Raw genomic sequence first — 226291 nt, 5'->3', positions numbered from 1 at the left:
CAGGTGGCGGCCACGGACAGCCGCCCGTCGGCGCCTTTCTGGAATCCTGCGGCGCCGAACAGGGCATAGTTCAGCGCCACCAGCAGCATCGACAGCGCCGGCCACAGCAACCACAACCCGCCACCGCCAAGCTTCATCGCCAACAGCGCCAGCACGGCCGCCCCCAGGCCATAACGCAGCGCCAGGCGCCAACGTTTCGGATCCTGCGCAAGACGTGCCTGTCGCCAGGGCAACGGACCGCTGTGCGGCCACAGCCACAGGCAGATCAGTCCTGCCAGCGCCCCGGTCGGCACATCGATGAAGTGATGCTGCCAGGTGGTCAGCACCGACAGCCCGATCAGCCCCATCCAGCCATGCACCACCCAGCGCCAGACGGGATGCCGCGTATGCCGGGCGAACATCGTCCAGATGATCACCAGCAACGCGATGTGCAGCGAGGGCGCCTGGTTGTAGGGCTTGTCGAAGCCCATCAGCACATCGAACAGCCAGCCGAACAACCCCGACAGTTCAGGGCGCTCGAAGGTAAAGCGCAGCGGCCAGAGCAGGAAGCTGGCCACGCAGATCAGTTGTGCCGTCAGCAGCGCCAGGGCATGGCGATCCATCTCCGAACGCGAGCGTGGCAGCAGGAACGACAACCCGTACAGCAGGTCGATCGACCAGTACGGGATGATCGTCCAGGGCCACAGCGGCACCTGCCGCTCCCAGGCGAACACCAGGCTGCCGATATCCTCGCGGCCGGCGGTATAGGTATTGGCCAGGCCGTAGCTGAGAAAGAAGAACGGCCCGAGCAGCAACAGCCACAGGATACCGCGACGGACCAGCCCGGCTTCACGGGCCATCAGCGCACCCGCTGCGCCAGGCTGACGCTGAAGATGCCCCACTCGTCGATGCGCTGGGTAATCTTGCGGAACCCTGCCGCTTCAACCAGCTGGTCCATCTCCGCCTGGCTGCGCCGGCGCATCACCCAGGCCTGGCCGCCACGGTGGCTGGTCAGGGCGCGGGCGATCATCTCCAACTGCGGGTGCCAGGGCTGGCCGGTGTAGACCAGGTAGCCGCCGTCCTCGACCGCGTCGGCCAGTCCTGCCAGCGAGTTGCCGACCAGCTCGTTGCTGGGGAACAGTTCGTAGAGGCCCGACACCACCGCCAGTGTCGGATGCGGGCTGAGAGCGGCCAGGCTCTGGCGGTCAAAGGCATCGCCCTGGACGAAACGCGCGATCTCGGCCAGGCCTTTTTCGCTGATCAAGGCGTTGCCCTGTTGCACGTTCAGTTCGCTGTAGTCGCGCAGCAGGATCGAGTCGGGTAATTGCTGCAAGCCTTGCAGCGCTTCGAGGATGTAACGGCCATGGCCGGCGGCGATATCGACGATATTCACCGGGCGCTGCTGTTCACCCAGGCGGGCAATGGCCAGGCGCAGCAGTTCCTCGACGTTCAGCTTGCGCTGGCGGATACCACGCCAGCCGATGGCATCCAGGTAGTTGCGGTCGATCAGTTCGCCCAGCTTGCCCTTGCCGGTCGGGGTGTTGCGGTAGACGTAGTCGAGGGTCGAGCCCGAGTCGAAACCGGTGTCGAAGCCCAGCTTCACCCCTTCGGAAAAGCCTTTGCCCAAGCGCAGGCCGGCGCGGGTGGCACGCCAGTAGAGGTCGCGTGGTGAATGACGCGGCAACGGCGCGGCCAGGCTCTCGGCCTCGGCGCAGCTGGCGCCGCTCTTGTCGGCATCGAGCAGCGAGGGCTGCGCTTGCGGTGCGTCGAAGCAGTGCGCGACGAAGCGCTCGATCCGCGCCAGGGCGTGGGCGCGGTCGCGTTCACCGAGGGTGTCGTGGAAGAAGCCGGGAAGGATGTGCTTCTCTTTGCGTGCGCTGCCCAGGCGGTCGAAGAATTGCTCCTGCGGCTTGCGCTCGACCACCAGGTCGGCGCCGGAGATCAGCAACTGCGTCGGCACCTGGATCGCCTGGGCATCGGCGACCACGCGGTCGGCGGCGTCGTACAGGCCCAGCAGCATGGTGACGGAGATGGGCCGGCTGATCAGCGGGTCGGCGACATAGGACATGACCCGCTCCGGGTCATGGGTCAGCAGGCGCGGCTTGACGTAGCTGTTGACGAAGAAGTTGCCGCGCAGGGTCTTCATCAGCTTCAGCCCGGGGCGGGCGAAGGGTACGTAGAGTTTGACCTTGAAGGCCGGCGAGGCGAGCACCAGGCAACGTACCCTGGGCGCATAGTCGTGGGCCCAGGTGGCGATCAGTACCGCGCCGACGCTCTGTGCCAGCACCACCATGTCGGCCTCGGCGATGCCGTGCTGCGCCTGGATGTGCTCGATGAAGGTCTGCACGTCGCGCACGCTGGTGGCAAAGCCCGGGCTGTCGCCGCGAGCCCCGGGCGACTGCCCATGGCCACGGGCGTCCCAGGCGAAGAAGTCGTAGCCGGGCATGTCCAGTTCATCGGCCAGGTGGGCCATGCGCCCGCCGTGCTCGTGGCCGCGGTGGAACATCACCACGGCCCGGCGCGGTTGGTGTTCGTTGCGTGTGGCGGGCCAATGGCGATAGTGCAGCTCGACGCCGTCATGGGTGCAGAAGTGCAGCGATTGCGCTTGGCGCATGGCGAATATCCTTGTCCGGCAGCGAGGGGCTCAGCGGGTCTCGGCCAGGCCGTGGCGAACCCGGTTGTAGAGGGTATAGAGCGAGAGCAGCAGGATCACCAGCAGCAGGCCGTTGATCCAGGTCGCGCCCAGCAGCCCGAACCCCACGCCGGTACCCAGCACGCCGAAGGCGAAGGCCCGGTCGCTCTTGCCCATCGGCCCGTCGTAGCGGCGTGATGCGCCGGCCAGCGGGCCCATCACCCCGGCGTATTCGCTGATCACCGCGAACACTACCACCAGTACCACCAGTGTCGGCGAAACGCCTGGCAGCAGGGCGAAGGGCAGGTAGAGGGCGGAGTCGGCGATCACGTCGCATAGTTCATTGAGGTAGGCGCCGAGCTTCGACTGCTGGCCAAACTCCCGGGCCAGCATGCCGTCGACCGCGTTCAGCGCCATGCGCAGCAGCATCCATACCGGGATCAGCAGGAACAGCCAGGTGACCTGGGGCAGCCAGGCCAGCAGCAGGCCCAGCAGGACGGAAACCGCGGCAGCGGTGACCGTGACCTGGTTGGCGGTGACGCCGCGGTCGAACAGGCGCTGGACGGCAGGGCGCAGCAACGCCTGGAAGCGGGGTTTGAGCTGGTAGATCGATGGCACGTTGAATTCCCTGTCGTGGTGCGGCATGGACGCGATTGTGGGGAATCAGGCGGGGGGGCGGCAAGGGGAGCGTAGTGGAGTTGTGAGGAGGGCGAGGTAATCGAGGTGGCCTTTGCCGGCCTTGATCGCGGGGCAAGCCCGCACCCACACTGTTCCCCGCGAAGGCAGGGTTGTGCAATAGGCAGGATAATCTCCTACAGATTTGGCGCAATCGTTGTAGGAGCGGGCTTGCCCCGCGAGGGGCCGCACAGCGCGTTTCGGTACTCGGCTGTAGTTCATTTCCGAAACTTGTTTCACTGCCGCCTGGCACATTGCGAGGGGGCGGCTGAACGTTCTAGTTTCGCGGTTCACCGACCGGAAACGCTGCCCGGCAGATGCCCAACCATGGCAGCTCGACAAAGCGAGAGAGCCGATGAACCTGCTTGTTGTCCTGCACAAGTCCCGTGAGACATATTACGGCGTCACCATTCCCGATGTACCTGGCTGTTTTTCCGCAGGCGCCACGGTCCCCCAGGCACTGGAGAACGTTCAGGAGGCGCTGGCGCTGCATTATGAAGGGCTGGTGGCCGATGGCGCGCCCCTGCCGCAGGTGCAGGAAATGGATGTGCATGTGGACAACCCAGAGTATGCAGGCGGCCTCTGGGCGTTGGTGGACTTCGACGCAACGCCGTACCTGGGAACGGCGGTACGTTTCAGTGCGACGTTGCCCAGGAACCTGTTGCAACGAATCGACGACAGGGTGAAGCAGGACAATCGCTACGCTTCACGCTCCGCATTCCTGGCTTCGGCGGCGCTGCGCGAACTGGCTGAGGTGTACTGAGCCTGCGCGCCCCGGTCATATTCAGACAGGCTCGGCCAAGCGATCGACCAGCATCGCGGCGTACCCCGGCAATGCGCTGAAATCCCGCGAACAGAGGAGCAAGTGGCGATTGGCCCAGTCCTCTTGCAGGGCAACCCAACGCAGCGGCAGGACGCCTTCCCAGCGCCGAACCGAGGCCAGTGGCACCACTGCCACGCCGGCCCCACCCGAGACCATGCGGATCACCCCATCGAACCCTTCCGCCCGAACCCGCACCTGCATGCGCCTTCCCTGACGCAGCGCCTGTTCCTCAAGGTGCAACGCGAGGGCGCTGTTGGCGCCAAGCCCCACATGCCCATGTTCCAGACTCGCGTTGAAACCTGCCTCATCATGGGCGTCCAGCGGATGTCCCCGGGGCATTACCAGCACCAGCGGATCATCGCGAAACGGCCGTGTCTGCAGATGCTCGCAAGGCGCGGCGCTGGAAATGATGCCCAGGTCCGCCATGCCCTGGGTGATCGCCTGGACGATGCCAAGGCTCGGCAACTCCTGGATATCGACACTCACCCCCGGGTGCTCGACCAGATAGCTGGCCAGCAACTCCGGCAGGTACTCGGTCAGTGCTGCCGTGTTGCACAGCAGGCGTACCTGTCCTTGCAGGCCTTGGGCGTACTGACCCAGGTCGTATTGCAGGCGCTCCAACTGCCGGGCAATCAGCCGCGCATGCTGCAGGAGCGCCTGGCCGGCGGGTGTGGGCTGTACACCGCGGCGATTGCGGGTGAGCAGGGGGATGCCCAATGAAGCTTCCATGGCGCGAATGCGGGCACTGGCCGCTGGCAGCGACAGGTGACTGCGTCGGGCACCTTCGGTGATGTTGCCGCTCTCGAGGGTATGCTGGAACAGCTTGAGATCGATCAGGTCGAAATGCATCTGCCTCTGTCCTGGAAAGAGTCTGCCTGAGTATATGGCAGATTTTCAGCGCGCTGGCCGCACGGCAGGATGACGCCATGAATACCTTCCTGGCGTTTTATCAGAGTATCGGGCCCGCAATTTCAATGCTGGTGATCATGACCTTCTTCCTGGCTGGCGCGGTCAAGGGGGTGATCGGCCTGGGGCTGCCTACCATTGCCATGGGCTTGCTGGGCCTGGCTATGTCTCCGGCGCAGGCAGCGGCGCTGCTGATCGTGCCGTCGACCGTGACCAACCTGTGGCAGCTGGCGGCAGGCGGTCACTTGCTGGCGCTGCTGCGGCGCCTGGGAGGGATGTTGTCGATGATCTTCATCGGCACCCTGTTGGGCAGCGCCTGGTCAGGTATCGACAGTGGCCCGTGGGCAGCCCATGGCTTGGGCGCTGCGTTGCTGATCTACGCCCTTTACGGCCTGGCCGGCCCGGGCTTGCGGGTGGCGCCTGAGCGGGAACGCTGGCTGGGCCCCGCCTGTGGGTTGCTGACGGGCGTGGTGACGGCGGCCACCGGGGTGTTCGTGATGCCCGCAGTGCCCTATTTGCAAGGTCTTGGCCTGAGCCGTGAGGAGATGGTCCAGGCATTGGGGCTGTCATTCACCGTCTCGACCCTGGCGCTGGCGGTCGGTCTGGCCGGTCAGGATGCCTTGGGTGGCCAGGCCTTGGGCGCTTCGTTGCTGATGCTGGCGCCCGCCTTGCTGGGCATGTTTGCCGGCCAGTGGCTGCGCGGGCGGATCAGCGCAGCGCTGTTCAAACGCTGCTTTTTCATCGGCCTGGCGCTACTGGGCACGCACTTGTTGATCAGCGGTTAGCAGACGAAGCGCTGAGCATGTCGATCATCTGGATATCAAAGTCGCGCTCCAGGTAATCCATGCGCTTTTCGAAGAACGCGGCCATGTGCGGCAGCGCCGAGTGCACGTCCAGGGCCGCCTTGCTCGCCCAGACCTCGAAGAACACGAACAGGCTCGGGTCTTCCTTGTCGCGCAGCATGTGGTACTCGATGCAGCCCGGCTCCTGGCGGCTGGGTTCGACGTAGGGACGGAACAGTTGTTCGAAGGCTTCGGCCTGTTCCGGGCGGGTCTTGGCTTTGAGGATGAAGGCGTGTTGCTCGCTCATGGGAGATCTCGGTAAGTGAGGAGGGTGAGCAAATTCTAAATCAACAATATGTTTACCATTCGTGATTCGCAGGCAAATGTATTTTGCCCTGAACCCGCTGTTTCCCCGCCCCGTGAGTGCCTAACCTGCCGGCAACTTCACTTACAGGGCTTACCCTCCCATGAAAAAGATCCTCCTGCTCAACGGTAGCAAACGCTTCGCCCACTCCGACGGCCGCCTCAACCAGACCCTGCACGACGCCGCGTTGGGCCACCTGGATCGTGCCGGCTTCGATGTGCGGGAGACCTTCATCGACGGCGGCTACGACGTCCAGGCCGAGGTGGAGAAATTCCTCTGGGCCGACGTGGTGATCTACCAGATGCCCGGTTGGTGGATGGGCGCGCCTTGGACGGTAAAGAAGTACATCGACGAGGTGTTCACCGCCGGCCACGGCAGCCTGTACGCCAACGACGGCCGTACCCGCTCCGATGCCTCGCAGAAGTACGGCAGCGGTGGTCTGGTCCAGGGCAAGCAGTACATGCTGTCGCTGACCTGGAACGCGCCGCAGCAGGCGTTCGATGACCCGAGCGACTTCTTCGAAGGCAAGGGCGTGGATGCGGTGTACTTCCCGTTCCACAAGGCCAACCAGTTCCTCGGCATGAGCGGGTTGCCGACCTTTCTCGCCGTCGATGTGATGAAGCGGCCGGATGTGCCGGCGGCGTTGGCGGCGTACGAGCAGCACCTGGATCGGGTGTTCGGCAAGGCCCATTGAGTCGCGGCCCATCGCGGGGCAAGCCCGCTCCCACGAAGCCTTGGGCCGCGCGATGGACTAACTGCTTGCGCATGCCTGGCCCAGCAGCTATCAATCACGGCATTCTCCAAACAGGTCCTTTCGTGTGAAAACTCGCTCCGAAGAACTCCAGGTCTTCGTCGCCGTCATCGACAGCGGTTCGATCTCCGCCGCCGCCGAGCAGATCGGCCAGACCCCGTCGGCCGTCAGCCGCACCCTGTCGCGGCTGGAGGGCAAGCTGGGCACCACCTTGGTCAACCGCACCACCCGGCGCATGGACCTGACCGAGGAAGGGCGCTTCTTCCTCGAGCGCGCGCGGCTGATCCTCGAGCAGATGGACGACATGGAAGAGCGCCTGTCAATGAACCGCCAGACCCCGTCCGGGCGCTTGCGCATCAACGCCGCTGCGCCGTTCATGCTGCATGCGATCCTACCGTGGATCGGCGAGTTCCGCCGGCAATACCCTGGCATCGAGCTGGAGTTGAACACCGACGACCTGATCATCGACCTGCTGGAGCAGAGCACCGACGTGGCCATCCGCATCGGCGAGCTGTCCGACTCCAGCCTGCATGCCCGCTCGCTGGGCTGCAGCCCGGTGCAGGTCCTCGCCAGCCCCGATTACCTGGCGCAGCACGGCACGCCGCACAGGGTCGAGGATCTCGACCAACATTGCCTGCTCGGCTTCAGCACCCTGGAATCGCTCAACCGCTGGCCGTTGCGCCACGCCCAGGGCGACCATTGGGTGATCCGTCCGCAGCTGCTCGCCTCCAGTGGCGAAACCCTGCGCCAGCTGGCCATCGCTGGTGAAGGCATCGTCAGCCTGTCGCACTTCATGACCCACGAGGACATCCGCGCCGGCCGCCTGCAGGTGCTGCTCGGCGAGCACAACAACGGCTATCGCCAGCCGATCCACGCGGTCTACTACCGCAACACCCAGCTGGCCCTGCGCATCCAGTGTTTCCTCGATTTCATCCAGAAGAAGCTGGCCGCCTACGCCTGCTGAGTTGCCTGAACGCGACAGCGTCTGCCCATCGGCGGCGCGATCCTGCAATGGTGTTTGCTTAGTCGGAGGGCTTCGGCCTTAATGACTGATCAACAAAAACAACACCAAGGAAGTGCGCATGCGTATCGTCATGTTCCAGCCGCTGGCCCTCGGGGTCGCGATCCTGAGCTGTTCCTCCGCCTTTGCCGTGACGCTGGAAGGCGGCGCGGTGGCCGCGCCTGATCAATATGGCGCACAGGTGGCCGCCGATATCCTCAAGAAGGGTGGCAACGCGGTGGACGCCGCCGTCGCCACCGCCTTCACCCTGGCCGTGACCTACCCCGAGGCCGGCAATATCGGCGGCGGCGGCTTCATGACCCTGTTCGTCGATGGCAAACCCTATTTCCTCGACTACCGCGAAGTGGCGCCCAAGGCCGCGACCAAGACCATGTACCTGGACGACAAGGGTGAGGTGATCGAGACCCTCAGCCTGGTCGGCGTACGCGCCGCCGGCGTGCCGGGCACGGTGATGGGGCTGTGGGAGGCGCATCAGAAGTTCGGCAAGCTCAAGTGGAGCGAGCTGCTGACACCGGCCATCGGCTACGCGCAGAACGGCTTCAAGATTGCCCAGAAGCAGTACCAGTACCGCGACGACGCCCAGGGCCTGTTCAAGACCGCCACCAACTTCAACGACTACTTCGGCCACATGAAGGTCGGCGAGCTGTTCAAGCAGCCGGAACTGGCGCAGACCCTCGAGCGCATTGCCGACAAGGGCGTCAGCGAGTTCTACCAGGGCAAGACCGCCGACCTGCTGGTGGCGCAGATGCAGGCTGACAAGGGCCTGATCAGCAAGGACGACCTCAAGGACTACAAGGCCGTGTGGCGCGACCCGATCGCCATCGGCTGGCGCGGCAATGTGGTCTACACCGCGCCGCCGCCAAGCTCCGGCGGTGTCGCCCTGGCCCAGCTGCTGGGCATCAAGGAAGACCGCGCCGCGGACTTCAAGGGCGTCGAGCACAACTCGGCCAAGTACATCCACCTGCTGGCCGAGATCGAGAAACGCGTGTTCGCCGACCGCGCCGACTACCTCGGTGACCCGGCGTTCACCAAGGTCCCGGTCGACCAGCTGGTGGCCAAGGACTACCTGGCCAAGCGCGCCGCCCAGGTCAACCCGGCTGCGATCTCCGAAACCGACAAGGTCAAGCCGGGTCTGGAGCCGCACCAGACCACGCACTTCTCCATCGTCGACAAGCAGGGCAACGCGGTGAGCAACACCTACACCCTCAACCTCGACTACGGCAGTGGCGTGGTGGTCAAGGGCGCGGGCTTCCTGCTCAACGACGAGATGGACGATTTCAGCGCCAAACCGGGGGCGGCCAATGCCTTTGGCGTGGTCGGCGGCGATGCCAACGCCATCGCGCCGGGCAAGCGCATGCTCTCGTCCATGAGCCCGAGCCTGGTGACCCGCGATGGCAAGGTGGCCCTGGTGCTGGGCACGCCGGGTGGTTCGCGGATCTTCACCTCGATCTTCCAGGTGATGAACAACCTGTATGACTACGGCATGCCGCTGGAGAAGGCGGTGGCGGCGCAACGTGTGCATCACCAGTTGCTGCCCAAGGACACGATCTACTTCGACAGCTATGCGCCGCTTACCGGCAAGGTGGCGGACGATCTGAAGAAGATGGGCTACGTGCTGGAAGACCAGGGCTGGGAGATGGGCGATATCCAGGCGATCCGGGTCACCGGGGAGAAGCTGGAGACCGCTTCCGATCCGCGTGGGCGTGGGGTGGGGATGATCGTCAAGTAAGGCTGGGGTGAAATGATCGCGGGGCAAGCCCGCTCCCACGATTGGTGGGAGCGGGCTTGCCCCGCGATGCGTTACAGGGTCAGACGCGGAACTGGCTGACCAGGGTCTGCAGGTGACCACCCAGGCGCGCCAGCTCGACGCTGGAGGCGGCGGTCTCGTCGCTGGCTGCGGCGGTCTGCTCCGACACGTCGCGCACGTTGAGGATGCTGCGGCTGATCTCTTCGGCCACGGCGCTCTGCTGCTCGGCGGCGGCGGCGATCTGCTGGTTCATCGACTGGATGTTCGACACCGTGCGGGTGATGCTCTCCAGCGAGCCACCGGCCTTGCGCGCCAGCTCGACGCTGCTGTCGGTCAGGCTGCGGCTGCCGTTCATCACTTCGGCCACCTGCTGGGTGCCGTGCTGCAGGCTGGCAATCAGGCCTTCGATCTCTTCGGTGGACTGCTGGGTGCGCTGGGCCAGGCCACGGACCTCGTCGGCCACCACGGCGAAGCCACGACCGGCCTCGCCGGCGCGGGCCGCCTCGATGGCGGCGTTGAGCGCCAGCAGGTTGGTCTGCTCGGCCACCGACTTGATCACGTCCATGACGCTGCCGATCTTCTGGCTTTCCTGCTGCAGCAGGGTCATCGCCTCGGTGGAGCGGTGCACTTCGTGGGCCAGGCGTTCGATCTGGCTGATGGCTTCACCGACCACCTTGTCGCCGACACGGGCTTCGTCGTCGGCGTTGGTCGCCGCGTGGGAGGCCTGCTCGGCGTTGCGCGCGACCTCCTGGACGGTGGCGGCCATCTCGTGCATGGCGGTGGCCACCTGGTCGGTCTCGACCTTCTGGCTGTTGGCGCCGGCGCTGGTCTGCTCGGTCACTGCCGACAGCTCCTCGGCGGCGCTGGCGATCTGGGTGACGCCGTCGCGGATGCCGGTGATCAGGTCGCGCAGGGTGGTGCCCATGCGGGCGATGCCCTGCTGCAGGGCGCCCAGTTCGTCGCGACGGGTGACGCGCAGTTCCTGGGTGAGGTCGCCGCTGGCGATGCGGTTGACCACGTCCATGGTCTCGCGCAGCGGGCGGGTGATCTGGCGGGTGATGATGAATGCGGCGAGCACGCCGACCAGCAGCGCCAGCAGGGTGGCGGTGGTCTGCAGGCTGCGGGCCTGGACGCTTTCGTCGTCACGGCGTTCGATCTGGATCTTGTACAGCTCGTCGCTGCGCTTGACGATGTCGGCGCCCTGCACGGTCATTTCAGCACGGGCCACGCCGATGGCGGCGGTGGCGTCGCGGAACTGGCGCACGGCGTCGCGGTAGGCCAGCACGGCGCTTTCGAACTGCTGGATGCGCGAGGCTTCGCCCGGCAGCTGACGCTTGAGGCTGTCGATTTCATTCAGGGCGTTTTCCAGCTGGCGCAGGGCGGCCTGCTCGGCTTCGCTGGTCAGGTCGGCGATGTAGCTACGTACATCCAGGCGCACTTGCACCAGTTGCTGCTTGGCCTTGCTGATCAGCAGGTACTGGGCCAGGCGGCTGGCATCGCTCTCGGAGCTGGACAGCACGGCGCTGCTGATCGCCTCGATGGCGTCATTGGCGCGGGCCGCGGCCTGGTTCATCGATTCACGGGCAGCGAGGGTGGTCTTGTAGCCCTGGCGCATCTTTTCCAGCGAGATCCGGTATTCGCTGATGCTCTGGCCCTGCTCGCGCAGCAGCTTGAGGTTCTCGGGGCTCTTGAAGGTGTTGACCAGGTGCTGCTGCTGGCTGCCGAAGGCGTCGAGCTTGGCCTGGACGTTGGCCGCCGAGGCGTCGTCGCCGTTGGTCAGCATCCACTGCAGGCGGGCCACGCGCAGGTTGGTCAGGTCACTGTTGAGCTGGGTGATGTCGCTCATCCAGTTGCTGCGGTCGATGAGGCTGCCCAGGCTGTTCCAGCCGGTCAGGGCCAGCAGGCCGGTCAGGACCAGGACCAGGCCGAAGCCCAGGCCGAGTTTGAGGTTGACGCTGATATTGGCGAACCAACTGTTCATGCACGCTCTCCCAGAGAATGATTTCGCTCACTTGATCTCAAAAGCTGGGCGTTGTTGTTGTCAGATAGCCCGCAGATTTGTGTAGGACTTATCGGCAAAGCGGGGAGAAGCTGAAACGCTTTTTCAGCAAATTTGTAACTTGTTGAATACGTTTGTGTTTTTGATGTGGTCAATCGCGGGTGCGCCCGCAATGCGCACCTGCAGGCGCGCATTGTGGTGATGGCGATCTCAAAGACTGCGCGCGCTGAAGGTATCGCACTGGTTCACGTCGCCACTGGAAAACCCGGCCTTGAACCAGCGCACGCGCTGTTGCGACGTGCCGTGGGTGAACGAGTCGGGCACCACCCGGCCTTGCCCCTGCTGCTGCAGGCGATCGTCACCGATGGCATTGGCGGCGTTCAGCGCCTCTTCCACATCCCCCGGCTCCAGCCAGTTCAGGCGTTTCTGCGCCTGGTAGGCCCAGACCCCGGCCAGACAGTCGGCCTGCAGTTCCTGGCGCACCAGCAGGCCGTTGTCGCCTTCCATGCGCTGGCCATTGCGGCGCGCGGCGTCGACCTTGGCCGAGACGCCGAGCAGGGTCTGCACGTGGTGGCCGATTTCGTGGGCGATCACGTAGGCCTGGGCGAAATCGCCGGCAGCCTTGAAGCGGGTTTCCATTTCACGGAAGAAGGTCATGTCCAGGTACACGCGCTGATCACCCGGGCAGTAGAACGGCCCGACCGCCGACGAGGCGAAGCCGCAGGCGGAATTGACCTGGCCACTGAACAGCACCAGCTTGGGATCGCGGTACTGCTTGCCGGCCTGGGCGAACAGCGCCTTCCAGGTGTCCTCGGTGTCGCCGAGGATCGAGGCGACGAACTCGGCCTGCTCGTCGTTGGCCGGCGGCGCCTTGCCGTCGACGTTGACCGGAGCGGTCTGCTGCTGCTCCATCTGCCCGGCCAGCTGGCCGAGGATCTGCAACGGGTCCTGCCCGGTGAGCCAGCCGATGCCGACGATCAGCAGGATGGCGCCGAGCCCCAGGCCCTTGCCGCCGCCGAAGCGCATGCCGCCGCCGCCCCCTTCGCCGCGGGCATCGACCACGTTGTCGCTGCGTCGACCTTTTCGCCATTCCATGTAGAGCTCTCCGGTTTGTGAAACATGAAGTCAAAGATTAGTTCAGCGCTGCCCCCGGCGTCGCCTCGGTCGCTGATGCATAACCAAATGGTTATGGCTAAGACCGCTGAATTCAATATTCATCCCGATTGGCCTGCCGGAAACTGCAAGTCCGCCTGCCACGCCCAGGCGTTCGACAATTCCAAGAGAGGAAACCGGCATGCCCGCCCAGGACACCAGCCGCTTCGTGATCCGTGATCGCAACTGGCACCCCAAGGCCTTCACCCCCGACTACAAGACCTCGGTGGCGCGCTCGCCGCGCCAGGCGCTGGTCAGCATCCCGCAGTCGATCAGCGAAAGTACCGGCCCGGACTTTTCCCATCTGCGCTTCGGCGAGCACGACCACGACCTGCTGCTCAACTTCAACCACGGCGGCCTGCCGATCGGCGAGCGCATCATCGTCGCCGGTCGTGTTGTCGACCAGTACGGCAGACCGGTGCCCAACACCCTGGTCGAGATGTGGCAGGCCAATGCCGGCGGCCGCTACCGGCACAAGAACGACCGCTACCTGGCCCCGCTGGACCCGAACTTCGGCGGTGTCGGCCGTTGCCTGACCGACCGCGACGGCTACTACAGCTTCCGCACCATCAAGCCCGGTCCGTACCCATGGCGCAACGGCCCCAACGACTGGCGCCCGGCGCATATCCACTTCTCCATCAGCGGTCCGTCTATCGCCACCAAGCTGATCACCCAGTTGTACTTCGAAGGCGATCCGCTGATTCCGCTGTGCCCGATCGTCAAGTCGATCGCCAACCCCGAGGCGGTCCAGCGGCTGATCGCCAGGCTCGACATGGGCCATGCCAACCCCATGGATTGCCTGGCCTACCGCTTCGACATCGTCCTGCGCGGCCAGCGCCAGACCCACTTCGAAAACCGCTGAGGAGGCCGTCATGGCTATCGAACTGCTGCCGGAAACCCCTTCGCAGACCGCCGGCCCCTACGTGCACATCGGCCTGGCCCTTGAGGCGGCGGGCAACCCGACCCGCGACCAGGAAATCTGGAACCGCCTGGCCAAACCGGACGTCCCCGGTGAGCACATCCTGCTGATCGGCCAGGTGTACGACGGCAACGGCCACCTGGTGCGCGACTCTTTCCTGGAGGTCTGGCAGGCCGATGCCAATGGCCGCTACCAGGATGAGTTCAACCACGAGAATGCCTTCAACAGCTTCGGCCGCACCGCGACCACCTTCGATGCCGGCGAATGGACGCTGCACACGGTCAAGCCGGGTGTGGTGAACAATGCCGCGGGCGTGCCGATGGCGCCGCACATCAACATCAGCCTGTTTGCCCGGGGGATCAACATTCACCTGCATACGCGCCTGTACTTCGATGACGAGGGCGAGGCGAACGCCAGATGCCCGGTGCTCAACCTCATCGAGCAGCCACAGCGGCGCGAGACGCTGATTGCCAGACGTTGCGAGGTGGATGGGAAGACGGCGTATCGGTTCGATATCCGGATTCAGGGGGAAGGGGAGACGGTGTTCTTCGACTTTTGATGGGGTTGGGGCTGCAAAGCAGCCCCTGTGCTTCAGCCTTTTGCAGGTTTCAGGTCAAAAGCATCGCCCTGATACTGGAACAACACGCAATCAGCTGCAGCGGTACAGCCGCTTTCATGCACCAGGTCAGCCGGCAACTTGTAGTAGGAACCCGCCGGATACTCGGTGCGCTTGCCATCGATCACCGCATAGAAAGTTCCACTCAGCACAACCGTCGGTAGCGTCTGGCTGTGCTGATGCAGCCCGTTGTCGGTACCTTTCCTGAACTTCACATAGGCCGAATAAGGCCCCTTGCCGAAGATATCGCCCTCGACATTGGCATAGCTGACGGCGCCTTTGGTATTGGGTACGTCCTGCCACTTCAACGCCGCGCTGTCAGTGACCGAAATGGTTTTTTCCGCTGCATGGACGCCGACGGCCAAGGTGCCGAGCATCAAGCCCGCAATGACTGCTTTCATGGTGGATCTCCTTCATTGAATGACTGTGCAATGAAGGCTAATCAAACAGCCAGCGCACAAATACGTGCAAAGCTGGCCATAACTTGTGCTCGAATTGCACAAATCACCATCTGGTTTGCGCGTAGTAGGCCTGCACGTAACCCACCAATGCCCGCACTTTGGGCGCCAGGTAGCGGCTCTGTGGATAAACCGCGTACAGGCTGCGGGCTGGCAGACTCCAGTCCTCCAGCACCGACACCAGCCGCCCGTCCTGCAGCGCATCGTGCACGATAAAACGGTCGAAGCTGGCGATGCCCAGGCCACCGATGGCGGCGGCGCGCAGGGCCATGGGTGAATTGGCGCTCAGGCGTCGGGGCATGAGGATGTCGCGCTGTTCCCCGCAGGCGCCGGTGAGTTGCAGGCGTTGCGGGTGCAGCAGCTGGCTGTAGCCGAGCAGGGCATGGCTGGCCAGTTCATCGGGGTCGGACGGGACGCCATGGCGCTCGAAGTACCCCGGGGCGGCCACCAGCAACACCTCGCTGCTCGCCAGCCGGCGTGCCACCAGGCTGGAGTCCGGCAGGTGGTCGGTGACCCGCAGGCACACATCGATTTCCTCCTCCAGCAGGTCGACGAAGCGATCGCTGCAGTGCAGTTCGATCTGCAGCAGCGGGTGGCGCTCGACGAAGTCCGGCAACCAGTGTCCCAGCTCCAGCTCGCCGAACGCCGTGGCCACGCCCAGGCGCAGCGTGCCGCTGGGCTGTTGCTGATGTTCGGAGAGCTCGAGGGTCATGGCCTGCATCTGCTCGAGGATCTGCACGCAGTGGCGATAGAAGAGTGCGCCGGCCTCGGTCAGGTGCAGGCGGCGGGTGGTGCGGGTGAGCAACTGCGTGCCGAGGTGGCGTTCGAGTTGCTTCACCTGGCGTGACAGTACGGTGTGCGACACGCCCGCCTGGCTGGCGGCGGCGCTGAAGCTGCCGAGGTCGACGACCCGGCGGAAGGTTTGCATGGCACTAAGCTGGTCCATCAACACTCCTGGCTGCGTGCGGTGGGGCCGGGGAGGCCCCACTGCAGCGCGGATCAGCGCCGAACCAGCAGCACCCCGCTTTCCATGTGATGGGTGTACGGGAACTGGTCGAACAGCGCACAGCGTTCGATACGGTGGGTATCTTGCAGCTGGGCGATGTTCTGCGCCAGGGTTTCCGGGTTGCACGAGATGTACAGGATGCGCTCGAAGCGGCGGGTCAGCTCGCAGGTGTCCGGGTCCATGCCAGCGCGTGGCGGGTCGACGAACACGGTGCCGAAGTCGTAGCTTTTCAGGTCGATGCCTTCCAGGCGGCGGAACGGGCGGACCTCGTTCAGCGCCTGGGTCAGCTCCTCGGCCGACAGGCGCACCAGGCGCACGTTGTCCACGCCGTTCTCGTCGAGGTTGTGCAGGGCGGCGTTGACCGAGGTCTTGCTGATCTCGGTGGCCAGCACCTGGCGCGCGCGGGTCGCCAGCGGCAGGGTGAAGTTGCCGTTGCCGCAGTACAGCTCCAGCAGGTCGTCCTGGCGCTCGCCCATGGCCTCGAAGGCCCAGCCGAGCATCTTCTGGTTCACCGCGCCGTTGGGCTGGGTGAAGGCGCCTTCGGGCTGGCGATAGCTGAAGGTGTGCCCGGCGATGTCGAGTTTTTCCACGGCGTAGTCGCGGCCGATCACCACGCGCTTGCCCTTGGAACGGCCGATCACGCTGACGTTCAGGTCGCTGGCCAGTTGCTGCGCGGCCGCTTCCCAGGCTTCGTCCAGCGGACGGTGATAGCACAGGGTGACCATCGCGTCACCGGCCAGGGTGGTGAGGAACTCGACCTGGAACAGGCGATTGTCGAGTGCTTCGTTGCCCTGCCAGGCGGCCTTCAGGCGTGGCATCAGTTCATTGATGCGTTCGCTGGCGATGGGGAAGTCGTCGATCAGGATCGCCTTGTGCTTCTCGCCCGGGGCGAACATCGCGTAGTGACGTTGACCGCCTTCGCGCCACAGACGGAACTCGGCGCGCAGGCGATAGTGCTCGCGCGGCGAGTCGAACAGCGCCGGCTCCGGCGCGCCAAACGGTGCCAGCAGCTCGCGCAGACGGGCGGCCTTGGCCGCCAGCTGCGCGTCGTATTGGGAAGGATCCAGGACAGCACTCATGCGGGGAACCAGCCCAGCTTGATGACGAACAGGATCGACAGGATCACCAGCGCCGGGTTCAGGTCACGGTGACGGCCGGAGATCAGTTTGATGGCGGTCCAGGCGATGAAGCCGAAGGCGATGCCGTTGGCGATCGAGTAGGTCAGCGGCATGGCCAGGGCGGTCACCACCACCGGCGCGGCTTCGGTGACGTCGTCCCAGTTGATCTCGGCCAGGCCCGAGGCCATCAGCACGGCGACGAACAGCAGGGCCGGCGCGGTGGCGAAGGCCGGCACGCTGCCGGCCAGCGGGGCGAAGAACAGCGCCAGCAGGAACAGCACGGCGACCACGATGGCGGTCAGGCCGGTGCGCCCGCCCGCGCTCACGCCCGCCGCCGACTCGATGTAGCTGGTGGTGGTCGAGGTGCCCAGCAGGGAACCGGCCATGGCGGCGGTACTGTCGGCGATCAGGGCGCGGCCCATCTTCGGCATGTGGCCGTCCTTGCCCATCAGGCCGGCGCGCTTGGCCACGCCGATCAGGGTGCCGGAGTTGTCGAACAGGTCGACGAACAGGAAGGCGAAGATCACGCTGATCAGGCCGACGTCGAGGGCGCCGGCGATGTCCAGCTGCAGGAAGGTCGGGGCCAGCGACGGCGGCATCGAGACCACGCCGCCGAACGGGGTGACGCCCATCGCGATCGAGGCCACGGTCACCGCCAGGATGCCGATCAGCACCGCGCCGCGGACCTTCAGCGACTCGAGGGCGACAATCAGGAAGAAGCCCAGGGTGGCGAGGATCGGCGCTGGTTTGCTGAGGTCGCCCAGGCCCACCAGGGTGGCCGGGTTATCGACGACGATACCTGCGTTATGCAGGGCGATCAGCGCCAGGAACAGGCCGATGCCGGCTGCGATGGCCGAGCGCAACGGCAGCGGGATGCTGTTCACGATCCACTCGCGGATGCGGAAGATCGACAGCAGGAAGAACAGCACCGCCGAGAGGAACACCGCGCCCAGCGCCACCTGCCAGGTGTGGCCCATGTGCAGGACCACGGTGTAGGTGAAGAAGGCGTTCAGGCCCATGCCCGGCGCCAGGGCGATCGGGTAGTTGGCGATGATGCCCATGGTCACCGAGCCGATGGCCGCGGCCAGGCACGTGGCGACGAACAGCGCGCCCTTGTCCATGCCGGTCTCGCCGAGGATGCTCGGGTTGACGAACAGGATGTAGGCCATGGCCAGGAAGGTGGTGACGCCCGCGAGAATCTCGGTGCGCACATTGGTGTCGTGTGCTTTTAGTTGAAACAGCCTTTCCAGCATGCCTGCTCCCCGGGCGCCCTCGCGCCGTGAATGTATCGACCCCAACAGCAAAGCACAGACCGTACCGGATACCGTGCTTTTGTGTGGGGCGGAAAAAAGCCGCGCATCATACCAGCATGGATGGCGGGGGCCTATGGCCATTGGGGAGAGGGTTTTCTCCAGCCTGTGCCGGCCCTTTCGCGGGCAAGCCCGCTCCCACAGATTTTTCACTGGGCCTGAGGGCGGCGCGATCCCTGTGGGAGCGGGTTTACCCGCGAAGAGGCCGGCACAGGCAACCGATCAGCCGTTATGCATACGGTCCCGATGGGTCAGCGTCGGGAACAGCTTCATCCACACCCCGGTCACCACCAGCGTGCTCACGCCGCCGAGCACCACCGCTGGTACTGTGCCAAACCAGTGCGCGGTAACACCCGACTCGAACTCGCCGAGCTGGTTCGAGGCACCGATGAACAGCCCGTTCACCGCGCTGACCCGGCCACGCATCTCGTCCGGCGTCTCCAGTTGCACGAAGGCGCTGCGGATGACCATGCTGATCATGTCCGCCGCGCCCAGCACCACCAGTACCGCCAGGGAGAACCAGAACGAAGTGGACAGGCCGAAAGCGATGGTCGCGACGCCAAATATGCCCACTGCGGTGAACATGGTCAGACCCACCTTGCGTTCCACCGGAAAGCGCGCCAGCCACAACGACATCAGCAATGCCCCGACGGCGGGCGCCGAGCGCAACAAGCCCAGGCCCCAGGCGCCGGTGAGCAGGATGTCCTTGGCGAACACCGGCAGCAGCGCGGTGGCGCCACCGAGCAGCACGGCGAACAGGTCCAGCGAGATCGCGCCGAGGATATCCGGGCGACTGCGGATGAAGCGGATCCCGGCCAGCAGCGAGTCGAGGTTGGCCCTGCCTGGCTGCGGCTGTTGACGACGGGCATCGAGGCTCAGGGTCAAAAGGCAGGCGATGAGATAGAGGGCTACGGTCGGACCGTACACCCAGGTACTGCCGAGGGCGTAGAGCAGGCCGCCCACCGCCGGGGCGACGATGGTCGCCGCCTGGGACGCCGAAGCAGAGGCCGCCACCGCACGCGGGAACAGCCCGGGTGGTACCACGTTGGGCAGCAAGGCCTGGGTGGCCGGCATCTCGAACGAGCGGGCGGCACCCAGCAGGAAGGCCAGCACGAAGATCAGCTCTCGGCTGACGTTGTCGGTAAAGCTGCCCACGGCCAGCGCCAGGGCGATCAGCGCCTGCAGGGTCTGGCACAGGGCGGCGACCTTGCGCCGGTCATAGCGGTCGGCGACATGCCCGGTGTGCAGCATGAACAGCACCCGCGGGGCGAACTCGACCAGCCCGACCAGGCCCAGGTCGAGCACATTGCCGGTGAGCTGGTAGAGGTGCCAGCCGATGGCCACGGTGAGCATCTGGAAGCCGCTGGCGGTGAATACGCGGGCCAGCCAGAAGGCGAGGAAGGGGCGGTGATGGCGCAGCAATTGCGGGGCGGAATCGGACATCGGGGAGCCTGCAGCCTCGGAGATAGAGGGGCCAGAAGAGTAACATCTGTTTGTAACAAATAGTTGCTGAAAGCCGTGTGGATCAACTTTCCACACGCAAAAAAAGAGGGTGAGGCAACCGGTCACGCGGCAATCAACCACACATCCGGATGGGTCATTCGGGACTATGCTTCCATTCAGTCGTTGACCTGGATCAATCGTTCCAGATGCAACGATCTTGGCCCTTGGGCCGGAATCCCCGCGATCGAACAGAACAATTCCAACGCGCCGCACTCGATACCCGTGGGGGCAGTGGGCGACAGGCCATGAGCCCGGTCGCCGGATTACCTGAAGAGGAAGCACCATGTTCGGATTGGAAGCCTTAGAGCTCGCCCGAATCCAGTTTGCCTTTACCGTGTCCTTTCACATCCTGTTCCCGGCCATCACCATTGGCCTGGCGAGCTACCTGGCGGTCCTCGAAGGCCTTTGGCTGAAGACCGGCGACAATACCTACCGTGACCTTTACCACTTCTGGTCGAAGATCTTCGCCGTCAACTTCGGCATGGGCGTGGTCTCGGGTCTGGTCATGGCCTATCAGTTCGGCACCAACTGGAGCCAGTTCTCCGACTTTGCCGGCTCCATCACGGGTCCCTTGCTCACCTACGAGGTCTTGACCGCCTTCTTCCTCGAGGCCGGTTTCCTCGGCGTCATGCTGTTCGGCTGGAACCGTGTCGGCCGTGGCCTGCACTTCTTCGCCACGTGCATGGTGGCGCTCGGCACGCTGGTGTCGACGTTCTGGATCCTCGCCTCCAACAGCTGGATGCAGACGCCCCAGGGCTACGAGATCGTCAATGGCCAGGTGATCCCGGTGGACTGGTTCGCGGTGATCTTCAACCCGTCCTTCCCCTACCGGCTGATGCACATGGCCACCGCGGCCTTCGTCGCCACCGCGTTCTTCGTCGGCGCCTCGGCGGCATGGCACCTGCTGCGCGGGCGCGACAACCCGGCGGTGCGCAAGATGCTGTCGATGGCCATGTGGATGGCATTGATCGTCGCGCCGGTGCAGGCGGTGATCGGTGACTTCCATGGTTTGAACACCCTCAAGCACCAGCCGGTGAAGATCGCGGCCATCGAAGGCCACTGGGAGAACAAGCCCGGCGAGCCGACCCCGCTGATCCTGTTCGGCATCCCTGACATGAAAGCCGAGACCACTCGCTTCAAGATAGAGATCCCGGCGCTCGGCAGCCTGATCCTCACCCACAGCCTGGACAAGCAGGTCCCGGCGATGAAGGAGTTCCCGCCTGAGGATCGGCCCAACTCGACCATCGTGTTCTGGTCGTTCCGGATCATGGTCGGGCTGGGCATGCTGATGATCTTCGTCGGCCTGTGGAGCCTGTGGCTGCGCAAGCGCGGCACGCTGTACAGCTCGCGTCCGTTCCTCTACCTGACCTTGTGGATGGGCCCGTCCGGGTTGATCGCCATCCTCGCCGGCTGGTTCACCACCGAGGTCGGCCGCCAGCCCTGGGTGGTCTATGGGCTGATGCGTACCGCCGATGGGGTGTCCAACCATAGCTACGCGCAGCTGGGCTTCACCCTGGTGATGTTCGTGGTGGTCTACTTCGCCCTGTTTGGCACCGGCATCGGCTACATGATGCGCCTGGTGCGCAAAGGGCCGAAGACCGGCGAAGGCGAGGAGCACACCCCGGGTGGCCCTGGCCAGAAACGCACGCCGGCGCGGCCGCTGTCCGCCGCCGATGAAGGCCATGAGGCCGAGTCCAGCAGCCTGAGCAAGGGGAACTGAGATGGGTATCGATCTTCCGCTGATCTGGGCCGTGATCATCATCTTCGGCGTCATGATGTACGTGGTGATGGATGGTTTCGACCTGGGAATCGGCATGCTCTTCCCGTTCGTTCAGGACGAGCGTGACCGTGATGTGATGATGAACACCGTCGCCCCGGTATGGGACGGCAACGAGACCTGGCTGGTGCTGGGCGGCGCGGCACTGTTTGGCGCCTTCCCGCTGGCCTACTCGGTGGTGCTGGAGGCGCTGTACCTGCCGTTGATCCTGATGCTGGTGGGCCTGATCTTCCGTGGCGTGGCCTTCGAGTTTCGCTTCAAGGCCCGGGCCAATAAACGCCACATCTGGGACAAGGCGTTCATCTGGGGTTCGCTGGTGGCGACCTTCTTCCAGGGCGTGGCCCTGGGTGCCTTCATCGAAGGCTTCAAGGTGGTCGACCGCAAGTTCGTAGGCGGCACCCTGGACTGGCTGACGCCGTTCACGCTGTTCAGTGGCCTGGGCCTGATCGTCGCCTACACCCTGCTGGGCTGCACCTGGCTGATCATGAAGACCGAAGGGCCGTTGCAGCAGAAGATGCACGACATGGCCCGCCCCCTGGCGCTGGTGCTGCTGGCGGTGATCGGCATCGTCAGCCTGTGGACGCCGATCGCCTACCCGCAGATCGCCGAGCGCTGGTTCAGCATGCCCAACCTGGTCTGGTTCATGCCGGTGCCGATTCTGGTGCTGGTGACCTTCTACGGCCTGCTGCGGGCAGTGGCGCGCAATGCCCATTACACGCCGTTCCTGCTGACCCTGGTACTGATCTTCCTGGGCTACAGCGGGCTGGGCATCAGCCTGTGGCCGAACATCATCCCGCCGTCGATCAGCATCTGGGACGCCGCGGCGCCGCCGCAGAGCCAGGGCTTCATGCTGGTGGGCACGCTGTTCATCCTGCCGTTCATCCTCGGGTACACCTACTGGAGCTACTACGTGTTCCGCGGCAAGGTGACCCATGAAGATGGCTATCACTAGGAGCGCATCATGATGAGCGTCGAAGAGAAGAAGCCGCTGTGGCAACGCCTGGGTTGGCTGGTGCTGATCTGGGGGCTGAGCGTGGCGGCGCTTGGGGTGGTGGCCTATGGCATGCGCATGTTCATGAGTGCGGCAGGCCTTAGCACTCACTAGGTTGCAAGGGCTGCCTTGCAGCCCGATCGCGGGGCAAGCCCGCTCCTACAGTACCAGTAGGAGCGGGCTTTTTTCGTTTACTTGAGGGCGCTTATTTACGGGCTTTGAGCACCACGAACTTCGGCGTCGCCGCCACCTGCTCGACCCCTCGGAACAACCGCGCCAACTTGCTGTGATAGCCCAGGTGGCGGTTGCCGACGATGTACAGCGCGCCACCGACCTCCAGCGCCTCCCGGGCCTGTTGGAACATGCGCCAGGCGAGGAAGTCGCCGACCACCTGCTGCTGGTGGAACGGCGGGTTGCACAGCACCACGTCCAGCGATTGTTTCTCCTGCCCGGCCAGGCCATCCGCAGCCCTGATCGTCACCTCGCGCTCGCCCAGCGCCGCCTGCCAGTTCTCCCGTGCCGACTGCACCGCCATGTACGACTCGTCGACCAGGGTGAACTGCGCATCCGGGTTGGCCAGGGCGCAGGCGATCGCCAGCACGCCATTGCCGCAGCCCAGATCGGCAATCCGGGCGCGGCCCAGGTCCCGTGGCAGGTGCGGCAGGAAGGCGCGGGTACCGATGTCCAGGCCTTCGCGGCAGAACACGTTGGCGTGGTTGACCAGTTCCAGGGCCGGGCTGTCCAGGCGGTAGCGGCTGGGGTAGGGGGAGCGTGCGGCCGGGCGTTCGGCGACGGTGGCAATCAGCAGACGGGCCTTCTTCTGCGCCAGCGAAGCCTGGACCGGGCCGATGTACTTCTCCATCAGGTCGCCGGCGGCACGGGGCAGGTGCTTGATCATGGCCCCGGCGATCACCTGGGCGCCGGGTGCCAGTTGTCCCTGCAGGCGGATCAGCTGTTCCTCGAGCAGGGCCAGGGTCTTGGGCACGCGTACCAGCACGCGGTCGAACGGGCCGTGGAAGGTCTCGCTGGCCGGGATGAAGGGCACGCTGTCGAACGGCTTGCCGTTACCCGCCAGGTTCTTCTCCAGGGCCAGGTGCGCCAGGTGCGAGTCGCCGCTGCTGCTCACCTGCACATGCCCCGCAAGGCTCGCGGCCAGGGCGCCGAAGCTGTCGTTGAGCACCAGCACCTTGCAGTTCGCCTGCGGCGCCTGGGCGGCCAGGTGTTCCAGCAGGTACTGGTCGGCGGCGTCGAAGGCCAGCAGCGGGTCGTTGGCCTGGGCCGGCTGGCGGATCAGGTCGAGGTCGGCGAAGGGGCTGTTGAACAGGGGCATGACGTGGGGCTCTGCTGCGAATCCTGCCCGGCGCGCTGTGCGGCGGGCTTGCGGCGGGTGATTCTACAGGGCTTTGCGCCTGGGCGGGGGACGGGCTGTCAGAGCAGGCCGCGCAAGGCTGCGATGGCAATGGCGCCGGCTTTGTTGGAGGCGTTGGTCTTGGTGATCACGCTGCGAATGTGGAAGTTCACGGTGCTGGTGGACAACGAGAGGATCATCGCCACATCGGCGGCGGTCTTGCCGGCGGCGGACCACTTGAGCACTTCGAGTTCGCGGTCACTCAACTGCGGCACCGGGTTGTACTTCTCCAGGTGGTGCGCGCCGAGCACGGCGTGCATGGTGTTGCACAGCCACATCACCTGTGCGCTTTTTTCAAACAGTTCCTCACGGGTGACCACACCCAGCGGCCTGGAGACGCTCAACTGGCTTTCGTTGTGCTGCTGGTCGTGCACTGACTGGCTCCAGCCATGGGTCATACCATGTGCCGAAGCGGCTTCACGCAGGTGGGGGACTTCGCTGAACAACTCATCGCACCAGACCAGCGGCATTGTGGTTTGGCGGCATTTTGATACCGTCGGGTCTATCTTGATGAGGTCTTTCGCCTGGTAGCGCTCATTCCAGGTGCTGGGGTAGTTGTTGTACAGGATCACTTGTGGACCGCGGGCGGCGACATGCAGGTGCAGCGAAAGGCCGACAAACTCCATGCCCAGTTGCTTGGTCAATGCAACGGCACGGTCAAAAAACTGCTTCGGCTGTCGCTCATTCAGCATCTGCTGAAGTTCTTCACTGTTCCAATGTGGCATTGATGAAGCTCCCTTTGCTTCGCGCTGGATCCAAAGTCAGCATTGCACGGAACGAAGTGTAGGAAATCTCCTAACTCTGTGCTGGGTTTTTTTGTTATAGCTGGCGCGTTTTCTTAGCTGATTGCGCGCAGTCCCAGGCGATACCTTACAAACCGACGGTGTTTATCTCCGCTGCTTTGCGCGACACTACGCGCATCTGTTCCATGGAGCCCGTCATGACCGCCAGCGCCGACAAATTTACCCGCCAGACCCTGCTCGACGTCCAGCCCCTGACGCCCAACCTGTTTTCCCTGCGTGTCACCCGTGATGCCGGATTCCGCTTCCGCGCCGGGCAGTTCGCCCGCCTGGGCGTGAGCAAGGCCGATGGCAGCGTCGCCTGGCGCGCCTATTCCATGGTCAGCGCGCCCCACGACGAATACCTCGACTTCTTCTCCATCGTGGTGCCGGGGGGCGAGTTCACCAGTGAGCTGAGCCGCCTGGGCGAGGGCGACACCCTGCTGATCGACCGCCAGGCCTTCGGCTACCTGACCCTCGACCGTTTCGTCGGTGGTCGCGACCTGTGGCTGCTGGCCACCGGCACCGGCATTGCGCCGTTCATGTCGATCCTGCAGGACTTCGAGGCCTGGGAGCGTTTTGACAACATCAAGCTGGTGTACTCGGTGCGCGAGGCGAAGGAGCTGGCGTATGTGGACGAGATCGCCGCGCTGGAACAACGCGACTACCTGGCGGAGTTCGCGGGCAAGCTGCAGTTCATCCCGGTGGTGACCCGAGAGCAGCATCCGGGCGCTTTGAATGCGCGGATCACCACGCTGATCGAGAACGGTGAGCTGGAAAAGGCGGCGGGGCTGGCGCTGTCGCCGGAGCACTCTCGGATCATGCTGTGCGGCAACCCAGAAATGATCGACGAGACGCGCAAGGTGCTCAAGGCGCGTGACCTGCAGCTGAGCCTGAGCAAGCGGCCGGGGCAGGTGGCGGTGGAGAACTACTGGTAAGGAATAACGGCACTGTTTGGATCGTCGCCACTGGGGCCGCCGCAAAGCGGCCCCAGTCGTTTTGTGCTTCAGGGCTGGCGGTTCTGCGCCTTGAGCAGGTCGCGAATCTCGGTCAGCAGGGTTTCCTCGGCGCTCGGTACCGGCGGTGCGGTCGGTGCCACGGCCTCTTCGCGCTTGAGGCGGTTGATCACCTTCACGCCCATGAAGATGGCGAAGGCGACGATGATGAAGTCGAGGATGGTCTGGATAAACTTGCCATAGGCCATTACCACGGCCGGCACATCGCCCTCGGCGGCCTTGAGCGTGATCGCCAGGTCGCTGAAGTCCACGCCGCCGATCAGCAGGCCGATGGGGGGCATGATCACGTCGCCGACAAAGGAAGAGACGATCTTGCCGAACGCCGCGCCGATGATGATACCTACCGCCATGTCGACGACATTTCCCTTGACCGCGAAGGCCTTGAATTCACTGAGCATGCCCATGCTGTATTCCTTTGTTACGAATGGAGAGGTAAACGCAGTGTAAGCCACTAAAACGCTTCATGCGTGACGTTCGCAGCTACAGACTGTGTTTAGCGCGAATAGTTTGGTCGCCTGCCGCGGCCTTCGGGACACGTCGGTGTTCGGCTATCATGGCGGTTTTTTCCAGGAGACCCGCCCATGGCCAAGGCCAAGCGCTTGTATGGCTGCACAGAGTGCGGCGCGACCTTCCCCAAATGGGCCGGCCAGTGCGGTGATTGCGGGGCCTGGAACACCCTGGTCGAGACCATGATCGAAAGTGGCGGCGCCGCGGCGCCGAGCGGGCGTGCCGGCTGGACCGGGCAGCAGGCGCAGATCAAGACCCTGGCCGAAGTCAGCGTCGAGGAGATCCCGCGCTTCACCACCAGCAGCACCGAGCTCGACCGCGTGCTCGGCGGTGGCCTGGTGGACGGCTCGGTAGTGCTGATCGGTGGCGATCCGGGGATCGGCAAGTCCACCATCCTCCTGCAGACCCTGTGCAACATTGCCACGCAGATGCCGGCGCTGTATGTCACCGGCGAGGAGTCGCAGCAGCAGGTGGCCATGCGTTCCCGGCGCTTGGGCCTGCCCCAGGACCAGCTCAAGGTCATGACTGAAACCTGCATCGAGACCATCATCGCTACCGCGCGCCAGGAAAAGCCGCGGGTGATGGTCATCGACTCGATCCAGACCATCTTCACCGAGCAGTTGCAGTCGGCCCCGGGCGGTGTCGCCCAGGTGCGCGAGAGCACGGCGTTGCTGGTGCGCTACGCCAAGCAGAGCGGCACGGCGATCTTCCTGGTCGGCCACGTCACCAAGGAAGGCTCGCTGGCCGGGCCCCGGGTGCTCGAGCACATGGTCGATACCGTGTTGTATTTCGAGGGCGAGTCCGATGGCCGTCTGCGCCTGCTGCGCGCGGTGAAGAATCGCTTCGGTGCGGTCAACGAACTGGGCGTGTTCGGCATGACCGACCGTGGTCTGAAGGAAGTCTCCAACCCCTCGGCGATCTTCCTCAACCGCACCCAGGAGGAAGTGCCGGGCAGCGTGGTCATGGCCACCTGGGAAGGTACCCGGCCGATGCTGGTGGAGGTCCAGGCGCTGGTCGACGACAGCCACCTGGCCAACCCGCGACGGGTGACCCTGGGCCTGGACCAGAACCGCCTGGCCATGCTGCTGGCGGTGCTGCACCGGCACGGCGGTATTCCCACCCATGACCAGGACGTGTTCCTCAACGTCGTTGGCGGCGTGAAGGTGCTCGAAACCGCCTCGGACCTGGCGTTGCTGGCCGCGGTGATGTCGAGCCTGCGCAATCGCCCGCTGGCCCATGGCCTGCTGGTGTTCGGCGAGATCGGCCTGTCGGGCGAGGTGCGCCCGGTACCCAGTGGCCAGGAGCGCCTGAAAGAGGCGGCCAAGCATGGCTTCAAGCGCGCCATCGTGCCCAAGGGCAACGCGCCGAAGGAAGCGCCCGCCGGGTTGCAGGTGATTGCCGTGACCCGTCTGGAACAGGCGCTGGATGCACTCTTCGAGTAATGCTGTTTCTTGCAAGTGATTCTCAATAACCAGTAGCATACCGCCACCTTGCGACCACCCCATGGAGAGCGTGTGGCGGAGTTCGACCTCAAGCGGCTGTTCACAAAGCACGCGAAAAATCTTCAGGGCCTGCTCTCGCGCAAGGTGCGCGACCCGCAGCTGGCGGCCGACCTGGTGCAGGACAGCTTCCTGCACCTGGCCGAGCAGCAACGTCACGAGCCGATCGAAAACGCCCAGGCCTACCTCTACCGCACCGCGCACAACCTGATGATCGATCATGTGCGCCAGCAGCAGCGACGCAAGACCGACTCGGTGCCCCACGAGGCCTTCGAGGCGATCGTCGAGGACGGCCCCGGGCTCGAGGAGCAGGCCGTGCGCGAGCAGCACCTGCGTCGCCTGCAGGCGATCCTCGGCGAGCTGCCCGAACGCACCCGGGAAATCTTTCGCCTCAACCGCCTGGAGGGCATGACCCACGCCGAGGTTGCCCGGCACCTGGGGATCTCGGACAGCTCGGTGCAAAAGCATCTGGCCAAGGCCCTGGCCTATGTGATGCAGTGCCTGCAGGAAACCGAATGACCAACGGTTTACTGACAAATGCCGCTTCAGACGTCAGCCCAGACATAACCAGATCGCGAGAGAACCGTGTGAGCAGCCAGAACGAGCAAGCCATCCGCGAGCAGGCCGCCGAGTGGGTGGTGCTGCAGCAGGCCGGTCCCCTGAGCCCGGCGCAGCAGCACGCCTTGGACCAGTGGTGTGCCAGCGATCCCCGGCACGCCCGTGCCTATGGGTTCGCCCAGGCCACCTGGGCTGACCTTGGGCTATTGGCAAGCTTGCCCGCCGTCTCGAGCGCTCGCCCCACGACTCCCCTTCAGGGCAGCCCGATGCGGCGACGGCGACCTCGGCTGCGCCGGGCTGTCGCCAGCGCGGCGGCGCTGTTGCTGGCCGTGCTGGCCGTGCAGCAAGGGCCGCAGGCCTGGCTAGGCTGGCGCGCCGACTACCTCACGGGTATCGGCGAGGTGCGCCGGGTGACCCTGCCCGATGGCAGCCAGGTCGAACTGGACAGCCGCAGCGCCGTCCAGCTTGCCTTCGACGATCAAGAACGCCGCGTGCGCCTGTTGTCCGGTGAGGCCATCTTCACTGCCGCACCGGTCACGTCCCGGGACGCACGCCCATTCGTGGTCGAATACGCCGGGGCTACCAGCCGCGCCCTCGGTACACGCTTCGTGGTTGGCGCGGCGGGTGAGGGGGGCTGGGTCGGCATGCTGGAGCACAGCGTTGCAGTCGAATTGCAGGTGCCGCCGTTGCGGGGCCAGGCCAGCCAGTTACTGGAGCAGGGCGATAGCCTGCGCTATGACCAGAGCAAGGGGGTGCGACCATGGCCGGAGCACGACCTGCGACGGGCCACGGACTGGCAGCGCGGCGTGCTGGTGTTCGAGCGCCAGCCGCTCGCCGAGGTGGTCGCCCGGCTCAATCGCTACCGTGCTGGCCAGCTGGTGGTTGCCAGTGACGCACTGGCCCGGCGTGAGGTCAGCGGCGTATTCCGCCTCGACCAGCTAGGCACCGCCCCGGCGGTGCTCGGTGACGAGCTCAAGGCCCGGCTGATCGAGCTTCCAGGCTTGGCCGTGCTGTACTGAATGCGGCTTCGGCAAAATACTTTCAATTTTATTTACTGACTTTTCCTGCGCAGCTCGTCTGATTGTTGAGATTGATTTTCATTACTAGAAAACGCCAACAACGGACGAGCAACCGCAGTGAGCACGCCACGACAACAACCCTTGCGCCCTCTGGGCCGCCTCGCCCTGGCCGGCAGCCTGGTCCTGTGCAGTTGTGCATTGCCGATGGGGATCGGCCAGGCACACGCTGCCGATTTGCCAAGCACCGCCAGCCGCAACCTGGTGCGTTTCGATATTCCGGCCCAGTCGCTCGACAGCGCGGTACTGGCCTACGCCGAGCAGTCCGGTGTGCAGGTGTTCTTCGACAGCCGCAAGCTGGCCGGCCTGCGCAGCGAAGGGCTGCAGGGCAGCTACCCGGCCGAAGAGGGCCTGCGCCAACTGCTGCGCGGCACGCCAGTACGCTACCGCTTCAGTGCCGCCGGCCAGGTCGGCCTGGAGCGAATCGTCCAGGACGGCGAGGCGCTGGAGCTGGGCGCGACCCATGTCGATTCGCAGCGCGATGGTGATTGGGTGTACCAGACCCCGCGATCGGTGAGTGTCATTACCCGTGAGCAGATCGAGCAGCGCGCCCCTCGTCATGCCGCCGACCTGCTCGAACAGACCGCGGGCGTGTACACCGCCGTCAACCAGCGTGACCCCGGACTGTCGGTGAACATCCGCGGCGTGCAGGACTATGGCCGGGTCAACATGAACATCGACGGCATGCGCCAGAACTTCAACGTCAACGGCCACCAGCAGCGCAACGGCGTGATGTTCATCGACCCGGAGTTCATCCAGGGTGTCGAGATCGACAAGGGCACCTCGGCCGGCATGGGCGGTGCCGGGGTGATCGGCGGCATCGCCAGCTTCAACACCGTCGATGCCCGTGACCTGCTCGCTCCGGGCAAGGAGATCGGTGGTCGCCTGCGCGCCGGCCACGGTATCGGCGAGTTGGGCAACGGCACCTACTTCAATGGCAGTGCACTGTTCGCCGTCGGCAATGAAGCCGGCGATATCCTGCTTGGCCACAGCGAGCGGCATTTCGGCAACTACCGCAGCGGTACGCAGAACGCCGACAACCTGGGCACGCAGATCCGCGGCAAGCTGGAGAATCGCCAGGCCTGGAAGAGCTGGCTGCATGGCGAAGTGGGAGCGATGGACAGCGTGACCCGCTCACAGCTGTTCAAGCTCGGCCTCAACTTCGCCGACGACCAGCGCCTGCAGTTCAGCTACATCGAGACCGACACCGACAGCAAGGACGCCTGGACCTACAACGACAGCAATGCCAACCGCTATTACTACCGGGTCACCGGCACCAACGACATCAATGCGAAGAATGCCGCGCTGGATTACAGCTTCACCCCGGACAACGACCTGATCGACTTCAAGGCCAAGCTGTACTACGTGACCACCCGCCAGGACCGCTGGAACGCCGACAACCTGTCCAGCGCCGCCACCGGCAACCGTGTCGAGGCCTACACCGACCGCTTCCAGACCGACACCTGGGGCCTGCAACTGCAGAACACCTCGCGTTGGCACCTGGGGCAGGCTGATACCCTGAGCTTCAACTACGGCACCGAGTTGTTCCAGGACAGCTTTCGCCCCAGCACCGAGCGCATCGCCGCGGCCAACGAGGTGGAGTCACTACCCTACGTGCAGGGCGCCAACCCCAAGGGCAAGCGGGTGATGGCCAGCCTGTTCGGCAAGCTCACCTACGAGCATGACGATTGGCTCACCCTGGATGCCGGGCTGCGCTATGACCGTTATCGCCTGAGCGGCAAGACCGGCGTCACCACCTGGATGTACCCCGAGGGCGTCACCGAGGTCGGCCTTACCCGCCAGCAGACCCACATGATCTTCGACGAGGATACCGAGGAGGGCCGCTTCTCGCCGACCTTCGGCATCGCGCTCAAGCCCGGGCCGGACTGGTTGCAGCTCTACACCCGCTGGGGCCGTGGCTGGCGCCCGCCAGCGGTGACCGAAGTGTTCATGAGCGGCCGCCCGCATGCCGGCGGCAGTGCCGAGATGGTCTACCCCAACCCGTTCCTCAAGGCCGAGGAGTCGCACAACTGGGAGCTGGGGCTGAACATCTTCAAGGAGTCGCTGCTGCGCGACGGCGACCGCTTCGGCGCCAAGGTCGCCTACTTCGATACGCGCATCGACAACTTCTCGTTCCTCGACACCAATGTCTCGCTGCCCGGCAGCAGCGTGGCAGGCATCGCCCTGGGCCGTTCGGCCTACCAGAACAACCTGGAGACCACGCGCTTTCGCGGCGTGGAATACAGCCTGGACTACGATGCCGGCGCCTACTACGGCCAGCTCAGCTACACCCACATGATCGGCAGCAACGAGTTCTGTTCCAACCAGTTCTACATGGGTGGCGCGCAGCGTCTGGTCAGCGCCGGCACCGTCATGCGCCCGGTGCGGGTGGGCAGCCGCATCATCATGCTGCCGGTGCGCGTCTCACGCGCCGAGGGCGCCGCAGACACCAACAGTATCGTCAGTTGCGGCGACATCATGGGCAACGCTTCGTACATGCCCGCCGACCGTGGCGCCCTGACCCTGGGCATGCGCCTGCTCGAACGCACCCTGGATGTGGGCATGCGCGTGCGCTACAGCGAAGGCAACGGCGAGAACCTCAAGAGCCATACCTACAACCAGATCGACCAGGCCCAGTGGCCGCAGTACACGGTCTACGACCTCTACGCCAGCTACTGGATGACCCCCAGCCTGAACCTGGCCCTGTCGTTGGAGAACGCCACCGACGAGGCCTACTTCGTGGCCATGGGCGACGGCAACAACCTGTCGCTGGCCCGCGGCCGCACCTTGAGCGGCATGCTCGAATACCGCTTCTGAACCAACCGGGTTTGCCCATTCCGGGCGACGCGAAGGCACGGAACGCGCCTTCGTCATCACTGTGCAACAACGAGGAACCGTTATGACCATCTCCGTTAACTATGACGCCGCCTTCGCCAGCTCGACCGTCGATGACTACCTGGCCTTCTGGAGTGCCGGCTTCGTCACCGCCGGCCATGGCTACAGCAACACCGGCGGTTTCAGCAACGGCACCTTCGATGGCGACCAGTACGCCACCCACGGTCGCAACAACTCGGACTACGCCTTCATTGCCGACAGCGACAGCGCCAACGGTCTGCACTATGTGTTCGACCCGTCCAAGGCCCCGGGCGACAACCTCAACCACTACCTGTGGGGCTCGCTGGACAACGTCTCCCTGGGTGAAGTGCTCGGTGGCGGCACCGGCAGCGACTTCAGCCTGGGCAACTACGTGGTCAGCTTCAACGGCCTGGACCTGGATGCCGCGCAGGGCGCCGGGCGTGCCGGCAACGAAGTGCAGGGCGTGATCTACGGCCTGATGCAGGGCAACACCTCGGCCCTGGAAGGCGTGCTGGACAACCTGCTGGCCGGTTATGGCGTGTCCACCAACAGCACTTTCGCCGAGATCGGTGCGGCCCTGGCTGCCGGCCCGGTTCACGCGGCTGCCGCCGAAGCGGTCGGCGTGCAGGCGCTGCCGGAGGATCTGGCCCTGGCGGCCTGAGCGCAGGCATGAAAAAGCGAATGGAAGGTCACCCCGCCATTCGCTGATCTGATGCACTTACCCCGCAGCCCGTGTCTTTGCCGGGCCCAGGCTGCGGCGGTGCGAATTCTGTGGCGACGACAGGGCGAATGCAATCACCGGTCGGCGCCTTCTACGAGGTTTCCAACAAATGCGAACCGCTCCCGCCGCGGCCAACGAAGTGCTGCGGGCGCTCAGGGCCTGTCGGGCCGGGCTTGGCAACGTTGCGCTGTTCACCGTGGTGATCAACGTGCTGATGCTGGCGCCGGCGCTGTACATGCTGCAGGTCTACGACCGGGTCCTGTCGTCGCGCAACGAGATGACCCTGCTGATGCTCAGCCTCATGGTGCTCGGGGTGTTCGCCTTCATGGGGCTGCTGGAGTGGCTGCGCAGCCAGGTGGTGATCCGCCTGGGCACGCGCATGGACATGGACCTCAATCCACGGGTGTTCGAGGCCGCCTATGAGGCCAGCCTGGCCGGGCACAAGGGCGCCGCGGGGCAGATGCTCGCCGACCTGACCGCGCTGCGCCAGTTCGCCACCGGCCAGGCCCTGTTCGCGTTCTTCGACGCGCCGTGGTTCCCGGTGTACTTGCTGGTGATGTTCATGTTCAGCCCATGGCTCGGCCTGATGGCACTGCTGGGGGCGGTGCTGCTGACGCTGCTGGCCTGGGTCAACGAGCGCCTGACCCAGGCGCCGTTCGCCGAGGCCGGGCAGTTGTCGCAGCAGGCCGGTCTGGAAGCCAGCGCCAACCTGCGCAACGCCGAGGTGATCGAGGCCATGGGCATGCTGGCGCCGGTGCGCCAGCGCTGGGCGCGCCTGCACCATGGCTTCCTGGCCCGGCAGAACCTGGGCAGCGAGCGTACCGCGGCGGTCACCGCATTGACCAAGACCGTGCGCCTGGCCCTGCAGTCGCTGGTGCTCGGCCTGGGCGCATGGCTGGCCATCGAGCAATTGATCACGCCGGGGATGATGATCGCCGGTTCCATCCTCATGGCCCGGGTACTGGCACCGATCGACCAGTTGATCGGTGCCTGGCGCCAATGGAGTGGTGCGCGCCTGGCCTATCAGCGCCTCAGCGAGCTGCTGCAGGCCCAGCCGCCGTGTCCGGCGGGCATGCCGTTGCCGGCGCCGCTTGGCAAGCTGACGCTTGAGCAGGTGGGGGCGACGCAGCCGGGTAGCAGCCGTCTGTGCCTGAACAACCTGGGCTTCGAACTGCCGGCGGGGGAGTCACTGGGGATCATCGGTCCGTCCGGCTCGGGCAAGTCGACCCTGGCGCGGCTGCTGGTCGGCGCCGTTGCCCCGGCGAGCGGCAAGGTTCGCCTGGATGGCGCGGACCTGAAGGTCTGGGACCGTGGCGCACTGGGTCAGCATATCGGCTACCTGCCCCAGGACGTGCAGCTGTTCGCCGGCAGCATCGCCGACAACATCGCCCGGCTCGGCCCGGTGGATGCCCAGCAGGTGGTGGCTGCGGCGCAGCTGGCGGGGGTGCACGACATGATCCTCAAGCTGCCGGGAGGCTATGACACGCAGCTGGGGGAGGGCGGGCTGGGTCTGTCCGGCGGCCAGCGCCAGCGCATCGGCCTGGCGCGGGCGTTGTATGGGCTGCCGGCGCTGATCGTGCTCGACGAGCCCAACTCCAATCTCGATGAGGCCGGGGAGCAGGCGTTGGTCGAGGCCATTGCCAGGCTGCGCGAGCACAAGCGCACGTTGATCCTGATCACCCACAAGTCCTCGCTGCTGGCCGGCCTGGACAACCTGCTGATGCTCAAGGGCGGCCAGTTGCAGGCTTTCGGCCCCACCGCCCGGGTGCTGCAGGACGCACAGCGGGCCGCCCGGCCGGCTCCCGCCCCCGTCGCGCCATCCTCCACACGCAACCCTATCGGCCTGAGCGTCACCTTCGGCCAGCCAAGAGCCTGACACCATGAGCGTACACGCCCTCTCCACGCAAAAGACCGAGGCGAGCCTGCTCAGCCTCGACGAACACCGCCCGGGCCGGGTGGGCCGCTGGCTGGTGCTGGCAGGTTTCGGCGGTTTCCTCCTGTGGGCCGCGCTGGCGCCGCTGGACAAAGGCGTGCCGGTCAGCGGCAGCGTGATGGTCGCCGGTAGCCGACAGGCCGTGCAGCACCCCACGGGCGGGGTGATCGAGCAGTTGCTGGTGCGTGACGGCGACACGGTGAGCGCCGGCCAGGTCGTGCTGCGCATGGACCCGACCCAGGCCCAGGCACAGGTCGGTTCGCTGCGGGTGCAGTACGTCAACGCCCGCGCCGCCGAGGCGCGCCTGCTGGCCGAGCGCGATGGCAGGGCTTCGATCGAGTTCCCCCAAGGTCTGCGTGACCAGGCTGCCAGCGCCTGGGTGGCCACGGTGCTGGAGAGCCAGCGGCAACTGCGCAGCAGCCGCGCCCAGGCGCTGGAGATGGAACTCGGTGGCCTGCGCGAGAGCATCGCCGGTGCCGAAGCCTCGTTGCAGGGCCTGCAAGGCTCGCTGGCCAGCAAACAGGCCCAGCGTGACGCGCTGGACGAGCAACTGCGCGGCCTGCGCCAACTGGCTCGGGATGGCTACATCGCCCGCAATCGCCTGCTCGACAGCGAACGTCTGCTGGCCCAGGTCAACGGCTCGATCGCCGAGGATTTCGGCAGCATCGGCCGCACCCGGCGTCAGGTGCTGGAACTCAAGCTGCGCATCGGCCAGCGCCAGCAGGAGTACCAGAACGAGGTGCGCCAGCAGCTCGCCGAACTGCAGGCCAGCGCCGAGGACCTGGACAACCGCCTGCGCAGCGCCGAATTCGAGCTGGCCCATACCCAGGTGCGGGCGCCCGTGGCCGGCACGGTGGTCGGCCTCAGCGTGTTCACCAACGGCGGGGTCATCGCCAGGGGCCAGCAACTGATGGAGATCGTGCCGCGCGATGCGCCGCTGCTGGTCGACGCCCGCGCCTCGGTGGACATGGTCGACCGCCTGCGCCCAGGGCTGCCGGTGGAACTGATGTTCGTCGCTTTCAACCAGAGCACCACGCCGCGGGTGGATGGCGAGGTCACGTTGGTTTCGGCCGACCGCCTGCTCGACGAAAAGACCCAGCAGCCCTACTACCAGGTGCGCATCAAGGTCAGCGAGCAGGGCCTCGGGCAATTGGCCGGCCTGGATATCCGCCCGGGCATGCCGGTGGAGGCCTTCGTGCGGACCGGCGAGCGCTCGATGCTCAACTACCTGTTCAAGCCACTGGCCGACCGGGTGCATGTCGCCCTGGCCGAGGAATAAAAGGATGTCAGTGTTTTTGCGTGCCGTCTGCCCGCTGCTGTTGTTGACCAGCCTCTCGGCCCAGGCCCTGGACCTGGGCGATGCCTACGCCCTGGCGCTGCGCAATGATCCTACCTGGCAGGGTTCGATCGCCGAGCGTGAGGCCGGGCTCGAGAACCTGGCGATCGGTCGCGCCGGGCTGCTGCCGAGGCTGTCGTATCGCTACAACCGTGCCCGCAACGATTCCGAGGTGACCCAGCGCAGCCAGTTCGGCGATGTGACCACCCAGCGCGACTACCGCAGCTACAGTTCGACCCTGACCCTCGAGCAGCCGTTGTTCGACTATGCCGCCTGGAGCGATTACCGCCGTGGCGTGGCCCAGGTCGCCCTGGCCGACGAGCGCTATCGCGGCCGTGGCCAGGAGTTGATGGTGCGCCTGTTCGGCGCCTACAGCGAAGCGCTGTTCGCCAATGAACAGATCGCCCTGGCCCAGGCCCAGCGACGCACCTACGCCGAGCAACTGACCCTCAACGAGCGGCTGCTCAAGGGCGGCGAGGGCACTCGTACCGATGTACTGGAAACCCGCGCACGCTACGAGTTGGCCCAGGCCCAGGAGATCGAGGCCGGCGACAATCTCGATGCGGCGTTGCGCGCCTTGCAGGCAATCATCGGCGAACCGGTGGCGGTCGAGGACCTGGCGCCGATGACCGGCGATTTTCGCGTCCAGCCGCTCACTCCCACACGTTTCGAACCCTGGCGCGACCTGGCCGTCGCCCACAACGCCGAGCTGGCCAGCCAGCGCCACGGGCTCGAGGTCGCCGAGCAGAACATCGAGCGGCAGCGGGCCGGGCACCTGCCTTCGTTGAGTGCCTATGCCAGCAAGGGCATTTCCAGTTCCAGCTCCGAGAGCAGCTACAACCAGCGTTACGACACCGACAGCATCGGCGTGCAACTGAGCGTGCCGCTGTTTGCCGGGGGCGGTGTGCAGGCATCGGTGCGTCAGGCCCGGGCCCAGCGCGATGCCGCGGGTTTCGAGCTGGATGCACAGCTGCGCGACACGCTCAACCAGCTGCGTCGGCAGTTCAACCTGTGCGCCAGCGGCACGGCGAAGATCCGTGCCTACGACCTGGCGGTGAAGGCCGCCTCGGCCCTGGTGCAGGCCACGCGCAAGAGCGTGCGGGGAGGGGAGCGGGTCAACCTCGATGTGCTGGACGCCGAGCAGCAGCTGTTCGGTGCCCGGCGCGACCTGGCGCAGGCACGCCATGAGTACCTGCGGGCGTGGTTGCAGTTGCGCTATCTGGCGGGAGTGCTGGAGGCGGGGGACCTGAATGTGTTGAACCGGTACTTCGTGGCGCACGGCTAGGGCGACTCAGCGGATCGATCGTGGGAGCGGGCTTGCCCCGCGATGGCGTCCTGTCAGGAAGTGATGTTGTACCGACAGACCGGATCGCGGGGCAAGCCCGCTCCCACAGTGCCCGCATCCCACAGTGCCTGCTCGCGCACATGCTCGAGACGAAAAAAGGGAGCCGACGATGCGCGTCGGCTCCCCCTCGATGACCGTCCTGGTCAGCGATCAGTGTTCGGCAACCGCCTTGCGCCTGGGCGCCTCGTTGCCGTGCTCGTCCAGTTCCAGCACCGGAACTTCGTTGCCGTCAGCGTCGAACAGCTTGCCATCCTTGAAGTAGTCGCCATCGCGCAGGGCCGAGATGTCCGAGTACTGGATGGTGCGCTCGTAGGCCGCGGCGAACACCGACTGGTTCTCCGAGTTGCCGGTGGTGAAGTGGTTGAAGATCAGGTTCAGCAGGATGGCCATGATCGCCGCCGAGCTGATGCCGGAGTGGAAGATGGTTTCGAACCAGCTCGGGAAGTTGTGGTAGAAGGTCGGCGCCGCGATCGGGATCATGCCGAAGCCCAGCGAGGCGGCGACGATGATCAGGTTGACGTTGTTCTTGTAGTTGACCTTGGACAGGGTGCGGATGCCGCTGGCCGCCACGGTGCCGAACAGCACGATGCCCGCGCCGCCGAGGACCGGGGTCGGTACTGCGGCGATGACCCGGCCCATGATCGGCAGCAGGCCCAGCACCACCAGGATCACCCCGCCGGTGGCCACCACGTAGCGGCTCTTCACCCCGGTCACGGCCACCAGGCCGACGTTCTGGGCGAAGGCGCTCTGGGTGAACGAGCCGAAGATCGGCGCCAGGATGCTCGACGCCATGTCGGCGCGCAGGCCATTGCCCAGGCGCTTGGAGTCGACCTTGGTGTCGATGATCTCACCCACCGCGAGGATGTCCGCCGAGGTTTCTACCAGGGTCACCATGATCACGATGCACATCGACAGGATCGCGGCGATATGGAAGGTCGGCATGCCGAAGTGGAACGGCGTGGGGAAGGCGAAGATCGGGCCTTCGGTGACCTTGCTGAAATCGGTCATGCCCAGCGCCCAGGCAATCAGGGTGCCGGCGACCATGGCCAGGAGGATCGACAGGCGCGAGATGCTCGCACTGCCCAGCTTGCTCAGCAGCAGAACGATGGCGAAGGTCAGCCCGGCCAGGCCGATGTTGGCCACGCTGCCGAATTCCGGCGAGGCGCTGTTGCCGCCCATCACCCAGCGTGCGGCCACGGGCATCAGGGTCAGGCCGATGGTGGTGATGACGATGCCGGTGACCAGCGGCGGGAAGAACTTGGTGATGCGCGAGAACACCGGGGTGATCAGGAAACCGATCAGCGAAGCCGCCATCACCGCGCCCAGCACCGAAGGCAAGCCGCCACCGCTCTGGCTGCCGAGGATCGCGCCCATGGTCGCCACGCCGGCGAACGATACGCCCTGCACCAGTGGCAGCTGACAACCGAAGAACGGCAGGCCCAGGGTCTGCAGCAACGTCGCCAGGCCCCCGGCGAACAGCGAGGCGGCGATCAGCAGGCCGATTTCCGCCGGGGCCAGGCCGGCGGCCTGGCCGAGGATCAGGGGTACGGCGACGATCCCTCCATACATGGTCAGGACATGCTGCAGCCCGTAGGCCAGGTTGGCGCCAAGGCCGAGGTTTTCGTCCTCGGGGCGCGGGGCGGGAGACGTGCTGGGGGACGTGGTCATTGGAGCAGGCTCTCTGTTTATTGTTGTGCAGCTACTGTAGACAACTACCACAAAAAATTGCCACAAAAATTGTATACAAAGTTTTGATCGTAGCGACGGAACGGATGCGTCCAGGGTGCGTGAAACCTGGATGCAGGTTGCGTTCCAACATGCAGGAGGCTGTTCCAGAGGGGTGTGTACAAACAGGCTGGCGGGTGCAGGAAAGCTGTCTGGCTGGACAGGAAAGCCGTCACAGCCAGATAGATAGCAGGCTAAGAGATATCAATCTTCGATGAGTTCGCGCAGCTCGCGCATCATTTCGGTGCTGTCGGCCAGGTTCAGTTCCACAAGACGGTGCAGATGGGTCAGCGAATCGATGTCGATGTACAGGCAGACGAAGCCCAGGCGGGTCGGTTCTTCGTGGCGCAGTTCGACCTGCATCCTTACCTGGGTCGTCTTGTCGTTGAGGTGAATGACGGCATCGAAATCCTGGGTGAGATCGACTTCCCAATGCTGCGGGCGCTCGATCAGCAAACCCTTGAGCGACAGGTCGAGGAGCTTTGCTGGCCAGCGCCGCTCACCCTGGCGCAGTTCGGTAGGGGCATCGAAGGCGATGCGTTGGAAACGGCGGCGTTCGTCGTGGTCGCTCATGGTGAAGGCCCTCGGGGGTTCAACCTGACTATAGTTAATCCTGGCGTCGTATCAGGTACCGCAATCTGGCCGCAGAGGCTCTAGACCAAAGCAAGTGTGGCAATGCGCGATGACTCGCCCTAGACTCGATGGGCGGTCTTTCCAATCCACCAGCTGGAAGTAAACCATGAACAACAATAATAGCCTGCTACGCCACATTCCGTGGCTGGCGCTGGCAGTCATAGGGGCCTGCGCGCTGGGTGTGGTTGCCCTGCGTCGCGGTGAGGCGATCAACGCCTTGTGGATCGTGGTCGCGGCAGTGGCCCTCTACCTGGTCGCCTACCGTTACTACAGCCTGTTCATCGCCACCAAGGTGATGCAGCTCGACCCCCGCCGGGCCACGCCCGCGGTACTCAACAACGATGGCCTGGACTACGTCCCGACCAACAAGCACATTCTCTTCGGCCATCACTTCGCCGCCATCGCCGGCGCCGGCCCGCTCGTGGGCCCGGTCCTCGCCGCGCAGATGGGCTATCTGCCCGGCACGCTGTGGCTGATCGCCGGCGTGGTGCTGGCCGGCGCGGTGCAGGACTTCATGGTCCTGTTCCTCTCCACCCGCCGCAACGGCCGCTCGCTGGGCGACATGGTCCGCGAGGAAATGGGCCGCATCCCTGGCACCATCGCCCTGTTCGGCTGCTTCCTGATCATGATCATCATCCTCGCGGTGCTGGCGCTGATCGTGGTCAAGGCCCTGGCCGAGAGCCCGTGGGGCATGTTCACGGTGATGGCGACCATCCCGATCGCGATGTTCATGGGCATCTACATGCGCTACATCCGCCCGGGCCGCATCGGTGAGATCTCGGTCATCGGCGTGGTCCTGCTGCTGCTGTCGATCTGGCTGGGGGGCCAGATCGCCGCGGATCCGGTGTGGGGCCCGGCGTTCACCTTCACCGGCGTGCAGATCACCTGGATGCTGGTCGGCTACGGTTTCGTCGCCGCCGTGCTGCCGGTGTGGCTGGTGCTGGCGCCGCGTGACTACCTGTCGACCTTCCTCAAGATCGGCACCATCGTCGGTCTTGCCATTGGCATCCTGATCATCGCGCCCGAACTGAAAATGCCGGCGCTGACCCAGTTCACCGACGGCACGGGCCCGGTGTGGAAGGGCACCCTGTTCCCGTTCCTGTTCATCACCATCGCCTGCGGCGCGGTGTCCGGCTTCCACGCGCTGATCTCCTCGGGGACCACGCCCAAGCTGCTGGACAACGAAACCAACGCCCGCTACATCGGCTACGGCGGCATGCTGATGGAGTCGTTCGTCGCCATCATGGCCATGGTTGCCGCCTCGGTGATCGAGCCGGGCGTGTACTTCGCCATGAACAGCCCGGCCGCGGTGGTCGGTGCCGACGTCGTCTCGGTGGCGCAGACCGTCAGCAGCTGGGGCTTCATGATCACCCCCGAGCAGCTCGAGGCCACCGCCCGTGACATCGGCGAGCACACCATCCTGGCCCGTGCCGGCGGCGCGCCGACCCTGGCGGTCGGTATCGCGCAGATCCTTCACCAGGTGCTGCCGGGCGAGAACACCATGGCGTTCTGGTACCACTTCGCCATTCTGTTCGAGGCACTGTTCATCCTCACCGCCGTGGACGCCGGTACCCGCGCTGGGCGCTTCATGCTGCAGGACCTGCTGGGCAGCTTCGTGCCAGCGTTGAAACGCACCGAGTCGTGGACCGCCAACCTGATCGGCACCGCCGGTTGCGTGGCGCTGTGGGGCTACCTGCTGTACCAGGGCGTGATCGACCCGCTGGGTGGCATCAACACCCTGTGGCCGCTGTTCGGCATCTCCAACCAGATGCTCGCCGGCATCGCCCTGATGCTCGGCACCGTGGTGCTGATCAAGATGAAGCGCCAGCGCTACGTCTGGGTCACCCTGCTGCCGGCCGTGTGGCTGCTGATCTGCACCACCACCGCGGGCCTGATCAAGCTGTTCGACCCGAACCCGGCGGTCGGCTTCCTGGCCCTGGCCAAGAAGTACAGCACCGCGCTGGACGCCGGCCAGGTGCTGGCCCCGGCCAAGGACATCGGCCAGATGCAGCACGTGATCTTCAACGCCTACACCAACGCCGGCCTGACCGTGCTGTTCCTGGTGGTGGTGTTCAGCGTGCTGTTCTTCGCCGTCAAGGTCGGCCTCGCCGCCCTGGGTCGCAAGGAGCGCAGCGACAAGGAAACCCCTTTCCAGGCCCTGCCTGACGCTTGAGAGGACCGCCGCGATGTTCAACGACCTGGGTCGACTGGGTAAGTACCTGGGGCAGGCCGCCCGCCTGATGGTCGGCATGCCCGACTACGACAACTATGTCGAGCACATGCAGAAGAAGCACCCGGACAAGCCGGTGATGAGCTACGAGGAGTTCTTCCGCGAGCGCCAGGAAGCGCGCTATGGTGGCAAGTCCGGGCCCAAGTGCTGTTGAACCCGCGACACGCGTGAACCAGTGGGAGCCCGGGCAACCGGGCTCCCACTTTCATTTTCAGCTGCAGGAGACAACCGCGTGCAAACGCCGATTCCCGTTACCGTGCTGACCGGCTTCCTTGGCGCCGGCAAGACCACATTGCTCAAGCACATGCTCAAGGCCGAGCATGGCCTGAAGCTCGCCGTGATCGAGAACGAATTCAGCGAGGCCGGCATCGACAGCCAGCTGCTGGGCGATGAACCGGTGCAGGTCATGACCCTGGCCAACGGCTGCGTGTGCTGCAGCATCCATGGCGACCTGACCCGGGCCCTGTACCTGCTGCTCGAACGGCTGGATGCCGGTGAAATCGCCTTCGATCGCCTGGTCATCGAATGCACCGGCCTTGCCGACCCGGCGCCAGTGGCGCAGACCTTCTTCATCGATGAAGAGTTGCGCGAGCGCTATATCCTCGACGGCATCATCACCCTGGTCGACACCGCCCACGCCGAGCTGCACCTGACCCAGGCCATCGCCCAGGCCCAGGTCGGCTTCGCCGACCGCCTGCTGCTGAGCAAGACCGACCTGGTCGAGCCACAGGTGGTCGACGCCCTGCGCGAGCGCCTGGCGCGTATCAATGGCCGGGCGGCGATCCGCGTGGTCGAGCACGGCCGCATCGACCTGGCCGAACTACTCGATGTGCGCGGCTTCAACCTCAACCCGGACCTGGGCATCAGCCTCAAGCCCACTTTGCGCCCGCTGCTCAAGCCCGCTACCCCTGACCGTATCTCGACGTTGGTGCTGCGCACCGAAACGCCGTTGGACATCGATCGGCTCAGCGACTTCATGAACGAGCTGCTGGAAGAGCACGGCAAGCAACTGCTGCGCTACAAGGGTGTGCTGAACATTGCCGGCGAGGACCGCCGTCTGGTGTTCCAGGGGGTGCTGAAGCTGTACGGGTTCGACTGGGACGCCGATTGGAAGGAAGGCGAGATGCGCGAAAGCGTGATGGTGTTCATCGCCGATGAACTGCCGGAGGAGAAGATTCGAATAGGATTTGAGGCGTTGAGTCACGAGGGAGTCAGAAGTATCTGACTTGCTAATGCCGCCTTATGGCCAGCCCTTTGAAGGTCTTTGTTGCGCGAGGCTATTGACCGAGTGAGGGCTGCCAAGTGTTCGCCACAGCCCTTGCAGCGCCTATCAGATCGAGCGCCGCGCGGGCGGCGCTGATCTCATAGGCGCAGTAACCTTAGCGGCGAGCACTGCGCCTTATGGCGGCATTTTTTTAGAGCGAGTTGCCAACCAGGCGAGTGACGCCAACCCAGCGCATAACATAACCAGCACAGTGGGACTCGTGCCCACGGCGCTGGATATCAAGTTCGTCAGGGCAGCCAGCAGTTGGTGAACAAGAGCGATCAGTGCCATGGCAGGAGAAGCAGCTCCTGTTGACTGCCTGCTTGCCAGTGACAGACTCACTGGGTATGCCACTCCCTGAGCTACAAGCATCAGGCAATAGGGTAGCCAGATCGCGTAAGCCGAGTTTTTCAACAGTGATGATGCAATAAGCATGATGAGTGCGCCAAGTAACAGCAAAGCGCTCGAAAATCGAAGCATCGTTACTTCGTTGTGACCGGTTGCAAGGGTGCTTGCCAGACGAGTGCCGAGCAGATAGGCAATGCTGATTGGCCATCCCAATAGCCCATATTCCCATATGGACCAGTTGAAGGACTGCTGGAGAAGCAAGGGCGCTGTACTGCTAAATACGACGATGATGGAGTACCCAAAACCTCCAGCAAGCACAGGTAGAATGAAGCGTGGTTGCACAATGAGCTTATGGAGATGGGGACTCTCATCTGTTCGGCGCGGGAGAACTATGTGCTGAGCTGCAATATTCCAGCCTTTCAGTGTTGCCATGAGTACACAGGGCATCGCGATGAGCAGCATGGCCACTCGCCAGTTCGTGAGCGTAGCAATCATCGCCCCGATAAACTGGGAGGCCCCGAGTGAGAGTACGAAGCAAAGTGAAAGGCTGCTATATGCGCGTGTCAGATCCTTGCCATCATACTGTTCGACCAGCAACGCACGAGCGGCAACTGATATGCCGCCTGCCAGGGCTCCCTGAAGCAGGCGTAGAACAAGAAATGCCCAGGCAACGGGTGATACTGCGAGCAGAAATGTGCAACAGCCGTAGAGGAGTAGCGTCCAGGTCAGCATACGGCTTGAACCGAGAGTGACCCCCAACCGACCCCAAAGCATTACGCATGCCCCCATTCCTCCGAGAAACAGGCTCAGGCTGAGTGCGGCGAATTCATCTGTTGCATTCAGATCGTCAGCAATGGCCGGGAGCATGGGTAGGTAGAAGGTTATACCCGACTGGCACAACAGTACGGCTAAGCAACTGAAGTAGAGAATTCGCCGTTTGGTCATGGCTGAGTGTTCAGTAAATGTGCGATGGAAGGGTTGCCGATTAGGTACTCAGCGACATTCCGGCAGAAGCTCTCGATTTCACCAGGCTGCATATCTGCTCTGAGCGTAATGCGCAGTGCTGCAGCATTCTTGGGTACGACAGGAAAGAAGACGGCTGAGGTGAGGAACCCGTTGTTGGCCAGGAAGGTCGATGCAGCAATGGCATCTTCAGCCTCTCCAAGCGGTATTAGCCTGATGGGAGATGCTGATCCAGCATGAGGTGTGGGCAAAAGCCTGTCGAACAGTTCGATGTTGTTTCTCAACTCTTGCTGCAGCGTATTCAGTAGAGGGCTGGAGTGAAGTCGGGCGGAGGCCCGGCCTGCACCGATAGCTGCGGCATTGAGACTTTGGGACCAGTTGGTAGGACCGCCATATCTTTGTACAAGGCGTTTCTGTTGGGTATTTGCCAGCATGACCAGACCACCGCTTGCGGCAAATGCTTTCCCCAAGGACGCTACAATGATGACCCCTTCATCCAGCTCCTGTAGTTGCCCCCTGACAAAGCCCTGCCCAAAAACACCTACCGTAGAAAGGGCATGTGAGTCGTCAAAGTACAAGAACAAACCGTAGCGCTCCTTGAGGTACAGCAAGGCGTCCATGTGTGCCGTCCCGCCCATGCTGTAGTAGCCGTCTGTGACATAGGCAACTCTTCCATGTTGCCTGCAGATGCTCTCGAGTTGGTCCATATCGTTATGGGGAAGCGTCTGGACCTCGGTCTCGTCCGCACAAGCTGCTTTGATATGGTTCAGGGAGTAGTGGGCAAACTTGTCGAACACCATATGGGGCGACATTCCATCGGTGAAAATGCCTGCGGCAACAAGAGGCAGTACTCCAGAGCTTGCTGCGCTGCATGACAATGTGGCCAGAGATGCGCATCCAAACAGTTCGGATAGTTCAGCCTCATATTGGTCTAGCACTTGAAGCTGGCAGCGATTGCGCGAGTTGGCGATACGTAGGGTGCGCGAATTTTCCAGCTCTTCGATCGCCCCTTGGAGGATATCCGGGTGGTAGTCCAGCCCAAGATAGGAGGTCGTACAGAAGTGTTGCAGCGTCCTGCCGTGTTGGTCCTGAAGTAGATTTCTGGCAATGGGCTGCACCTGCAATCCGGAAAGATGCTTGGCATACGATGTCTGCCAGTCCGCCTCGGACTTTTGAATCATGCTCCTGTAATTGGTGAATCGATTTCGAGTGACTGCCATGTCAAACACTTCCTGCAATGGTTTGGAGCAAGCAGTGTGCATTGCAGGAAAGCGTCGGTATGTCCGAAGCCGGGTGTTTTGACCGAGGTAATTCTCCGAGAAGAGCGTCAGAGATACCTTGGTGTGTCGCGGAGAATTAAACAATCACGTTCAAGGTTTTGTAGGATATGCATGCGTCCACACAAGGCACAAAAAAGCCCGGCACATGGCCGGGCTTTTTCACATCAGGCGTCTGCCAATCAGTTGCCGTATACCGGCAGCTTCTTGCAGATGGCCTTGACCTTCTCACGCACGGCGTCGATTACCGCTTCGTTGTTCAGGTCAGCCAGGATGTCGCAGATCCAGCCAGCCAGTTCGCGGCACTCGGCTTCCTTGAAACCACGGGTGGTGACGGCCGGGGTGCCGAAACGCAGGCCCGAGGTGACGAACGGCGAACGTGGGTCGTTCGGGACCGAGTTCTTGTTGACGGTGATGAAGGCCTTGCCCAGGGCGGCGTCGGCGTCCTTACCGGAGATTTCCTGCTTGATCAGCGACAGCAGGAACAGGTGGTTCTGGGTGCCGCCGGAGACGACGTCGAAACCACGCTCGATGAACACTTCGGCCATGGCCTGGGCGTTCTTCACCACTTGCTGCTGGTAGGCCTTGAACTCAGGCTGCAGCGCTTCCTTGAAGCAGATCGCCTTGGCGGCGATGACGTGCTCCAGCGGGCCGCCCTGGGCGCCCGGGAAGACCGCGGAGTTCAGCTTCTTCTCGATGTCGGCGTTGGCGCGGGCCAGGATCAGGCCGCCACGTGGACCGCGCAGGGTCTTGTGGGTGGTGGTGGTGACCACGTCGGCGAACGGAACAGGGTTCGGGTACACGCCAGCGGCGACCAGGCCAGCCACGTGGGCCATGTCGACGAACAGGTAGGCACCAACCTTGTCGGCGATTTCACGGAAGCGTGGGAAGTCCAGGACCTGCGAGTAGGCGGAGAAGCCGGCGACGATCATCTTCGGCTTGTGCTCCAGGGCCAGTGCCTCGACTTCGTCGTAGTTGATCAGGCCGTTGGCGTCGATGCCGTACTGGATGGCGTTGTACAGCTTGCCCGAGGAGGAAACGCTGGCGCCGTGGGTCAGGTGACCGCCGTGGGCCAGGCTCATGCCCAGGATGGTGTCACCGGCCGACAGCAGGGCCAGGTAGACGGCAGCGTTGGCCTGGGAACCGGCGTGCGGCTGGACGTTGGCGTAGTCGGCGCCGAACAGCTCCTTGGCGCGGTCGATGGCCAGCTGCTCGACGACGTCGACGTACTCGCAACCACCGTAGTAACGCTTGCCTGGGTAGCCTTCGGCGTACTTGTTGGTCAGTACCGAACCCTGGGCCTCCATGACCGCCGGGCTGGTGTAGTTTTCCGAAGCGATCAGCTCGATATGCTCTTCCTGGCGCAGGGCTTCTTGCTGCATGGCTTCGAAGAGCTCGGCGTCGTACTTGGCAATGGTCAAATCACGGCTGAACATGGCGGTCCTCAAGGATCGGGCAGAATTGGGGGTGCATTCTAACCGATTGATTCGCCGCTGGCATATGAAGTGGCATCAAGTCGCGGACCAATGGGCTTCATGTTGCAACCCGCGCCGTTTCTGGGCTGGAGTTGACTTCGGGGTCCGGTTTTCCGGCGCTGCGCTGTCCCCCTGTAGGAGCGGCCTTGTGTCGCGAAAGGGCTGCGTAGCAGCCCCAGGATTTTGGCGTTGGCTCAAAGATCGCCGGGACCGCCTTGCGGTCCATTCGCGACACAAGGCCGCTCCTACAGGGACCGTGTGGCAGCACGGTCACTGAAACATGAACAGGGTTTCGTTGCTGAACTGCGCCTCGAACTGGTTGGCCGGCATCGGCCGGCCGAACAGGTAGCCCTGCACCTCGTCGCAGCCGTGCTCGCGCAGGAACTCCAGCTGCTCGTGGGTCTCCACGCCCTCGGCGATCACCGCCAGGTTGAGGCTGTGGGCCATGGCGATGATCGCCCGGGCGATCTGCGCGTCCTGCTCGCCCTCGGGCAGGCCGTCGACGAAGGTGCGGTCGATCTTGAGCACGTCGATGGGGAACTGCTTGAGGTAGTTGAGCGACGAGTAGCCGGTACCGAAGTCGTCGACCGCGATGCTCAGGCCGAGGTTCTTCAGGCTGTCGAGGATCTGCATGGCCTCGTTGACCTCGCGCATCAGGATGCTCTCGGTCAGCTCCAGCTCCAGGCAGGCCGGGGGCAATCCGGTTTCCTCGAGGATGGTGGCAATGCGCGTGCCCAGCTGGCCGTCGGAGAACTGCCGGGCGGAAATGTTCACCGACACCTTCGGCACCCGCACCTTCTCCTTGTGCCAGGCCTTGAGCTGGCGGCAGGCCTCGCGCAGTACCCAGTCGCCGACGTCGACCACCAGGCCCAGTTCCTCGATCACCGGGATGAAGTCGCCCGGCGGCACCAGGCCGCGGGTCGGGTGGCGCCAGCGCAGCAGCGCCTCGGCGCCGGTCAGGCGCTTGCCGTCGCCGCTGAACTGCGGCTGGTAGTAGAGGATGAACTCGTTCTGCTCCAGGGCATGGCGCAGGTCGCTTTCCAGCTCCAGGCGCTCCAGGGCGCTGGCGTTCATGTCGGTCTGGTAGAACTGGAAGTTGTTCTTGCCGCGCTCCTTGGCGTGGTACATCGCCGTGTCGGCGTTCTTCATCAGCTGGCTGAGCTCGCTGCCGTCCTGCGGGCTCAGGGCGATGCCGATACTGGCGGTGACGAAGAACTCGCGGTTTTCCAGGACGAACGGCGTGACCAGCCCCTCGAGGATGTTCTCGGCGACATGGATGGCCCGGTTGAGCGCCTGCTCGCGGCTGGCCTTGGGCTGCAGCAGCAGGGTGAACTCGTCGCCGCCCATGCGCGCCACGGTGTCGTCGTCGTCGACGCAGGCCAGCAGGCGCTCGGCCATGTCCTTGAGCATGCGGTCGCCCGCGGCATGGCCGAGGGAGTCGTTGATCGGCTTGAAACGATCGAGGTCGAGGAACATCAGCACCACCCAGGCCTTGTGCCGTTCGGCCTGTTGCAGGGCGGTGTACAGGCGGTCCTGGAACAGCGTGCGGTTGGGCAGGTGGGTCAGGGCGTCATAGTAGGCCAGGCGGTGGATGCGCTGTTCGCTGGCCTTGCGCTCGCTGATGTCGGTGAAGAAGCACACGTAGCTGGCCAGGTCGCCCTCGTCGTCGAGTACTGCGGTGATGCCCACCCACGCCGGGTAGTGCTCGCCGTTGCGGCGCTTGAGCCAGACCTCGCCTTCCCAGGTGCCGCGCTGGCTCAGCTGCTTGAGCACGTAGCCCAGCTGGGCGCTTTGTTGCTGTTCGACGGTGAGCATGCCGGGCAGCTGGTCGAGCACTTCGGCCACGGCATAGCCGCTGACCCGGCTGAAGGCTTCGTTGGCCTGGACGATGTAGCCGGCCGGGTCGGTGATGAGGATCGCCGAGGTGGAGTGTTCGAACACTGTCGCGGCCATGCGCAGGTCTTTCTCGGCCCGGCGCTGCTGGCTGATATCACGGCCCACGCCGAGCACGCCCTCGAAGCGCTCGTGTTCGTCCCACACCAGCACCAGGCGCAATTCGATGGGGATCTTGCGGCCGTCGGCGCGCAGGCAGTCGAACAGGAACAGCTGGGTGGGCAGGGTGCTGCGCAACTGAGCCAACTGCTCGCTGTCGCCCAGCACCTTGCTGACCCGCTCCAACAGGTTGTAGACGCCGCTGAGCTGGGCGGGGTTGGCGACGATCGACTGCCAGCCGTTGGCGAAGATCCAGTCGGCCTGGTAGCCCAGCACCGCCTGCACCGAGGGGCTGACGTAGTTCAGCTGCAGCTGGCTGTCGGTGGAGAAGATCACATCGCTGATGCTCTCGGCGAGCATGCGGTAGCGCTGCTCGCTGTCGCGCAGGGACTCGCTGGCCTCGATCTGCACGGTGACGTCCTTGCCCACGCCGATGATGCGGGTGACCAGGCCCTCGCTGTCGCGGGTCAGCACCTGCTCGCGGATGTCGTAGCAGCGCCAGCCGCCGTCACGGTGACGGAAGCGCAGCTGGCAGTGCAGCGACTCGCCGTAGCTGGTATCGCGCTGCTGCTGGCGCAGGGCGCGGTAGTGCTCGGCGTCGCCGGGGTGCAGGAGCATTTCCCAGAAGCGGTCGCCCATCTGCGCCAGCTCCACGCGGTCGTAGCCCAGGGTCTGGCCGAGGTGGCGGTTGCTGAAGATCATCCGCTGGCTGTTGACGTCCTGCACGTAGAGCTGGTCGGGCACCGTGCGCACCACGTCCGACCAGAAGCCTTCGCGTTCGAGCAGCGACAGTTCCACCTGCTTGCGGCTGGTGATGTCGCTGATGCTCAGGATCACCGCCTGGTAGTCGCGACGCTGCTGGGGCAGGCGGGCCATCAGCCACAGGTGCAGCTCACCGCCCAGCGGGGCGGGCAGGCGCACTTCCAGTTCAAGCTGCTGGCGCTCTTCGATCAGCGCGTCGATCAGTTGCATGCCGACACTGTCGCGGCTGTCGCCGCTGCCTTCGATCAGGCGCTGCCAGGCACCTTCGTGGCAGTCGACGTTGAGCAGCTGGCGGGCCACCTGGTTGATCTCGGTGATCTTCAGTTCCGCCAGCAGCGTGCGGCGCAGCCTGGTGTCCAACGCCAGGCTCTGCTTGAGCGCGGCGCGGTTGCGCAGGTGGTAACGGTCGAGCTGGCCGGGCAGGCTGGACAGGTCGAGCACGCACAGGGCCACGCCGGTGCCCTCGAAGATTTCCTGGTAGCGTCGGCGATCTTCCTGCAGGGCGCGCTGGCGGCGGCGCATGTTGATCAGCGCCAGCACCGGCAGCAGGGCGCAGAACAGCACCAGCACGCACTTGCCGATCAGTGCCGGCAGCAGTTTGTCACGGGCAAGGCCGGCGTCGAACAGGCCGCGCAGTTGCCAGGTGCTGTTGTCGATGAACGCGAGCATCACGCTCTGCAACGGCTCGTTGCTGGTCTGGCGGTGGCCGTGGTGCTGGATGATCTCGCCGCTGCGGCTGTTTTCCAGCAGCCACAGGGGATGGGTGGGGCCGTCCAGGTGGCGGGTCAGCTCCTGGTAGTAGTCCGGGCTCAGGCGCAGCAGCCAGTAGCCGCGGTCCTGCTCGGTCGGCTGGCGCAGCAGCAGGTACACCCGCTGGTTGTCGGCACCGTTGCCATAGAAGAAGCCGCGGCCCTGGTTCAGTTGCAGGAGGTCGTCAATCAACTGACGGTCCGGCGTGCCGTCGAGGCTGTCACTGCGCACCTGCCCGGTGGCGTCGAGCCAGGCGAGGTCGCGCAAGGCCGGCAGGCGCGCCTGCAAGGTGCTGATCAGGCTCGGCAGGGCGGCGGGCGCCGGTGGTTTGACGTAAGGTTGGACCAGGTTCAGCGATTGCTGGGCCTTGAGTGCCATGTTCAGGCTCAGGTGATCGGCCAGTTCGGCGCTGGTCGCCAGGCTGTGCTGACGCAAGTCGGCCTGGGTATGGCGGAACTGGGCGAACAGTTGCCACAACAGCAAGCCCAGCAAAACCAGGGCGAGCAGGGCCAGCGCCCCCTTGAGCGAGCCACGCAGGTGTGTGCCGGCCGAGTTGTCGGCAGGCCGCAGGGATGACGGTTGCGTGAGATTGGTCAAGCGTTGGGTCCTGCGATTTGGCTGGCGATGGCAGGGATTGCGTCCTCGCAGCATGCACGGCGCGTGCCGTGGTCGCTGGGCGCACTATATGACGCACACGAGAAGCCGACTAGCATGCCCGCAAACATGGCAAAGTGCCAGTCTGCTTGTCGGCGACCCGCCCGGCAGCCGGTCATGTCGGTTCGGCAAGCCCCTGCAACCTGTGCGAGAATGCCGCCCGCTTCATAGTCAACGCAACGGAGATGTACGGTTTTGGTTACCCACTATTCCACCAATGGCCTCGATTCCGCCTGTGGGCGCAGCAGTCAGACCCTGGTCAGCACTGCCGTGACCGAGGACGTATCCTGCAAGACCTGCCAGCGTTCGCTGGCCAAGCCGGACACGGCTGCCGCCAGTGCCAACAAGACGCCGTCGCTGGCCGAACTGCGCAAGCAGGCCAAGCCCGCGGTCGAGGCCGTCGCCCCGGCGCCTGCCAAGCCTGCTGCCGCGCCCGCCAAGGTCGCGAGCAAGCCCGCCGCCAAGGCTGCTGAAAAACCTGCCCGCAGCGGCGGCTTCAGCGTCAAGGCCGCCTGGGCCGCGCGCCTGGCCGAGCAATCGGACCGTTGCCGCCTGCCGCGTGGCAAGGTCAAGCAAGCGCACGTCTGAGCCTGCGTCACCTCGATCGCGGGTCAAGTCCGCTCCCACGCAACAACACCTCGGCGTGGGAGCGGGCTTGACCCGCGATAGCCGCCGAACGGCGCCGCCATCTACCCATCTGTGCAACGCCGCGAGTTGGCGTAGAATGGCCCACTTTGTTCAACGACACCCCGTAATCACATCCCCCTGGCCCATGCCGGGGCGCGTGTCTTTACCTATCTGATAGAGGGCTTGGTTTTGGCTCAATACGTCTACACCATGCATCGGCTGAGCAAGGTCGTGCCGCCGAAGCGGGAAATTCTCAAGAACATTTCCCTGTCGTTCTTCCCTGGCGCCAAGATCGGCGTGCTGGGCCTGAACGGCGCGGGTAAATCGACCCTGCTGCGGATCATGGCGGGCGTCGACAAGGAATTCGACGGCGAAGCCCGTCCGATGCCCGACATCAACGTCGGCTACCTGCCCCAGGAGCCGCAGCTGGATCCGACCAAGACCGTGCGTGAAGTGGTCGAGGAGGCGGTCAGCGTGATCAAGGACGCCCAGGCCCGCCTGGACGAGGTCTATGCCGCCTACGCCGACCCGGACGCCGACTTCGACAAGCTGGCCGCCGAGCAGGCCAAGCTCGAGGCCATCCTGCAGGCCGCCGACGGCCACAACCTGGAGCGTCAGCTGGACGTCGCCGCCGACGCCTTGCGCCTGCCGGCCTGGGACGCCAGGATCGAGCACCTGTCCGGTGGCGAGAAGCGCCGCGTGGCCCTGTGCCGCCTGCTGCTGTCGGCTCCCGACATGCTGCTGCTGGACGAACCGACCAACCACCTGGACGCCGACTCGGTGGCCTGGCTTGAGCGTTTCCTCCACGACTTCCCCGGCACCGTGGTGGCGATCACCCACGACCGTTACTTCCTCGACAACGTCGCCGGCTGGATCCTCGAACTGGACCGCGGCGCCGGCATCCCGTACGAAGGCAACTACTCGGGCTGGCTGGAAGCCAAGTCGGAGCGTCTGGCCCAGGAATCCAAGCAGCAGAGCGCCCACGAGAAGGCCATGAAAGAGGAACTGGAGTGGGTGCGCAAAGGCGCGAAAGCCCGCCAGTCCAAGTCCAAGGCCCGTCTGCAGCGCTTCGAAGAGATGCAGTCGCAGGAATTCCAGAAACGCAGCGAGACCAACGAGATCTACATCCCGGCCGGTCCACGCCTGGGCGACAAGGTCATCGAGTTCAAGAACGTCACCAAGGGCTACGGCGATCGCGTGCTGATCGACAACCTGTCGTTCGCCATGCCCAAGGGCGCCATCGTCGGCGTGATCGGCGGCAACGGTGCCGGTAAGTCGACCCTGTTCCGCATGCTGATGGGCAAGGAGCAACCGGACTCGGGCAGCATCGAGATCGGTGAAACCGTGCAGCTGGCCTGCGTCGACCAGAGCCGTGAGGACCTGGACGGCAGCAAGACCGTGTTCCAGCAGATCTCCGACGGTTCCGACCAGATCCGCATCGGCAGCTACGAGATCCCGTCGCGCACCTACGTCGGCCGCTTCAACTTCAAGGGCGGCGACCAGCAGAAGTTCGTCAAGGACCTCTCCGGTGGTGAGCGTGGCCGCCTGCACCTGGCCCTGACCCTGAAGGAGGGCGGCAACGTCCTGCTGCTCGACGAACCGTCCAACGACCTCGACGTCGAAACCCTGCGTTCCCTGGAAGAAGCCCTGCTGGACTTCCCCGGCGCCGCCATCGTGATTTCCCACGACCGTTGGTTCCTGGACCGTGTGGCCACTCACATCCTGGCATACGAGGACGACTCGAGCGTGGTGTTCTTCGAGGGCAACTACACCGAGTACGAAGCCGACCGCAAGAAGCGCCTGGGCGACGCCGCTGCCCAGCCGCACCGTGTGCGTCACAAGAAACTGGCACAGTAAGCCGGTTTTCGCCGCACCGTAATGGGGCCCTTCGGGGCCCCATTTTTGTGCCTGGAAGATGCTGTTTGTCGTTGTTCGCGTAGGAGCGGGCTTGCCCCGCGATGGCCCGCGTTCAGGCAATCGCGGGGCAAGCCCGCTCCTACGATCCAGTCATTGATTCTGTATACACTTATAGAAAATGCACCAAATAATTTCATAAAAACGACATCTCGCCCTGTTCCAGTGCGATTGGTTCTTGGTACATTCGGGAAAAAACCAAAAACAATCCCTCTTGGTGAGATGTCTACCATGATCGAATCTGTCGACGATTTCCTGGCCCGCCTGCAGCAGCGCGACCCGGCCCAGCCCGAATTCCACCAGGCCGTGGAAGAAGTGCTACGCAGCCTGTGGCCGTTCCTCGAACAAAACCCTCACTACCTCAAGGCCGGTATTCTCGAGCGCATGGTCGAGCCCGAGCGCGCCGTGCTGTTCCGCGTGTCGTGGGTCGATGACCAGGGCAAGGTCCAGGTCAACCGCGGCTACCGCATCCAGATGAGCAGCGCCATCGGCCCGTACAAGGGCGGCCTGCGCTTCCACCCGTCGGTGAACCTGGGCGTGCTCAAGTTCCTGGCCTTCGAGCAGGTGTTCAAGAACTCGCTGACCTCGCTGCCCATGGGCGGCGGCAAGGGTGGTTCGGACTTCGACCCGAAGGGCAAGAGCGACGCCGAAGTGATGCGCTTCTGCCAGGCGTTCATGAGCGAGCTGTACCGTCACATCGGTGCCGACCTTGACGTGCCGGCCGGTGACATTGGTGTCGGCGCCCGCGAGATCGGTTTCCTGTTCGGCCAGTACAAGCGCCTGGCCAACCAGTTCACCTCGGTGCTGACCGGCAAGGGCATGACCTACGGCGGCAGCCTGATCCGCCCGGAGGCCACCGGCTATGGTTGCGTGTACTTCGCCGAAGAGATGCTCAAGCGCCAGGACCAGCGCATCGATGGTCGCCGCGTGGCGATCTCCGGCTCCGGCAACGTCGCCCAGTACGCCGCGCGCAAGGTCATGGACCTGGGCGGCAAGGTGATCTCGCTGTCCGACTCCGAAGGCACCCTGTTCTGCGAAGCCGGCCTGAACGACGTGCAATGGGATGCGCTGATGGAACTGAAGAACGTCAAGCGCGGACGTCTCAGCGAGCTGGCCGGGCCGTTCGGCCTGGAGTTCCGCAAGGGCCAGACACCATGGTCCCTGTCGTGCGACATCGCCCTGCCGTGCGCCACCCAGAACGAACTGAACGCCGAGGACGCCCGTACCCTGCTGCGCAACGGCTGCATCTGCGTGGCCGAGGGGGCCAACATGCCGACCACCCTGGAGGCTGTGGATATCTTCATCGAGGCCGGCATCCTCTATGCGCCGGGCAAGGCTTCCAATGCCGGCGGCGTGGCCGTGTCGGGTCTGGAGATGTCGCAGAACGCCATGCGCCTGCTGTGGACCGCGGGCGAGGTGGACAGCAAGCTGCACCACATCATGCAGTCGATCCACCATGCGTGCGTGCATTATGGGGAAGAGGCTGATGGCAGCATCAACTATGTGAAAGGCGCCAACATCGCGGGCTTCGTGAAAGTCGCCGATGCCATGCTGGCGCAGGGCGTGGTCTGATCTCGGATCGCAGGGGGCCGCTCTGCGGCCCTTTCGCGACACAAGGCCGCTCCTACAGGAAAGCGCAGGCATGTGAACCATGCAATTCCCTGTAGGAGCGGCCTTGTGTCGCGAAAGGGCTGCAAAGCAGCCCCATGGCCCTCAACCTTCAACCTCGATCCCAATAATCTCGATCATCTGATCCCCCGCCGGCCTTCGCCACAACACCTCATCCCGAGGCCCCGCCCCGAGCAACGCCCGCCCCAGCGGTGAACCCCAATTGATCAATCCATGCACCGCGTCAGCCTGGTCCTCGCCCACCAGTTGCACCTGATGCTCCCGCCCATCCTCATCGACGAATCGCACCCGACTGCCAATCTGTACCTTCTCCGTGGACGTGGCCGCTGGCACCACTTGCGCACTCTGCACGCGGGCATTGAAGTAGCGCAGGTCGCGCTCGGTATCGGCCAATCGCTGTTGGTCGGCCCGCTCGCCCTGCGCCTGCAGTTCGCCGCGCAACGCATTGAGCGCGGCCAGCCGTTGCTGCAACTGGGCAAGACCGGTGGCGGTGACATAGTTGGGCTGGTCGCTGACCCGTCGCTCCACCGGCTGGCTGGCCTGGGCGGCGGCCTGGTCCTCGTTGACGAATGCTCGGCTCATACAGGGGCCTCCTTGTACTGGAGACCATGGTGGCAGGTTGTGGGTTGCAACGGATGTCCGTTTGCGACGTCACTTGCGGCGATAGGCGCGGGCGGCGCCCTGGTCCTTTTCCTGCTGCCAGTCGCGGTCGCGCTCGTCCCAGTAGCGCTCGCGGTACTCGCGCAGGTCTTCGTTGGACTGCATCGCGTGGCACTGGCGAAAGCCATCGTCCCAGCCGCTTTCGTACTGGCGGTTGTGCAGGTAGCGCGGGACATCCTTGCGAAAGTCGCCGGCCATCAGCCCGGCGGCTTGGCGACCGCTGCTGCAGCCGTCCTGGAAGCCGTCGGCGTAGGCGGGGGGATAGCCCTGGTTGACCATCTGTTCATGGGTGGTCTCGCATCCCGCCAGCAGCAATGCGACACACAGGCCCAACCAATACCGCGACATATCCACAAGACCTTTGACGTAATGGTGGAAAGTCTAGGGGGTGAATTGTCGGCGCGATGTCAAAACGCTGTCGAAGGATCGCGGCGCAGTCGTGGGAGCGGGCTTGCCCCGCGATAAGCCAGCAGACATATCGCGGGGCAAGCCCGCTCCCACGAGGAAGGTCACGTTGATCAGTATTGGTACCACTTGAGCTCCAGCATCACCTCGTTCTGCGCCGTGGCCAGATGACTGAACTGCCGCGAAGCGCTCAACCTCAGCCCCAGGTCCCGGCTGATTTCCCACTGCTGGTTCAGGCTGATGCTGCGCCTTACCTCGCCATTGGTGAAGTAGTCACCCTTGGCCTCCAAGGTCAGGTTGCCCAGCCCATTGCGCCATAGCAGCCCGCCATTGAACCCGGCCGCCGGCGAGATGAACTCGGCGAAGTCGTTGTGGTGTTCCACCCGCACTGTGCCCAGGGCGAAGCCAAGCAGGTCGTCGCTCAACTGCCAGGTACCGCCGGCGCCACCGTTGACATGGCTGACCAGCACCTCGTCGTCGTGCTTGCCCGGCACCCGCTCCAGGCCACCGGCGACCTGCCACGACCAGGGCTTGAGCAACTCATTGCGCGGGGTCAGCGAGCGGATGGTGGCCAGGTCCAGGCGCTGCACCTGCCAGTCGTTGCCCTCGTACTGGCGCAGCTTGAGCTGGAGGATCTCGATCTGCGCGCCCAGCGGGAAGCCGTACAGGTTGTCGTTGAGGTCGTGGTAGGCCATGCGCAGGCCGTACTCGGCATAGGCGCGGTCCTCGCGGGTCCCGACGCCCAGTTGCCAGGTGCGCGACTGATGGCCGTCCTCGGGCAGGCCCGGACGCTCGATCGCCAGCGCTGGCGGCGGGTTGCGGTTGATCGCCCTGAGCAGCTCGAAACTGCGTGCGGCCTGGGCCGGATCGCGTTCCTGACCGTTGGCCCGGTAGCGTTCCAGGCGGTAGGCGGCATCCTGCACCAGCGCCTGGCGCTCGCGGGGCAGGGCGGTGAAGTCGGGGCTCTGCAACTGGGCGGTGTCGGCGCTGATGGCCAGCACCTGCAGTTTTTCCTCATGCGCCAGCGGCTCGGCGCGAGCCAGCAGCTCGCGCTCGCGGGAGGGGCGATAGCGCACGTCCGAGACCAACCCCGATTGCTTGACCGCCTTCACGGTGTCGGTGGGGATGGCGGTCAGCGGGAACTGCGAGGTCAGGTCCAGGCTCGGACGCGCCACCTGCAGCAGTTCCAGCAGGCGGTAGGAGCAGTTCTCGTCGAAGAAGAAGTAGTCGAACTTGACCTGCCTGAGCTCCCACACGTGCTCGACCATGCGCCCGGTTTCCTGCGGCGTCAGGTCCAGCTGGTATTCCCATAGGTCGCGGTTCTCAAGGCTGCGGTATTCGGAGAGTTTCTCCTGGTAGGGCATGATCGCGAACAATCCGGGGTAGCCGCCCATCAGGCCTTTCCAGGCGTAGAGGATGCTGTTGTCGCTGCCTTCGATGTAGGCACCGAAGTTGATCGCGTGGCTCAGCAACGTGGTGTCGTCGCGGCGGCTGCTGGACTGGTCGATGCGCAGCAGCGTGTGGCCGAACATCGACGACGGGCTGTTGAGGTAGGCCGCCGGGAAGATCAGCGTCGCGCTGTGCGGGTCGATGGACGTGTACCAGGTCTTGAACTCCTGGCAGTCCGGGCTCGGCAGGTCGGTCAGGCCCAGCTGCTCACTCAGCCAGCGGGTACGCGCGGGGAACACGCACTGGGCATGCTTGTCGCCCAGGCTGGCCGGGGCGTACAGGGCGGCGACCGTGGCCTGCAGCTCCTGGTCCGGGTGATGGGCACCATCTTCGGCGAGGAAGAAGCGTCGATCGTCCACATAGCTGCGCCAGCCGCCGAGTTTGGCGGTCTCGTAGTGCCCGAGGGCGATCCAGTAGGGCGTGGCCGCCAACTGCTGGACGCGGGCCGGGTCGAGCTGGGGTGCGGCATGAATCGGTGCGCTGACGATCAGCGCCAGGGAAGCGAGGCGTTTGAGCATGTCGGGCAACTACATCCTGATGATGCCGGAAGGTGAAGCGCCAAGCCCGCCCCGCAACCGGGGCGGGAGGCGTGGAACTCAAGCCTCGGTGGCGTACTTGGCCAGTTGCGGGTCGCTCTTGAGCACGGCCAGGGTGTTGGAGTGGACAGTCTCGGCAGTCACGTCGGCGCTGCTGAAGATCTGCTGGAAGTGCTCATGGGTGACGGCGGCGAAGCGCGCGCGGTCTTCAGGGGCCACACCGAGGACCACGGCATAGGTGGTCAGGGCTTCGCCCTGGCCCTGGGCCATGTCTTCGGAGAGCTCGTTCATCATGCCGTTCATGGCGAACCAGGATTTGCCGCCATAGGTGAGCGCGGCCTTGGTCGAGCAGCCGTTGGTGCCCGAGGTCATGCCGAAGGTTGCGTTGCCGGAGGTGCCGTTGGTGGTGGAAGCCAGGAAGTGGGCCGGTGTGCCGCGCTGGCCCTCGAACAGCAGGTTGCCCCAGCCGCAGTTCGGGCCGCCCGGCGCTTCGGCCATGGCGTTGATCGAGACAGCGGCGAACAGAGTACCCAGAAGAATCCGTTTCATAGCGTTGTTCTCTTTCTCAAGTGACGTACCAATGGTCAGGGTTCTGGCAACGCGGTTGCCAGGGCGGGAGGATTTCCATCCCCCTGCGCAGCTTGGAGTTTAGGCACGATCCAAAGGTTGCGTTGTTTATTGCGAAAAATTGCTTGCGCGATCGGCCATGTTGGGCTGTGACATAAAGTCCCACGGAGCCTTGCCGCTGCGCGCCGGCAGCGCCAGAATGCCTTTCATCCGCCCCGCCGAAGTAAGGAAACCCAATGCCCGATCCTGTCGCCTCGCGCCTGCGTCTCGCGCCCGAAGCCCTGACCCGGCGTTTCTCCGCTGAACAGTTCGCTTTCTCCAACACCGACGACCTGGAGCCGTTTCGCGGCGTCCTGGGCCAGGAACGTGCCGTCGAGGCCCTGCAGTTCGGCGTGGCCATGCCGCGCCCCGGTTACAACGTGTATGTGATGGGTGAGCCCGGCACGGGCCGCTTCTCGTTCGTCAAGCGTTACCTCAAGGCCGAAGGCAAGCGCCAGCACACCCCGGCCGACTGGCTGTACGTCAACAACTTCGAGGACTCCCGCGAGCCCCGTGCCCTCGAGCTGCCGTCCGGCAGCGCCCATGAGTTCATCAACGACATGAACGGGCTGATCGACAACCTGCTGGCGACCTTCCCGGCGGTGTTCGAGCACCCGTCGTACCAGCAGAAGAAGAGTGCCATCGACCGCGCCTTCAACCAGCGCTACGACCGGGCGCTGGATGTGATCGAACGGGCCTCGCTGGAAAAGGACGTGGCGCTGTACCGCGACAGCAGCAATGTCGCCTTCACCCCCATGGCTGATGGCAAGGCGCTGGACGAGGCCGAATTCGCCCAACTGCCGGAGGAGCTGCGCGAGCGTTTCCACGAGGACATCGCCGAGCTGGAGGAGCGCCTGAACGAGGAGCTCTCCAGCCTGCCGCAGTGGAAGCGCGAATCGAACAACCAGTTGCGCCAGCTCAACGAGGAGACCATCACCCTCGCCCTGCAGCCGCTGCTGGCGCCGCTGTCGGAGAAGTACGCGGAAAACGCCGCGGTGTGCGCCTACCTGCAGTCGATGCAGTTGAACCTGCTGCGCACCGTGGTCGAACAGCTGGTCGACGACAGCAAGACCGACGCCGTGGCGCGCAAGATGCTCGAAGAGCAGTACGCGCCCAACCTGGTGGTCGGCCATCCCGGCAAGGGCGGGGCGCCGGTGGTGTTCGAGCCGCATCCGACCTACGACAACCTGTTCGGCCGTATCGAATACAGCACCGACCAGGGCGCGTTGTACACCTCCTACCGCCAGCTGCGCGCGGGGGCATTGCACCGCGCCAACGGCGGCTTCCTGATCCTGGAAGCGGAGAAGATGCTCGGCGAGCCGTTCGTCTGGGACGCGCTCAAGCGTGCCCTGCAATCGCGCAAGTTGAAGATGGAGTCGCCGCTGGGCGAACTGGGCCGCGTCGCCACCGTCAGCCTGACGCCGCAGATGATCCCGCTCGGCGTCAAGCTGGTGATCATCGGCTCGCGCCAGCTGTACTACGCGCTGCAGGACCATGACTCGGACTTCCAGGAGATGTTCAGGGTGCTGGTGGACTTCGACGAAGACATGCCCATGGTCGACGAGAACCTGGAGCAGTTCGCCCAGCTGTTGCGTACCCGCACCAACGAAGAAGGCATGGCGCCGCTGACCAGTGACGCGGTGGCACGGCTGGCCACCTATAGCGCGCGCCTGGCCGAGAACCAGTCGCGGCTGTCGGCGCGGATCGGCGATTTGTTCCAGCTGGTCAGCGAGGCGGACTTCATCCGCCAGCTGGCCAACGAGGCCATGACCGACGCCGGCCACATCGAGCGTGCGCTCAAGGCCAAGGCCCAGCGCACCGGGCGGGTCTCGCAGCGGGTGCTCGACGACATGCTCGCCGGGATCATCCTGATCGACACCGAAGGCGCTGCAATCGGCAAGTGCAACGGCCTGACCGTGCTCGAGGTCGGTGATTCGGCGTTCGGCATGCCGGCGCGGATTTCCGCCACGGTCTATCCGGGCGGCAGCGGCATCGTCGACATCGAGCGCGAGGTCAACCTCGGGCAGCCGATCCACTCCAAGGGGGTGATGATCCTCACCGGCTACCTGGGTAGCCGCTACGCCCAGGAGTTCCCCCTGGCGATCTCGGCGAGCATTGCCCTGGAGCAGTCCTACGGCTACGTCGATGGTGACAGCGCCTCGCTGGGCGAGGCCTGCACATTGATCTCGGCGCTGTCGCGCACGCCGCTCAAGCAGTGCTTCGCCATCACCGGCTCGATCAACCAGTTCGGCGAGGTGCAGGCGGTCGGCGGGGTCAACGAGAAGATCGAAGGCTTCTTCCGCCTCTGCGAGGCCCGTGGCCTGACCGGCGAACAGGGCGTGATCATCCCGCGGGCCAACGTCGCCACGCTGATGCTCGACGAGCGGGTGGTGCAGGCGGTCGAGGCCGGGCGCTTCCATGTCTACGCCGTCAGCCAGGCCGACGAGGCGCTGAGCCTGCTGGTCGGCGAGGAGGCCGGCGCGGTCGACGACAAGGGCGAGTTCGCCGAGGGCAGCGTCAACGCCCGGGTGGTCGAGCGCCTGCGGGTGATCGCCGAGATGATCAGCGAGGAAGAGATCAAGGAGGCCGAGAAGGAGCGCATGGAGGAGGTCATCGCCCAGGCCAAGCCTGCCTGAGTCAATAAACCGGCGTTGGCGGCCATGTGCTACCGTTCAGCGCCGGTTTTCCAACTTTTTCCTCGGGTCGGCTAAAGTGGAACTTAAGGACGTTGTCAGGGTTCAGGATGGAAACAGCCTGAGGGTTTCAGGCTGAACAGGGCTTTACAGAGGGGACGCCGCCATGCGCAACCTCAGCCTCACCCGCCAGTGCCTGGGCCTGGTGACCCGCATCGAATGCAGCATCCGTCCGCTGGCCGGGGACAACGGCATGTGGACCTTGCTGTTCGCAGCCGGCATGGCCGGCGAACAACCCTCGGCGATCAAGGCCCAGGGCCCGTTCCATGGGCCGATGGTGGCCGAGTCGGTGATGAACGCCATCGTCGACAGCCTCACCCTTCATGGTTATCAGGTCGCGGAGGACCCGCAGATCTGGTGCCTGCACCTGCAGGCGCAGTTGCGCCGGATCAACGGTGAGCGGTGCCGGAACCTCGGGGATTATCAGTTCCATCCGGAAACCTGAGCGTTTTTCCTGTGGAACCAGGTTCCCGTGGGAGCGGGCTTGCCCCGCGATAAAGGCCCGGCCTGGCCATTGTGACAGGGCGGCTGGCGCCATCGCGGGGCAAGCCCGCTCCCACGAAGTAGCCTCCATAAAGTCTGCTCGCACGATGCACTGCGGCAACCAGCCGCAGGCTTTTGCTGTCACAGGTGGCTGGCTATACTCGCGCTCGCTTTTCCAGTCACTTCACGAGTCCCCCTACTGTCCATGGAACGTATCCTCGAAAACGCGATGTATGCCTCGCGCTGGCTGCTCGCCCCGATCTATTTCGGCCTCTCGCTGGGCCTGCTGGCATTGGCCCTGAAGTTCTTCCAGGAAATCATCCATGTCCTGCCCAACGTCTTCACCCTCGCCGAAGCCGACCTGATCCTGGTGATCCTGTCGCTGATCGACATGTCGCTGGTCGGCGGCCTGCTGGTGATGGTTATGATCTCCGGTTACGAGAACTTCGTCTCGCAGCTGGACATCGACGAGAGCAAGGAAAAGCTCAACTGGCTGGGCAAGATGGACTCCTCTTCGCTGAAGATGAAAGTCGCCGCCTCCATCGTTGCCATCTCCTCGATCCACTTGCTGCGGGTGTTCATGGATGCGCAGAACATCTCCACCGACTACCTGATGTGGTACGTGATCATCCACATGACCTTCGTCATCTCGGCGTTCGTCATGGGTTACCTGGATCGTATTACCAAGCACTGATTCGTTTGGGCGCTATCGCGGGGCAAGCCCGCTCCCACGCAACCTTCAAGGCCTGCGTAGGAGCGGGCTTGCCCCGCGATCTTTCTGACCGACGGCAGCTTGTGCTTTCGCCGTTGTCGTACAAAAAATGAGCACTCATGCGTGGTTCCCGCAGCGAGGTACGCCCATGAACCTGCATCAGCTCAATACCGAGGCCAGGGCTGGCCATGTCGACGAACTCAACCTGATCGCCATCGAGGGCGGTGACTACCTGCTCGAGGCCCGGGTCAAGGGCCGTGCCCACCCATTGGACGATGCGCGTGGCAAGCGTCTGCGTGTGCACTCGGTCGAAGATGCGCGTCAGCTTTTGCAAGCGCTTCCCCTGCTGTCGATGAACTTGGTGCACTGGTCCGTGCAGGACGAGATGTGCGGCCTGGGTCTGCACCCGGAAGAAGACCTCAAGGTCCCGATTTCCCAGCGTTCGGCCTGGTAGCTGCTTCGCGCGGCACCAGTGTGCTAGGCTGCTCGCCCTTTTCATTAGGGCGCGGATGCAGTGCGCCCTTAAGCGGAGCAAGCCAATGTCCGAACTCAACCTGTCCACCGACGAATCCCGCGTCAGCTACGGCATCGGCCGCCAACTGGGCGGCCAGCTGCGTGACAACCCGCCGCCAGGCGTCAACCTGAACGCTATCGTTGCCGGCCTGACCGACGCCTTCAACGGCGCTGACAGCCGCGTCAGCGAAGAAGACCTGTCCGCCGCCTTCAAGGTCATCCGCGAAGTGATGCAGGCCGAAGCCGCTGCCAAGGCCGAAGCCGCCGCTGCCGCCGGCAAGGACTTCCTGGCCTTCAACGCCAAGCGCGAAGGCATCGTGACCCTGGCCTCGGGCCTGCAGTACGAAGTGCTGACCGCAGGCGAGGGCGCCAAGCCGTCCCGCGAAGACAACGTGCGTACCCACTACCACGGTACCCTGATCGACGGCACCGTGTTCGACAGCTCCTACGATCGCGGCCAGCCAGCCGAATTCCCGGTCGGTGGCGTGATCGCCGGCTGGACCGAGGCCCTGCAGCTGATGAACGCCGGCAGCAAATGGCGCCTGTACGTGCCGAGCGAGCTGGCCTACGGCGCCCAGGGCGTTGGCAGCATCCCGCCGCACAGCACCCTGGTGTTCGACGTCGAGCTGCTCGACGTTCTGTAATGCCTGATCGCGGGGCAAGCCCGCTCCCACTGGTGCTCTGCTACCTCGTAGGAGCGGGCTTGCCCCGCGATGCCTTTCAGTTCCAATCCGTTCCCCCCGGGCGCAACGCCCGCGCATAGCAGAACAGAAACAGATTCCTCACCAGCTCCTTGAGCACCCCGGGTTCACTCGAATTCAGTCCCATGAGATCCAGGTCACCCTGGTCACGCAGTTCGTCGAGCGCGTCTTCCTCGAGTACGGCGCACACTTCGCCGGTCTCGCGATGCAGGATGCGCAGGTAGGGGTGGGGGCGGTCGAGCCAGGCGTCGATCAGATAGGTCATGGCTACTCTCCTTGGATAGCGTTTCCAATGAGAATAATTCTTATTATCAAAATAGCAAGAGGCTATTGGAAGAATTCTTCCGAGTGGTGCAGGCGATCCTGTTGCAGGATCTGTCAGGGCCGCCCGCAGGGCAGCCCCGAGGGGCAGGAAATCAGACCTTGCGCACGAACTCCGACTTGAGCTTCATCGCGCCGATGCCGTCGATCTTGCAGTCGATATCGTGGTCGCCGTCGCACAGACGGATGTTCTTGACCTTGGTACCGACCTTGACCACCAGGGACGAACCCTTGACCTTGAGGTCCTTGATCACGGTGACGGTGTCGCCGTCCTGCAGGACGTTGCCGACCGAATCCTTCTTCACCACGTCGTCGCTGGCGGCTTCGGCTTCGCCGTTGGCCGACCACTCGTGGGCGCATTCGGGGCAGATCAGTTGGGTGCCATCCTCATAGGTGTATTCGGAGTTGCATTTGGGGCAGGGTGGCAGAGTGCTCACGGCGTTTCCTTTCAAGTACAGGCGGGTAAAGGCGCACATTGTATAAGGTTTTGGTGCTGACTGCACAAATGCATCGCGGGGCAAGTCGCATCGGCGCACCGCCGCTCCCACGCCATGATGTGTGCCGGCGTGGGAGCGGCGGTGCGCCGATGCGACTTGCCCCGCGATGAGGGTGTTGCGATGAATCAGTGGGTGCGCGCGACCGCGAACTCGCTCAGCTCGACCAGGGCATCCCGGTACTCGCTGGCCGGCAGCACTTCCAGGCAGGCGATGGCGCGGGCGACGTAGTCGCGGGCCATCTGCGCGGTGTAGTCCAGGGCGCCGGACGCCTCGACGGCGATGCGGATCTGCTCCAGGTCTTCCAGGCCGCCTTTCTGGATCGCCTGGCGCACCAGCGCGGCCTGCTCCGGGGTGCCTTCGCGCATGGTGTAGATCAGCGGCAGGGTCGGCTTGCCTTCGGCCAGGTCGTCGCCGACGTTCTTGCCCAGGGTCTCGGAGTCGCCCTTGTAGTCCAGCAGGTCGTCGACCAGCTGGAAGGCCACGCCCAGGTGGTCGCCGAAGGTGCGCAGGGCTTCGCGCTGCTCGTCGGTGGCGCCGGCCAGCGCGGCGGCGCTGTGGGTCGAGGCCTCGAACAGCATCGCGGTCTTGCCGCGGATGACGTCCATGTACACCTCTTCGGTGGTGCTGGCGTCGCGCACCCGCGACAGCTGCAGCACTTCACCCTCGGCGATCACCCGGGTGGCCTTGGAGAGGATCTGCATGACCGGCATCGAGCCCAGCTCGACCATCATCTCGAACGAGCGCGAATAGAGGAAGTCGCCCACCAGCACGCTCGGCGCGTTGCCCCACAGGGCGTTGGCGGTGGAGCGGCCACGGCGCATGCCGGACATGTCGACCACGTCGTCGTGCAGCAGGGTGGCGGTGTGCAGGAACTCGATGGTCGCCGCCAGCAGGCGCAGGTCGTCGCCTTCGCGGCCCAGGGCCTTGCCGCACAGCAGCACCAGCAGCGGGCGCAGGCGCTTGCCGCCGGCGGACGTGATATAGTCGCCGATCTTCGATACCAGCGGGACGCGCGAGGTCAGCTGCTTCTTGATGATCTCGTCGACGGCGCTGAAATCATCAGCTACCGCGCGGTAGAAGGATTGGGGTTGCATCGGCTGCTCCATTGAGGTTGCGCGGCATGCTAGGTCGCAGGTCCCGGTGTGTCAAGGCGCGGTGGCCGTGGCCCCGGGCCGGTACTTGCAAGCATTTATGGGGTTGCGTACAATCGCGCACCCTAACTTCCTGGGCAGCACCTGCCTTACGCAATTGCACCGGGCCGTTCCAGCCCTGTGCAGCCATGCCAGCCAATACTCATCATATAAAGCGCTGGGTGAGCAGGATTATCGGAGAAATACCATGTCTTACGCAGTAATCGTTACCGGCGGCAAGCAGTACAAAGTCGCTGAAGGTGAATTCCTCAAGATCGAAAAACTGGAAGTCGCCACTGGCGAATCCGTGACCTTCGATCGCGTCCTGCTGGTCGCCAACGGTGAAGAAGTCACCATCGGCGCTCCAGTTGTTGCTGGTGCTAAAGTAGTGGCCGAAGTCGTTTCGCAAGGCCGCCACGACAAGGTTCGCATCATCAAGTTCCGTCGTCGTAAGCACCACATGAAGCGCATGGGCCACCGCCAGTGGTTCACCGAAATCAAAATCACCGGTATCCAGGCTTAATCGCCCCGATCCCCTGAATTTATTGGAGAATTGAACCATGGCTCACAAGAAGGCTGGTGGTAGTACTCGTAACGGTCGCGACTCAGAATCTAAACGCCTTGGCGTGAAGATGTATGGCGGCCAGGTGATCAAGCCGGGCAACATCATCGTCCGTCAGCGCGGCACCGAATTCCACGCTGGCTACGGCGTTGGCATGGGCAAGGATCACACCCTGTTCGCCAAGATCGAAGGCGTGATCAAGTTCGAGAAGAAAGGCGAGTTCATGCGCCGTTACGTGAGCATCGTCGCCGCTTAATCGCGACGTCGCTCCAGAAGCCCCGTCATGCGACGGGGCTTTTTCGTTTGTGGTGAGCCTCTTGCAAAGCTGTTTGAATGGGCTGCCGGCGTTGGTTTCTGGTTCGTACGGGGCCGCCGCGCTCATCTTCGCAAGAGCCTCATGGTTATCTGGTTTTCGACTCGTCATCCGACGAGAGGCGGTTTTGAATGAAGTTTGTAGACGAAGTATCGATCCGGGTTAAGGCCGGTGACGGCGGCAACGGTTGCATGAGCTTCCGCCGCGAGAAATTCATCGAGAACGGCGGTCCCAACGGCGGTGACGGTGGCGACGGTGGCTCGGTGTACATGGTGGCCGACGAGAACCTCAACACCCTCGTCGACTATCGCTACACCCGTCACCACGAGGCCCAGCGCGGCTCCAATGGCGGCAGCACCGACTGCACCGGTAAGAAGGGCGACGACCTGTTCCTGCGCGTGCCGGTGGGCACCACCGTGATCGACGCAGCCACCCAGGAAGTCATCGGTGACCTGATCACCCCGGGCCAGAAGCTGATGGTCGCCCAGGGCGGCTGGCACGGCCTGGGCAACACCCGCTTCAAGTCCAGCACCAACCGTGCGCCGCGCCAGACCACCCCGGGCAAGCCTGGCGATCAGCGCGACCTGAAGATGGAAATGAAGGTCCTGGCCGACGTCGGCCTGCTGGGCCTGCCGAACGCCGGCAAGAGCACCTTCATCCGTTCGGTCTCGGCCGCCAAGCCGAAAGTCGCCGACTACCCGTTCACCACCCTGGTGCCGAACCTGGGCGTGGTCAGCGTCGACCGCTGGAAGAGCTTCGTCATCGCCGACATCCCCGGCCTGATCGAAGGCGCCTCCGAAGGTGCCGGCCTGGGTATCCGCTTCCTCAAGCACCTGGCGCGTACCCGCGTGCTGCTGCACCTGGTCGACCTGGCGCCGCTGGACGGCAGCAGCCCGGCCGATGCCGCCGAGATCATCATCAACGAGCTGGCGCAGTTCAGCCCGGCGCTGGTCGATCGTGAGCGCTGGCTGGTGCTGAACAAGGCCGACATGATCATGGACGACGAGAAGGACGAGCGCGTCAAGGAAGTGGTCGAGCGCCTGAACTGGGATGGCCCGGTCTACGTGATCTCGGCCATCGCCAAGCAGGGCACCGAGAAGCTCAGCCACGACCTGATGCGCTACCTCGAGGACCGCGCCGACCGCCTGGCCAACGACCCGGCCTACGCCGAGGAACTGGCCGAGCTCGACCAGCGCATCGAAGACGAGGCCCGCGCCCAGCTGCAGGCCCTGGATGACGCCCGCACCCTGCGCCGCACCGGCGTCAAGAGCGTGCACGACATCGGCGACGATGATGACTGGGATGATTTCGAGGACGACGAAGACGGCCCGGAAATCATTTACGTGCGCGACTGATCGGTTGCAGTACACTGAACGCCGCTCTCTGGAGCGGCGTTTTTGTATCCACGGTATCTACAGATTCGACATAGGTTGGAAGAGAAGATGCGAAGCAAGGTGACTGGCGCCAAGCGCTGGGTCGTGAAGATCGGCAGCGCGCTGCTGACCGCCGATGGCAAGGGCCTCGACCGCGGCGCCATGGCGGTATGGGTCGAGCAGATGGTGGCCCTGCGTGAAGCGGGCGTGGAACTGGTGCTGGTCTCCTCCGGGGCCGTGGCCGCCGGCATGAGCCAGCTGGGCTGGACCTCGCGACCGAGCGCGATGAACGAGCTGCAGGCCGCCGCCTCAATCGGCCAGATGCGTCTGGTGCAGGCCTGGGAGTCGAGCTTCGGCGAGCACGGCAAGCACACCGCGCAGATCTTGCTGACCCACGACGACCTCTCCGACCGCAAGCGCTACCTCAATGCCCGCAGCACCCTGCGCACCCTGGTCGACCTGGGCGTGGTGCCGGTGATCAACGAGAACGACACCGTGGTCACCGACGAGATCCGCTTCGGCGACAACGACACCTTGGCCGCCCTGGTGGCCAACCTGGTGGAAGCCGACCTGCTGGTGATCCTCACCGACCGTGACGGCATGTTCGACGCCGACCCGCGCAACAACCCCGAAGCCCAGCTGATCTACGAAGCCCGTGCCGACGATCCGTCGCTGGACGCCGTGGCCGGCGGCACCGGCGGCGCCCTGGGCCGCGGCGGTATGCAGACCAAGCTGCGCGCCGCGCGCCTGGCCGCCCGTTCCGGTGCCCACACCATCATCATCGGTGGCCGTATCGAGCGCGTGCTGGATCGCCTGAAGGCCGGCGAGCGCCTGGGCACCCTGCTGTCGCCCGAGCGCGGTATGCTCGCCGCGCGCAAGCAGTGGCTGGCCGGCCACCTGCAGACCCGTGGCACCCTGGTGCTCGACGACGGCGCCGTGAAAGCCTTGCGCGAATCGAACAAGAGCCTGCTGCCGGTGGGCGTGAAGACCGTGCAGGGCAGCTTCCGCCGGGGCGAGATGGTGGTCTGCGTCGGCCCCGATGGCCTGGAAGTGGCCCGTGGCCTGGCCAACTACAGCGCCCTCGAGGCGCAGAAGATCATCGGCCAGCCGTCCGACGCCATCGAGAGCCTGCTGGGCTACAGCGCCGAGCCTGAGCTGGTGCACCGCGACAACCTGGTCCTGGTCTGAAGGAGATCACCGTGCTGAAAAGGATGTTTGCCGTGGCGGCGCTGCTGCTGCCGATGTTGGCCGGGGCCGAGGAGATCGGCCAGGTGTCCACCGTGTTCAAGTTCGTCGGGCCGAACGACCGTATCGTGGTCGAGGCGTTCGATGATCCGAAGGTCGACGGCGTGACCTGCTACCTGTCGCGGGCCAAGACCGGCGGCTTGAAAGGTGGGTTGGGGTTGGCCGAGGACCGTGCCGAGGCGTCGATTGCCTGCCGTCAGGTGGGGCCGATTCACTTCAAGGGTGAGCTGAAAGATGGCGAGGAGGTGTTCAAGGAGCGCACCTCGCTGGTGTTCAAGACCATGCAGGTGGTGCGGTTCCTCGACAAGAAGCGCAATACGCTGGTGTACCTGGTGTACAGCGACCGGGTGATCGAAGGCAGCCCGCAGAATGCGGTGACGGCTATTCCGATTGTGCCTTGGGCGCAGCAGTAATACCCGGTTGAAATGATCGCGGGGCAAGCCCGCTCCCACGCCAGGCACTCATGGCGTGGGAGCGGGCTTGCCCCGCGATGCTTTCTGCTGTCTGAATCAGGCCAGTTCCTCAGCCTCATCCTCGCGCACGATGGCTTTGACCTCGTCGCGACGGCTGATGTACTTCCAGTCCGCCTCGTCGATGTAGATACCGTTCGGCCCGCTACCACCTTCCAGGTCGATCGCCACCCGCGCCGACACCTGCGGCTTAACGCTCGCCAGGATCGGCACGAAGCCCAGCTGCTGGCTGGTCTCCAGCAGCGCCGCCTGGTTGCGTTCGTCGATGTCCGCCGCCTCGTCGAGGTAGTACGGCAGGCGAATGCGCCCGGCCAGGTCGCGGTCCATAAGGTGCAGCAACAGGTACATGTTGGTCAGCGCCTTGATGGTCATGGTGGTGCCGTTGGACGCGGCGCCGTCGATGTCGGCGTGGATCACCGGCTGGCTGTTGATCTTGGTGATCTCGAAGGCCAGTTCGAACAGGTCCTTCAGGCCCAGCTGGTTATGGTTGGCCGCCACCAGTCGTGCCAGGTACTCCTTGGCCTCTTCGTTCTTGTGATCCTGCTCGGCGCTCTGGGTCAGGTCGAACACCGACAGCGTTTCGCCTTCCTCGTACTGGCCGGCGCTGTGGATGATCTGGTCGATGTGCTTGAGCGCTTCCTTGTTCGGGGCCAGCACCACGCGGAAGCTCTCCAGGTTGGACACCTGGCGCTTGTTGATCTCGCGGTTGAACAGCGCCAGCTGGTGCTCGAGGCTGTCGTAGTCGCTGCGGATGTTGCGCAGGGTCCGGGCGATGTCGGTAACCGCGGCGCGGCGGGCCTTGGCCAGGGTCAGCGCTTCCTCGGTGCGGTGCGAGTAGGCGTTGATCAACAGCTGCAGGCGGCGCTCCATGTCGTCTTCGCTGTCGAACTTGGCCACGCCCTTGAGGCGCACCTGGGCGTACAGCGCCTCGATCTGGTTGTCCACGCGTTGCAGCGCCTGCCAGCTGTCCTGGTAGTCGTTGAGCAGCGGCAGCAGGTTGTCCATGGAGTCGTCGATGGCCTCCATGAACGGCGTGCCGAACGGCAGGTCGGCCGGCAGCAGTTGGCGACGGCGCAGGGCGTCTTCCAGGGTACGCTGCTTGGCCTCCAGGTCGGCGATCTGCCGGCCGACCAGTTGCAGCTTGGCCGACAGCTGCTGGACGCGTTCAGTGAAGGCGTCGCTGGAGCGCTTGAGCTCGTCCTGGGCGGCTTCCAGCTGGCCCAGTTGCTCCATCTTCTCCGGCTCTTCGGCGGCCAGGGTCTCGGTGCGGCGGAAGTCTTCCAGGGCCTTCTGCGCATCCAGCACCTGCTGGTACAGGGCCTCGGTCTGCGCCTTGCTGGCTGCGCGGTCGAGGGCCACGGCCTGCTGGGTCTTGAGCTGTTTGAGCTCTTTTTCCAGGCGCTCTTTCTGGTCGCGCAGGGCGGCGCGGTCGGCCAGAGCCTGCAGCGCCGGCGGGTCGATGTGCGAGATGTCGATGGACAGGCCTGGCACTTCGAAGCGTTCGCCCTTGAAGCGGTCGAGCACACCTTCGAGGGTCTTCACCCAGACGTCGCTGTCGTCCAGCTCGATGCCACGGTCACCCAGCGGCAGGCTGAACAGCGCGCCGTTGAACAGGCGCATCAGGCGGTCGACGTCCTGCTGCGAGAACTCCTCGCGCAGGCGGGCATAGCTGTTGTTGTCGGCGTGGTCGAGCTGCTGCTTGACCGCCTTCACGCGTTTTTCCAGGTCACGCACGCGCTCGTCGAGGTCCTCGGCGGAGAACTGCCGCGACTGGGCCAGGGCACCGGCCAGTTCGTCGTGGGCGTCCTTGGCCGCCAGCAGTTGCTGTTCCAGCACCTTGACGTCGGTGACCAGGGCGAAGCGGTGCTTGAGCACCGACAGCTCACCCAGCCAACGCTGGATACCGGTGATCTCGCGCTCCAGGCGCATCAGCTCCTGGGTGCCGCCGCGCTGGTCGTTCTGCAGGCGGTCCTGCTCGCCACGGTAGTGCTCGGACTGGATCACCAGCTCTTCCTTGCGCGCCATGGCGTATTCCTGCCAGGTGCCCAGCAGGTTGTCGAGCAAGGGCGAGATGCGGTGCAGCTTGCCGCGCAGGATGTCGCGCTGGGCCACGCCGCCGGCCAGGGCTTCGACCAGGGGACCTGCGGCCACCAGGGCGTTGTAGTCGCCCTCCATGCGGCGCACGTCGCGGAAGGCCTCTTCGCAGGCGGCGATGTAGTCGACGCTGCCCGAGCGCAAGCTGTGCTCGAAGGCGTCGAGGAACAGCTGCTTGAGCTTGGCGGCGGTAATTTCGCGCATGTGCAGCAGGTTGATGAACAGCGCGCGGAAGGTCTTCAGGCTTTGCTCGCTGGTCGAGCGCAGCGGGATCAGGGTCAGGTCCAGTGGCACCGAGGTATGACCGCCGACCAGCAACCGGCGCAGCTCGTCCGGCTTGAGCTCGTAGGCTTTCAGGCCATGGCGCTCGAGGTTGGTGAACAGCTCCTTCTGGCGCAGGCAGGTGTCGTCTTTCTGGTAGTGGGCCAGGTCCAGCTCGCCCTGGTAGGCGAAGAACTGGTGGCCGAAGCCGCCGCCCGGACCGCGGCCGACCACGCCGATCACGTGCGGTCCGTGGGGCAGGTTCAGTTCGGTGAGGATGTAGCTGGTATCGCTGGCGAAGTAGAAGCGGCGCGACTGCTCCAGGCTGTACTTGCCGAAGCTCATGTCGGACATGCGCGCCAGGATCGGGAACTGCAGGGCGTTGATCGACGCCGATTTACCCAGGTTGTTGGCGCCATAGACCGACAGCGGGTGTTCCAGGGGGAACAGGCCGAGGCTGTAGCCGGCGGTGTTGAGCAGTGCGAAGCGGCGGATGCCGTAGCGTTCCTGGCTCATGCGTCAATCTCCTGTTGCTCTTCGCGGATCGCCCGGGCCAGGGCGTCCTCTTCGCTTTCCTCGCCAGCAAACGGGGTGAGGTCGAGCGGGTCGTCGGTGCGGTTGAGTTCCTCGGGGGTTTCTTCCACCACCAGCACGGGCACCGGCAGCGGCAGGTCGCTGTGCAGGGTGGCGGCCAGGTCGCGGTCCTGCTGGACCGACAGACATACATCGAGGAAACGGTGCATCGGCGGCATGAAACGGTAGATGCCGCCCTCTTCGAAGGCGAAGCCCAGCTGGGTCATGCGGCGCATGATCTTTTCTTCGAGCTCGTCGACGGTCTGCACTTCGGCCTGCAGGAACAGGTCGCGGTACTTGTCCAGCAGCGATGGCAACTCGTCGCGACCGATGCTGCCGCCGTCGAGCACGGCCATCGGGTCGCGGCCCTGGTCGGCCAGGTGCTCGACCAGGATGAAGGTGAACAGCGACAGGCGCTGGGCGGTCTTGTTGACCTGCGCGGCGGCCTGCTCGGGGACGAAGTAGTAGAAGCCGCGGGTGTCGCAGACCAGCTCGAAGCCCAGGGCCTTGAACAGGGTGCGGTACTGGTCCTGGAAGTTCGACAGCTGGGCGTACAGCTCCGGGTCGCGGCGGCTGATGTGGAAGCCCTTGAACAGCTCGCGGAAGATCGGCGCGAGCTGGGACAGTTCGGAAAGATCAAGATGCATGGACGGGGCTCGCGGTGGATTCGGTCGGGGTCGCCGGCTTGTTGTCGCGGCTGGAGGTCAGGGCGAAGGAGCGCAGGCTGACCAGGTGTTCGCGGGTGAGGTATTGCTGGCGATCGAGGCGCTCGCGGCTGAAGCGCTTCTCGCGCGACAGGCGCGAGAACCAGTACAGCAGCTCGTCGGTGGCGCCCTCGGGCTCCTGCTCCAGCAGCCAGACCATCAGGTCCGGCAGCGGCAGGGCATCCTCGCAGCGCTCGAGCATTTCCTTGACCGTGCGCGGGGCGCGGGGCAGCGGGCCCTTTTGCGTCTTGTGCGCCTTGGGGAAGCGTGCAGGCTTGGGCTCGAAGCGAGCCAGCGCGTAGACGTAGGCCTCGACCTGGCTGGCGCTGCCGAGGAAGGTGCTCTGCGGCCGAGTGAACAGCGGCATGGCCGCCTGGGGCACGGCGTCGATGCCCTTCTTGCGGATCACCGACAAGGCCAGGGCGGCGCCACGGGTCACGGCGTTGTGCCGGCGCGCCTCTTCGCGCAGCGGCAGCAGCAGTTCGCGGGCGTGACGCAGGGTCAGCTGGGCGCTGGTCTGCATTTCGAGGATGCGCGCGTGGGTGCGCAGCAGCATGTCGTCGTCGACCAGGTGGCCCAGGCGCGCCTGCTCGCCCAAAAGGCGTAGCAGCACGGTCTCGACCTTGCGCACGCCCTGCTCGAAGGCACCGTCGGCGTTGACCAGCTGGATCATCGGCTCGACGTACTCGTCCCAGGTCGCCAGTACTTCGGCGTAGCGCTGGCGCAGGGGGATCTGCCGGTTGCTGGTCTTGGCCCGCTCGGCCACGGCCACCAGCGCCTGCTCGTCGTTGTCGAGCTTCTTCAGTACGTCGCGCACGCGCATGTCGAGCAGGCGCAGCTGGCGTGCCAGGTCGTCGCTGTCGCGATTGTCGAAGGCGTCCTGGATATGCCCGGCCAGGCGTTCCAGATGACGCAGGTAGGCCTCGATCTCCAGGCACAGGCCCAGCCGGTGTTCGCGGCGCAGGTAGGCGAGGAAGTCGTGGATCTGCGCGTTGAGCTCGAAACGGTTCGGGCTCTTGGCCACCGGGACCAGGATGTCCAGGCGGATCCACACGTCGAGCAGCTGGGTGATGTCCTGCGGGGTGCTTTCCACCTGCTGGCGGGCCAGCTGCTGGCGCAGCTCGACCAGGCTCAGGGTGCCCTGGTCGAAGCGCTCGCACAGCGGCTCGATCAAGGCCCAGTGTTCGGCTAGGGCGCGCAGGACGCGCTTGGGTTCGATCATTGGCGGGTCGACTCGTTGCCAAATAAAAGGGGCGATTGTACTGCATCCGGGGGGGAGGTTTTCACCCCTTGGTCTGTTATGGGGATAACCCTGAGGCTCAAGGGGGGATTTACCGGCCCCTTCGCGAACAAGCCCGCTCCCACAGGGCCCGCACGCCCTCTGTGGGAGCGGGTTTACCCGCGAAAGGGCCAGTGCAGGTAGTAAAATTCCGTCGACCTGTTGCGCCACGATGCTGCCAACGGCGTTAGAATGCCCGACTGTTTCGTCTATCCCCGGATACCCGCGCCTTGCTGATCGAGTCCCGCCGCCGCGCCTACCTGTCCGCCATGCAAGTGGTGCACTGGCTGCCGCGCGCCGAACTGCCGTTCGCCGCCCCGTCGCGGCCGGAGCTGCTGTTGCCGGTGGCGCCGGTCGAGGACCTCGACTTCGAGGTGCGTCCGGCCGCTTCCGTGCCTGCGCCGAGCACCGCCCCGGCGGCGCCCCAGGCGCGTGCCGAGCGGCCGAAGATCGAAATCCCGCGCCCGGGCAGCGCGCCGAAACCGGCCGCCAAGCCGGTCGAGGCCGAGCAGGAGGCCCCCGCGCCACGCCCGGCGCCGGTACCGCCACCACGCTTCGCCCTGCAGTTGCTGCGCGCCGGCAGTTGCCTGCTGCTGGTCGAGCTGGCCACCGGCCAGCCGTTCCAGAGCCGCGACCCGTCGTACCTGCTGCTCAAGGACATGCTGCGTGCCGCCGGCCTGCCGGATGCCCCGCAGATCATCGGCGAGCCGGTGCGCTGGCCGTTGCTGATGCGCGGCAACATGGACCAGGGCCCGGACGCCGCCCGCGACTTCGTCCAGGGTTTCATCGCCGCGCGCCTGGAAGAGGCGCCGTGCACCTGCCTGTGGCTGCTCGGCCTGCCGGCCATCCGCTTCGCCGGCCAGGCCGATGCCGAAGCCTACTACCAAGAACTCGAGGTCGACCTGCTCGGCAACGCCTGGGCCTTGCCCGGCCTTGAACTGTTGATGGACGAGCCGCAACGCAAGGCGGACGTCTGGAAAGCCATGCGCCGGCTGATGGCGCGCTGGAAGAGCGTTGAATGAGTGACTCGATCAGTTTCCGCCCGGCAACCGAGGCGGATCTGGATGCCCTGCTTAAGATCGAATATGCCGCCTTCAGCCACCCCTGGACCCGCGGCATCTTCCTGGATGCGCTGAAGTCCTATGAAGTGTGGCTGATGTTCGTTGGCCAGCAGCAGGTCGGCCATGGCGTGATCAACGTGATCATCGACGAGGCGCACCTGCTCAATATCACCGTCAAGCCGGAGAACCAGGGCTGCGGGCTGGGCTTGCGCCTGCTCGAGCACCTGATGGCGCGGGCCTACCAGCTCAATGGCCGCGAGTGTTTCCTCGAAGTGCGTGCCAGCAACCAGTCGGCCTATCGCCTGTACGAGCGCTATGGGTTCAACGAGATCGGCCGGCGTCGAGACTACTATCCGGTCGCGGGTGGGCGCGAAGACGCGCTGGTGATGGCCTGTACGTTGCTGGAGGACTGAGGCGCGCCGCCGCAGGCACCGGTTCAAGCCAGTGCCAGGCGACGGCTGAGGTTCAGGCGGCGAGAATCAACGCTCGATTGCCAGGGCTACGCCCTGACCGCCGCCGATGCAGAGGGTCGCCAAGCCCTTCTTCGCATCGCGCTTGATCATCTCGTGCAGCAGGGTCACCAGCACTCGACAGCCCGAGGCGCCGATCGGGTGGCCCAGGGCGATGGCGCCGCCGTTGACGTTGACCTTCGCCGCATCCCATTCCAGCTGTTTGCCCACCGCCAGCGCCTGGGCGGCAAAGGCTTCGTTGGCCTCGATCAGGTCCAGGTCGGCCAATTGCCAGCCGGCCTTGTCCAGGCAGCGCTGGGTCGCCGACACCGGGCCGATGCCCATGATCGCCGGGTCCACGCCGGCGCTGGCATAGGCGGCGATCTTCGCCAGCACCGGCAGGCCCAGGGCCTTGGCCTTGGCGGCGCTCATCAGCAGCACCGCGGCGGCGCCGTCGTTGAGGCTGGAGGCGTTGCCGGCGGTGACGCTGCCGTCTTTCTTGAACGCGGCGCGCAGCTTACCCAGGGATTCGGCAGTGGTGCCGGGTCGGGGCTGCTCGTCGGTGTCGAACACCAACGGCTCGCCTTTTTTCTGCGGGATGTGGATCGGGGTGATCTCGTCCTTGAAGCGGCCGGCCTCGATGGCGGTCACGGCCTTGCGCTGCGACTCGGCGGCGAAGGCATCCTGTTGTTCACGGGTGAGGGCGTACTTGTCCACCAGGTTCTCGGCGGTGATGCCCATGTGGTAGTCGTTGAAGGCGTCCCACAGGCCGTCGCTGATCATGCTGTCGATCAGCTGGCCGTGGCCCATGCGCTGGCCGGTGCGCGCCGAAGGCATCACGTAGGGCGCCAGGCTCATGCTCTCCTGGCCGCCGGCGATCACCACCTCGGCGTCGCCACAGCGGATGGCCTGGGCGGCCAGGTGCAGGGCTTTAAGGCCCGAGCCGCAGACCTTGTTCAGGGTCAGGGCCGGGACCTCGAAGGGCAGGCCGGCCTTGACCGCGGCCTGGCGGGCGGGGTTCTGGCCGGCGCCGGCGGTGAGCACCTGGCCGAGAATCACTTCGTCGACCTGGGCCGGGTCCAGCTGGGTCTGGGCCAGCAACTGGCGGATCACGGCGGCGCCCAGCTCCACGGCGGACACGTTGGCCAGGGCCCCCTGGAAACTGCCGATGGCAGTACGGGTGGCGGCGACGATGACGACTTCGTTCATTGTTGTTCTCCGGGATGCGGGCGTGATCCTGACAGCATCCCCGCCCGGGGCTTATTTGAGAAGTTTGTTTTTCTTTGCCATTGATCTGAAATTCAAATGAATGATTGGCGCGCGGTGGAGCCTTCAATCGGGCAGGGCCAGGCTTGGCTGGCTGATGGTGACGGGGCGAAGGCGGTCCGATGAGCCCTGAATCTGCCCATCGCGGGGCAAGTCGGGGCGCCGAACCGCCGCTCCCACGCCAGACCTGCATGTTCAAAACTGGCGTGGGAGCGGGCTTGCCCCGCGATGATCGTCTCTACAGCGCCGGGCACTGGTTGGTAACGCAGTGAATCCCGCCGCCACCCGCCGCAATCGCATCGATATCCAGCTGCACCACCTTGCGCCCCGGATACAGCTTCACCAGCAACGCCCGCGCCTTCTCGTCGGCACTGCGATCACCAAACTGCGGCGCGATCACCGCGCCGTTGATGACGAAGTAGTTGATGTACCCCGCCGCGAAGTCCGGGTTGTCATCGTTGAACTTGCTGCGCCGTGGCTTCAGTGGCGGCGACATCGTGTGGATCTCCAGCTTGCGCCCATCGGCATCGGTGGCGTTGCGCAGGATTTCCAGGTGCTCGAGAGTCACCTCGTGGTCGTAGGAATCCGGATCGTTGTCCAGGTTCGCCACCACCACGCCAGGCGCCGCGAAGCGCGCATAGAAGTCCACGTGGGCGTCGGTGATGTCCTTGCCCTTGATGCCCGGCAGCCAGATGATCTTGCGCAGCCCCAGGCGCTCCTTCAGTTCGGCCTCGACCTGGGCCTTGCTCCAGCCGGGGTTGCGGTTGCTGTTGATCCAGCTGCTCTCGGTCATGATCCCTGTGCCGTGGCCGTCCACTTCGATACCGCCGCCTTCGCCCACCAGTTCGCTCTGCTGGTACTGGGCGCCGGCCAGCCTGGCGACGCGGGCCGCGAGCTTGGCGTCGTAGCGGTGCTGCTGCTTGCCGCCCCAGCCGTTGAAGTTGAAGTCCACCGCGCCCAGCACGCCGTCGTCGTCGACCACGAAGTTGGCGCCGATGTCACGCATCCAGATATCGTCCAGCTCGGTCTCGACATAGGTGATGTTGTGGCTGCCGCATTCCTCCTCGGCGATGTCGCGCTCGCTGGCGCGACAGAACACCGTCACCGGCTGGAACGCGGCGATGGCCCGGGCGATCCGCCCGAGCGCGGCCTGGACGTCTTCTGTGAAGTCTTCCCAGATGGCGTCCTGGGCGCCGAAGGCGATGTAGGCGCGTGCGTGCTTTTCGCCTTCGTCGGGCATGAACCAGCGACCCGATTCGGCGGCGCGGGCGCTGTTGCCGCCGAACGGCAGGCCAAAGCTGGCGGCGGCGCCGAGGCCGGCGACGACGCTCATGTGCTGGAGGAAGGTACGGCGAGTAGGCATGGGGTCAGTCCTGTGCAGTCTTGAAGCGGGTCCAGACACGCATGCGCGCACGCATGTCGGCCTGGGGGATGTCCTTGCCCGGGATCAGCCGGGTGTAGGTGGCATCGCTGAGGTAGATGTCCGGGTTGTCACGCAGGCGCGCATCCACCAGGGCGCGGGCCTTGGCGCTGGCGGTGGGGTAGCCGGTGAAATTGCTGATTGCGGCCATGTTCTCCGGGCGCATGACGAAGTTGATGAAACGATAGGCGTATTCCGGGTGCTTGGCGTCGGCGGGGATGGCCATGGTGTCCATCCACACCGTGGTGCCTTCGCGGGGCACGCGGTACTGGAAGTCGATGGCCTTGCCGGCGGCCTCGGCGGTGCGCTGGGCCTGGATCACGTCGCCGCTGTAGCCCAGCGACAGGCAGGTGTTGCCATTGACCAGCTCGGTGACCGGTTGCGACTGCAGCTTGCGCACATACGGGCGGATGCCCTTGAGCAGCTCGCTGGCGGCGGCCAGGTCCTCGCGCTTGGCGCTGCGCGGCTCGCGGCCCAGGTAGTGGAGCACCACGGCCAGCACTTCGTCGGGCGAGTCGATCATCGAGATGCCGCAGTCGGCGAACTTGGCCGCCAGCTCCGGCTTGAACAGCAGGTCGAGGCTGTCCAGCGGGGCGTCGGGCATGCGCTCGCGGATCTTCTTCGCATCCATGGTCAGGCCGATGGTGCCCCAGGTGTAGGGCACGGTGGCCTGGCTGGCCTTGGGGTAGCGGTCGTGCAGCTGGCGCAGGCCGGGCTCGATATCGTCGAGCGCGGTCAGTTGCTTGCGGTCCAGGGCCTGCAGGCTGCCGGCGCGCATCAGCCGTTCGGCCACGGTGTCGCCGGGGAACACCAGGTCGTAGCCGCTGCGCCCGGACATCAGCTTGGCCTCGAGCACTTCGCTGCCGTCCATGACGTCGTAGATCACCGGGATGCCGGTCTCGGCGGTGAAGCGCTTGAGGGTGTCCTCGGCAAAATAATCGGCCCAGTTGTAGAGGCGCAGGGCATCCTGCTCGGCCTGGGCGACGCTGGCGCAGGCCAGCAGGGCGGCGATGGCGAGCAGTTTCGATGGACGGCTTGGCATGGTTCAGGCCCTCGCGGTCTGTGGGGTGCGGCCGTCCAGGCTGAGCAACGGCGCGTACATGCTGGGGCGACGGTCGCGGTAGATGCCCCAGGTCAAGCGGTCCTCGCGCATGCGTTCCAGGTCCAGGTCATGCAGCCACACGCCGCTGCTGTCGCGGTCGGCCTCTTGCAGCATCGCGCCTTTGTGGTCGCAGATGAACGACGAGCCGTAGAAGCGCATCGACAGGTTGTCGTCGCTGCGCGCCACTTCATGGCCGACGCGGTTGGCGGCCACCACCGGCAGCAGGTTGGCGGCGGCGTGGCCGCGCATGGCCATCTGCCAATGGTCACGCGAGTCCAGCTCGGCGGCGCCCGGCTCCGAGCCGATGGCGGTGGGGAACAGCAGCACCTCGGCGCCCATCAGCGCCAGGCAGCGGGCGGTTTCGGGGAACCACTGGTCCCAGCAGATGCCGATGCCCAGGCGGCCGAAGGCAGTGTCCCAGACCTTGAAACCGGTGTCGCCGGGGCTGAAGTATTCCTTTTCCTGATAGCCGATGGCGTTGGGGATGTGGGTCTTGCGGTATACCCCCAGCAGGCGGCCGTCGGCGTCGGCCACGGTCAGCGAGTTGAAGAAGGCATTGCCGGCGCGCTCGTACCAGCTCAGCGGCAGCACCACGCCCAGCTCCTTGGCCAGGGCGGCGAAGCGCTTGAGCAGCGGGCTGTCGTGGTAGTCCTGGGCCAGGGCCTGGTGGCTGTGGCACTGCTCGATGCAGAAGTACGGGGTGGCGAACAGCTCCTGCAACAGGATCACCTGGGCGCCCTGGGCCGCGGCCTGGCGCACCAGCTGCTCGGCGCGCTCGAGGTTGGCGGCCAGGTCCCAGCTGCAGGCCATCTGCGTGGTGGCGATGCGCAAGGTGCTCATGGGCGCGCTCCCTGCCAGGCCGGCTGCTGCTGGGTGATGCAGTGGATGCCGCCGCCGCCGTGGGCGATGTGGTCGATGCGTACCGGCACGACTTCGCGGCCGGGGAAGGCCAGGGCCAGTTGCTGGGCGGCGGCCTGGTCGGCGTCGATGCCGTAGGCGGGCATGATCACCGCGCCGTTGGCCAGGTAGAAGTTGGTGTACGAGGCGCAGAACACCTCGGCCTCGGTATCCACGGCCGCCGTGGCCTCGTACAGGTCGAGCAGCTCGAACGAGCGGCCTTGGGCATCGGTGGCCAGCTCCAGGGCGCGGCGGTTCTCGCGGGCCACTTCGGCGTACACCGAACCCTGGTCGTGGGTGGCGTCCACCAGCAGCACGCCGGGACGGGCGAAGGCGCACACGCCATCGACATGGCCGTCGGTCATGTCGCCGGTGACGTACTGTGGGTCACCCGGCAGCCAGATGGTCTTGCGGATGCCCAGCAGGCGGGCGAAACAGTCCTCGAAGTCAGCCTTGCTCAGGCCCGGGTTGCGGTTGGGGTTGAGCAGCACCGACTCGGTGGTGATCAGCGTGCCTTCGCCGTCGACGTGGATGGCGCCGCCTTCGTTGCACAGCGGGGTGCTCAGGCCTTCGAGGCCGAGATGATCGAGGATACGCCGGGCCAGGCTGCGGTCCTTGCCGTGCTCGGACTTGTCGCCCCAGGCGTTGAAACGCCAGCTCAGGCCGGCCACGCCCTGCTGCGGGTGGATGAGGAAGGTCGGGCCGCTGTCACGGCACCAGCTGTCATCGACGGCCAGTTCGACCAGCTCGATGCCGGGGCCGCACAGTTCGCGGGCAATGGCCATGGCCGAGGGATCGACCACCATCTTCACCGGCTCGAAGCGGGCGATGGCGGCGGCCACGCGGGCATAGTCGCGCTGCACGTCGGCCAGGGTCACGCCCCAGCCCGACTCCCACAGCGGCTTGTTGTGTGGCCAGATCATCCAGGTGGCGGCGTGGCGGGCCCATTCGGCAGGCATGCGCCAGCCGCTGTCGCGGGACAGGGTCATAGTGAACTCCGATCTATTAGGGATTTTTATCAACGAAGCCCGCCGTCGCGGGTGTTGCTGCCCATGTTATGGCTGGGAAACTGGAGCGACAAACGATAGATTTAGCGTATTTCTGATCAGTCAGGCTTATCAGCATGCTCAAACACTGGCCCCCGCTCAACGCCCTGCGCGGCTTCGAAGCTGCCGCTCGCCTGGGCAGCTTCCACAAGGCCGCCGAGGCCCTGAACCTCACCCAGTCGGCGATCAGCCAGCAGATCCGCAGCCTGGAGAGTTACCTGGAACAACCGTTGTTTCACCGTAGCGGGCGTAGCGTCAGCCTGACCGATGCCGGGCACGACCTGCTCAGCACCACCCAGGCCTTGCTGCAGCAGCTGGCGGTGGGGATTCGTCGCCTTGACCAATACCGCAAGCCCAACCAATTGGTGGTCAATACCACCCCGGCCTTTGCCCGGCATTGGCTGTTACCGCGCCTGGCGGATTTCCATCAGCGTCACCCGGATGTGGACCTGTGGCTGTTCACCAGTTTCGAGGTGCCGGACATGGCCAACGAGACCATTGACCTGGCGATTCGCGACGATATCGGGCCGCAGGCTGAATGCAGCTTCACTGTGCTACACCAGGACACGCTGTATCCAGCTTGTCACCCGACGTTACCCGGGACCGGGCGCACGACCTTGCACGGCGAGCGCGAGATGGACTGGAGTCACTGGCAACTGGAGGGCGGCGAGGAGGTGGGGCAGCAGGGCAAGGGGCTGAACTTCTCTGACCCGGGGCTGCTGCTGGAGGCGGCGGGCGAGGGGCTGGGGATCGCCCTGGTCAGTCAGTTGCTGGCACAGCGGATGGTCGACGAGGGACGTTTGCGGCCTTTGTCGGCACAGCGCGTACGCGGGCCGGTGTGGAGCTGCCTGGTGCATTGGGAAAGCCAGGAGGATCCGTTGGCGCGGCAGTTTCTGGTGTGGTTGAAGGCGGCGTTGGCAAAGGATTAGTGGTGCCTGTGCCGGCCCTATCGCGGGCCGCTGGTGTTTTGCATCGATCCGATCAACTCGTAATATGTGTCGGATATCCCACGAGGGTAGTCTCACCCTCTAGATCAAACGGCAGTGCCCCGAATCCGGGCGCTGTCCCAGCCTAAACCTGACGAGGTACAGACATTGGCCATCATTCATCCCAAGGTTCGCGGTTTCATCTGCACCACGACTCACCCCAAGGGCTGCGAGCTCAACGTCCGTGACCAGATCGAAGCCACCCGCAAGCTGGGCGTGCGCGAGGATGGTCCGAAGAAAGTCCTGGTGATCGGCGCCTCCAGCGGCTACGGCCTGGCCGCGCGCATCACCGCGGCGTTCGGCTTCAAGGCCGATACCCTGGGCGTGTTCTTCGAAAAGCCGGGCACCGAGACCAAGGCCGGTACCGCCGGCTGGTATAACGCCGCCGCCTTCGACAAGTTCGCCAAGGCCGAAGGCCTGTACAGCAAGTCGATCAACGGTGACGCCTTCTCCGACGAAGCCCGCGCCAAGGTCATCGAGCTGATCAAGAACGAAATGGGCGGCCAGGTCGACCTGGTCATCTACTCCCTGGCTTCGCCGGTGCGCAAGCTGCCGCAGACCGGTGAAGTGATCCGCTCGGCGCTCAAGCCGATCGGCCAGCCGTACAAGTCGACCGCCATCGACACCAACAAGGACACCATCATCGAGGCCAGCATCGAGCCGGCCACCGAGCAGGAAATCGCCGACACCGTCACCGTCATGGGCGGCCAGGACTGGGAGCTGTGGATCGACGCCCTGAACGCCGCTGGCGTGCTGGCGCCGCAGGCGCGCACCGTGGCCTTCAGCTACATCGGCTCCGACATCACCTGGCCGATCTACTGGGAGGGCGCGCTGGGCAAGGCCAAGCAGGACCTGGACGAAACCGCCCAGCGCCTGGGCAAGAAAGTCGGTGGCAGTGCCAACGTTGCGGTGCTGAAGTCGGTGGTTACCCAGGCCAGCTCGGCGATCCCGGTGATGCCGCTGTACCTGTCGATGGTCTTCAAGATCATGCAGGAGAAGGGTATTCACGAAGGTACCCAGCACCAGCTGGACCGCATGTTCCGTGACCGCATGTACCGTGCGGACGGTGCGCCGGCTGCCCTGGACGACGAAGGCCGCCTGCGTCTGGACGACTGGGAACTGCGTGATGACGTGCAGGACGCCTGCCGTGCCATGTGGCCCAAGGTCACCACCGAGAACCTGTTCGAGCTGACCGACTACGCGGGCTACAAGAAGCAGTTCCTCAACCTGTTCGGCTTCGAGCGCGCTGACGTCAACTACGACGAAGACGTGGCCACCGACGTACGGTTCGACTGCATCGAGCTGTAAGCAAGTCCTTGACCGCGCAGCCGTTGATGACGGCTGCGCGGTTCCCGCCGACGACTTGTTAATATTCTGAAACAAATCCTCCAATGGCCCTTGGCCATGGGCACCCTCCGCCTGATCTATACCCCAGCTATTGGCCTGGCAATTCCGCCGGGGCCGAGGAGGGAGCAATGGGCGCGCTGCAAAAACTACAAGAACGCATTCGCCAGAAGGGCCTCAAGCGCACCTTCAAGACCTTGTTCGAACGTTACGTGTTTTTCCACTGGGAATTGTTGTGGATGGAACGCGACCTGATCAGTCCGGTGCCTCCCTACAGCCTCAAGGCCCACACGCCGGTCACCCTGGTGCAGATCACCACCGCCAACGCCGACGCCTTCGCCGCGAATTTCGGCGACCGTGTCGAGACCATGCGTGAACTGGCCGCCGCAGGGCACACCGGGCACATGTACCTGGACGAGCAGGGCGACGCCGTGGCCTTCATCTGGGCCAGCGTGGTCGACTATCACGACAAGCACTACTACGGTTGCACCTTTCCGGTGAAACCGGGCGAATTCTTCGAGTTCGGCGGCGAGATGACCCGGCCCTACTTCGGCAGCGAGCTGTCGGTGACGGCCCAGGTCGAGCTGTGGAACACAATGCGGGAGAAGGGCTGCCACAAGGTGGTGGACGTGGTGGAGACCCACAATGTGCCGGCCATGAAGCTGCACCTGCGCATGGGCTACCACGAGCAGGGACGGGTGATGCATGTGTACGGCCTGTTCGGCCGCTGGAAGCTGTTCCGCGAGACCCGCTACGATGGCTCGCGCCTGGCGGTGCTGCGCAAGCCGGGCGTGGCGCGAGCCTTGCCGACTGCTTGAACTATCGCGGGGGGGGGGGGGGGGGGGGGGGGGGGGGGGGGGGGGGCCCCGCGCCCCCCCCCCCCCCCCCCCCCCGCGATAGGGCCGGTACAGGCACCGATTTTCTTGCTAGCGTGGGCGCACGACAACAGCCCGTCCGCCAGCATGGCGCGACGCCGCAGGGAGCGCGCCATGAGCAGCCTCACCCAACCCGCCTGTGCCTTTCGTCATGTCGCCGCTGACGGCTACAGCCTCGGCGGGTTCCGCTGGCGCCACGCCGAGCCCGATCCAGGGCGAGCACTGGTGATCATCAACGCCGCCACCTCGGTGCGCTGTCGTTACTACTCGCGATTCGCTGACTACCTGTTCGCCCAGGGCTTCGACGTGCTCACCTACGACTACCGTGGCATCGGCGAATCGCGCCCGGCCACGCTGCGCGGTTTCCAGGCGTCCTGGAGCGACTGGGGGCGGCTGGACTTCGAGGCGATGCTGCAACTGGCCGCCGCCGAGCATCCGGGCCAGCCGGTGCATGTAGTCGGCCACAGTTTCGGCGGCTGGGCGCTGGGGCTGGCGCCGTCGGCGGGGCAGGTGCGCCATGCGGTGCTGGTGGGGGCGCAGTTCGCCTACTGGCGTGACTATGCGGCGGAGCAGCGTTGGCAGCTGTTCGGCAAATGGCATGTGCTGATGCCGCTGTTGACCCGGGTGTTCGGCTACTTCCCCGGCAAGCGCCTGGGCTGGCTGGAGGATACCCCGGCCGGTGTCGTGCACGACTGGAGCACCCGCACGCCGCGCTACGAGCACCGCCCCAGCGGGCGCCTGCTCGAGGCGGTGCCGTTCGAACAGGTGCGGGCGGCGACCCTGGCCGTCAGCCTGACTGACGATCCATTCGGCACGGTGGCGGCCACCGAGCGGTTGTTGGGGTATCTGCAGAAGGCCGAGCGTCGGCACCTGCGGGTGGCGCCTGTGGATATCTCGGTGGAGGAGATCGGGCATTTCGCGTTCTTTCACGATCGGTTTCGTGAAAGTTTGTGGCCGATTGCGCTGGGGTGGCTACGAGAAGGGCAGTTGGAGGGCCTGGTACCGGGTAGCGTTATCAGTTGAGGGCCCCTTCGCGGGGCAGGTCGCATCGGCGCAACGCCGCGACTTGCCCCGCGATGGGCGAGACGCGAAGTCAGGCCAGGCGCGCGAGCGGCTGGGCGGTGAACTTCACCCCGGCCAGCCCATGCTTGATCAGCGCACGGATGTTGCCATGGTCGCTGCCCTCGGGGGTGGCCACCACGCTGCGGTAGTGCTCGCCGAAGGCCAGCAACGCCTCTTGGTCGCTCAGCCCTTCCAGCAGCGCCAGGCCCAGGGTCTTGCACGAACCTTCGTTCTGCCCGGCGGCGTTGTGCACGTCGCCGTTGTCGAAGGCCTGGGGCTGGTAGCTGTAGTTCGCGGCGATGAACGCCAGGGTGTCGGCGAACACGTGTTCGCCGCTGGCGAGGCTGCTGCGCAGGGTGTTCAGGTCAGTCACGAGGTTTTCCTTGTTCGAACGCCGCCTGTTGCTCGGCGCTGGCTTCTTTCTGGTGTTGGGCTTTCCACTCGGCGTAGGGCATGCCGTACACCTGCTCGCGGGCATCGTCCAGGCTCAGCTCGATCTGGCGATCGTCGGCGGCGGCCTTGAGCCATTTCGACAGGCAGTTGCGGCAGAAGCCGGAGAGGTTCATCAGGTCGATGTTCTGCACGTCGGTGCGCTTCTGCAGATGGTCGACCAGGCGCCGGAACGCGGCGGCTTCGAGTTCGAGCTGTTGTTGCGGGGTCATGGGCGGTGTCTCTTCAGGTCATGCGGTTCTTCAGATGGCGGCCACCGTTGATGACCACCTGGCTGCCGGTGCTGTACTGGCTTTCGAGCAGGAACAGCACGGCGTCGATCAGCGGGCGGGCGCCGGGTTCGAATTCGAGCAGGGCCTTTTTCAGGGTCTGCTGGCGGTATTGCTCGTCGCCGCCTTCCTTGAGGATCAGGAGGCCCGGCAGGATACCGTTGACGCGCACCTTGGGCGCGTACTTTTCGGCGAACGACAGCACCATGTTCTGCAGCGCGGCCTTGGTCGCGGCGTAGCCGATATGGCTCTTGCTGCCGCGCGAGGAGGTCTCGTCGCAGATGTGGATGATATCGGCCTTGTCCACCTTGTTCAGCCACTCGCCGAGGGCCAGGTTGAGGTGGTAGGGCGCCTCGACGTGCAGGCGGAACATGGTGTCGAGGTTGTCCAGGCCATCGTCGAGCCACAACGAGGCGTTGTGGATGATCCCGCGCAGGCCGTCGTAGTGGCCGTGCAGGTGGTCGATCAGGGCCTGGCGGTCTTCGCTGCGGGTCAGGTCGGCCTGGAACTGCCGGATGTTCGGGTGGGCCGCCTGGGGATGCAGGCTGCGGCTGGCGCTGACCACCGTATGGCCGGCCTGGGCCAGCTCCAGGGCCAGGGCCAGCCCGACGCGCTGGCTGGCGCCGGTGATGAGGATTGGGCTGTTCATGTGCGGGCGGTCTGTTCGTCTGTCCGTGCGTGATGCCCCAGCATACCCGAACTGCGCGGCCTTGCGAGCCTGTGCCTCAGCGGCTGCGCAGCCCCTGGGCGCGGTCACTCGGGGCAGGCGGCGCGGCGTTCAGCCAGCCGGCCAGCAGGCGGGTGGACAGCGGGATGAACAGGTACACCATCAAGGGGGTCAGGGCGAGAGTGCTGAGCAGCACGCGGGGCAGCAGTTCCAGCGCTGCCAGCCAGTGGCCGAACAGCAGGTTGAACAGCAGCGAGACCGGGAAGAACGCCAGCCAGATGGCCGTGGCCTGTTTCCAGCGCGGCGGTTTCTGCACCATGTTGGTGCCGAACCAGTCGTCGATGCCGCTCACGCGCCTCTCTTTGGGGCGTTCGAACAGGCCGTCACCGCGCTCAAGCCAGGCTCGGCGCGAGGCGGAATGCTCCCAGGCGTGCAGGGTCTGCTCGTCGGTGAAGCGGAAGATGATCTGGAATTCGTCGCCCTCCGCCGGTGGCGCGAGGATGCCCGAGCCCAGGTAACCGGGGAAGTCGGTGGCCAGCTGCTCGCCTTCATGCAGCCAGGCCAGCAGGTCCTGGTAGCGGCCACAGGCGGCGCGGCGCGACACCATCAGGGTGACGGGTGGGGTAGACATCGTGTATCTCCTGGCGACGGGGCTGGCGGGTAGCCGGCCCCTTGGCATGCGGCCCGGGGTGGTGGGCGGCGCAGGCGTGCTTGCAAGAATCGGGCGCAGATTATGCGCGATCACCCATGACCGGTCAGTTTCAGCGGCTGGACGGTCGTCAGCAGGCGGCGGGAGCCTGGGCGTGCAGTTCGGGGTGGGCCTGGCGGTGGGCCTGCAGGATGTACTCGCGCAGGCGTTCGATTTCTTCGGCCGGGCTGTGCGACAGGTCATAGGCGGCCAAGCGCGGGCCGATGCGCCGGCGCAGCACGCCATGCAGGCCGATCGGCGGGATATCCGCGGCGGCAAAGCGCAGCTTGAAGTGGGACGGTGCCTCGCGCCGGCCACGGACTTCCAGCAGCACGCCCTTGAACGAGATATCCCGCACCCACAGGTCGCTGGCCTGGCCATGGTCGTCGAGCAGGGCGCTCGGCCGCTCCAGCGATAGGCGCCAGGGCCGCAGCATGGGGCCGTCCTCATAGATGTCCGGCGAGCCCAGTTGCAGGTGCAGGGCGTGGAATTCGTCCTCGACCAGTTGCAGGGGGAAGCTCAACTGCTGGTTGTTGAAGCTGGCCTGCAGGGTCACCTGCTCGTTGGCCACCAGGCGGGTGAGCAGGTCCTTCAGACGACGGTCACCATTGACCAGCAGGCTCGACATGGGGTCGGCCAGGTTCAGCTGGGGCGAATGCTGCATGTCCTGGATGAAATCCAGTTCGTCCTGGGAGAGTAGGGCGTCTGCTTGCATGGTCGAACTCGAAGGGGCGATCGGTAAGGGCGATTTCTTCACGGCTGTCGACAGTAGGCAATACGCTTCGTTCCGGTCATTCGTCGGATAATCCTGAAGCGTGTGACTTTAGGCATAGGCGGCCTTTTGCCACTGTCGAGTGCTAGTATCCTACGTTTTCACTCAGTTTCGGAATCCTCACCCGATGAAAGTCGCCATTATTTCCGGTTCGGTCTACGGCACCGCCGAAGAAGTCGCCCGTCACGCCGAGTCGCTGCTCAAGGCCGCCGGCCTTGAAGCCTGGCACGCCGCCCGCGCCACCCTGCAGGACATCGAGGGCTTCGCCCCGGATGCGCTGCTGGCGGTGACCTCGACCACTGGCATGGGTGAGCTGCCCGACAGCCTGATGCCGCTGTATAGCACCATTCGCGATGTGCTGCCGGCGGCCTGGCGCGGTTTGCCTGGGGCGGTGATCGGCCTGGGCGACTCGAGCTATGGCGATACCTACTGCGGCGGCGGCGAGCAGATGCGCGAGCTGTTTGCCGAGCTGGGGGTGAACGAGGTGCTGCCGATGCTGCGGCTCGATGCCAGCGAGACGGTGACGCCGGAGACCGATGCCGAGCCGTGGCTGGCGGAGTTTGTGGCTGTCCTTAAAGGCTGATGTTGCCTGGACCGACCCTATCGCGGGGCAAGTCGCAGCGATAGGGTCGGTCGCCTCAACGCATGGCTGCATGTTCGCGCAACAACGCCAGCCACGCCTGCGCCGCCCGCGACAGGTACGCCCCGCGCCGCCAGATGAAGGCGATGTCCCAACGCAGGTACTCAGGCGCCCGCAACGGCAAACGCACCACCCCGGGCCGCTCCAGCGCCCGCGCGACGATCGCCGGCAGCAGCACCACGCCTTGACCGGCCGCCACCAGCGCGGCGAGAAAGTCCGCCTGGCCGCTGCGTCCGCCTTCCCTGGGCGTGAAGCCCTCCTGCTGGCAGGCACTGAGCAAGCGATCGTTCAACACGAAGCTGCGCTGGTACAGCAGGAACGGCGTGTCGGCCAGTTGCGCCAGGGCGACGTCGGCTTGCCCGGCCAGCGCGTGGCCGGCGGGCAGCAGGGCCTCCAGCGGCTCGTTGCAAAAGGGTTGGTAGTCGAACGCCGGGTCGCTCGGCGTCAGGCTGCCGCCCAGTTCCAGCTCGCCATTTCTCACCGCCTGCTCGACCATGCGGCTGCCGCCTTCGAGCAGCTGGATCGAGATGTTCGGATGCCGTCGCCGGTACTCGGCGAACAATCCGGCGAACAGCGCGTCGCTGCCCAGCAGCGGCAGGCCAAGGCGCAGCTCGCCGCGGGCCATCTGGCTGAGGTCGTCCAGTTCGCTTTGCAGTTCCTGGCGCTGGCGCAACAGCGCCTCGCCCCGCTCGAGGACGATGCGTCCGGCGGCGGTCAGCAGCAACTGCGAACCCTGGCGCTCCAGCAACGGCTGGCCGATAGCCTGTTCCAGCTGGGCGACCTGCTTGCTCACCGCCGACTGGCTGATGTGCAGGGTGGTCGCCGCCTGGGTGAAGCCGCCCTTGTGGACGACTTCGATGAAACTGCGCAGTTGTTTGAATTCCATGATCGCTCGATTCCATTCTGGAATGGCTGTCAGTCTAACAATTCGCTTCTGGCCTAGGTATGCGACTTCTACAATGGGCGTGTTGTCGAGGAACCCCCGCCCATGAATCCTGCATTGCTGAAGAAAACCCTGCGCCTGCTCGCCGAGCTGGCGGTGCTGCTGGCCCTGTTCCTGATCGGTGGCCAGTTGGCCGCCTGGCTGGCCTGGCCGATCCCCGCCGGGGTGATGGGCCTGGCGCTGCTGCTGGTGCTGTTCGCCTGCGGCGTGCTCAAGCCGGCCACCCTGCAACTGGGCGCCGGCTGGCTGATGGCCGAGATGCTGCTGTTCTTCATCCCGGCGCTGATGAGCCTGCTGGACTACGGCAGCCTGCTGCGCAGCGAAGGCTGGCGCATCCTGCTGGTGATCGCCCTGAGCACCCTGCTGGTGATGGTGGTCACCGCGCTGACCGTGGAACTGGTGTGCCGCTGGAGGTTGCGCCATGAGCCTTGAACCCATGCCGCTGTTCTGGCTGGCGCTGACCTTGGGTGCCTACCTGGGCAGCCGCTGGCTGTACCGGCGCAGCGGGCGCTACCTGCTGTCGCCGCTGATCCTGGTACCCGCGCTGCTGCTGGCGGTGGCCGTGCCGCTGCACACCGCCTACGCCGAGTACGCCCGCAACACCCACTGGCTGATGGGCGTGCTGGGCCCGGTCACCGTCGCCTTCGCGGTGCCGATCTGGCAGCAACGGGCATTGCTGGCGCGGCATTGGCCGGCGCTGCTGGTGGGCATGCTGGCCGGCAGCGTGGCCTCGATCGGCAGCTCCTGGGCGCTGGCGCATTTGCTGGCGCTGGACGAGGCGGTCAGCCTGTCGCTGCTGCCGCGCTCGATCACCACGCCGTTCGCCATGCCGGTGGCCCAGGACCTGGGCGGCGTGCCGGAACTGACGGCGGTGTTCGTGATGTTCACCGGCGTGCTCGGGGCGATGTTCGGCGGCATCCTGTTGCGCTGGTTGCCGCTGCGCACACCGTTGGCGCGGGGCGCGCTGTTCGGCGTCGGCGCCCATGGCGCGGGCGTCAGTCGGGCCCAGGAGGTCGGCCGCGAGGAGGGCTCGGTGGCCGGCCTGGTCATGGTCTTGACCGGGTTGCTCAACCTGCTGGCGGCGCCGCTGCTGATGAAGTTGATCTGACCGTTCGTGCCACTGACTCGCACGGTCATCAGGCTGGCTGCCAAGGCGACTTATCACCTTCGTATAGGCTTCTAGACTGAGCCTCGACATAGAGAGCACATGTATGTGCCGAGGTGACATGCAATGAACGCAGCCTTGCCCTATTCCGACACTTATCCACCGGGACGACCGTGATGCCACTGGCCGAGATTCCATTGTGCGTCTGGCGCACCCGGAGCCAGGGTTTCACCTTCCGGGGCCAGAGCATCCGCTACTGGACGGCAGGGCAAGGAGAGCCCCTGCTATTGCTTCACGGTTTCCCCACGGCCAGCTGGGATTGGCACTACCTGTGGGCACCCCTGACCCAGCGCTTTCGCGTGGTGGCCTGCGACATGCTCGGCTTCGGCGACTCGGCCAAGCCTGCGGACCACAACTACAGCCTGCTCGAGCAGGCCGACCTGCAGCAGGCGTTGCTGGCACACCTGCACATCAACCAGCCGGTGCACCTGCTGGCCCACGACTACGGCGGCAGCGTCGCCCAGGAACTGCTGGCCAGGCACCACGAGCAGCGGCTCGAGGTGGCCAGTTGCGTGTTCCTCAACAGCGGGCTGTTCCCTGAGAGCTGCCGTGTGCTGCTGGTGCAGAAGCTGCTGCTCAGCCGCCTGGGCTGGCTGGTCGGGCGATCGTTCGGGCGCGACGACCTGGTGCGCAATGTCACCCAGGTCTATGGCCCCTGCACCCATCCCAGTGAAAGTGCCCTGGACGACTACTGGAGCCTGATCGCCTCCAATCGCGGCCCACGCATCCTGCATCGGCTCATCAGCTTCCTGCCCGAGCGCAGGGCCCAGCGCGAACGCTGGGTCGCGGCGCTGCAACGCCCGGGCGTGCCGCTGCGCTTCATCAATGGCGCGGTGGATCCGCTGTCCGGCGCGCACATGGTCGAACGCTACCGCGAACTGGTGCCGGAGCCGGATACCGTGGTGCTGCAGGGCATCGGCCATTACCCGCATACCGAGGCGCCGGTGCAGGTGCTGCGCCACTACCTGGCCTTTCGTGAACAACCGATGAGCTATGTGCCGCTGAAGGTCGCCTGGTCCTGACCGGGCGATCATCGCCGGGCGTTATCGGGCGGCATTCGCCACGGTGCGCTTGATTGCCCGGCCCCGGCGGCTGGCGGAGACTGCGTTGCATCCCTTCATTGCCAGGAGCCTTGAGCATGAGCGAACCAGTACGTCTGCAGGATCGAGTGGTGATCGTCACGGGGGCCGGTGGCGGCCTGGGCCGGGCCCATGCGTTGCTGTTCGCCGCGCGCGGCGCGCACGTGGTGGTCAACGACCTGGGCGGGTCGACCCATGGCGAAGGCGCCAATGCTTCGGCGGCCGACCGCGTGGTGGAGGAGATCCGCGCCGCGGGCGGTTCGGCGATCGCCAACCATGATTCGGTCACCGACGGCGCACGCATCGTCGAGCAGGCCCTGGACACCTACGGCCGCGTCGATGTGCTGGTCAACAACGCCGGCATCCTGCGCGACAAGACCTTCCACAAGATGGAGGACAGCGACTGGGAGCTGGTCTACCGCGTGCATGTCGAGGGTGCCTACAAGGTCACCCACGCCGCCTGGCCGCACCTGCGGGCGCAGAACTGGGGGCGGGTGATCTTCACCTCGTCCACCTCGGGCATCTACGGCAACTTCGGCCAGGCCAACTATGGCATGGCCAAGCTCGGCCTCTACGGGCTGACCCGCACCCTGGCCATCGAGGGCCGCAAGCACGGCATCCTGGTCAACGCCATCGCTCCGACCGGCGGCACGCGCATGACCGAGGGGCTGATCCCGCCGCAGGTGTTCGAGCGGCTGCAACCCGAGCTGATCAGCCCACTGGTGGTGTACCTGGGGAGCGATCAGTGCCAGGACAGCGGCGAGCTGTTCGAGGTGGGCGGCGGCTGGGTCGGCAAGGTGCGCTGGGAGCGCAGCCAGGGCGTGGGGTTCGATCCGCGGGAAGGGTTCACGCCCGAGCAGGTGGCGGACAACTGGGCGCGGATCGGCGACTTCGAGGGCGCCGGGCATCCGCAGGACAGCCTGCAGGCGTTGCAGCAGATGATGGCGAACCTGCAGAAGTATCCGTTGGGTTGAGGCGCGCCAACTTCTGATGCTCGATTCTTGCACAAATAAAAAAGGCCGCTGCAATCGCAGCGGCCAATCGAGACGTTAGATCAAGGAGCTTCAAAATCAACGTCGGTGAACCTGGGCGGGCCCGAAAGGCGGGGGGAGAGCCCTTCGTGCCGGCCAGTGAGATCAGAATAAGCGCTTGATCCCGTGGGAAAAATAGCGGCTTATGACATTCACCTTTACGTTTCGGGTAAAAGTGCAAGGCGGACTATAGCCAGCCTGTGCAGTGAAAATCCGTAATGCTTTGTAAGCCCTTTCACTGATCCGCACCGTATCCCATCCGCCAGCTGGTGGCCTGGGTGGCGGCGAGCAGGCGCCGGGCAGCCGGGCCGTGCTCGTCGGCATGGAAGATCGAGGTCGGCCCGACCACGGTCATCACCGCGGCGATCTGGCCCATGGCGTTGAACACCGGCGCGGACAGCGCATCCACCCCCGGCATCAGCAACCCGTGCACATGGTGCAGGCCGCGCTGGCGGATCTGCTCCAGCAGGGGCGCATAGTCGGCCGCCGTCTGGCCGAGCGTGGCCAGTTCCTGGTCGCGCAGCTCCACGGTCTCCCGCTCGGGCAGATGCGCCGCGAACACCAGGCCGGTGGACGAACTCAGCAACGGCAGCACCGAGCCGATCTGGGTCACCACCGTCACCGCCCGCACCGCCGGCTCGATGCTCACCACGGTCGCGCCCTGGTTGCCCCACACGGCGATGAAGCAGCTTTCGTTGAGCTCGTCGCGCAGCTGCGACAGCGGCAGCGCGGCCACCTTCAGCACATCGATGCTGCCCAGGGCCGCCATGCCCACCCGCAACGCCTCGCGGCCCAGCCCGTAGTGGTTGGTGGCCGGATCCTGCTCGGCGAAGCCACTGGCGATCAGCGCCTGCAGGTAACGGTGCACCTTGCTCGCCGGCATCTCGACATGCTCGGCCAGGCGCGACAGCGAGGTCGAGGGGGAGAGCTCGGCCAGGGCCTTGAGGATGTCGGTGCCGACTTCCGCCGAGCGGACCTTCTGTTTGCCGTTGTCGGCGTTGCTGCTGGCTTTGGCCATGGGGGACTTCTATGCGGATTTCTTGGGGTGGCGCCTTTATAGCTTGACGACTGCGCACGGGCAAATTACGTTATTCGTAATCTGATTACGATAAAAACAATGCAGACGCGCTGCTGCCCTTGGTGCCGGTTTCAGGATCGGGCCCGCAGCCAGCTGCCCGCAACGGCTCCCAGCAGCCCGGAGGCACCGATGACCCGCGACACTTCCCCTGAACTCGAGTACCTGAGCGGCTTCGGCAACGAATTCGCCAGCGAAGCCTTGCCCGGCGCCCTGCCGGTCGGGCAGAACTCGCCGCAGAAGGCCCCCTACGGGCTGTACGCCGAGCTGCTGTCGGGCACTGCCTTCACCATGACCCGCAGCGAACTGCGCCGCACCTGGCTGTACCGCATCCGCCCGTCGGCGCTGCACCCGCGCTTCGAGCGCCTGGAGCGCCAGCCGCTGACCGGCGCGCTGGGCGCCATCAACCCTAATCGCCTGCGCTGGAGCCCCCAGCCGATCCCGTCCGAGCCGACCGACTTCATCGATGGCTGGCTGCCGATGGTGGCCAACTCGGCATCGGAGAAACCGGCCGGCGTGAGCATCTACATCTACCGCGCCAACCGTTCCATGGAGCGGGTGTTCTTCAATGCCGACGGCGAGCTGCTGCTGGTGCCTGAACAAGGTCGCCTGCGCATCGCCACCGAGCTGGGCGTGCTCGAAGTCGGGCCGCTGGAGATCGCGGTGATCCCGCGGGGCATGAAATTCCGTGTCGAACTGCTCGATGCCCAGGCCCGTGGCTACATCGCCGAGAACCACGGCGCGCCGCTGCGCATTCCGGACCTCGGCCCGATCGGCAGCAACGGCCTGGCCAACCCGCGTGACTTCCTCACCCCGGTCGCCCATTACGAAGAAAGCACCGGCCCGGTGCAGCTGGTGCAGAAGTTCCTCGGCGAACACTGGGCCTGCGAGCTGCAGCATTCGCCGCTGGACGTGGTTGCCTGGCACGGCAGCAACGTGCCGTACAAGTACGACCTGCGCCGCTTCAACACCATCGGCACGGTCAGTTTCGACCATCCCGACCCGTCGATCTTCACCGTGCTGACCTCGCCCACCAGCGTGCACGGCATGGCCAACATGGACTTCGTGATCTTCCCGCCGCGCTGGATGGTGGCCGAGAACACCTTCCGTCCACCATGGTTCCACCGCAACCTGATGAACGAGTTCATGGGCCTGATCCACGGCGCCTACGACGCCAAGGCCGAAGGCTTCCTGCCCGGCGGCGCTTCGCTGCACGGGGTGATGAGCGCCCACGGTCCGGACGCCGAGACCTGCGACAAGGCCATCTCGGTGGACCTGGCGCCGCACAAGATCGACAACACCATGGCCTTCATGTTCGAGACCAGCCAGGTGCTGCGTCCGAGCCGCCAGGCCCTCGAAAGCCCGCAGTTGCAGGCCGACTACGATAGTTGCTGGGCCACCTTGCCGAGCACCTTCAACCCGAACCGGAGATAACCGATGAACCACACCGCCATTGCCCGCAGCTGGGTCGAGCACGCCAACGGGCACCGCGACTTCCCGCTGCAGAACCTGCCCCTGGGCATCTTCAGCCGTCCAGGGCAGGCGCCACGTTGCGGCGTGGCCATCGGCGACGCGATCCTCGACCTTGAGGCCGTGCTGGCCGCCGGCCTGTTCGACGGCGCGGCCAAGGCCGCCGTCGAAGCCACCGCAGGTGGCGCGCTGAACGCCTTCTTCGCCCTCGGCCGTACGGCCCGTGTGGCCCTGCGCGAGCGCCTGCTGGCACTGCTGGGCGAGGGTAGCGAGCACCAGGCTGCGCTGAAGGCCGCGCTGTACCCGGCCAGCGAATGCCAACTGCACCTGCCGGCGAAGATCGGTGACTACACCGACTTCTATGTTGGCATCGAGCATGCCAAGAACGTCGGCAAGCTGTTCCGCCCGGACAACCCGCTGCTGCCCAACTACAAGCATGTGCCGATCGGCTACCACGGCCGCGCCTCGACCATCCGTGCCTCCGGCGCCGATGTACGCCGCCCCAAGGGCCAGACCCTCCCGGCGGGCCAGACCGAGCCGAGCTTCGGCCCTTGCGCGCGCCTGGACTACGAGCTGGAGCTGGGCATCTGGATCGGCCAGGGCAACGACATGGGCCAGCCGATCCCGGTGGGTGATGCCGCCGAGCACGTGGCCGGCTTCTGCCTGCTCAACGACTGGTCGGCGCGGGATATCCAGGCCTGGGAATACCAGCCGCTGGGCCCGTTCCTGTCCAAGAGCTTCATCACCACGGTGTCGCCGTGGGTGGTCACCGCCGAGGCCCTGGAGCCGTTCCGCTGCGCCCAGCCGTCCCGTCCGGAGGGTGACCCGCAGCCGCTGTCGTACCTGCTGGACAAGCGCGACCAGGCCGCCGGCGCCTTCGACATCGAGCTGGAAGTGCTGCTGCTGACCGAGCGCATGCGCGAGCAGAACCTGCCGGCTCATCGCCTGACCCTGAGCAGCACCCGCAGCATGTACTGGACCGTGGCGCAGATGGTTGCCCACCACAGCGTCAACGGCTGCCAGCTGCAACCGGGCGACCTGTTCGGCTCGGGCACCCTGTCGGGCGCCGCGCCGGGTTCGTTCGGCAGCCTGCTGGAGATCACCGAGGGCGGCAAGCACCCGGTGGAACTGGCCAGCGGCGAGGTGCGCAAGTTCCTCGAGGACGGTGACGAGATCATCCTGCGTGCCCGTTGCGTGCGCGAGGGCGTGGCCAGCATCGGCTTCGGCGAGTGCCGTGGCACCATCGTCGCGGCCAACTGAGGGGGCAGGGCGATGGAACTGTTCACCTACTACCGCTCCACCTCGTCGTATCGGGTGCGCATCGCCCTGGCGCTCAAGGGCCTGGACTACCAGGCCCTGCCGGTAAACCTGCTCAAGGGCGAGCAGCGCGACGCGGACTACCTGGCGATCAACCCCCAGGGCCGGGTGCCGGCCCTGCGCCTGGAGAGCGGCGAGCTGCTGGTGCAGTCGCCGGCGATCATCGAGTATTTGGAGGAAGCCTTCCCCCAAACGCCACTGCTGCCCCGTGGACCTGAAGCCCGGGCCAGGGTGCGCGGCGTGGCGGCGATCATCGGTTGCGATATCCACCCATTGCACAACGTCAGCGTGCTCAACCAGCTGCGTCAGTTGGGGCACGACGAGGCTCAGGTCAACCAGTGGATCGGCCACTGGATCAGCCAGGGGCTGGCGGCGGTCGAGCAATTGATCGGCGATGAGGGCTTCTGCTTCGGGGCGACGCCGGGCCTCGCCGACGTCTACCTGATCCCGCAGCTGTACGCGGCCGAGCGCTTCAACATCGACCTTGGTGGTTACCCGCGCATTCGCCGGGTGGCCGCCCTGGCCGAGCAGCACCCGGCCTTCCACCAGGCCCACCCGGCGAGGCAGCCCGACACGCCCGACTGATCGCCACCGCCCGCACCTGCACTCATAACAACAAAAGACAGGGACCTTGCGATGCACAACCAGATAGCCAGCTTTCGCGCGGCGCTCGACGCGCGCCCGGTGTCACCCTACCAGTGGCGCCTGCTGCTGCTGTTGATCCTGCTGTTGGTCACCGATGGTTATGACGCCCAGGTGCTGGGTTATGTGATCCCCGCGCTGGCCCAGGACTGGGGGTTGGAAAAGGCCGCTTTCGGGCCGGTGTTCAGCGCCAACCTGCTGGGGCTGACGGTCGGTTCGCTGGCACTGACGCCACTGGCCGACCGCTTCGGCGTGCGCCGGGTGCTGCTGTGCTGCGTGCTGCTGTACGCCAGCCTGACGGTGCTGATGGTGTTCGCCTCCTCCCTCGACAGCCTGATGCTGGCGCGCTTTCTCTGCGGCATCGGCATGGGCGGCGCCATGCCCAGCGCCATGGCGCTGATGGCCGACTACGCGCCGCCTCGACTGCGCACCCTGATGGTCACCCTGGCGGCCTGCGGCTTCTCTCTGGGCGGCGCGGCGGGGGGCTTCGTTGCCGCGGGCTTCATCGACCATTACGGTTGGCAGGCGGTGTTCCTTGCCGGCGGCGTGGCGCCGCTGCTGTTGTTCCCGTTCCTGGCCTTGTACCTGCCCGAGTCGCTGCCGCGCCTGCTGCGCGATGCGCCGCCGTATGCCCGGTTGCAAAGGATTACCACCCGCCTGCTGCCGGGCTGGCAGGTGCCGGCGACGCAGGTCGCCACCGATGAGCCAGCGGATAGCAAGCTCACCATGATGGCGTTGTTCCGCGACGGTTTCGCCCGGCCGACCTTGCTGCTGTGGGGTACCTTCTTCGTCAGCCTGATCCTGTTGTACTTCATGATCAGCTGGCTACCGTCGCTGTTGCAGGAAAGCGGGCTGGCGTTGAACCAGGCCAACCTGGTCACTTCGCTGTTCCTGTTCGCCGGGACCTTCGGCGCGGTGTGCCTGGCCTGGTGCGCCGACCGAATGAAGAACAAGGCCCACCTGTTGGCTGGCGTATTGCTTGGGGCGGCAGTATTCAGCGTGCTGGTCGGCCTTAACCACGACGATCCGCGCTGGCTGGTGCCTAGCGTATTCGCCGCAGGCTTCTGCATCATCGGTGGCCAGCTGACGCTCAATGCCTTCGTCAGCAACTTCTACCCGGCCCAGGTGCGCGCCACCGGTACCGGCTGGGCGCTGGGCGTCGGGCGCTTCGGCTCGATCCTCGGGCCGCTGCTGGGCAGTCTGCTGCTGACCTTGCACATGCCGGTGGAACAGATCTTCTTCTTCTGCGCCATCCCGGCATTGCTTGGGGCGCTGCTGGTCAGCCAGGTGCGGGCGCCACGGCCACGTGAAGTGGCGCCCAAGGGTGAAGCGCTAATGGATTGAGCGCTTGCCGCTGGGCAACTGACCGAGGCGTTCGCTGAGTTTCAGGCGCTGCAGCGGGTCGTCGGTCAGCAGCAGGGCGTGCTCCAGGTCGAAGCGTTCGGCCTGGAGGCAGTCCAGGTGCTGGTACAGCGTGGCGCGGGCCAGGTAGTCGCTGACCTGCACCGGGCCCAGTTGCATGACCCGTTCGGCATCGACCAGCGCGGCCAGGTCGTTGTCGTTGCTGGTATGCAGCTGGCGCAGGTTGCGCGACAGGCGCTGGAGCATCTGCATCGGCGAGGCGCTGCGCAGGTGCTCGGCGCTCAGCGGCATCTGCGGGCCGTACTGACGGGCGAGCAGTTCGCGGCAGTCGCTGGGATAGAGGCGTCGGCCCCCGCAGGGGTCGAGCAGATGATCGGCGCCGGGTACGCGCAGCAGGAAGTGGCCGGGAAAGTTGACGCCCTCCAGCGGGATCGACAGACGGTGGGCCAGTTCCAGGGCGAGGATGGCCAGCAGCAACGGCTGGCCGCGGCGGCGCTGCAGCACCTTGTCCATCAGGGCCGCCTGCGGTCGCAGCGGGTGGTACTCGTCCTGCTGGAAGCCCAGGGCGTTGAGCTGGCGCAGCAAGGGTTGGGCCAACTCGTTGAGCGGCAGTATCGGCAGGCTGGTGCTGATGTCGCGTTGCAGTTCGTGCAGCCGGGCCAGGCCGGCCGTGGGGTCGACAGTGCCATCATGCTCGGCGGCGATCCACAGGGCGGCCTCCAGCAGGGCGACCGGCTCGCGTTCCAGGCAGGCCAGGCAGGCTTGGCGTGGGTTCATGGGACCTCTCCATCACGCTTAACTTGTAGCCCTGGCGCGGCTTTTCGTCCAGTGGTCCGCCCGTGCGGTGTCCGGCCTCGACCTGTTTATACTGGTAGCAGCACCTCTTTGGGGAGCCCGTCTATGTTCGAGCTCATGCAAAGCACCCGCGCCCAGTCACTGCACCTGTTCATCGACCCGCCCACGGGCCTGAAGGCCGTGGTGGTGATCCACAGCGAACAGCTGGGCCCAGCCATGGGCGGCTGCCGCTACCTGCCCTATGCCGACGACGAGAGCGCCATGACCGACGCCATTCGTCTGGCCCAGGGCATGAGCTACAAGGCGGCCCTGGCCGGGCTGCCGATGGGCGGTGGCAAGGCGGTGATCGTGCGCAATCCGCACGTGGAAAACCGCGCGGCGCTGTTCGAGGCCTTCGGCCGCTTCGTCGACAGCCTCCAGGGGCGTTTCATCACGGCGGTGGACAGCGGCACCTCGACCCTCGACATGGACTGCATCGCCCAGTCCACTCCCTACGTGACCAGCACCACCGCCTCGGGCGACCCGTCGCCCCATGCGGCCATGGGCGTGTTCGCCGGCATTCGCGCCACCTCCATGGCCCGGCTGGGCAGCGACAACCTGGAGGGCCTGCGGGTGGCGGTGCAGGGCCTGGGCAACGTGGGCTATGCCCTGGCCGAGCAACTGCATGCAGCGGGCGCCGAGTTGCTGGTCAGCGACCTGGACCCGGGCAAGGTGCGCCTGGCGGTGGAGCAGTTCAGTGCCCACCCGGTGGCCCACGAGGCCTTGATCAGCACCCCGTGCGACATCTTCGCGCCCTGTGGCGTGGGGCCGGTGCTCAACGGGCAGAGCGTGATGCAGCTGCGCTGCGCGGCGGTGGCCGGGTCGGCGAACAACCAGCTGACCACCTTGCAGGTGGCCGACCAGCTGGAGAGTCGGGGGATCCTGTACGCGCCGGACTACGTGATCAACGCGGGCGGGTTGATCTATGTGGCGTTGACTCATCGGGGTGAGGCCGTGGGCACCATCACCGCGCACCTGGCGCGAATTCCCACGCGCCTGACCGAGGTGTTCGCCCATGCCCAGGCGGAAAAACGCTCGCCGGCAAGGGTGGCGCAGATGTTGGCGGAGCGGTTGCTGTATGGCTGAGGCTCGGACCGGCGGCTTGTGGTGAAGATCGTTCCTCAATACCATCGAAAGGACCTCCGTCTTATTGCGCAGGGCGACTCCGAGCGGTCGTCATCTGTGATGTTCCCAGGTAGACATGAATCCATTACCCACCCTTATTCGTGAAACCTTTCCCGTCGGCCCGCTGCAGTGCAACTGCACCCTGATCGGCGACCCGCTGAGCAAGAAGGCCATCGTCGTCGATCCGGGCGGCGACGAGCAGAAGATCCTCGCCCGCCTGCAGCACCACGGCCTGACCCTGGTGAGCATCATCCACACCCATGCCCACTTCGACCATTTCCTCGCCTCGGGCAAGCTCAAGGAACTGACCGGTGCCACGTTGCACCTGCACAAGGCCGACCAGCCGCTGTGGGAAAACCTGGAAATGCAGTGCCAGATGTTCGGCATGCCCTACACGCCGGTGCCGTCGCCGGATCGCTGGCTGAGCGATGACGAGGAGCTGGCCTGCGGTTGCGGCGTGGCCTTGCACACCCCAGGGCATACGCCGGGCTCGATGAGTTTCTGGTTCGCCGAGCACAAGCTGCTGATCGCCGGCGATACCCTGTTCCGCCGTGGCGTCGGGCGCACCGATTTGTGGGGTGGCGATCAGCGGGCTATCGTTCGTTCCATCAAGGAACGGCTGTACCGCCTGGATGAGGAAGCCATCGTGGTGACCGGTCATGGCCCGGACACCCGCCTCGGCGACGAGATGCGCGAGAATCCGTTCGTGCGTGCCTGAGGTTTCATGGAATTTTTCCGCTGCGCTGCAATCCAAGGCTGGCATAGATCCGTAGGCGATCCGCTGCACTTTTGAATTTCAGTAGGAGCTTGTCCATGTTCACCATGCGTCGTCTGATTATCGTCGCTACCGCTGCAGCCCTGATGTCCGGTTGTGCCAGCCCCAACCCGTATGACAACCAGGGCCAGGCACAGGGCTCCACAGGGATGAGCAAGACCGCCAAGTACGGTGGCCTGGGCGCGCTGGCCGGCGCCATCGCCGGTGCCGCCATCGATCACAACAACCGCGGCAAGGGCGCGCTGATCGGCGCCGCCGCGGTGGGCGCCGCCGCCGCCGGCTACGGCTACTACGCCGACAAGCAGGAAGCCGAGCTGCGGGCCAAGATGGCCAACACTGGCGTCGAGGTGCAGCGCCAGGGCGATCAGATCAAGCTGATCATGCCGGGCAACATCACCTTCGCCACTGATTCGGCGAACATCTCCCCAAGCTTCTACTCGCCGCTGAACAACCTGGCCAACTCGTTCAAGCAGTTCAACCAGAACACCATCGAGGTGGTGGGCTTCACCGACAGCACCGGCAGCCGCCAGCACAACATGGACCTGTCGCAGCGCCGTGCCCAGGCGGTCAGCACCTACCTGACTTCCCAAGGCGTGGATTCGTCGCGGGTCAGCGTGCGTGGCATGGGGCCGGACCAGCCGATCGCCAGCAACGCCGACGCCAATGGCCGTGCGCAGAACCGCCGGGTCGAGGTCAACCTGAAGCCGATCCCGGGTCAGCAGTATGACCAGCAGGGGACTGTGCAGCAGTACCCATAATTTGTAGTTCTGAACAGATGGGGCTGCTTCGCAGCCCCATCAGTTTTCAGCGCTCGGTACTGGCCTGGATCGCCGTCAACGCGATGGTATGCACGATATCGTCCACCTGCGCCCCACGGGGCAGGTCGTTGACCGGCTTGCGCAGCCCTTGCAGCATCGGCCCGAGGCTGACGCAGTCGGCGCTGCGCTGCACCGCCTTGTGGGTGGTGTTGCCGGTGTTCAGGTCGGGGAACACGAACACCGTGGCGCGTCCCGCCACCGGGCTCGACGGCGCCAGTTGCCGGGCTATCTCGGGGTTGGCGGCGGCATCGTACTGCAACGGCCCGTCGATCAGCAGGTCGTGCTCGGCCTGTTGCGCCAGGCGCGTGGCCTCGCGCACCTTCTCGACCTCCTCGTCGCTGGCCGCCGAATCGCTGGAATAGCTGAGCATCGCCACCCGTGGCGCGATGCCGAACGATTCAGCGGACTCGGCGCTCTGCCGGGCGATCTCGGCGAGCTCCGCGGCACTGGGGTGCGGGTTCATCACGCAGTCGCCGTAGACCAGCACCTGGTCGGGGAACAGCATGAAGAACACCGATGACACCAGGCTGCTGCCCGGCGCGGTCTTGATCAGCTGCAAGGCCGGGCGGATGGTATTGGCGGTGGAGTGCACCAGGCCGGAGACCAGGCCGTCCACTTCGCCGAGGGCCAGCATCATGGTGCCGATCACCACCGGGTCTTCCAGTTGCTGTTCGGCCATCGGCGCGTTGAGGTTCTTGCTCTTGCGCAGCTCGACCATCGGTTCGACATAGCGGCCACGGATCAGCTCGGGGTCGAGCACCTCCAGGTCCGGCGGCAGGCTGATGCCCTGGGCGCGGGCCACGGCCTGCACGTCCTCGGGCTTGGCCAGCAGCACGCAGCGAGCAATACCACGGGCCTGGCACAGGGCGGCGGCCTGCACCAGCAGGGGCTCGGCGCCCTCCGGCAGGACGATGCGCTTGTTGGCCTGTTGGGCGCGCTGGATCAACTGGTAGCGGAACACCGCCGGCGACAGGCGCAGTTCCCGTGGCGTGCCGCAACGCTGGTGCAGCCAGGCGGCGTCCAGCTGGCTGGCGACGAAGTCGGTGATGAACTCGGCGCGCTCGCGGTCGTCCACCGGGATCTCACGGTTCAGCGAGTTGAGCTGGTTGGCGGTGTCGTAGGAGCCGGTGCTCACCGACAGGATCGGCAGGCCGGCCTGCAGGGCGCCGCGGCACAGCTCGAGGATGCGCGGGTCGGGCTTGCTGTCGCTGGTCAGCAACAGGCCCGCCAGGGGCACGCCGTTGATCGCGGCCATGCACACGGCGAGGATGATGTCGTCGCGGTCGCCCGGCGTCACCACCAGGGTGCCGGAGGTCAGCAGCGGCACGGTATTGGCCACGGTGCGGGCGCAGATGATGATCTTGCTCATGCGCCGCTGGTCGTAGTCGCCGGCGTTGAGTACCTGGGCACCGAGCAGCTCGGCCACGTCGCGGGTTCGCGGGGCGTTGAGCTCGGCCTGGTAGGGGATGCAGCCGAGCAGGCGGAAGTCGTTGCCGCGCAGCAGCGGCGAATGCTCGCGCAGGCGCGTGGCGAAGTCGGCCATGCTTTCGTCGGTGCGCACCTTGTTGAGGATCACCCCGAGCACCTTCGGGTCGCGCGGGCCGCCGAACAGCTGGGCCTGCAGCTCGACGCGGCCCGACAACTCGCTCAGTACCTCGTTCTCCGGTGCCGATACCAGGATCACCTCGGCGTCCAGGCTCTTGGCCAGGTGCAGGTTGACCCGGGCGGCATAGCTGGCGTGGCGGGTCGGCACCATGCCCTCGACCACCACCACGTCCTTGCCGACGCAGGCCTGCTGGTAGAGGCGGATGATTTCCTCGAGCAGTTCGTCGAGCTGGCCGTCACCGAGCATGCGCTCGACATGGCCCAGGCTCAGGGGCGTGGGTGGCTTGATGCCGTGGGTGCGGGCGACCAGTTCGCTGGACCGCTCCGGGCCGGTGTCGCCGGGGTGCGGCTGGGCGATCGGCTTGAAGAAGCCGACCTTGAGCCCCGCGCGCTCCAGGGTGCGCACCAGGCCCAGGCTGATGGAGGTCAGGCCGACGCCGAAGTCGGTCGGCGCGATGAAAAATGTCTGCATGCGTGCTTCTCGAAATAAGCGGTGCAAGGAATTCAGCGGCCAAGGGTATCGCTAACCGCCCCCTGCGCGCACCAGCCGCAGGCGAATACCTGGCCGATGCGCCGGGCGCGCTCGTCGGCATCGAGCACCCAGGGCCGCGCCTGCCACGGCGGCTGGTGGCGCAGGTGCTGGGTATGGCCGCAGGACAGCTCGACCACCCAGTGGCCCTCTTCGTCGAGGTGGAAGCCGGTGATCCGACTGATGGGCGGCCCTTGGTCCGAGTCGCGTTCGCAATCGGTCGATGCGTTGGTTACACTTGTCCGTTCTACATTCTTTTGCAAAAGGTCTTGCCCCATGCTGATCGCCGCCAACAAGGCTGTCTCCATCGACTATACCCTCACCAACGACGCTGGTGAGGTCATCGACAGCTCCGCCGGTGGTGCGCCGCTGGTCTACCTGCACGGTGCCGCCAACATCATCCCGGGCCTGGAAAAAGCCCTGGAAGGCAAGCAGGCCGGTGACGAGCTGACCGTTGCCATCGAACCGGAAGAAGCCTACGGCGAGTACTCGGCCGAACTGGTCAGCACCCTGAACCGCAGCATGTTCGAAGGCGTCGACCAACTGGAAGTCGGCATGCAGTTCCACGCCTCGGCGCCGGACGGCCAGATGCAGATCGTCACCATCCGCGACATCGACGGCGACGACGTCACCGTCGACGGCAACCACCCGCTGGCTGGCCAGCGCCTGAACTTCAAGGTCAAGGTTGTCGACGTGCGTGACGCCAGCGAAGAAGAAATCGCTCACCGTCACATCCACGGTGAAGGTGGTCATCACCACTGATTTTCTGCGCTAAGCTCAGAGAGTCGCCAGGCGCTCGGGCAAGCCGGACTTGCCCTCCTCAGGAGGGTGGACGGTTTGGCCGCGCGCCTTTTTAGTGGGCGGGATTCGCCCCAGCGGCAATCGGGAACCTGAGAGGGGATTTCATCATGAGTGCATTTCACGACCTGACGTTGAAGGCGTTGAACGGCGAGGACCTGCCGCTGGCTCCGTTCAAGGGCCAGGTGGTGCTGGTGGTCAATGTCGCCTCCAAGTGCGGGCTGACGCCGCAGTACAAGGCCCTGGAGAACCTGTATCAGAATTACCGGGACAAGGGCTTCAATGTGCTGGGCCTGCCGTGCAACCAGTTCGCCGGCCAGGAACCTGGCAGCGAGAAAGAAATCCAGGAATTCTGCAGCCTCAACTATGGGGTGAGCTTCCCGCTGGGCGCCAAGCTCGAGGTCAACGGGCCACAGCGTCATTCGCTGTATCGCCTGCTGGCGGGTGAAGGGGCCGAGTTCCCCGGCGATATCACCTGGAACTTCGAGAAGTTCCTGGTTGGCAAGGATGGCCGTGTATTGGCGCGTTTCGCCCCGCGTACCGCGCCGGATGATCCGACCGTGGTGCAGGCGATCGAGAAGGCGCTGGCGTGATTTGCGCTATTTGCCGGATACACGCTCTTCTGGCTACACCACATCCTCTGTAGGCGATCGCCCACGCAGTCGCGCAGGGGACCATTTCCCTGTGGGAGCGGCCTTGTGTCGCGAAAGGGCTGCGTAGCAGCCCCCGATTTCCGTGTTGATGCAACAATCGCCGGGGCCGCTTTGCGGCCCTTTCGCGACACAAGGCCGCTCCCACGCTGGAGCTCTGTTCCCTGCGCGACAGCGTAGCCCGAAGGGCTGGGCGATCTCCTACAGGTAATGCGTCATACCCCTCTGGCCCGCGCTGTCAGAACGCTACCGACGTCTGCACATACAGCGTCCGTGGCTCACCCACGTACTTGCCCTTGTTGTTGTCGTCGAACGAGCGGGTGTAGTACTCGCGGTTGAACAGGTTCTTCACCCCCACCGCCACCTTCAGGTTCGAAAGCGCAGGGCCGAAGTCATAGCCGGCGCGGGTGCTGACCAGCATGTAGCCGGGGATGCGCCCGGTGCTGCCGTCGGCGCTCTCGCTGGCGGTGTTGGCGTTGTCGGCGTACTGGCTGCTCTGGAAGCTGCTGTCCAGGTTCAACTGCCACGGGCCTTCGGTGTAGCCGATCCCCAGCGTGCCCTTGTGACGGGACGAGAACGGTACCTGGTTGCCCTTGTTCGGGCCGTTCTCGCGGATGGATGCATCGACGAAGGCGTAGCCGGCGTGCACGTCGAAGCCGGCCAGGGCCGGGCTCAGGCCGTCGAGGGCGTAGCGCACGCTGGTCTCGATGCCCTGGTGGCGGGTTTCGCCACGGGCGATCACCGAGTCGTTGGTCTGGTTGCTTTCGTACTGGTTGTCGAAGTTGATCAGGAAGGCACCGATCTCGGCTTGCAGGTCGCCATTGTCATAGCGGGTGCCGACTTCCCAGGTGCGCGCTTTCTCCGGTTTCACCTCGCCGCTGCTGACCCGGTTGGGCATCTGGCTGTACTGCACGCTGCCGAACGAGCCTTCGGTGTTGGCGTAGAGATTCCAGTTGTCGGTGAGGTGGTACATCACGTTCAGGGCGGGCAGGGCTGTGTTGTAGCTGCCTTGGTACTGCTGGCCGTTGAGCTTGTTGCTCTGCTCGGAGTCGATCATCTCGTAGCGGATGCCCGGGGTGATGGTCCAGCGGCCGATGTCGATGCGATCATCCAGGTAGATGGCGTGGGCTTCGGTGCTGCCGCGGGTGTCGCGGTCGTTGCGGCTGGCGGTGGTCGGCAGGGCGCCGTTGACCGGCTCGCGGTAGCGCAATTCGTGGCCGGCCTCGTTGACGTAGCGGTAGCCGATGCCCAGTTCGTGCCAGCTGTCGCCCAGGGCCAGGCCCTGCGAGAAGCGGGTCTCGATGCCGCGTACCCAGTACTCGCGTGGCGACAGCGAGACGAAGCTGCCCTGGTCGAGGTAGCCGCTGCGCAGGGTCTTGGTGAAGAAGCTGTTGACGCTGAACTGGCGGTCGTCCTGCTTGTAGTCGTAGCCGAGGTTGAACAGCGTGCGGCGGCCCCAGAACTTGTCCTTCAGGCGGGTCGACTGGTACGGGTCGGCGTCGAAGGCGGCAGTGCTCAGGCCACCGGGCATCTCGGCCTCGCCCTCGTAGTACTGGGCCATGGCGTGCAGGCTGTTGGCTTCGTCCAGTTGCAGCTTGCCCTTGAGCATCAGGTCGTCGATCTGCGTGTCGCTGTGTTCGCGCCAGTCGCTGCCCCGGGTGCCGGAGTAGAGCAGGGCGCCGCCCAGGCCGTTGGCGTTGGTGCCGCCGATCAGCAGGTTGGCGCTGTTCTTCAGGCCATCCTGGCTGGACGACGGGCTGATCTGGTTCTGCATTGCGGCCTTGAAGGTGGCTTCTTCAGGGATGGCGCGGGTGACGAAGTTGACGATGCCGCCGACGTTCTGCGGCCCGTAGCGCACCGCGCCGCCGCCGCGCACCACGTCCACGGCGTCCATGTTGCCCAGGCTGATCGGCGCCAGCGACAGCTGCGGCTGGCCATAGGGCGCGAAGGGCACCGGGATGCCGTCCATCAGCACTGTGGAGCGCGAGGCCAGGCGTGGATTCAGGCCACGGATGCCGAAGTTCAGCGCCAGGTCGTGGCTGCCGGTGCCGTTGTTCTCCGGGGCGTTGACGCCGGGAATGCGGTTGAGCACTTCGCGGGCGCTGCTGGCGCCGCTGCGTTCGAATTCCTCGCGGCGCACCACGTCGCGGGCGCCTGGGTGCTCGAAGACGTTGTCCTGGCGGGCCTCGGCCAGCCAGTCGCCGACCACGGTCGAGGCGCCCAGCTCGACCGCGGCGTTGCCACCCATGGCCGGCAGCGGTTGCAGGCTGTAGGCGTTGTCGGTCTCCTGGCGCGCCTGCAGGCCGCTGCCGCGCAGCAGGGCATCGAGCCCCTGGCCGACCTCGTACTGGCCTTCCAGGCCGGGGCTGCTCAGGCCCTGGGTGAGGCCCGGGCTGAACGAGATCAGCGCGCCACTTTCGCGACCGAACTGGTTCAGGGTCTGTTCCAGTGTGCCAGGTGCGATGTGATAGGCGCGGGGCTCGCCTGCCAGGGCGAGCGGGGCGGCGAGGATCAGGGCGTAGGCGAGGGGGCTGAGGCGCAGGGGCATGTGACGGAGGTCCTGTGACAAGGGGTTCTGTCTTCTCTGTCACGCGAGGGTCGGGAAATGGCTCAACGGATTTGAAATAAATTTGGGTTGGAGCCGATATTCGTGGGAGCGGGCTTGCCCCGCGATGGCCATGTCGGTTGCTTGCCTCTCAACCCGTTGACGCCGCCTCGAGCGACACCCAGTACCGGGTGAACCGCCGCACCTTCACCGGCAGCGTCACTTCCAGCATCTCCAGGATCCGTTCACTGTCTGCCAGCGGATACGATCCGGAAATCCGTAGATCCGCCACCCGCTCGCTGCATCCCAACTGTCCGAGTCGATACCGCGACAGCTCGGCGAGAAAGTCACCCAGGCGCATCTGTGACACCACCAACATACCTTCCACCCACGCCGCCCGGTTGGGGTCCAGCGGTGCGACCGCCTGCCAGCCGCCACGGGCGAAGCGCGCCTGGTGCCCGGCCAGCAGCGGTGTGCCGGCCACGCTGGCGCTGCCGCTGAACACCGACACCAGGCTGAAACCGTCGAACTGACGGACGTCGAAGCGTCCGCTGTCCAGATGCAGCTCGCCCTGGGCCGTGGCCAGGCGCAGTGGCCGTGGATCGTTGATCACCTCGAGCAGCAGCTCGCCTTCCTGCAAGCGCACCAGGCGTTGCCGGCCGTCGAAGCGCACATCGGCGGCGCTGCGGGTGTTCAGGTGCAACTGGCTGCCGTCGTCGAGGGTCATGCGGCGGCGCTGGCCGACCGGACTGCGGTAGTCGGCCATCAGCCCGGGTAGCGGATTGTGTTGTTGCAGGCCGAGCCCGGCGGCACTGGCCACTCCCGCCAGCAGCAGCGCCTTGAGGGCACGGCGCCGGGCCGGTGAGGGCGGCGCCTGCAGGGTGGCATGGACCACCGGGGCGGCGACGCCGCGCAGGCGCTGGTTGACCTGCTGGATATGGGCCCAGGCCCGCTGGTGTTCGCTGTCGGCTTGCAGCCAGCGCTCCAGGGCCTGGTGCTGGTCGAAGTCGTCGCTTTGCGACTCGATCAGCCAGTGCACCGCCTGTTCGGCGATTTGCGAGGAAAAGGCTGCGTTCACAGGGCGAAATAGCAGCGCAAGGCCGCCTTGTGCAGGTAACGCTTGACCGTCGCCAGGGAAATGCCCAGCTCGCGGGCGATCTCGCCCTGGCCCAGGCCATCGACCTGGGCCAGCAGGAAGGCGCGCTTGACCAGCGGCGGCAGGCTATCGAGCAGGCGGTCGAGTTCAAGCAGGGTGTCGAGGATGATGGCTTTGTCTTCCTCGCTGGGGGCCACCTGCTCGGGCAGTTGGGCCAGGGCCTCGAGGTAGGCGCGCTCCAGTTCCTGGCGGCGGAAGTGGTTGCACAGCACGCGCTTGGCCACGGTGGTGAGGAAGGCACGGGGCTCGATCAGCTGCGGCGTCTCGCGGGCCTGGAGCAGGCGCAGGTAGGTGTCCTGGGCCAGGTCGGCGGCACTCTGCGGGCAGCCCAGGCGCCGTCGCAGCCAGCCGGTCAGCCAACCGTGATGGGCGTGGTAGAGGCCTTCGACGGTGGAAGAGAGGGCACTGGACACCGATACGACTCCGGCGCCGCAAAGCGCAACTGGAAGTAAGAATTGTTCGCATTGTATTCATGCTGTTGGTGTTCGGCAATCGCTGCCGACGCAAGGCAGGCGTACCGCTGGTGCCGGCATGCTTTGCTTATGAGAATTGAAATCATTAGTATTGCAGCCCCAATTCCCGGACCCTCGCCATGAAGAGCAAAGCCGCCGGCCTTCCCCTGAGCTACCGTCTGGCCGTGACCTCACGCAGCCTGGCCGCGTTGCTGGGCGGTTACCTGCTGGCGTCGATGGCCAGTGTCTGCATTACCCTGCTTGCGCCGATGACCCAGGCCGACGCGACGATGACCGGGATGATGCTGTCGTTCGTCTTCTACCTGATCGCCTTCATCTGGTGCTTTGCCTGCCGCAGCGCCTGGCGCGCCTGGTTGGGCGTGCTGCTGCCAAGCCTGGCCCTGGGGCTGATCAACGCACTGGCATACTGGATGAACCTGCCATGAAAGAAGGCTTCCGCCAGGCCATGGCCTGGCTGCACACCTGGACCGGCCTGATCTTCGGCTGGCTGCTGTTCGCCATCTTCCTCACCGGGACGCTGTCGTACTTCAAGGAAGAGATCAGCCACTGGACCCAGCCCGAGGTGCAGAGCCATCCGCTGGACCCGGTGAGCAGCCTCGGCCTGGCCCAGCGATACCTGGAATCCAATGCCGGCCACGCCAGCACCTGGTTCATCCGCCTGCCCAGCGAGCGCGAGGCGGCGCTGAGCGTCAGTTGGCGCGACCCGAACGGCGGCGGGCGCCGGGGTTTCACCGACAAGGAACTCGACGCCCGCACCGGCGAGGCGGTCGAGGCCCGTGACAGCCGTGGCGGCGAGTTCTTCTACCGCTTCCACTTCCAGCTGCAGATGCCCCACCCCTGGGGTCGCTGGCTGTCGACCTTCTGCGCCTTCATCATGCTGCTGGGGCTGGTCACCGGGATCATCACCCACAAGAAGATCTTCAAGGAGTTCTTCACCTTCCGCCCGGGCAAGGGCCAGCGCTCCTGGCTCGATGGCCACAACGCCATCGGCGTGCTGGTGCTGCCGTTCCACCTGATGATCAGCTACAGCAGCCTGGTGATCTTCATGTACATGGTCATGCCGGCCAGCATCCTGGCCAGCTACGGCGACAGCAGCGGCTATTTCAACGATGTGTTCGGCCGCGACGAAGTCCCCAAGGCGGCGGCCCAGGCCGCGCCGCTGGCGCCACTGACCGAACTGTACGCCAAGGTCCAGGAACAGGCGCCGGGTGCGCGCATGGGCTACATCCAGGTGCACAATCCCGGCGACCGCAACGCCCGGGTCACCTTCACCCGTGCCTCGGCCGACAGCGTCGCCTACCAGCGCAGCGCCATCTGGACCTTCGATGGCGTCAGCGGCGAGCTGCTGCGCCGCGGCGCGCCGGAAAGCGCGGCGATGACCACCTCCTTCACCTTCGTCGGGCTGCACATGGGCAACTTCGCCGGGCCATGGTTGCGCTGGCTGTACTTCGCCTTCGGCGTGGCCGGCACGGCGGTGATCGGCACGGGCCTGGTGATGTGGTTGGGCAAGCGCCAGCTCAAGCATGCCAAGAGCGAGCGCATGCCCGGCGAGCTGCGCCTGGTCGAAGTGCTGAACATCGCCAGCATGAGCGGCCTGTTGCTGGGCGTGACGGCGTTCTTCTGGGCCAATCGCCTGCTGCCGACGGCCATGGACGGGCGGGCCGACTGGGAGATCAACGCCTTCTTCCTGGCCTGGGGCGCGTCATTGTTCCACGCCATGCTGCGCAGCGGGCGCCGCGCCTGGGGCGAGCAACTGACCCTGGGGGCGCTGGCGTTCGCCTTGCTACCGGTGCTCAACGCGTTGACCACTGACAAGGGGCTGGATCACTCCATCGCTGCGGGTGATTGGGCGATGGCCGGTTTCGACCTGACGGCGCTGGCCACCGGCCTGTTCCTGGCCTGGGCCGCCGGCAAGATGCTGCGTGCGCCCAAGCCGGCCGCCAAGCGTGCGCCACGCGCCGCCAAGACCGTGGAGGCGCGCTGATGCTGGGTGTCGCGCTGATGGGCTTCGCCGGTTTTGCCGGCCTGTGCCTGGCTATGGAAAAACACTTCAACGACCTGCTCGGGCGCAAGCCCACGGGCCGGCAACTGCAAGCCCTGAGGATCACGGGCTGGGCCTTGCTGCTGCTGTCGTTGATCCTCGCCGTGCACGGACGCGGCTGGGCCCTGGGCCTGGTGGAATGGATCGCCGTGCTGATGGCCGGGGTTACGTTGTGGGTGTTCGGCCTGCCGTACCAGCCGCGGCTGCTGCTCGGAGCGGCGCTCGCCAGCCTGGTGCTCGGGCCACTGCTGGCCATGCTGGCGGTCTAGGCCCTTGAGCGACTCCGAGGCTGGCGGCGGTCGGGCGCGCTTTCTCCAGGTGTTCCTGGCCCAGCGTGCGCGCATGGAGGCGCTGGTCAGCCGGCGCGTCGGCTGCCGCGCCACGGCGTCGGATCTGGTCCAGGACCTGTTCCTGCGCTTCTGGCGGCGCCCCGAGGTGAAGGTCGAGGCGCTCGACACCTACCTGCTGCGCAGCGCCAGCAACCTGGCCATCGACTACCTGCGCAGCGAAGGCAGCCGCGACCGGGCCGCCGAAGGCCTGCACGACCCTGACGAGCCGCAGGGCAGCCAGGCCCCCGAGCAGGCACTGGAGGTTGACCACGACCTGCAGCGTATCGAGGCGGCCCTGCGGGCGTTGCCCGAGCGCACGCGGCAGATCTTCCTGCTCAACCGCATCCATGGCTGCACCTACGGTGAGATCGCCAAGGCCATGCAGTTGTCCCAGAGCGCGGTGGAAAAGCATATGATGCGCGCCCTCGAAGCGTGCAAGGCGAGCGTCGCCGAACCCGCGTCCCCACTGCGCCGGCCAGGGAGCGCCCGTCGATGAGTCTTGAACAGCCGATCACTGCCGCACAGTCCCAGGCCGCCCTGCGCTGGCTGGGGCGCATCCAGCAGCAGCCGGCGCAAGCCGAGGGCGCGGCGTTCAAGCGCTGGTTGCTGGAGAGCCCGGCCCATCGCCAGGCCTATGCCGAGGCCCAGGCGCTGTGGCACCTGAGCGAGGCACCGGCGGCGCGGCTGGCAGTCGAGGAGCGAGAGGGCCTGCAACAGTATCTGGACGCCATGCGCCGACCCGCGCGCAAGCGGCCGTGGCGCGGCCTGGCGGTGGCGGCGTGTCTTGTGCTGGCGCTGGGATGCGCGGCGGGCTGGCAGCCGCAGTTCTGGCTGCAGGACCTGCGTGCCGACTACACCAGCGGCGCGCAGGTGCGGCAGGTGACCCTGGCCGATCACTCGCGCCTGACCCTGGATGCCGGCACTGCCGTGGCGGTGGATTTTGCCCAGGGCGAACGGCGCGTGCGGTTGTTGCGCGGCGCCGCGTTCTTCGAGGTGACCCATACCGGCGAGCCGTTCCTGGTGGATGCCCAGGGCGGTGAAGTGCGGGTGCTGGGGACCCAGTTCGAGGTGCGCGGGCAGGGCGATGGCGCCCAGGTCACCGTGCGCAGCGGGCGGGTGGCGGTGACGGCGGCCAAAGGGCAGGCGGCCCGCGAACTGACGGCCAACCAGCAACTGGCCTATGTCGGCGGCGTGGCCGGCGAGGTCGAGGCGGTGGACAGCGACAGCCGCCTGGCCTGGCGCCAGGGCTGGTTGAATTACTACCAGGTGCCGTTGGCGCAGGTGATCGAGGACCTTGGGCATTACTACCCCGGGCGGATCCTGTTGCTCGACGGGGAGCTGGGGCAGCGTAGGGTCAGTGGCAGTTTCCCGGTGGCGGAACCTTTGGCGGCGCTGGATTCGCTGGGCAAGGTGATGGGCTTCTCGCGGCAGACGGTGCTGGGTCGGCTGACCGTCTTGCGTTGACCTGTTCCGACGCTATCGCGGGGCTTGCGCGGTCCCTGTAGGAGTGGGCTTGCCCCGCGAAGACGTCGGTGCAGCAAAAATTTTTCGATCAGGTGATGAGGTATCTCCCCACGGCATCCGTGTAGTGAGTGGAAGTGCGATTCATTCGCAAACGATCATCCCTCTCACAGGTCCGCGTCCATGAAGTTCACCCCGCGTTGCGTCCAGCTCTGGTTCGGCCTCTGCTCCCTGCCCGCTATCGCCATCGTGCCCCAGGCCCTGGCCGCGCAGCAGAGCCAGGTCTACAGCTTCGCCCAGCCAAGCCAGCCATTGGCCCAGGCACTCAACGCCTTCAGCCGCGCGACCGGGCAGAGCGTGGTCTACACCCTGGCCCTGCCGGATGTGCAGGCCCCGGCACTCAACGGCACCTTCGACGCCGACCAGGCGCTGCAGCAGTTGCTCGGCAACTCGGGCCTGGCCTGGCGCCGCCTTGACGCCCGCACCCTGACCCTGGAGGCGGTCGACAGCTCCGGCGCGCTGAATCTTCAGGCCACCACCATCAATTCGCAACTGGACGACTACAGCTACCAGCCGCCGGCCAGCGCCTCGATCATGCGCGGCCAGGGCGCGACGCTGGACATCCCCCAGGCCGTCAACGTGGTCCCGGCCCAGGTGATCCGCGACCAGGCGCCGCGCAACCTGGACGATGCGCTGTACAACGTCAGCGGCATCACCCAGGGCAACAACTTCGGCGGCACCGCCGACACCGTGATGAAGCGCGGCTTCGGTGACAACCGCGACGGCTCGATCATGCGCGACGGCATGCCGATCGTGCAGGGCCGCGCCCTCAACGCCAGTACCGAGCGCGTCGAGGTGCTCAAGGGGCCGGCCTCGCTGCTGTATGGCATCCAGGATCCGGGCGGGGTGATCAACGTGGTCAGCAAGCGCCCACAATTGCAGCAGTACAACGCCCTGACCCTGCGGGGCTCGACCTATGGCAGCGGCAAGAACGGCAGCGGCGGCGGCCTGGACAGCACCGGGGCGCTGGGTGACAGCAACCTGGCCTACCGCCTGATCGTCGATCACGAGGACGAGGACTACTGGCGTAACTACGGCGTGCACCGCGAGTCGCTGGTGGCGCCGTCGCTGGCCTGGTACGGCGAGGACACCCAGGTGGTGCTGGCCTATGAGCACCGCGAGTTTCTCTACCCGTTCGACCGTGGCACCGCCTTTGGCAGTGACGGCCACCCGTTGAACATTCCCGCCACCCGCCGCCTCGACGAGCCGTTCAACGATATGGAGGGTCGCTCCGACCTGTACCGCCTGGAGGTCGATCATCGCCTGGCCGACGACTGGAAACTGCACTTCGGCTACAGCTTCAACCGCGAGACCTACGACGCCAGCCAGGTCCGCGTGACCGGCGTGGATGAAAGCAAGGGCACGCTGTCACGCAGCATCGATGGCACCCAGGGCGCCCTGAGCCGCGACCAGTTCGCCACCCTCAGCCTCAACGGCAGCGTTGAGCTGGCGGGCATGCGCCACGACCTGGTGGTCGGTGTCGACCACGAGGACCGCAAGGTCTACCGCGCCGACCTGATCCGCCAGAACAGCCGCTCGACCTTCAGCTACCTGAATCCGGTCTATGGCCGCGAAGTGCAAGGCACCAGCGTGCGCGCCAGCGACAGCGACCAGACCGACAAGCTGCGCACCGATTCGCTGTTCCTGCAGGACGCCTGGCACCTGGACGAGCACTGGATCCTGGTGGCCGGCGGGCGCTTCCAGCAATACGACCAGTACGCCGGTCGCGGCCGGCCGTTCAACGTCAACACCGACACTAGCGACCAGACCTGGGTGCCCCATGCGGGCGTGGTGTACAAGGTCGATGACCAGTTGTCGTTCTATGGCAGCTACAGCGAGTCGTTCAAGCCCAACTCGACCATCGCCCCGCTGAGCATCGGCGGTGGTCGCACCCTGACCCTGGACTCAGGCATCGCGCCGGAGGAGGGCAAGTCCTGGGAAATCGGGGCCAAGCTCGATGTGCCGGGGGCGCTGACCGGTACCTTGGCGTTGTTCGACATCACCAAGCGCAATGTGCTGGTGGCCGATGGCGACACCCAGCCGGGCACCATTCTCTACAGCAACGCGGGCGAAGTGCGCTCACGCGGCGTCGAGCTGGACCTGACCGGGCAGCTCAGCGAGCGTTGGAGCCTGATCGGCGCCTACGCCTTCACCGACGCCGAGGTGACCAAGGACCCGCAGCTCAAGGGCAATCGCCTGCAGAACGTCGCCCGGCACAGTGGTTCACTGTCGGCGGTGTATGACTATGGCAGCCTGTTCGGCGGTGATCGTCTGCGCTTGGGGGCCGGTGCGCGCTATGTGGGTGAGCGTGCGGGGAATGCCACCAATGACTTTGACCTGCCGGCGTACACGGTGGCGGATGCCTTTGCCAGCTACGAAACGAAACTGGACGAGCACAAGGTGCGGTTGCAGCTGAACGTGAAGAATCTGTTCGACAAGGTGTATTACAGCTCGGCGGTGAACCGGTATTTCGTCGCGGTGGGGGATGCGCGGCAGGTGAGCTTGTCGAGTACCTTAGAGTTTTAAATCGCCGGGGCCGCAAAGCGGCCCCAGTATTCAACTGGCGAACGCCGCCCGATACGCCCCCGGCGTCGCCCCCAGCGCCTGCCTGAACCGATTGCTGAAATGACTGGCACTGGCAAACCCGCACAGCAACGCCACCTCGCCCAAAGGCAACGTGCCCATGCGCAGCAACCGGCACGCCCGCTGCAGCCGCCGGGCCAGCAGGTACTGATGCGGCGGCAGTCCAAAGCTCGCCCGGAACATCCGCGCAAAGTGGTACTCGGACAGGTTGCAGCGCAGTGCCAGCTCCCCCAGGGTCAGCGGTTGGTCGAGGTTGGCCTCGATATAGTCCACCAGTTGCCGACGCTGGTGCGGTGCCAGCCCGCCCTTGAGTTTCAGCCCCTGGCGCAGGCCGACCTGGTTGAGCACGGCGTGGTCGATGATGTCGTGGGCCAGGCTGCTGGCCAGCAGGCGCTCGCCGGGCTCGGCCCAGCCCAGGCCGATCAGCTCGCGAAAGCGTCGGGCCTGCTGCGGGTCGTCGAGGAAGGTCGCCTCGCGCAGTTGCATCTCCCGCGGCTCGCGGTCCAGCAGGCGGGTGCAGCCCAGGGCGAACTGTTCCTCGCTGATATACAGGTGGGCCAGGCGGATCGAGCCGTTGATTACCCAGTTCGACTCATGGCCGGCGGGCATCACGCACAGCTTGTCCGGCGCGCCGCGATCACTGGGGCGCTGGCGGCGGAAGGTGCCGGTGCCGTCGGCGATGTAGCACGACAGCGTGTGATGGCTGGGTGCCTGGTAGTCGCGGGCATCGTCGCGGTTGCTCCACAAGGCCGCCGCCAGCCCGTCGCCCAGCTGCGCGCTCAGCTCCAGGCGGGCGTGGGGCGAGGCGTTCAGGACGTTGAAGACCTGCAGGTGATCGAGTGGGGGCATGGGCGGTTCCTCTGCTGGCCATCGTACTGCGCCGGCGCCGGGATGGCAGCTAGCAGGGGAGGAAAAGCGCAAGTTTATGCAAGCGCCGAACAGCGATGGCGCAAGAAACTGGGCTCATGGGGTTGTCATCGCGGGGCAAGCTCGCTCCCACCGAGGTCGCATGCGCCCTGTGGGAGCGGGCTTGCCCCGCGATGGGCCTGATACCTGTCGAGGGAGTCCATCATGAACCTGTCGCTCTACCTGCTCACCGTCCTGATCTGGGGCACCACCTGGATCGCCCTGAAACTGCAGCTGGGCGAGGTTGCCATCCCGGTGTCGATCGTCTACCGCTTCGCCTTGGCCGGGCTGATCCTGTTCGCCTTCCTGCTGCTCACCCGCCGCCTGCAACCGATGAACCGGCGTGGTCACCTGGTGTGCCTGGCCCAGGGCTTGTGCCTGTTCTGCGTCAACTTCATGTGCTTCCTCACCGCCAGCCAGTGGGTCGCCACCGGCCTGATCGCCGTGGTGTTCTCCACCGCCACCTTGTGGAACGCCATCAACGCACGGATCTTCTTCGGCCAGAAGATCGCCGCCAATGTGCTCGGTGGCGGCGCCTTGGGCTTGCTCGGTCTGGGCCTGCTGTTCTGGCCGGAACTCTCGCACCACGCCGCCAGCCGCGAGACCTTGTACGGCCTGGGGCTGGGCCTGCTCGGCACGCTGTGCTTCTCGGCCGGCAACATGCTGTCCAGCGTGCAGCAGAAGGCCGGGCTCAAGCCGATGACCACCAATGCCTGGGGCATGCTCTATGGCGCCTCGATGCTGGCGGCGTACTGCCTGGTCAAGGGCATCCCCTTCGATATGGAATGGAACGCCCGCTACATTGGATCGCTGCTGTACTTGGTGATCCCGGGCTCGGTGATCGCTTTCACCGCCTACCTTACCCTGGTCGGACGCATGGGGCCGGAGCGGGCGGCCTATTGCACCGTGCTGTTCCCGCTGGTGGCGTTGAATGTGTCGGCATTCGCCGAGGGCTACCAATGGACGGCGCCAGCGTTGCTGGGCCTGGTAGCGGTAATGGCGGGGAATGTGCTGGTGTTCCGCAAGCCAAAATCCAGGCCGGTCGAAGGCGTGCTGGCAGTCAAGTAACCTTGTCCTATCGCGGTACCCCGCGACAGGGTCGGTAACTCGGGCTGAAAAGCTCAGCCCTTCCACACCTGCGGATTCACCAGGTCCCGCGGCCGCTCACCCAGCAACGCCGCCCGCAGGTTGTCCAGCGCCCGGCTGGCCATGGCCTCGCGGGTTTCGGCGGTGGCCGAGCCGATGTGCGGCAGGGTCAGGGCATTGGGCAGCTTGAACAGCGGCGAATCGCTCAGCGGTTCCTTCTCGTACACATCCAGCCCGGCACCGCGAATCGTGCCGTTCTGTAGCGCCTCGACCAGCGCCGCCTCGTCCACAACCGGCCCACGGGCGACGTTGACCAGGAACGCGCTGGGCTTCATCAGTTGCAGCTCGCGGGCGCCGATCAGCTTGCGGGTGGCCTCGGACAGCGGCACCACCAGGCAGACGAAATCGGCTTCGCCCAGCAGTGCGTCCAGGCTGCGGAACTGCGCGCCCAGCTCCTGCTCCAGTGCGGTCTTGCGGCTGTTGCCGGTGTACAGCACCTGCATGTTGAAACCGAAGCGGCCACGACGGGCGATGGCCGCGCCGATGTTGCCCATGCCGACGATGCCCAGCTTCTTGCCGTGCACATCGCAGCCGAACTGTGCCGGCCCCACGGTGGCCTGCCAGTGGCCGGCCTTGGTCCAGGCGTCCAGCTCGGCGGTGCGCCGGGCACAGCCCATGATCAGGGCGAAGCCCAGGTCGGCGGTGCTTTCGGTGAGCACGTCGGGGGTGTTGGTCAGGGCGATGCCGCGTTCGTTGAAGTAGTCCAGGTCGTAGTTGTCGTAGCCGACCGAGACGCTGGACACCACCTCCAGCTTGCCCGCGCCTTCGAGCTGCGCGCGGCCGAGCTTGCGACCGACGCCTATCAGGCCGTGGGCCTCGGGCAGGGCCTCGTTGAACTGGGCGCTGATGTCGCCGAGTTTCGGGTTCGGCACGATCACGTTGAAGTCTTGTTGCAGGCGTTCGGCCATGGCTGGCGTGATGCGGCTGAAGGCCAGGACGGTCTTTTTCATCGGGCTGCTTCTCTGCAAGGCGGGAGGACGGAGTCGGGCGCAGAGAGGGCCGCGATGGAGGGCGAAGCCCTCCCATGGCCCTGTCTGCCAGACGCTGGAATCAATGGTTAGCAACCTACCATTGTCCCTATCCCCAATGCAGCCGCTTTTTTCAGTTGGCGATCAGCAGCTCATGGGTCTTCAGGTCGGCCTCATGGGCGGCAAGAATCTCCGGCAGCGAATTGCGCAGGTACTCGACCCAGGTCTTGATCTTGGCATCCAGGTACTGGCGCGACGGGTAGATCGCGTACAGATTCAGCTCCTGCAGGCGGTACTCCGGCATGATCCGCACCAGGCTGCCGTCGCGCAGGCCATCGATGGCCGAATAGATCGGCAGCACGCCCACGCCCATGCCGCTGCGGATCGCGGTCTTCATCGCATCCGCCGAGTTGACCTGGAACGGCGAGGTGGTGATGTTGACCATCTCCTGGCCTTCCGGCCCGTCGAATAGCCACTTCTCCAGCGGAATCACCGGGCTGACCATGCGCAGGCAGGCATGCTTGAGCAGGTCGGCCGGCTTGTGCGCGCTGCCGTGGCGGGCCACGTACTCGGGCGAGGCGCAGACGATGCTGTAGGTGATGCCCAGGCGCTGGGAGACGAAGCCCGAGTCCGGCAGCTCGCTGGCCAGCACGATGGACACGTCGTAGCCCTCGTCCAGCAGGTCGGGCACGCGGTTGGCCATGGTCAGGTCGAAGGTCACGTCCGGGTGCGACTCGCGGTAGCGGGCGATGGCGTCGACCACGAAGTGCTGGCCGACGCCGGTCATCGAATGCACCTTCAGTTGCCCGGCGGGGCGGGCGTGGGCGTCGCTGGCCTCGGCCTCGGCTTCTTCCACGTAGGTAAGAATCTGTTCGCAGCGCATCAGGTAGCGCTTGCCGGCCTCGGTCAGCGCGATGCGCCGGGTGGTGCGGTTGAGCAGGCGGGTTTGCAGATGGGCTTCCAGGTTGGAGACCGCCCGCGACACGTTCGCGGTGGTCGTATCCAGTTGCGCCGCGGCAGCGGTGAAGCTGCCGAGCTGGGCCACGCAACTGAAAGCACGCATGTTTTGCAGGGTGTCCATGGGTCACTCTCGATTTAGAGGACAAAATTGTGACATGAAGTTGCGGAATTTCGCTTCCGACTAAAGCCGGATTATCGCTGTTTTGGTAACAAAGATTCGCAGGAATATGCGCTTATCGCCAATGAAACCCGCCCCTAGAATTGCCTGGCCCCTCCACCTCTTCCTCGGGAAATCGCAGCTGTGCCGCGTCGCCACATCAGAGCGCTCCATGCGTTCAGTGCCTGTGCCCTTTGTCTCACCTTGAGCGGCTGTATCGGAACCTGGGGCATCGCCCCGCAAAGCAAGACCCTCCAAGCCAACCAACTGACCACCGACGCCGCGATCCGCGAGGCCGCGCGCGATGCCCACTGGCCGGCCCAGCAATGGTGGCGCGCCTATGGCGATCCGCAGCTCGACGCCTGGATCGCCCAGTCCCTGGGCGGCAGCCCGAGCATGGCCATGGCCGCCGCCCGGGTGCGTGAAGCCAAGGCCATGGCCGGCGTGGTCGAGTCGGCGGAAAAACTGCAGGCCAACGGCAACGCCACGCTCAAGCGCCACAACTGGCCCGAGGATCAGTTCTACGGCCCGGGCGCGCTGTCCGGCGCCAATACCTGGGACAACAACGCCGCCATCGGCTTCAGCTACGCCCTGGACCTGTGGGGCCGCGAGCGCAATGCCAGCGAGCAGGCCGTGGACCAGGCGCACATGAGCGTCGCCGAGGCGCGCCAGGCTCAGCTGGAGCTTGAGAACAACGTGGTGCGCGCCTATATCCAGCTCAGCCTGCACTACGCCCGGCGCGATATCGTCCAGGCCGAGCTTGCGCAGCAGGAGCAGATTGTCGCCCTGGCCAAGCGTCGCCTCGACGGTGGCATCGGTACCCATTTCGAGGTCAGCCAGGCCGAGGCGCCGCTGCCGGAAACCCACCGCCAGATCGACAGCCTCAACGAGGAGATCGCCCTGACCCGCAACCAGTTGGCCGCCCTGGCCGGCAAGGGGCCGGGAGAGGGCGCGAAGCTGCAACGCCCGACCCTGAGCCTCGGCGCGCCGCTGAAACTGCCGTCGAACCTGCCCGCCGAATTGGTCGGCCAGCGCCCCGACGTGGTTGCCAGCCGCTGGCAGGTGGCAGCCCAGGCCCGTGGCATCGACGTGGCCCACGCTGGCTTCTTCCCCAACGTCGACCTGGTCGGCGGCCTTGGTTTCATGGCCACCGGTGGCGGCCCGCTGGAGTTCCTCACCGGGCGCAAGTTCAACTACAACGTGGGGCCGGCCATCAGCCTGCCGATCTTCGACGGCGGCCGCCTGCGCTCGCAGCTGGGCGTGGCCTCGGCCGGCTATGACGTGGCCGTGGCGCGCTACAACCAGACGGTGATCGGCGCGCTGAAGAACATCTCTGACCAACTGATCCGCCGCGAGTCGATGAAGGAGCAGGCGCATTTCGCCGCCGAATCCGTGGCCGCGGCGCAGAAGACCTACGACATCGCCACCGTCGCCTTCCAGCGTGGCCTGACCGATTACCTCAACGTGCTCAACGCCCAGACCCTGCTGTTCCGCCAGCAACAGGTGCAGCAGCAGGTGCAGGCCGCGCGCCTGACCGCCCATGCCGAGCTGGTCACCGCCCTGGGCGGCGGCCTGGAGGCGGGCAAGGATGTGCCCGATCAAGAACGCCAGGCCGCACCGAAAACGCCGGCCACCCTGGCCATCTTCGACCAGCCGGGCCACGCCGAATGAGCATACCGAGCTTGCCCCTGCGCTGGCTGCGCAGTCTGGAGTGGCGTCGGGGCTTCTTCGCCTGGGCGCGCACCGACGGGGTCACCTGGGTCTACATCTTCAAGGTGCTGGCCGCCGCGTTCATCACCCTGTGGCTGGCCATGCGCCTGGAGCTGCCGCAGCCGCGCACGGCGATGATCACCGTGTTCATCGTCATGCAGCCGCAGAGCGGCCATGTGTTCGCCAAGAGCTTCTACCGGGTGCTCGGCACCCTGGCCGGCTCGGCGATGATGGTCGCGCTGATGGCGATCTTTCCGCAGAACACCGAGCTGTTCCTGCCCAGCCTGGCGTTGTGGGTCGGCCTGTGCTCGGCGGGGGCCATGCGCTACCGCACCTTCCGCGCCTATGGTTTCGTGCTGGCCGGTTACACGGCGGCGATGATCGGCCTGCCGGTGCTGCAGCACCCTGACCAGGCGTTCATGGCAGCCGTGTGGCGGGTGCTGGAGATCGCCCTGGGGATTCTGGTTTCGACCTTCGTCAGCGCCGCGATCCTGCCGCAGTCGGCCAGTGCCGCCATGCGCAACGCCCTGTACCAGCGCTTCGGCGTGTTCGCCGGGGTGGTGGTCGAGGCCCTGCGCGGCGACAGCCAGCGCGACCGCTTCGAGACCAGCAACGTGCGCTTCGTCGCCGAAGCGGTGGGCCTGGAGAGCCTGCGCAACGTCACCGCCTTCGAAGACCCGCACATGCGCCGGCGCTCGGGCCGCCTGGTGCGCATGAACAGCGAGTTCATGGCCATCACCACGCGCTTCAACGCCCTGCACCGGTTGCTCGAACGCCTGCGCGCCCGTGGCCCGTTGCAGATCGTCGGCGCCATCGAGCCCGGCCTGGACACCCTGGCCGAGCTGCTGCAGCCCTATGTCGGTCGGGCTCTGACCGACGCTGATGCCTTGCGCCTGGCCCTGGAGCTAGGCACCTACAAGGAAGGCCTGCAGGCCCAGGTGCGCGGCTTGCGCGCCGAGTACCTGGAGACCAACCCCAGCGAGTCCGACCTGCTCGATTTCCACACCGCCTTCGAGCTGCTCTACCGCTTCGTCGACGAGATGTACAGCTACGCCGAGACCCACGCCTCGCTGGCCGTGCACAAGCACGAGCGCGAACAGTGGGACGAGCCCTACGTGGCCCAGACCAGCTGGCTGGTATCGTTGGCCGCCGGTGTGCGCGCCTCGGCAGTGCTGCTGTTGCTGGGCAGCTACTGGCTGCTCAGCGACTGGCCCAGCGGCGCCATGATGACCCTGATCGCCACCGTCACCGTGGGCCTGTCGGCGGCCTCGCCGAACCCCAAGCGCATGTCGTTCCAGATGGCCTGCGGCACGGCGATCGGTGCCTTCGTCGGGTTCTTCGAGACCTTCTTCGTGTTCCCCTGGATCGACGGTTTTCCGCTGTTGTGCATGGTGTTGGCGCCGGTGTTCGTGCTTGGCGCGTTCCTCGCCTCGCGCCCGGCCTATGCCGGTTACGGCCTGGGCCTGCTGGTGTTCTTCGCCATCGGTTCGGTGCCGAACAACCTGACCGTTTATGACCCCTATACCTTCATCAATGACTACATCGGCATGGTCATCGGCATGTTCGTCTGCGCCGCGGCCGGGGCGATCATCCTGCCGCCCAACAGCCGCTGGCTGTGGAGCCGCCTGGAGCAGGAGCTGCGCGAGCAGGTGCTGTTCGCCATCGGCGGGCGCCTGCGCGGGTTGGGCTCGGCGTTCGAGAGCCGCACCCGCGACCTGCTGCACCAGGCCTATGGCCTGGCCGCCGGCAAGCCGCAAGTGCAGAGCGAACTGATGGGCTGGATGTTCACCGTGCTGGAGGTCGGCCACGCCATCATCGAACTGCGCAAGGAGCAGGATCGTGCACCGATCCACCCGGCCTACGCCGAGTCGCAGCCTTGGCGCCAGGCCATCCGCGTGATGGGCCGGGCCCTGGCGCGGTTGTTCCTGCAGCCCAGCGCCAGCAACCACGAGCGCGCCCTGGTGGCGGTGGACCACGCCATCAGCCGCGTGCAGGCCACCGACGAACCCTTCGCCCGGCACTTCGACACCTCGGTGCTGCGCCGGGCGCAGAGCTACCTGCACTTCATCCGTTCCTCCCTGCTCGACCCACAGTCGCCGCTGGCACCGGCGAAAGGATTGCACCATGCCCCGTGAGATCGCCTTCCATGGCGTGTACATGCCCACCATGACCTTGATGTTCCTGTTCGCCCTGGGCCTGGCCTGGGGCCTGGACCGGTTCATCGCAAGCGTTGATGGCTATCGCTTCTTCTGGCACCCGGCGCTGCTGCGCCTGTCGCTGTTCGTCTGCCTGTTCGGCGCCCTGGCGCTGTCGCTCTACTGGTGAGAATCCTGCAATGAAAAAGTTCTTCAGCCTGATCGCCACCCTGCTGGTGCTGGCCGCTGCCGTGGCGATCGGCCGCCAGCTGTGGCTGCACTACATGACCACGCCGTGGACCCGCGACGGCCGGGTGCGCGCCGACATCATCAACGTCGCCGCCGATGTGCCGGGCTATGTGGTGGATGTACCGGTCAAGGATAACCAGCGGGTGAAGAAGGGCGATGTGCTGATCCGCATCGACCCCGAGCACTACCAGCTGGCGCTGGACCAGGCCAAGGCACTGGTGGCCTCGCGCAAGGCCACCTGGGAGATGCGCAAGGTGAATGCCAAGCGCCGAGCCGACCTGGACAACCTGGTGATCTCGAAAGAGAACCGCGACGACGCCAGCAACATCGCCGACTCGGCACTGGCCGACTACCAGCACGCCCAGGCCCAGCTGGCGGCCGCCGAGCTGAACCTCAAGCGCACGCAGATCGTCGCCACCGTCGATGGCTACGTGACCAACCTGAACATCCACAAGGGCGACTATGCCCGCACTGGCGAGGCGGTGATGGCGGTGGTGGATGAGCAGTCGTTCTGGGTGTATGGCTTCTTCGAGGAGACCAAGCTGCCCCACGTGAAGGTGGGCGATGTGGCCGAATTGCAGATGATGAGCGGCGAGCGGATCAAAGGGCATGTGGAGAGCATTGCCCGTGGCATCTACGACCGTGACAACCCGCAGAGCCGTGAGCTGATCGCCGACGTGAACCCGACCTTCAACTGGGTGCGCCTGGCGCAGCGGGTGCCGGTGCGGATCCATATCGATGAAGTGCCGGATGGGTTCCTGCTGGCGGCGGGGACGACCTGTACGGTGGTGGTTAAACCGAGCGAGGACTGATCCGGTTCTTGCGCTGACGCCATTGATGGATTGGCGGGCAGGTGTCAGCGCTTGAGGGTGGCGTTGAGTCGAGCTGTTGCCGCGGTCGCTTCCTGCAACAGCTGGTCCCAGTCATCAGGAGGGTGTCCGCTGCCCAGCATGCGACGGAACACTCTGTAGGCATCGTCACTGCTTTCGTAAGCGCGCTTGCTGTCGTCATCGTTCACCCACGCCAACACGATGATCTTGCTGGAGGCGTGATAGCGATAAAACAAGCGGTATTGCTGAAAGAACTTTGCGCGAAACCAGTGCTTGTGTTCCGCGCCCAGTGTGCCGCCCATTCGATGGTCAGGGTTGCCAGGCGCCTGGGCAATGACGTCGAAGGCCAAGCGTCTGACGGCCTTCAATCGTTTTGCCGCATTTTTCTTTACGTAGCCGACCGGATCCTTCTTCTGAAGCACTTCGACTTCATCGATGAGTGCCTCCAGCTTGTCGAGAAAGAGGGGGTGGGCGAACACGCTCCAGCCATGCACGCAAAGAGGTTTGCGCCTCGTTTCAGTCATTCATCGTCCGCCGAGAGAGGTTGATCGAGATCGATTTCAACGTCGCCCACCAGTGCATCCAGGCGAGCGACGAGCTCTGCATCGACAACCTTCAATCGTTGCGGATTCGTGGCGATATCCCGGGCCAGGAAATCCAGGAACTGCCCTACGGCGGGGTCTTCCTCGGCTGTCTCTGCGCGGGTCAGTATCACCGCTCCGTCAGGGCGGATCGAGTAGTGAATCTTGTCACGCTTTTTCAGGCCCAAGGCACGGCGAACGGTTTCGGGGACCGTGGTCTGGTAGCGCTCGGTCAGGGTCGACTCGGCTTCGAAGGTAGTGGCCATGATCGTAGGTCCGCGAGGGGTAGTATCAACCAAGGTAATGCGAGTGCATTACCTGGTCAATGCAATTGCATTACCTCGTGTGTACTGCCTGATCAACGGCTATTCGGGCTCAGGCAGCCCCGACCAGCACGGGCACCTGCACCCGGTCGATGACCTTGGCACTGATCGAGGGGTCCAGCAGCCTGCCTACCCGTGACAGATGGCGGTGGCCGATGATGATCAGCTCGCATTCAAGCTCCCGGGCCTTGGTGGTGATCGCCTCCACCGGCTGGCCGGCGACCATGTAGCCCAGGCTGTCGAACCCGGCTTCGCGCAGGGTGCCCACGGCGCTGTTCACGGCGTGCTCGGCCAATTGCTGTTCGTCGCAGGCGGCGGGGTATTCCTCCAGCTCCTCCTCGGTGTAGGCCGTCCGGTGGTCGTGCACGGCGAAGGTCGAGTCGATGGCCAGCAGCACGTGCAGGGTGTGTTCGCCCGGGCGGCAGTAACGGCGGGCGAGGTCGAGCAGGGCGTGGCTGGCGGGGGAGGCGTCGATGGCGATCAGGACCGGGCGGGGCATGGGGGTTCCTTGCAGGATGGTGACATTTGTAGAAACCTAATCTCCCCATCGCGGGGCAAGCCCGCTCCCACGAACCTTGTGTGGCTGGCGTGGGAGTGGGCTTGCCCTGCGATCGGGTCGGTACAGGCTGAAGCATTGACCGGCCGGGATAAATGGCTCCCCATGCACGGTGCCATTGCGCCTGACGCAATCCAGCAACCTGATACCATCGCGTTTCCCACAGCTGTCACGGAAAACGGCCATGCAACTCCCGGACATGAACCTGCTCGTCGCCCTCGACGCCCTGCTTGACGAAGGCAGCGTGGTCGGCGCCGCCCAGCGCATGAACCTGAGCCCGGCGGCCATGAGCCGCACGCTGGGGCGCATCCGCGAGGCCATGGGCGACCCGATCCTGGTGCGTGCTGGCCGTGGCCTGGTACCGACGCCCCGGGCGCTGGCCCTGCGCGACCAGGTGCGGGCGCTGGTGGAGCAGGCCGGGCTGGTGTTTCGCAGTGGCGACGAGGTCGACCTGGCGAACCTCGACCGCGCCTTCAATATCCGCACCAACGACTTGTTCATCGCCCTGTATGGCGCGCGCCTGCTGCACATGATGCTCGAGCAGGCGCCGAACACCGTGCTGCGCTTCGTCCCCGAGCACCAGGGCGACGACGACCTGGTGCTACGTCACGGGCAGATCGACCTGGTGGTCAGTTCGAGCATCGACATGGGGCCGGAGATCAAGGTGCAGAGCCTGTTCGACACCTGGTTCGTCGGGCTGGCGCGGGCCGACCACCCGATCTTCGACGCCGAGATCACCCCGCAGCGCTTTGCCCGCTACCCGCAGATCAGTGTGTCGCGACGCGGACGGGCCAACGGGCCGATCGATGTGGAGCTGGGCGGCCATGGCGTGCAGCGCAGGGTGGCGCTGATCACGCCGAGTTTCCATTCGGCGATGTTCTCGTTGCCGGAGTCGGACCTGATCCTGCCGATGCCGGCGAACATCCTCGGCAGCGTGACCAAGTTCGGCCTGCCGCTGCGCTCGTTCGAGATCCCGGTGCCGCTGGAGAGGGTGCGGGTGATGCAGGCCTGGCATCCGCGTTTCGACAACGACCCGGCGCATCGTTGGTTGCGCCAGACCATGCGCGCCTGCTGCGCGGGCGAGCCCACGCCAGCCTCAAACCCTGCGCACACCCTGTAGGAGCGGCCTTGTGTCGCGAAAGGGCCGCAAAGCGGCCCCGGCGATCTTTGCATGAACGCTGAAATCCTGGGGCTGCTGCGCAGCCCTTTCGCGACACAAGGCCGCTCCTACAGGGAATACGCAATCTTCATGGATTGCGTCTGACGCAACATAAACCTTCCAACAAGTCAGTTTTCGTCAGCATTCGACCTTTTTAAACTTGCTCCAGCCCTGAATTTGTTGCTGGAGATGTCTATCCATGAGTTCCCTGACCGCGCCCTCCGCCGCGCTGGCCGCTGCCCCCGCACCGGCCGCCCCCGCGCAGACGGCGTTCGGCTTGCGGGTGGTGGTCGGGCTGTTCGGCGTGTTGCTGGCGGTGCTGTGCGCCGGGCTCAACGAGGCGGTGACCAAGATTTCCCTGAGCGACATTCGTGGCGCCATGGGCATCGGCGCCGACGAAGGTGCCTGGCTGCTGGCGGTCTATGCCGCCGCCTCGGTCTCGGCCATGGCCTTCGCGCCCTGGCTGGCCACCACCTTCTCGTTGCGCCGCTTCACCATGAGCGCCGTCGGCGTGTTCGCCGTGCTCGGCCTGATCCAACCCTTCGCCCCCAACCTGCACAGCCTGATGCTGCTGCGCGTGCTGCAGGGCTTCGCCTCGGGCGCCTTGCCGCCGATGCTGATGAGCGTGGCGCTGCGTTTCCTGCCGCCGGGCATCAAGGTCTACGGCCTGGCCTGCTACGCCCTGACCGCCACCTTCGGGCCGAACCTCGGCACGCCGTTGGCGGGCCTGTGGACCGAATACGTCGGCTGGCAGTGGGCGTTCTGGCAGATCATCCTGCCCTCGCTACTGGCGATCGCCTGCGTCGGCTGGGGTCTGCCCCAGGATCCGCTGCGCCTTGAGCGCTTCAGGCAACTGGACTGGCGCGGTGTGCTGCTCGGCCTGCCGGCGATCAGTTGTATCGTCCTTGGGTTGTCGCTGGGCGATCGCTGGGGCTGGTTCGACTCGCCGCTGATCTGCTGGCTGCTCGGCGGTGGCGTGTTGCTGCTGGTGCTGTTCATGTTCAACGAATGGTCCGAGCCGCTGCCGTTCTTCCAGTTGCGCATGCTCACGCGGCGCAACCTGAGCTTCGCCCTGGTGACCCTGGCCGGAGTGCTGGTGGTGCTCTCCGGAGTGGGCAGCATTCCGTCTGCCTACCTGGCGCAGATCCAGGGCTACCGCCCGGCACAGACCAGCCCGCTGATGATGTTGGTGGCGATGCCGCAGCTGATCGCCCTGCCGTTGACCGCGGCGCTGTGCAACATCCGCGCGGTGGACTGCCGCTGGGTGCTGGCGCTGGGCCTGGCCATGCTGGCGGTCTCGTGCGTGGGCAGCAGCCTGCTGACCTCGCAGTGGATTCGCGGCGACTTCTACCCGTTCTACCTGCTGCAGGTGTTCGGCCAGCCGATGGCGGTGCTGCCGCTGCTGATGCTGTCGACCAACGGCATGACCCCGCAGGAAGGTCCGTTCGCTTCTGCCTGGTTCAACACGGTCAAGGGCCTGTCGGCGGTGATCGCCGGTGGCCTGCTCGATGCCCTGGGCACCCTGCGCCGGCATTTTCATTCCAACCACCTGGTCGACAGTCTGGGCAACGCGCCACTGATCGACGACAACGCCGCTGGCCTGGCCAAGCGCATCCATGAACAGGCCCTGATACTGACCTCGGCCGACCTGTACCTGGTGATGGCGGGCATCGCCGTCGCCCTGATCTGCCTGATCCCCTTCGTGCCTACCCGGATCTTCCCGCCGCGTGCGGTGGCCTGAATCCGTGGATGAATCCGAGACCTTGAAATGACCAACAACCGCAAGACAATCCTTATCGGCTCGGTGCTCGCCGTGGCCGTGCTGGCCGCCATCGTCGGCCCCTGGATGTTCGGCAGCGACCATCGCCAGAGCACCAACGACGCCTATGTGACCGCCGACTACACCGTGGTCGCGCCGAAGGTGGCGGGCTTCATCAAGGAGGTACTGGTGGAGGACAACCAGCAGGTGAAGGCCGGCCAGTTACTGGCGACCATCGACCCGCGCGACTACCAGGCCGCCCTCGACGCGGCCCAGGCCCAGTTGCTGGTGGCCAGGGCGCAGAGCCTGGATGCCCGCGCCACCCTTGAGCGCCAGGCCTCGCTGATCGCCCAGGCCGAGGCCGCGGTGAAGGCGGCCCAGGCCGAGGCGGCGTTCGCCGATCACGAGGTGACCCGCTACAGCCGCCTGGCCGAGCAGGGCGCCGGCACCGTGCAGAATGCCCAGCAGGCGCGCAGCGGCGTCGACCAGGCCCGTGCCCGGCTGGCCAACACCCAGGCGGCGCTGGTGGCGACGCGCAAGCAGGTGGATATCCTCGGCGCCCAGGTGGCCAGTGCCGATGGCCAGCTCAAGCGCGCTGAGGCCGGCCTGGAGAAAGCCCGGCTGGACCTGTCCTACACCCGCATCACAGCGCCGGTGGACGGCATGGTCGGCGAGCGCGCCCTGCGCGTCGGTGCCTACGTCAACCCAGGCGCGCGGCTGTTGTCGGTGGTGCCGCTGGAGCGCGCCTATATCGTCGGTAACTTCCAGGAGACCCAATTGACCCACGTGCAGCCGGGCCAGCCGGTGAGCATCAGCGTCGATACCTTCTCCGGCGAGAAGCTCCATGGCCGCGTCGAGAGCATCGCCCCGGCCACGGGGGTGACCTTCGCCGCGGTGAAACCGGACAACGCCACCGGCAACTTCACCAAGGTGGTGCAGCGCATTCCGGTGAAGATTGTCTTCGATGACGGCCAGCCGTTGCTGGAGCGTCTGCGGGTGGGCATGTCGGTGGAGGCGGTCATCGATACCCAGGGCGACAAGTTGTCGGGTAAAGAGGTGACCGCGCGATGAGCAATGTGGTTGAAAAAATTGTGAGCGCCGGGGCTGCTGCGCAGCCCTTTCGCGACACAAGGCCGCTCCTACAGGCGACCGCGATCCTTTGTAGGAGCGGCCTTGTGTCGCGAAAGGGGCGCGCAGCGGCCCCCTTGCTGCTGGCCGCGATGCTGGCCGGCTGCACCCTCGGACCGGACTTTCAGAGCCCGTCCAGCGAAGCGCCTAAGGATTGGGCCTCGCTGCAAGGTGAGGCCGCGGCCAGCCAGCCGGTAGCCGGTCCGCTGGAACTGCGCTGGTGGGACAGCTTCCACGACGCCCAGCTGAGCGCGCTGATCCAGAAGGTCGCCGAGCGCAACCTCGACCTGCAGATGGCCAGTGCCCGCCTGCTGCAAAGCCGCGCCTTGCGCAGCACCGTGGCGGCCGACGAGATGCCTTCGGTGGATGCAAACGCGGGCTACAGCCGGGCGCGCAACAGTGCCGAAGGGTTGAACGACCCTTCCGGCAAGGCCGGCAAGTCGGCGTACAACCTGTGGCAGGGTGACCTGGTCGCCGGTTGGGAGCTGGACCTGTGGGGGCGCGTGCGCCGTCAGGTCGAAGCCGCCGACGCGACGGTGGCGGTCGCCGAGAACGATCACCGTGGCGTGCTGCTGGCGCTGTTGTCGGAGACTGCCGGCAACTACATCCAGCTGCGGGCCGTGCAGCACACCCTGGACATTACCCAGGACAACCTCAAGGTCGCTCGGCACAGCCTGCAACTGTCCGAAGGCCGCCAGGCCGAAGGTGTCGCCACCCGGCTAGACGTCGCCCAGGCCAGCGCCCAGGTGGCGTCGATCGAGGCGCGTCTGCCGACCCTCGAGGCTCGCCGCGACGACCTGATCAATGCCCTGAGCCTGCTCGCCGCCGAGCCGCCGCGCAGCTTGCAGGCACAGTTGCTGCCGGACGGTAAGCTGCCCGCGCCGCAGCAGCGCTTCGCCATCGGCGTGCCGTCGGAGCTGGCCGAACGCCGCCCGGATATTCGCCAGGCCGAGGCCCGGTTGCATGCGGCCACCGCCAGCATCGGCGTGGCCAAGGCCGATTTCTATCCGAGCATCCGCCTGTCCGGGAGTGTCGGTTTCCAGGCCATGCAGTTGTCCGATTTCGGGGCCTGGGATTCGCGCCGGTTCGCCTTCGGGCCGCAACTGTCATTGCCGATCTTCGAGGGCGGACGGCTCAAGGGTCAACTGGAGCTGCGCGAGGCCCAGCAGCAGGAAGCGGCGCTGAACTATCGCAAGGTGGTGCTCGGTGCCTGGCATGAGATCGACGATGTGCTGCGCCTGTATAACGCCAGCCAGTTGCGCCGCGATCACCTGGCCGAGGCGGTGCGGCAGAACCGCATCGCCCTGGAGACCGCGCAGCGCCAGTATGTGGAAGGGGCGGTGGACTTTCTCAACGTGCTGACGGTGCAGTCGGCGTTGCTGGCCAGCGAGGAGCAGTGGATCGACAGCTCGGCGGCGGTGTCGCAGGCGCTGGTGGGGCTGTACAAGGCGCTGGGTGGCGGCTGGCAGGCGTTCGACCAGGTCTGAGCAGTATCGCGGGGCAAGTCGCATCGGCGCACCGCCGCTCCCACGGGGGCTCCCAGGTATGCGTGGGAGCGGCGGTGCGCCGATGCGACTTGCCCCGCGATGACGTCAGAGCGGTCGCAACAAACCGAAGCGCTTGCGCAACACCCAATCCAGCAGGCGCTGTGGCAACACCCTGGCCATCAACGGCAGGGCGGTGCTGCCATTGCCGATACGCACCAGCGCAGGCACAGGCGACTTGCGCGTCGCCGCCAGCAATCCCTGGGCAAATACCGCCGCCGACGTCGGCCGGTCCTGCGACGCTCGCGCCCGCGCCTGTACCTGTTCGCGCAACGGCCACCAAGGCGAATCGCTCGCCAGCACCTGCTCGGCCTGCTGCTGCGCATTGCTGGCAAACTGCGAGGCGATCGCGCCTGGCTGCACCTCCATGACCCTGATCCCGAAAGGTGCCAGCTCCAGGCGCAGGGCATCGCTCAGCCCGTGCACGGCGGCCTTGGACGCACAGTAGGCACCGGCGAAGGGCGTCACCAGCACACCCGACACGCTGCCAATGTTCACCACCAGCCCTCGGGAACGGCGCAGCAGCGGGAACAGCGCCTGGGTCACGCCAACCAGGGCGAAGACATTGGTCTCGAATTGCTGGCGCATGGCCTCGACGCCGCCGTCGAGCAGCGGGCCCATGGCGCCGTAGCCGGCGTTGTTGATTAGGATGTCGAGGCTTTGCAGTTCGCTGGCAAGGCGGGCGAGGGCTTCGGCGTCGTTCACATCCAGTTGCCGGGCATTGAAGCCAGCAGCGGCCAGTTGTTCGACATCCTGCTGCTTGCGGGCGGTGGCCCAGACTTCATGGCCGGCATCGCGGAAGGCGTCGGCCAGGGCGCGGCCAATGCCGCTGGAACAACCGGTGATCAGGACGGTGGGCATGGGGCGGGCCTGTGTTCGGTAGGGAAGATTCAGTTGGCGAATGTACCTTGCAGGTGCTCGGCACGAAACTCCAGGGTTTGTGGCCGATAACCTGAGCGCAGTGGCGGCAATGGCAGGCAATCGCTCCATTCGGCGCCCGGCTGCAATTCGCCGGGGCCACGATAGCGCGGGGCGGCGTAGGTGTTCTCGGCCAGGTTCACGGTATCGCCAGGCGCATAGGCGCCGACGCGCCAGCGCAGTTCGCTGAGCGGGGCCTTGTTGCCGTTCTTCATGCGCACCTGCAGGGCGCGGTCGGCGGGGCACTGGTCGGGGGCGTAGGCCAGGCGGATATCGAGGCGGGCCAGTTGCGAGGCTTCGCGGGTGTCCTGCCAGACCACGTACAGCGCCACCAGCCCCAGGCCACAGACGGCGGCCATGGAAATCGGCAGGGCCTTGGCCGGGTAGCGCAGCAGCAAGACCAGCCAGGTGAGGACGAGCAGGGCGCCGATGATCATGGTGGGGCAGGCCTTGGTGGCGAGGGTTCGACCATCCTAGCCGCAAATTGTGCAGGCCTCAAAAACGCAATCGCGGGGCAAGCCCGCTCCCACGCTGTGTACTGCATTTCCCCGGGGGGAGTTCACAGCGTGGGAGCGGGCTTGCCCCGCGAAGATGCCCCAGGCTTACTGCGCGATGGTCTTCACCGAGATCCCACGCTCGACCGGGGTGGAAGTCCGCCCATACACATCCTCGAACCGTTCGATATCATCCTCGCCCAGGTAACTCCCGGACTGCACCTCGATGATCTCCAGCGGAATCTTGCCCGGATTGCGCAGGCGGTGCACCGAGGCGATGGGGATATAGGTGGACTGGTTCTCGGTGAGCAGGAACACGTTCTCGTCGCAGGTCACCTCGGCCGTGCCGGACACCACGATCCAGTGCTCGGCGCGGTGGTGGTGCATCTGCAGCGACAGGCTGGCGCCGGGCTTGACGGTGATGTGCTTGACCTGGAAGCGCCCGCCCATGTCCACCGAATCGTACGAGCCCCACGGGCGGTACACCTCCAGGTGGTTCTGGGTTTCCGTGCGGCCCTGGGCGTCGAGGGTGTTGACCAGCTGCTTGACCCCCTGAACCTTGTCCTTGTGGGCGATCATCATGGCGTCCTTGGTCTCGACCACCACGATGTTCTCAAGGCCAATCACCGACACCAGCTTGCCGTTGCCGTGGATCATGCAGTTGCGGCTGTCCTGCACCACCACATCACCCTTGGTGACGTTGCCGTCGGCGTCCTTCTCGTGCACGTCCCACAGCGACGACCAGCAGCCGACGTCGCTCCAGCCGGCCGCCAGCGGCACCACGCAGGCGCGCTGGGTCTTTTCCATCACCGCGTAGTCGATGGAGTTGTCCGGGCAGCAGGCGAAGGTGGCTTCGTCGATGCTCAGCGTATCGGCGTCCTCCTGGCTGCGTTCCAGGGCCAGCAGGCAGGTGTCGTAGATGTCCGGGTCGTGCTTTTTCAGCTCTTCGAGGAAGCGGCTGGCGCGGAACAGGAACATGCCGCTGTTCCAGAAGTAGCCGCCGGCGCGGACGAACTCGTTGGCGCGCTTCTCGTCGGGTTTCTCGACGAACTGCGCGACCCGCGCCACGCCCTCGGGCAGCAGCGCGTCCTGGCTGGAGCGGATGTAGCCATAGCCGGTCTCGGGCTTGGTCGCCGGCACGCCGAACAGCACCATCTCGCCGCGCTCGGCGGCCACGGTGGCCAGGGCCAGGGCGCGTTGCAGGGCCTTCTGGTCCTCGATCACGTGGTCGGCCGGCAGAACCAGCATCAGCTCGTCACGGCCTTCGTTGACCAGCTTCATCGCGGTCATGGCCACTGCCGGCGCGGTGTTGCGGCCGAACGGCTCCATGAGGATGGCCTGGGTTTCCAGCTTCAGCGCGTTCAGTTGCTCCTGGACGATGAACTTGTGGTCCTTGTTGCAGACCACGATGGGGGTGTCCATGCCGTCGAACACCAGGCGCTGGATGGTCTGCTGGAACAGGGTGTGCTCGCCGGTCAGGGCCAGGAACTGCTTGGGGAACTGCTTGCGCGACAGAGGCCACAGACGCGAACCGCTACCACCAGAAAGAATTACCGGGATCATCATGTTTCTCCAATAGTCGTTTAGAGGCAGGGGAATCAGTTGCTAGCCACGGGGCGAGTGACCCACACCGGCGACAGGCTGTTGCCGGAACCGGTGACATACAGCACGGCGGCTTCGCCGCGCGCCAGGGCGACGGGTTTGACGTCGCCGACTTTCTTGTCGCCTTGATACAGGGCCAGGTTGACCTTGACCGGGTTGATCTCGCGCTCGCCACGGCCCTTGGCGGCCACCGGGCTGACCACTTCGGTCTTGCCGTCGGCGGTCTTCAGGGTCAGCGACTGGTCACTGAGGTTCTGCACCCGCACCAGGGCCTTCTGCTTGTTCTTGAACGGCGGCTCCTCGATCAGCTGCGGGTTGCCGCTGCTGCTGTTGACCAGGGTGTAGTACTTGTCGGCGGCGAGCTTCACCGGGACGCTCTTGCCGCCGACCTGGGCGGTGTAGTCACCGCCGGGCAGGAAGCTGAAGTCGCTGCTGGCCTGGGCGCCGACCTGCTTGATCTGGGTGTTGCCGACCGATGCGGCGGCGGGGCTGCCGGCGGCGTTGTACAGGCGCACGAAGGTCGAGCCCTTCGGCGCGCTCGGGCCATAGAGGGCGGCATCGGCGCCGGCGAAGGCCTGCAGCGAGGCCAGGGACAGGCCGGCGGCGAGGGTGAGGGCTTTGGCAATGGAAGTCTTGGTGGTCATGTGCGTATTCCTCTCTATCTTCAGTGGTCCGTCCGATTGGACGACAGGGCCAGGTTTTCTTCGGATTGACGGGATTTCTTCAGCTGCGCGATCCACTGCGGATCGAAGGCGCTGAGGTCGTTCTTCATTGGCAGATACCGTTCGGGGAATTCCCACACCACGACCTGTGGCGGGGCGTTCTTGAAAGCGTCGCTCTGCAGGTACTTGAGCATCGGCAGCAGCGGGCCGTGGCCGTCCTCGGCGTAGTTGGCGACGTCGCTGTGCAACGCCTGCTGCAGGGCACCGAGGAAGTTCCAGTGCGGGTTGGCGCTGTAGCTGGTGCCCACCAGCGCCACCGGGATCCGGTTGTCGGCGAACAGGGCGTCGTCGCCTTCGCCCTCGGCTTGCACCGGGTGAGTCTTGCGCTGCTGCAGGTTGTCCGGGGTCGGCAGCAGGTTGCTGAACAGCGGATCCAGCGGCAGGAAATTGGTCAGGTCGCCCTTGTACGGCGCGCTGGCGCCGGCCTCGGTGATGAACGCCTGGGGCTCGCCGTCGAGCAGGTTCTGGCGGCTGACCGCCTCGGCGATGGACTGCGCGACCACCTCGGCGCCCATGGGCGTCCAGTGGGTGTCGGTGCGCAGGAACACCTGGCCGCGGGCCTTGGCCTGCTCCAGCGGCGCCAGCAGGTCGGGGGCGAACACATTGGCCTGGCGCGCCTGGGCGTGGAAGCGGTTGAACAGCTCGTCGTGCAGGCTGGCTGGCGTCTCCTTGCCGAGGTACTCGGCGTACAGGCGTGCCTTGGCCGGCACGATCGCTAGCACCAGCTGGCTGCCATTGCGCTGCAGGGTGTCACGGATACCGCGCACCAATGCCAGGTTGTCCTGCATCAGTTGTTCGGCGCCGGCGGTGGGCTTGAACTCCTCGTCGCTGAACAGCCACTGGTCGCGGCCCAGCACCACGCCGGGACGGCCTTCGTTGAACAGCTTGAAGTCCAGGGCGGCCCACAGGTTGGTGCCCAGGCGCTTGATCGGGAACTGCTCGTCGTAGTGGGTCTCGGCGGCCTTGGCCAGCTTGCCGTCGAGCAGGGTCATGTGCCCGGTGCGGTTGAAGCTCTCCAGCCCGCCGAGTGAGGCCACGCCCAGGCCGACCAGCAGGCCCATGAACGACAGCGAATAGGTGATGCGAAGTGTCCGGTTCATGATCGGTGCCTCAGAACTGGAAGTAGAGGAACGGTGAGTAGCTCTGCGCCGAGAGCTTGAGCACCGAGGCGGCGAACAGCAGCAGGACCAGGGCGCGGGTCATGATCCGCGTCCAGTCCAGGCCCACCGAGCCGTCGGCGTTGACCTGCACCGGGGTGGCCTTGGGCGCTGGCGTTGCATTGCGGTAGAAGTCGCGCAGGCCGAAGAACGCCAGGGTCAGGTAGGCGACGATCAGCGTGGCCACCTGCAGGCCGGTGAGGTTGGCGCGGTTGAGTTCCGACAGCTGCCAGTCGCCGAAGCTGAACATGGCGCCGTACATGCGTGCCGCCACATGCAGGTTCTCGGCGCGGAAGATCACCCAGCCGACCACCACCAGGAGGAAGGTGAAGGCCCATTTCACTGGGTTGAAACGCTGCGGGTTGGTGTCCAGGCCCAGCGCCCGTTCGATCGCCAGCCACATGCCGTGCCAGGCGCCCCAAATGATGTAGGTGAAGTTGGCGCCGTGCCACAGCCCGCCCAGCAGCATGGTCAGGAACAGGTTGCGGTAGGTGTTGAAGGTGCCTTTGCGGTTGCCGCCCAGGGTGATGTACAGGTAGTCGCGCAGCCAGGTCGACAGGCTGATGTGCCAGCGCCGCCAGAACTCGGTGATCGACTGGCTGATGTAGGGCTGCTTGAAGTTTTCCATGAAGCGAAAGCCCATCATCAGGCCCAGGCCGATGGCCATGTCGCTGTAGCCGGAGAAGTCGAAGTACAGCTGCGCGGTGTAGGCCAGCGCGCCGAGCCAGGCGTCACCGGTGGTGGGGTTCTCCAGGGCGAAGCAGTGGTCGGCGACCACCGCCAGGGTGTCGGCGATGAACACTTTCTTGATGAAGCCCTGCATGAAGCGGGTGCAGCCTTCGGAGAACTTGTCCAGGGTGTGGGTACGGTTGTTGAACTGGTCGACCAGGTCCTTGAAGCGCAGCACGGGGCCGGCGATCAGGTGCGGGAAGATCGCCACGAAGGCGGCGAAGTCGATCAGGTTGCGGGTGGCTGGGGTGTCGCCGCGGTACACGTCGATGATGTAGCTGATCGACTCGAAGATGTAGAACGAGATGCCGATTGGCAGCAGCACGTGGGTGAGGATGAATGGCTCCAGCCCCATCGAGGTCATGATCGCGTTGAGGCTGTCGACGCCGAAGTTGGCGTACTTGAAGTAGCCGAGGATGCACAGGTCGACGCCCACGCCGAGCAGCAGCCAGCGCTGCGCGGGCTTGGTGCGCACACCGGCGGCGCCGACTTTCAGGCCGATCCAGTAGTTCCACAGGGTGACCCCGGCGAACAGAGCGAGGAAATCCACCCGCCACCAGGCGTAGAAGATGTAGCTGGCAACCAGCAGCAGCAGGTTGCGATAGCGGTTCCCGCTCACGTAGTACAAGCCGAGGAAAACCGGCAGGAACAGGAACAGGAACACGTTGGACGAGAAGACCATCCCGGTTCTCCTTGTTGTTCACAGCATCCGGGGCACAGCGCCCCCCAAACCCCCCACACGAATGTGGAAGATCACCATGGCGTGGGAGCGGGCTTGCCCCGCGATGGCGTCGGCAGAGCCAACACCATTGCCCTTGCGGGCCTCATCGCGGGGCAAGCCCGCTCCCACGCAAACGACTTACTTTTTCTGTTCGGCTTGCGGGTCATAGACCCGCGTCACATCCCCACCCAGCCTGAAACTGTTGAACGGCTGCATGTCATGCTTGCGCTCGAGGGTGTCGCCGACGCACTGGTACAGCGCGCACCACGGCTCGAGCCAGGCGTACTTGCTGTCGATCTTCAGGTCCTTGAGGTCCTGCTTCACGCCGGCGCGGGTGTTGAAATGAACAGGATTGCGGGCACCGGCCAGCACGCCTTCACCGAGGCGTTGCAGGGCGAAGTTGTTTTCCTTGCGCAGGTCCACGCCGTTGGCCTGGGCGAAGCTGGCGATCATCGCCAGCGGTGGCAGGGCATAGTTGTGGTAGGCCAGGGCACGCTGGCGGCGCTTGAGCTCGTTGGGCAAAAAACCCTGTTCATCGACCTGGTTGGCGCCGACCTTGTATTCCTTCACCGCCCAGTCGAAGAGGTCCTGGCGGTCGGTGGCCACCGCGGTGGCCATCACCGACCAGGCCGCCCAGTAGCTGTGGTTGTTGATCTTCTCCAGCGGCAGGTCGCTCCAGTCGCGCACGGTCTGCCGCGCCAGGCGCACGAACCATTTCTCGATCTGCTCGGCCTCGGCCCTGTGCGCCGCCAGTGGCTGTGAGTTGGAGAACTTCAGGCGCAGCCACGACCCGCTCATGCTGCCCAGCGCCCATTTGCGCATGGACTTGCCGGTGTGGTTGTAGTCGGTGGACATCAGCGCATCGGCGCGTGCCCAGGTGTCGAGCCAGGTCAGGGCGCAGTCCAGCTGTGCCGGGCGGCCATCGCGCATGTACTGGCCGACCATCTTGCTCACGCCCTTCTCGAGGGTGGTGATGTCCTCGGTGGATTTGCGAAAGGCTTTCTCCGAGGCGGCATTGAGCGTCGCCCGGGCCTTGTCCGAACCTTCGTACTTGCTGCGGAACACCAGCGCGCCGGTGTAGGGCCTGGGCGCGGCCTCGCAGCGGAAATTGCCGTCGCCGGTCTTCAGTTTCTCGATGCCCTCGTAGTACCCCTGGGGCGGTACCAGCGCGGCCTGCGCCGCGCCGCCGAACAGGGCGAGGGCGAGCAGGGCGGGTGCGGTCTTGCGGTGGATGGCTGTCATGCTTGCCTCACTGGCCGGCCTGCGCGGTGTGCTGCGCGGGGCTGGCGAAGTTGTTGCGTTTGCAGAGTTTGGCTTCGACTTTCTGCGTGCCGCTTTCCGGCCCCTGGACCTCCAGGGCGAGCAGGTTCTGGCCTGCCCAGTCTTCGTCCTCGCGCATCTGGAAGACGAAGCGTCCATCGGTGTCGGAGGTCTCGGGCTTCTCGATCTTGATGTCCTCGTGGCGGCCGTTCAGGTACCACAGGGTGGCCTGCAGCACTTTCACCGAGGTGTCCTCGAACTTGATGTCGAGCTGGTGGTTGCGGTTGACCAGGTCCTTGATCACACCATTCTTGCCGTTGACCATCAGCTCGTTCTTGCCGGGCTTGAGGGTGGCGCTGGCGCTCATCTGCGCGGGACGGTCGTCGCAGCCGTCGTCGAGCAGGCCGAGGATCTGCCGCCAGATGGTTTCCTGGTCCAGGCGGTACAGCGGGGAGAACTCCCAGACCAGGATCTTCGGCGGGTTGTTCTGGAACTCCTCGCTGCCCAGGTACTGGATCATCGAGCCTTCCAGGCCGCCCCCGGGGAAGGCTACGTTGAGCACATCGGCGCCGATGTACTGCTCGAGGAAACCCGAGAAGTTGTAGTTCTTGCCGCTGTGGCTGGTGCCGACCAGGGTGATCTGCGCGTTGCCCGAATCACCGAACAGGTCGTCGCCGCCGCTGGCGCCGCCCTTGGGTTCGGTGGCGAACTGGTCCATGTACTGCACCGCATAGCTGGTGCCGCACAGCTGGCCGGCGACATTGTGCAGGGTGCCGGTCTTGCCCATGCGTCCGGATTTCTTCGTCTCGAATTCCTTGCGCGGGATGCCTTCGAAGGCCGGCATCTGGTGCACGGTGTCGGCGACGATCTTCGCCGCGCGTTCGGCACCGTACGGCGTCCAATGCTGGTCGCCGCGGAAGTAGAAGTCCTTGCCCTGGTCGGCCGCGGCCAGCTGCTCGTTGGTCAGCGGCGACAGGTCGGGCACGTTGTAGCCCATCTTGGCGAAGCGCTGGAGCATGGCCTGGTAGTTGCGCAGGGCCTTCTGGTAATCGAAGGCGGCCTTTTCCTCGGGCTTGAGCATGTTGCGGTTCACCAGGCCACGGGTCGGCTGGTACACCACCACCAGCTCGACGCCGCGCTTCTTGAACGCGTCGTGCACCTGCTGCAGGCGCTTGTAGCCGCCCGGGGTGGTGTCGAATTCGGTGCGCAGGTCTTCGCGGGTGCGGAACAGCCAGTCGCCCTGGGCCTGCACCAGGGTGGTGAAGTTCTGCTGGTAGCGCGTGGTGTAGCGGCTGGCGTCGTGGGCCTCGGGGCACAGCTGGCAGCAGGGCTCGGCACTGAAGGTCGGCGCCTTGATGTCACCTGCGCGCACGCCCTGGCTGATGGCCAGGAGGGCGGCGGACAGGCCCAGCAGTTTCATCAGGTGTGGAGTCATGGTCTGGGCTTCCTTAGTCGATCATTTCGGTCTGGCGTTCGACCGGGTCGATCAGCACGGCCTTCTGCTGGCGCACCAGCAGGTCGAGGATTTCGTCCTGGCGCTCGCCGAGCACGCCGTTGAAGCTGATGCCGTTGGCCTTGCGCGGCATCAGCATCGACACCTTGTACAGCTCCACCGACAGCGGCGAGTCGATCGACAGCGGGCCGGAGCCGTTGGCCGCCAGCTCGCCGCCGACCACGATCAGCGACACCTTGGTGTCGAACGGGTCGAGGGCGATGTCGCGGTCGGTGTCGGAGAGGTCCTTGATGTGCCCGTACACGCCCACCAGGCCGTTGGCCATGGCGACGTTCTCGTACAGGCGGATGTTCACGCTGTTGCGCACGCGGATGCCGTGGCGACGGTTGTTGATCAGCTTGTTGCCCCAGATCAGGTTGTCGCCGCTCTCGTACAGGGTGATGCCGTCGGTGTGGTTGCGGTAGATCTCGTTGTAGGCGATCAGGTTGTTGACGCTGTTGCGGTCGATCACCACGCCCGAGAGCTTGTTGTCGTAGCTCTTGTTGTTGATGATCCAGCTGTCGTTGACCTCGCGGGAGACAATGATCCCGTGCTTCTTCTTGGTGCCGTAGACGGTGTTGCCGGCGATGATCAGGCGGTGCGAACGGTCGTGGGGGTCGATGCCGTAGACGATGTTGTCGCGGTAGGTCGAGTCCTTGATCACGAAGTCCTGGGTCTCGTAGCAGTAGAAGCCGTACCACATGTCGCTGAACTCGGAGCCGATGATCCAGCCGGTGGGTTCCGGGCGGCCCATCTGCTTGGCCATGTTCGGCGTGTACTGCGAGATGCTCACGCCGTACGACTTGGACTTGGCGTAGCCGAAGCTGGCCATCTTGCTGTTGACGATATAGGTCTCGGTGCCGCCCCAGCTGAGCAGGAACGGGCGGAATTCGTCGGGCTTGCGGAAGGTCGCCGGGCCGTTGGCCTGCTCGCGCCAGCCGGTCACCCGGGTATCGCTGACGAACAGCTTGCCGTCGTTGACGATGAACGAGCCGGCCTCTTCGGACAGGCGCAGTTCCTTGACCTTGCCGTCGATCTCCAGCACGCCCTTGCGCCCGACCACGATTGGCAGGCGCGCGAGGTATACCCCAGGCGCGGTCTCGCGCAGGTACTGGTCGGGCACCTTCTTGCTCAGTTCCACCAGGTCGACATGCCCGTCGTCGACGAAGATCGCCTGGGGAATGCCGTGCTGGCGACGCACCCACTCGGCGCCCTTGTTGTCGCCGCCGATGAACTCCTTGAGGGTGTCCTCCTGGAGCATGCGGCGCACGCTGACCTTGCCTTTGTGGCGGCGGTCGATCTTCTTCTGCACGGCCTCGGCGGTGTAGCCGGACAGGTCGGGCAGCTTGGGCGGGTCCATCAGCAGCGGCTCGATCGGCGCACTGGCAACGGTGTAGGTCTTGGCCTGTTGCAGCCCCTTGGCCATCTCCGGCTCGGCGGCCTGGGCCAGGCCTGCGGCCAGCAGCAGGGCGCTGGCCAGCAGGCTGTGGCGAAGGTTCGGGTGCAGGTTCATGTCAAATCCTCTCCCGGCCTCAGTAGCGCCAGATCACGTCGACGAAGGCGCGATGCATGTACGAGTCGGCCTCCTTGCCGTAGGCGTCACCCGGCTTGAATACGCCAGCGCGCAGGCGCACCAGGGCCGACGGTTCGTCGATCGACTGGCTGATCGAGGCCGGCAGCAGGCCTTGCTTGAAGTACTTGGTGACGACCACGTCCATCTCCTGGCCCAGGTCTTTCTCGCCCTGCACCAGCGGACGGCTGATGCCGCCGTCGTCGACCACCGCGTTGATGCCGCTGGAGCCGATGTTCTGCTTGCCGTCGACGCGCCAGAACTTGTGGTAGATGAAGCTGGCGTCGTAGTCGTCGCGCAGCTGCCAGGAGGCGAACAGGGTGGCCGCCTGCAGGTTGCCCAGCTCGCCGCGGAACGCTTCGCCGAAGCGGTGCACGCGCGAGCGGGTGCCGGTGAAGTTGGAGCGGTTGCTCTCAAGGCCGGTCTGCTCGAAGTTGTTCGAACCGTCGCTGCCGCCACCGCCGCTGCCCCGGGCATAGGCCGCGCCGACCTGCCATTGCGGGTCCAGGCGCAGGCGGATGCCGAGGTCGGTGGCCCAGGCGTTGACGTCGCCGCTCTGCTTGCCGGTGGCGACCTGGTCGTTGCCCACCGCCTGGCTGCTGAGGGTGTCGCGGTCGCCGGTCAGCCAGGTGACGCTGCCCCAGTAGTTGACGGTGTGGTCGTTGCGCCAGTTGTAGGCGTCGCTGTTGGCCTCCAGGCCCAGCCAGGTCAGGTCGCCGGTGCGGGTCTTGTCGAGGGCGTCGACGGTTTCGCCGGGGCTTTTCAGGCTGCCGCCGTCATGGCTGTGGTGGGCGCGCAGGCCGACCCAGTGGCCGGGTGTCCACTGCGTGGCGACGTTGCCATAGACGTGGGTGCGGTCCTTGACCTCCGGGGCCAGCTCGGTGAGGTCGGTGCGGTATTCGCTGAAGCGCTGGGCCACACCCAGGTCGGCCTTGAGCAGGGTGGTGTCGAAGGTCCAGTTCAGCGCCTCGATGTTGGTGTCGCGCCACATGCCGTCGTCGCTGCGCAGGCGCTGGCGGCCGAAGCGCAGCTGCTCGCCTGGGTAGGGGGTCAGGCCGCTGTAGCCGATCCAGAACTCGCGCATGGCCAGGTAGCTCTTGTCCGGCTTGCGGCTGTCGTCGCCGTTGTCGCTGGTGGTGCCGTCGTCGTTCTGGCGCAGGGTGTCGGTCTCGATGATGTCGGTGGCGGCCACCGCCTGGCCCATGGCGAAGGCGCTCCAGTGGCCGCGCTCGCCGTACACCCAGGGCCGCAGGTCCAGGCCCAGGCCGTTGACGTCGCCGCCGGAGCGGGTGCCCAGGTCGCGGTCGTCCTCGGACTGGCCGGTGATCTTCACGTCGAGGCCGAAGTTCTTCTGCGCGGTTTCGGCCGCCAGGGTCGGCATCGACCACAGCAGGGCGAAGCCCAGGCCGATGCCGGCTTTCACGAAGGGGTTGAGCGTCATAGCGAATCCTCGGCGTCTACGTCGTCTTTCTCGTCCTGCAGCGCTTCGATGGCCAGGGTGCTGTTGGCGCCCTGGGCCATGCTGCCGCGCGCCTGCTTCTCCTGCGCCAGCAGGTTCTGCGCCTGGCTGCGCTGGTCGGGCGTGAGCTGCTGGTCGAGCTGTTGCAGTAGTTCGGTCGACTGCGGGGTCGGGTTGACCTGGGACAGCTGGGCGAATACCCAGGCATTGGTCGGTGCCGGGCGGATGCCGTGGCCTTCGCTGAACAGCTGGGCCAGGGCGTAGTCGGCGCTGTTCTGGCCGCCGCGGGCGGCGGCGAGCAGGTGGTCCACGGCTTTCTGCGGTTCGACCTGGCCCAGGTAGCCACGGCGGTAGAGCTGGCCGAGGTAGTAATCGGCGCTGACCTCGCCGGCATCGGCGGCGGCCTGCAGGTGCTCCTGGGCTTTCTGGGCGTCGGCGGGCACGGTCTTGCCTTCGTAGTAGAGGCGGCCCAGCAGCAGTTCGGCGCGGGGCTGTTCGGCTTCGCGGCCCTTGTCGATGTAGGCCATCAACTGGTCGGTGTCGCCCAGCTCGGGGAAGTCGTAGAGCAGTTGCGCCAGGCTCACCCACGAGGCCGGGTTGGCCGGGGCGATGTGTTCGAGCAGGTCCTTGGCGGTCTTCTCGTCGGTCTGGCCGAGACTGCGGTCGGCCAGCACGCGGGCGACGCTGTCGACCCGGGTGGCTGGCACGGCGCCACGGGCATGGGCGGCCTTCAGTTGTTCGAGCAGGGCGGCCTGCTGGTCGGGCTGGGCGCGTTTCTGGTAGACGGTGGCCAGCTCGACGTAGCAGATGTCGGTGGTGGCCAGCGCTGCCTTGCAGATCTTCTCCACATCGCCCAGGTGCTGGTCGTAGGTGCCCTGGGTGCGGTACAGCAGGACCTGGGCAAGGCCCGCCTCGGGGTTGCCGGCGGCGCGCCACTGGTCGATCTGCTGCTGGGCGTTGACCTTGGGGAAGCTCTGCGGGTACTGCAGGTAGAGCATCGCCAGCGGGATCAGGGTGTTGCTTTCGCCCTGCCCGGCGGCGAGCTTGAGCAGGCTTTCGGCCTCCTCGCGTTCGGCCTGTGTACTGTCGGGCTTGGCCACCAGCAGGCGGCCGAGACGCGCCTGGGCGCGGGGCGAGGTGGCGGCGGCGGCGCGATAGGTGGCCTCGGCCTCCTCGAGTTTCGCCGGGTCGCGGGTGGCGACCTGGATATCGGCCAGGCCTACCTGGGCATCGCTGTAGCCGAGGTCGGCCAGGGCCTTGTAGTTGCGCTCAGCGGTGGCGGTGTCGCCGCGCTTGAGCGCTTCATTGGCCAGGCGCTGGTCGGGCAGGCCGGCGCAGCCGGCCAGGGTGATGGCCAGGGCCAGGGTGCACCAGGTGTAGGGGCGAGCGCTTTGCGCTCGATCGCGGGGCAAGCCCGCTCCTACAGGGTGCGGCGCGGTCCCTGTAGGAGCGGGCTTGTGCCGCGATCCAGGCGACGCCACTCCAGCAGGAGAAAAACCATTCAAAGGTTTCATCGTCCGATCCTCTTACAACCCACGGGCCACGGCCTTGTCGATCAGCCAGTTCAGCGACGGACCACGGTCGCTGTTGACCGCGGCCGGGCGCCCGGCGAGCTCGGCCGGCAGGCCGTCGTCGGGCTTGATCTGCACGCGGATGTCGGAGGCCAGGTTGTCGGTGTCCAGGCTCGAGCTGCCGGTGATCCGCCCGGTGCGCACTTCGTCCTCGCCGGCGATCTGGAAGTTGACCCGGGTACCCGGCTTCACTTCGTCGAACTGGCGATAGCTGAAGCGCGCCTCGATGGTCGGGACGCTGGTGCGCGGGATCAGCGCGAACACCGGCTGGCCCTTGCTGGCGTACTGGCCGTCATCCACCAGCTGACGCGAGACCACGCAGTCGCACGGGCTGGTGAGGGTGCCGGAGAGCTGCTTGCCGAACAGCTCCTCGACCTTGGCCGGCTCCAGCTGCGAGTCGTCCAGGTGGCCCTTGAGCAGGTCGAGCATGCTGGTGTTGAAGGTCGCCAGTGGTGCGCCCTTGGCCACGGTCGCGCCGCTTTCCACCAGTCTCTGCAGACTGCCGTCGCGGGGCATGGTGACGTTGGTGGTGGGCACCGCGACCACGCCGGCCTCGGCATGGCTGACGAAGTACAGGCCGTACAGCGACTTGGCGACGAAGCCGAAGGCCACCAGGCCGACCACGAACACCCCGGCGGTCACGCTGACCGCGCGCAGGCGACCGAAGGCGGAAAGGCCCGAGCCACCGTCCTTCTGCTTGCGCGCCTTGGTGAAGTTGTCGCGCTGCAGGGTACTGAGCACATCGCCGACGCTGATCAGCTCGCCGGACAGGTGGCTGGTGATGATGTGGCGCAGGGTGGCGATGTCGCGCGGTTCGAGGTTCTGGAACTCGGCGCCGGTGCGGGCGGTCTCGCGGCTGCTGGTACGCACCAGCAGTTCGACGTCCATCGACAGGCCGAGGTTGTCGACCACGAACTGCAGGCGACCGCGCAGCACTTCGCCTTCCGGCAGCGGTTTTTTCGCGTGGAAGGACAGGCCTCCGGCGGACAGGTCGTCGACCTTCACCTCGTGCGCTTCGCGGTTGCCGTCCAGGTAGCGCAGCTTGGCGGGGATGCGCACCCGGGCGTGCTGGCGCTGCGCTTCGGATTCATGCACGACATTGACGTTCACGGCGGTATTCATGGCGATATTCGTTCCTGTTGTCCGATCCGGGGGCTCACACGACCATGAACAGCACGGCGACGAAGATGCTCGCGGCCGAGAAGGTCATGGTCCGCGAGGACCAGGTGTTGAACCATTGTTGAAAACTTGCGAGGTCGCGCTTGAGGGCAGTGGGCTGGCGGGTCCAGGACTGCCTGTCGAGGCGGAAGAACACGTAGATCTTCATCACCGCGCCGACGATCTGGTTGTAATAGAGAATCAGCGGGTAGGCCGGGCCGACGTTGTGGCCCGAGCACAGCAGCATGACGGTGAGGATCAGCCGGGTGATGCCGATCCACAGCAGGTACACCAGCAAGAACTGCAGGCCGAACTTGAAACTGGCGATCACCGCCACGGTCAGGCCCAGCAGGCTGGTCCACATCGACACGCGCTGGTCGAGCAGCACGATGCTGGTGAACAGTCCCAGGCGCTTGAGGCCCAGGCCCAGGGCACGGGAGTTCTGCCGCAGGTTGTTGCCGTACCAGCGGTACATCAGCTTGCGGCTGGCCTTGATGAAGCTTTTTTCCGGCGGGTGCTCGACCGTGTTGATCGCGGCATCGGGCACGTAGAAGGTGTCGTAGCCCAGGCGCATCAGGCTGAACCAGCTGGACTTGTCGTCGCCGGTGAGGAACTTGAAGCGGCCCAGGCGCCAGTGCATCAGCGAGTCGCTCTCGACGTCGGCGATGAATTCGGGGTTGGTCACCACGCTTGCGCGGAACATCGACATGCGCCCGGTCATGGTCAGCACGCGCTTGGACAGGGCCATGGAGCACATGTTGATGTGGCGCTGGGCGAAGCGCAGCTTGTGCCACTCGCTCATGATGTAGCCGCCGCGCACTTCGCAGAACTCGTTGGTGGTCAGGCCACCGACGTTGGGGTACAGGCCGAACCATGGCACGGTCTTGCGCACCACGCCCTCGGCCAGCACGGTGTCGCCGTCGATCACCGCCACCACGGCGTTTTCGTCCGGCAGCATCCGCGAGATGGCGCGGAAACCATAGGCCAGGCCGTCACGCTTGCCGGTGCCGGCGATACGCACGATATCGAGGGTCACGTGGGACGGCGGGTTGTACTTGGCCCACAGGCTTTTCACCAGCAGCTCGTCGGACTTCTCCACCAGCGAACAGACCACGGTGGTGGGGAAGCCGCAGTCGATCGCCTCGCGGATCACCGAGCTGTACACCTGGGCGGTGGTCAGGGCCTCGATGCGAAAACTGGTGACCATCAGGTACACGTGCGACGGGTCGGCCGCCTTGCCCAGCTTGCGCACCTTGCGGCGCAGGTAGGGGTACACGATGTACAGGAAGATCATGCCGCGGATGAAATGGGTGGCGCCCATGGAGTAGCGCCAGATGCCGACGGCACCGACCAGGAAGATGAAGTGCTTCGACTGCGAGTCGAAGATATCGCTGGGCAGGGCCAGGGCGATCAGCATGAGCAGGCTCATGTAGAGCAGCCAGCCGGCGCATTGCAGCAGCATGGTCTGGAACCTTTGCATGTTCGGCATCCGTCGAGAATTCGGGGGAGGGCGGGCGGCGCGCTGGGGAGGGACGCGCCGCCCGGCCGGGTTTACCAGCAGATACCTTCGGTGCGGCTGGTGGCGCAGGTCGGCTTGCTCATGAAGCCGACCAGGTCGATCACCTGCTTGCCTTCCGGTGCCTGCTGGGCCAGGGCACGGAACTGCTCGTCACGGTTGCCCAGGATGATGATCTCGGCGTTGTCCACCACCTGCTCGAAGTTGGCGTTGAGCAAGGAGGAGACGTGGGGGATCTTCGACTCGATGTAGTCCTTGTTGGCGCCGTGGACACGGGCGTACTCGACGTTCTGGTCGTAGATGTCGAGCTGGTAGCCCTTGCCGATCAGGCGTTCGGCCAGCTCCACCAGCGGGCTTTCACGCAGGTCGTCGGTGCCGGCCTTGAACGAAAGGCCGAGCAGGGCGACCTTGCGCTTGTCGTGGCTCTCGATGATGTCGAAGGCGTTCTGCACCTGGGATTCGTTGCTGCGCATCAGCGAGTCGAGCAGCGGGGCGCGCACGTCGAGGCTGGCGGCGCGGTAGGTGAGGGCGCGCACGTCCTTCGGCAGGCACGAACCGCCGAAGGCGAAGCCCGGGCGCATGTAGTACTGCGACAGGTTCAGCGCCTTGTCCTGGCAGACCACGTCCATCACCTCGCGGCCATCGACGCCTGCGGCCTTGGCGATGTTGCCGATCTCGTTGGCGAAGGTGACCTTGGTCGCGTGCCAGACGTTGCAGGTGTACTTGATCATCTCGGCCACTTCGACCGGCTTGCGGATGATCGGCGCGTCGAGTTCCTCGTACAGGGCCTGCAGCACGTCACCGCTGGCGCTGTCCAGTTCGCCGATAACGGTCATCGGTGGCTGGTCGTAGTCCTTGATCGCGGTGCTTTCGCGCAGGAACTCCGGGTTGACCGCGACGCCGAAGTCGACGCCGGCCTTCTTGCCCGAGCAGTCCTCGAGGATCGGGATCACCACGTTCTTCACGGTGCCCGGCAGCACGGTGCTGCGCACCACCACGGTGTGACGGCTGGCCTTGTCGCGCAGCACGTAGCCGATCTCGCGGCACACCGACTCGATGTATTCCAGGCCCAGGTCGCCGTTCTTCTTGCTCGGCGTGCCGACGCAGATCATCGACACGTCGCTGGCGCGGATGGCTTCGGCGAAGTCGGTGGTGCCGCGCAGGCGGCCGTTGGCAATGCCTTGTTGCAGCAGCTCTTGGAGGCCTGGTTCGACGATGGGCGACTTGCCCTTGTTGATCAGGTCGATCTTGGTGCTGGACACGTCCACACCAATCACTTCGTGGCCTCGTGCCGACAGGCAACCTGCACAGACTGCACCCACATAACCCAAACCAAAGATGCTGATACGCATCGCATTCACCTCGTGTGTTTATCACGCCAGCCCTTCAGCGAAGAGCCGACCGGGTTGATTGACCAGCAGTTTTAGGGCGCACGGATCCATGGCGAATTGACACTTCACCGAACGCAGGCATGAATAAATCCGGAGCGCAAAAAGTTATGCACTCAAAGTTGGCAGTCAAAGGCCAGTATTAAAAATGGCGTGCCCTGAAATGCAGCCGTCTTTATTGCAATCCACTGTTGGTGAAGTGCTGTGCTTGTTTTTTCAAGTGGATAAATCCTTTGAAATCAACCACTAGGACGAATTTTAGGGGCGCTTGTCTCCTGCATGGATCATGGCTTTTGGCACTTCCTGTACCGCCGTTGAAGTTTTCGGGCCGGTTGAGAATGGCGGCCCTTTGTCATCTGTAAGTCATCTCTCACGCTGGGCGCTTGAAACTCGTTACGGGTGCTATGAGCCATGTCCCTTGGCAGAAGTTCCGGGGGCGGTTTCGTCACGATGAAAGATTTCTAAATATTTTTTCAGAGGGAAATACTTTCAATCTGATAGCACGCGGCAGTTTCGTCCCCGTATATAAAGGGTGAAATCGCAGGGGGATGGTTTTAGGCCAGCATGCGAAAATTTTTTTCAATTTTCGTCAAAAAACTACGAACGGTCTTATGGCGTTTTGCAATAAGGATAGGGTGGATGGTTTTTTGACGTCTGTTATTTGGCGAATTCAAGGGTGAAAGCGTGCCCCGTTGCAGGGCAGGGGTGGGATGGGGCTGCTTCGCGGCACAAGGCCGCTCCTACAGGGGTATGCGTTTCCCTGTGGGAGCGGCCTTGTGCCGCGAAAGGGGCGCAAAGCGCCCCCCAGGGCCATCAGCCCTCAGCGTGATCGCGCAGGAACACCAGATGATCCGGCTTCGACTGCTCGGCACTGTAGTAGTAACCCTGCACATCAAAGCGCTTGAGCTGCTCCGGATCGTTGATCCGCTCCTGGATCACGAAGCGGCTCATCATCCCGCGGGCCTTCTTGGCGTAGAAGCTGATGATCTTGTACTGGCCGTTCTTCAGGTCCTTGAAGTCGACATCGATCACCCGCGCCTTCAGCGCGCTCTTCTTCACCGCGCTGAAGTACTCGTTGCTGGCCAGGTTCAGCAGCACGTCGTCACCCTGGTCGGCCAGGGCCTGGTTCAGCCATTCGCTGATGCGCGTGCCCCAGAAGGCGTACAGGTCCTTGCCGCGGGCATTGGCCAGCTTGGTGCCCATCTCCAGGCGGTAGGGCTGCATCAGGTCCAGCGGGCGCAGCAGGCCATACAGGCCCGAGAGCATGCGCAGGTGGTCCTGGGCGTAGCTGAAGTCGTCCTCGCCCAGGCTCTCGGCGTCGAGCCCGGTGTACACGTCGCCCTTGAACGCCAGCAGTGCCTGCTTGGCGTTGGCCGGGGTGAAATCCGGGGTCCAACTGCCGAAGCGGGCGGCGTTGAGGCCGGCGAGCTTGTCGGAGAGGTGCATCAGCTCGGCGATCTGCGCCGGCGCCAGTTCGCGCAGTTGCACGATCAGTTCCTGGGAATCGTCCAGGTGCTGGGGCAGGGTGTGGCGCTGGGTTACCGGCGGGGTGTCGTAGTCGAGGGTCTTGGCGGGGGAAATCACCGTCAGCATCGGGTCGGCTCCTGGAATCGTCGGGCGAATTCTACGGGGCCGCTGGCACAACGCCAAACTATGGCGACGATAGTCACCGAACATCGCCACATTAAACCGCGGGCGGTCGCGCTATAGTGCGCGCCATGCCTTCAAGGAGATTGCTCATCGTGCGTATCGCGTTTGCCCTGTTCGCCGGGCTGCTCAGCCTGGGCGCGCAGGCGGCCCCGGTGGATTTCGTCAGTTTCGACCGTGAGCTGTGGCCCGAGCAGCTGGACAGCCCGACGCTGTTCGACGTGGCGTCGCGGGCGGAGATCCTGTCGTTCGCCCGGGTGCTGCACGAAAGCGAGATGCTCGACGAGCAGGCGCTCAAGACCCGGCTGGGCCTGCGCCAGATCAACCTGACCGTCGTGCGGGCCGTACGGGCACGTCTGTGGCAGCGCCTGTGGACAAGTTATCAACAGGCGCAGAAGAGTTGCGAGCAGGATGCCTCGTTCTGCTACCCGGTCGAGTCCATGGCTGACCTGCGCACGCAGTCTGCTGTTTTCGCCGAGGATGTCGGCACGTTCTATACCGGATGGGTCGAGCCCAGTCACCAGTTCCACACTCGATACCTGGATGAGCAGTTGCGCAAGGCCGCGCTGTTCCCGCAGACCACCAGCGAGGTGGCCAAGCTGTCCGGTCGCGAGCGCAATGGCGAGGAGCTCAACGACCGGATGTTCCTGCTGACCTTCGCCGGCGGCCCGGGGCCACAGGGCGGCAGCACCGATGCGGTGGCCGACTACCTGCGGCGGCAAAAGCTCGACGGGATATTCTTCGTGCTCGGCAATCGCCTGCAGCAACGTCGCGACGCTGGCCCGGTGAGCGACCTGTATGCCGGCCAGTGCGTGGGTATCCAGGGTTGGGAGTACCGCTCCCACGCCCAGTGGCAGGACTGGCAGGACTCGCTGCGGCGCAGCCAGGCGCGGGTCCAGGCCGACCTGGCGGAGCAGTATGTGCCGTTGTTCCGCCCGCCCTACGGCCAGCGCCGCGCCGATGGCGAGGCATTCATGGACAGCCAGCAGATGCAGGTTTCGCTGTGGGACATCGATGCCCAGGATGACGGGCCGCTGACCGCCGAAGCGTCGGCACAGCGGGTGCTGACGCTGATGCTGCTGTGGCGCAAGGGGGTGATCCAGTTCCGCGACAATCAGCCCAAGACGCAGCCGGCGCTGGAGTGGTTGTTGCAGCATACGGCCCAGAGCGGGATCGGCTGGGAGGATTGCCGGGAGTACGCCCGGCGGGAATAAAGGAGAGCGGGCGGCTCAGTGCGCCAAGGTGCCACATTGCGCCTCTCGCTGCATCGACTCCAGGTTGCGTTCGATCGTCTCGCAGATCGTGTCCATCGGGATCTGGTGCTCGCTGAGGCGGAACGGGCTCTGCAAGTCCGTGCCGATCCGCTCGATGGCCAGCAGCATGAAGCCGACCACCGTCGAGGCCAGCGGCGTGAACCAGCCCAGCGACTCCACCAGCCCCACCGGCACGATCAGGCAGAACAGCGTGATGAAAAGCCGCGGGAAGTACACATAAGGGTAGGGCAGCGGCGTATTGGCGATCCGCTCCATCCCGCCCTGGGCGTTGGACATGTCCACCAGGGTCGATTCCAGCAGCGCCAGGCGAATGCTGTCCAGTCGCCCGGCCTGGTACTCCTGGGCCAGCAAGGCCGCTGAACCGCCGAGGATGTCGTTGGCGAAATTGTTCGAACGATTGCGCCGCTCGAACTCCCCGGGCGGTATGAAGGCCATCAGCTCATCCGGGCACTGCTCGCCCTTGAGGTGCGCCGCCAGGCAGTTCACATAGGCGATATGCCGGCGCAGCAAGGTCGCCTTCACCGGGTTCGGCCCGTCGGCCGGATCGTCGACCAGCGTCAGCACCTGCCGGGCAAAGCTGCGCGAACTGTTCACCAGCGCGCCCCACAGCGTGCGCGCCTCCCACCAGCGGTTGTAGGCGCTGCTGTTGCGAAAGCTCACCAGCACCACCAGCGCCGAGCCCAGCAGGGTGAGCGGGATCAGCGGCAGGCTGAACTTGCTGTTGAAGAACAGCATGAAGTCGATGGTGACCAGCACGTCCCAGATCAGCAGCCAGAACAGCGACCAGCCGATGTAGCCGACGGTCTTGACCACCAGGCGGTATTTGCGGGCGAGGAGGGCTTTCACGTGGGGGGAACCTCGATGCGGGGGATGCAGGTTCCGACGTCGCGGGAGGGGCAAGGTTCGGTGGGATTCGTCGCAGGGTGTTACGTGGTTTTTCTGGTTAGAGTTAAAGAAGAGGCCTACAGCAAGCGGTAAAGCTTCCCTTGAGGCTATGGTTTAGGCTCGTCACCATTCACATTGCGAGGTAGTCGAGCATGGCCAGTGAACTGACGCCATTCAAGATTGCGGATTTACTGGATTCCGAGGCAGCGATTCAGGAGTACCTGTCACAGGTCCTGGTCGAAGGTGACGCTGATGAAATCATTCGAGCCCAGTCCCATGTCCAGGTCGCGCGCTTGCACAATACGGAACGCTAGTCCAGCCCACCCAGCCCTATGTACAGCGCTTTGGCGCGATGAGCAAAATTGCAAGCATCGCCAGCGTGGGAGCGGGCTTGCCCCGCGATGGGCTGCAACGCAGCCCCAATCCAGGCCACACCGCACACACGTAAATCACCTCAACCTCACCTCAACACCTGCTTCATCTGCACCAGCGCTACCCGGGACCCATCCGGCGCCCGCCGCTCCTCGATCCCGAACGGCACAAAACCGAGCTGTGGATAAAGCAGCAGCCCTGCGGTGTTGTGATTGAAACACGACACCCAGACCTCCCGTGCCGCGAAATCTTCGCGAGCCAGGGCGATCATGCATTGCACAAGGTAGCGCGCCACACCCTGGCCTCGCGCGGTCGGGGCCACCACCACATTACCCAGCGCGCAGACGCCGTCATATTCAGCCTTATAGAAATTGGCGAAACCAACGATCACCCCGTCAGCCTCGATCACCGTCGAACCGCTGCGCTGGGCGATGGCTTCGCTCAGTTGCGCGGGTGTGAGTGGGTAGGTGGCTTTGGGGAACATATAGAAGAGTTCGTCCGAGCCCTGAGGGAAGTTACAGAGAGTGGCGATGTCGACAGGGCGAACGGGTCGATGGCTAAGTGGCATGGATGATGTTCCGCAGTTTTGAGAAATTGCCAACCCTGTGCAACTGATAGCGGGATGTCAATTCTGGGCAGGCTGCTTATAGTGAAGCGACCTCAGGTGTGTTGCCCAGGGCGTGCTGGACAAGTCGATCAAACAAGTTCATTGGCCGTTTCCCAGTCGATCAGCTCCAGATTGCGTCTGGTCCGCTTCATGTCGGCCAAGGCCAGCGAGGCTTTGGCGCGCCATAGGCGGCAGCGGTCGTCGTAGTCGAGTTGGCCGTTGAGTTCGAGAGCGGTACGGGTGGTATGGACGAACTCGACCGTGCCGAAAGCTGCGCAGCTTATGGTCTGGCTTCGCCCTGACGACATGATAGTCAGCCAGTTCTGTGGTACCTGAGAGATCACTCCGATATCGCTGAGGGCGCACTCGAGGCTGATGTAGTTGAGGTTGTCAGCTCGCAGGCGGGCCGCAGCGTGATAGAGCACGAGCCCAGGGTTGGGCTTGGCCGGAGTGAAGAGGTAAAGCCCCCTGCACACCCTGATCAGGATGTTGTCATTGGACGCTCTGCTCAGCAGCGAGCGATAGGCGCCGTCGGACAAGCCGGGCACCAGGGCGCGCATATCCGCTGGCGTGAACAGATAGCGCTGGGGCGTGGCGAGGTTGTGCAGGCCTCGATAGAGGCACTGGAGCGGCTGCGCAGGCATGGATCGATCAACAGAAAGTCACGGTTTGTGAAACTTAGTGTAGAACGGCAGCTCTGGCTATACAGTAAGTTGCACTTTGTGTGATTTTCTGTACAGGAAGGGGCTAGCAGCAAAGGTTTTCTGGGCTGTTGTAAGGGGCACTCAGAAATGCTCACCTGGTTGCAGCCCTGTTCCCCTCGTTCACTGCCGTGTAGGCAGCTCAGTAAATGTGCTCGTTCGGTGCGTAACTTCCCTAGTCGTTCACTACAGTGTAGGCAGCTTAAAAATCCATCGCCGGATGAGTCGGGCATGGTCAGCGGTTCTCTGCCGTACAGGCTGTGGGTCACCACGTTGCTACTGTGAGCACTCTTGGCACCCTGGCATACAGACGCTACTGCGTCGGCGCGAGGTTGATGACGCTGTAGGTAAACTCGTAGTCCTCGCGCACGCTGCCGTTTTCGGCGTCCTTCACCTTGACCCGATCATCATCGTGTACGACCAGTACACGGTGCTGATCGAGCACTTCGACACCTTCCGGCTTGTTGGCGAACTTTATCGGTGCTCCATCCTTGCCTCTGACAGGTTGTGGCTGTCCTGCAACGCCTTTTTCCAGAGGTAGCATCCACAGGTACCCATGGTCTAGAGCCGAGGGTAACTGGCATTTTTGCCAAGTGCGAGGCAATGGCGAGAGCCGAGGGAAGGGCAGCTGCCAATTGCAGGCGCAAAAAAACCGACCATAAGGTCGGTTCTTTGCGAGTCCTGACGTCCGAGAGAGCCGTTACCTACAGGTATATCGCATCACTCGCACGGCTATCAGCCGCCTGGTTCACTTCAGCGAAACTTCATTGAACTTGAGTGCCTGCTCTTCATTCATGCGAGTACGGAAGATGAGCTTGATGGATGGCGAGCGCTCGATCTTGCGATCAGCTTCCTGGAAAACCAACGTGACACGGGTGGGCACAGTACGAATCAGCTGGAATTCACCCCATGGATTGTTGCGTTGCTGGCCTACGCGCATTTCGCCGACACGCAACGGGGCGCCTGCTTCGTCGAACAGGCGGGAAGCGTTATCGAAGCGGAAATCACGGTCCATGCCCTGGTTGGTCAGCTCGAAGGTGCAGTTGGGGAAGCGGCCAATGTTCTCGCAACCGATCAGTTCGAACCTGACGTCATCCACCACCTCCAGGCGCTTGCCAAGCAGGTTGTTGCCTTCGTTTTCGACCACGGTCGATTGCACCTTGGCGAACTCGAAGGAAGGCTTCGCATACTCCGTGCCCAGAATGAAGAAAATGAACGAGACCGCGGCGATCAGGAAGGTCAGCAGCGTGCCGTGCAGTACTTTGGGCAGGTTGCGCATCTGCCAGCAGATCGACAGGCTGCCAAGCAGCGTGAAGGTACTCACCAGCAGCACGATATTGCGCCAGTTGATGAAACCAAAGCCAAATACGCTGGGATCAGGCACCAGGTAGGTGATGACCGCCCACATGCTGCCGAGCAGTACACCTATCCCTGTCATTACCTTGGCCACGAGAGATGTGATTCGGCTGCTACGTGTGGAAGGCAAGGTCTGTTCTGCCTGGATCATGCGAACTCCGTTTCGAGGCTGGGATAAACGCTAGAATGATTGCAAACTGACATTATCGGCATCTGAAACGGTTTTGGTAAAGCGCATGACCGAGGGAGGGGATGAAAAGACGAGGGATCGAGCACATCGACGGATGCACTGATTTGCAGGCACAAAAAAACCGACCATAAGGTCGGTTTTTTCTGGATCTTGGTGCCCCGAGGGAGACTCGAACTCCCACTCCTTTCGAAAACGGATTTTGAATCCGCCGCGTCTACCAATTCCGCCATCAGGGCTTGTGGCGCCGCAGTATAGAGAGGTGCCTTGGGTCGGTCAATCGGCTTTCATGGTCAATTTTCACGCATTGGGCTAAACTTTGCGGCCCTGTCGAACCGAACATCATCATGCGCGTCGCCGATTTTTCTTTCGAACTCCCCGATTCCCTGATCGCCCGCCATCCGCTGGCCGAGCGCCATGGCAGCCGCCTGCTGGTGCTCGATGGCCCCAGTGGCACGCTGGCCCACAAGCAGTTCACCGATCTGCTCGAGTACCTGCGCCCGGGCGACCTGATGGTGTTCAACAACACCCGGGTGATTCCGGCGCGCCTGTTCGGCCAGAAAGCCTCCGGCGGCAAGCTGGAAGTGCTGGTCGAGCGCGTGCTCGACAGCCACCGCGTGCTGGCCCATGTGCGTGCCAGCAAGGCGCCTAAGGAAGGCACGCAGATCCTCATCGACGGTGGTGGCGAGGCCGAGATGGTCGCCCGCCACGACACGCTGTTCGAACTGCGCTTCAGCGAAGAGGTGCTGCCGCTGCTCGAGCGCGTCGGCCATATGCCGCTGCCGCCGTACATCGACCGTCCCGACGAGGGCGCCGACCGCGAGCGCTACCAGACCGTCTACGCCGAGCGCGCCGGCGCCGTGGCCGCGCCTACCGCCGGCCTGCACTTCGACGAAGACCTGCTGGCGAAGATCGCCGCCAAGGGCGTCGAGCGCGCCTTCGTCACCCTGCATGTGGGCGCCGGCACCTTCCAGCCGGTGCGGGTCGACAAGATCGAAGACCACACCATGCATAAAGAGTGGCTCGAAGTGAGCCAGGACGTGGTCGACGCCGTCGCCGCGTGCCGAGCCCGTGGCGGCCGGGTGATCGCCGTGGGCACCACCAGCGTGCGTTCGCTGGAGAGCGCGGCGCGCGATGGCGAGCTCAAGGCCTTCAGCGGCGACACCGACATCTTCATCTTCCCGGGCCGGCCGTTCCATGTGGTCGATTGCCTGGTCACCAACTTCCACCTGCCGGAGTCCACGCTGCTGATGCTGGTCTCGGCCTTCGCCGGTTACCCCGAGACCATGGCCGCCTACGCGGCGGCGGTCGAGAACGGGTACCGCTTCTTCAGTTACGGTGATGCCATGTTCATCACCCGCAATCCGGCGCCACGCGGCCCAGAGGATCAAGCATGAGTCGCACCTGTCGAATGTCGTTCGAACTGCTGGCCACCGACGGCAAGGCCCGTCGTGGCCGGCTGACCTTCCCCCGTGGCACCGTCGAGACCCCGGCCTTCATGCCGGTGGGCACCTACGGCACGGTCAAGGGCATGCTGCCGCGCGACATCGAGGCCATTGGCGCTGAGATCATCCTCGGCAACACCTTCCACCTGTGGCTGCGTCCGGGCACCGAGGTCATCAAGAAACACAACGGCCTGCACGACTTCATGCAATGGAAAGGCCCTATCCTCACTGATTCCGGTGGTTTCCAGGTGTTCAGCCTGGGCGCCATGCGCAAGATCAAGGAGGAAGGCGTGACCTTCGCATCGCCAGTGGACGGTTCCAAGGTGTTCATGGGCCCCGAGGAGTCCATGCAGGTCCAGCGCGACCTGGGCTCGGACATCGTGATGATCTTCGACGAGTGCACCCCGTACCCGGCCGAGCACGATGTGGCGCGCACTTCCATGGAGCTGTCGCTGCGCTGGGCCCAGCGCTCGAAGAATGCCCACGGCGACAACACCGCGGCGCTGTTCGGCATCGTCCAGGGCGGCATGTACCAGGACCTGCGCATGCGCTCGCTGGAAGCACTGGTCAACATCGACTTCGATGGCCTGGCCATCGGCGGCCTGTCGGTGGGCGAACCCAAGCACGAGATGATCAAGGTGCTGGACTACCTGCCGGAACAGATGCCGGCTGACAAACCTCGTTACCTTATGGGGGTAGGCAAGCCGGAAGATCTTGTAGAGGGTGTGCGCCGCGGCGTCGACATGTTCGACTGCGTGATGCCCACGCGCAATGCGCGCAACGGCCATCTGTTCGTCGACACCGGGGTGATCAAGATCCGCAACGCGTTCCATCGCCACGATGAATCGCCGCTGGATCCGACCTGCGATTGCTATACCTGCACCAACTTCTCCCGCGCCTATCTGCACCACCTGGACAAGTGCGGCGAAATGTTGAGCAGCATGCTGAATACCATCCACAACTTGCGCCATTACCAGCGCTTGATGGCCGGTTTACGCGAGGCTATTCAACAGGGTAAATTGGCCGCCTTTGTCGACGCCTTCTACGCCAAGCGCGGGCTGCCTGTGCCGCCCTTGGACTGACTGTTCGCATCCATTATTAGAAAATATCCATTAGGAGTGCCCAATGAGCTTCTTGATTCCCGCCGCTTACGCGGACGCAGCAGCCCCAGCCGCCGGCCCAGCCGGTACCGGCTTCGAGTGGATCTTCCTGGTCGGCTTCCTGGTCATCTTCTACCTGATGATCTGGCGCCCGCAGGCCAAGCGTGCCAAAGAGCAGAAGAACCTGCTGAGCAACCTGCAAAAAGGTGACGAAGTGGTCACCACCGGCGGCATCGCCGGCAAGATCGTCAAGGTCGCCGACGACTTCGTGGTCCTGGAAGTGTCCGACAATGTCGAGCTGAAGTTCCAGAAGGGCGCCGTGGCGGCGACCCTGCCGAAAGGTACGCTCAAGGCTATCTGAGTTACCGGTTTCATTTTTCCAGTCGGGGCGCGCAAAGCGCCCCGCGTCTTGAACGGGCGGCGTGATGCTGAACAAATACCCTCTGTGGAAATACCTGCTGATCGTGGTAGTACTGGCGGTCGGCTTCATTTATTCCGCACCCAACCTCTATCCGGATGATCCGGCGGTGCAGATCAGCGGCGCCAGCTCCGCCCTGCATGTCAGCCAGGCCGACCTCGATCGCGTGACCAAGGCGCTGACCGATGCCGGCATCACCGTCAAAGGCGGCAGCCTGGGCGAGAAGGGCAGTGCCCTGGTACGCCTGACCAACCAGGAAGACCAGCTGCCGGCCAAGGATGTGGCGCGCAAGGCCCTCGGCGACGACTACGTCGTGGCCCTGAACCTGGCCCAGACCACCCCGCAGTGGCTGCGCAACCTGGGTGCCAGCCCGATGAAGCTGGGCCTGGACCTGTCCGGTGGTGTGCACTTCCTGCTGGAAGTGGACATGGACAAGGCCATGACCGCTCGCATGAAAGTCTACGAAGGCGAGGTCAAGACCTTGCTGCGCAAAGAGCGCGTCCGCTACCGCAGTCTGCCCCAGCAGGACGGCGGCATCATGCTGGGCTTCGCCGACGATGCTACCCGCGAACAGGCCCGCAGCCTGATCCGCAAGAATTTCAATGATTTCGACCTGACCACCACCGAGCGCAACGAGCTCGCCGTGCTGCGTCTGGCGCTGACCCAGGCGAAAGTCGCCGAGATCCGCGAATACTCGATCAAGCAGAACCTGACCACCGTGCGCAACCGGGTCAACGAGCTGGGCGTGGCCGAGCCGCTGGTCCAGCGCCAGGGCGCCAACCGCATCGTGGTCGAGCTGCCGGGCGTGCAGGACACCGCCGAGGCCAAGCGTATCCTCGGCAAGACCGCCAACCTGGAGTTCCGCTTCGGTGCCGAGCCAGGCGCGTCCAAGGCCACCACCGAGGTGTTCGAGTTCCGCGAAGGCGGTCGCTCCGCCCCTGTAGAGCGCGGCCTGATCATCACCGGTGACCAGGTCACCGACGCCCAGGCCAGCTTCGACGAGCACGGTCGCCCACAGGTGAACATTCGCCTCGACGGCCACGGCGGCGAGCTGATGAGCCGCGCCACCCGTACCAACGTCGGGCGCAGCATGGCGGTGATCTTCATCGAGCAGAAGCCGGTCACCCGCTACCAGAAACAGGTGGTCGACGGCGTCGAGAAAGAAGTCGCGGTGCAGACCTTCCAGGAAGAGAAGAAGATCATCAGCCTGGCGACCATCCAGTCGCCGCTGGGCAGCCAGTTCCGCATCACCGGCCTGAACGGCCAGGGCGAATCGTCCGAACTGGCCCTGCTGCTGCGTGCCGGTGGTCTGGCCGCGCCGATGTACTTCGCTGAAGAACGTACCATTGGCCCAAGCCTGGGTGCCGACAACATCACCAAGGGTATCGACGCGTCCCTGTGGGGCATGCTGTTCGTCTCGCTGTTCATCATCGCCATCTACCGCGCCTTCGGCGTGCTGGCGACCATCGCCCTGGCGGGCAACATGGTCCTGCTGCTGGCGCTGATGTCACTGCTGGGCGCCACCCTGACCCTGCCGGGCATCGCCGGTATCGTGCTGACCATGGGCATGGCGGTGGACGCCAACGTGCTGATCTTCTCGCGTATTCGCGAAGAGATTGCCGCCGGCATGTCGGTGCAGCGCGCCATCCACGAAGGTTTCAACCGCGCCTACTCGGCGATCGTCGACGCCAACCTGACCACCCTGCTGGTCGGCGGCATCCTGTTCGCCATGGGTACCGGCCCGGTCAAGGGCTTCGCGGTCACCATGTCCCTCGGGATTTTCACCTCGATGTTCACCGCCGTCATGGTGACCCGCGCACTGGTCAACCTGACCTGCGGCGGGCGTGACATCAAGAAGCTGTGGGTTTGAGGGAGCTGCGATGAAAACCATCAACTTCATGGGCGTGCGCAATGTCGCGTTCGCCATTACCGTGCTCCTCACCGTGCTGGCGCTGTTCAGCTGGTGGCACAAGGGCCTGAACTTCGGCCTGGACTTCACCGGCGGTACGCTGATCGAGCTCACCTACGAGCGTCCGGCGGACCTGGAAAAGGTCCGTACCGAGCTGGTCGGCTCCGGCTTCCACGATGCCGTGGTGCAGAGCTTCGGCGCCACCACCGACCTGCTGGTGCGCATGCCGGGCGATGACCCGCAGTTGGGCAACCGCGTGGCTGAGGCGCTGCAGAAGATCGGCGGCGACAACCCGGCCACGGTCAAGCGCGTCGAGTTCGTTGGCCCGCAGGTGGGCGAGGAACTGCGTGACCAGGGCGGCCTCGGCATGCTCCTGGCACTGGGCGGCATCCTCATCTACCTGGCCTTCCGCTTCCAGTGGAAGTTCGCCGTGGGCGCGATCATCTCGCTGATCCACGACGTGGTGGTCACCTTGGGCATCCTGTCGTTCTTCCAGATCACCTTCGACCTGACGGTGCTGGCGGCGGTGCTGGCGATCATCGGCTACTCGCTCAACGACACCATCGTCGTGTTCGACCGGGTGCGCGAGAACTTCCGCGTGCTGCGCAAGGCTTCGCTGATCGAGAACATCAACATCTCGACCACCCAGACCCTGCTGCGGACCGTCGCCACCTCGGTGTCGACCTTGCTGGCCATTGCCGCGCTGCTGTTCTTCGGCGGCGACAACCTGTTCGGCTTCTCCCTGGCGCTGTTCATCGGTGTCATGGCGGGTACCTACTCGTCGATCTACATCGCCAACGTGGTGTTGATCTGGCTGAACCTGAGCAGTGAAGACCTGATCCCGCCGGTCAAGACCGAGGGTGTGGACGAGCGTCCGTAAGGCTTGTCCCGCGCCATTTGGCGCAAAGAGAGGCGCGAGTGTTGAACTCGCGCCTTTTTTTTTGCTCCAAGGCAGGGAGAAGGCGGGCCGGAGCCCGCGGGTACGATCAGGAGGTTCACGTGAACAAATCAATGCTGGTGGGTGCGGTTCTGGGTGCTGTCGGTGTAACTGCCGGAGGTGCTGTGGCGACCTACAGCTTGGTGAACAAAGGGCCTGAGTACGCCCAGGTCACCGACGTGCAGCCGATCAAGCAGCAGGTCAAGACCCCGCGTGAGGTGTGCAAGGATGTCGCGGTGACGCGCCAGGCGCCGGTCAAGGACCAGCACCAGATCGCCGGTACCGTGGTCGGTGCGCTGGCTGGCGGCCTGCTGGGCAACCAGATCGGCGGTGGTACTGGCAAGAAGATCGCCACCGTGGCCGGTGCGGTGGGTGGTGGCTACGCGGGCAACAAGGCCCAGGAGTACATGCAGGAGCGTGATACCTACACCACCACGCAGACGCGCTGCAACACGGTCAACGACATCAGCGACAAGGTGGTCGGCTACAACGTGACTTATTCCATCGGTGACCAGGTGGGCAAGGTGAAGATGGATCACGAGCCGGGCTCGACCATTCCGCTGGACAAGAATGGCAAGTTGATCCTGGGGCAGAACCAGCCGGGGCAGTAAGACACAAGTGCCCCCCCTGTAGGAGCGGCCTTGTGCCGCGAAAGGGCTGCGAAGCGGCCCCGGAATCTTCGGTATAAATCAAGATTGCCGGGGCTGCTTTGCAGCCCTTTCGCGGCACAAGGCCGCTCCTACAGGGCATCGTGCAGGCACAAAAAAAGCACCCCGAGGGGTGCTTTTTTGTGCTCGCAATCGGCGCTTAGCGCTTCATGTGCTCTGGCAGGTGCGGCTGGATGGCAGTCAGCACGGCCTTGAAGCACTTGATGTTGCCCGCGACGATGTGGCCCTTCTCGAGGAAGTCGTGGCCACCGTTGAAGTCGCTCACCAGGCCACCGGCTTCCTGGATCAGCAGCACGCCCGCGGCCATGTCCCACTCGGACAGGCCCGACTCCCAGAAGGCGTCGAAACGGCCGGCGGCTACATAAGCCAGGTCCAGGCTGGCGGAGCCGGCGCGGCGGATGCCGGCGGTCTGGCCGGTCAGGGCGCGGAACATGCCCAGGTAGTTGTCCAGGTCGGCCATCTGGCTGTCACGGAACGGGAAGCCGGTGCCCAGCAGCGCGCCTTCCAGGCTGGTGCGCGAGCTGACGCGCAGGCGGCGGCCATTGAGCTGAGCGCCACGGCCACGGCTGGCGGTGAATTCTTCCTGGCGAACCGGGTCGACGATCACGGCGTGCTCGAGGCGGCCACGGTATTTGCAGGCGATGCTGACGGCGAAGTGCGGAACGCCACGCAGGAAGTTGGTGGTGCCGTCCAGCGGATCGATGATCCACAGGTAATCCTTGCCTTCTTCACCGCTGCCGGCGTGCAGGCCGGTCTCTTCACCCTGGATCGAGTGGTTCGGGTAGGCCTTGCGCAGGGCCTCGACGATGACCTTCTCGGCGGCGCGGTCAACCTCGGACACGTAGTCCTTGGCCTGCTTTTCGTCGACTTTGATGCTATCCAGGCGTTCGATGGAGCGGAAAATCAGTTCACTGGCGCTGCGAGCGGCGCGCAGGGCGATATTCAGCATAGGCTGCATGGGAAGGTCACCTGGAGATGTTAAAGAGGAAAGCCGATCATTCTAGCAGAAATCTTTGACGACAGAAGTGTCACATTTGCTTTCATGGCGTTACGCTGGTCGGTTCTGTAAGATCGAACCCTCCTGTTTCCGCATCCGAGAGCACGACACCTTGCTGCAAAATATTCGTGTTGTTCTGGTCAATACCAGCCACCCCGGCAACATCGGCGGCGCTGCGCGAGCCATGAAAAACATGGGCTTGTCGCGCCTGGTGCTGGTGCAGCCAAAAGAGTTTCCGGCCGCGGACGCCAGCGCCCGCGCCTCGGGCGCCGACGACGTGCTGGATAACGCCCAGGTGGTCGACAGCCTCGAGCAGGCGCTGGTCGGCTGCAGTCTGGTCATGGGCACCAGCGCCCGTGAGCGCAGCATCCCCTGGCCGCTGATCGACCCGCGCGAGTGCGGGGCCAAGGCTGTGGCCCAGGCCATGGGCGGCGAAGAGATCGCCCTGGTGTTCGGGCGCGAGCACGCCGGCCTGACCAACGAAGAACTGCAGCGATGTCACTTCCACGTGCACATTCCCTCGAACCCCGACTTCAGCTCGCTGAATCTGGCCGCCGCCGTCCAGGTGCTCTCCTATGAGGTGCGCATGGCCTGGTTGGCAGGGCAGGGCAGTGCGGTGAAGGTCGAGAAGGTCGACGCCAGCGAGCTGGCGACCATGGACGAAATGGAGCTGTTCTACGACCACCTGGAAAAGACCCTGGTGGACATCGGCTTCCTCGATCCCGAGAAACCCAAGCACCTGATGGCGCGCCTGCGCCGGCTGTATGGGCGAAGCTCGGTCGAGCGTCCGGAAATGAGCATTTTGCGCGGCATCCTTACCGAGACCCAGAAGGTCGCACGGGGCGAGCCGCATAAAAGGAAGGACTGACAGATGTTCGAGCGTCTGCGTGAAGATATCCAGAGCGTTTTCCATCGTGACCCGGCGGCGCGCAACGCCTTCGAGGTCCTGACCTGCTACCCGGGGATGCATGCCATCTGGCTGCACCGCCTGGGCAATGCCCTGTGGCGGCGTGACTTCAAGTGGCTGGCGCGGCTGGTGTCGAACTTCGGTCGCTGGATGACCGGCATCGAGATCCACCCGGGCGCGACCATCGGCCGGCGCTTCTTCATCGACCACGGCATGGGCATCGTCATCGGCGAGACCGCCGAGATCGGCGACGACGTGACCCTGTACCAGGGCGTCACCCTCGGTGGCACCAGCTGGAACAAGGGCAAGCGTCACCCGACCCTGGAAAACGGCGTGGTGGTCGGTGCCGGGGCCAAGGTACTGGGCCCGTTCACCGTCGGCGCCGGGGCCAAGATCGGCTCCAACGCGGTGGTCACCAAGGCGGTGCCGGCCGGCGCCACGGCGGTGGGCATTCCGGGGCGGATCATCGTCAAGACCGAGGATGACGCCGTCGAGGCCAAGCGCAAGGCCATGGCCGAGAAGATCGGCTTCGACGCCTATGGCGTCAGTGGCGACATGCCGGACCCGGTGGCCCGCGCCATCGGCCAGATGCTCGACCACCTGCAGGCCGTCGACGAGCGCCTGGAGGGCATGTGCGGCGCGCTGACCCGGATGGGCAGTGACTACTGTGCCAAGGAGCTGCCGGCGCTGCCCGACGACGACTTCGCCGCGGCCTGCGCCGAACTCAAGCAGGGCGACACTCAGTCGCATTGATTGCGCCGGCCCGACACAAGGGGCGTGTGCTTGCGCCCCTTGTCTGCTACACTCGCGCCCGCCTCCCGCATGCATACCCGACTAAAGCACTAGGTCTAATAGTTGACTTAAATGCTCGGGAATCGCATACTCGCACACATCCTGTAACTCCCGTGGTACCCATACGCCATGCGACTGACTACCAAAGGCCGATACGCCGTGACCGCCATGCTCGACCTGGCGTTGCACGCGCAGCATGGGCCGGTGTCTTTGGCCGATATTTCCGAGCGCCAGGGCATTTCCCTCTCTTATCTGGAACAGCTGTTCGCCAAGCTGCGCCGCAGCAGCCTGGTATCCAGCGTTCGCGGTCCGGGCGGCGGCTACCAGCTGTCGCGGGGCATGGAAACCATCCAGGTGGCCCAGGTCATCGACGCGGTCAACGAATCGGTCGATGCCACCCGTTGCCAGGGCCTGGGGGACTGCCACGCCGGTGATACCTGCCTGACTCACCACCTGTGGTGCGACCTGAGCCAGCAGATCCATGAATTCCTCAGTGGCATCAGCCTGGCCGACCTCGTCATGCGCCGCGAGGTGCAGGAAGTCGCCCAGCGCCAGGACCTGCGCCGTGTCGCAGGCCGAGTTGCCCAGCTGGACAAGATTGAGACGTCCGCCGTCGACTGAAACCGCAGCGACGAGCGACGCCACCGCCTGATAGGAGATACTCAATGAAGTTGCCGATCTACCTCGATTACTCCGCGACCACGCCGGTCGATCCCCGTGTCGCCCAGAAGATGGCCGAGTGCCTGCTGGTCGACGGGAACTTCGGCAACCCGGCCTCGCGCTCCCACGTGTTCGGCTGGAAGGCCGAGGAAGCAGTCGAGAACGGCCGCCGCCAGGTCGCCGAACTGATCAACGCCGACCCGCGCGAGATCGTCTGGACCAGCGGTGCCACCGAGTCCGACAACCTCGCCCTGAAAGGCGTGGCGCACTTCTATCAGACCAAGGGCAAGCACATCATCACCTCCAAGATCGAGCACAAGGCGGTCCTGGACACCGCTCGCCAGCTCGAGCGTGAAGGTTTCGAAGTCACCTACCTCGAGCCCGGAGAAGACGGCATCGTCACCCCGGCCATGGTCGAGGCCGTGCTGCGCGACGACACCATCCTGGTCTCGCTGATGCACGTGAACAACGAAGTCGGCTCGATCAACGACATCGCCGCCATCGGTGAACTGACCCGCTCGCGCGGCGTACTGTTCCACGTCGATGCCGCCCAGTCGGCCGGTCGCGTCGAGATCGACCTGCAGAAGCTCAAGGTCGACCTGATGTCGTTCTCCGCGCACAAGGTCTACGGCCCGAAAGGCATCGGCGCGCTGTACGTCAGCCGCAAGCCGCGCGTGCGCCTGGAAGCCATCATTCACGGCGGCGGCCACGAGCGCGGCATGCGTTCGGGCACCCTGCCGACCCACCAGATCGTCGGCATGGGCGAGGCCTTCGCCATCGCCAAGCAGGAAATGGCCGCTGAAAACGTGCGCATCAAGGCCCTGAGCGACCGCTTCTTCAAGCAGGTCTCGGACCTCGAAGAGCTGTACGTCAACGGCAGCCAGACCCAGCGCGTGCCGCACAACCTGAACCTGAGCTTCAACTACGTCGAGGGCGAGTCGCTGCTGATGTCGCTGAAGGACATCGCCGTTTCGTCCGGTTCGGCCTGCACCTCCGCTTCGCTCGAGCCGTCCTACGTCCTGCGCGCCCTGGGCCGCAACGACGAACTGGCGCACAGCTCGATCCGCTTCTCCTTCGGCCGCTTCACCACCGAAGAAGAAGTCGACTACGCCGCGCAGAAAGTCTGCGAAGCCGTGAACAAGCTGCGTGAATTGTCGCCGCTGTGGGACATGTACAAAGACGGCGTCGACATCTCCAAGATCGAGTGGGCCGCCCACTAAGCAGTCGCCGGCAAGAGCGGCTCCCTGATGAGGAAGGAATTGCACCATGGCATACAGTGAAAAGGTCATCGACCACTACGAAAACCCGCGCAACGTCGGCAAGATGAACGCCGACGATCCGGACGTCGGCACCGGCATGGTCGGCGCCCCGGCTTGCGGCGACGTGATGCGCCTGCAGATCAAGGTCAACGAGCAGGGCGTCATCGAAGACGCCAAGTTCAAGACCTACGGCTGCGGTTCGGCCATCGCCTCCAGCTCCCTCGCCACCGAGTGGATGAAGGGCAAGACCCTGGACGAGGCCGAGACCATCAAGAACACCCAGCTGGCTGAAGAGCTGGCACTGCCGCCGGTCAAGATCCACTGCTCCGTGCTCGCCGAAGATGCCATCAAGGCCGCTGTTCGCGATTACAAGCAGAAGAAAGGCTTGATCTAAGTCGACTGTCGCGAGGTAAGGAGTTCCGATGGCTATCAGCATGACAGAAGCCGCCGCCAACCACATTCGCCGCTCCCTCGACGGGCGCGGCAAGGGTGAGGGCATTCGCCTGGGCGTGCGCACCACCGGCTGCTCGGGCCTGGCCTACGTGCTGGAGTTCGTCGACGAGCTCGCCGCCGAAGACCAGGTGTTCGAGAACCATGGCGTGAAGGTCATCATCGACCCGAAAAGTCTGGTCTACCTCGATGGCACCGAGCTGGACTTCGTCAAGGAAGGGTTGAACGAAGGCTTCAAGTTCAACAACCCCAACGTGCGCGGTGAGTGTGGCTGCGGCGAAAGCTTCAACGTTTGAGGCTGGCCGTGGGTACTCCTTGTCATTTCGCCCTGTTTGAGCTGCAACCCGGTTTTCGCCTGGACCTCGACAAGCTGGCCGTTCGCTACCGCGAGCTGGCCCGCGAGGTCCATCCGGACCGTTTCGCCGACGCTTCCGAGCGCGAGCAGCGCGTAGCCCTGGAAAAGTCGGCGGCCCTCAACGACGCCTACCAGACCTTGCGCAGCGCCCCGCGCCGGGCCCGCTACCTGCTGGCCATCGGCGGCCACGAGGTGCCCCAGGAAGTCACGGTGCACGACCCGGACTTCCTGCTGCAGCAGATGCAGTGGCGCGAAGAGCTCGAGGACCTGCAGGACGAAGCCGACCTCGACGGTGTCGCCGTGTTCAAGAAGCGCCTCAAGGTCGCCCAGGACACGCTGAACGAGGATTTCGCCGCCTGCTGGGATGTTGCTGCAGAGCGTGAGCAGGCCGAGCGCCTGATGCGCCGCATGCAGTTCCTCGACAAGCTCGCCCAAGAAGTGCGCCAACTCGAAGAGCGCCTCGACGATTAACCCCGGCGTTGCCCGTGATGACGCCTAAGGTACTCAGATAAGCATGGCCCTACTGCAGATCGCCGAACCCGGTCAGAGCCCCCAGCCGCACCAGCGCCGCCTGGCGGTGGGCATCGACCTGGGCACCACCAATTCTCTCGTCGCCGCCGTGCGCAGCGGACGCAGCGAACCGCTGCCCGATGCCCGGGGCAGTGTCATCCTGCCATCCGCCGTGCGTTATCTCGACAACACTGTCGAAGTCGGCCTGGCCGCGCGCGAGGCTGCCCCCAACGACCCGCTCAACAGCATCCTGTCGGTCAAGCGCCTGATGGGGCGTGGCCTGGCGGACGTCAAGCAGCTGGGCGAGCAACTGCCGTATCGCTTTGTCGGCGGTGAATCGCACATGCCGTTCATCGACACGGTCCAGGGCCCGAAAAGCCCGGTGGAAGTGTCGGCCGATATTCTCAAGGTGCTGCGTCAGCGTGCCGAGGAAACCCTCGGTGGCGAGCTGGTTGGCGCGGTGATCACCGTCCCGGCCTATTTCGACGACGCCCAGCGCCAGGCGACCAAGGACGCCGCCAAGCTGGCCGGCCTCAATGTCCTGCGCCTGCTCAACGAGCCGACCGCAGCTGCCGTGGCCTATGGCCTGGACCAGGATGCCGAAGGCGTCGTGGCGATTTTCGACCTGGGCGGCGGCACCTTCGATATCTCCATCCTGCGCCTGACCGCCGGTGTCTTCGAAGTGCTGGCCACCGGTGGCGACACCGCCCTGGGTGGCGATGACTTCGACCATGCGATCGCTGGCTGGATCATCGAGCAGGCCGGCTTGTCCGCCGACCTTGATCCGGCCACCCAGCGCCTGCTGCTGCAGACCGCTTGCGCGGCCAAGGAAGCCTTGACCGACAGTGAAACGGTCAGCGTCCAGCATGGTGCCTGGCTGGGCGAGCTGACCCGTGCCGCCTTCGAAGCCATGATCGAACCGATGATCGCCCGCAGTCTCAAGGCCTGCCGCCGCGCCGTGCGCGACAGCGGCATCGAGCTGGAAGAGGTCGGCGCAGTGGTCATGGTCGGTGGTTCGACCCGCGTGCCGCGTGTGCGCGAGGCGGTCGGCGCGCTGTTCGGCCGTACCCCGCTGACCTCGATCGACCCGGACCAGGTGGTGGCCATTGGTGCCGCGATCCAGGCCGACACCCTCGCCGGCAACCGCCGCGAAGGTGGTGAGCTGCTGCTGCTCGACGTCATCCCGCTGTCCCTGGGTCTTGAGACCATGGGCGGGCTGATGGAGAAGGTGATCCCGCGCAACACTACCATTCCGGTAGCCCGCGCCCAGGAATTCACCACGTATAAGGATGGCCAGTCGGCCATGATGATCCACGTGCTGCAGGGCGAGCGCGAGCTGATCAGCGACTGCCGTTCCCTGGCCCGCTTCGAACTGCGCGGCATCCCGGCCATGGTCGCGGGCGCGGCGAAGATCCGCGTGACCTTCCAGGTCGACGCCGATGGCCTGCTCAGTGTCGCGGCCCGTGAATTGGGTTCGGGCGTGGAATCGAGCATCCAGGTCAAGCCGTCCTACGGCCTGACCGACGGCGAGATCGCCCGCATGCTCAAGGACTCCTTCGAGCACGCTGGCTCCGACAAGCATGCGCGCCAGCTGCGCGAGCACCAGGTCGACGCCGAGCGCCTGCTCGAGGCGGTGCAGGGCGCCCTGGACGCCGATGGCGAGCGCCTGCTCAGCAGTGACGAGCGCGACGCGATCGAATTCCAGATGCAAGAACTACGTGATTTGCTGACCGGCACCGATGGCGCCGCCATCGAGCAACAGACCAAGCGTCTGTCGCAGGTGACCGATGCATTTGCCGCCCGTCGCCTTGATTCGACGGTCAAAGCCGCACTGGCCGGGCGCAACCTGAATGAGATCGAGGAGTAACCGATGCCGCTGGTGACATTCCTGCCGCATGAGAAGTTCTGCCCCGAGGGCTTGACCGTGGAAGTGCCGTCCGGGGCCAACATCCTGGAACTGGCCCACGACCATCACATCGAGATGGAAAGCGCCTGTGGCGGCGTCAAGGCCTGCACCACTTGCCACTGCATCATCCGCAAAGGCTTCGACTCCCTTGAAGAAGCGGACGAGCTCGAAGAGGACATGCTGGACAAGGCCTGGGGCCTGGAGGCGCAGTCGCGCCTGGGTTGCCAGGTGGTCGTCGGCGATGAGGATCTCACCATCGAGATCCCCAAATATTCGCTCAACCACGCCGCCGAAGCGCCGCACTGAGGGCCTGTACATGAGTCTGAAATGGGTTGATGTACTTGAGATCGCCATCCAGCTTGCGGAAAGCAAGCCCGAGGTCGATCCTCATTACGTGAATTTCGTCGATCTGCGCGCATGGGTCATGGCCCTGCCGGACTTCGATGACGATCCGTCGCGTTGCGGCGAGAAGGTTCTCGAGGCCATCCAGGCGGCCTGGATCGAAGAAGCCGACTGAGCGCACGCCGCAGGTTAGGCAATCCCCTGGAACCCGCGTATAATTCGCGGGTTTAATTTTTCGCAACACTCAATATTCTGGAGTTTTCCATGGCTGTTCAACGTACTTTCTCGATCATCAAGCCTGACGCCGTCGCTAAAAACGTCATCGGCAAGATCACCACTCGCTTCGAAGAAGCCGGCCTGAAAATCGTCGCCTCGAAAATCAAGCAACTGTCCAAGGCCGAAGCCGAAGGCTTCTACGCCGAGCACAGCGCTCGTGGCTTCTTCGGTGACCTGGTTGCCTTCATGACTTCGGGCCCTGTCGTTGTTCAGGTTCTGGAAGGCGAAAACGCCATCGCTCTGAACCGTGAGCTGATGGGCGCCACCAACCCTAAAGAAGCTGCTCCAGGCACCATCCGCGCCGACTTCGCCGAGTCGATCGACGCCAACGCCGTTCACGGTTCGGACTCCGAAGCCGCCGCTGCTCGCGAAATCGCTTACTTCTTCGCTGCTACCGAGGTAACCACTCGCTAAGCGAAAGCTTACGGGTGAGGGTGAATCCATGACGACATCGACTGACAAGATCAACCTGCTGGGGCTGACCCTGGCGGAAATGGAACAGTTCTTCGACTCAATCGGGGAGAAGCGCTTCCGTGCCGGTCAGGTGATGAAATGGATTCACCATTTTGGCGTCGATGATTTCGCCGCCATGACCAATGTCGGCAAGGTCTTGCGCGAAAAGCTCGAGGCCGTTGCCGAGATTCGCGGTCCGGAGGTGGTCAGTGAAGACATTTCCGCCGACGGTACCCGCAAGTGGGTGGTCCGCGTTGCCTCCGGCAGCTGCGTCGAGACCGTCTACATCCCCACCGACGATCGCGGCACCCTGTGCGTGTCGTCGCAAGCCGGCTGTGCCCTGGACTGCAGCTTCTGCTCCACCGGCAAGCAAGGCTTCAACAGCAACCTCACCGCCGCCGAAGTGATCGGCCAGGTGTGGCTTGCCAACAAATCCTTCGGGACCGTTCCGGCCAAGATCGACCGCGCCATCACCAACGTGGTCATGATGGGCATGGGCGAACCCCTGCTGAATTTCGACAATGTCATCGCCGCCATGAAGATCATGATGGAAGATCTGGGCTATGGCATTTCCAAGCGTCGCGTCACCCTGTCCACTTCGGGCGTGGTGCCGATGATCGACGAGCTGGCCAAGCACATCGACGTGTCGCTGGCCCTGTCGCTGCACGCGCCGAACGACGAGCTGCGCAACAAGCTGGTGCCGATCAACAAGAAGTACCCGCTGAAGATGCTGCTGGAATCGTGCATGGGCTACATGTCCACCCTCGGCGGCAAACGCGTGCTGACCATCGAGTACACCCTGCTCAAGGACGTCAACGACCAGCCCGAGCACGCCGCGCAGATGATCGAACTGCTGCGTGATGTGCCGTGCAAGATCAACCTGATCCCGTTCAACCCGTTCCCGCACTCGGGTTACGAGCGACCGAGCAACAATGCCATCCGTCGCTTCCAGGACCTGCTGCACCACGGCGGCTTCAACGTGACCACGCGCACCACCCGCGGTGACGACATCGACGCCGCCTGCGGTCAGCTGGTAGGTCAGGTCAACGACCGTACCCGCCGCAGCGAGCGCTACATCGCCGTGCGCCAGCTGGCTGCCGACGAGCCGCAAGACAGCGCCGCGCGCCCCTGACGAGCACCTGCCCCATGAGCCTGCGCGCCGCGCTGTCGATCCTGACGCTTTCGCTGCTGGCCGGCTGCGTGTCCGGCGGCGCGGGCGACCCCCTGGCCAGCCGCCAGGGGCGTGAGGCGGCGGGGCAGGCCTACGTGCAGTTGGGGCTGGGGTATTTGCAACAAGGTTTGACCGAGCGCGCCAAGGCGCCGCTGGGCAAGGCCCTGGCCCTGGACGCCCGTGACGGCGAGGCTCATGCGGCACTGGCCCTGGTGTTCCAGGCCGAAGATGAGCCCGCATTGGCCGGCGAGCACTTCGCCAAGGCCTTGGCCGTCCGCCCGGACGACACACGAATCCGCAACAATTACGGCAGTTTCCTATATGCTCAGGGCCGTTTCGACGAAGCCCGGGCGATGTTCCTCCAGGCTGCCGCCGATACCCTGTATCCTGAGCGTTCCCGCGTGTACGAGAACCTGGGGCTCACCGCCCTGAAGCAGGGGCAGGGTGATCAGGCGCGTGCCTACCTGGAAAAAGCCCTTCGGCTCAATCAGCGGCAACCGAAGGCATTGCTCGAAATGGCTGAGTTGTCCTACGAAAACAGGCATTATGTGCCGGCCCGGGATTACTACGATCGATTCAGCCAGCTGAGCGACCAGGATGCCCGTAGCCTGCTGCTGGGCCATCGCCTGGCACTCGCCCTCGACGAACAGGGCACCGCGACCCGTTTGGGCCAGCAATTACAACGACTTTATCCCGGTACGCCGGAATATCAGCAATACCTGTCGGAGCAACGATGAAAGCCGCGCACACTGAAGTAGCAGCAGCGACTCGCCAGAACCCCGGTGATGTCTTGCGCCAGGCCCGCGAAAAACGCGAATGGAGCCAGGCCGAGGTCGCTCGCAAGCTCAACCTCACGGTATCTTCGCTGAACAACCTGGAAAACGGCGCCTTCGACAAGCTGCCCGGGCACACCTTCGCCCGTGGCTACATCCGTGCCTACGCCAAGCTGATGGACATGGACCAGGCGCCCCTGGTCGAGGCCTTCGACCAGATCACCGGCACCCACGCCCAGGGCAGCGAAGTGCACGCCCTTGGCCGCATCGAAGAGCCGGTGCGCCTGTCGCACAATATCCTGCGGGTGGTCAGCCTGTTGCTGCTGGTCGCGGTGGTCGGCGGTGGCTTCTTCTGGTGGCAGGACCAGAGCAGCCTGCGCGGCAAGGACCTGGCCAAGATCGCCCTGGAGCACGTCGAGGTCGAGAGCGCCGATGGCACCACGCAGATTCATCCGCTGGACGAGCCGGAAGACCAGGCCGTGAGCGAAGGCCAGCAGCCCGAGGGCCAGGTCCTGCCACTGGAGCCGAACGCTACCGAGCAGGCGCCGGTCGCCGAGACCCAGGCGCCAGTCGCGGCCGTGGCACCCGCCGCGCCAGCCACCAGCGCCGCGCCGGCAGCGGCCGCCGTCGCACCTGTGGCACCGGCTGCCGCGCCAACCGCTCCCGTCGTGGTCACGCCCGCCGCGCCTGTTGCCGCAGCGCCAGCCGCACCGGTCGCGTCGACCGCGCCGGTCACAGCGCCTGCGCCCGTTGATGCCGCACCGGCCCCGGCCGGCAGCGCCAAGGTCCATATCCAATTCACCGCCGATTGCTGGACCCAGGTCACCGACGGCAACGGCAAGGTGCTGTTCAGCGCCATCAAGCGCAAGGGCGACAGCCTGGAACTGACCGGCAAGCCACCGTTCGCGGTGCGCCTGGGCTTTGCCCGCGGCGCCCAGGTGAGCTACAACGGCCAGGCGGTCGATGTCGCCCCGTTCACCAGTGGCGAAACCGCTCGCCTGAAGTTGGGACAGTAAGTCATGCACGGCGAATCTCCGATCAAACGTCGCGAATCCCGCAAAATCTGGGTCGGCAATGTGCCGGTGGGTGGTGATGCGCCCATCGCGGTGCAGAGCATGACCAACACCGACACCAACGATGTCGCCGCCACCGTGGCGCAGATCCAGCGCCTGGTCGATGCCGGCGTGGACATCGTGCGGGTCTCGGTGCCGGACATGGACGCCGCCGAGGCGTTCGGTCGCATCAAGAAACTGGTCAGCGTGCCGCTGGTCGCCGACATCCACTTCGACTACAAGATCGCCCTGCGCGTGGCTGAGCTGGGCGTCGACTGCCTGCGCATCAACCCGGGTAACATCGGCCGCGAAGATCGCGTGCGCGCCGTGGTCGACGCGGCCCGCGACCGTGGCATCCCGATCCGCATCGGCGTCAACGCCGGTTCCCTGGAAAAGGACCTGCAGAAGAAGTACGGCGAGCCCACCCCGGCGGCGCTGGTCGAGTCGGCGCTGCGCCATGTCGAGCACCTCGACCGCCTGGATTTCCAGGACTTCAAGGTCAGCGTCAAGGCCTCCGACGTGTTCATGGCCGTCGAGGCCTACCGCCTGCTGGCCAAGCAGATCATCCAGCCGCTGCACCTGGGGATCACCGAAGCCGGCGGCCTGCGCTCGGGGACGGTGAAATCCGCCGTCGGCCTAGGTATGCTGCTGGCCGAAGGCATCGGTGACACCATCCGCATCTCCCTGGCCGCCGATCCGGTCGAGGAAGTGAAGGTCGGCTACGACATCCTCAAGTCGCTGCACCTGCGTTCCCGTGGCATCAACTTCATCGCCTGCCCGAGCTGCTCGCGGCAGAACTTCGATGTGGTCAAGACCATGAACGAACTGGAAGGTCGCCTGGAAGACCTGCTGGTACCGCTGGACGTCGCGGTAATCGGTTGCGTGGTCAACGGCCCGGGCGAGGCCAAGGAGTCGCACGTGGGCCTGACCGGCGGCACGCCGAACCTGGTCTACATCGATGGCAAGCCATCGCAGAAACTGAACAACGACAACCTGGTCGACGAGCTGGAAAAGCTCATTCGCCAGAAAGCGGCCGAGAAGGCCGAGGCCGACGCGGCGCTGATCGCCCGCGGCTGAGACACAGATTCGTAAGGACTACTCGTGAGCAAATCGCTGCAAGCCATTCGTGGCATGAACGACATCCTGCCCGACCAGTCGCCGCTGTGGCGCTATTTCGAGGGCACCGTGGCCGGCTTGCTGGACAGCTACGGCTACAGCCAGATCCGCACGCCGATCGTCGAGTTCACCGAGCTGTTCAAGCGCTCGATCGGTGAAGTCACCGATATCGTCGAGAAGGAGATGTACACCTTCCAGGACAACAAGGACTCGCTTACCTTGCGCCCGGAAGGCACCGCCGCCTGCGTGCGCGCAGTGCTCGAGCACGGCATCATCGGCAATGGCCAGGTGCAGAAACTCTGGTACGTGGGCCCGATGTTCCGTCACGAGCGCCCGCAACTGGGACGCTACCGTCAGTTCCACCAGATCGGTGTCGAGGTGTTCAACCTGGCCGGCCCCGATATCGATGCCGAACTGATCATGCTCACCTGGCGCCTCTGGGCGTTGCTGGGTATTCAGGACGCGGTGACCCTGGAGCTCAACAGCCTGGGTACCAGCGAAGCCCGCGCGCGCTATCGTGATGCACTGGTGGAATTCCTGTCCCAGCGCATTGATCAGCTGGACGAAGACAGCCAGCGTCGCCTGAAGAGCAATCCGCTGCGTATCCTCGACAGCAAGAACGAAGGCACCCAGGCCGCCTTGGTAGGCGCACCGAAGCTCGAAGAGTACCTGGACGAAGAGTCCCGCGTGCACTTCGATGGCGTGAAGGCCCGTCTTGACGCTGCTGGCATCCCGTTCGTGATCAACACCAAGCTGGTGCGCGGCCTGGATTACTACAGCAAGACCGTATTCGAGTGGGTCACCGACAAGCTCGGCGCCCAGGGCACGGTCTGCGCTGGCGGGCGCTACGATGGCCTGGTCGAGCAGATGGGTGGCAAGCCGACCGCCGGCGTTGGCTTTGCCATGGGGATCGAGCGTCTGCTGCTGCTGATCGAAACCCTGGGCCAGGTGCCTGAGTCGATCAGCCGTACCATCGACGTTTACCTGTGCGCCTTTGGCGAGCAAGCGGAGCTGGCTGGCCTGAAGATCAGCGAGCAACTGCGCGATCGTCTGCCGAACCTGCGCCTGGCAGTCAATGCCGGTGGCGGCAACTTCAAGAACCAGTTCAAGAAAGCCGACAAGAGCGGCGCGCTGTTCGCGCTGATTCTGGGCGACGACGAGCTCGAGAAGCAGCAGATCGGCCTGAAGCCCCTGCGTGGCCAGGGCGAACAACAGAACATTGCCTGGGATGCGCTTGCCGCGCACCTGGAAACCGCGATCGCCCAGGCGTGACGCGGTCTGACAACGAATAGGCGAATAGGAGTATTGGGGTGTCGAGTACCGATGATGAGAGCCTGGCAGCAGCCAAGGACTGGTGGAACCGCAACGGCAAGCCGCTGCTGACCGGCGCCCTGCTGGCCGGCGTGGTGGTGTTGGGCTGGCAGACCTGGCACAAGTACCAGGCCAACCAGTCCCAGGGCGCCTCGGTGCTGTACCAGGCGCTGCTGGAAACCTCGTTGACGCCTGACGGCAAGCCCGACGCGAGCAAGGTCGCCGAGCTGTCCGGCAAGCTCAAGAGCGAGTTCGGCGGCACCGCCTACGCCCAGTACGGCAGCCTGTTCGTGGCCAAGGTCGCGGTCGAGAGCGGCAAGCTGGACGACGCGGCCAGCGAGCTGAAGAGCGTGCTGGACAAGCCGGCCGACGCCACCCTCGGCGAGATCTCGCGCCAGCGCCTGGCCCGCGTGCTCGCGGCCCAGGACAAGGCCGAGGACGCGCTCAAGCTGCTCGACGGCGACACCGACAAGGCCTTCCTGGCCAGCCGCGAAGAGCTCAAGGGCGACCTGCTGGTACAGCTGGGCCGCGCCGACGACGCGCACAGCGCCTACGAAAAAGCCAAGGCCGCGCTGTCCGACGACGCCGCGATCGGTGGCCTGCAACTGAAGCTGGATGACCTGGCCAAAGGGGACGCCTGAAGTGAAGGGTTGGAAACAAGCAGCAGTGCTCACCCTCGCCGTGCTGGCGGCGGGTTGCAGCAGCAACAGCAAGAAGGAACTGCCCCCGGCCGAGCTGACCAAGTTCACCGAGGAAGTGGTGCTGAAGAAGCAGTGGAGCCGTTCGATCGGTGACGGCCAGGGTGAGACCTACAACACCCTGGTGCCGGCCATCGAGAACGACCGCATCTATGCCTCCGACGTCAACGGCGAGGTCTTCGCGCTGAACCGCATCACCGGCGACGTGGTGTGGAAGAAGGACCTCGAGCTGCCGGTATCCGGCGCCGTGGGCGTGGGCTACGGCCTGGTCATGCTGGGTACCCTCAAGGGCGAGGTCATCGCCCTGGACTCCAGCACCGGCGAGGAGCGCTGGCGCTCGCGCGTCAGCAGCGAAGTGCTGGCGCCGCCCGCCAACAACGGTGACGTGGTGGTGGTGCAGACCCAGGACGACCGTCTGGTCGGCTTCGACGCCGCCACCGGCGACCGTCGCTGGATCTACGAGAACAGCCCGGCCGTGCTGACCCTGCGTGGCACCGGCGCGCCGGTGGTGACCAACCGCCTGGCCGTGGCCGGCCTGTCCACCGGCAAGGTGGTGGCGGTCGACATCAGCAACGGCGTGCCGGTGTGGGAGAGCCGCGTGGCGATTCCGCAGGGCCGTTCCGAGCTGGACCGGGTGGTGGACATCGACGGCGGCCTGCTGCTGTCCGGTGGCACCCTGTACGTCGGCACCTACCAGGGCCGCGTCGCTGGCCTGGAGCTGGAAAGCGGCCGCGTGCTGTGGCAGCGCGATGCCTCCAGCTACGTGGGTGTCGCCCAGGGCTTCGGTAACGTCTACGTGAGCGAAGCGTCGGGTACCGTGCAGAGCGTCGACGAGCGTTCTTCCAGCTCGCTGTGGAGCAACGACTCGATGGCCCGCCGTCAGCTGTCGGCGCCGGAAGTGTTCTCCAGCTATGTGGCGGTGGGCGACTTCGAGGGTTACCTGCACCTGCTCAGCCAGGTCGATGGCCGCTTCGTCGGCCGTGAGCGTATCGACAGCGATGGCCTGCGCGCCCGACCCCTGGTGGTCGGCGACACCATCTACGTCTTCGGCAACAGCGGCAAGCTCGAGGCACTGACCATCCGCTGAAGCTATGCTTGAGCTCGCTCGCGGGCTCAGGCCGCGGCGCATGACGCGCCGCCCGAACTCCGGCCGCTGCCTTGCAGCGGCCTTTGCATTTTCAAGAATTCAAGAGTGGAGAGCCGCATGGTTCCCGTAATCGCCCTGGTGGGCCGGCCGAACGTCGGTAAATCCACCATGTTCAACCGCCTGACCAAGACCCGCGACGCCATCGTCGGCGACCTGTCGGGCCTGACCCGTGACCGCCAGTACGGCGATGCCAGCTGGCAGGGTCGTTCCTACATCCTGATCGACACCGGCGGTATCACCGGTGACGAAGTGGGCATGGACGAGAAGATGGCCGAGCAGTCGCTGATGGCCATCGAGGAAGCCGACTACGTGCTGTTCCTGGTCGATGCCCGTGCCGGCATGACCGCCGCCGACCAGATGATCGCCGATCACCTGCGCAAGCGGAACAAGGAAGCGATCCTGGTCGCCAACAAGATCGACAACATCGATCCCGATATCGCCCGCGCCGAGTTCTCGCCGCTGGGCATGGGCAACGCCATCCCGGTGGCGGGCTCCCAGGGCCGCGGTATCAACGCCCTGATGGAATCGCTGCTCGGCCATATTCCCCGTGACCCCGAGGAAGAAGCCCTCGACGAGGATGTCGCCGAAGGCGAGGAAGCCACGCGCATCCCTGGCCCGGGCGAGAAAGACGGCATCAAGATCGCCATCATCGGCCGCCCCAACGTGGGCAAGTCGACCCTGGTCAACCGCATGCTCGGCGAAGAGCGCGTGGTGGTGTACGACCAGCCGGGCACTACCCGTGACAGTATCTACATTCCGTTCGAGCGTGATGGCGAGAAGTACACCTTCATCGACACTGCCGGCGTGCGCAAGCGCGGCAAGATCCACGAGGAAGTCGAAAAGTTCTCGGTGGTGAAGACCCTGCAGGCGATCAAGGACGCCAACGTGGTGATCTTCGTCATGGACGCCCGCGAAGGCGTGGTCGACCACGACCTCAACCTGCTGGGCTTCGCCCTGGATGCCGGCCGCGCCGTGGTCATCGCCCTGAACAAGTGGGATGGCATGGAGCCGGGCGAGCGCGACTACGTGAAGACCGAGCTGGAACGCCGGCTGTTCTTCGTCGACTTCGCCGACATCCACTTCATCTCGGCGCTGCACGGCACCGGCGTGGGCCACCTGTACAAGTCGGTGCAGGCCGCGTTCAAGTCGGCGGTCACCCGCTGGCCGACCAGCCGCCTGACGCAGATCCTCGAAGACGCCATCAGCGTGCACCAGCCGCCGCTGGTCAACGGTCGCCGGATCAAGCTGCGCTATGCCCACCTCGGTGGCGCCAACCCGCCGCTGATCGTGATCCACGGCAACCAGACCGACAAGATCCCCAACTCCTACTCGCGTTACCTGGAGAACACCTACCGCCGGGTGCTCAAGCTGGTCGGCACGCCGATCCGCATCGAGTACAAGGGCGGTGACAACCCGTTCGAGGGCAAGAAGAACACCCTCACCGATCGCCAGGTCAACAAGAAGCGCCGCCTGATGTCGCACCACAAGAAGGCTGAGAAGAAGCGCCGCGACAAGCGTTAGTAACAGCGCTTGCAGAACCCTCGTTGGGAGGGGCCCCGCGATGAGATTGTTCAGGTCAATTGACTGCCTGATCTGACCTCATCGCGGAGCAAGCCCGCTCCCACGCTTCATTCTGCTGTTGGGTTGCAACGGTTGACCCACCGCAATCCCCCTATTGTTTCAACCTTTTTCCTGACTGCTTGATCCGCTATGCTCGGACCCAACCCCGTGCCGGACAAACCCCAGGAAAGAGGGCTCCATGATCCGCAGCAAACTGCCGAACGTCGGCACGACCATCTTCACCACCATGTCGCAACTGGCCATGCAGACCGGTGCGCTCAACCTCTCCCAGGGCTTCCCTGACTTCAACGGTCCCCAGGCCTTGCTCGATGCCGTCGGTCGCCATGTGGCCGCCGGGCACAATCAGTACTCGCCCATGACCGGCCTGCCAGCGCTGCGCCAGCAGGTGGCGGCGAAAATCGCCCGGTTGTACGGCGCGAATGTCGATGCCGACCAGGAGGTGACGATCACCCCGGGTGCCACCGAAGCGATCTTCTGTGCCATCCAGGCGGTCATCCATGCCGGCGACGAGGTGATCGTCTTCGACCCCAGCTACGACAGCTACGAGCCGTCCGTGGAGCTGGCCGGCGGGCGCTGCGTGCATGTGCCGCTGACCGACGGCAGCTTCGGCATCGACTGGCAGAAGTTCAGCGATGCCCTGAGCCCGCGCACGCGCATGGTCATCCTCAACTCGCCGCACAACCCCAGCGGCGCGCTGATCAGTCGCGACGACCTGGACGAACTGGCCAGGCTTATCGGTGACAGGGATATCTACCTGGTCAGCGACGAGGTCTACGAACACCTGATCTACGACGGCGTGCGCCATGCCAGCGTGCTGGCCCACCCGCAGCTCTATTCGCGGGCGTTCGTCGTCAGCTCGTTCGGCAAGACCTATCACGTCACCGGTTGGAAGACCGGCTACGTGGTCGCCCCGCCGGCCCTCAGCGCGGAACTGCGCAAGGTGCACCAGTACGTCAATTTCTGTGGCGTGACGCCCTTGCAGTGCGCGCTGGCCGACTTCATGGCCGAGCACCCCGAGCATATCGACGAGCTGCCGGCCTTCTACCAGGCCAAGCGCGACCTGTTCTGCGAGCTGCTGCAGGCCTCGCGTTTCACTTTTACCCGCACGCCGGGCACCTATTTCCAACTGGTGGACTATTCGCAGATCCGGCCCGACCTGAACGATGTCGACATGGCCCTGTGGCTGACCCGTGAGCATGGCGTGGCCAGCATCCCGGTGTCGGTGTTCTACCAGCAACCCATCCCCGAGCAACGCCTGGTGCGCCTGTGCTTTGCCAAACGCGAGGAGACGCTGCGCCAGGCAGCGGAGAAACTATGCGCGATCTGAGCCAACTGCCGAACCTGAAAATCGCCCTCGTGCAGACCACCCTGGCCTGGCACGACCGCGAGGCCAACTACGCGCACTTCGAGGAGCTGATCGGCCAGTCCGGCGAGGTGGACCTGGTGGTCCTGCCGGAAATGTTCACCACCGGCTTCTCGATGGAGTCCGAAAGCCTGGCGGAGCCTGAGAACGGCCCGACCTACAAGTGGCTCAAGGCCCAGGCGAAGAAAGCCAACGCGGTGATCACCGGCAGCGTGATCATCCAGGCCGCCGACGGCAGCCACCGCAACCGCCTGCTGTGGGCGCGGCCCGACGGCGAGATCCTGCACTACGACAAGCGTCACCTGTTCCGTATGGCTGGTGAGCACAAGCACTACACCCCAGGCGAGCGCCAGGTGCAGTTCGAGCTCAAGGGTTGGCGGATCCGCCCGCTGATCTGCTACGACCTGCGCTTCCCGGTGTGGAGCCGCGACGCCCAGGACACCGACCTGCTGCTGTACACCGCCAACTGGCCGGCGGCGCGACGCCTGCATTGGAACCGCCTGCTGCCGGCGCGGGGCATCGAGAACCTGTGCTTCGTCGCGGCGGTTAACCGGGTGGGCACCGATGGCAAGGGTTTCGCCTATTCCGGCGACAGCCAGGTGCTGGACTTCCAGGGCGAGAGCCTGCTGAGCGCGGGCGAGGCCGACGGCGTGTTCACCGTGGTGCTGCGGGCGGCGGAGCTGGCGGCGTACCGGGCGCGGTTCCCGGCGAACCTGGATGCCGATACCTTCGATCTGCATTGAGGGCCAATCGCGGGGCAAGTCGCATCGGCGCACCGCCGCTCCCACGGGTTTGCGTGGGAGCGGCGGTGCGCCGATGCGACTTGCCCCGCGATGCTTTCAGGCTTCAGTACACATCTCGCCGGTATCGCCCGTCCTCGATCAACTGCTGTACTGCAGTCTCGCCCAGCATCCCCTGCAACGCCGCATCCACCCCGGCAGCCATCCCTTGCAGGCTGCCGCAGACATACACGCAAGCGCCATCCTCGATCCAGCGCTTGAACTCGGCGGCCTGCTGCAACAGCACGTCCTGCACATAGATCTTCTCCGTCTGGTCCCGCGAAAACGCCAGGTCCAGCCGTTGCAGATCGCCGCTTTCCTCCCAGCCCTGCAGCTCCTCGCCGCACAGCAGGTCGTGCGCCCGGTTGCGCTCGCCGAACAGTAGCCAGTTGCGTTGTTCGCCCTCGGCAATGCGGGCCTTGAGCAGGCTGCGCAGACCGGCCAGGCCGGTGCCATTGCCGATCATTACCAAGGGCGCCGACTCGGCGGGCAAATGGAAACCGCTATTGCGACGCAGGCGTGCGCTGACACTGCCTTCCAGCGGCAGGTATTCGGTCAGCCAGCCGGAGCCCAGGCCCAGGTTGCCATCGGCGTGGCGTTCCTGGCGCACGATCAGCTCCAGCACGCCATCGCTGGCGATGGAGGCAATCGAGTATTCACGGGCAGTCAGCGGGATCAGGGCATCGACCAGTGCCTGGGCATGCAGGCCGATCAGGTGTTCGCGGCTGACCGGCAACTGGCGGCTGGCCAGGGCCTGCGCCAAGGTTTCCTGCAGACCGTCGAGTTGAACCGGGCTGCGTGGATCGAGGCCCAGACCGGCAAGGAAGGCATCGACGCGGGGCTGGCCGTTGCGTGGCAGGATTTCGATCAGGTCACCGGCTTCCCAAGTTGCGGGTGCTTCCGCCTGCAGGCCCAACAGGTACACCGGCGCGCCCTGGCTGCCGGGGTTGATCCGTTCGCGGCGGGAAAGGTGCCAGTTGCCGAAGCTTGGTGCTTGCCAGGCGGCGACCGGGCGGGCGCCGGTCAGTTGCGTCAGTTCCTGTTGCCACAACTGCAGGGCGACGGGGTCGGCATTGTCCACCTCCACCGGGCTGAAGGCGCAGCTGGCGCCACGCTCGCCGAGCCAGGCCTGGAGCCGGCGGGCGAAGCCGCAGAAGTGCGGGTACTGGCGGTCGCCCAGGGCCAGCAGGGCGTAGTCCAGGTGCTCCAGCGGCCAGGCTTGGCCTAGTACCTTGCGCTCGAAGCCACGGGCGCTGTCAGGGGCCTCGCCGTCGCCGAAGGTGCTGACCACGAACAGCGCGCGGTTGGCCTGGCGCAACTCGGTCTCGCCCAGTTCGGCCAGCGGCCGTACCTGTACCGGCAAGCCGGCGGCTTGCAGTTGGCCGGCGCTCTGCCAGGCCAGCTGCTCGGCGAAACCGCTCTGGCTGGCGAAACCGATCAGCCAGCGGTCGCCGTCATTCGACTGCGGGGCCACCGCGCCACGGGCGGCGCGAACCTGGCGCTTCTTGCGCCGACGGTCGAGGTACAGCAGCCAGCCGGTGACGAAGAACAGCGGCATGGTCAGGCTGGCGAGGGTGACGATGATCCGCCCCGGCAGGCCGAAGTAGCTGCCCACGTGCAGGGCGTAGACGCTCTGCAGCAACTGGGCCTTGAACGACTTGTCGGTGTAGCGCTCGTGACGCTTTACCTGGCCGCTGGCCGGGTCGAGGGTGAGGGTGTTGAGGGCGCGCTCGTGGTCGGCGCCCTGCAGCAGGTAGAACAGGCTCGCCGGTTGCCCGCCGGCCGGTGGCAGGCGCAGGTTATAGGTGGACAGGCCGGGGCCTGCGGCGGCCTTGAGGTTGGTCCAGATGGCATCGTAATCGACAACAAGAGGCGGGGCGTTCTTGTCCACCTTGGGCGGGCCATGGCGACCACCGCGGCCTTCGCCACGCTTCTGCTCGCCGGCCGCGGGCTGGTCGGCCAGCAGTCGGTTGAGGCCTTCGCGGTACCACTCGTAGGACCAGAACAGCCCGGTCAGGGCGAACAGCAGGTAGAACAGCAGGCACCAGGTGCCGAACACCGCGTGCAGGTCCCAGTTGAAGGCACGGCCTTTCTTCGCCCAGTCCAGCGTCAGCCAGGTCCGCCAGTTCAGTGCCTTGCGCGGCCAGCGCAGGTACAGCCCGGACAGGCAGAAGAAGATCAGCATCAGGGTGCAGGCGCCGGTGATCTGCCGGCCGCTGTCGCCCATGGCCAGGAACCGGTGCAGGTTGAGCATGAGGTTGAAAAAGCCCAGGCCGGCCACGTCACCCTTGAGCTCGCCGGTGTACGGGTCGGCGTAGCGCAGTGCGCCGCGGCGCTCGCCGGGGGCGGGGGTGAAGAAGATCCGCGCGGCGTTACCCTCGCGGGTATCGACCCAGAGCATGGAGACCTTGTCGCCTTGCGCGGCCTCGACCCGGCGGACCAGCTCGGCCGGTGGCAGCACGCCTTCCTGGCGGATCTCGACCTTGAGTACCTCGGCGTTGAATGCGCGCAGCAGTTCTTCCTGGAACGACCAGATCGCGCCGGTCACGCCCATCAGCGCCAGCACCAGGCCGGCGGTGATGCCAAAGAACCAGTGCAATTGGAACAGCGTCTTCTTCACCACATCGATCACCTTGTATTGCCGCCAGGAACTGCGCGGCGTGCATTATGCCTTGATACGCAAAAGCCCCGTTCAAGCGAATGAACGGGGCTCGGGGTGCGGCTGTTTAGAAGTGCACGCTGGTGGTCAGCAACGCCGTGCGCCCCGCCGCCTGGTTGGCGAAGTGGGTGGAGTAGGCCTTGTCGTAGTAGACCTCGTTGGTGAGGTTCTGCACGTTCAGCTGCAGGTCGATGTTCTTGGTCAGCTTGTAGGCGGCCATGGCGTCGTAGCGTACGTAGCTGTCGACCATGGTGGTGTTGGCCACGCTGCCGTAGACGTCATCGACATAGAAGGCGCCGCCACCGACGGTCAGCTTCGGCGTCAGCTGGTAGGTGGTCCACAGGCTGGCGCTGTTGTTCGGCGTGTTGGGCAGCTGGTTGCCGTCGTTCGCCTTGCCCAGCGGGCCGCCGTCGATCTGGCGGGCCTGCATGTAGGTATAACCGGCGAACACTTGCCACTTGTCGGTCAGCTTGCCGCTGGCCGACAGCTCGATGCCTTGCACGCGGGTTTCACCGACGTTCTCGTAGGTGTTGGTGTTGACCTGGACCCGGGCGTTTTCCTTCTCGGTGCGGAACAGCGCGGCGGCCAGGGACAGGCGCTGGTCGAGCAGGTCCCACTTGGTGCCGAGCTCGTAGTTGGTGGTCTCTTCCGGCTCCATGTCACTGCCCAGCAGGTTGCCGGAACGGTCGGTGGCGTTGCCCAGCGGGTTGCCTTCGGTACCCTCGCCAAGCATGGCGCCAGGCGGCGTGGCGGAGGTGGCGTAGGACACATAGATGCTGCCGTTGTCTGCCGGTTTCCACACCAGGCCCAGCTGGCCGGTGATGAACTCGCTGGTGTCCGAGCCTTTGGCGGGCACGCCCTTGCTGCTCACCGCGGTGCTGCCGTCGGCGTTGTAGCCACGGTAGTCGGTGTCGAAGTGGTCATAGCGCAGGCCCATGTTCAACAGCCATTGCGGGGTCAGTTCCAGGGTGTCGAACACATAGAGCGCGCGGGTCTTGCTGCTGGTCCTGGTGCCGGCGTAGTTGCGCGCGACGGTGCCGACCCAGTTGTCGTCCGGGTTCGGGTTGTCCAGCGAGGTGCAGCTGCCGCCACTGCCCGGGCCGGTACAGGTGAGCTTGCTGTTGGGGGTGACGGTGTAGCTCTGGCGGTCGGACTCTTCCTTGGTGAACTCGACGCCGGTGGAGAAGCTGTTCTTCAGGCCGCCCAGGTAGAACTCGCCGAACAGGTCGGTCTGGTTGGTGGTGGTGGCGGTGTTGCCCACACGGGTGTTGGCGCGACGCCAGACGCCATTGTTGTTGACGTTGCCGGCGCTGTCGTCAGGCTGGGTCAGCACGTAGTCCTGCATGCTGTTGCCGTGGCGCAGGGTGTTCTTGATGGTCAGCGTATCGGTCAGGTCGTGCTCGATGGCGAAGGTCGCGATATCGACGCGGGTCTTGCGGAAGTCGCGTCCGGTCAGGCCGTAGAAGTTGTCGCTGTCGCCACCGTCGACCGGTTTGTCCGGATGCGCCGAAGTCCGTGCGGTGCTGCCTGCACGCGGCACACTGTAGGGGATGCCGGAGTCCGGCAGGTCGTCGCTTTCCAGGTGGTAGTAGTCGAGGTTGACGCGGGTCGGCGTGCCCAGGCCGAAGGCCAGCGAGGGGGCGATGCCCCAGCGGTCGTAGTTGACCTTGTCGCGGCCGGCGACGTTGCTTTCGTGGGTCATCAGGTTCAGGCGCCCGGCAACGCTGTCGCTGAACTGATAGTTGCCGTCGAAGGTGTAGCGTTGGGTCTGGTCGCTGCCCCAGGTCCAGGCGCCGTCCAGCGAGTTGCCCAGGTGTGCGCGTTTGCTCACCAGGTTGATGGTGCCGCCTGCGGCGCCACGGCCACCGACTGCCGAGTTCGGCCCCTTGGCCACTTCGACAGACTCGATGGCGAAGATTTCGCGGGTCTGGGCACCGGTGTCGCGCACGCCGTCCAGGTAGGTGTCGCCCTGGGCGTCGAAGCCACGGATGAAGGGGCGGTCGCCTTGCGGGTTGCCGCCTTCGCCGGCGCCGAAGGTGATCCCCGGCACGGTGCGCAGGGCATCCTGCAGGGACATGGCGTTGGTGTCCTTGATCACCTGTTGTGGGATCACGGTGACCGACCGTGGGGTGTCCACCAGCGGCGCGGTGTACTTCTGCGACGAGGCCTTGTCGACCTTGTACTCGGTGCTTGCCTGTTCGGCCTTGCCATTGACGCTGGTGGCGTCGAGGGTGATGGCGTTGCTGGCGGCCGGGTCGGCGGCATAGGCCGAGGTGGCGGTGATCGCCATGCCGATGGCGGAGGCGAGCAGACGTGGTGAACTCACAGCAGATGGCACGTGACGCATTGTTGTAGACCTTCCCCAAGGTATGAAGGCCGCGGAGCATAATGTAAGTGATTGTAACGAACAATTGAGAAGCGTTTCCATTCGCCATAAATTTACATTCTTTACAATTTCGCCTTACGGTTTTTACGGTCTCATCCGTCGTGCCATGGAGAAAGGGGCTTGTGGCAGGTAAAAGGGAATCAATATCATTGGCGTCCCTTCAGTCATACCTGGTGCCGCCGCCATGCTGCTTCACATTCCCGGGCTGTTCGACGCCGACGAGATCTCGCGCATTCGCGAGGCCCTGGAGCAGGCCGACTGGGCCGATGGCAAGATCACCGCGGGGTACCAGTCGGCCAAGGCCAAGCACAACCTGCAGTTGCCCGAAGGCCATGCGCTGGCCAAGGAGATCGGCAGTGCGCTGATCGAACGGCTGTGGCGCAACCCGTTGTTCATGTCGGCGGCGCTGCCGCACAAGGTGTTCCCGCCGCTGATCAACTGCTACCGCGAAGGGGGCAATTTCGATTTCCACATCGACAACGCCCTGCGCCAGCCCAAGGGCAGCCCGGAGCGGGTGCGCACCGACCTGTCCTCGACGCTGTTCCTCAGTGATCCGGACAGCTACGACGGCGGCGAACTGGTGATCCAGGACACCTATGGTGTGCGCGAGGTCAAGCTGGCCGCGGGCGACATGGTGCTGTACCCCGGCACCAGCCTGCACAAGGTCAACCCGGTCACCCGCGGGGCGCGCTATGCGGCGTTCTTCTGGACCCAGAGCCTGGTGCGCGAAGACAGCCAGCGCACCCTGCTGTTCGAGATGGACAACGCGGTCCGCCAGCTCACTGCCGATGTGCCCGGGCATCCGTCGCTGCTGCAACTGACCGGGACCTATCACAACCTGCTGCGCCGCTGGGCCGAGGTCTGAGCCGTGTCCTATCAGTTGCGACGTGAGGATGTGGTGGATGTGGCCGGGTTGCAGGCGATGCTCGAACACAGCCCAGGCCAGGCCGCCCAGGCGATCCTGGCAGCGGCGGGGCAGGGAGTGGTCGAGGCGCAGTCGTTGCTCGGGCAGATCCTGCTCGATGGGCGCGGTATCGAAGAGGATGCCGGCGTGGCCCGTCGTTGGTTCGCCATCGCCGCCCAGGGCGGCAGCGCCATGGCCCACAACATGCTTGGCCGGTGCCTGGAGCACGGCTGGGGTGGCGAGGTGGATCTCGCACAGGCGGCCATTCACTATGCCCGTGCGGCCGACGTCGGCCTGGACTGGGGCATGTACAACCTGGCCAACCTCCTGGCCACCGGGCGCGGGGTGCCGGCCGACCAGGCCCAGGCGTTGATGTGCTACGAGAAGGCCGCGCAGCTGGGGCATGCCAAGTCGATGAACCTGTATGGGCGCTACCTGGAGCAGGGGATTGCCACTGCGCCAAGCCCTGCCCGGGCCGTGCGCTGGTATCGGCGTTCGGCCGAGGCGGGGGATTTTCGCGGGATGTTCAGCCTGGCGCTGGTGCTGGTCGAACGGGGGGAGATCGGGGAGGCCGGGCCTTGGCTGGAACGGGCCAGGGTCGAGGGCAACCTGAATTTCCTGCGCAGTGCGCTGGTGACGTTGCAGGGGGCGGGGCCGGCGCTGATGGCCCATGCGGCGCGCTATGCCGAGGAGATCGAACTGCGCGGCACTTGAGTATGTCTGTTCCGGTCATATTGCGGGGCAAGCCCGCTCCCGCGGGTATTCACCACGGGCGTGGGAGCGGGCTTGCCCCGCGATAGAATTGAAAACGGGGCCTTGCGGCCCCGTTGTGCATTACAGGTAGTAGGCTTTCAGCGGCGGGAAGCCGTTGAACTCCACCGCGCTGTAGCTGGTGGTGTAGGCACCGGTGGACAGCCAGTACAGGCGGTCGCCGATCGCCAGGTTCAGCGGCAGGCCGTACTTGTAGTTCTCGTACATGATGTCGGCGCTGTCGCAGGTCGGGCCGGCGATCACCACTTCCTCGGTCTCGCCTTTCTTCTCGGTCCAGATCGGGAACTTGATCGCCTCGTCCATGGTTTCGATCAGGCCGGAGAACTTGCCCACGTCTGTGTAGATCCAGCGCTCGACCGCGGTGCGCGACTTGCGCGCCACCAGCACCACTTCACTGACCAGGATGCCGGCGTTGGCGATCAGCGAGCGGCCAGGCTCGAGGATGATTTCCGGCAGGTCGTCGCCGAAGTCTTCCTTGAGGAAGCGGATGATCTCCTCGGCGTAGGTCTCGAGGCTGTTGGTGCGGGTGATGTAGTTGGCCGGGAAGCCACCGCCCATGTTGATCAGCTTCAGCTCGATGCCGTCTTCTTCCTTCAGGCGCTCGAAGATCACCTTGACCTTGGCGATGGCCGCGTCCCACACGCTGATGTCGCGCTGCTGGGAGCCGACGTGGAAGGAGATGCCATAGGGCACCAGGCCCAGGTCGCGGGCGAGGATCAGCAGGTCCATGGCCATGTCGGTCTGGCAGCCGAATTTGCGCGAAAGCGGCCAGTCGGCGGTGGTGGAGCCTTCGGTGAGGATACGCACATAGACCTTCGAGCCCGGCGCGGCCTTGGCGATGTTGCGCAGGTCGGCTTCGGAGTCGGTGGCGTAAAGGCGCACGCCTTTCTCGAAGAAGTAGCGGATGTCCTTGGACTTCTTGATGGTGTTGCCGTAGCTGATGCGGTCGGGGCTGACGCCACGGCCCAGCACCTTGTCCAGCTCGTAGATCGAGGCGATGTCGAAGCTCGAGCCTTTCTCCTTGAGCAGGTCGATGATCTCGACCGCCGGGTTGGCCTTGACCGCGTAGTAGACCTTGGCGAACTCGAAACCGGCGCGCAGGTCGTCATAGGCCTGGCTGATCATCTGGGTATCGATGAGTACGAACGGGGTTTCCTGCTTGTCGGCGAACGCCTTCATCTTCTGGAAGGTGTCACGCGCAAAGTAGTCTTCGACCTGGATCGACATGCTCAAGGGCTCCATGGGCAAACTGAAAAGATAAGTGGCAGCAAACTGAACGTCCTCCGTATCCCCACTTTGGTTCGCCTACTTCCCAAGGCATGTCGCCGAAAGCAAAAAGGTCAACCGTGCCGGGAAAGGGCGGCGGGTGACCTTGCTGTCTCGTCGTCAGTACTTGAGCCGGATGGATCGTTTCCAGCATGGACGTTCGGCGCGCACTTTAGGACGTGAAAACCGCAAGATCAACAGGCAGGTCCGGGGTGTTCGTCGTGTATCGATGCCCCACCGCTGCAATAACCGACCGATGCGTGGCGTGGATGTTCCGGAAAAGGCCACAAGCGTTAAAAATTGTGGAATAGGTGGCGATCTGGTCGCGAACGGCTGATAGCTGGGTTCTTTGCATGTTGGCTGGCTTTCGCCGCGAAAGAGCCGAAGAATCGGCAGAAGACCGTTTGTCGGAGTTGTGTGGTGAACGGGGTTTTTCCGGAGAGTGTTCATATTTATGGCCACGGCGCGACGCCCGTCATTTTTTTCGAAATCGCCATAAATTTTTTGTTACCGACACTGGAAACCACCCTTGGTCGGCTCAAGAATGGGCCGATTGCCGTCCTTGATGAGAAACATTACTATTCGCGACCTCATCTGCCTCCCTGACGACCCCGAACGTGTCCGGACACAAAGGCTTCCTCGACCACTACCATGAGCTGATCGGCACCTGGACGCGCAAGTTGCGCAGTCGTCAGCAGGCCGAGGACCTCACCCACGACGCCTTTGTCCGGGTTCTGGAAAACCCGAACGAGCAGGTCGAGCAGCCGCGTGCCTACCTGCACCAGACCGCCCGCAACATCGCCGTCGATGGCTTTCGCCGCGAGGACCGTCGCCAGGCACTCGAACTTGAGGCGTTCGCCGACGGCGCCGCCAATGGCAGCGATCCGGAGGCCTATGTGCATGCCCTGGAACTGGCCGACAGCGTCGAGCGGGCGCTGGCCGAGCTGCCGCTCAACTGCCGCCGGGTGTTCATCTGGCAGAAGCTCGAGGGCCTGACCCAGGCCGAGATCGCCGAGCGCATGGGTTTGACCAAGAACATGGTCGAAAAGTATATGATCCGCACGCTCCGACATCTGCGTGAGCACCTGGATGTGTCGGCCAGATGAGTCAGGAGACCCCATTGATCAGACAGCACGCGCCCGACCCCGTGGGCGAGCAGGCGGCCAGCTGGTTCGCCCGGGCCCAGGAGGCGCCGCATGACAGCGCCGTGCAGCAGGCCTTGCAGGCATGGCTGGCGCAGCACCCACGCCATCGCGAGGAGTACCAGCGCCTGGTACAGCTGTGGCGCGCCGCCGATTTCATCCCCCGACAACGCCTCGAAGCGCTGTGCCAGCCCGAACCGGTGCGCCAGCTTCCACGCCGCCGTCTGCTGCGTCAGGCCTTGGCGGCCGGCGTGGCGGTGGTCGCGCTGGGGCTGGGCTGGACAGGTTGGCAGTACCAGCAGCTCAACCATCAGGACACGTTGACTACGGCCCTGGGCGAGCGGCGTCAGGTCGAACTGCCGGACGGATCACGGTTGGAACTCAACAGTGCCACCCAGGTGCAGGTGATGTTCTCTTCGGGGCAACGCCTTGTGCGCCTGGGGGCGGGCGAGGCGATGTTCATCGTTGCCCACGACAGTGGCCGGCCTTTCGTGGTGAGCACCGCACAGGGTGAAGTCACCGTCACCGGCACCCGTTTCGATGTACGCCAGGAGCCGACCAGCACCCGCGTGGCCGTGGAGCAGGGTTCAGTGAAGGTGCAGGGCGCGGCCGAGTCGCTGGCGCTGCTCGGTGCCGGGCAGGGTTCGCATATCGACGCCCAGGGCAAGGTCGCCGCACCCTATGCCATCGATGCCAACGCCGTGACCGCCTGGCGCCAGGGCAAGCTGGTGTTCGACAACGCGCCGTTGAGCGAAGTGGTGGCGGAAGTCTCCCGCTATCGCGCCCAGCCGCTGCATGTGGCACCCGGCAAGGCCGCTGCGCTGCGCCTGTCGAGCACCTTCAGCACTGACGACCCGAACGCGCTGCTGCGGGCGCTGCCGAGCATCCTGCCGGTGCAGGTGAAGACCCGTCCGGATGGCTCCAGCGAAATTGTTCTGAAATAAATTCAGGTTTTTTTCCGTTCGTTCGTCTTCCCCGCCAGCTGCAACTGCCAAGCATTTCCATTTGCATGCAGTTGGCGTTTATCCCGACTCTCAGGACCCCTCGAAGACGTGAACAACAATAAGCCCCTTCTCCAGCTGCGCCGCCTGGCGCTGGCCCTGGCGGTCAGCGCCGCCGCCGGCAACAGCTACGCCGACAGCATCCAGATCCAGGCCCAGCCATTGGCGGGCGCACTCAAGCAGCTGGGTCAGCAGACCCACCTGCAGCTGTTCTTCAGCCCCGAACTGGTGGACGGCAAGCAGGCCCCGGCGGTGTCCGGCAACCTGGCGCCGGAGCAGGCCCTGCAGCAACTGCTGCAGGGCAGCGGGCTGACCTTCGAGCAGTCTGCGGACACCGTGGTGGTCAAGCCGGTCCAGGCCGCCGGAAGCCTGACCACCGGCAGCCTGGAGCTGGCGCCCACCGATGTGAAGGTGGTCGGTGACTGGTTGGGCGACGCCCAGCAGAGCGTGGTGCAGAACCATCCCGGCGCGCGCACTGTGGTGCGCCGCGAAGCGATGGTGGAAAAGGGCACGATGAACGTGCGCGATGCCCTGCGCGGCATCCCCGGCGTGCAGGTGCAGGACTCCAACGGCACCGGCGGCAGCGACCTGTCGCTGAACGTCGGCGTGCGCGGCCTTACCTCGCGCCTGTCGCCGCGCTCGACCGTGCTGATCGACGGCATCCCGGCGGCCTTCGCCCCTTACGGCCAGCCGCAGCTGTCGATGGCGCCAATCTCCTCGGGCAACCTCGACAGTATCGATGTGGTGCGCGGCGCCGGTTCCGTGCGCTATGGCCCGCAGAACGTCGGCGGGGTGATCAACTTCGTGACCCGAGCGATTCCCGAGAAGGCCACCGGCGAGTTGTCCACCACCCTGGAGACTTCCCGCCATGGCGGCTGGAAGCACACCGAGTCGGCCTTCGTCGGCGGCACCGCCGACAACGGCATGGGCGTGGCGCTGCTGTACACCGGCGTGAACGGTGACGGCTATCGCAGCAGCAACAACGACAACGATATCGACGATGTGATGCTCAAGACCCACTGGGCGCCGACCGATGTCGACGAGTTCTGGCTCAACTTCCACTACTACGACGGCCGTGCCGACATGCCCGGCGGCCTGACCCAGGCCCAGTACGACCACGATCCCTACCAGTCGGTGCGTGACTACGACTACTTCAGTGGCCGGCGCAAGGATGTTTCGTTCAAGTGGCTGCGGCAGATCGACGACGCCACCCAGTTCGAGGTGCTGACCTACTACACCGACAGCTTCCGTGGCAGCGCCATCGCTGCACGCGACATGAAGACCCTGTCGTCGTACCCGCGCAACTACCACACCTTTGCCATCGAGCCACGCCTGTCGCGGATCTTCTTCGTCGGCCCGACCACCCAGGAAGTCAGTGTCGGCTATCGCTACCTCAAGGAAGCCATGCGCGAGCAGTCCACGCGCCTGGCCCTGGTCGACAACGTGCCCACGGTCACCCCGACCTCCGACGGCCATGTGTTCCAGGACCGCAGCGGCGGCACCGAGGCCAGCGCCTACTACATCGATGACAAGATCGACGTCGGCAACTGGACCATCACCCCGGGCATCCGCTTCGAGCACATCAACACCGACTGGCGCGATCGCCCGGTGATGGACGCCAACTATCGCCCGGTGCCGGAGAAGAACCGCAGCATCACCAGCAACGAACCGCTGCCGGCGCTGAGCGTGATGTACCACATGTCCGACGCCTGGAAGCTGTTCGCCAACTACGAGACCTCGTTCGGCAGCCTGCAGTACTTCCAGCTGGGCCAGGGCGGTACCGGCAACAGCACGGCCAATGGCCTTGAGCCCGAGAAAGCCAAGACCTACGAAGTGGGTACGCGCTACGACAACGGCGGTTTTGCCGGTGAGCTGACCGCGTTCTACATCGACTTCGACGACGAGCTGCAGTACATCAGCAACGATGTCGGCTGGACCAACCTGGGGGCGACCAAGCACCAGGGTATCGAGGCCTCCGTGCGCTACGACCTGGCCGGGCTCGACCCGCGCCTGGAAGGCCTGTCGGTCAATGGTGGCTACACCTATACCCGCGCTACCTATGAAGGGGAGATTCCCGGCTTCAAGGGCCGCGACCTGCCGTTCTACTCGCGCCAGGTGGCCACTGCCGGGCTGCGTTACGCCGTCAATCGCTGGACCTGGAACCTGGATGCCTACGCCCAATCCAAGCAGCGTGCGCCGGGGACCGGGATCAATGCCAACGGCAGTTTCAACGGTGACTACATCACCGAGCCGAGTGCTGACGGTCAGTATGGCGATATTCCGGGGTACGTGACCTGGCATGCCCGTGGCGGGTATGACTTCGGGCCGCAGCTGTCGAACCTGAAGCTGGCGGCGGGGGTGAAGAACCTCTTCGACAAGCAGTACTTCACCCGTTCCAGCGACAACAACGCCGGGATCTATGTGGGTGAGCCGCGCACGTTTTATGTGCAGGCCAGTGTAGGGTTCTGATTCGAGATCGCCGAGGCTGCTTTGCAGCCTTTTCGCCGGCAAGCCGGCTCCCACAGGAACCGCGCAGCTCATTGTGGGAGCCGGCTTTCCATCAGGAGGTCACTGCCTCGGCCGGCGACACGATACTGGTCTTCGCCCCCCGCGAGCGCCCAGAACTCAGGTACGCGGCAATCGACTCCTGCGTCACCTCCCCCAAAAACATCCCTTCGGCATCCAGCACCGGCAACCACGCCCGATTGAACTCGTACATCCGCGACAGCAGGATGCGCAGGTGCTCGTCATGCGCCGCGGTGGCATTGAACGGCCGCAGGAAATCCCCGCACGTCCCCTGCTGGCGGTGCATGTCGCGCCGACGCACATAGCCCAGCGCCTTGTTCTGCTCATCGGTGACCACCACGTAGCGGCGGTCATGCTCGTCCAGCAGTTCCAGCGCGTCGCTCACTGGCGTTTGCGGGCTCACCGATGGCGCGTTGTCCGCGGCATCCTCGGCGCGGACCAGCAGCAGGCGCTTGAGCGTGCTGTCCTGGCCGACGAAGTTACTGACGAAATCGTCCACCGGATGGGCCAGCAAGGTGTCCGGGTGATCCAGCTGCAGCAACTTGCCGGCGCGGAAGATGGCGATCTTGTCGCCCAGCTTGATGGCCTCGTCGATGTCATGGCTGACCATGATCACCGTCTTGTTCAGCGCCCGCTGCATCTCGAAGAACTCGTTCTGGATCATCTCGCGGTTGATCGGGTCGACCGCGCCGAACGGCTCGTCCATCAGCAGCACCGGCGCCTCGGCGGCCAGGGCGCGGATCACGCCGATGCGCTGTTGCTGGCCGCCGGAGAGCTCGCGCGGGTAGCGCTGCAGGTACTGCTTGGGCTCGAGCTTGATCATGTGCATCAGCTCGCGGGCGCGGTCGTGGCATTTCTGCTTGTCCCAGCCAAGCAGGCGCGGGACCACGGTGATGTTCTCCTCGATGGTCATGTTGGGGAACAGGCCGATCTGCTGGATCACATAGCCGATATGACGACGCAGGCTCACTTCGTCCAGCGCGATGGTGTCCTCGCCATTGATGAACACCTGGCCGCAGGTCGGGGTGATCAGACGGTTGATCATCTTCAGCGTGGTGCTCTTGCCGCAGCCCGACGGGCCGAGGAACACGCAGATTTCGCCTTCGTTGACGGTGAGGCTGACCGCGTCGACGGCTTTGACGTCCTTGCCGTTGACGTTGAAGGTCTTGCTGAGGTTCTTCAGTTCGATCATGGGCGCAGTCCTTCCGGAGTCAGGGCACGTTGCAGGGTTTGCAGGAGCAGGTCGGCGATGATCGCCAGCAGGCTGACCAGCACGGCGCCGACCAGCAGCATCGACATGTCGCTGCGGCTGATGGCGGTGAGGATGAGCACGCCCAGGCCGCCGGCGCCGATGGTCGCGGCGATGGTCATCACGCCGATGTTCATCACCATGGCGGTGCGCACGCCGGCCAGGATCACCGGCACGGCGATGGGCAGCTCGACCATGCGCAGGCGCTGGCCAAAGGTCATGCCGATGCCGCGGGCGGCCTCGCGGATGCCTGGCTCGACGTTGGTCAGGGCCAGGTAGGTGTTGCGCAGGATCGGCAGCAGTGAATAGAGGAACACGGCGGTGATCGCCGGTAGCGGTCCCAGGCCCTGGCCGAGCTTCGAGTAGAACGGCAGCAGCAGGCCGAACAGGGCGATCGAGGGGATGGTCAGCAGCACCGTGGCGCTGGCCTGCAGGGGGCCGGCGAATACCGGGAAGCGGGTCATCAGGATGCCCAGCGGCACGCCGACGACGATGGCCAGGCCCACGGCGATGCCGACCAGGGTGATGTGCTGCCCGGTCAGTTGCAGGACCTGGGTCCAGTCGAGGTGGGCAAAGGTGTCGAGCAGGTTCATGGCTGTACCTCGCCGAGTGAGTGCTCACGCAGGAATGCCGCGGCGACCACGGTCGGGCTCTGGTGTTCGACATCGACCTGGGCGTTGAGCTTGCGCATGGTCTGGTCGTCGAGCTGATTGGCCAGCGGCTCGAGCAGGGTGGCCAGTCGTGGGTGGGCGTCGAGCACCGCCTTGCGCAGCACGGGCGCCGCGGTGTAGTCGGGGAAGTAGTGCTTGTCGTCCTCCAGCAACTTGAGGTCGAAGGCGTCCAGGCGCCCGTCGGTGGTGTAGACCAGGCCGGCGAACACCTGGTTGTTGCGCATCGCCGTGTAGACCAGGCCGCCATCCATCTGACGGATGTTGCGCCGGTCCAGGGGCAGCCCGTACATCTCGCGCAGGCCGACCAGGCCATCGGGGCGATTGGCGAACTCGGTGTCCAGGGCCACCAGGTGGTTACGGCCTTGCTCGTCACGCAGCACCTGGTTGAGATCGCTGATGGTGTTGACCTGCGGGTAGGCCGCGGCGACCTGCCTGGGCAGCCCCAGTGCGTAGGTGTTGCTGAACTTCGACGGAGCCAGCCAGACCAGTCCTTTCTTCGCATCGAGTGCCTTGACCCGGGCGTAGGTGGCTTCGGCGCTGGGCATGCGTTCGTCGATATGGTTGTAGGACACCAGCGAGACACCGGTGTATTCCCACATCAGGTCGAGCTGACCGGTTTCCTGGGCCTGGCGGGCGATGTTGCTGCCAAGGCCGGCGGTCACCCGCACGTCGAAGCCGTTGGCGCGCAGGTACTGGGCGGTGATTTCGGCGAGCACGGTCTGTTCGGTGAACACCCGGGCGCCGATGCGGATCAGCGGCTTTTCCGCTGCCTGGGCAAAGCCTGCGCATAGCAGGGCCGCGCCCAGCAACAGGGCGATTGTCTTCTTCATGGTATCCCTCTCGTTATCGGGCCAGGCCACGTTCCAGCCAGCGCTTGCTGGAGAAACTCACCAGCGCGTCGAGCACCAGGGCCAGCAGCGCGGTGCACGCGGCGCCCAGCAACAGCTGCGGCTGGTTGTTCAGGGCGATGCCGGGGAAGATCAGGCTGCCCAAGCTGTTGGCGCCGATCAGGAACGCCAGCGGCGCGGTACCCACGTTCAGCGCCAGGGCCACGCGCACCCCGCCGACGATGATCGGCACGGCATTGGGCAGTTCCACCTGCCACAGCTGCTGGCGCGGGGTCATGCCGATGCCGGTGGCGGCTTCCTTGAGCGAGGCGGGGACGTTTTTCAGGCCCTCGTAGGTATTGCGCACGATGGGCAGCAGGGAGGCGAGGAACAGCGCGAAGATCGCGGGACCTGCGCCGATGCCCAGGATACTCAGGGCGATGGCCAGGACGGCCAGGGGAGGGATGGTGTTGCCAACGTTGAAGAACTGCATGAAGCGCTCTGCCTTGTCGACCCGGTGCGGTCGACTCAAGGCAATGCCGGCGGGGATGCCCACGGCCAGCGCCGCCGCCATCGAAGCCAGCACCAGGACCAGGTGCGCTTGCAGGTAGAACCCAAGATCGTCGCGGTAGCGGTCGATCGTGTCGATGCCGATCCAGTGGACCAGCAGGGCCAGGATGACGAGCACGGCGGCCCATCCCAACAGCCCTTTTCCGTAGCGTGCAACCACAGGCGGACTCCTTTTTTATAGTCGGCGATCACACCCCCGTGCGGCCGGCCATTCCTGGCGGCGGGCAGCGTGGTCGCGAGCAGCAGCCCGATGCGCGGCATCAGGCCATGAGCCGAACCCCGTCGGGCTCGTGAAGCAGGTGAAACCAGCCCAGAACCGAAGCGGGTTGCAGGGGAGTGGACGTCTCCGTGGAGGGAAAGGTTCCCATCTGGGGCGGCGTTTGGCCAGTGTTAATAACTGGTTGCTTATGAACATGACGAGAAAAAACGGCGTGTTGGAGTGCTGAAGGCGTTGAAGTAACTGCCCTGTGGCCATTTGTCGTGATAAAGCGATTGTCCGGTAGATTGGTTGTGCTTGTTCCGGCACTTTCGCGGGCAAGCCCGCTCCCACGAGTGCCCGTTTGGGGGCGCCTTTCGTATCTTCGGTTTTGGCCCGCGCCCCGACTTCAGGTATGATATCGCCCCTTTTTGAATCCCCAGTCAGGCGATTTCCCATGACCAACCAGGCCGCCGAAGTCGCGAAGCGCCGCACTTTCGCAATCATTTCCCACCCCGACGCCGGTAAGACCACCATCACCGAGAAGCTCCTGCTGATGGGCAAGGCGATCTCCGTCGCGGGTACCGTGAAGTCGCGCAAGTCCGACCGCCACGCCACCTCCGACTGGATGGAAATGGAGAAGCAGCGCGGCATCTCCATCACCACCTCGGTGATGCAGTTCCCCTACCGCGAGCACATGATCAACCTGCTCGACACCCCCGGTCACGAGGACTTCTCGGAAGATACCTACCGCACCCTGACCGCGGTGGACTCGGCGCTGATGGTGCTCGACGGTGGTAAGGGTGTAGAGCCGCGCACCATCGCCCTGATGGATGTTTGCCGCCTGCGCGACACGCCGATCGTCAGCTTCATCAACAAACTCGACCGTGACATCCGCGACCCGATCGAACTGCTCGACGAGATCGAGGCAGTCCTGAAGATCAAGGCCGCGCCGATCACCTGGCCGATCGGTTGCTACCGCGACTTCAAGGGCGTGTACCACCTCACCGGCGACTACATCGTCGTCTACACCCCGGGCCACGGCCACGAGCGCACCGAAGCCAAGATCATCCAGAACCTGGATTCCGACGAGGCCCGCGCGCACCTGGGCGACCAGTATGATTCGTTCGTCGAGCAACTGGAGCTGGTGCAGGGTGCCTGCCACGAGTTCAACCAGGACGAGTTCATCAACGGCCAGCTGACCCCGGTGTTCTTCGGTACCGCCCTGGGCAACTTCGGTGTCGACCATGTGCTCGACGCGGTCGTCGACTGGGCGCCGCGCCCGCTGGGCCGGGTGGCCCACGAGCGTACCGTGGAGCCCGTGGAAGAGAAATTCACCGGCTTCGTGTTCAAGATCCAGGCGAACATGGACCCGAAACACCGCGACCGCATCGCCTTCATGCGCATCTGCTCGGGCAAGTACGAGAAGGGCATGAAGATGCGTCATGTGCGGATCAACAAGGACCTGCGCATCGGTGATGCGCTGACCTTCTTCTCCTCCGAGCGCGAGCAGCTGGAAGAGGCCTATGCCGGCGACATCATCGGCCTGCACAACCACGGCACCATCCAGATCGGCGACACCTTCACCGAAGGCGAGGCCCTGGGCTTCACCGGTATCCCGCACTTCGCCCCGGAGCTGTTCCGCCGCGTGCGCCTGAAGGACCCGCTGAAATCCAAGCAGCTGCGCCAGGGCCTGCAGCAGCTGGCCGAAGAGGGCGCCACCCAGGTGTTCTTCCCCGAGCGCAGTAACGACATCATCCTCGGCGCGGTCGGTGTGCTGCAGTTCGATGTGGTCGCCAGCCGCCTGAAGGAAGAGTACAAGGTCGAGTGCGCCTATGAGCCGATCACCGTCTGGTCGGCGCGCTGGATCAGCTGCGACGACAAGAAGAAGCTTGAGGAATTCCAGAACAAGGCCATGGAGAACCTGGCCATCGACGGTGGCGGTCACCTGACCTACCTGGCCCCGACCCGGGTCAACCTGTCGCTGATGGAAGAGCGCTGGCCGGACATCAAGTTCCGCGCGACCCGCGAGCATCACTGATTCTGAAGGCCCGAGCCTGACTCTGTAGGAGCGGGCTTGCCCCGCGATAGCGCCAATCCAGGCAGAGGTAATGCCTGATCGGACGCTATCGCGGGGCAAGCCCGCTCCCACGAATGTTTCTAGTTCCCCGCTTTTATACTGGTCCAGATCCGCGTCCTGATCCGGTCGATCTTCGCCGGCATCGCCTCCAGGGCATACAACTTGCCCATCACATCCGCGCTCGGGTAGATCATCGTGTTGCCCTTCATCGCTGGGTCCACCAGTGCGTCCGCCTGCTGGTTGCCATTGGCGTACTGCACGAAGTTGCTGATGTTCGCCATCACTTCCGGCTGCAACAGATAGTTCATGTAGGCGTACCCCGCTTTCTCGTTGGGCGCATCGGCCGGCATGGCGACCATGTCGAACCACATCGGCGCGCCTTCCTTCGGGATCGAGTAGCCCACCTTCACCCCGTTCTTCGCCTCCTCGGCGCGGTTCTTCGCCTGCAGCACGTCACCCGAGAAGCCCACCACCAGGCACACGTCGCCATTGGCCAGGTCGCCGGTGTACTTCGAGGAGTGGAAGTAGCTGATGTACGGTCGCACCTTCATCAGCAACGCCTTGGCCTTGTCGTAGTCCGCCGGGTTCTGGCTGTGGTGCGGCAGGCCCAGGTAGTGCAGGGCGATCGGCAGCAGCTCGGGGCCGTTGTCCAGCACCGCCACGCCGCAGCTCTTGAGTTTGGAAAGATATTCGGGCTTGAAGAACAGGTCCCACGAATCGATGGGCGCGTTGTCGCCGAGCACCGCCTTGACCTTGTCGATGTTGTAGCCGATGCCGGTGCTGCCCCACAGGTAGGGGAAGCCGTACTGGTTGCCTGGGTCGTTCACCTCCAGCGCCTTGAGCAGCACCGGGTTGAGATTCTTCCAGTTCGGCAGCTGCGACTTGTCCAATTTTTTCAGGGCCTTGCCCTGAATCTGCCGGGCCATGAAGTGGTTGGAAGGGAACACCACGTCGTAGCCGGAGTTGCCGGTCATCAGCTTGCCGTCGAGGGTCTCGTTGCTGTCGAACACATCGTAGGTGGGCACGATACCGGTGGTTTGCTGGAAGCTCTTCAGGGTGTCCGGGGCGATGTAGCTCGACCAGTTGTAGATCTTCACCGAGTCGGCGGCGCCGGCAACGCTTGCGGCCAGCATCAGGGGAGCGAGAAGGAGCGTGCGCATGTCGGGGTTACCTTGCTTTGTCTGTTGTTATCGAAGGCAGGCGATCAGCGGATCAGAAAATCAGTACGTAGGTCTTGCGCACGGTCTCCTGGATATCCCAGGTGCCGAGGCTGTTGGCCGGTAGCATCAGGGCGTCTCCGGCTTCTATGAGTAGCGGCTCGCCACCGTCCGGGGTGAAGGTGCAGCGGCCCTTGATGAAGTGGCAGAACTCCTGTTGCACGATCTGCCGCCGCCAGCGCCCCGGGGTGCATTCCCAGATCCCGGTCTCGACGCCGTCATTGCGTTCGATGCAAGTGACCGAGGTGACCGCGACCGGCTCGCCGAGGGGCACGGCGACCGGGATGGAGCTGTCCAGGATGGCGCTGTCGGTGTGCTTGAACTGGGTGATGCTCATGACCGGTGGATCCTGTGTGGTGATGAAGGGAAGTCAGTGCATGAAGCCTTCCATGAAGTCGGCCAGCCCGCTGGCCAGGCGCCGCCGCCAGGGGGCGCTGGCCGGGTTGGCGAGGGTCCGGTCCTCGTGGACGAAACTCTGGATGATCGCGTTGTAGCCCAGCCAGCGGCAGGGCTCCGGTGGCCAGCTGGCCAGGCTCGACAAGGGACGGTTGTCGTGCACCCAGGGCTGGGCGGTGAGCGCGTTGTGCTGGCCAAGGATCAGTGCCGCCAGGGTGCGTCCGCCCAGGTTGGTGGCGCCGACGCCTTCGCCGCCGTAGCCGCCGGACAGGGCGATGCCGCGTTGGCGATCGCACAGCATGTGCGGGCGGAAGCGCCGGGCCATGCCCAGGTTGCCGCCCCACGAGTGGGTGATGCGTACATGCTTGAGCTGCGGGAACAGTTCGCCGAACAGGTAGCGGCGCAGCTCGATCTCGTTGCTGGTGAGGGTGAAGTCCTCACGCAGGCGACCGCCGAAGCGGTAGCCGCCACGGGCGCCGAACACCAGGCGGTTGTCGGCGCTGCGCTGGCCATAGGTGACCTGGCGGCTGTTTTCGCTGAAGGCCTGGCCCTGGCTCAGGCCGATCTGTTCCCAGGTCGACTCGGGCAGCGGTTCGGTGGCCACCAGCAGGCTCTGCACCGGCAACTGGTGCCGCCCGAGCGGTGGCAGGCTGGCGGCGTAGCCTTCGACGGCCGGCACCACCCAGTGGCTGCGGATGCGTGCCAGCGGGGTGCGCACTTCGCCGGTCTGCCAGTCGATGGCCGGGGTGTTTTCGTAGATCGGCACGCCCATGGCCTCGACCGTCCGCGCCAGGCCGCGCACCAATCTGGCCGGTTGGATCGTGGCCACATGCGGGCTGTAGAGGGCGCCGTAGGGGTTGCTGACCTTCAACTGGGCATCCAGCTGTTCGGGGCGCAGCCAGCGGTAGTCGTCCTCGTTCATGCCCTGGCGGTAGAGGTCATCGAGCCAGGCGCGCAGGCTGCGCTCCTGTTCCGGGTAGCGAGCGGCGCAGTACAGCACCCCGCCCTTGCGGTAGTCGCAGGCGATGCCTTCGCGCAGCAGCACGTCGTGGACTTCGTCGGGGATGCCGTGCAGCAGGTCGATGCTTTCACGTCGCTGCTGCGGGGAGAGCGTGGCGAGCAGGCGATCCTCGCCCAGCAGGTTGCCCATCAGCCAGCCACCGTTGCGCCCGGAGGCACCGAAGCCGGCGATGTTGGCCTCGATCACGGCGATGTTCAGCTGCGGTGCCTGGCGCTTGAGGTAGTAGGCGGTCCACAGGCCGGTGTAGCCGGCACCGATGATGCACACATCGACATCGAGGTCCTGGCGCAGGGCCGGGCGCGCGCACAGGGGCTCGTCGAGCTGGTCCATCCACAGGCTGATCGTGCGCAGGGGTTGCATCGGGTCGGGCTCCACATCCGGTCAAGGTCTGTGGACGATCCTAGTGAAGCGCGAGGTGGGCTGTCTTACGTGCGTGCACGCAGGGAAATTTGCTTGACGTAGGCCTTGGGCGACAGGCCGGTGTGCTCGCGAAAGCACTTGTAGAAGGCCGACAGCGAGTTGAAGCCTGCGTTGAACGCCAGTTCGTCGATGGGTGTGCGGGCACTGCCGGCGCCGAGGCTGGCCATCAGGTGTTGCAGGCGTGCCTGGTTGACGTAGCGGTAGAAGCTCTGGCCGAGCACCTGGTTGAGCAGGTAGGAGATCTGGTTGCGGCTGTAGCCGCTTTCGTCGGCGACCTGCTGCAGGTCGAGTTCCGGGTCGAGATAGGGGCGTTGGGCCTGGAAGTAATGCTCCAGGTCCTGGGCCATGGTCGACAGCTGGCGCGGTGACAGGCCCAAGCGGCTGGTGGCCGGACGCGGGCCGCCCGGCAGCCTGGCGTTGCCGCCCTGGCGTACCAGGGTGGCGTATTCGTTGACCCGCCAGATCAGCCCGTCTTTGACCGTGATCGCTTCGCTGGACTGGAACGCCACCAATCCCTCGCCCCCCTGGACCGTGACCTGGTACTGGATGAACGCGGTGCAGCCGTCGACGCGGATGCGGTCGCTGTGGACGATGTCCTCGCCGGCTTCATGGGGTAGGCAGGCGCGCACGTAGTCACGCAGCTCGTCGAAGCCGAGCACGCGGTTCTGGAAGAAATCGTGGTAGTGGATGTCCGGGTGGTAGAGCGCCATCACCCCGTCCAGGTCGCGATGCTTCCAGCACAGGTGGTAGCGCATGACGGTGTCGGCGGTGAGCGGGGTCTGCCCGGGGCCGTCTGGGAGGGGAGTGGCGGTCATGGGCTCGATAGTGCATTGCAGAAAACCCAGGCGCAAGGCCACGGATCCGGCATTTTGCACGGTTTTCCCGAGCAGTTACCGGCTAAGGGCTTGATTCGTATGGATGTAATTTTTTGATACAGCTGGCATGGGCGCTGCACCTCCTTTGTTCAACACCGAACGAGGAGAACGGCCATGCGCTCGATACTGCTGTGGATGATTGGGGTGCCGATTCCGGTGATCATCCTGATCTGGTTCTTCATGCATTGAAGCAATCGCGGGGCAAGCCACCTGCCGCGTACTCACCTGTCGCAACGCCGGCACTTCCTTGGCGCAACGCTCGGTGGCATGCGGGCAACGCTTGTGGAACGCGCAACCATCCGGCGGATTCAACGGGTTGGGCAGTTCACCGGCAATGCGGATCTTCGGCTTCAGCGGATCCGGATGGATCGCCGGGGTCGCCGACAACAGCGCCTGGGTGTACGGGTGCAGCGGCTTCTCGTAGATATCTTCCTTCGGCCCCATCTCCGCCGGTCGCCCCAGGTACATTACCAGCACCTGGTCGGCCACATGACGCACTACAGCCAGGTTGTGGGAGATGAATACGTAGGCGGTGTTGAACTCCTTCTGCAGGTCCATGAACAGGTTCAGCACCTGAGCCTGGATCGACACGTCGAGGGCCGAGGTCGGCTCGTCGGCCACCAGCACCTTGGGTTGCAGCATCATCGCCCGGGCCAGGGCGATCCGCTGGCGCTGGCCACCGGAGAACATGTGCGGATAACGCTGGTAGTGCTCGGGGCGCAGGCCCACCTGCTCCATCATCTTCTGCACTTTCTCGCGGCGTTCGGTCTTGCTCAGCGAGGTGTTGATCAGCAGCGGCTCGGCGAGCTGGTCGCCAATCTTCTGCCGTGGGTTGAGCGAGGCGTAGGGGCTCTGGAACACCATCTGCACGTCGCGGCGCAGTTGCTTGCGCTGGTCCTTGCTGGCGCCCTTGACCTCGTGGCCGGCGATCTGCAGCGAGCCTGAGGAGGGCTCCTCGATCAGAGTCAGGGCCCGGGCCAGGGTCGACTTGCCGCAGCCGGACTCACCGACCACGGCCAGGGTCTTGCCGGCCTCCAGTTCGAACGACACGCCATTGAGCGCGCGGACCAGCGCATGGCCCTTGAACATGCCGCGGGAGACTTCGTAGTGGCGGGTCAGCTCACGAGCGGAAAGAACGACGGCCATCACGCCACCTCCTGGTTCAGCGGATAGAAGCAACGCACCAGGCTATGGGCCTGGGGATCGAGGGCCGGGCGCTGCCGGCGGCAGTTTTCCTGGACATAGGGGCAGCGCGGCGACAGCAGGCAGCCCTGCGGACGGTCATAGCGGCCAGGGACGATGCCGGGCAGGGTGGCCAGGCGCTCAGCGCCGATGCTGTGCTCGGGGATGGCCGCCAGCAGCGCTTCGCTGTACGGGTGGGCGGGGATGTCGAACAGCTCCGGCACCTGGCCGACTTCGACGGCCTGGCCTGCGTACATCACGCACACGCGCTTGGCAGTCTCGGCGACCACGGCCAGGTCGTGGGTGATGAGAATGAGCGCCATGTTGCGCTCTTTCTGCAGGTTGACCAGCAGCTCCATGATCTGCGCCTGGATGGTCACGTCCAGGGCTGTGGTCGGTTCGTCGGCGATCAGCAGCTTCGGTTCGCCGGCGATGGCCATGGCGATCGCCACGCGCTGGCTCATGCCGCCGGACAGCTGGTGCGGGTAGGCGTCCAGGCGGCTTTCGGCGGCCGGGATCTCGACCTTCTTCAGCAGTTCCAGGGCACGCTGGCGCGCGGCCTTGCCTTTCAGGCCGAGGTGCTGGCGCAGCACTTCCTCGATCTGGTAGCCCACGGTGTAGCTGGGGTTGAGCGCGGTCATCGGGTCCTGGAAGACCATGGCGATGTCCTTGCCCACCACCTTGCGGCGCTGGCGGCCGCTGAGCTTGAGCATGTCGATGCCGTCGAAGTTGAGCACGTCGGCGGTGATGCGCCCGGGGGCGTCAATCAGGCCCATCAGGGCCATCATGGTGACCGACTTGCCGGAGCCGGACTCGCCGACGATGGCGAGGATCTCGCCGGCGTCGACGCTCAGTTCGAGGCCGTCCACCACGGGCACGGCATTGGCGTCGCCGAAGCGCACGTTCAGGTTGTTGATCTGCAACAGTGACATGGCGTTCTCCTCAGGCGGCGTTCTTGAGTTTCGGGTCCAGCGCATCGCGCAGGCCGTCGCCCATCAGGTTGATTGCCAGCACACTGAGCAGGATGGTCAGGCCGGGCAGGCTCACCACCCACCAGGCGCGCTCGATGTAGTCGCGGGCCGAGGCCAGCATGGTGCCCCATTCGGGGGTCGGCGGCTGGACGCCGAGGCCAAGGAAGCCCAGGGCGGCGGCGTCGAGGATCGCCGAGGAGAAGCTCAGGGTGGCCTGGACGATCAGCGGCGCCATGCAGTTGGGCAGCACGGTGACGAACATCAGGCGTGGCAGGCCGGCACCGGCCAGGCGCGCGGCGGTGACATAGTCGCGGTTCAGCTCGCCCATCACCGCGGCGCGGGTCAGGCGCACGTAGGAGGGCAGCGAGACGATGGCGATGGCGATCACCGTGTTGATCAGGCCAGGGCCGAGGATGGCGACGATGGCCACGGCCAGCAGCAGCGACGGCAGGGCCAGCATCACGTCCATCAGGCGCATGATCGAGGGGCCGAGGATCTGCGGGAAGAAGCCGGCCAGCAGGCCCAGCAGGATGCCCGGGATCAGCGACATCACCACCGACGACAGGCCGATCAGCAGCGACAGGCGGGCGCCCTGGATCAGGCGCGAGAGCAGGTCGCGGCCCAGTTCGTCGGTGCCGAGGATGAACTGCCAGGTGCCGCCTTCGAGCCACACCGGCGGAGTGAGCAGGAAGTCGCGGTACTGCTCGCTGGGGTTGTGCGGCGCGACCCAGGGGGCGAACAGGGCGCAGAACACCACCAGGGTCATGAAGGCCAGGCCGGCCACCGCGCCCTTGTTGCGCGAGAAGGCCTGCCAGAACTCTTTGTACGGCGAGGGGTAGAGCAAGCTTTGGTCAACCACGCTGGGCGGGGTGACGGATTTCGGAATCGGGCTGGTCATGGCGGAGTCCTCAGCGCTGATGACGGATGCGTGGGTTGGCCAGGCCGTAGAGGATGTCCACGACGAAGTTGACCAGGATCACCAGGCAGGCGATCAACAGGATGCCGTTCTGGACCACGGGGTAGTCACGGGCACCGATGGCTTCGATCAGCCATTTGCCGATGCCCGGCCAGGAGAAGATGGTTTCGGTGAGCACGGCGCCGGCCAGCAGCGTGCCGACCTGCAGGCCGAACACGGTCAATACCGGGATCAGCGCGTTGCGCAGGCCGTGGATGAACACCACGCGCGACGGCGACAGGCCCTTGGCGCGGGCGGTACGGATGTAGTCCTCGCGCAGCACTTCGAGCATCGACGAACGGGTCATGCGGGCGATCACCGCCAGTGGGATGGTGCCCAGCACGATGGCCGGCAGGATCAGGTGCATCACCGCGTCCTTGAACGCGCCTTCCTCGTCGCTGAGCAGGGTGTCGATGAGCATGAAGCCGGTTTTCGGCTCGATGTCGTAGAGCAGGTCGATGCGCCCGGAGACCGGCGTCCAGCCCAGGCTTACCGAGAAGAACATGATCAGGATCAGGCCCCACCAGAAGATCGGCATCGAGTAGCCGGCCAGCGAGATACCCATCACCCCGTGGTCGAACAGCGAGCCGCGCTTGAGCGCGGCGATCACCCCGGCCAGCAGGCCGATGACCCCGGCGAACAGCAGGGCGGCCATGGCCAGCTCCAGCGTTGCCGGGAACAGGGTGAGGAATTCGTTCCATACGCTCTCACGGGTGCGCAGGGATTCGCCGAGGTCGCCCTGGGCGAGCTTGCCGACGTAGTCCAGGTACTGGGCCGGCAGCGGTTTGTTCAGGCCCAGGCGCTCCATGGCCTGGGCGTGCATTTCGGGGTCGACCCGGCGTTCGCCCATCATCACTTCGACCGGGTCGCCGGGGATCAGGCGTATGAGCGCGAAGGTCAGCAGGGTGATACCGAAGAACGTCGGGATCAGCAGACCCAGGCGTCGGGCAATAAAACTCAACATTGTCAGGGGTACCTCATCAGCCGGTAACGGCAGTGCCGCCGGGGCCTCTTGCACAAGGTCCGGCGGCTGTTGTTGTTCTACTTCACCTTGGTGGTGGCGAAGTTGTTGTTGGTCAGTGGGTTGATCACATAGCCTTCGACGTTCTCGCGCATGGCGGTGAACATTTTCGGATGGGCCATGCTGATCCACGGCTGGTCTTCATCGTACACCGCCAAAGCCTCGTTATAGAGCCTGGCGCGTTCGTCGTTGTCGATCACTTCGCGGGCGCGGGTGATCAGGTCCTGGAATTTCTGGTTGCACCAGCGCGCATAGTTCTCGCCGCTCTTGACCGCATCACAGCTGAGCATCGGCGTGAGGAAGTTGTCCGGGTCGCCGTTGTCGCCGGCCCAGCCCGCCGACACCAGGTCGGCCTCGCCCTTCTTGGCGCGACGCAGCATCTCGGCCCATTCCATCACGCGGATGTCGAGCTTGATGCCGATCTTGGCCAGGTCGGACTGGAGCATTTCGGCCGACAGACGCGGGTTGGGGTTGGTCGGGCCGCCACCGTTGCGGGTGAACAGGGTGATCACCGTGCCTTCCGGCACGCCGGCTTCCTTGAGCAGGGCGCGGGCCTTGTCGAGGTCGTGGGGCGGGTTCTTGTTGTCGGTGTTGTAGCCGATCATGGTCGGCGGGTACGGGTTGACACCCGGCAGCGCGTTGCCCTTGCCGAACAGCTGGTCGACGTGGGTCTGGCGGTCGAAGGCCATGTTGATCGCCTTGCGCACGCGCACGTCGCTCAGGTACTTGTGCTGGGTGTTCATCGAGATGTAGCCGGTGACCAGCGCCTCGATCTCGGCGACCTTGAGTTTTGGATCGGTCTTGATGCCCGGCACGTCGTCAGGCTTGGGATACAGGGCGATCTGGCACTCGTTGGCGCGTAGTTTCTGCAGCCGCACGTTGCTGTCGGTGGCGATGGCGAAGATCAGCCCGTCGGCCGGTGGCTTGCCGCGGAAGTAGTCCGGGTTGGCCTTGTAGCGAACCTGGGCATCCTTGCTGTAGCGCTGGAACACGAACGGGCCGGTGCCGACCGGCTTGCTGTTGAGGTCGGAGGTCTTGCCGGCCTTGAGCAGCTGGTCGCCGTACTCGGCGGAGTAGATCGAGGTGAAGGCCATGGCCAGGTCGCGCAGGAAGGGCGCTTCCGGGCGGGTCAGGGTGATCACCACGGTGTGGTCGTCGGTCTTTTCCACCGACTTGAGCAGGTCCTTGAAGGCCATGCTCTCGAAATAGGGGTAGCCGACGCTGGTCTTGTCGTGCCACGGGTGGTCTTTCTTCAGCTGGCGGTTCAGGCTCCACAGCACGTCATCGGCGTTGAAGTCGCGGGTCGGCTTGAAGTAATCGGTGGTGTGGAACTTGACGCCTTCGCGCAAGTGGAAGGTATACACCAGCCCGTCGGGGCTGACTTCCCAGCTCGTGGCCAGGGCCGGCTGGATCTCGGTGGTGCCGGGCTTGAAGTCGACCAGGCGGTTGAAGATGGCCTCGGCCGTGGCGTCGGCGGTGACGGCGGTGGTGTACTGGACGATGTCGAAGCCTTCCGGGCTGGCTTCGGTGCACACCACCAGCGGCTTGGCCGCCAGATTCGATGCGGCGCCCAGGATGACGGCTGCCAAGGCAGCACGTAGCGGTAGCATTTTCATGGAACCTCCCTGCAGTGCTAGTTCCAGCGTAGCCGCCACGGCCCGTGGGGAGTCGGGCCGTGGCGCCAACGGTCAGAGGATGTTGAACGGAATGGTGGTGACGACGCGGAACTCGTCGAGGCTGCCGTCGCTCTGTGCCTTGCTCGCACGGTGGGCGGTATAGGTGGCGCGGATGGTGGTGTCCTTCAGCATGCCGCTCTGTACCGCGTAGCTGGTGCCGATGCCCCACTCGTAGTGGTTCTCGCCGTCCTGGCCACGGACGTCATAGGCGGTGCCCTTGTAGTGGGTACCGTCGATGTCCCAGCCGCGGGCGTTGTAGACGTTGAACTTCAGGCCCGGCACGCCATACGGCGCCATGTTCAGCACATAGCTGATCTGCAGGGATTTTTCGTTCGGGCCGTTGAAGTCCGACAGCAGGGAGTTGGCCAGGTAGATGCCGTTGGTTTCGTGCAGGTAGTCGAAGTACTCGTTGCCGTTGACCTGCTGCCAGGAGGCGGTGAGGGTGTGGGCCTGGTGGGTCAGGCCGAACGACAGGCTGTAGGTGTCGTTGTCGATCTCGCCCATCTTCTTGCTGCCTTCGTCCACGGTCTTGTAGTAGTTCAGACCGGTGGTCAGGCTCAGCACCGCGCTGTCGCCCAGCACGTGGTTGGCGCCGAAGTAGTACTGGTTCCAGAAGTCCTCGACCTTGGTGGCGTAGAGGCTGGTGGTCAGGCTCTTGAGCGGCTGGTAGTTGATGCCGACGGTGCTGGCGCGGTCGGTTTCCCGGCCGTTGCCGTATTCGCTGCGGAACTTGCTCAGGCTCTGCTCGGTACGCGGCGAGACGCGGTCGAAGGTGCCCAGGTCGAACGACAGGTTCTCGAACTCGGCGCTGTGCAGGAACGCGCCCTGGAAGCTCGAAGGCAGCGCACGGTTGCCGATATAGGCGATCATCGGCGTGTCCACCGACTGGCGGCCCACGGTCAGCGTGGTATTGGAAATGCGCGCCTTGACGTTGCCCAGGCCCATCTTGCTCCACTGGCCGATCGGATCGCCGTCGCTGTGGGTCAGCGTACGGTTGTTCGGGCCGGCCACGGCGGCGCGGCCCTGCTCGAGGGCGATGGCGTTGTAGGCCGCAGCCTCGACGGCGAAGCCCACGGTACCTTCGGTGAAGCCCGAGCTGTAGTTGAGGATGGTGCCCTGGACCCAGTTGTCGCGGCTGTGGGTGTCGTGGCGGCTGCCGTCGCTCTTGGTGTACTTCCACAGCGGCGCGCGGGTGGCGCGTTCGCGGGCGTACCAGTTGCGGGTGCTGCCGGACAGGCTCTGGCCATCGATGAAGCCCTTGGCTTCGGCCTGCTCGCTGCTGGACTTGAGCGCGATCGGCACGAAGTCCTGGCTCACGGGTTCGGCCTGGGCGAGGGCGCAGAAGGCGCCCACGGACAAGGCCAGTGCGGTGGTGGTGGTACGAATCAACATGAAAGCTCCCTGATATTTTTTTAGTTATCACCCGACCTCGTGGACCGGGCTTGTCACGGTGACGCGGTACTGCAGTGTCTGCCTTGGGGTTGCCAGGCAAATCCGGGCTGCACGCGGGCGCGGGAGTGGGTCGTACTCCCGGCCGGGCGATGCAGGGTCAATCGATGCTGACGCCGGAAAAAACGTTGCGTCCGAAGGGGCTGACCTTGAAGTCTTTCACGCTGATGCTCAGCGGCTGGTTGACCGTGGAGTGCGCGACCGGGGTGATCGGCACCTGTTGCTTGAGGCGTTGCTGGGCTTGTTCGTAGAGGCTGGTGCGCTGGTCGCGGTCGGTGACCTGCTTGGCTTTCTTGACCAGGGCGTCGTACTGCGTGTCGCACCACAGCGAGTAGTTGTTGCTGCCGATGGCGTCGCAACTGAACAGCGTGCCCAGCCAGTTGTCCGGGTCGCCGTTGTCGCCGGTCCAGCCGATCAGGGCGATGTCGTGCTCGCCGTTCTTCATGCGCTTGAGGTATTCACCCCACTCGTAGCTGACGATGCGCACCTTGAAGCCGAGCTTGCTCCAGTCGGACTGGAGCATTTCGGCCATCAGCTTGGCATTGGGGTTGTAGGGGCGCTGCACCGGCATGGCCCACAGGGTGATTTCGGTACCTTCCTTGACCCCGGCCTGCTTGAGCAGCTGCTTGGCCTTTTCCGGGTCGAAGGGCGCGTCCTTGATCGACTTGTCGTAGGACCATTGAGTTGGCGGCATGGCGTTCGACGCGGCCTGGCCGGCGTCCTGGTAGACCGCCTCGATGATCGCTTTCTTGTTCACCGCCATGTCCATGGCCTGACGCACCTCCAGCCGGTCGAACGGCGGGTGTTGGGTGTTGTAGGCGATGTAGCCGAGGTTGAAGCCGGGCTGGGTCATCACCTGCAGCTTGCCGTCCTGCTTGAGCGCCGGCAGGTCGGCCGGACGTGGGTGCAGGGTGATCTGGCACTCGTTGCGGCGCAGCTTCTGAATGCGCACCGACGGGTCGACGTTGATCGAGAACACCAGGTTGTCGATCTTCACCCGGTCTGGCGCCCAGTAATCCTTGTTGCCCTTGAAGCGGATCTGCGAATCCTTCTGGTAGCGCTGGAACACGAACGGGCCGGTGCCGATCGGCTTCTGGTTGATGTCGCTGGCCTTGCCGCCGGCCAGCAGGTGCTCGGCGTACTCGGCGGAGAGAATCGAGGCGAAGGCCATGGCGATGTTCTGCAGGAACGCGGCGTCGACCTTGTTGAGGGTAAAGACCACGGTCAGCGGGTCGGTCTTCTCGACGCTGGCGATGTTCTTGTCCAGGCCCATGCTGATGAAGTACGGGAACTCGGTGGGGTAGGCCTGGCGGAAGGGGTGGTTCTTGTCGAGCATGCGGTTGAAGGTGAACAGCACGTCGTCGGCGTTGAAGTCGCGGGTGGGCTTGAAGTCCTTGTTGGCATGGAACTTCACCCCGGGGCGCAGGTGGAAGGTGTATTTCAGGCCGTCCTCGGACACCTGCCAGTCGGTGGCCAGGCCCGGCTGCACGGCGGTGCCGCCACGCTCGAACTCGACCAGGCGGTTGTAGATCGGCTCGGCGGCGTCGTTGTCGGTGGCCGCGGTGTACTGGGCGGTGTCGAAGCCCGCCGGGCTGCCCTCGGAGCAGAACACCAGGTTGTTGGCGAGGCTCGCCGGGGCCTGGCTGAGCAGGCCGAGGGCAAGCAGGGTGGAACACAGTGTGGTCAGGCGCATGGCAGATCCTTTGTCCGTCTTTTTCGGGCCGCGACAGGCAAAACGCGGCTGCAACATCCCGGTCCTGACGATAGGTGCGCCAGAATGTGGGAGCCAGGGTTCGCTACTGATTTGGGTGCGGGAGCGTTCCGGCGAGCGTGAGGGAATTGCCCTACGTATCGCCCGGTCGTGTCATCGTCCCCCCGGAAAAAACGGCGGGGCGATGTTTGGCGCTACTTGCTCACGCTGACCCCGTAGAAGGAGTTCAGGCCGAAGGGGCTGATCTTGAAGTCCTTCACGGACGTGCTCATTGGCTGATACACGGTGGAGTGGGCGATCGGGGTGATCGGCACCTGCTCCTTGAGGATGTGTTGCGCCTGCTGGTACAGCTCGGTGCGCTTGGCCTGGTCGGGGGTGGCCTTGGCCTGCTTGATCAGGTCGTCGTAGGGCTTGAAGCACCACTTGGAGAAGTTGTTGCCGCTCATGGCGTCGCAGCTGTACAGGGTGCCGAGCCAGTTGTCCGGGTCACCGTTGTCGCCGCTCCAGCCGATCAGCATGGCGCCTTGTTCGCCGCCCTTGGAACGCTTGATGTACTCGCCCCATTCGTAGCTGACGATCTTGGCCTTGATGCCGACCTTGGCCCAGTCGGACTGGAGCATTTCGGCCATCAGCTTGGCGTTGGGGTTGTAGGGGCGCTGCACCGGCATGGCCCACAGGGTGATTTCGGTGCCTTCCTTGACGCCGGCTTCCTTGAGCAGCTGCTTGGCTTTCTCAGGATCGTACTTGGCGTCCTTGATGGTGGTGTCGTAGGACCACTGGGTAGGCGGCATGGCGTTGACCGCCAGCTGGCCGGCGCCCTGGTACACCGACTCGATGATCTGCTGCTTGTTGACGGCCATGTCCAGCGCTTCGCGCACCTTGAGTTGCGACAGCGGGTTGGCGTCGTTGCTGCCCTTGACCTTGTCCATCACGTTGTAGGCGATGTAGCCGAGGTTGAAGCCGGCCTGTTCAGGCATCTGCAGCTTCTTGTCTTCCTGCAGCGGCTTGATGTCGGCCGGACGCGGGAACAGGGTGACCTGGCATTCGTTCTTCTTGAGCTTCTGCATGCGCACCGAGGCGTCGGTGCTGATGGCGAAGATCAGGTTGTCGATCTTGACGTCTTCGGGCTTCCAGTAGTCCTTGTTGCCCTTGTAGCGGATCTGCGCGTCCTTCTGGTACTTGCTGAACACGAACGGGCCGGTGCCGATCGGCTTCTGGTTGATATCGGCGGCCTTGCCCTGCTTGAGCAGCTGATCGGCGTATTCGGCGGACTGGATCGAGGCGAAGCTCATGGCCAGGTTCTGGATGAACGCGGCGTCGACGTCGTTGAGGGTGAACTTCACGGTGTGCTCGTCGACCTTCTCGAGCTTGGCGATGTTCTTGTCCATGCCCATGTCGGTGAAGTACGGGAACTCGGTGGGGTAGGCCTTGCGGAAGGGGTGGTCCTTGTCGAGCATGCGGTTGAAGGTGAACAGCACGTCGTCGGCGTTGAACGCACGGGTTGGCTTGAAGTACTCGGTGGTATGGAACTTCACGCCTTCGCGCAGGTGGAAGGTGTAGGTCTTGCCGTCATCGGAAACCTCCCACTGGGTGGCCAGGCCCGGAATGACCTTGGTACCGCCGCGCTCGAACTGGGTCAGGCGGTTGAACATGGTTTCGGCGGAGGCGTCAAAGTCGGTCCCGGTGGTGTACTGGCCAGGGTCGAAACCGGCCGGGCTGCCTTCGGAGCAGAACACCAGATTGGTCGCGGCGTGGGCGAACGGTGCGCCGGCTAGCAAGCCTGCGCCAACCAGGAACGGAATGACTGCGTGTTTGAGCATGGTGGCCTCATTGTTGTCATTTTTCGAATTGAGGCGGCCTCGTGAGCCGACCTGCGGATACTTATGCAGGGGGTGTTCCCAATGCAACACTCAGCGGGATGGTTGGCGCCAAAATAGTGGTACGGACGTACATGGATGTCGCATCCATATAACTTTGGCGAATGTTGATCGTTTGCGCGGGAGAAAAGGGCGGAAATTACAAGATATTTCGCACTTTATGTGACAAGCAGACGCACCCGTTTGGTGCGTAGGAAAGGTCTGAAACTGCTGTCCGAGACGCTTTACGCGACCCGGACATCCAGTTGGAGGGGTCAGGGGACCTGGACTTCGATCAGGCCATCGGCACTCATGCTGACTTCGCTGGTGCCCGCCTCGATATCCGGTGCCGGCGCGGCCTCGTCGGCGGCGCCCTTGGCCATCATCGCCATCGGTGCGCTGCGCAGGTACGGACGTGGGTAGCCGCTGCTGTTGAGGTTCAGGTTGACCACCTTGTAGCCTTTGCCGCCGAGGGCCTCGGTGGCCAGCTGGGCGCGGGCCTTGAAGGCGGCGACGGCGTCCTTGAGCAGCTCGTCCTCATTGGACTTGCGTGTGGCCGGGGCGATGGAGAAGTCCATGCCGCCCATTTTCAGGTCCTGCAGCAGCTCGCCGGTGAGCTTGGACAGGGCCGGGAAATCGGCGCCTTCCAGGCGCAGCTCGGCGCGCTCGCGCCAGCCGGTGATCTTCTGGCCCTTGGTGTCGTAGATCGGGTAGCTGTTGCGGCTGCCCTGGCTGATCTTCACGTCCTTGACCTGGCGGGCCTGCTGCACGGCCTTGTTCATGGTCTCGGTGATCTCTTTGGCGAGCTTGCCCGGGTCGCTGTTCTGGGCTTCGCTGTACAGCGTCACGACCATCAGGTCGCGCGCCACTTCCTTGCTGACTTCGGCGCGCAGCGACACCTGGTTGTAGCGAGGCTCATCGGCCGCCAGGGTCGGCAGGCTGGCGAGCATGCCGCAGGACAGGGCAACGGCGGCGGCGCCGCGACGGGAAATGTGCATGTGGAGCTCCTTGGCAAGGTAAGGCGTGGATGAGGACATCCGTTCCACGCATGGCCGATCAGACCGGCAACAGTGTAGTGGGTTCAAAAATGCCATCATGAGTCTGTGACAAAGTGTGGCGCTTTGCCGCATCGCTGCAGCGAGGCGCCCGGCTTCGGTATACTCCAGCCGATTTTCCTGGAGCACTCATTGGGAGAGCTCATGCTCGCCGTCGCACAACCGTTGTCCGCTACACGCCAGAACCTCTGGCGCCTGACCTTCATCCGCATTCTCGTGCTGGCGGCCCAGGCCGGCTCCGTGGGCGTGGCCTACTGGACCGAGCTGCTGCCGCTGCCGTGGTTCTCGCTGGCGGTGACGCTGGCGCTGTCGTCGCTGCTGTGCGCGTTCACCGCCCTGCGCCTGCGCCTGTCGCTGCCGGTCACCGAGCTCGAATACGCCCTGCAACTGGCCTGCGATCTGCTGATCCACAGTGCCCTGCTTTATTACTCGGGCGGCTCGACCAACCCCTTCGTCTCTTATTACCTGGTGCCGCTGGCGATCGCCGCAGTGACGCTGCCATGGATCTACTCGCTGGTGCTCTCGGGCATTGCCCTGGTGGCCTACAGCTTGCTGCTGGTGCAGTACTACCCGCTGGAAACGCTGCCGCTGGCCCGCGACACCATGCAGGTCTACGGCATGTGGCTGAGCATTGCCCTGGCTGCGGGGGTGATCACCTTCTTCGCCGCGCGCATGGCCGAGGAGCTGCGTCGGCAGGAGAACCTGCGCGCTGAACGCCGTGAAGAAAGCCTGCGCGACGAGCAGCTGCTGGCCGTGGCCACCCAGGCCGCTGGCGCCGCCCATGAGCTGGGCACGCCGCTGGCGACCATGAGCGTGCTGCTCAACGAGATGCGTCAGGATCATGCCGACCCCCTGTTGCAAGAAGACCTGCAGATCCTTCAGGACCAGGTCAAACTGTGCAAGGAGACCCTGCAGCAGCTGGTGCGCGCCGCCGAGGCCAACCGGCGCCTGGCGATCGTCGAGCAGGACGTCACCGCCTGGCTGGACGAGGCGCTCAACCGCTGGCACCTGATGCGCCCGGAGGCCAGCTATCGCTTCCAGCGCCTGCGCGATGGCGTGGTGCCGCGGCTGACACCGCCGCCGGACCTGACCCAGGCGCTGCTGAACCTGTTGAACAACGCCGCCGATGCCTGCCCGGACTACCTGGAGGTGCGCCTGGACTGGGACGCCCAGGACATCGTCATCAGCATCCGCGACCATGGCCCCGGCGTGCCGCCGGCCATCGCCGAGGCGATCGGCAAACCCTTCATTACCACCAAGGGCAAAGGCTTCGGCCTGGGCCTGTTCTTGAGCAAGGCCAGCGTGACGCGTGCGGGCGGTTCGGTGAAACTCTATAGTCATGAGCAGGGTGGCACCCTGACCGAATTGCGCCTGCCCCATGGCAAGCGAGGAGATGCAAGATGAGCGAAGAAAACCAGGTCGAAGGCGAAGAACTGCCGCACCTGCTGCTGGTGGATGACGACGCCACCTTTACCCGGGTGATGGCCCGGGCCATGGCCCGTCGCGGGTTCCGCGTGAGCACTGCGGGTTCCGCCGAGGAAGGCCTCAAGCTGGCTGAGCAGGACCTGCCGGACTACGCCACGCTGGACCTGAAGATGGAAGGCGACTCTGGCCTGGTGCTGCTGCCCAAGCTGCTGGAGCTGGACCCGGAGATGCGCGTGGTGATCCTGACCGGCTACTCAAGCATCGCCACGGCGGTCGAGGCGGTCAAGCGCGGAGCCTGCAACTACCTGTGCAAGCCGGCGGACGCCGATGATGTGCTGGCGGCGCTGCTCTCGGAGCACACCGACCTGGACACCCTGGTGCCGGAAAACCCGATGTCGGTGGATCGCCTGCAGTGGGAGCACATCCAGCGGGTGCTGAGCGAGCACGAAGGCAACATCTCCGCCACGGCGCGCGCGCTGGGCATGCACCGGCGCACGCTGCAGCGCAAGTTGCAGAAGCGCCCGGTGCGGCGCTAAGCAAGCATCGCGGGGCAAGCCCGCTCCCACAGTCCGAACACAGGCTGTGGGAGCGGGCTTGCCCCGCGATGGCATTCTATTGGCTTTAGGAAGCTTTCACCCCCGAGCGGTCAACCCGCACCGCCAGCTGCCCAGTCCCCGATGGCGCCTCGAACGCCACCTGTCCCCCTGCCGGCACTTTCGCCCGGCCAATCACCTTGCCGGCACGCAGCAACTCCAGCGGCATACCTTCCATCGACTGGCCCGAAGCCAGTTCCAGTTTGACCTTGATATTCATCGGTGACCTCCTTGTCACGCGTTGCGATCGATATAGAGCGTGGTCTTGCTGTCCAGGCTGGCGATCAGTTCCGGTGAACCGCCGCGGAACTGGCGGAACAGGTTGCGCCCGCGTTGCTTGCTGTCCGCCGGCACCTGCACGCTCGGGTGGAACTGGTCGGTCAACTCGACATAGGCGCTCCACGGGCCGATGTACGACTCGTTGAGCAGGTCGGTGACGCTGAAGGCGTAGCGCACCGCGTTGCCCCGCTGCCAGTTCAGGCCATTGGGCTCGCGGCGCTCCCAGCCGGTGATCGCCGGCGTGGTGGCCGGGGCATCAATGAAGCCGGTGGGCTTGTTCGGCTTGTAGTCCTTGAGCAGCAGGTAGGTGCTCCATCCCCACCAGTCGCCGATGCGGTTGCGGTCGTTGAGGTCGTTGACATCCTTGCGCCGCAGCACGGTCTTGCCGTCCTGGAAGTACAGCGGGGCGAAGTTGCCGGGCACCAGATCCTGCTCGGCGGCCCGCAGGTCGGGCGCCAGGCGCAGCGCCGCGAAGTCCTTCGCCGCCGGCGCGCGACCTTCGGCGAAGGCCTGGAACACCTCGTCGGCCGAACGTTGCACGGCGCGGCCCACCTGGCGACGGTTGGCCACGTCGACGCTGTCGAAGTAGCGCTTGTCGCCGTAGGCGCGCCATTGCTCGCCTTCGGCATTGCGCACGGCCAGGCCGTACTTGCTGTCCTCGTCGTGCATGAAGCGCGAGATCAGCGAGCCGACGTCACTTGGCGTGACGGTGTCAGCCAGGGCCTTGCGCGGCACCCGCAGGTGGCCGGCGGAGAACAGGTCGGTGAGGAAGTGGTCGGCGAAGGCGTTCATCGCGTAGGCCAGTTGCAGGTCGCGTTCTTCGCCGCTGGCGCGGGCTTTCAACGCCTGCTGCAGGGCGGCGGCGTGGCCGGCCTGGTAGGCCGCCAGCGCCCAGGGGCCGAAGTGGTCCCAGTTGCTGGCGGCCAGTTTCAGGTAGCGGCCCAGGGGGAACAGGTCGGAGGCGAAGCTGCCGCCCCCGGTGATGCGGTTCCAGCGCGCCGACAGGCTGTCACCCAGCGCGTCATAGGCCTCGTGGGGCTGGCGGCCGTCCTTGATGGCCTGGTTGGCGGCGCCGATTTCTTCCTGCATGACCGCAAGGATCTGTTCGGCTTCCGCCTTGGCCGCTGGCAGGCGCGCCAGGGAATCGAAGGCCTGGGTGAAGCGATCGACCCGTTCGGCGTCGTTGACGCCATCGGCGATCGGGCGATCGGGCAAACCGTAGAAGTCGCCGCCCAGGGCGATCACCTGGCCATAGGTCAGGCTCAGGCCGTTGGGCAACGGCAGTGGCGACTGGTGGGCGGGGATACCCGGTTGACCCGCCTCAAAGCGCAGCAGAGTGTTGTCGCCGATGGCGGTGTGTTCGCCGCCTTCGAAGAACAGCTCCGGTCCGCGCCGTGCGGATGGGCCGCGCGCCGGTGGCGGCGCAAGGCGGTGGTACTTGACGGTGTGGTGGCCATGCATGACCAGCACCAGATGGCTGTCGCTGCCGGGCAGGGCGACGCCCTGTTCCTCGAACAGTTGCTCGAGGTCGGCGACCACCAGCGTTGCCTGGGCCTTCGCGGCCGCAGGCATTGTGTGCATTCCTGACATGATTTGCTCCTTGCAATGTCCGGATAATCCATTTTTATACTGTATGCATATACAGTAATCCGTACTATATTCAGGAAAATTCCTACGTCAAGGCCTCTTTGTGCGGGTATCTGGCTGCTGTGGCGGGCGCAACTCCCCCGGCACTCACGTATGATTGCGCCCCTGACGGTATTTCCCGGGAACACGTTGCATGCTTGCCCTTCTCATTCAGACACTGAACATCACGGCCCCTGTGTTCGCCATGCTGTTCATGGGCGTGCTGCTCAAGCGCATCCGTTTGATCGACGACAACTTCAACCGGGTCGCCTCGAAGCTGGTGTTCAACGTGTGCATGCCGGCGCTGCTGTTCCTCGGCATCTACCACGCCGACCTGGCGGCGGCGGTGAAACCGGGGGTGATCCTCTACTTCGTGGTCGCGACGCTGGCGTGTTTCGGCCTGGCCTGGGGCCTGGCGATCTGGCGCTGTCCGCGGGCGGACCGGGGCGTCTACACGCAGGGCGCGTTTCGCGGCAACAACGGCGTGATCGGCCTGGCACTGGCGGCCAGCCTGTATGGCGACTACGGTATATCCCTCGGCGCGGTGCTGGCCGGGCTGGTGATCCTGCTGTACAACTCGTTGTCGGCGGTGGTCCTGGCGGTGTACAGCCCGGACCTGAAATCCGACCCGTGGAGTATCTGCAAGAGCATCCTCAGCAACCCGTTGATCATCAGCGTGCTGCTGGCCACGCCCATGGCCTATGGCCAGGTGCCGCTGCCTAACTGGCTGCTTACCTCGGGGGACTACCTGGCACAGATGACCTTGCCGCTGGCGCTGATCTGCATCGGCGGCACCCTGTCACTGGCGGCGCTGCGCGACAGTGGCCGGTTGGCCATCGACGTCAGCCTGGTGAAGATGGTCTGGCTGCCGGTGCTGGGAACGCTTGGCGCCTGGTTGTGCGGTTTTCGCGGCGCGGAGCTGGGCATCCTGTTCCTCTACATCGGCAGCCCCACCGCGGCGGCCAGTTATGTGATGGCGCGGGAAGCCAACGGCAACCATGAGCTGGCGGCGTCGATCATCGTGATCACCACGCTGATGGCCGCCGTCACCACGAACATCGGGATTTTCTTCTTGCAATGGGGTGGATGGATCTAGTCCATTGCAAGCAAAACCAATAACACTGCCTCACCTAAAGGACACTTCATGCAAGACCAGAGCACGCCCGAGCGCTTGCAGCGCGGGCTGAAGAATCGCCATATCCAGCTGATCGCGCTGGGCGGGGCCATCGGCACCGGGCTGTTCCTGGGCATCGCCCAGACCATCCAGCTGGCCGGCCCGTCGGTGTTGCTGGGCTACGCCATCGCCGGCCTGATGGCCTTCCTGATCATGCGCCAGCTGGGCGAGATGGTGGTTGAGGAGCCGGTCGCCGGCAGCTTCAGCCACTTCGCGCACCAGTACTGGAGCGAGTTCGCCGGTTTCGTCTCGGGCTGGAACTACTGGGTGGTCTACGTGCTGGTCGGCATGGCCGAGCTCACCGCGGTGGGTATCTATGTGCAGTACTGGTGGCCGGACTTCCCCACCTGGGCCACGGCGGCGATCTTCTTCGTGGTGATCAACGCGATCAACCTGACCCAGGTGAAGGTGTACGGCGAAATGGAGTTCTGGTTCGCCCTGGTCAAGGTGGTGGCGATCGTCAGCATGATCGGTTTCGGCGCCTGGCTGCTGACCAGTGGCCACGGTGGGCCGGATGCCAGCGTCGCCAACCTGTGGCAGTACGGCGGCTTCTTCCCCAATGGCGTCACCGGGCTGATCATGGCCCTGGCGGTGATCATGTTCTCCTTTGGTGGCCTGGAGCTGGTGGGCATCACCGCCGCCGAGGCGGCCAACCCGCGTGAAAGTATTCCGAAGGCGACCAATCAGGTGGTCTATCGCATCCTGATCTTCTACATCGGCGCGCTGGCCGTGCTGCTGTCGCTGTATCCGTGGCAGAAGGTGGTGCAGGGCGGCAGCCCGTTCGTGATGATCTTCCACGAGCTGGACAGCGACCTGGTTGCGACCATCCTCAACGTTGTGGTGCTGACCGCCGCGCTGTCGGTCTACAACAGCTGCGTGTACGCCAACAGCCGCATGCTGTTCGGGTTGGCCACGCAGGGTGACGCGCCGCGCCAGCTGCTCAAGGTCAGCCGTCGTGGCGTGCCGCTCACCGCGCTGGGCGTGTCGGCCTTCGCCACTGGTCTGTGCGTGGTGATCAACTACCTGATGCCGGGCGAGGCCTTCGGTCTGCTCATGGCTCTGGCGGTGTCGGCGCTGGTGATCAACTGGGCGAGCATCAGCATTACCCACCTGAAGTTCCGCAAGGCCAAGCTGGCGGCGGGTATCCAGCCGTTCTACCGGAGTCTGGGGCATCCGCTGACCAACTACCTGTGCCTGGCGTTCATCGTGCTGATCCTCGTGGTGATGTACCTGACGCCGCCGATTCGTATTTCGGTGATGTTGATTCCGGCGTGGATTGCTGTGTTGTGGGTGGCGTTCCGGATCAAGAAGGCGCGGCAGGCCTGATTTTATCTAGTTCGGTTTCGGGATGCTTATGGTGTCCTGAAACCGAGCAGGCTTGGATGGCGTATTATGGTCATTCAAGTTTGTTTTAAATCTCTCGGTTGCCATCGCAGGCAGTCAACACATTGCCAATTATCTAACCTCCAACTTCGCATCTCTTGATCTTGATCTTGATCTTGATCTTGATCTTGCTGTTGCTTCTAAGTGCGCGATAGTTCAGGCGACGCCAATTGCGACTTCAGGAGGCCGAGCGGAGTTCTTGCGGAGGGAGGTGACGGGCATGGATGCCCGTCAAGCGCT

Annotated in this window: 207 protein-coding genes, 1 tRNA gene and 1 pseudogene (1 of these 209 cut by a window edge); 110 read left to right on the top strand and 99 right to left on the bottom strand. The window is 65.0% G+C overall.

What is annotated here, in order from left to right; translation table 11 throughout:
- The 3 genes in view from HU735_RS07555 to HU735_RS07545 are tightly spaced (at most 30 nt apart) and all read right to left on the bottom strand, a layout consistent with a single transcriptional unit that may run on beyond the window.
- Positions 1 to 839 carry the 5' portion of a phosphatase PAP2/dual specificity phosphatase family protein gene (locus tag HU735_RS07555; protein ID WP_186713001.1) on the bottom strand. Its footprint begins 538 nt before the window's first position, so only the first 839 of its 1377 coding nucleotides appear in the window; its start codon is at positions 837 to 839; its stop codon lies beyond the left edge, outside the window.
- Positions 839 to 2593, bottom strand: coding sequence for a bifunctional alpha/beta hydrolase/class I SAM-dependent methyltransferase (locus HU735_RS07550; RefSeq protein WP_186713000.1), 1755 nt, complete (start codon positions 2591 to 2593; stop codon positions 839 to 841). Before HU735_RS07550 ends, HU735_RS07555 begins: the two co-directional genes overlap by 1 nt.
- 30 nt (positions 2594 to 2623) lie before the next feature.
- The gene (locus HU735_RS07545; RefSeq protein WP_186712999.1) at positions 2624 to 3229 is read right to left on the bottom strand and encodes a CDP-alcohol phosphatidyltransferase family protein; all 606 of its coding nucleotides are present in this window, start codon (positions 3227 to 3229) and stop codon (positions 2624 to 2626) included.
- 412 nt (positions 3230 to 3641) lie between these two features.
- Here HU735_RS07545 and HU735_RS07540 point away from each other — a divergent pair, with 412 nt between their 5' ends.
- The gene (locus HU735_RS07540; RefSeq protein ID WP_186712998.1) at positions 3642 to 4049 is read left to right on the top strand and encodes a type II toxin-antitoxin system HicB family antitoxin; all 408 of its coding nucleotides are present in this window, start codon (positions 3642 to 3644) and stop codon (positions 4047 to 4049) included.
- A gap of 21 nt (positions 4050 to 4070) precedes the next feature.
- On the opposite strand, the gene HU735_RS07535 is transcribed toward HU735_RS07540, so the two are convergent.
- Positions 4071 to 4958 carry a LysR substrate-binding domain-containing protein gene (locus HU735_RS07535; RefSeq protein ID WP_186712997.1) on the bottom strand — a complete coding sequence of 296 codons (888 nt, stop codon included), beginning with the start codon at positions 4956 to 4958 and terminating at the stop codon, positions 4071 to 4073.
- A 77-nt stretch (positions 4959 to 5035) separates the two neighbouring features.
- Here HU735_RS07535 and HU735_RS07530 point away from each other — a divergent pair, with 77 nt between their 5' ends.
- Entirely contained in the window at positions 5036 to 5800 is a 765-nt protein-coding gene (locus HU735_RS07530) for a sulfite exporter TauE/SafE family protein (protein ID WP_186712996.1), read from the top strand.
- On the opposite strand, the gene HU735_RS07525 is transcribed toward HU735_RS07530, so the two are convergent.
- Positions 5790 to 6104: a putative quinol monooxygenase gene (locus HU735_RS07525; RefSeq protein WP_186712995.1), complete on the bottom strand. Its 315-nt coding sequence runs from the start codon at positions 6102 to 6104 to the stop codon at positions 5790 to 5792. The genes HU735_RS07530 and HU735_RS07525 overlap by 11 nt on opposite strands.
- Before the next feature lie 160 nt (positions 6105 to 6264).
- On the opposite strand from HU735_RS07525, the gene HU735_RS07520 reads away from it, so the two are divergent.
- The 3 genes from HU735_RS07520 to ggt all read left to right on the top strand — a co-directional run bounded on the left by HU735_RS07520 (position 6265) and on the right by ggt (position 9662).
- Positions 6265 to 6855 carry an NAD(P)H-dependent oxidoreductase gene (locus HU735_RS07520; protein ID WP_186712994.1) on the top strand — a complete coding sequence of 197 codons (591 nt, stop codon included), beginning with the start codon at positions 6265 to 6267 and terminating at the stop codon, positions 6853 to 6855.
- Positions 6856 to 6979: 124 nt separating this feature from the next.
- Positions 6980 to 7876 (top strand): LysR substrate-binding domain-containing protein, encoded by an 897-nt coding sequence (locus HU735_RS07515; protein WP_186712993.1) that lies wholly within the window; start codon positions 6980 to 6982, stop codon positions 7874 to 7876.
- A gap of 118 nt (positions 7877 to 7994) precedes the next feature.
- Positions 7995 to 9662, top strand: coding sequence for a gamma-glutamyltransferase (gene ggt / locus HU735_RS07510; protein WP_186712992.1), 1668 nt, complete (start codon positions 7995 to 7997; stop codon positions 9660 to 9662).
- Between the two features lie 79 nt (positions 9663 to 9741).
- Here ggt and HU735_RS07505 read toward each other — a convergent pair whose 3' ends face one another.
- Positions 9742 to 11661, bottom strand: coding sequence for a methyl-accepting chemotaxis protein (locus HU735_RS07505; protein WP_186712991.1), 1920 nt, complete (start codon positions 11659 to 11661; stop codon positions 9742 to 9744).
- Positions 11662 to 11889: 228 nt separating this feature from the next.
- The gene (locus HU735_RS07500) at positions 11890 to 12774 is read right to left on the bottom strand and encodes a neutral zinc metallopeptidase (RefSeq protein WP_096049295.1); all 885 of its coding nucleotides are present in this window, start codon (positions 12772 to 12774) and stop codon (positions 11890 to 11892) included.
- Between the two features lie 199 nt (positions 12775 to 12973).
- On the opposite strand from HU735_RS07500, the gene pcaH reads away from it, so the two are divergent.
- Together pcaH and pcaG are read left to right on the top strand one after the other, a co-directional pair.
- Positions 12974 to 13693 carry a protocatechuate 3,4-dioxygenase subunit beta gene (gene pcaH, locus HU735_RS07495; protein ID WP_186712990.1) on the top strand — a complete coding sequence of 240 codons (720 nt, stop codon included), beginning with the start codon at positions 12974 to 12976 and terminating at the stop codon, positions 13691 to 13693.
- A 10-nt stretch (positions 13694 to 13703) separates the two neighbouring features.
- Positions 13704 to 14309, top strand: coding sequence for a protocatechuate 3,4-dioxygenase subunit alpha (gene pcaG / locus HU735_RS07490; protein WP_186712989.1), 606 nt, complete (start codon positions 13704 to 13706; stop codon positions 14307 to 14309).
- A gap of 32 nt (positions 14310 to 14341) precedes the next feature.
- Here pcaG and HU735_RS07485 read toward each other — a convergent pair whose 3' ends face one another.
- The 5 genes from HU735_RS07485 to HU735_RS07465 form a co-directional block, all read right to left on the bottom strand.
- A complete protein-coding gene (locus HU735_RS07485) occupies positions 14342 to 14767 on the bottom strand; it encodes a cupin domain-containing protein (protein WP_186712988.1) in 426 nt (141 codons plus the stop codon).
- Between the two features lie 103 nt (positions 14768 to 14870).
- Entirely contained in the window at positions 14871 to 15770 is a 900-nt protein-coding gene (locus tag HU735_RS07480; protein ID WP_186712987.1) for a LysR family transcriptional regulator, read from the bottom strand.
- 53 nt (positions 15771 to 15823) lie between these two features.
- The gene (gene trmA, locus HU735_RS07475; protein WP_186712986.1) at positions 15824 to 16909 is read right to left on the bottom strand and encodes a tRNA (uridine(54)-C5)-methyltransferase TrmA; all 1086 of its coding nucleotides are present in this window, start codon (positions 16907 to 16909) and stop codon (positions 15824 to 15826) included.
- A complete protein-coding gene (locus tag HU735_RS07470; RefSeq protein ID WP_110739369.1) occupies positions 16906 to 18201 on the bottom strand; it encodes an NCS2 family permease in 1296 nt (431 codons plus the stop codon). Before HU735_RS07470 ends, trmA begins: the two co-directional genes overlap by 4 nt.
- Positions 18202 to 18480: 279 nt before the next feature.
- The gene (locus HU735_RS07465) at positions 18481 to 19701 is read right to left on the bottom strand and encodes an MFS transporter (RefSeq protein WP_186712985.1); all 1221 of its coding nucleotides are present in this window, start codon (positions 19699 to 19701) and stop codon (positions 18481 to 18483) included.
- 343 nt (positions 19702 to 20044) lie between these two features.
- On the opposite strand from HU735_RS07465, the gene HU735_RS07460 reads away from it, so the two are divergent.
- Genes HU735_RS07460 through HU735_RS07450 form a run of 3 tightly spaced genes read left to right on the top strand, consistent with a single transcriptional unit; the run spans position 20045 to position 22643 of the window.
- The gene (locus tag HU735_RS07460) at positions 20045 to 21481 is read left to right on the top strand and encodes a cytochrome ubiquinol oxidase subunit I (RefSeq protein ID WP_186712984.1); all 1437 of its coding nucleotides are present in this window, start codon (positions 20045 to 20047) and stop codon (positions 21479 to 21481) included.
- Between the two features lies 1 nt (position 21482).
- Entirely contained in the window at positions 21483 to 22490 is a 1008-nt protein-coding gene (cydB, locus tag HU735_RS07455; RefSeq protein WP_050706923.1) for a cytochrome d ubiquinol oxidase subunit II, read from the top strand.
- Positions 22491 to 22499: 9 nt separating this feature from the next.
- A complete protein-coding gene (locus tag HU735_RS07450; protein ID WP_186712983.1) occupies positions 22500 to 22643 on the top strand; it encodes a DUF2474 domain-containing protein in 144 nt (47 codons plus the stop codon).
- A gap of 91 nt (positions 22644 to 22734) precedes the next feature.
- On the opposite strand, the gene HU735_RS07445 is transcribed toward HU735_RS07450, so the two are convergent.
- Both HU735_RS07445 and HU735_RS07440 read right to left on the bottom strand, forming a co-directional pair.
- Positions 22735 to 23859 (bottom strand): methyltransferase, encoded by a 1125-nt coding sequence (locus HU735_RS07445; RefSeq protein WP_186712982.1) that lies wholly within the window; start codon positions 23857 to 23859, stop codon positions 22735 to 22737.
- 98 nt (positions 23860 to 23957) lie between these two features.
- Positions 23958 to 24662, bottom strand: coding sequence for an autoinducer binding domain-containing protein (locus tag HU735_RS07440; RefSeq protein ID WP_186712981.1), 705 nt, complete (start codon positions 24660 to 24662; stop codon positions 23958 to 23960).
- Positions 24663 to 24877: 215 nt separating this feature from the next.
- Between HU735_RS07440 and HU735_RS07435 the strand changes: the two genes are divergently transcribed.
- The gene (locus tag HU735_RS07435; RefSeq protein ID WP_186712980.1) at positions 24878 to 25654 is read left to right on the top strand and encodes a ferredoxin--NADP reductase; all 777 of its coding nucleotides are present in this window, start codon (positions 24878 to 24880) and stop codon (positions 25652 to 25654) included.
- Positions 25655 to 25722: 68 nt separating this feature from the next.
- On the opposite strand, the gene mscL is transcribed toward HU735_RS07435, so the two are convergent.
- Positions 25723 to 26136 (bottom strand): large-conductance mechanosensitive channel protein MscL, encoded by a 414-nt coding sequence (gene mscL / locus HU735_RS07430; protein ID WP_050706920.1) that lies wholly within the window; start codon positions 26134 to 26136, stop codon positions 25723 to 25725.
- Between the two features lie 177 nt (positions 26137 to 26313).
- Here mscL and radA point away from each other — a divergent pair, with 177 nt between their 5' ends.
- The 8 genes from radA to HU735_RS07390 all read left to right on the top strand — a co-directional run bounded on the left by radA (position 26314) and on the right by HU735_RS07390 (position 37503).
- Positions 26314 to 27681 carry a DNA repair protein RadA gene (gene radA / locus HU735_RS07425; RefSeq protein ID WP_028691337.1) on the top strand — a complete coding sequence of 456 codons (1368 nt, stop codon included), beginning with the start codon at positions 26314 to 26316 and terminating at the stop codon, positions 27679 to 27681.
- Between the two features lie 72 nt (positions 27682 to 27753).
- A complete protein-coding gene (locus HU735_RS07420) occupies positions 27754 to 28257 on the top strand; it encodes a sigma-70 family RNA polymerase sigma factor (protein WP_186712979.1) in 504 nt (167 codons plus the stop codon).
- Positions 28258 to 28325: 68 nt separating this feature from the next.
- Entirely contained in the window at positions 28326 to 29315 is a 990-nt protein-coding gene (locus HU735_RS07415; protein WP_186712978.1) for a FecR domain-containing protein, read from the top strand.
- Positions 29316 to 29519: 204 nt separating this feature from the next.
- On the top strand, positions 29520 to 32189 hold the full coding sequence (locus tag HU735_RS07410) for a TonB-dependent receptor (protein ID WP_238349769.1): 2670 nt from the start codon (positions 29520 to 29522) through the stop codon (positions 32187 to 32189).
- 82 nt (positions 32190 to 32271) lie between these two features.
- Positions 32272 to 32889, top strand: coding sequence for a heme acquisition protein HasA (locus HU735_RS07405; RefSeq protein ID WP_186712976.1), 618 nt, complete (start codon positions 32272 to 32274; stop codon positions 32887 to 32889).
- A gap of 169 nt (positions 32890 to 33058) precedes the next feature.
- Positions 33059 to 34825 carry a type I secretion system permease/ATPase gene (locus HU735_RS07400; protein ID WP_186712975.1) on the top strand — a complete coding sequence of 589 codons (1767 nt, stop codon included), beginning with the start codon at positions 33059 to 33061 and terminating at the stop codon, positions 34823 to 34825.
- A gap of 4 nt (positions 34826 to 34829) precedes the next feature.
- Complete coding sequence (locus HU735_RS07395; protein WP_186712974.1) at positions 34830 to 36161, top strand: HlyD family type I secretion periplasmic adaptor subunit; 1332 nt, start codon at positions 34830 to 34832, stop codon at positions 36159 to 36161.
- 4 nt (positions 36162 to 36165) lie between these two features.
- A complete protein-coding gene (locus tag HU735_RS07390; protein ID WP_186712973.1) occupies positions 36166 to 37503 on the top strand; it encodes a TolC family outer membrane protein in 1338 nt (445 codons plus the stop codon).
- A 210-nt stretch (positions 37504 to 37713) separates the two neighbouring features.
- On the opposite strand, the gene HU735_RS07385 is transcribed toward HU735_RS07390, so the two are convergent.
- Both HU735_RS07385 and HU735_RS07380 read right to left on the bottom strand, forming a co-directional pair.
- Positions 37714 to 39231, bottom strand: a complete 1518-nt coding sequence (locus tag HU735_RS07385; RefSeq protein WP_050706911.1) for a nucleobase:cation symporter-2 family protein — start codon at positions 39229 to 39231, stop codon at positions 37714 to 37716.
- Between the two features lie 261 nt (positions 39232 to 39492).
- Positions 39493 to 39861, bottom strand: coding sequence for a PilZ domain-containing protein (locus HU735_RS07380; RefSeq protein ID WP_186712972.1), 369 nt, complete (start codon positions 39859 to 39861; stop codon positions 39493 to 39495).
- A 166-nt stretch (positions 39862 to 40027) separates the two neighbouring features.
- On the opposite strand from HU735_RS07380, the gene HU735_RS07375 reads away from it, so the two are divergent.
- The 3 genes from HU735_RS07375 to yjiA all read left to right on the top strand — a co-directional run bounded on the left by HU735_RS07375 (position 40028) and on the right by yjiA (position 43376).
- Complete coding sequence (locus HU735_RS07375; protein WP_050706910.1) at positions 40028 to 42094, top strand: carbon starvation CstA family protein; 2067 nt, start codon at positions 40028 to 40030, stop codon at positions 42092 to 42094.
- A 13-nt stretch (positions 42095 to 42107) separates the two neighbouring features.
- Positions 42108 to 42305, top strand: a complete 198-nt coding sequence (locus tag HU735_RS07370; protein ID WP_186712971.1) for a YbdD/YjiX family protein — start codon at positions 42108 to 42110, stop codon at positions 42303 to 42305.
- A 78-nt stretch (positions 42306 to 42383) separates the two neighbouring features.
- Complete coding sequence (yjiA, locus tag HU735_RS07365) at positions 42384 to 43376, top strand: GTPase (RefSeq protein ID WP_186712970.1); 993 nt, start codon at positions 42384 to 42386, stop codon at positions 43374 to 43376.
- 174 nt (positions 43377 to 43550) lie between these two features.
- Here the strand turns inward: yjiA and HU735_RS07360 are convergent, their stop codons facing one another.
- From HU735_RS07360 to HU735_RS07345, 4 genes are all read right to left on the bottom strand, one after another.
- Positions 43551 to 44708, bottom strand: coding sequence for an MFS transporter (locus HU735_RS07360; protein WP_186712969.1), 1158 nt, complete (start codon positions 44706 to 44708; stop codon positions 43551 to 43553).
- Complete coding sequence (locus tag HU735_RS07355) at positions 44705 to 45946, bottom strand: aminotransferase class I/II-fold pyridoxal phosphate-dependent enzyme (protein WP_186712968.1); 1242 nt, start codon at positions 45944 to 45946, stop codon at positions 44705 to 44707. Before HU735_RS07355 ends, HU735_RS07360 begins: the two co-directional genes overlap by 4 nt.
- Before the next feature lie 239 nt (positions 45947 to 46185).
- Positions 46186 to 47439, bottom strand: coding sequence for a serine hydroxymethyltransferase (glyA, locus tag HU735_RS07350; RefSeq protein WP_028691350.1), 1254 nt, complete (start codon positions 47437 to 47439; stop codon positions 46186 to 46188).
- Positions 47440 to 47748: 309 nt separating this feature from the next.
- Positions 47749 to 51579 carry a GGDEF and EAL domain-containing protein gene (locus tag HU735_RS07345; RefSeq protein WP_186712967.1) on the bottom strand — a complete coding sequence of 1277 codons (3831 nt, stop codon included), beginning with the start codon at positions 51577 to 51579 and terminating at the stop codon, positions 47749 to 47751.
- Between the two features lie 252 nt (positions 51580 to 51831).
- On the opposite strand from HU735_RS07345, the gene HU735_RS07340 reads away from it, so the two are divergent.
- The 3 genes from HU735_RS07340 to gdhA all read left to right on the top strand — a co-directional run bounded on the left by HU735_RS07340 (position 51832) and on the right by gdhA (position 55749).
- Positions 51832 to 52224 (top strand): hypothetical protein, encoded by a 393-nt coding sequence (locus tag HU735_RS07340; protein ID WP_186712966.1) that lies wholly within the window; start codon positions 51832 to 51834, stop codon positions 52222 to 52224.
- Between the two features lie 228 nt (positions 52225 to 52452).
- Complete coding sequence (gene ettA, locus HU735_RS07335; protein ID WP_050706900.1) at positions 52453 to 54120, top strand: energy-dependent translational throttle protein EttA; 1668 nt, start codon at positions 52453 to 52455, stop codon at positions 54118 to 54120.
- Positions 54121 to 54408: 288 nt separating this feature from the next.
- A complete protein-coding gene (gene gdhA / locus HU735_RS07330) occupies positions 54409 to 55749 on the top strand; it encodes an NADP-specific glutamate dehydrogenase (protein ID WP_186712965.1) in 1341 nt (446 codons plus the stop codon).
- 141 nt (positions 55750 to 55890) lie between these two features.
- Here gdhA and HU735_RS07325 read toward each other — a convergent pair whose 3' ends face one another.
- From HU735_RS07325 to HU735_RS07310, 4 genes are all read right to left on the bottom strand, one after another.
- Positions 55891 to 56388 (bottom strand): GreA/GreB family elongation factor, encoded by a 498-nt coding sequence (locus tag HU735_RS07325; protein ID WP_186712964.1) that lies wholly within the window; start codon positions 56386 to 56388, stop codon positions 55891 to 55893.
- Between the two features lie 69 nt (positions 56389 to 56457).
- Positions 56458 to 56814, bottom strand: coding sequence for a hypothetical protein (locus HU735_RS07320; RefSeq protein WP_186712963.1), 357 nt, complete (start codon positions 56812 to 56814; stop codon positions 56458 to 56460).
- 170 nt (positions 56815 to 56984) lie between these two features.
- Positions 56985 to 58838, bottom strand: coding sequence for a DUF4105 domain-containing protein (locus tag HU735_RS07315; protein ID WP_186712962.1), 1854 nt, complete (start codon positions 58836 to 58838; stop codon positions 56985 to 56987).
- A 78-nt stretch (positions 58839 to 58916) separates the two neighbouring features.
- Positions 58917 to 59405 (bottom strand): DUF3015 domain-containing protein, encoded by a 489-nt coding sequence (locus tag HU735_RS07310; RefSeq protein WP_028691183.1) that lies wholly within the window; start codon positions 59403 to 59405, stop codon positions 58917 to 58919.
- 254 nt (positions 59406 to 59659) lie between these two features.
- On the opposite strand from HU735_RS07310, the gene HU735_RS07305 reads away from it, so the two are divergent.
- The 5 genes from HU735_RS07305 (at position 59660) to HU735_RS07285 (ending at position 64507) form a co-directional block, all read left to right on the top strand.
- A complete protein-coding gene (locus tag HU735_RS07305; protein WP_186712961.1) occupies positions 59660 to 62098 on the top strand; it encodes an ATP-binding protein in 2439 nt (812 codons plus the stop codon).
- A 163-nt stretch (positions 62099 to 62261) separates the two neighbouring features.
- Positions 62262 to 62600: a hypothetical protein gene (locus tag HU735_RS07300; protein ID WP_023631147.1), complete on the top strand. Its 339-nt coding sequence runs from the start codon at positions 62262 to 62264 to the stop codon at positions 62598 to 62600.
- Between the two features lie 243 nt (positions 62601 to 62843).
- A complete protein-coding gene (locus tag HU735_RS07295) occupies positions 62844 to 63332 on the top strand; it encodes a TIGR00645 family protein (RefSeq protein ID WP_023631146.1) in 489 nt (162 codons plus the stop codon).
- Between the two features lie 166 nt (positions 63333 to 63498).
- The gene (locus HU735_RS07290; protein WP_186712960.1) at positions 63499 to 63804 is read left to right on the top strand and encodes a DUF6482 family protein; all 306 of its coding nucleotides are present in this window, start codon (positions 63499 to 63501) and stop codon (positions 63802 to 63804) included.
- An 85-nt stretch (positions 63805 to 63889) separates the two neighbouring features.
- Complete coding sequence (locus HU735_RS07285) at positions 63890 to 64507, top strand: FKBP-type peptidyl-prolyl cis-trans isomerase (protein ID WP_186712959.1); 618 nt, start codon at positions 63890 to 63892, stop codon at positions 64505 to 64507.
- A gap of 76 nt (positions 64508 to 64583) precedes the next feature.
- On the opposite strand, the gene HU735_RS07280 is transcribed toward HU735_RS07285, so the two are convergent.
- The 3 genes from HU735_RS07280 to HU735_RS07270 all read right to left on the bottom strand — a co-directional run bounded on the left by HU735_RS07280 (position 64584) and on the right by HU735_RS07270 (position 66476).
- On the bottom strand, positions 64584 to 64829 hold the full coding sequence (locus HU735_RS07280; protein ID WP_038707330.1) for a hypothetical protein: 246 nt from the start codon (positions 64827 to 64829) through the stop codon (positions 64584 to 64586).
- A gap of 151 nt (positions 64830 to 64980) precedes the next feature.
- On the bottom strand, positions 64981 to 65322 hold the full coding sequence (locus HU735_RS07275) for a zinc ribbon domain-containing protein YjdM (protein WP_043208469.1): 342 nt from the start codon (positions 65320 to 65322) through the stop codon (positions 64981 to 64983).
- Positions 65323 to 65507: 185 nt separating this feature from the next.
- Positions 65508 to 66476: a polyprenyl synthetase family protein gene (locus tag HU735_RS07270; RefSeq protein WP_186712958.1), complete on the bottom strand. Its 969-nt coding sequence runs from the start codon at positions 66474 to 66476 to the stop codon at positions 65508 to 65510.
- A 244-nt stretch (positions 66477 to 66720) separates the two neighbouring features.
- Between HU735_RS07270 and rplU the strand changes: the two genes are divergently transcribed.
- The 5 genes from rplU to HU735_RS07245 all read left to right on the top strand — a co-directional run bounded on the left by rplU (position 66721) and on the right by HU735_RS07245 (position 70418).
- Positions 66721 to 67035, top strand: a complete 315-nt coding sequence (gene rplU, locus HU735_RS07265; RefSeq protein WP_003247466.1) for a 50S ribosomal protein L21 — start codon at positions 66721 to 66723, stop codon at positions 67033 to 67035.
- A gap of 37 nt (positions 67036 to 67072) precedes the next feature.
- Positions 67073 to 67330 (top strand): 50S ribosomal protein L27, encoded by a 258-nt coding sequence (gene rpmA, locus HU735_RS07260; RefSeq protein WP_003247464.1) that lies wholly within the window; start codon positions 67073 to 67075, stop codon positions 67328 to 67330.
- Positions 67331 to 67518: 188 nt separating this feature from the next.
- Positions 67519 to 68742, top strand: coding sequence for an Obg family GTPase CgtA (cgtA, locus tag HU735_RS07255; protein WP_110735931.1), 1224 nt, complete (start codon positions 67519 to 67521; stop codon positions 68740 to 68742).
- 87 nt (positions 68743 to 68829) lie between these two features.
- Complete coding sequence (gene proB, locus HU735_RS07250; RefSeq protein WP_186712957.1) at positions 68830 to 69948, top strand: glutamate 5-kinase; 1119 nt, start codon at positions 68830 to 68832, stop codon at positions 69946 to 69948.
- Between the two features lie 23 nt (positions 69949 to 69971).
- A complete protein-coding gene (locus HU735_RS07245; RefSeq protein WP_186713018.1) occupies positions 69972 to 70418 on the top strand; it encodes a CreA family protein in 447 nt (148 codons plus the stop codon).
- A 96-nt stretch (positions 70419 to 70514) separates the two neighbouring features.
- Here HU735_RS07245 and mksF read toward each other — a convergent pair whose 3' ends face one another.
- The 3 genes from mksF to mksB are packed head-to-tail and all read right to left on the bottom strand — an operon-like array spanning position 70515 to position 75329.
- Positions 70515 to 73346 (bottom strand): Mks condensin complex protein MksF, encoded by a 2832-nt coding sequence (gene mksF / locus HU735_RS07240; protein WP_186712956.1) that lies wholly within the window; start codon positions 73344 to 73346, stop codon positions 70515 to 70517.
- Positions 73343 to 74050, bottom strand: a complete 708-nt coding sequence (mksE, locus tag HU735_RS07235) for an Mks condensin complex protein MksE (protein ID WP_186712955.1) — start codon at positions 74048 to 74050, stop codon at positions 73343 to 73345. Before mksE ends, mksF begins: the two co-directional genes overlap by 4 nt.
- Positions 74040 to 75329 (bottom strand): Mks condensin complex protein MksB, encoded by a 1290-nt coding sequence (mksB, locus tag HU735_RS07230; RefSeq protein ID WP_050706885.1) that lies wholly within the window; start codon positions 75327 to 75329, stop codon positions 74040 to 74042. Before mksB ends, mksE begins: the two co-directional genes overlap by 11 nt.
- Before the next feature lie 287 nt (positions 75330 to 75616).
- On the opposite strand from mksB, the gene HU735_RS07225 reads away from it, so the two are divergent.
- The gene (locus HU735_RS07225) at positions 75617 to 76408 is read left to right on the top strand and encodes an energy transducer TonB (protein WP_186712954.1); all 792 of its coding nucleotides are present in this window, start codon (positions 75617 to 75619) and stop codon (positions 76406 to 76408) included.
- Complete coding sequence (rimI, locus tag HU735_RS07220; RefSeq protein ID WP_050706883.1) at positions 76405 to 76860, top strand: ribosomal protein S18-alanine N-acetyltransferase; 456 nt, start codon at positions 76405 to 76407, stop codon at positions 76858 to 76860. The genes HU735_RS07225 and rimI overlap by 4 nt, the downstream gene beginning before the upstream one ends.
- A gap of 66 nt (positions 76861 to 76926) precedes the next feature.
- Here the strand turns inward: rimI and HU735_RS07215 are convergent, their stop codons facing one another.
- From HU735_RS07215 to HU735_RS07195, 5 genes are all read right to left on the bottom strand, one after another.
- Positions 76927 to 78105, bottom strand: a complete 1179-nt coding sequence (locus HU735_RS07215; RefSeq protein ID WP_186712953.1) for an acetyl-CoA C-acetyltransferase — start codon at positions 78103 to 78105, stop codon at positions 76927 to 76929.
- A 295-nt stretch (positions 78106 to 78400) separates the two neighbouring features.
- A complete protein-coding gene (locus HU735_RS07210; RefSeq protein ID WP_186712952.1) occupies positions 78401 to 79525 on the bottom strand; it encodes an agmatine deiminase family protein in 1125 nt (374 codons plus the stop codon).
- Between the two features lie 4 nt (positions 79526 to 79529).
- Positions 79530 to 80624, bottom strand: coding sequence for an extracellular solute-binding protein (locus HU735_RS07205; RefSeq protein ID WP_186712951.1), 1095 nt, complete (start codon positions 80622 to 80624; stop codon positions 79530 to 79532).
- Between the two features lie 3 nt (positions 80625 to 80627).
- Complete coding sequence (gene aguB / locus HU735_RS07200; protein WP_110736916.1) at positions 80628 to 81524, bottom strand: N-carbamoylputrescine amidase; 897 nt, start codon at positions 81522 to 81524, stop codon at positions 80628 to 80630.
- Positions 81521 to 82570: an agmatine deiminase family protein gene (locus HU735_RS07195; RefSeq protein ID WP_186712950.1), complete on the bottom strand. Its 1050-nt coding sequence runs from the start codon at positions 82568 to 82570 to the stop codon at positions 81521 to 81523. Before HU735_RS07195 ends, aguB begins: the two co-directional genes overlap by 4 nt.
- 134 nt (positions 82571 to 82704) lie before the next feature.
- On the opposite strand from HU735_RS07195, the gene HU735_RS07190 reads away from it, so the two are divergent.
- The 4 genes from HU735_RS07190 (at position 82705) to HU735_RS07175 (ending at position 86855) form a co-directional block, all read left to right on the top strand.
- Positions 82705 to 83556 (top strand): LysR substrate-binding domain-containing protein, encoded by an 852-nt coding sequence (locus tag HU735_RS07190; protein WP_186712949.1) that lies wholly within the window; start codon positions 82705 to 82707, stop codon positions 83554 to 83556.
- Between the two features lie 165 nt (positions 83557 to 83721).
- The gene (gene fabV / locus HU735_RS07185; protein ID WP_186712948.1) at positions 83722 to 84921 is read left to right on the top strand and encodes an enoyl-ACP reductase FabV; all 1200 of its coding nucleotides are present in this window, start codon (positions 83722 to 83724) and stop codon (positions 84919 to 84921) included.
- A gap of 167 nt (positions 84922 to 85088) precedes the next feature.
- Positions 85089 to 85775: an N-acetyltransferase gene (locus HU735_RS07180; protein ID WP_186712947.1), complete on the top strand. Its 687-nt coding sequence runs from the start codon at positions 85089 to 85091 to the stop codon at positions 85773 to 85775.
- Positions 85776 to 85946: 171 nt separating this feature from the next.
- Positions 85947 to 86855 carry an alpha/beta fold hydrolase gene (locus HU735_RS07175; RefSeq protein ID WP_186712946.1) on the top strand — a complete coding sequence of 303 codons (909 nt, stop codon included), beginning with the start codon at positions 85947 to 85949 and terminating at the stop codon, positions 86853 to 86855.
- 70 nt (positions 86856 to 86925) lie between these two features.
- Here the strand turns inward: HU735_RS07175 and HU735_RS07170 are convergent, their stop codons facing one another.
- The 5 genes from HU735_RS07170 to HU735_RS07150 all read right to left on the bottom strand — a co-directional run bounded on the left by HU735_RS07170 (position 86926) and on the right by HU735_RS07150 (position 89683).
- A complete protein-coding gene (locus HU735_RS07170) occupies positions 86926 to 87267 on the bottom strand; it encodes a HopJ type III effector protein (protein ID WP_028689852.1) in 342 nt (113 codons plus the stop codon).
- A complete protein-coding gene (locus HU735_RS07165) occupies positions 87260 to 87556 on the bottom strand; it encodes a DUF1244 domain-containing protein (protein WP_050706872.1) in 297 nt (98 codons plus the stop codon). Before HU735_RS07165 ends, HU735_RS07170 begins: the two co-directional genes overlap by 8 nt.
- 13 nt (positions 87557 to 87569) lie before the next feature.
- The gene (gene folM / locus HU735_RS07160; protein WP_028689850.1) at positions 87570 to 88262 is read right to left on the bottom strand and encodes a dihydromonapterin reductase; all 693 of its coding nucleotides are present in this window, start codon (positions 88260 to 88262) and stop codon (positions 87570 to 87572) included.
- 76 nt (positions 88263 to 88338) lie between these two features.
- Positions 88339 to 88911: an antibiotic biosynthesis monooxygenase gene (locus tag HU735_RS07155; protein ID WP_186712945.1), complete on the bottom strand. Its 573-nt coding sequence runs from the start codon at positions 88909 to 88911 to the stop codon at positions 88339 to 88341.
- A 148-nt stretch (positions 88912 to 89059) separates the two neighbouring features.
- Positions 89060 to 89683: a hypothetical protein gene (locus HU735_RS07150; RefSeq protein ID WP_186712944.1), complete on the bottom strand. Its 624-nt coding sequence runs from the start codon at positions 89681 to 89683 to the stop codon at positions 89060 to 89062.
- A gap of 184 nt (positions 89684 to 89867) precedes the next feature.
- Here HU735_RS07150 and HU735_RS07145 point away from each other — a divergent pair, with 184 nt between their 5' ends.
- Positions 89868 to 90323: a flavodoxin gene (locus HU735_RS07145; protein ID WP_050706868.1), complete on the top strand. Its 456-nt coding sequence runs from the start codon at positions 89868 to 89870 to the stop codon at positions 90321 to 90323.
- Positions 90324 to 90378: 55 nt separating this feature from the next.
- On the opposite strand, the gene HU735_RS07140 is transcribed toward HU735_RS07145, so the two are convergent.
- Positions 90379 to 91266, bottom strand: a complete 888-nt coding sequence (locus HU735_RS07140) for a LysR family transcriptional regulator (protein WP_186712943.1) — start codon at positions 91264 to 91266, stop codon at positions 90379 to 90381.
- A 102-nt stretch (positions 91267 to 91368) separates the two neighbouring features.
- On the opposite strand from HU735_RS07140, the gene HU735_RS07135 reads away from it, so the two are divergent.
- From HU735_RS07135 to HU735_RS07120, 4 genes are all read left to right on the top strand, one after another.
- Positions 91369 to 91755 carry a CidA/LrgA family protein gene (locus tag HU735_RS07135; protein WP_186712942.1) on the top strand — a complete coding sequence of 129 codons (387 nt, stop codon included), beginning with the start codon at positions 91369 to 91371 and terminating at the stop codon, positions 91753 to 91755.
- The gene (locus HU735_RS07130; protein WP_028689844.1) at positions 91745 to 92431 is read left to right on the top strand and encodes an LrgB family protein; all 687 of its coding nucleotides are present in this window, start codon (positions 91745 to 91747) and stop codon (positions 92429 to 92431) included. Before HU735_RS07135 ends, HU735_RS07130 begins: the two co-directional genes overlap by 11 nt.
- Before the next feature lie 173 nt (positions 92432 to 92604).
- Entirely contained in the window at positions 92605 to 93510 is a 906-nt protein-coding gene (locus HU735_RS07125; RefSeq protein WP_186712941.1) for an alpha/beta hydrolase, read from the top strand.
- A 116-nt stretch (positions 93511 to 93626) separates the two neighbouring features.
- Positions 93627 to 94541 carry an SDR family oxidoreductase gene (locus HU735_RS07120; protein ID WP_186712940.1) on the top strand — a complete coding sequence of 305 codons (915 nt, stop codon included), beginning with the start codon at positions 93627 to 93629 and terminating at the stop codon, positions 94539 to 94541.
- Positions 94542 to 94833: 292 nt separating this feature from the next.
- Here HU735_RS07120 and HU735_RS07115 read toward each other — a convergent pair whose 3' ends face one another.
- On the bottom strand, positions 94834 to 95616 hold the full coding sequence (locus tag HU735_RS07115; RefSeq protein ID WP_186712939.1) for an IclR family transcriptional regulator: 783 nt from the start codon (positions 95614 to 95616) through the stop codon (positions 94834 to 94836).
- Positions 95617 to 95805: 189 nt separating this feature from the next.
- On the opposite strand from HU735_RS07115, the gene hmgA reads away from it, so the two are divergent.
- From hmgA to HU735_RS07095, 4 genes are read left to right on the top strand one after another with little or no spacing between them, the layout of a single operon-like run.
- Entirely contained in the window at positions 95806 to 97107 is a 1302-nt protein-coding gene (gene hmgA, locus HU735_RS07110) for a homogentisate 1,2-dioxygenase (RefSeq protein WP_050706861.1), read from the top strand.
- Between the two features lie 3 nt (positions 97108 to 97110).
- Positions 97111 to 98403 carry a fumarylacetoacetase gene (gene fahA / locus HU735_RS07105; RefSeq protein ID WP_186712938.1) on the top strand — a complete coding sequence of 431 codons (1293 nt, stop codon included), beginning with the start codon at positions 97111 to 97113 and terminating at the stop codon, positions 98401 to 98403.
- 12 nt (positions 98404 to 98415) lie between these two features.
- Positions 98416 to 99045, top strand: a complete 630-nt coding sequence (gene maiA / locus HU735_RS07100) for a maleylacetoacetate isomerase (protein ID WP_186712937.1) — start codon at positions 98416 to 98418, stop codon at positions 99043 to 99045.
- 51 nt (positions 99046 to 99096) lie between these two features.
- Positions 99097 to 100446, top strand: a complete 1350-nt coding sequence (locus tag HU735_RS07095; RefSeq protein ID WP_186712936.1) for an aromatic acid/H+ symport family MFS transporter — start codon at positions 99097 to 99099, stop codon at positions 100444 to 100446.
- Here the strand turns inward: HU735_RS07095 and HU735_RS07090 are convergent.
- The gene (locus tag HU735_RS07090; RefSeq protein WP_186712935.1) at positions 100435 to 101241 is read right to left on the bottom strand and encodes a tetratricopeptide repeat protein; all 807 of its coding nucleotides are present in this window, start codon (positions 101239 to 101241) and stop codon (positions 100435 to 100437) included. The two genes, HU735_RS07095 and HU735_RS07090, sit on opposite strands and share 12 nt — an antisense overlap.
- A 123-nt stretch (positions 101242 to 101364) precedes the next feature.
- Here HU735_RS07090 and HU735_RS07085 point away from each other — a divergent pair, with 123 nt between their 5' ends.
- From HU735_RS07085 to HU735_RS07075, 3 genes are all read left to right on the top strand, one after another.
- Positions 101365 to 102384, top strand: a complete 1020-nt coding sequence (locus HU735_RS07085) for a Glu/Leu/Phe/Val dehydrogenase dimerization domain-containing protein (protein ID WP_050706856.1) — start codon at positions 101365 to 101367, stop codon at positions 102382 to 102384.
- A gap of 115 nt (positions 102385 to 102499) precedes the next feature.
- Positions 102500 to 103141, top strand: a complete 642-nt coding sequence (locus HU735_RS07080) for an MBL fold metallo-hydrolase (protein WP_050706855.1) — start codon at positions 102500 to 102502, stop codon at positions 103139 to 103141.
- 95 nt (positions 103142 to 103236) lie between these two features.
- Complete coding sequence (locus HU735_RS07075; protein ID WP_028689530.1) at positions 103237 to 103956, top strand: OmpA family protein; 720 nt, start codon at positions 103237 to 103239, stop codon at positions 103954 to 103956.
- 46 nt (positions 103957 to 104002) lie between these two features.
- On the opposite strand, the gene pta is transcribed toward HU735_RS07075, so the two are convergent.
- Together pta and HU735_RS07065 are read right to left on the bottom strand one after the other, a co-directional pair.
- A complete protein-coding gene (gene pta, locus HU735_RS07070; protein WP_062364613.1) occupies positions 104003 to 106093 on the bottom strand; it encodes a phosphate acetyltransferase in 2091 nt (696 codons plus the stop codon).
- Positions 106094 to 106125: 32 nt separating this feature from the next.
- Entirely contained in the window at positions 106126 to 106428 is a 303-nt protein-coding gene (locus tag HU735_RS07065) for a DUF3565 domain-containing protein (RefSeq protein ID WP_062572837.1), read from the bottom strand.
- Between HU735_RS07065 and HU735_RS07060 the strand changes: the two genes are divergently transcribed.
- Both HU735_RS07060 and HU735_RS07055 read left to right on the top strand, forming a co-directional pair.
- Complete coding sequence (locus tag HU735_RS07060; RefSeq protein WP_050706853.1) at positions 106427 to 106912, top strand: peptidylprolyl isomerase; 486 nt, start codon at positions 106427 to 106429, stop codon at positions 106910 to 106912. The two genes, HU735_RS07065 and HU735_RS07060, sit on opposite strands and share 2 nt — an antisense overlap.
- Positions 106913 to 107058: 146 nt before the next feature.
- Positions 107059 to 107541 (top strand): glutathione peroxidase, encoded by a 483-nt coding sequence (locus HU735_RS07055; protein WP_186712934.1) that lies wholly within the window; start codon positions 107059 to 107061, stop codon positions 107539 to 107541.
- Between the two features lie 295 nt (positions 107542 to 107836).
- Here the strand turns inward: HU735_RS07055 and fecA are convergent, their stop codons facing one another.
- The 3 genes from fecA to HU735_RS07040 form a co-directional block, all read right to left on the bottom strand.
- Positions 107837 to 110146, bottom strand: coding sequence for a TonB-dependent Fe(3+) dicitrate receptor FecA (gene fecA, locus HU735_RS07050; RefSeq protein WP_186712933.1), 2310 nt, complete (start codon positions 110144 to 110146; stop codon positions 107837 to 107839).
- Between the two features lie 148 nt (positions 110147 to 110294).
- Positions 110295 to 111221 (bottom strand): FecR domain-containing protein, encoded by a 927-nt coding sequence (locus HU735_RS07045; RefSeq protein WP_186712932.1) that lies wholly within the window; start codon positions 111219 to 111221, stop codon positions 110295 to 110297.
- Positions 111218 to 111712 carry a sigma-70 family RNA polymerase sigma factor gene (locus tag HU735_RS07040; RefSeq protein WP_186712931.1) on the bottom strand — a complete coding sequence of 165 codons (495 nt, stop codon included), beginning with the start codon at positions 111710 to 111712 and terminating at the stop codon, positions 111218 to 111220. The genes HU735_RS07045 and HU735_RS07040 overlap by 4 nt, the downstream gene beginning before the upstream one ends.
- 179 nt (positions 111713 to 111891) lie before the next feature.
- Here HU735_RS07040 and HU735_RS07035 point away from each other — a divergent pair, with 179 nt between their 5' ends.
- The 6 genes from HU735_RS07035 to HU735_RS07010 all read left to right on the top strand — a co-directional run bounded on the left by HU735_RS07035 (position 111892) and on the right by HU735_RS07010 (position 118189).
- On the top strand, positions 111892 to 112197 hold the full coding sequence (locus HU735_RS07035; RefSeq protein WP_186712930.1) for a DUF3649 domain-containing protein: 306 nt from the start codon (positions 111892 to 111894) through the stop codon (positions 112195 to 112197).
- On the top strand, positions 112194 to 113756 hold the full coding sequence (locus HU735_RS07030) for a PepSY-associated TM helix domain-containing protein (protein ID WP_186712929.1): 1563 nt from the start codon (positions 112194 to 112196) through the stop codon (positions 113754 to 113756). Before HU735_RS07035 ends, HU735_RS07030 begins: the two co-directional genes overlap by 4 nt.
- Positions 113756 to 114082: a DUF3325 domain-containing protein gene (locus HU735_RS07025; RefSeq protein ID WP_186712928.1), complete on the top strand. Its 327-nt coding sequence runs from the start codon at positions 113756 to 113758 to the stop codon at positions 114080 to 114082. The genes HU735_RS07030 and HU735_RS07025 overlap by 1 nt, the downstream gene beginning before the upstream one ends.
- A 4-nt stretch (positions 114083 to 114086) precedes the next feature.
- A complete protein-coding gene (locus HU735_RS07020) occupies positions 114087 to 114638 on the top strand; it encodes a sigma-70 family RNA polymerase sigma factor (protein ID WP_238349764.1) in 552 nt (183 codons plus the stop codon).
- The gene (locus HU735_RS07015; RefSeq protein ID WP_186712927.1) at positions 114635 to 115606 is read left to right on the top strand and encodes a FecR family protein; all 972 of its coding nucleotides are present in this window, start codon (positions 114635 to 114637) and stop codon (positions 115604 to 115606) included. Before HU735_RS07020 ends, HU735_RS07015 begins: the two co-directional genes overlap by 4 nt.
- A gap of 180 nt (positions 115607 to 115786) precedes the next feature.
- Positions 115787 to 118189: a TonB-dependent receptor gene (locus HU735_RS07010; protein ID WP_186712926.1), complete on the top strand. Its 2403-nt coding sequence runs from the start codon at positions 115787 to 115789 to the stop codon at positions 118187 to 118189.
- A gap of 30 nt (positions 118190 to 118219) precedes the next feature.
- Here the strand turns inward: HU735_RS07010 and HU735_RS07005 are convergent, their stop codons facing one another.
- Positions 118220 to 119095, bottom strand: coding sequence for an AraC family transcriptional regulator (locus tag HU735_RS07005; RefSeq protein WP_186712925.1), 876 nt, complete (start codon positions 119093 to 119095; stop codon positions 118220 to 118222).
- Positions 119096 to 119317: 222 nt separating this feature from the next.
- Between HU735_RS07005 and HU735_RS07000 the strand changes: the two genes are divergently transcribed.
- Positions 119318 to 120220 carry a DMT family transporter gene (locus HU735_RS07000; RefSeq protein ID WP_050706841.1) on the top strand — a complete coding sequence of 301 codons (903 nt, stop codon included), beginning with the start codon at positions 119318 to 119320 and terminating at the stop codon, positions 120218 to 120220.
- A gap of 53 nt (positions 120221 to 120273) precedes the next feature.
- On the opposite strand, the gene HU735_RS06995 is transcribed toward HU735_RS07000, so the two are convergent.
- Both HU735_RS06995 and HU735_RS06990 read right to left on the bottom strand, forming a co-directional pair.
- Entirely contained in the window at positions 120274 to 121248 is a 975-nt protein-coding gene (locus HU735_RS06995) for a D-glycerate dehydrogenase (protein ID WP_186712924.1), read from the bottom strand.
- A gap of 151 nt (positions 121249 to 121399) precedes the next feature.
- Entirely contained in the window at positions 121400 to 122347 is a 948-nt protein-coding gene (locus HU735_RS06990) for a LysR family transcriptional regulator (protein ID WP_028689548.1), read from the bottom strand.
- A gap of 180 nt (positions 122348 to 122527) precedes the next feature.
- Between HU735_RS06990 and HU735_RS06985 the strand changes: the two genes are divergently transcribed.
- The 4 genes from HU735_RS06985 to HU735_RS06970 are packed head-to-tail and all read left to right on the top strand — an operon-like array spanning position 122528 to position 127289.
- Positions 122528 to 124054, top strand: coding sequence for an efflux transporter outer membrane subunit (locus HU735_RS06985; protein ID WP_186712923.1), 1527 nt, complete (start codon positions 122528 to 122530; stop codon positions 124052 to 124054).
- The gene (locus tag HU735_RS06980; protein ID WP_186712922.1) at positions 124051 to 126228 is read left to right on the top strand and encodes an FUSC family protein; all 2178 of its coding nucleotides are present in this window, start codon (positions 124051 to 124053) and stop codon (positions 126226 to 126228) included. Before HU735_RS06985 ends, HU735_RS06980 begins: the two co-directional genes overlap by 4 nt.
- Complete coding sequence (locus tag HU735_RS06975) at positions 126218 to 126418, top strand: DUF1656 domain-containing protein (protein WP_028689551.1); 201 nt, start codon at positions 126218 to 126220, stop codon at positions 126416 to 126418. Before HU735_RS06980 ends, HU735_RS06975 begins: the two co-directional genes overlap by 11 nt.
- 10 nt (positions 126419 to 126428) lie before the next feature.
- Positions 126429 to 127289, top strand: coding sequence for an HlyD family secretion protein (locus tag HU735_RS06970; protein ID WP_186712921.1), 861 nt, complete (start codon positions 126429 to 126431; stop codon positions 127287 to 127289).
- Between the two features lie 44 nt (positions 127290 to 127333).
- Here HU735_RS06970 and HU735_RS06965 read toward each other — a convergent pair whose 3' ends face one another.
- The 3 genes from HU735_RS06965 to HU735_RS06955 form a co-directional block, all read right to left on the bottom strand.
- On the bottom strand, positions 127334 to 127831 hold the full coding sequence (locus HU735_RS06965) for a type II toxin-antitoxin system YhaV family toxin (RefSeq protein ID WP_186712920.1): 498 nt from the start codon (positions 127829 to 127831) through the stop codon (positions 127334 to 127336).
- Entirely contained in the window at positions 127828 to 128154 is a 327-nt protein-coding gene (locus tag HU735_RS06960; RefSeq protein WP_050704328.1) for a type II toxin-antitoxin system PrlF family antitoxin, read from the bottom strand. Before HU735_RS06960 ends, HU735_RS06965 begins: the two co-directional genes overlap by 4 nt.
- A gap of 109 nt (positions 128155 to 128263) precedes the next feature.
- Complete coding sequence (locus HU735_RS06955; RefSeq protein WP_186712919.1) at positions 128264 to 128710, bottom strand: universal stress protein; 447 nt, start codon at positions 128708 to 128710, stop codon at positions 128264 to 128266.
- A gap of 241 nt (positions 128711 to 128951) precedes the next feature.
- Between HU735_RS06955 and HU735_RS06950 the strand changes: the two genes are divergently transcribed.
- The 4 genes from HU735_RS06950 (at position 128952) to HU735_RS06935 (ending at position 134300) form a co-directional block, all read left to right on the top strand.
- A complete protein-coding gene (locus HU735_RS06950) occupies positions 128952 to 129887 on the top strand; it encodes a LysR family transcriptional regulator (RefSeq protein WP_186712918.1) in 936 nt (311 codons plus the stop codon).
- 238 nt (positions 129888 to 130125) lie between these two features.
- Positions 130126 to 131667: an MFS transporter gene (locus HU735_RS06945; protein ID WP_186712917.1), complete on the top strand. Its 1542-nt coding sequence runs from the start codon at positions 130126 to 130128 to the stop codon at positions 131665 to 131667.
- A 27-nt stretch (positions 131668 to 131694) separates the two neighbouring features.
- Positions 131695 to 132756, top strand: coding sequence for an HlyD family secretion protein (locus HU735_RS06940; RefSeq protein WP_186712916.1), 1062 nt, complete (start codon positions 131695 to 131697; stop codon positions 132754 to 132756).
- A 149-nt stretch (positions 132757 to 132905) separates the two neighbouring features.
- Positions 132906 to 134300 (top strand): efflux transporter outer membrane subunit, encoded by a 1395-nt coding sequence (locus HU735_RS06935; protein ID WP_186713016.1) that lies wholly within the window; start codon positions 132906 to 132908, stop codon positions 134298 to 134300.
- A gap of 105 nt (positions 134301 to 134405) precedes the next feature.
- Here the strand turns inward: HU735_RS06935 and HU735_RS06930 are convergent, their stop codons facing one another.
- The 15 genes from HU735_RS06930 to yaaA form a co-directional block, all read right to left on the bottom strand.
- On the bottom strand, positions 134406 to 135218 hold the full coding sequence (locus HU735_RS06930; protein WP_186712915.1) for an SDR family oxidoreductase: 813 nt from the start codon (positions 135216 to 135218) through the stop codon (positions 134406 to 134408).
- Positions 135219 to 135247: 29 nt separating this feature from the next.
- On the bottom strand, positions 135248 to 135712 hold the full coding sequence (locus tag HU735_RS06925; protein ID WP_186712914.1) for a multidrug transporter: 465 nt from the start codon (positions 135710 to 135712) through the stop codon (positions 135248 to 135250).
- Positions 135713 to 135877: 165 nt separating this feature from the next.
- The gene (locus HU735_RS06920; protein WP_186713015.1) at positions 135878 to 137332 is read right to left on the bottom strand and encodes a mannose-1-phosphate guanylyltransferase/mannose-6-phosphate isomerase; all 1455 of its coding nucleotides are present in this window, start codon (positions 137330 to 137332) and stop codon (positions 135878 to 135880) included.
- A gap of 35 nt (positions 137333 to 137367) precedes the next feature.
- Positions 137368 to 138015, bottom strand: coding sequence for an alginate O-acetyltransferase AlgF (locus tag HU735_RS06915; RefSeq protein WP_028689561.1), 648 nt, complete (start codon positions 138013 to 138015; stop codon positions 137368 to 137370).
- Between the two features lie 20 nt (positions 138016 to 138035).
- Entirely contained in the window at positions 138036 to 139193 is a 1158-nt protein-coding gene (locus HU735_RS06910) for an alginate O-acetyltransferase (protein WP_186712913.1), read from the bottom strand.
- Between the two features lie 10 nt (positions 139194 to 139203).
- Positions 139204 to 140661 carry an MBOAT family protein gene (locus tag HU735_RS06905; protein WP_110735821.1) on the bottom strand — a complete coding sequence of 486 codons (1458 nt, stop codon included), beginning with the start codon at positions 140659 to 140661 and terminating at the stop codon, positions 139204 to 139206.
- Between the two features lie 177 nt (positions 140662 to 140838).
- Entirely contained in the window at positions 140839 to 141942 is a 1104-nt protein-coding gene (locus tag HU735_RS06900) for a mannuronate-specific alginate lyase (protein WP_186712912.1), read from the bottom strand.
- A 7-nt stretch (positions 141943 to 141949) separates the two neighbouring features.
- Positions 141950 to 143395 carry an alginate O-acetyltransferase gene (locus tag HU735_RS06895; RefSeq protein ID WP_186712911.1) on the bottom strand — a complete coding sequence of 482 codons (1446 nt, stop codon included), beginning with the start codon at positions 143393 to 143395 and terminating at the stop codon, positions 141950 to 141952.
- 13 nt (positions 143396 to 143408) lie between these two features.
- Positions 143409 to 144965, bottom strand: a complete 1557-nt coding sequence (gene algG / locus HU735_RS06890) for a mannuronan 5-epimerase AlgG (protein WP_186712910.1) — start codon at positions 144963 to 144965, stop codon at positions 143409 to 143411.
- Positions 144966 to 144984: 19 nt separating this feature from the next.
- On the bottom strand, positions 144985 to 146463 hold the full coding sequence (locus HU735_RS06885) for an alginate export family protein (protein ID WP_186712909.1): 1479 nt from the start codon (positions 146461 to 146463) through the stop codon (positions 144985 to 144987).
- Positions 146460 to 147995, bottom strand: a complete 1536-nt coding sequence (gene algK, locus HU735_RS06880) for an alginate biosynthesis TPR repeat lipoprotein AlgK (RefSeq protein WP_238349763.1) — start codon at positions 147993 to 147995, stop codon at positions 146460 to 146462. Before algK ends, HU735_RS06885 begins: the two co-directional genes overlap by 4 nt.
- Before the next feature lie 12 nt (positions 147996 to 148007).
- Positions 148008 to 149174, bottom strand: coding sequence for an alginate biosynthesis protein Alg44 (locus tag HU735_RS06875; protein ID WP_186712907.1), 1167 nt, complete (start codon positions 149172 to 149174; stop codon positions 148008 to 148010).
- A 34-nt stretch (positions 149175 to 149208) separates the two neighbouring features.
- Positions 149209 to 150699: a glycosyltransferase family 2 protein gene (locus tag HU735_RS06870; RefSeq protein WP_186712906.1), complete on the bottom strand. Its 1491-nt coding sequence runs from the start codon at positions 150697 to 150699 to the stop codon at positions 149209 to 149211.
- A 62-nt stretch (positions 150700 to 150761) separates the two neighbouring features.
- Complete coding sequence (locus tag HU735_RS06865; protein WP_186712905.1) at positions 150762 to 152078, bottom strand: UDP-glucose/GDP-mannose dehydrogenase family protein; 1317 nt, start codon at positions 152076 to 152078, stop codon at positions 150762 to 150764.
- Between the two features lie 849 nt (positions 152079 to 152927).
- Positions 152928 to 153707 carry a peroxide stress protein YaaA gene (gene yaaA, locus HU735_RS06860; RefSeq protein ID WP_186712904.1) on the bottom strand — a complete coding sequence of 260 codons (780 nt, stop codon included), beginning with the start codon at positions 153705 to 153707 and terminating at the stop codon, positions 152928 to 152930.
- Positions 153708 to 153856: 149 nt separating this feature from the next.
- Here yaaA and HU735_RS06855 point away from each other — a divergent pair, with 149 nt between their 5' ends.
- A complete protein-coding gene (locus HU735_RS06855) occupies positions 153857 to 154975 on the top strand; it encodes a polysaccharide deacetylase family protein (RefSeq protein WP_186712903.1) in 1119 nt (372 codons plus the stop codon).
- Positions 154976 to 154990: 15 nt separating this feature from the next.
- On the opposite strand, the gene HU735_RS06850 is transcribed toward HU735_RS06855, so the two are convergent.
- On the bottom strand, positions 154991 to 155881 hold the full coding sequence (locus HU735_RS06850; protein WP_186712902.1) for a bestrophin family ion channel: 891 nt from the start codon (positions 155879 to 155881) through the stop codon (positions 154991 to 154993).
- 191 nt (positions 155882 to 156072) lie between these two features.
- Here HU735_RS06850 and HU735_RS06845 point away from each other — a divergent pair, with 191 nt between their 5' ends.
- Positions 156073 to 156234, top strand: coding sequence for a hypothetical protein (locus HU735_RS06845; protein ID WP_186712901.1), 162 nt, complete (start codon positions 156073 to 156075; stop codon positions 156232 to 156234).
- Between the two features lie 146 nt (positions 156235 to 156380).
- On the opposite strand, the gene HU735_RS06840 is transcribed toward HU735_RS06845, so the two are convergent.
- The 5 genes from HU735_RS06840 to HU735_RS06820 form a co-directional block, all read right to left on the bottom strand.
- The gene (locus HU735_RS06840; protein ID WP_186712900.1) at positions 156381 to 156860 is read right to left on the bottom strand and encodes a GNAT family N-acetyltransferase; all 480 of its coding nucleotides are present in this window, start codon (positions 156858 to 156860) and stop codon (positions 156381 to 156383) included.
- Between the two features lie 128 nt (positions 156861 to 156988).
- Positions 156989 to 157543, bottom strand: coding sequence for a type IV toxin-antitoxin system AbiEi family antitoxin domain-containing protein (locus HU735_RS06835; protein ID WP_186712899.1), 555 nt, complete (start codon positions 157541 to 157543; stop codon positions 156989 to 156991).
- Between the two features lie 370 nt (positions 157544 to 157913).
- Positions 157914 to 158144 carry a hypothetical protein gene (locus HU735_RS06830; RefSeq protein ID WP_186712898.1) on the bottom strand — a complete coding sequence of 77 codons (231 nt, stop codon included), beginning with the start codon at positions 158142 to 158144 and terminating at the stop codon, positions 157914 to 157916.
- Between the two features lie 204 nt (positions 158145 to 158348).
- The gene (locus tag HU735_RS06825; RefSeq protein ID WP_186712897.1) at positions 158349 to 159107 is read right to left on the bottom strand and encodes a hypothetical protein; all 759 of its coding nucleotides are present in this window, start codon (positions 159105 to 159107) and stop codon (positions 158349 to 158351) included.
- Between the two features lie 190 nt (positions 159108 to 159297).
- A tRNA-Leu gene (locus tag HU735_RS06820) sits at positions 159298 to 159382 on the bottom strand.
- A 108-nt stretch (positions 159383 to 159490) separates the two neighbouring features.
- On the opposite strand from HU735_RS06820, the gene queA reads away from it, so the two are divergent.
- From queA to HU735_RS06790, 6 genes are all read left to right on the top strand, one after another.
- Positions 159491 to 160540 carry a tRNA preQ1(34) S-adenosylmethionine ribosyltransferase-isomerase QueA gene (gene queA / locus HU735_RS06815; RefSeq protein WP_186712896.1) on the top strand — a complete coding sequence of 350 codons (1050 nt, stop codon included), beginning with the start codon at positions 159491 to 159493 and terminating at the stop codon, positions 160538 to 160540.
- A gap of 14 nt (positions 160541 to 160554) precedes the next feature.
- A complete protein-coding gene (tgt, locus tag HU735_RS06810; protein ID WP_186713014.1) occupies positions 160555 to 161670 on the top strand; it encodes a tRNA guanosine(34) transglycosylase Tgt in 1116 nt (371 codons plus the stop codon).
- A 43-nt stretch (positions 161671 to 161713) separates the two neighbouring features.
- Complete coding sequence (gene yajC, locus HU735_RS06805) at positions 161714 to 162049, top strand: preprotein translocase subunit YajC (protein WP_050704350.1); 336 nt, start codon at positions 161714 to 161716, stop codon at positions 162047 to 162049.
- Between the two features lie 64 nt (positions 162050 to 162113).
- Complete coding sequence (gene secD, locus HU735_RS06800; protein ID WP_186712895.1) at positions 162114 to 163976, top strand: protein translocase subunit SecD; 1863 nt, start codon at positions 162114 to 162116, stop codon at positions 163974 to 163976.
- A gap of 10 nt (positions 163977 to 163986) precedes the next feature.
- A complete protein-coding gene (secF, locus tag HU735_RS06795; protein WP_110735797.1) occupies positions 163987 to 164895 on the top strand; it encodes a protein translocase subunit SecF in 909 nt (302 codons plus the stop codon).
- A 119-nt stretch (positions 164896 to 165014) separates the two neighbouring features.
- On the top strand, positions 165015 to 165563 hold the full coding sequence (locus HU735_RS06790; RefSeq protein WP_186712894.1) for a glycine zipper 2TM domain-containing protein: 549 nt from the start codon (positions 165015 to 165017) through the stop codon (positions 165561 to 165563).
- A 196-nt stretch (positions 165564 to 165759) separates the two neighbouring features.
- On the opposite strand, the gene suhB is transcribed toward HU735_RS06790, so the two are convergent.
- Entirely contained in the window at positions 165760 to 166578 is an 819-nt protein-coding gene (suhB, locus tag HU735_RS06785) for an inositol-phosphate phosphatase (RefSeq protein ID WP_050704356.1), read from the bottom strand.
- Between the two features lie 151 nt (positions 166579 to 166729).
- Between suhB and trmJ the strand changes: the two genes are divergently transcribed.
- From trmJ to HU735_RS06680, 21 genes are all read left to right on the top strand, one after another.
- On the top strand, positions 166730 to 167485 hold the full coding sequence (gene trmJ, locus HU735_RS06780; protein ID WP_186712893.1) for a tRNA (cytosine(32)/uridine(32)-2'-O)-methyltransferase TrmJ: 756 nt from the start codon (positions 166730 to 166732) through the stop codon (positions 167483 to 167485).
- Between the two features lie 3 nt (positions 167486 to 167488).
- Positions 167489 to 168277 carry a serine O-acetyltransferase gene (gene cysE, locus HU735_RS06775; protein ID WP_028689587.1) on the top strand — a complete coding sequence of 263 codons (789 nt, stop codon included), beginning with the start codon at positions 167489 to 167491 and terminating at the stop codon, positions 168275 to 168277.
- 168 nt (positions 168278 to 168445) lie between these two features.
- Entirely contained in the window at positions 168446 to 168937 is a 492-nt protein-coding gene (gene iscR / locus HU735_RS06770; RefSeq protein WP_050704358.1) for a Fe-S cluster assembly transcriptional regulator IscR, read from the top strand.
- 44 nt (positions 168938 to 168981) lie between these two features.
- Positions 168982 to 170196 (top strand): IscS subfamily cysteine desulfurase, encoded by a 1215-nt coding sequence (locus tag HU735_RS06765; protein WP_046854251.1) that lies wholly within the window; start codon positions 168982 to 168984, stop codon positions 170194 to 170196.
- A 46-nt stretch (positions 170197 to 170242) separates the two neighbouring features.
- Positions 170243 to 170629, top strand: a complete 387-nt coding sequence (iscU, locus tag HU735_RS06760; RefSeq protein ID WP_011532337.1) for a Fe-S cluster assembly scaffold IscU — start codon at positions 170243 to 170245, stop codon at positions 170627 to 170629.
- A 28-nt stretch (positions 170630 to 170657) separates the two neighbouring features.
- Entirely contained in the window at positions 170658 to 170981 is a 324-nt protein-coding gene (gene iscA / locus HU735_RS06755; protein WP_023630636.1) for an iron-sulfur cluster assembly protein IscA, read from the top strand.
- A gap of 8 nt (positions 170982 to 170989) precedes the next feature.
- Complete coding sequence (gene hscB, locus HU735_RS06750; protein WP_050704359.1) at positions 170990 to 171511, top strand: co-chaperone HscB; 522 nt, start codon at positions 170990 to 170992, stop codon at positions 171509 to 171511.
- A 43-nt stretch (positions 171512 to 171554) separates the two neighbouring features.
- Positions 171555 to 173417: a Fe-S protein assembly chaperone HscA gene (hscA, locus tag HU735_RS06745; protein ID WP_186712892.1), complete on the top strand. Its 1863-nt coding sequence runs from the start codon at positions 171555 to 171557 to the stop codon at positions 173415 to 173417.
- Between the two features lie 3 nt (positions 173418 to 173420).
- Positions 173421 to 173762 carry an ISC system 2Fe-2S type ferredoxin gene (fdx, locus tag HU735_RS06740; RefSeq protein ID WP_186712891.1) on the top strand — a complete coding sequence of 114 codons (342 nt, stop codon included), beginning with the start codon at positions 173421 to 173423 and terminating at the stop codon, positions 173760 to 173762.
- Positions 173763 to 173772: 10 nt separating this feature from the next.
- Complete coding sequence (gene iscX / locus HU735_RS06735) at positions 173773 to 173973, top strand: Fe-S cluster assembly protein IscX (protein ID WP_028689593.1); 201 nt, start codon at positions 173773 to 173775, stop codon at positions 173971 to 173973.
- An 89-nt stretch (positions 173974 to 174062) separates the two neighbouring features.
- On the top strand, positions 174063 to 174488 hold the full coding sequence (ndk, locus tag HU735_RS06730; protein ID WP_011532343.1) for a nucleoside-diphosphate kinase: 426 nt from the start codon (positions 174063 to 174065) through the stop codon (positions 174486 to 174488).
- A gap of 28 nt (positions 174489 to 174516) precedes the next feature.
- A complete protein-coding gene (gene rlmN, locus HU735_RS06725; protein WP_028689594.1) occupies positions 174517 to 175659 on the top strand; it encodes a 23S rRNA (adenine(2503)-C(2))-methyltransferase RlmN in 1143 nt (380 codons plus the stop codon).
- Between the two features lie 14 nt (positions 175660 to 175673).
- Positions 175674 to 176435, top strand: coding sequence for a type IV pilus biogenesis/stability protein PilW (pilW, locus tag HU735_RS06720; RefSeq protein ID WP_186712890.1), 762 nt, complete (start codon positions 175674 to 175676; stop codon positions 176433 to 176435).
- Entirely contained in the window at positions 176432 to 177487 is a 1056-nt protein-coding gene (locus tag HU735_RS06715) for a RodZ domain-containing protein (protein WP_186712889.1), read from the top strand. Before pilW ends, HU735_RS06715 begins: the two co-directional genes overlap by 4 nt.
- Positions 177488 to 177490: 3 nt before the next feature.
- On the top strand, positions 177491 to 178600 hold the full coding sequence (gene ispG / locus HU735_RS06710) for a flavodoxin-dependent (E)-4-hydroxy-3-methylbut-2-enyl-diphosphate synthase (RefSeq protein ID WP_028689597.1): 1110 nt from the start codon (positions 177491 to 177493) through the stop codon (positions 178598 to 178600).
- Between the two features lie 24 nt (positions 178601 to 178624).
- Positions 178625 to 179911: a histidine--tRNA ligase gene (gene hisS / locus HU735_RS06705; protein ID WP_186712888.1), complete on the top strand. Its 1287-nt coding sequence runs from the start codon at positions 178625 to 178627 to the stop codon at positions 179909 to 179911.
- A 38-nt stretch (positions 179912 to 179949) separates the two neighbouring features.
- Positions 179950 to 180591, top strand: coding sequence for a tetratricopeptide repeat protein (locus HU735_RS06700; protein ID WP_110735771.1), 642 nt, complete (start codon positions 179950 to 179952; stop codon positions 180589 to 180591).
- A gap of 1 nt (position 180592) precedes the next feature.
- A complete protein-coding gene (gene bamB / locus HU735_RS06695) occupies positions 180593 to 181735 on the top strand; it encodes an outer membrane protein assembly factor BamB (protein WP_186712887.1) in 1143 nt (380 codons plus the stop codon).
- A gap of 117 nt (positions 181736 to 181852) precedes the next feature.
- A complete protein-coding gene (gene der, locus HU735_RS06690) occupies positions 181853 to 183316 on the top strand; it encodes a ribosome biogenesis GTPase Der (protein WP_186712886.1) in 1464 nt (487 codons plus the stop codon).
- A 238-nt stretch (positions 183317 to 183554) separates the two neighbouring features.
- A complete protein-coding gene (locus tag HU735_RS06685; RefSeq protein ID WP_186712885.1) occupies positions 183555 to 184703 on the top strand; it encodes a pyridoxal phosphate-dependent aminotransferase in 1149 nt (382 codons plus the stop codon).
- Complete coding sequence (locus HU735_RS06680; RefSeq protein ID WP_186712884.1) at positions 184691 to 185482, top strand: amidohydrolase; 792 nt, start codon at positions 184691 to 184693, stop codon at positions 185480 to 185482. Before HU735_RS06685 ends, HU735_RS06680 begins: the two co-directional genes overlap by 13 nt.
- Before the next feature lie 103 nt (positions 185483 to 185585).
- Here HU735_RS06680 and HU735_RS06675 read toward each other — a convergent pair whose 3' ends face one another.
- Both HU735_RS06675 and HU735_RS06670 read right to left on the bottom strand, forming a co-directional pair.
- Complete coding sequence (locus HU735_RS06675; RefSeq protein ID WP_186712883.1) at positions 185586 to 188141, bottom strand: PepSY domain-containing protein; 2556 nt, start codon at positions 188139 to 188141, stop codon at positions 185586 to 185588.
- Between the two features lie 103 nt (positions 188142 to 188244).
- Positions 188245 to 190524 (bottom strand): TonB-dependent siderophore receptor, encoded by a 2280-nt coding sequence (locus HU735_RS06670; protein ID WP_186712882.1) that lies wholly within the window; start codon positions 190522 to 190524, stop codon positions 188245 to 188247.
- Between the two features lie 223 nt (positions 190525 to 190747).
- Here HU735_RS06670 and HU735_RS06665 point away from each other — a divergent pair, with 223 nt between their 5' ends.
- Entirely contained in the window at positions 190748 to 191428 is a 681-nt protein-coding gene (locus tag HU735_RS06665) for a Fe2+-dependent dioxygenase (RefSeq protein ID WP_186712881.1), read from the top strand.
- Between the two features lie 3 nt (positions 191429 to 191431).
- On the top strand, positions 191432 to 192181 hold the full coding sequence (locus tag HU735_RS06660; RefSeq protein WP_186712880.1) for an SEL1-like repeat protein: 750 nt from the start codon (positions 191432 to 191434) through the stop codon (positions 192179 to 192181).
- A gap of 120 nt (positions 192182 to 192301) precedes the next feature.
- Here HU735_RS06660 and HU735_RS06655 read toward each other — a convergent pair whose 3' ends face one another.
- Positions 192302 to 193465 (bottom strand): type III PLP-dependent enzyme, encoded by a 1164-nt coding sequence (locus tag HU735_RS06655; RefSeq protein WP_028689608.1) that lies wholly within the window; start codon positions 193463 to 193465, stop codon positions 192302 to 192304.
- Positions 193466 to 194121: 656 nt separating this feature from the next.
- Between HU735_RS06655 and HU735_RS06650 the strand changes: the two genes are divergently transcribed.
- The 3 genes from HU735_RS06650 (at position 194122) to HU735_RS06640 (ending at position 198116) form a co-directional block, all read left to right on the top strand.
- A complete protein-coding gene (locus HU735_RS06650) occupies positions 194122 to 194610 on the top strand; it encodes a sigma-70 family RNA polymerase sigma factor (RefSeq protein ID WP_134689971.1) in 489 nt (162 codons plus the stop codon).
- 17 nt (positions 194611 to 194627) lie between these two features.
- Entirely contained in the window at positions 194628 to 195590 is a 963-nt protein-coding gene (locus HU735_RS06645) for a FecR domain-containing protein (RefSeq protein ID WP_186713013.1), read from the top strand.
- A 108-nt stretch (positions 195591 to 195698) separates the two neighbouring features.
- Positions 195699 to 198116: a TonB-dependent siderophore receptor gene (locus HU735_RS06640; RefSeq protein ID WP_186712879.1), complete on the top strand. Its 2418-nt coding sequence runs from the start codon at positions 195699 to 195701 to the stop codon at positions 198114 to 198116.
- Positions 198117 to 198207: 91 nt separating this feature from the next.
- Here HU735_RS06640 and HU735_RS06635 read toward each other — a convergent pair whose 3' ends face one another.
- Genes HU735_RS06635 through HU735_RS06620 form a run of 4 tightly spaced genes read right to left on the bottom strand, consistent with a single transcriptional unit; the run spans position 198208 to position 201650 of the window.
- Positions 198208 to 199365, bottom strand: coding sequence for an ABC transporter ATP-binding protein (locus HU735_RS06635; RefSeq protein WP_186712878.1), 1158 nt, complete (start codon positions 199363 to 199365; stop codon positions 198208 to 198210).
- A complete protein-coding gene (locus tag HU735_RS06630) occupies positions 199362 to 200015 on the bottom strand; it encodes an ABC transporter permease (RefSeq protein ID WP_186712877.1) in 654 nt (217 codons plus the stop codon). The genes HU735_RS06635 and HU735_RS06630 overlap by 4 nt, the downstream gene beginning before the upstream one ends.
- Positions 200012 to 200923 carry a glycine betaine ABC transporter substrate-binding protein gene (locus HU735_RS06625; protein WP_186712876.1) on the bottom strand — a complete coding sequence of 304 codons (912 nt, stop codon included), beginning with the start codon at positions 200921 to 200923 and terminating at the stop codon, positions 200012 to 200014. Before HU735_RS06625 ends, HU735_RS06630 begins: the two co-directional genes overlap by 4 nt.
- Before the next feature lie 13 nt (positions 200924 to 200936).
- Positions 200937 to 201650 (bottom strand): ABC transporter permease subunit, encoded by a 714-nt coding sequence (locus HU735_RS06620; protein ID WP_186712875.1) that lies wholly within the window; start codon positions 201648 to 201650, stop codon positions 200937 to 200939.
- Positions 201651 to 202143: 493 nt separating this feature from the next.
- Here HU735_RS06620 and HU735_RS06615 point away from each other — a divergent pair, with 493 nt between their 5' ends.
- Positions 202144 to 203727 (top strand): peptide chain release factor 3, encoded by a 1584-nt coding sequence (locus tag HU735_RS06615; protein WP_028689614.1) that lies wholly within the window; start codon positions 202144 to 202146, stop codon positions 203725 to 203727.
- A 119-nt stretch (positions 203728 to 203846) separates the two neighbouring features.
- Here HU735_RS06615 and HU735_RS06610 read toward each other — a convergent pair whose 3' ends face one another.
- The 13 genes from HU735_RS06610 to HU735_RS06550 form a co-directional block, all read right to left on the bottom strand.
- Positions 203847 to 204926 carry a polyamine ABC transporter substrate-binding protein gene (locus tag HU735_RS06610; RefSeq protein ID WP_186712874.1) on the bottom strand — a complete coding sequence of 360 codons (1080 nt, stop codon included), beginning with the start codon at positions 204924 to 204926 and terminating at the stop codon, positions 203847 to 203849.
- A 52-nt stretch (positions 204927 to 204978) separates the two neighbouring features.
- Positions 204979 to 205320, bottom strand: coding sequence for a cupin domain-containing protein (locus HU735_RS06605; RefSeq protein ID WP_186712873.1), 342 nt, complete (start codon positions 205318 to 205320; stop codon positions 204979 to 204981).
- 33 nt (positions 205321 to 205353) lie between these two features.
- Positions 205354 to 206760 carry an FAD-dependent oxidoreductase gene (locus tag HU735_RS06600; protein ID WP_186712872.1) on the bottom strand — a complete coding sequence of 469 codons (1407 nt, stop codon included), beginning with the start codon at positions 206758 to 206760 and terminating at the stop codon, positions 205354 to 205356.
- Positions 206761 to 206825: 65 nt separating this feature from the next.
- Entirely contained in the window at positions 206826 to 207635 is an 810-nt protein-coding gene (locus HU735_RS06595) for a nuclear transport factor 2 family protein (protein ID WP_186712871.1), read from the bottom strand.
- A gap of 75 nt (positions 207636 to 207710) precedes the next feature.
- Positions 207711 to 208841 carry a peptide ABC transporter ATP-binding protein gene (locus HU735_RS06590; RefSeq protein WP_273018692.1) on the bottom strand — a complete coding sequence of 377 codons (1131 nt, stop codon included), beginning with the start codon at positions 208839 to 208841 and terminating at the stop codon, positions 207711 to 207713.
- Positions 208841 to 209809, bottom strand: a complete 969-nt coding sequence (locus tag HU735_RS06585; protein WP_028689621.1) for an ABC transporter ATP-binding protein — start codon at positions 209807 to 209809, stop codon at positions 208841 to 208843. The genes HU735_RS06590 and HU735_RS06585 overlap by 1 nt, the downstream gene beginning before the upstream one ends.
- 10 nt (positions 209810 to 209819) lie before the next feature.
- The gene (locus HU735_RS06580) at positions 209820 to 210746 is read right to left on the bottom strand and encodes an ABC transporter permease subunit (RefSeq protein WP_028689622.1); all 927 of its coding nucleotides are present in this window, start codon (positions 210744 to 210746) and stop codon (positions 209820 to 209822) included.
- A 10-nt stretch (positions 210747 to 210756) separates the two neighbouring features.
- On the bottom strand, positions 210757 to 211767 hold the full coding sequence (locus HU735_RS06575) for an ABC transporter permease subunit (RefSeq protein ID WP_028689623.1): 1011 nt from the start codon (positions 211765 to 211767) through the stop codon (positions 210757 to 210759).
- A 77-nt stretch (positions 211768 to 211844) separates the two neighbouring features.
- Positions 211845 to 213440, bottom strand: a complete 1596-nt coding sequence (locus HU735_RS06570; RefSeq protein WP_186712870.1) for an ABC transporter substrate-binding protein — start codon at positions 213438 to 213440, stop codon at positions 211845 to 211847.
- Between the two features lie 72 nt (positions 213441 to 213512).
- Positions 213513 to 214892, bottom strand: a complete 1380-nt coding sequence (locus HU735_RS06565) for an OprD family porin (protein WP_186712869.1) — start codon at positions 214890 to 214892, stop codon at positions 213513 to 213515.
- Between the two features lie 157 nt (positions 214893 to 215049).
- Positions 215050 to 216642, bottom strand: coding sequence for an ABC transporter substrate-binding protein (locus HU735_RS06560; RefSeq protein WP_186712868.1), 1593 nt, complete (start codon positions 216640 to 216642; stop codon positions 215050 to 215052).
- Between the two features lie 212 nt (positions 216643 to 216854).
- Positions 216855 to 218480: an ABC transporter substrate-binding protein gene (locus tag HU735_RS06555; RefSeq protein WP_186712867.1), complete on the bottom strand. Its 1626-nt coding sequence runs from the start codon at positions 218478 to 218480 to the stop codon at positions 216855 to 216857.
- 311 nt (positions 218481 to 218791) lie between these two features.
- Positions 218792 to 219514: an SIMPL domain-containing protein gene (locus HU735_RS06550; protein ID WP_186712866.1), complete on the bottom strand. Its 723-nt coding sequence runs from the start codon at positions 219512 to 219514 to the stop codon at positions 218792 to 218794.
- A 201-nt stretch (positions 219515 to 219715) separates the two neighbouring features.
- On the opposite strand from HU735_RS06550, the gene HU735_RS06545 reads away from it, so the two are divergent.
- A complete protein-coding gene (locus HU735_RS06545; protein ID WP_186712865.1) occupies positions 219716 to 220975 on the top strand; it encodes an ATP-binding protein in 1260 nt (419 codons plus the stop codon).
- Complete coding sequence (locus HU735_RS06540) at positions 220972 to 221532, top strand: response regulator transcription factor (RefSeq protein ID WP_028689629.1); 561 nt, start codon at positions 220972 to 220974, stop codon at positions 221530 to 221532. The genes HU735_RS06545 and HU735_RS06540 overlap by 4 nt, the downstream gene beginning before the upstream one ends.
- 85 nt (positions 221533 to 221617) lie before the next feature.
- Here the strand turns inward: HU735_RS06540 and HU735_RS06535 are convergent, their stop codons facing one another.
- Both HU735_RS06535 and HU735_RS06530 read right to left on the bottom strand, forming a co-directional pair.
- Entirely contained in the window at positions 221618 to 221809 is a 192-nt protein-coding gene (locus tag HU735_RS06535; RefSeq protein ID WP_186712864.1) for a hypothetical protein, read from the bottom strand.
- A 14-nt stretch (positions 221810 to 221823) separates the two neighbouring features.
- Entirely contained in the window at positions 221824 to 223458 is a 1635-nt protein-coding gene (locus tag HU735_RS06530) for a phospholipase (protein WP_186712863.1), read from the bottom strand.
- A 190-nt stretch (positions 223459 to 223648) separates the two neighbouring features.
- Between HU735_RS06530 and HU735_RS06525 the strand changes: the two genes are divergently transcribed.
- The 3 genes and pseudogenes from HU735_RS06525 to HU735_RS27045 all read left to right on the top strand — a co-directional run.
- Positions 223649 to 224590 (top strand): AEC family transporter, encoded by a 942-nt coding sequence (locus tag HU735_RS06525; RefSeq protein WP_186712862.1) that lies wholly within the window; start codon positions 223649 to 223651, stop codon positions 224588 to 224590.
- Between the two features lie 48 nt (positions 224591 to 224638).
- A complete protein-coding gene (locus HU735_RS06520; RefSeq protein ID WP_028689633.1) occupies positions 224639 to 225994 on the top strand; it encodes an amino acid permease in 1356 nt (451 codons plus the stop codon).
- Between the two features lie 52 nt (positions 225995 to 226046).
- Positions 226047 to 226291: pseudogene (locus HU735_RS27045) on the top strand (hypothetical protein); the annotation flags it as partial.

Source organism: Pseudomonas sp. BW16M2 (assembly GCF_014268865.1).
Lineage (GTDB): Bacteria > Pseudomonadota > Gammaproteobacteria > Pseudomonadales > Pseudomonadaceae > Aquipseudomonas > Aquipseudomonas peradeniyensis.
The sequence above is the reverse complement of the archived record's forward strand: the minus strand, read 5'-3'. Positions and strand labels throughout refer to the sequence as shown.

Coding starts and splice junctions, on each gene's coding strand:
- HU735_RS07550 (WP_186713000.1), bottom strand. CDS start 2,593: ATGCGCCAAGCGCAATCGCTGCACTTCTGCACCCATGACGGCGTCGAG.
- HU735_RS07540 (WP_186712998.1), top strand. CDS start 3,642: ATGAACCTGCTTGTTGTCCTGCACAAGTCCCGTGAGACATATTACGGC.
- HU735_RS07535 (WP_186712997.1), bottom strand. CDS start 4,958: ATGCATTTCGACCTGATCGATCTCAAGCTGTTCCAGCATACCCTCGAG.
- HU735_RS07530 (WP_186712996.1), top strand. CDS start 5,036: ATGAATACCTTCCTGGCGTTTTATCAGAGTATCGGGCCCGCAATTTCA.
- HU735_RS07525 (WP_186712995.1), bottom strand. CDS start 6,104: ATGAGCGAGCAACACGCCTTCATCCTCAAAGCCAAGACCCGCCCGGAA.
- HU735_RS07520 (WP_186712994.1), top strand. CDS start 6,265: ATGAAAAAGATCCTCCTGCTCAACGGTAGCAAACGCTTCGCCCACTCC.
- ggt (WP_186712992.1), top strand. CDS start 7,995: ATGCGTATCGTCATGTTCCAGCCGCTGGCCCTCGGGGTCGCGATCCTG.
- HU735_RS07505 (WP_186712991.1), bottom strand. CDS start 11,661: ATGAACAGTTGGTTCGCCAATATCAGCGTCAACCTCAAACTCGGCCTG.
- HU735_RS07500 (WP_096049295.1), bottom strand. CDS start 12,774: ATGGAATGGCGAAAAGGTCGACGCAGCGACAACGTGGTCGATGCCCGC.
- pcaH (WP_186712990.1), top strand. CDS start 12,974: ATGCCCGCCCAGGACACCAGCCGCTTCGTGATCCGTGATCGCAACTGG.
- pcaG (WP_186712989.1), top strand. CDS start 13,704: ATGGCTATCGAACTGCTGCCGGAAACCCCTTCGCAGACCGCCGGCCCC.
- HU735_RS07485 (WP_186712988.1), bottom strand. CDS start 14,767: ATGAAAGCAGTCATTGCGGGCTTGATGCTCGGCACCTTGGCCGTCGGC.
- HU735_RS07480 (WP_186712987.1), bottom strand. CDS start 15,770: ATGGACCAGCTTAGTGCCATGCAAACCTTCCGCCGGGTCGTCGACCTC.
- trmA (WP_186712986.1), bottom strand. CDS start 16,909: ATGAGTGCTGTCCTGGATCCTTCCCAATACGACGCGCAGCTGGCGGCC.
- HU735_RS07470 (WP_110739369.1), bottom strand. CDS start 18,201: ATGCTGGAAAGGCTGTTTCAACTAAAAGCACACGACACCAATGTGCGC.
- HU735_RS07465 (WP_186712985.1), bottom strand. CDS start 19,701: ATGTCCGATTCCGCCCCGCAATTGCTGCGCCATCACCGCCCCTTCCTC.
- HU735_RS07460 (WP_186712984.1), top strand. CDS start 20,045: ATGTTCGGATTGGAAGCCTTAGAGCTCGCCCGAATCCAGTTTGCCTTT.
- cydB (WP_050706923.1), top strand. CDS start 21,483: ATGGGTATCGATCTTCCGCTGATCTGGGCCGTGATCATCATCTTCGGC.
- HU735_RS07450 (WP_186712983.1), top strand. CDS start 22,500: ATGATGAGCGTCGAAGAGAAGAAGCCGCTGTGGCAACGCCTGGGTTGG.
- HU735_RS07445 (WP_186712982.1), bottom strand. CDS start 23,859: ATGCCCCTGTTCAACAGCCCCTTCGCCGACCTCGACCTGATCCGCCAG.
- HU735_RS07440 (WP_186712981.1), bottom strand. CDS start 24,662: ATGCCACATTGGAACAGTGAAGAACTTCAGCAGATGCTGAATGAGCGA.
- HU735_RS07435 (WP_186712980.1), top strand. CDS start 24,878: ATGACCGCCAGCGCCGACAAATTTACCCGCCAGACCCTGCTCGACGTC.
- mscL (WP_050706920.1), bottom strand. CDS start 26,136: ATGGGCATGCTCAGTGAATTCAAGGCCTTCGCGGTCAAGGGAAATGTC.
- radA (WP_028691337.1), top strand. CDS start 26,314: ATGGCCAAGGCCAAGCGCTTGTATGGCTGCACAGAGTGCGGCGCGACC.
- HU735_RS07410 (WP_238349769.1), top strand. CDS start 29,520: ATGGGGATCGGCCAGGCACACGCTGCCGATTTGCCAAGCACCGCCAGC.
- HU735_RS07405 (WP_186712976.1), top strand. CDS start 32,272: ATGACCATCTCCGTTAACTATGACGCCGCCTTCGCCAGCTCGACCGTC.
- HU735_RS07400 (WP_186712975.1), top strand. CDS start 33,059: ATGCGAACCGCTCCCGCCGCGGCCAACGAAGTGCTGCGGGCGCTCAGG.
- HU735_RS07395 (WP_186712974.1), top strand. CDS start 34,830: ATGAGCGTACACGCCCTCTCCACGCAAAAGACCGAGGCGAGCCTGCTC.
- HU735_RS07390 (WP_186712973.1), top strand. CDS start 36,166: ATGTCAGTGTTTTTGCGTGCCGTCTGCCCGCTGCTGTTGTTGACCAGC.
- HU735_RS07385 (WP_050706911.1), bottom strand. CDS start 39,231: ATGACCACGTCCCCCAGCACGTCTCCCGCCCCGCGCCCCGAGGACGAA.
- HU735_RS07380 (WP_186712972.1), bottom strand. CDS start 39,861: ATGAGCGACCACGACGAACGCCGCCGTTTCCAACGCATCGCCTTCGAT.
- HU735_RS07375 (WP_050706910.1), top strand. CDS start 40,028: ATGAACAACAATAATAGCCTGCTACGCCACATTCCGTGGCTGGCGCTG.
- HU735_RS07370 (WP_186712971.1), top strand. CDS start 42,108: ATGTTCAACGACCTGGGTCGACTGGGTAAGTACCTGGGGCAGGCCGCC.
- HU735_RS07360 (WP_186712969.1), bottom strand. CDS start 44,708: ATGACCAAACGGCGAATTCTCTACTTCAGTTGCTTAGCCGTACTGTTG.
- HU735_RS07355 (WP_186712968.1), bottom strand. CDS start 45,946: ATGGCAGTCACTCGAAATCGATTCACCAATTACAGGAGCATGATTCAA.
- glyA (WP_028691350.1), bottom strand. CDS start 47,439: ATGTTCAGCCGTGATTTGACCATTGCCAAGTACGACGCCGAGCTCTTC.
- gdhA (WP_186712965.1), top strand. CDS start 54,409: ATGATCGAATCTGTCGACGATTTCCTGGCCCGCCTGCAGCAGCGCGAC.
- HU735_RS07325 (WP_186712964.1), bottom strand. CDS start 56,388: ATGAGCCGAGCATTCGTCAACGAGGACCAGGCCGCCGCCCAGGCCAGC.
- HU735_RS07320 (WP_186712963.1), bottom strand. CDS start 56,814: ATGTCGCGGTATTGGTTGGGCCTGTGTGTCGCATTGCTGCTGGCGGGA.
- HU735_RS07315 (WP_186712962.1), bottom strand. CDS start 58,838: ATGCTCAAACGCCTCGCTTCCCTGGCGCTGATCGTCAGCGCACCGATT.
- HU735_RS07310 (WP_028691183.1), bottom strand. CDS start 59,405: ATGAAACGGATTCTTCTGGGTACTCTGTTCGCCGCTGTCTCGATCAAC.
- HU735_RS07305 (WP_186712961.1), top strand. CDS start 59,660: ATGCCCGATCCTGTCGCCTCGCGCCTGCGTCTCGCGCCCGAAGCCCTG.
- HU735_RS07300 (WP_023631147.1), top strand. CDS start 62,262: ATGCGCAACCTCAGCCTCACCCGCCAGTGCCTGGGCCTGGTGACCCGC.
- HU735_RS07295 (WP_023631146.1), top strand. CDS start 62,844: ATGGAACGTATCCTCGAAAACGCGATGTATGCCTCGCGCTGGCTGCTC.
- HU735_RS07290 (WP_186712960.1), top strand. CDS start 63,499: ATGAACCTGCATCAGCTCAATACCGAGGCCAGGGCTGGCCATGTCGAC.
- HU735_RS07285 (WP_186712959.1), top strand. CDS start 63,890: ATGTCCGAACTCAACCTGTCCACCGACGAATCCCGCGTCAGCTACGGC.
- HU735_RS07280 (WP_038707330.1), bottom strand. CDS start 64,829: ATGACCTATCTGATCGACGCCTGGCTCGACCGCCCCCACCCCTACCTG.
- HU735_RS07270 (WP_186712958.1), bottom strand. CDS start 66,476: ATGCAACCCCAATCCTTCTACCGCGCGGTAGCTGATGATTTCAGCGCC.
- rplU (WP_003247466.1), top strand. CDS start 66,721: ATGTCTTACGCAGTAATCGTTACCGGCGGCAAGCAGTACAAAGTCGCT.
- rpmA (WP_003247464.1), top strand. CDS start 67,073: ATGGCTCACAAGAAGGCTGGTGGTAGTACTCGTAACGGTCGCGACTCA.
- cgtA (WP_110735931.1), top strand. CDS start 67,519: ATGAAGTTTGTAGACGAAGTATCGATCCGGGTTAAGGCCGGTGACGGC.
- proB (WP_186712957.1), top strand. CDS start 68,830: ATGCGAAGCAAGGTGACTGGCGCCAAGCGCTGGGTCGTGAAGATCGGC.
- HU735_RS07245 (WP_186713018.1), top strand. CDS start 69,972: ATGTTTGCCGTGGCGGCGCTGCTGCTGCCGATGTTGGCCGGGGCCGAG.
- mksF (WP_186712956.1), bottom strand. CDS start 73,346: ATGAGCCAGGAACGCTACGGCATCCGCCGCTTCGCACTGCTCAACACC.
- mksE (WP_186712955.1), bottom strand. CDS start 74,050: ATGCATCTTGATCTTTCCGAACTGTCCCAGCTCGCGCCGATCTTCCGC.
- mksB (WP_050706885.1), bottom strand. CDS start 75,329: ATGATCGAACCCAAGCGCGTCCTGCGCGCCCTAGCCGAACACTGGGCC.
- rimI (WP_050706883.1), top strand. CDS start 76,405: ATGAGTGACTCGATCAGTTTCCGCCCGGCAACCGAGGCGGATCTGGAT.
- HU735_RS07215 (WP_186712953.1), bottom strand. CDS start 78,105: ATGAACGAAGTCGTCATCGTCGCCGCCACCCGTACTGCCATCGGCAGT.
- HU735_RS07210 (WP_186712952.1), bottom strand. CDS start 79,525: ATGCCTACTCGCCGTACCTTCCTCCAGCACATGAGCGTCGTCGCCGGC.
- HU735_RS07205 (WP_186712951.1), bottom strand. CDS start 80,624: ATGCCAAGCCGTCCATCGAAACTGCTCGCCATCGCCGCCCTGCTGGCC.
- aguB (WP_110736916.1), bottom strand. CDS start 81,524: ATGAGCACCTTGCGCATCGCCACCACGCAGATGGCCTGCAGCTGGGAC.
- HU735_RS07195 (WP_186712950.1), bottom strand. CDS start 82,570: ATGACCCTGTCCCGCGACAGCGGCTGGCGCATGCCTGCCGAATGGGCC.
- HU735_RS07190 (WP_186712949.1), top strand. CDS start 82,705: ATGCTCAAACACTGGCCCCCGCTCAACGCCCTGCGCGGCTTCGAAGCT.
- HU735_RS07180 (WP_186712947.1), top strand. CDS start 85,089: ATGGGCGCGCTGCAAAAACTACAAGAACGCATTCGCCAGAAGGGCCTC.
- HU735_RS07175 (WP_186712946.1), top strand. CDS start 85,947: ATGAGCAGCCTCACCCAACCCGCCTGTGCCTTTCGTCATGTCGCCGCT.
- HU735_RS07165 (WP_050706872.1), bottom strand. CDS start 87,556: ATGACCCCGCAACAACAGCTCGAACTCGAAGCCGCCGCGTTCCGGCGC.
- folM (WP_028689850.1), bottom strand. CDS start 88,262: ATGAACAGCCCAATCCTCATCACCGGCGCCAGCCAGCGCGTCGGGCTG.
- HU735_RS07155 (WP_186712945.1), bottom strand. CDS start 88,911: ATGTCTACCCCACCCGTCACCCTGATGGTGTCGCGCCGCGCCGCCTGT.
- HU735_RS07150 (WP_186712944.1), bottom strand. CDS start 89,683: ATGCAAGCAGACGCCCTACTCTCCCAGGACGAACTGGATTTCATCCAG.
- HU735_RS07145 (WP_050706868.1), top strand. CDS start 89,868: ATGAAAGTCGCCATTATTTCCGGTTCGGTCTACGGCACCGCCGAAGAA.
- HU735_RS07140 (WP_186712943.1), bottom strand. CDS start 91,266: ATGGAATTCAAACAACTGCGCAGTTTCATCGAAGTCGTCCACAAGGGC.
- HU735_RS07135 (WP_186712942.1), top strand. CDS start 91,369: ATGAATCCTGCATTGCTGAAGAAAACCCTGCGCCTGCTCGCCGAGCTG.
- HU735_RS07130 (WP_028689844.1), top strand. CDS start 91,745: ATGAGCCTTGAACCCATGCCGCTGTTCTGGCTGGCGCTGACCTTGGGT.
- HU735_RS07125 (WP_186712941.1), top strand. CDS start 92,605: ATGCCACTGGCCGAGATTCCATTGTGCGTCTGGCGCACCCGGAGCCAG.
- HU735_RS07120 (WP_186712940.1), top strand. CDS start 93,627: ATGAGCGAACCAGTACGTCTGCAGGATCGAGTGGTGATCGTCACGGGG.
- HU735_RS07115 (WP_186712939.1), bottom strand. CDS start 95,616: ATGGCCAAAGCCAGCAGCAACGCCGACAACGGCAAACAGAAGGTCCGC.
- hmgA (WP_050706861.1), top strand. CDS start 95,806: ATGACCCGCGACACTTCCCCTGAACTCGAGTACCTGAGCGGCTTCGGC.
- fahA (WP_186712938.1), top strand. CDS start 97,111: ATGAACCACACCGCCATTGCCCGCAGCTGGGTCGAGCACGCCAACGGG.
- maiA (WP_186712937.1), top strand. CDS start 98,416: ATGGAACTGTTCACCTACTACCGCTCCACCTCGTCGTATCGGGTGCGC.
- HU735_RS07095 (WP_186712936.1), top strand. CDS start 99,097: ATGCACAACCAGATAGCCAGCTTTCGCGCGGCGCTCGACGCGCGCCCG.
- HU735_RS07090 (WP_186712935.1), bottom strand. CDS start 101,241: ATGAACCCACGCCAAGCCTGCCTGGCCTGCCTGGAACGCGAGCCGGTC.
- HU735_RS07085 (WP_050706856.1), top strand. CDS start 101,365: ATGTTCGAGCTCATGCAAAGCACCCGCGCCCAGTCACTGCACCTGTTC.
- HU735_RS07080 (WP_050706855.1), top strand. CDS start 102,500: ATGAATCCATTACCCACCCTTATTCGTGAAACCTTTCCCGTCGGCCCG.
- HU735_RS07075 (WP_028689530.1), top strand. CDS start 103,237: ATGTTCACCATGCGTCGTCTGATTATCGTCGCTACCGCTGCAGCCCTG.
- pta (WP_062364613.1), bottom strand. CDS start 106,093: ATGCAGACATTTTTCATCGCGCCGACCGACTTCGGCGTCGGCCTGACC.
- HU735_RS07060 (WP_050706853.1), top strand. CDS start 106,427: ATGCTGATCGCCGCCAACAAGGCTGTCTCCATCGACTATACCCTCACC.
- HU735_RS07065 (WP_062572837.1), bottom strand. CDS start 106,428: ATGGGGCAAGACCTTTTGCAAAAGAATGTAGAACGGACAAGTGTAACC.
- HU735_RS07055 (WP_186712934.1), top strand. CDS start 107,059: ATGAGTGCATTTCACGACCTGACGTTGAAGGCGTTGAACGGCGAGGAC.
- fecA (WP_186712933.1), bottom strand. CDS start 110,146: ATGCCCCTGCGCCTCAGCCCCCTCGCCTACGCCCTGATCCTCGCCGCC.
- HU735_RS07035 (WP_186712930.1), top strand. CDS start 111,892: ATGAAGAGCAAAGCCGCCGGCCTTCCCCTGAGCTACCGTCTGGCCGTG.
- HU735_RS07030 (WP_186712929.1), top strand. CDS start 112,194: ATGAAAGAAGGCTTCCGCCAGGCCATGGCCTGGCTGCACACCTGGACC.
- HU735_RS07025 (WP_186712928.1), top strand. CDS start 113,756: ATGCTGGGTGTCGCGCTGATGGGCTTCGCCGGTTTTGCCGGCCTGTGC.
- HU735_RS07015 (WP_186712927.1), top strand. CDS start 114,635: ATGAGTCTTGAACAGCCGATCACTGCCGCACAGTCCCAGGCCGCCCTG.
- HU735_RS07010 (WP_186712926.1), top strand. CDS start 115,787: ATGAAGTTCACCCCGCGTTGCGTCCAGCTCTGGTTCGGCCTCTGCTCC.
- HU735_RS07005 (WP_186712925.1), bottom strand. CDS start 119,095: ATGCCCCCACTCGATCACCTGCAGGTCTTCAACGTCCTGAACGCCTCG.
- HU735_RS07000 (WP_050706841.1), top strand. CDS start 119,318: ATGAACCTGTCGCTCTACCTGCTCACCGTCCTGATCTGGGGCACCACC.
- HU735_RS06995 (WP_186712924.1), bottom strand. CDS start 121,248: ATGAAAAAGACCGTCCTGGCCTTCAGCCGCATCACGCCAGCCATGGCC.
- HU735_RS06990 (WP_028689548.1), bottom strand. CDS start 122,347: ATGGACACCCTGCAAAACATGCGTGCTTTCAGTTGCGTGGCCCAGCTC.
- HU735_RS06980 (WP_186712922.1), top strand. CDS start 124,051: ATGAGCATACCGAGCTTGCCCCTGCGCTGGCTGCGCAGTCTGGAGTGG.
- HU735_RS06975 (WP_028689551.1), top strand. CDS start 126,218: ATGCCCCGTGAGATCGCCTTCCATGGCGTGTACATGCCCACCATGACC.
- HU735_RS06970 (WP_186712921.1), top strand. CDS start 126,429: ATGAAAAAGTTCTTCAGCCTGATCGCCACCCTGCTGGTGCTGGCCGCT.
- HU735_RS06965 (WP_186712920.1), bottom strand. CDS start 127,831: ATGACTGAAACGAGGCGCAAACCTCTTTGCGTGCATGGCTGGAGCGTG.
- HU735_RS06960 (WP_050704328.1), bottom strand. CDS start 128,154: ATGGCCACTACCTTCGAAGCCGAGTCGACCCTGACCGAGCGCTACCAG.
- HU735_RS06955 (WP_186712919.1), bottom strand. CDS start 128,710: ATGCCCCGCCCGGTCCTGATCGCCATCGACGCCTCCCCCGCCAGCCAC.
- HU735_RS06950 (WP_186712918.1), top strand. CDS start 128,952: ATGCAACTCCCGGACATGAACCTGCTCGTCGCCCTCGACGCCCTGCTT.
- HU735_RS06945 (WP_186712917.1), top strand. CDS start 130,126: ATGAGTTCCCTGACCGCGCCCTCCGCCGCGCTGGCCGCTGCCCCCGCA.
- HU735_RS06940 (WP_186712916.1), top strand. CDS start 131,695: ATGACCAACAACCGCAAGACAATCCTTATCGGCTCGGTGCTCGCCGTG.
- HU735_RS06935 (WP_186713016.1), top strand. CDS start 132,906: ATGCTGGCCGGCTGCACCCTCGGACCGGACTTTCAGAGCCCGTCCAGC.
- HU735_RS06930 (WP_186712915.1), bottom strand. CDS start 135,218: ATGCCCACCGTCCTGATCACCGGTTGTTCCAGCGGCATTGGCCGCGCC.
- HU735_RS06925 (WP_186712914.1), bottom strand. CDS start 135,712: ATGATCATCGGCGCCCTGCTCGTCCTCACCTGGCTGGTCTTGCTGCTG.
- HU735_RS06920 (WP_186713015.1), bottom strand. CDS start 137,332: ATGATCCCGGTAATTCTTTCTGGTGGTAGCGGTTCGCGTCTGTGGCCT.
- HU735_RS06915 (WP_028689561.1), bottom strand. CDS start 138,015: ATGACCACCAAGACTTCCATTGCCAAAGCCCTCACCCTCGCCGCCGGC.
- HU735_RS06910 (WP_186712913.1), bottom strand. CDS start 139,193: ATGAACCGGACACTTCGCATCACCTATTCGCTGTCGTTCATGGGCCTG.
- HU735_RS06905 (WP_110735821.1), bottom strand. CDS start 140,661: ATGGTCTTCTCGTCCAACGTGTTCCTGTTCCTGTTCCTGCCGGTTTTC.
- HU735_RS06900 (WP_186712912.1), bottom strand. CDS start 141,942: ATGACAGCCATCCACCGCAAGACCGCACCCGCCCTGCTCGCCCTCGCC.
- HU735_RS06895 (WP_186712911.1), bottom strand. CDS start 143,395: ATGACTCCACACCTGATGAAACTGCTGGGCCTGTCCGCCGCCCTCCTG.
- algG (WP_186712910.1), bottom strand. CDS start 144,965: ATGAACCTGCACCCGAACCTTCGCCACAGCCTGCTGGCCAGCGCCCTG.
- HU735_RS06885 (WP_186712909.1), bottom strand. CDS start 146,463: ATGACGCTCAACCCCTTCGTGAAAGCCGGCATCGGCCTGGGCTTCGCC.
- algK (WP_238349763.1), bottom strand. CDS start 147,995: ATGAAACCTTTGAATGGTTTTTCTCCTGCTGGAGTGGCGTCGCCTGGA.
- HU735_RS06875 (WP_186712907.1), bottom strand. CDS start 149,174: ATGAATACCGCCGTGAACGTCAATGTCGTGCATGAATCCGAAGCGCAG.
- HU735_RS06870 (WP_186712906.1), bottom strand. CDS start 150,699: ATGCCGAACATGCAAAGGTTCCAGACCATGCTGCTGCAATGCGCCGGC.
- HU735_RS06865 (WP_186712905.1), bottom strand. CDS start 152,078: ATGCGTATCAGCATCTTTGGTTTGGGTTATGTGGGTGCAGTCTGTGCA.
- yaaA (WP_186712904.1), bottom strand. CDS start 153,707: ATGCTGACGGTGATTTCCCCCGCCAAGACCCTCGACTACGACACCCCG.
- HU735_RS06845 (WP_186712901.1), top strand. CDS start 156,073: ATGGCCAGTGAACTGACGCCATTCAAGATTGCGGATTTACTGGATTCC.
- HU735_RS06840 (WP_186712900.1), bottom strand. CDS start 156,860: ATGCCACTTAGCCATCGACCCGTTCGCCCTGTCGACATCGCCACTCTC.
- HU735_RS06835 (WP_186712899.1), bottom strand. CDS start 157,543: ATGCCTGCGCAGCCGCTCCAGTGCCTCTATCGAGGCCTGCACAACCTC.
- HU735_RS06830 (WP_186712898.1), bottom strand. CDS start 158,144: ATGCTACCTCTGGAAAAAGGCGTTGCAGGACAGCCACAACCTGTCAGA.
- HU735_RS06825 (WP_186712897.1), bottom strand. CDS start 159,107: ATGATCCAGGCAGAACAGACCTTGCCTTCCACACGTAGCAGCCGAATC.
- queA (WP_186712896.1), top strand. CDS start 159,491: ATGCGCGTCGCCGATTTTTCTTTCGAACTCCCCGATTCCCTGATCGCC.
- tgt (WP_186713014.1), top strand. CDS start 160,555: ATGTCGTTCGAACTGCTGGCCACCGACGGCAAGGCCCGTCGTGGCCGG.
- yajC (WP_050704350.1), top strand. CDS start 161,714: ATGAGCTTCTTGATTCCCGCCGCTTACGCGGACGCAGCAGCCCCAGCC.
- secD (WP_186712895.1), top strand. CDS start 162,114: ATGCTGAACAAATACCCTCTGTGGAAATACCTGCTGATCGTGGTAGTA.
- secF (WP_110735797.1), top strand. CDS start 163,987: ATGAAAACCATCAACTTCATGGGCGTGCGCAATGTCGCGTTCGCCATT.
- suhB (WP_050704356.1), bottom strand. CDS start 166,578: ATGCAGCCTATGCTGAATATCGCCCTGCGCGCCGCTCGCAGCGCCAGT.
- cysE (WP_028689587.1), top strand. CDS start 167,489: ATGTTCGAGCGTCTGCGTGAAGATATCCAGAGCGTTTTCCATCGTGAC.
- iscR (WP_050704358.1), top strand. CDS start 168,446: ATGCGACTGACTACCAAAGGCCGATACGCCGTGACCGCCATGCTCGAC.
- HU735_RS06765 (WP_046854251.1), top strand. CDS start 168,982: ATGAAGTTGCCGATCTACCTCGATTACTCCGCGACCACGCCGGTCGAT.
- iscU (WP_011532337.1), top strand. CDS start 170,243: ATGGCATACAGTGAAAAGGTCATCGACCACTACGAAAACCCGCGCAAC.
- iscA (WP_023630636.1), top strand. CDS start 170,658: ATGGCTATCAGCATGACAGAAGCCGCCGCCAACCACATTCGCCGCTCC.
- hscA (WP_186712892.1), top strand. CDS start 171,555: ATGGCCCTACTGCAGATCGCCGAACCCGGTCAGAGCCCCCAGCCGCAC.
- fdx (WP_186712891.1), top strand. CDS start 173,421: ATGCCGCTGGTGACATTCCTGCCGCATGAGAAGTTCTGCCCCGAGGGC.
- iscX (WP_028689593.1), top strand. CDS start 173,773: ATGAGTCTGAAATGGGTTGATGTACTTGAGATCGCCATCCAGCTTGCG.
- ndk (WP_011532343.1), top strand. CDS start 174,063: ATGGCTGTTCAACGTACTTTCTCGATCATCAAGCCTGACGCCGTCGCT.
- rlmN (WP_028689594.1), top strand. CDS start 174,517: ATGACGACATCGACTGACAAGATCAACCTGCTGGGGCTGACCCTGGCG.
- pilW (WP_186712890.1), top strand. CDS start 175,674: ATGAGCCTGCGCGCCGCGCTGTCGATCCTGACGCTTTCGCTGCTGGCC.
- HU735_RS06715 (WP_186712889.1), top strand. CDS start 176,432: ATGAAAGCCGCGCACACTGAAGTAGCAGCAGCGACTCGCCAGAACCCC.
- ispG (WP_028689597.1), top strand. CDS start 177,491: ATGCACGGCGAATCTCCGATCAAACGTCGCGAATCCCGCAAAATCTGG.
- der (WP_186712886.1), top strand. CDS start 181,853: ATGGTTCCCGTAATCGCCCTGGTGGGCCGGCCGAACGTCGGTAAATCC.
- HU735_RS06685 (WP_186712885.1), top strand. CDS start 183,555: ATGATCCGCAGCAAACTGCCGAACGTCGGCACGACCATCTTCACCACC.
- HU735_RS06680 (WP_186712884.1), top strand. CDS start 184,691: ATGCGCGATCTGAGCCAACTGCCGAACCTGAAAATCGCCCTCGTGCAG.
- HU735_RS06670 (WP_186712882.1), bottom strand. CDS start 190,524: ATGCGTCACGTGCCATCTGCTGTGAGTTCACCACGTCTGCTCGCCTCC.
- HU735_RS06665 (WP_186712881.1), top strand. CDS start 190,748: ATGCTGCTTCACATTCCCGGGCTGTTCGACGCCGACGAGATCTCGCGC.
- HU735_RS06655 (WP_028689608.1), bottom strand. CDS start 193,465: ATGTCGATCCAGGTCGAAGACTACTTTGCGCGTGACACCTTCCAGAAG.
- HU735_RS06635 (WP_186712878.1), bottom strand. CDS start 199,365: ATGATCGAACTGAAGAACCTCAGCAAGACCTTCAACGTCAACGGCAAG.
- HU735_RS06630 (WP_186712877.1), bottom strand. CDS start 200,015: ATGAACCTGCTCGACACCTTTGCCCACCTCGACTGGACCCAGGTCCTG.
- HU735_RS06625 (WP_186712876.1), bottom strand. CDS start 200,923: ATGAAGAAGACAATCGCCCTGTTGCTGGGCGCGGCCCTGCTATGCGCA.
- HU735_RS06615 (WP_028689614.1), top strand. CDS start 202,144: ATGACCAACCAGGCCGCCGAAGTCGCGAAGCGCCGCACTTTCGCAATC.
- HU735_RS06610 (WP_186712874.1), bottom strand. CDS start 204,926: ATGCGCACGCTCCTTCTCGCTCCCCTGATGCTGGCCGCAAGCGTTGCC.
- HU735_RS06605 (WP_186712873.1), bottom strand. CDS start 205,320: ATGAGCATCACCCAGTTCAAGCACACCGACAGCGCCATCCTGGACAGC.
- HU735_RS06600 (WP_186712872.1), bottom strand. CDS start 206,760: ATGCAACCCCTGCGCACGATCAGCCTGTGGATGGACCAGCTCGACGAG.
- HU735_RS06595 (WP_186712871.1), bottom strand. CDS start 207,635: ATGACCGCCACTCCCCTCCCAGACGGCCCCGGGCAGACCCCGCTCACC.
- HU735_RS06590 (WP_273018692.1), bottom strand. CDS start 208,841: ATGGCCGTCGTTCTTTCCGCTCGTGAGCTGACCCGCCACTACGAAGTC.
- HU735_RS06585 (WP_028689621.1), bottom strand. CDS start 209,809: ATGTCACTGTTGCAGATCAACAACCTGAACGTGCGCTTCGGCGACGCC.
- HU735_RS06580 (WP_028689622.1), bottom strand. CDS start 210,746: ATGACCAGCCCGATTCCGAAATCCGTCACCCCGCCCAGCGTGGTTGAC.
- HU735_RS06575 (WP_028689623.1), bottom strand. CDS start 211,767: ATGTTGAGTTTTATTGCCCGACGCCTGGGTCTGCTGATCCCGACGTTC.
- HU735_RS06570 (WP_186712870.1), bottom strand. CDS start 213,440: ATGAAAATGCTACCGCTACGTGCTGCCTTGGCAGCCGTCATCCTGGGC.
- HU735_RS06565 (WP_186712869.1), bottom strand. CDS start 214,892: ATGTTGATTCGTACCACCACCACCGCACTGGCCTTGTCCGTGGGCGCC.
- HU735_RS06560 (WP_186712868.1), bottom strand. CDS start 216,642: ATGCGCCTGACCACACTGTGTTCCACCCTGCTTGCCCTCGGCCTGCTC.
- HU735_RS06555 (WP_186712867.1), bottom strand. CDS start 218,480: ATGCTCAAACACGCAGTCATTCCGTTCCTGGTTGGCGCAGGCTTGCTA.
- HU735_RS06550 (WP_186712866.1), bottom strand. CDS start 219,514: ATGCACATTTCCCGTCGCGGCGCCGCCGCCGTTGCCCTGTCCTGCGGC.
- HU735_RS06545 (WP_186712865.1), top strand. CDS start 219,716: ATGCTCGCCGTCGCACAACCGTTGTCCGCTACACGCCAGAACCTCTGG.
- HU735_RS06540 (WP_028689629.1), top strand. CDS start 220,972: ATGAGCGAAGAAAACCAGGTCGAAGGCGAAGAACTGCCGCACCTGCTG.
- HU735_RS06535 (WP_186712864.1), bottom strand. CDS start 221,809: ATGAATATCAAGGTCAAACTGGAACTGGCTTCGGGCCAGTCGATGGAA.
- HU735_RS06530 (WP_186712863.1), bottom strand. CDS start 223,458: ATGTCAGGAATGCACACAATGCCTGCGGCCGCGAAGGCCCAGGCAACG.
- HU735_RS06525 (WP_186712862.1), top strand. CDS start 223,649: ATGCTTGCCCTTCTCATTCAGACACTGAACATCACGGCCCCTGTGTTC.
- HU735_RS06520 (WP_028689633.1), top strand. CDS start 224,639: ATGCAAGACCAGAGCACGCCCGAGCGCTTGCAGCGCGGGCTGAAGAAT.